The sequence below is a fragment of the Sphingobium sp. WTD-1 genome, from assembly GCF_030128825.1.
Lineage (GTDB): Bacteria > Pseudomonadota > Alphaproteobacteria > Sphingomonadales > Sphingomonadaceae > Sphingobium.
On sequence record NZ_CP119128.1, the window covers coordinates 1 to 227886 of the forward strand.

The following is a 227886-nucleotide window of genomic DNA, read 5'->3' on the forward strand; positions in this document are numbered from 1 at the left end:
GAGAGGCCCCCTTGCGAAACTGTAGGGGGCATAGCTCAATTTGCACTTTTATGTCAATGAAAGGCTTATTTTCGCAAGTGAGTAGGCCCGGTCGGCCCAATTGCCTCGAATTGCGCCGCCAGCCTTTCGTGCACGCCTACAACCTGACCTCTTGGGGGCTAGCCACCCTGAAATTGCACCGGTGCAATTTCGGCTCAAGGGCGCCCGCGCCGCGCCAGGAAGCTCTCGCAAAAGCCGGTCCAAGACGCGATCAGTTTGGCGCCCTTCAGCTTCGCTAGCCTCTCACCCATCTGCGCGCGATAGGCGTCGGCAATCAGATCGATGTCCCAACCACCGCCGGCCGAACGGCCAATGGCCGCGAGCGTGTCCGACCCAAATCGGATCGTGCCGTTCGGGAAGGTGACCTCCCCTGCCCCAGTCTTATCCTTTGATACCAAGGCCGCCACCGCCGCCTGCGTGACGGCCTCGACGGCCACAGTCTCGACCTCGTCTTCGCGCCTCGCCTTCCTCCCCGCAGAGTGCCGAGCAATTTCATCCACGGTTGCTATCTGCTCAGGCGCATCCTTTGGCTCAAAACGAAATTCGATCTCGGCGACGGTTCGACCCTGACGGATTTCCCGCCACTCCACACGGAAATGAGCGAGCTGGTCGATTTCGGCCTTCGCCTTTTCGAGAACCTTGCGGCGCAGCTGCGCAAAGTCCTTGTAAACGTCTGGCGCGATGCCGAGCAGCGCACGCAGTGCCGTCATGTCGCCCTTCCATAGCGACTGGCGTCGATGCAACCGCAATGCCCCGATCTCGTACAGCTTTAGCGCATAGGTCGACCGAAAGCCGAGCACCGCCTGCCGGTTCAGGACCGCATAGGTCTCCGATTCCTGAATCAGTTTCCGAGCCTCGGGCGTGAACTCCCACTCGATCCACCCTGCCTCAGCGCCCTCCTCGTCCTCCACTTCTTCGCGCGATGATGAGATCAGAGAAAAGCGCAGCGTCGCCTTCTTGCCGCGCCAGGACTTATCATCGACCGCAAAAAGCGTGCGATGCAGTTCCTCGAGCATATCCGAGATGCGCTCATTGCCCTTGTGGCCGCGGCGAATATCCGCCTTTCGCATCTTGTGCGGGCGGTCCTCCCAGGCATCACCGCCCGCAGTCAAAATCATCAGCGCAAGCAAACGCGAAGCGGTCAGGCTCAGCGACTGGCCTTTGACGAACTTGACCTCAACGATGCTGCCGGGCTTGGCGAACTCGTCGCCGCCCTTGGCCTGCAGGGCGGCAGCCACCCGCATCGCCCGCCCCGGAGAAGCATCATCACCGGCGGGGGAGGGCGTTACAGCGTGGTCTAGGGCTTGTTCGTCATCCATGCCATGAAGTCTGCACCGATTCGTCCGGCGTGGAAGAAAATCTGCCTGACCTGTCCTCTTGCGTCAAGTCAGGGCAGGATAGACGGCGGTTTCGGCCCCCAAGAGGTCAGGATGGAACTTCACCCCGAAACGACAAAACACAAGGAAGTACGCCGAGTCGCGTTTCAAAGCGATCTGACCCTCGCAAACGGCCGCGCGGAGGGCGAAGAACGTCCCTGACGAGCGATATGACGAGCGAATCGCGCCCAACAGAGCCTGGCCCCCATGCGGTCAGGAAAGCCCCAACCGGTCAGGTTGCATCCCCCGATCGGTCAGGAATGAGCCCCCACAAGGGCAGGCAAAATCCCCCGTCCGGTCAGGATAGGCTTGCTCAAGCCCGCAGAAACGCTGGGCTTTCGGCTTCCCGAATCTGAATCCTTTTGAATCGGAAAAGCTTCCGCTGCGAGCAGCGGCGTTTTGATATTTTTATTTTGAGAAAGAGATTGGCGCTGCGCTTGAAGCACACCTTCAATCCCCCTGCCTGGAGGGATACGCGAAGTTGGCCGTCCACGATAGGCTTCCTCGCCAAAGGACGTCACGAATGGAGGGTGCATGATCAACTTCGCCAAGTTCGAGATCATCGGCCGGATCGGCGAAATCGATGCGCGACCGAAAGTCACCCTGCTGTCGGTCTGCGCGAATTACCGCCGTAAGGGTGACGATGACGAATGGCAGGAAGACAGTCACTGGAACCGCGTGAGTGTCTTCAGCGAGGTCCAGCGCAAGCATATCGCCGACCGAGCCCAAGTCGGGGATCTGGTGCGGATTGCCGGGCGGCTCAAGGACAGCTCCTATGAACGCGACGGCGTGACCCATTACACAACCGATCGCATCGTCGAGGAATTCGGTATCCTCGCAGCCAAGGGCATGCCTGGCTGAATTGGCGGAGAGGGGAGGGCGCAACCGGCAGCGGCGCTCCACCACTTTGCAAGGATTAGTTGATGCCCCTAGCTGCTTCCCATCGCGCCAAAGCCATTGTCGAAGCCCTCGGCGGAACGTGGCGCGGGACGCGCGGCGAATGCCGTTGCCCGGCTCATGACGATCATGGCCCCAGCCTGTCAGTGCGCCTGGGCGAACGGGCGATCTTGTTCCACTGCTTTGCTGGCTGCGATACGCGCGACGTTCTGACTGCCCTGCGCCGGCGCAAACTTCACGATGCGGTGCCGCTCACCATGCCGCGCCCGAAGGCGATGGCCGACCATCGCGCTCTCGCGCTTCGGCTATGGAAGGCAAGCCAGCCCATAGCCGGCTCGCCAGCGGCCGATTACCTTGCCGCACGCGGTCTTGCTCCTCCCTATCCGCGTTGTCTGCGCTACAATCCCCGCACCATTGTCGGGGCAGGTGACCAGCGCCGGTTCTTTCCGGCGATGATCGCTGCGGTCGAGAACGATCTGGGCGTCGTGGCCGTCCAGCGGACCTGCCTCGATCTCGCTGACATCTTGCACAAGCCCCTGTCAAAGCCGAAGATTGCCCTTGGCCTGCTTGGCAACGCGGCCATCCGTCTGGCGCCGGCCGGAGAGGAGCTTGGCCTTGCTGAGGGCATCGAGGACGCCCTTTCGGCAATGGCCTGGTTCGGAACGCCAACTTGGGCGCTGGGCGGGGTCGAACGCCTTGGACTCGTCGCCATCCCCGAACGGGTCAAACGCATCATCGTCTATGGTGATCGCGGTGCCGCCGCTGCCGCCATGCTCAAAAAAGCTCGGCCGCATCTCACAGCCCATGGACGCGAACTGGTGCTCCGCCTCCCGGAACGGCACGCGGATTGGAATGATGCTTGGCGTGTCCGCCGGGCCGCCGAGGCGGCCTGAGAGGGGAGGGGGCCTTCAGGCTGATGACCTGGCGCTGATGCCAGGTGTCAGACCCGGAGATACCCCATGGCCACACAACCCCTCGCGCTCACGCTGCCGCTCGATGATCCCGCCCGGACCGCTGCTCAAGGCATAGCCGACCGGCTGTCCGAAGGCCGTTCGGTTGCACGTAACGACCTCCTTGCCGGGATGACCTCCGCCTTCGGTGGCTCGAGCGCGGATGGCTCATGGTCATTGCGCGACGCCTATGATGTGCTCGAACTCGCGCAGATACTCCATCTGAAGAACACAACACTCCCGGCAGATGCGAATGTGCGGCTCGCCCAGCTGATCGCCATGACGGCGGCGCTTCCGACGCACAGCGTGCGTAGCGAAACGCAGGTCGCGTTCCAGCAATTCTCGACACCGGCACCGATCGGCTTCCTTGCCGCCAGGGCAGCCGCGATCACGGCACGCGATATCGTGCTCGAGCCCTCGGCCGGGACCGGGCTCTTGGCCGTACACGGTCATTTTGCCGGCGCTCGCCTTCTCCTCAATGAGATCGATGCCTGGCGCGCGCGTTTGCTGCGTCACGCCTTTCCCGAAGGCAGGCTGAGCACGCATGATGGCGAACTGATCGACGATATGCTCGATCCGCAACTGGTGCCGAGCGTTGTGCTCATCAACCCGCCCTTCTCGCGGAGCCAGGGACGGGGGCGCGACCGCCACGCTGCGCTTCGCCACCTGCGCTCCGCGCTCTTGCGCCTCGCACCAGGCGGGCGCTGCGCCGTCATTCTTCCCGATCGCATCGAGACAGGGGACGCGGATTGGCTGCACGCCACCGCGGGCGTACATCTCCGGCTGCATCTCGGCCTGCCGCCCCATGCTTATGCCAAGCACGGCACCGGGCAAGCGGTTCAGCTCGTTCTCCTCGAAAAGGGCGGGGCAGGGGATTGCGTCCCACGCCAGACCTGTACGACGTTCGGCGCTGCGCTCGCGGCCATCGATGCGATGACGACCCCGTGCGCCCCCACGCCGCAACCGATCTCCCGCCCCAGCGGATTGTTCCGGGGCCTCACGCGGCGGACCCGCCCCGTAAGCTCGCGTGTGGCGGTAACCCTGCCCACGACCCGCGCGGTCGCCTATCACCGTCTCGACGCGCCGGCGCCCGCGGGCGAACCGCAAGGGATTTACCTGCCCTATCGGCCGAGCCGTCTGCTGATTGCCGATGCCCGTGAGCACCCAAGCGCGCTGGTCGAATCGCAGGCAATGGGATCGATTGCCGCACCCCCGGTCGCTTATGAACCCGTGCTGCCGGCCAGGATCTTGGACGACGGCCTGCTCTCGGACGCGCAGCTCGAAACGCTGATCTACGCTGGCGCGGCGTTCGAGCGTGACCTTCCGGGCCGGTTCGTATCTAGCGAGGAGGGGCATTCGCTGTCGCCGGCAGAGGCCGGCAATGCCTATCGGACGGGCTTTTTCCTTGGCGATGGCACGGGCGCCGGCAAGGGGCGGCAGGTGGCGGGCGTCATCCTCGACCAGTGGTTGCGCGGCAACCGCCGCCACCTCTGGATATCCAAGAGCGAGACGCTGATCGAAGACGCGCGGCGCGACTGGTCGGCGCTTGGCGGCTTGCCGCTCGACATCCAGCATCTCAACCAGTGGAAGCTCGGCACCCCGATCGCGCTGGGCGATGGGATCCTCTTCCTGACCTATGCCACCCTGCGCTCCAACCGCGGTGACAGGGGCACGCGGCTGCGCCAGCTGATCGAATGGATGGGTGAGGATTTCAGCGGCGTCATCGTCTTCGACGAGGCGCATGAGATGGCCGGGGTGGCCGGTGGCGAGGGCCGGTTCGGCGCCACGAAAGGGTCGGAACAGGGCATCGCCGGCGTCCGCCTGCAAAATCTCGCTCCGCGCGCCCGGATTCTCTACGCCTCGGCGACGGGCGCCTCGGACGTCAACAACCTCGCTTATGCGACACGCCTCGGATTGTGGGGACCGCACACGGCCTTCGCCGATCGGCGAGCCTTCGTGGAATCGCTGCGCCGCGGCGGCATCGCGGCCATGGAGCTGATCGCCCGCGACCTCAAGGCGCAGGGCCTCTACGTCGCGCGGGCGCTCAGCTTCGCTGGCGTTGAATATGACATCCTCGAGCATCGGCTCAGCGAAGAACAGATCGCCGTCTACAATGCCTATGCCGATGCCTGGGAGATCTTATGGCGAGCTGCGCATAAGATCGCTTATCGCGAGGAAGCGGTAATGCGGAGGAGCGCGGCGTAACCGGCGAATTCCCATGATAGTGTGCGCAGTTGCTGCGCATTATATTGGTTGCGAACCTCGGCGGTCCCTGGACCAGCTGAGGAGGCAATCATGTTGAAGTTGCATGACGAGTTGATCACCGAACTCTCGAATTCGCTCACCACACAGAATTACAATCCCGTGGTCGTGGCGAACCACCGTCTCTACGCCCGCGCGTTTCTCGATTATCTGGCCGAGTGCGATATACAGGTCGAGACTGTGACGCCGCAGCAGGTCGATCAGTATTTTGGCTATGCGGTTCAGGATTTTGAGATCCAGTACGGTCGGCCTCCCAGTGCGCGTTGGCACATGTTGCCCCGCACCGCGATCGCCAAGCTCCTCCGGCTTGCTCAAGGCAATTGGCCCCCGGACGCAGAAATGATCGGTCCCGATGACGAGCATCGACATGAAATTTGCCGCGAATACGAGGCATGGCTGCGCGAGGAGCGCGGTTTGGCAAGCGCGTCCATTGCGGCGCTGATGTGGGAGGCGCGAAACTTCCTGCGATGGCAGTTCGACCGGGCCGGTGCCGCCAGCCTCGAAACGTTGAGCATCGTGGACATCGATCTCTACATGGACATGCGCGCGCCTGGTTTACGGCGCAAATCATTGGCCGATGTCGCTGAGCGTCTCCGTTCGGTGGTTCGCCATCTGCATCGGACGGGTCGCATCCCGACCGATCTGACGCCACACATCATCGGCCCCATGCTCTATGCCTACGAAGATGTGCCGTCGACGCTGGAAAGGAGCCAAATCGCCGCGGTTCTGGCGACAACGCAGGAGGACAGATCGCCACGCGGACTACGCGATTATGCGATACTTCAGCTGCTTGCCACGTATGGGCTGCGCGAAGGTGAGATATGCCGCCTTCGGCTCGATGACGTGGACTGGCGCGCAGAATCCCTCCGGATCTGCCACACCAAGACCAACGCGTACTCGTACATGCCGCTAATGGTGACTGTTGGTGAAGCGCTGCTGGATTATCTGCGCCTTGGGCGGCCCCAGGTTGAAGTGCGGGAAATCTTCGTCCGATCCTGCGCACCCTATATCGCAATGACGAACCTGTACGGCATGATCCGCGGTCGGTTGGCCGCCGCAGGCGTAGTGCCAGCAGGAAAGCGGGGGCCGCATGTCTTCCGCCACGCACGTGCGGTCGAAATGCTGCGGGCATCGGTCCCGCAAAAGATCATCGGCGACGTGCTCGGGCATCGATCCACCGAATCCACCAATACTTATCTCAAACTGGCAACAGATGATCTCCGAGCCGTGGCACTCGAGGTGCCTGGAATGGAGGTGCTGTCATGAGCGCCTGGCACGATCCCGATCGCACCGTCGTCGACGCCTTCCTGGTAAAATCGCAGTTCCGGCCGGGAAGCGTACCGACATATCGCTGGTTCCTTTGCACCTTCGAAGATGTTGCCCGCCGGCATCCGGCGGTGGACCGGCAGATGCTCGACGCCTGGCTGAAGGAGATGCAAAAACGTTGGCGATTGTCGACGCTGCTCAATCAGGTCTGCATTGTCGACCGCTTCCTCGACCACCTCGTCGAAATCGGGCTGATCGCCGACAACCCTGTTGCTGCACTTCGCCGTCGGTACAACGTCAAGCAAAGCAAGCCGATCTGGCGGGCCTTGGCTTCCCCGAATCCCGACGAATCCTTGGCCGCGTTACGACGGCCTGCGCCCTTCGGCAGCGTGCTGGGTGACTTCATGCAAGACCATGTCATGCTGATGCGCAGCCGGGGATATCAATATGAAGCGCAGGCTCACTGGCTGCTGCGGTTCGATCGGTTCCTTCAGGCCCGTCCCGACCTCGCGGAGCAACCACTTGAGGCAATGATTGCGAGCTGGGCGGCTGCCAAGCCGACCCGCAACCACGCGGCTGAATGCCAGAAGCTGGCGCGCATCCTGACCAAGGCGCGGTTCCGCCTCGATCCGACTATCCCGCCAAAGCGCTTCAATCCCCGGCCAGAGCGGGAAGTAGCGCGGGAGCATCGGCAACCGCATATCTTCAGCCCGGCTGACGTTCGGCGTATGCTCGATACCGCACGGACTTATCCGTCGCCGGACGCTCCGCTGCGGCCGTTGACCCTCTACACCATGATCATGCTGGCCTATTGTGCCGGGCTACGGCGAAGCGAGCTGGCATGGCTCGATCTTGGTGACGTGGACCTGCAATCAAGCACGATCACGATCCGGGAAACGAAGTTCTACAAGACCAGGATCTTGCCTCTATCCGACAGTGTCGCGGTCGAACTGCGCGCGTACATCGATGCGAGGCGGCGCGCTGGCGGCCCACAGAACCCGAAATCAGGGCTGTTCTGGCATGCCCACTTAAATGACCGCTACAGGCCCGAGGCGGTTACGACAATGATTACCAACGTCATGCGCCGTGCTGGGCTCAAGCCCGCTTCGGGCCGGACCGGGCCGCGGGTCCATGACCTTCGTCACTCGATGGTGGTGAACCGCATCCTCCAGTGGTACCGGTCCGGCATTAACCCTCAGGAAAAACTGCACTTCCTCTCGACCTACATGGGGCACCGGGATCTCCACTCCACGCTGGTCTACATCACCGTCACGCAGGATCTGTTGCAGGAAGCCAGTGAACGGTTCCGCGCGCTCGGCGCCCCGTGCCTTGTCACGGAGGCGCGGCCATGAGGAAAGGCAATCCATTGCCCGCGTTGTTGCGGGCGTTCTTCCAGGAGTGGCTGGCCGAGCAGCGCAGCGCGTCAATCCACACGATCCGCTCTTATCGCGACACCTGGCGGCTGCTGCTTCGGTTCGTCGCGGAGCGAAAAGGCTGCGGGGTCGCGCGGCTGACGCTCACCGACGTCTCGGCCGGCGAGGTGCGCGCGTTCCTTCATCATACCGAGCATGGCCGCAAGACCACGATCGGCACGCGGAACTGCCGACTGGCCGCCATCCGCAGCTTCTTCAGCTTCGTGGCGGACAAGAATCCGGAATACATCGCGCAGTGCTCAGAGGTCCTGGCTGTTCCGTTGAAGCGGGAGCCCACCTCCGCGCCGTGCTACCTCGAGCCCGAGGAGGTCGAGGCCATCCTCGCCCAGCCCAACCGATCGACACTCGAAGGGCTGCGCGACCATGTACTGCTCTCGTTCCTCTATAACAGTGGCGCGCGAATCCAAGAGGCGCTTGACCTCTGTCCCGAAGCAATCCGGTTCGATGCACCGAACTTCGTGCGTCTTTACGGCAAGGGGCGCAAGGAACGCATCTGCCCGCTCTGGCCAGAAACCGTGGCATTGCTCAGGAAGCTACTGGAGCGACAGCCGCGTGCGCCCGATGAGCGGATCTTCGTCAATCGATACGGTGAACCGCTAGGGGCGTCAGGGGTGCGGTTCAAGCTCAACGCCTACGTGGAACAAGCCGCGAAATCGACGCTGACCCTCCAGTCAAAACACGTTACGCCTCACAGCTTCCGGCACGCGACCGCCGTCCACCTCGTTGCCGCCGGGGTCGATATCACCGTCATCCGCAGTTGGCTCGGGCACGTCAGTCTCGATACGACCAATCACTATGCTCAGGCCAATCTGGAGACCAAACGAAAGGCGCTGGAACAGGTTGGCGCCCCGGCGGCGAGCAACGTGCCACCTTCGTGGAAGCGAGATGCCAATCTGATGGGATGGCTCGACACCCTATAGAATAATGTGAAGGACGTGGCGAAATGTTCCGCAGCTTTGCAGGACTACGCCGCGTTCCTCCGCATTACCGCTTCCTCGCGATAAGCGATCATTCACAACAATCTGCAGGCCGCGCTCGCCGCCACGCGCGTCACCGACGGTTTCAGCGGTGCCACCTACAATAGCGGCGCGAAGGCCGCGGCATTGTCGATCTTCGAATCGACCAAGCAACGCTTCTTCGGCCAGATCCTGCTGTCGATGAAGCTGCCGTCGCTGATCCCGGCGATCGCCGCCGATCTCGCGCGCGGCGACTGCGCCGTGGTCCAGCTCGTGTCGACGTCAGAAGCGATGCTCGATCGTGCCCTTGCCGACCTGTCCCCTGAGGAGCGCGCTTGGCTCGACATCGAGCTGTCCCCGCGCGAATTCCTGGTCGGCTATCTGACGGCGGCCTTTCCGGTGCGCCAGATGCGCACCTATACCGACGATAGCGGCACGGTGCGCTCGGAACCGATGATCGACGAAGCTGGGCAGCCCGTGCTGTGCCGGGAAGCGATGGCCATGCGCGACCAGCTCCTCGAGCAACTCTGTGCGCTGCCGGTGGTCGGCTCGGCGCTCGATCATATCATCGGGAATTTCGGGACGAAGGCAGTGGCCGAGGTGACGGGTCGCAGCCGGCGGATCATCGTCGATGCCGAGGGCCGTCAGCGGATCGAACGGCGCAGCGCGCGCACGAACCTCGCGGAGACCGACAGCTTCATGCGCGGCGAAAAGCGCATCCTGATCTTTTCCGACGCCGGCGGGACGGGGCGGAGCTATCATGCCAGCCTCGACGCGCCCAATCAGAGGCGCCGCATTCACTATCTCCTCGAACCCGGTTGGCGTGCTGACGCGGCGATCCAGGGGCTGGGCCGCACGCACCGTACCCACCAAGCCTGCCCACCCCTGTTTCGGCCCGTTTCCACCGATTGCCGCGGCGAACGGCGGTTCATCTCGACCATTGCTAGACGCCTCGACAGCCTCGGCGCGCTGACCCGCGGCCAGCGCCAGACCGGTGGACAGGGACTTTTCGATCCCCGTGACAATCTGGAGTCCGACTTCGCGCGGGAATCGCTCGACCAGTGGTTTCGCCTGCTGTTCCAGGGAAAGCTCCAATCGGTGCGCTTCAATCAATTCCAGTCGCTCACCGGTTTGAACCTGGCCGGCGAGGGTGGGGGGCTCACTGAGACCTTGCCCACGATCCAGCGGTGGTTGAACCGCATCCTGGCGCTGCGCATCGACCTGCAGAACGCGATCTTCGACGAATATCTGGGCTTGATCGAAGCACGGGTGGAAAAGGCCCGCGAGGCTGGCACCCTCGATCTTGGCGTCGAAACGATCGCGGCCGACCGCATTTCGATCCTCGACCGCACGGTGATCCGGTGCGATCCCGTGAGCGGCGCCGAAACCGAAATCTTGCGCATCGAAACCGAGGAGCGATATCGACCGCTGACCGTGGAGCGCGCGCATTGGCTTCTGGCCGACCCGGAAGCGCGTGGGTTAATCAACCCGCGTTCCGGTAAGGTCGCCATTTGCCGGCCGACCTTCTCGCTGACGGACGAAGAGGGGCGGACCGTGCGCCGCTACGAGCTGGTGCGTCCAACGCGCACCGAACGGCACCGGCAGGACCTCTTCGCCGAAACCCATTGGACCGACGCGGACTGCGCGAACTTCGATGAAGCCTGGCAGGCCGAATGCGACGCGATGGCCGCGCAGACGCGTACGCAGATCATCTATCTGGTCACGGGCCTGCTGCTTCCGGTGTGGGGAAAGCTGCCCGACGATCATGTCCAGGTCTGGCGGTTGACGAGCGATGACGGCCAGTCGCTTCTCGGGCGTCTTATTCCGGCGCCGCTGGTGGAGCGGATCGCCAGCGCATTCGGCATCGCCGCCCATGTCGCGATCGATCTAGGCGCGCGGGTCGAGCACGTTCGCACCTCGGGCGAGATCATGCCGATCGGGTCGCTTCGGCTGAAGCGGGCCTTGGTCGCCGGCGACCAACGCCTCGAATTGCTCGACTGGAAGTCCGACGCCCTTCCTCATCTCAAGGCGGCGGGCTGCTTCACCGAGATCATCCAACACCGCACGCGGCTCTTCGTCCCACCGAGCCGCGCCGTCGAGATCCTGGACGGACTCGCAGGCTGAACAGTGGCAGCGTCAAGCGATCGAAGAGAGGGGAGGGGGCCTTCGGCCGGGTGGGCCTGAGTGGCTCAAGCCGGCCGACGACGTCGGCGCAACCCTCGAAGGAGATAACCGATGATCCAGTCCGTGAAGGTCAAGAACCTCTCGCTCTCCAAGGATAATGTCCGCAAATCCAATCGCGATGCCGACCTAGACAGTCTGGCCGAGAATATCGCCGCGCATGGCCTGTTGCAGAATCTCGTGGTCACGCCGCTAAAAAAGGCGGGGCACTTCACCGTCAAGGCGGGCGGCCGCCGCTTGCGGGCGCTCCAACGCCTGATTGAGACGAACCGGCTTGCCGCGGACCATGAGGTTCAGGTGCTGGTGCTCGAGGATGATGCCGGATCGGCCGAAGCGAGCCTTGTCGAGAATTTCCATCGCGTCGCGATGAACCCGGCGGATGAATGCTCGGCCTTCAAGCACTTCCTCGACCGGGGTGCGAGCGGCGAGGATGTGGCGAAACGCTTCGGGGTCACGACCCGCTTCGTCGAGCAGCGGGTCCGGCTTGCCGAACTGGCTCCCGTCGTCTTCGCGGCGCTTGCCGCAGGCGAGATCACGCTCGGGGTCGCACAGGCTTATGCCGTCACGCCCGATGTCGACCGCCAGGCGCGTGTGTTCGAGAGCATGAGCCGGTCCTATTATGGTGACAATCCCGACAATGTCCGCCGTGCGCTCCTCAACGGGACGGTGAAGGCGACCGATGCGAAGGCGCGGTTCGTTGGCCGCGATGCCTATGTCGGTGCGGGCGGCCGGATCGAGCGCGACCTGTTCGGCGATGATGCGGACGAGAGCTGGATCGACGTGGAGATCATCGAGCAGCTTGCCGCCCAGAAGCTCGAAGCAGCGGCACAAACACTCGCAGCCGAGCAGAAGCTGGCATTCGTGACACCGGTCCTCGCGACCCATGTGCCCTATGACATAGAGTGCCAGCTCTACGAATATCATCCGGCGCTGCGCGAATTGAGCGAGGACGAGCAGGATCGCGTCGACAGTCTTTCCGATGAGGGCGATGCGCTCATCCGTGAACTGGAAACCGAACTTGAGGACGGCACACCAGAGGCCGAGGCGGCTTCGGTGCGGCTCGCCGACATCGAGCGGGAACTCGATGCGATCGAGGCGGCGCGCACGATGGTCGACGATGCGGTCAAGGACCAGCTGGGCACCTTCATCTATCTTGCCCCTGACGGCACCCCGCGGGTGCACAGCCGCATGTTCAGCGAGCGCGCCATTCGTCAGGCGGGAGAGGACGGCGAACCCGAGGCGCCGTCCGGCAAGGTCGCGACCTCCCGGCTCAGCGCGACGCTGGTCGACGAACTCGCGACGCAGCGGCGGCAGATCCTGGCGTCCCATGTCGCCTCGGACGCGGGGTTCGCGCTCGACCTCGCGATATTCCTGATCGCGCACCGGACCGTGTTCGCCAGCGGCTATGTCCGGGACCACTCGACGCTGCAAGCGGCCGCCGCGAGCTTCTCTATCGTCGGCTTCCGCGACGAAGGCAGCGCGGCCAGCAACGTCCTGGCCGAACAGCGCCAGGGGCTCGATGTGAGCTGGGCAGGCGGGAACACGCTGTCGTCGCGTTTCGATGCCTTCCGGCAACTGGATGAACAGGCGCGCGCCGATTGGCTTGCCAATGTCGTGGCGCAGACGCTCGAACCGACGCTCAACGTCGACGATGGCGGGCGCCGCAACGGCTTCCACGATCATCTCGGACGTCTGCTCGACATTGATGTCGCGCAATGGTGGCGGCCCGATGCCCAGAACTTTTTCGGGCGCGTGAAGAAGGACGTCATGCTCGAAGCCCTTGAAGAGATCGGCGGGCCAGTGCTGCGCGGCCGCTACAAGGACGCCAAGAAGGGTGACTTGGCCAATGCCTGCGCGGCGCTCTGTTCCGGGCAGGGCATCGTCGAGGCCGAAGTCCGGGAAAAGGCGCTCTGCTGGCTGCCTGACGAGATGCGGTTTGGCGCGGTGGAGAAGCCCGAAAGCTTCCACAGCTATTCCGCCTTCCTCAGCGACAAAGACGACAGCGACCGCGGGGCAGGGGAGATCGCCCCCGATGGCGATGCTGATGACCTCGACCAGGCGGCCTGAGACCAACGCGTAATGGCGGGCGGCGCTTTTGCGTCGCCCGCAGTCCTTCATCGGCGGCACTGGCCGCCGCTCTTTCGCGGAGTATCCACCATGACTCGATCATCGGGCCGGCCCTCGCCGGCCGAGACCATCACGTGCGCCATCATCGACCGACTCGAGGCCGGTGTGCGACCCTGGGTGCGGCCCTGGCGTTCGTGTGCGGCGCAGGGGCGTCCGCTGCGGGCCAATGGCGAGCCGTATCGCGGCATGAACACCTTTTGGCTGTGGCTGGCTGCTGAGCAATGCGGTTATCGGTCACGCCATTGGATGACCTACCGCCAGGCGCAGACCCTTGGCGGGCAGGTCCGTGCCGGTGAGCAGGCGCAATTTGCAATCTTCTACAAGGCCTATTCGAAGAAGGTCGATTCCAGTGAGCGTCCCGGTGAGCTGGTCGATGAGCATCGCCGGGTGATGCGGTCCTATGCGGTCTTCAATGCAGACCAGATCGACGCGCTGCCGTCCGATTTCTATCCAGAACCGTTATCGCTCGTCCCACCGGGCGACCGGCTCGATCCGCGGGCACAACGCTTCGTCGATCGCCTGCCGGCGCGGCTGCGGACCGGAGGCGATCGCGCCTATTATAACCTGCGCGCAGACCTCATCACGATGCCGCCCGTCGAACAGTTCGACACGCGTGCTGCATGGGCGGCCACGTTCGCGCACGAGGCTGGTCACTGGACGGGTCATCCAGACCGGCTTGCCCGATCCTTCGGCAAGCGCTTCGGCGATCAGGCCTATGCGTTCGAGGAGTTGGTGGCTGAACTGACGGCAGCGCTGGTTGGCGCCGATGTGGGTCTCCCAACCACCCATCTCGACGATCATGCGGCCTATATCGGTTCCTGGCTTTCGATCCTGCGCAGGGATAATCGTGCCTTGCTCACGGCGGCGGCGCGGGCAGAGGAGGCCGCGGGTTACTTGCTGCGCGCAACGGGTCTTGCCCGCGAGGATGGGACAGAGGAACAGGCCGCTGCTTGAGATGGTGGATAGTGTTACCTGCTTATGTGATCGTTGCGATCGCGGATCCTGACCACAGTCTGCGCCTTTCGGGGAGTGGTCGGCAATCGCCAGATGTCTGCTCCCGACCGAGGCTGTGTAAAAACGCATTACCACGCCAGTACGTTGTCGAGATGCCTGTGATGTTGTTTTGGCGAGTTCGTGTGATCAGGCTCTGATCGCCTGGATCAGAGCCTGCACGCCGAAGATCTGGATCATGCGCTTGATGTTGTAGGCGAGGACCGAGAGGCTGATTTCGGTTCTGACCTTTTCGAGACCTTTGGTGAGGAGATGGGCGCTACCGATCCATGACTTGAGCGTTCCGAACACATGCTCGACCGTTCGTCGCCGCAGGATCATCGCATCGGGCATGCGATCGAGCCGGGCCTGCATGGCATCGAGGACGCCTTCATTATCCCAGCGCTTGAGGCGCTTGGTCTTCTCTGGCGTGCAGCGCGGCCGCAGGGCGCAAGCATGGCAGGCAACCAGATTGCGATAATGGCTTATATCGTCGCGCCTGTCGGATCGCGTGGCGCTCTTGGTCAGCATCGCACCGGCAGGGCAGCTATAATGGTCCTGCTCGGGATCGTAGATAAAGTCGTGCCGGCTGAACATTCCGGTCTTGATGCCGATCGCGGTGTGGGTCTTGGGGATGCAGGGCAGCACGCCGGTTCCTTCACAGGCCAGCACCTGATCGCCGTTATAATAGCCGCGATCGGCGATGACGGTGATCTCATTGGCACCCATCGCTTCCTTGGCGCTCAGCCCCATCGGCACGAGTTGGACACGATCATTGCCTTCGGTGACGACCTCATGAGCGATGATCAGGTGATGCGTCGTATCGACGGCAGCTTGTACATTATAGCCCACGATGCCGGTGCCGCGACCGCTGCTGTTCATCGAGCGCGAATCCGGATCGGTGAGCGATACCTGATGATCGGGCGCTGCCGCCACCTGGCTTTCCATATCTTTGAGGAACTGCATGTGGCGGCGCAGTCCCGCCAGCTTCTCCTCGATCCGGTCGGTTCTGGCCTCGGCGACATCGCCGGGTTCACGATCCGCCCGGTCGAGAGCAGCAAGGTAACGCTCGATGCTGGCGTCCACCTGCTCGATACGCCTGGCAACCTTGTTCGCCGTGAAGTTGCGATCCCGGTTGTTGACCGCCTTGAACTTGCTGCCATCGACCGCGACCACCGCCTGACTGAACAGGCCCAGTGACCGGCACAGCATGACGAACTGGCGGCATACCCCGCGAAGGGCCGCCCCATTGTCGCGACGGAAGTTGGCGATGGTCTTGAAGTCGGGCGCGAGCCGTCCGGTCAGCCACATCAACTCGATATTGCGCTGCGCCTCACGCTCGAGCCGTCGGCTCGATTGAACCCGGTTCAGATAGCCGTAAAGGTAGATCTTGAGCATCGTTACAGGATGGTAGGCCGGGCGCCCAGTATCGGCCGGCGTCGCTCCGGAAAAGCCCAGCGCCTGCAAATCCAGTTCATCAATAAAGGCTTCGACCAACCGGACCGGATTATCCTGCGACACATAATCTTCAAGCGATGCTGGCAGAAGAAAATCCTGCCGCCGGTCTGCCCCCTCAACGAAACGGCCCATCTCAAAGCCTCCCGAATGTCCGGGGGAAACCTATCATATCATCGCGTTTTTACACAGCCTCGACCAGAACGCGTCTTTCGGTACGACAAGGAATATGTCCGTTTATACCAAAACCTGCCGCTCCAACTGGCGTAAATCCACCCCGGCGCAATCGCTGCGTTAATCGGCACGACGTGCGCCGCGCTCTCTTTGCGCCGCAAGGTGCGGGGCGAACCGATTATCATTTGGTTCCCGAACCGATTCCGGTGTGGCCCTTTCAAATTTGGAACCAGGGAGTTTTCGGCAGAAAATTTCAATCGATAATTTGAGCGAAGCCGGCAACACCCTCAGGAGATGGCGGACGCTTTGTCGGATGTGAAGGCGTGCGCAGATCGTCGACTTGACCCAGCCCCCCAAAAATCGCTTCCATCGTTCGGACACATAATGCGACGCCCTCGTCGGCAAGCGTATACCAGACCAACTTGGCCTCCTTGCGCGTTTGAACGAGATTGGCGCGGCGCAATTCGCCGAGCTGCTGGCTTAGTGCTGGTTGAGCGATCTGAGTTGCTTCACCGATTTCCGACACGTTGCGCTCACCGCGCAACAGACAGGAGAGGATCATGAGGCGCTGAGGTTGCGCAAAGACCTTGAGCTTGTCGCATGCGACGGTCGCAGCATCGCGGTCCTCGTAAAATGCGGCCGTCATGGCGCGTCCACGAAGCGGCAGAACCAGTCCTCGCGATCTTCATCAATGTCGGATGGGGGACTGAGTAACGGTTTCCCTTCGCGCCATCCTTCAGGAGCCAGGGTTTGGGCGTTGCTCACAGCCTTCAACGCTTTAAGCATCCGCAGCATCTCATCAACCGAACGCCCCACATTATGGGGATAGCAGGTAATCGCTCTAATGACGCCTTCAGGGTCGATGAAGAAAGTCGAGCGCATCGCCATGCTGTCGGCCGATTGCTCATCGATCATGCCATAGGCACGCCCGATCGCCATGCTCGGATCTTCAATTATGGGAAAGCGGACATCGGCGTCCAGCGTCACACGGATCGCCCGGACCCACGCCAAATGCGAGTAAAGGCTATCGACGGATAGCCCCAACAGTGACGTTTCGAGGGCTTCAAATTCCGACTGACGCCGGGCGAGTTCAGCGAATTCCGTGCTGCAGACGGGCGTGAAGTCTGCCGGATGGGAAAAAAAGAGGACCCAGCGTCCGCGCAGCTTGGAAAGCTGGATCTCGCCTCCCGTCGAGCGGGCGCGGAAATCCGGCGCGATCTCTCCAATGCGCGGTGACCGGCTCTCCGTTCTTTGTGCGATTTCCATAGCGCTTCCTTCGACACTCCCGCCCCTTGACGCAAGAGGGTTAGTCAATTACACGATATGTGTAAATATGAATTCATGAGGTTTTCCGTGACCGACTCCGCGCTTGCAGCAGCCTCGTCGCAAATCTCTGCCGCTCAGGTTGGCATTCCCCAGATCAAGGCGTTCTTCGACGAGCCGACCTTCACGGTGACCTACGTCGTGCACGATCCAGAGAGCCTTCGCGCCGCGATCGTCGACAGCGTTCTGGATTATGATCCGGCTTCGGGGCGCACATCTTTCTCCGCAGCCGAGGCGGTGCTCGCCTACGTCAAGGAAAAGGGGTTATCCGTCGACTGGCATCTGGAGACCCACGCCCACGCCGATCACCTCTCGGCCGCGCCCTATCTGCAGCAGAAGATCGGCGGAAAGATCGCCATCGGCGAGCACATCGTCATCGTGCAGGAGACATTCGGCAAGCTGTTCAATGCCGGTACCGACTTCGAGCGCGACGGCTCGGACTTCGATCGCCTTTGGAAAGATGGCGACCGTTTCCGCATCGGCAATCTCGATGTCACGGTGTTGCATGTCCCGGGGCACACGCCAGCTTGCATTGCTTACGTGATCGGTGACGCCGTCTTTGTCGGCGATACCATGTTCATGCCCGACTACGGCACGGCGCGCGCCGATTTTCCCGGTGGCGATGCCCGCACCCTCTATCAATCTGCGATGCGGCTTTTGTCACTGCCGCCGGAGACGCGGCTCTTCATGTGCCACGATTATCTGCCGGAGGGGCGCAAGGACTATGTCTGGGAAACGACCGTAGAGGCCGAGCGCAAGGCCAACGTCCATATCCATGAAGGGGTAAGTGAAGACGAATTCGTCGCGATGCGCGAAGCACGCGACAAGACGCTCGCGATGCCGCGCCTGATCCTGCCTTCTGTCCAAGTGAACATGCGCGCGGGGCACTTGCCGCCGGCCGAGGACAATGGCGTCATTTATCTCAAGATCCCGGTCAACGCGGTATGATGCTGCCCGGCTTCCCTAATGTCATGCCCGTTGCGGGGCTGGCAGGCGGCCTGCTGATCGGTCTTGCCGCCGCGATCATGCTCCTCGGTCTTGGTCGCATTGCTGGCGTCAGCGGCATGCTCGCCCGAGCGTCGGGCATTGCCGATAGGGGCGCGCCGCGCGCCGTCGCGCTCGCCTTTGTTATCGGGCTGCCCGTGGGAGCGCTGCTCGTCACGCTGACTTCCAGCGGCGCCAGGCCTCTTTTCACAGGATCGATCCTGCAACTGGCCATTGCCGGACTGCTCGTGGGTTTCGGCACGCGCCTTGGTTCAGGCTGCACGAGCGGTCACGGAGTCTGCGGTCTCTCCCGACTTTCGCGCCGATCGATGGTCGCAACGCTGACTTTCATGGTCAGCGGCTTCGCCACGGTCGGGCTGATGCGCGCTTTCGGTTTCATCAATGGATAGTCGGAGGACACCGGGCATGAAAAAGAATATGGGAGCGGTCGACCGGGTGCTGCGCACCATCATAGCCTTGGTGATCGCTTATCTCTGGTGGACCGGAACGATCAGCGGCGGCCTCGGTGTCGCCCTGGCGATCCTCGCAGCTATATTTCTTCTGACAAGCGCGATCAGCTTCTGTCCTCTGTACCGCCCGCTCGGCCTTTCAACCTGCGGCAGGGCCAAGTGAAGATCCCCGCCATATCGTTGCTTGCCGGCCTCCTGTTCGGAGCGGGGCTCACCGTGTCGGGCATGGCTGACCCCGCGCGCGTGCGCGCTTTCCTCGATCTGTTCGGGGCGTGGGACCCCACGCTTGCCTTCGTAATGGCTGGTGCGATGATGCCTATGGCGATCGCCTGGCTGATCCAGAAGCGGATGCCCAAGCCGATCGCCTGCGACGCCTTCGACTTGCCTGGCACAAGCCTAATAGATGCCAAGTTGCTTGGTGGAGCGTCGCTGTTCGGAATCGGTTGGGGGATCGTGGGCCTATGTCCCGGCCCCGCACTCGCCGACCTTGCCATCGCGCCATTCGAGGCGGGGATTTTCGTGGTCGCCATGCTCGCCGGCATGATTTTGCACCGCATCACCACAAAATGAAAAGAGGCCCGCTTCGGAGCGGGAGCGAGGAGAAGCCATGAACATCAAGCCGCTCAACCAGGATTTCGCTGTCTCCCCGCAGATCGCACTCGCCGACATCCCTGCGATCATTGCGCAAGGCTATAAGGCGATCATGTGCAATCGACCCGACGGTGAGGAACCGGGCCAGATCGCCGCCGCGCAAATAGGTGAAGCTGCCGAACGACAGGGCCTGCGCTTTGCCTATGTCCCCGCAATCTCCGGAGCGATCACTGATGCGAATGTCGCGGCCATGGCGGATGCGCTTGCGCGCCTACCTAAGCCGATTCTGGCCTTTTGTCGCTCCGGCGCACGATCGACGAAATTGTATGAATTGGTCTCATCGCAAAATCCTTCGGCACCTGGCGCCCGAGTTCACGATGTTGTGATTGTCGGCGGTGGCGCGGCCGGGATTGCAACGGCGTCCAGCCTCCTGAAGCGCAATCCCAAGCTGGATATAGCGGTGATCGAGCCTTCCGAGGAGCATTACTATCAGCCTGGCTGGACGATGGTTGGCGCGGGTGTCTTCCACAAGGATTTCACGCGCCGCACCGAAGCGCAGGTCATGCCCAACCGAGTGGCCTGGATCCGGGCCGCCGCCTCAGGCTTTGCTCCGGATGAAAACAAGGTGATCCTCAGTGACGGCAGCGAAGTCCGCTACCGCATTCTCGTTGCCTGTCCCGGCATTAAACTGGACTGGGATGCGATACCCGGCCTCGCCGATGCAATCGGCAAGAACGGCGTGACCTCCAACTATGGCTATGATCTGGCGCCCTACACCAACCGACTGGTGAAGGAATTCAAGAGCGGTCGGGCGCTGTTTACCCAACCGGCGATGCCGATCAAATGTGCGGGCGCGCCGCAGAAAGCGATGTATCTCTCCTGTCATCGCTGGGAAAAGGCGGGCGTCCTGCAAGACATCGACGTCCAGTTCCACACCGCTGGCGCGGTGCTGTTCGGCGTCGCCGCCTATGTTCCGGCGCTGATGGAATATGTCGAGCGCTACGGGGCCCACCTCAATTTTGAATCGAAGCTCGTCGCGATCGACGGCGGCGCAAAGGTGGCGACGTTCGAACGCAAGGATGGCGAAGACACCCGGCGCGTCGAGGAGCGCTTTGACATAATCCACGTCGTGCCGCCGCAGGTCGCGCCCGATTTCGTACGCACCAGTCCGCTCGCCGCAGCCTCCGGCTTCATCGAGGTCAACGAGGCGACGCTGCAACATGTGCGCTATCCTAATGTCTTTGCATTGGGCGACGCCTGCTCTGCCTCGAATGCTAAGACTGCCGCTGCTGCACGGAAGCAGGCGCCGGTCGTCGCGGTCAATGTTCTTGCCGCGCTCGAGGGCAAGCCGCCGGTCGCAGACTATGACGGCTACGGGTCCTGCCCGCTGACGGTCGAGGCGGGCAAGATCGTCCTCGCCGAGTTCGGCTACGGCGGGAAATTGCTGCCCAGCTTTCCCAATTGGCTGATCGACGGAACGCGGCCCTCGCGCCTGTCCTGGCTCCTCAAGGACACCATCCTGCCGCCGGTTTACTGGCATGGCATGCTCAAGGGCCGGGAATGGATGGTCGCGCCGCACGCAATCGAAGCGGCGCACTGAGCCATGCTTGAGCCGCTTCAATATGCCCTCGGCGGACTGTCAGGTGCGCTGGTGGGCTTTGTCCTCGGGCTTGTCGGGGGCGGCGGGTCGATCCTCGCCGTGCCGCTGCTGCTCTATCTCGTAGGTGTCCGCAATCCGCATGAGGCGATCGGCACCAGTGCATTGGCCGTCGCGGCCAATGCGCTTGCTGGCCTCTGGAACCATGCCCATGCCCGCACCGTGAACTGGCGGTGCGGGGGGATCTATGCTGCTGCCGGCGTCGTCGGTGCGCTCGGCGGCTCAACGCTCGGCAAGAGCATCGATGGGCACAAGCTGCTGTTCCTGTTCGCGATCCTGATGATCGTTGTGGCAGTCCTGATGTTTCGCGGTCGCGGCGACCAGGGCGTCGAGGGCGCGCAATGCAATCGGGAGAATGTCGGCAAGGTTGTCAGCTATGGTCTCGGGACCGGCGCCTTTTCCGGCTTCTTCGGGATCGGCGGCGGTTTCCTCATTGTGCCGGGGCTGATCGCCTCGACCCACATGCCCATCCTGCGCGCGATCGGCACCTCGCTCGTCGCGGTCGCGGCCTTCGGCCTGACGACAGCGCTCAACTATGCGCTTTCGGGCTACGTCCTTTGGGGTCTGGCCGGCGTGTTCATCGTGGGCGGCATTGTCGGGAGCGTCATCGGCACGCGTGCATCGCAGGTACTGGCCGCCGAAAAGGGCCGGTTGAACAGCCTCTTCGCAGTCTTCGTGCTCGTCGTTGCCATCTACATGCTATTCAAGAGCTGGTCCGAACTCGCCAGCTGAACGGGGATATTCATGGACGCCATCATTCTCGCAAGGGCGCAATTCGCCTTCACGGTGAGCTTTCACTTCCTCTTCCCGGCCTTTTCCATCGGGCTGGCAAGCTATCTGGCCGTGCTCGAAGCTCTGTGGCTGAAGACCGGCAAGGGCGTCTATGCGAACCTGTTTCGCTACTGGCTGAAGATCTTCGCCGTCGTGTTCGCGATGGGCGTCGTCTCGGGCATTGTCATGTCCTACCAGTTCGGCACCAACTGGTCAGTGTTCTCGGACAAGGCGGGACCTGTCATCGGACCGCTGATGGCCTATGAGGTGCTGACCGCCTTCTTCTTAGAAGCCGGATTCCTCGGGGTCATGTTGTTCGGGATCAATAAGGTCGGGCGCAAGCTGCACTTCGTTGCGACGCTTGCAGTCGCGCTGGGGACTTTTATTTCCGCATTCTGGATCCTGTCGGTCAACAGCTGGATGCAAACGCCCGTTGGCTATGAGGTCGGCGCCAACGGCCAGTTCCTGCCGGGGCCAAGCTGGCTGACAATCATCTTCAATCCCAGCTTCCCCTATCGGCTCTTTCACACAGTCCTTGCCGCCTATCTGACGACCGCGTTTATCGTCGGCGCGGTGGGTGCCTGGCATCTTCTCAAGGACCGCAGCAATCCCGGCGCGCGCAAGATGTTCTCCATGGCCATGTGGATGGCCGCGATCGTCGCGCCCGTCCAGATTTTCGCGGGCGACATGCATGGCCTCAACACGCTCGAACATCAGCCGGTGAAGGTCATGGCGATGGAAGGGCATTTCCAGAGCCATCCGCATGGCGCGCCCTTGATCCTGTTCGGCATTCCCAACAGCGCGAACCAGCGGGTGGATTATGCCATCGAAATACCCAAGGCATCCTCGCTCATCCTGAAGCACGACCCCGATGCGCCCCTGAAGGGTCTCGATATGGTGCCGCAGGCTGATCGTCCGCCCGTCGGCATCGTCTTCTGGGCGTTCCGGGCGATGGTCGGCATCGGGTTCGCGATGCTCGGGATCGGCGCCCTGAGCCTCATCGCACGCTGGCGCAAGGCGCTTTATGACTGGCCGCTGCTGCATCGCTTCGCCGTGCTGATGGGGCCGTCGGGACTGATTGCGGTGCTGTCCGGCTGGATCGTGACGGAAGTCGGGCGGCAACCCTTCACGGTCTATGGGTTGCTCAGGACCACGCAGAGCGCTTCGCCGCTCGATGCCCCGGCGGTGGCCTCGTCGCTGCTGGCATTCGTTATCGTCTATTTCACCGTGTTCGGCATGGGTATCTGGTACCTGCTTCACCTGATGAAGAAGCCGCCCGAGGCGCATGAAACCCCGCTGGGCGATGCGCCCATCCGCAGCGCGGGGATCACCCCGGCGCCGGCCATCATCGAGGGAGCTTCGGCATGATCGACCTCACTGTCATCTGGGCCTGCATCATCGGCTTTGCGATCATAGCTTATGTCGTGATGGACGGCTTCGATCTTGGCATCGGCATCCTGTTTCCGTTCTTCAAGGTTGGGCAGGACCGCGACACCGCGATGAACAGCATCGCGCCGGTCTGGGACGGCAACGAAACCTGGCTGGTAATGGGCGTCGGCGGCCTGTTCGCGGCATTTCCACTGGCCTATGCCATCATCCTTCCCGCGTTGTACGCGCCGATGATCGCGATGCTGCTTGGGCTTGTATTCCGCGGCGTGGCATTCGAGTTCCGCTGGCGCGATCCGGCACATCGGGCGTTCTGGGACAAGGCGTTCACGACGGGGTCGGTCATCGCCACCTTCGCGCAAGGCATTGCGCTGGGCGCGCTGCTGCAGGGCATCACGGTCCGGGGGCGCAGCTATGCCGGGGGCTGGTGGGAATGGCTGTCGCCGTTCAGCCTGCTGACGGGCGTCGGCCTGCTCGTCGGCTATGCCCTGCTCGGGACTTGCTGGCTCAACTGGAAGACCGGAGGCGGCCTGCAGCGGCAGGCGGTGACCTATGCCGGGCGGCTGGGGATCGGCCTGCTCATCATGATCGGCGCCATCAGTCTCGCGACGCTGAGGCTCGAGACGCAATACTATCATCGTTGGCTGAGCTTCCCCGGCGTGCTCGCAACTGCGCAAGTGCCGCTCGCCACGCTCATCGTGACATTCCTCTTCTATCGCAGCCTCAGGCTGAAGCGCGATGTGCAGCCGTTTCTCTGGGCGCTCGCCCTGTTCGGGCTTTGCCTGACCGGTCTGGGCGTTTCGATCTGGCCGGACGTCGTCCCGGCGCGCGTGACGATCTGGGAAGCGGCGGCGCCGGTGCGCAGTCAGGTGTTCATGCTGGTGGGGGCCGCCGTCATGTTACCTGTCATTCTGGCGTATACGGCATGGTCCTACTGGGTGTTCCGTGGCAAGGTCGGTACGGAGGGCTACCACTGATGCCGTTGTGGCTAAGCCGGCTTGGTTGGTTCGCTGGCATTTGGGCTGTGAGCGTTCTTGGTTTGGCGCTGGTGGGAGCCTTGATCCGCTGGTGGCTACGCTAAATGGCCCCTCGCCATAGACGAGGAGCCGACACTCAAATTTCGGTATTTTCCGCGAGAGCGAGCGCGTCTTCCACGTCGATCCCGAGATAGCGTACCGTATTCTCGATCTTGCTATGGCCGAGCAGGATCTGAACGGCGCGAAGGTTACCAGTGGCCCTGTAGATAATCGATGCCTTCGTTCGGCGAAGTGAGTGCGTGCCATACTCGCTTCGCATTAAACCGACACCTGTCACCCATTCATCGACAAGTCGGGCATACTGGCGGGTGCTGAGGTGTCCATGATGGTCGACCCTGCTGGGAAAGACATAATCGTCAACGGTGCCGCCGCGCCGCTCGAGCCATGCAAGCAAGCTGGCTCGAGCATCTGGCAGAAGTTCGAATTGAACGGGTCGACCTGTTTTTTGCTGCATGACGATTGCCCGCGTTCGGATCTGCCCGCCGCTGACCAGGTCGCCGATCTTCATCTGCACCAGGTCGCAGCCCCGAAGCTTGCTGTCGATCGCCAGATCGAACAGTGCCCGGTCTCGCAGGCGGCGGCGCTGATTGAGATAGAATCGGATTTCCCAAATTTGCTTCGGCTTGAGAGCCCGCTTTGCACCCACGGTCCTTCCGGCATTCCAAACCGGGCGCTTGGCGGCGGTGACTTTTGTTTCAGACATTTCCATGATCGCTCTCCTATGACCACATTGGCCATCTGCAGAACGCTCGCCGATAAAGATGCGCAGGAGTGGCTATGCGGCTCATGCGACCAGCGTAGGCCGTTCGTCGGGAGGTGTGGGAACGTCGGCTTGTAATCAGGGCTGCCGTTTAACATGTCACAGGCGAACGACGGCTTTGTCGAAGGGTTTCGGGCGCCGGCAGGCGTACGAAAGTCTTACAAGTACGACCCGCGGTGAGGCTCGCCCTGGTCTATGGGTAAAAGGGCTTTGGTGTTGCTTGGTTTGGCTGAAGCAAGCCTGCCGCCCAGCCTTTGTTGGGCGGAATAGCGTGGAAGTCAGATGGCCATTGTCCTCGATGCGCCGCTGATCCTGCTGGCAATGAGCCTAATTTTGACTTTGCTGGCGGTGTTGGCACACCTACTCCCATGGGCCGGGTCGCAGTGCCCGCGGCCATCATGCAGGGTAAGCCATGCCGGGTCATGGCGTGTTCTCCCGGGTCTGCGGTGCTGGCTGCGGCGGTGCACGCGGTTGGCACCAGCGGGTGAAGGCTTCAATGATGGTCATGTGCCCGCCGCAGCATGGGCATGGCAGACGATGATCGGGCGGTTCATCGGGTTCGGACTCCTTGATCGGCGCGGCAACGCCCAGCAGCCTGCGGGCGAGCGCCATGGCCTCCTTGTGCGTTGAACTGGCGAGCAGGCCGTAATGCCGGATGCGGTGGAAGCCGCGTGGCAGGACGTGGATCAGAAAGCGGCGGATGAACTCGTCGGTCGCCAGCGTCATGACCTGCTGGCGTTCGGCGCCATCGCGGCGATAATCTTTGTACCGGAACGTCACGCCGGTCTCGTCGAAGGCGATGAGGCGCCGGTTCGAGATGGCAACACGGTGCGTGTAGCGCGAGAGATAGGCCAGCACCGCCTGCGGCCCGGCGAAGGGCGGCTTGGCATAGACCACCCAGCGCGTTTTCCGGATTGGCGACAGATACCGCAGGAAGGCCTTGCGTGTCGCGACGTCAGCCAGGGTGCCGAAGAAGGTCAGCTTGCCCGCATCGAACAATGCCAGCAGGCGAGTGAGGAAGAGCCGGCGGAACAACGCGCCCAGCACACGCACCGGCAGCAGGAATGCCGGGCGCGACGATATCCAGCGCGTGCCGTCGCGCGCGATGCCACCGCCAGGCACAATCATGTGCACATGCGGGTGGTGGGTCAGTGCCGATCCCCACGTATGCAGCACGGCGGTGATCCCGACCCGCGCGCCGAGGTGCTTGGGATCGGTCGCGATGGTCAGCATCGTGTCCGCGGCGGCGCGTGTCATCGGTCCTGCAATTCTCCGCAAAAGTGGGCTTTGAAAATTCCCTAGTTGGTGGCCCCTTCATCTCATTCTGCCGGGGCTAGCCCCGGCAGAATGAGATGAGCCGACATCGTCCTCATCTCCTTTGCAGACGCGGAGACGGGGCCGATGATCCGACTTGGAGAATTGATGATGATCCTCGAGCTACATCGGCAGGGCGTATCGATATCCGCCATCGCCCGACGCACTGGTCGCGATCCCAAGACCATCCGCAAATATATCGAACGGGGCGTCGAGGCCCCGGTCTATGGCCCACGCGCATTGGGACGGCCGAACAAGCTGGCGCCCTATCTGGAATTTCTGCGTGAGCGCGTGACGGCCTTTCCCGATCTGACGGCGGCGCGCCTGACGCGTGAAATCCGTGAGCTGGGCTATATGGGCGCCTATACTGGGGTGAAGCGGTTCCTGGCAGCGATCCGACCGGAAAATGGTCCCAAGCCCTTCGAGGTTCGGTTCGAGACGCCGCCTGGCGTGCAGGCGCAGGTCGACTTCGCCCGGTTCGTCGTTGATTTTACCGATGAGCCCGGCGTCAGCCGGATCGTCTGGCTATTCAGCCTGGTGCTGGGGCATTCGCGCTTCCTGTTCGCGCGCTATGTCATGCACCAGGATCTCCAAACCCTGTTGCGCTGTCATATACAGGCCTTTGAAGCGATCGGAGGCGTCCCGATCGAGATCCTCTACGATCGCATGAAAACCGCCGTGACCGGGGAAGACGATCAGGGTCACATCATCTACAATCGATCATTGCTGGCTCTGGCGGGGCATTATCGCTTCGTTCCGCGCGCCTGTCGTCCCTATCGGGCCAAGACCAAGGGAAAGGTCGAGCGGCCGTTCAGCTACATCCGCAAAGACTTCTTCCTCGGGCGGAGCTTCCGCAATCTGGAAGATCTCAATGTCCAGCTTATCGACTGGCTCGATACCGTCGCCAACGTCCGTGTCCACGGCACGACGCAGCGGATCATCGCCGACGCCTTTGCCGCCGAGCAGCCAGAGTTGCAGTTGCTCCCAGCGGGGCGCTTCGATGCGGTTCTGAAGCTGGAGCGTCGGGTCAGCCACGACGGCATGGTCTCCGTCGGCGGCAATTACTACAGCGTTCCCGATCGCACCCGCCGCGTCGTCGAAATCCAGCAGTTGCCCGACAAGATCCGGATCATTGACCTAGGCAAGGTCATTGCCGAGCATCCTGTCCTGGAGGGGCGCCGACAGTACAGGATCGATCCTGCGCATCGAACCGGAGGCAGCGGCGCCAAACGGCGTCACCATGGGAAAGAGGATATCGCCATTGGTCGTATCGGCGAGCATGTCGCGGTGCGCTCCCTGGCGATCTATCAGGCGATCGGCAGCCAACTGGCCCGAGGAGAACGGCCATGAGCCATGGGGGTGCCGCGTCTCGCGTTGATAATATCCGCCGCAGTCTGGTCCATCTCAAAATGCCGCGCGCCCTGGAAATGCTCGACGCCACCCTGCGCGGGATCGAGCAGGGCAAGATCGATGGCGTTGAGGCGATCGACATATTGCTGAACGAAGAACTGTCGCTGCGGGAGAACCGCAGGATCAAGGCGGCCCTGCGCATGGCCAGGCTGCCGATCATCAAGACGCTGGACGGATATGACTTCTCCTTCCAGCCATCGCTCGACCGCAACCGGATCCTGGCGCTGGCCGGCCTCGACTTCATCAACCGGGCCGAGGTCGTGCATCTGCTGGGGCCGCCGGGCACCGGAAAAAGCCACATCGCGACCGCCCTCGCAGTCGAAGCCGTGAAGGCAGGCAAGAGCGTCTACTTCATCCCGCTTGCCGATCTGATCGCTGCGCTGGCCAAGGCTGAACGCGAGGGCACGTTACGCGAAAGGATCCGCTTCCTGTGCCGCTCCTCCCTGCTCGTCGTCGACGAGATCGGATATCTCCCTGTCACGCCGGGCGGCGGCAACCTGTTCTTCCAGCTCGTCAACGCCCGATACGAAAAGGGCGCCATGATCCTCACATCCAACCGCGGCTTTGCCGAATGGGGCGAGGTCTTTGGCGATCCTGTGGTGGCGACGGCCTTGTTGGACCGCCTCCTTCACCACGCTGTGGTCATCCAGATCGAGGGATCCAGCTATCGCATGCGACAGCACGCCGACTTGCTGCCTGAGCATGCGCGCGCCACTCCCTCCATCAACCCACCGCCCTTGCCGAAACGGCGCGGTCGCCCAGCAAAGGAAAAGCTCGATCTTCATCACGGCTGATCACCGAAAAAAAACCTCCCGCCAAACTAGGGAATTTTAGATGCCCACTTTTGCGGAATCTTCGGTGCCCGTTGACAGCGCGGAACAGCAGGTCATAGACCACGGCCTTGTTTTGCCAAGCAACGTCGGCGATCTGGGCAGGCAGCGTGAACACGACGTGGAAGTAGCCGACCGGCAACAGATCGGCCTCACGCGCGGCCAGCCAGGTGCGCGCCGCGGCGCCCTGGCACTTGGGACAATGCCGGTTGCGGCACGAGTTGTAGGCGATCCGCCAGTGCCCACAGTCGTCGCAGGCCTCGATGTGACCGCCCAGCGCGGCGGTGCGGCAGTTTTCAATCGCCGTCATGACCTTGAGCTGGCCGAGGCTCAGATGCCCGGCGTGGGCTGAGCGATACGCGGGCCCGGCGCTACGGAAGATATCGGCGACCTCGAGCGAGGCGCGCACCGGCTCAGCCGGGAGGAGCCACCTGCGCCTCAAGCAGCGTCGTCAATTTGTCCAGAGGACTGATGACCGCGCGCACCGTTCGAGTTGCGACCGTGGTGTAGAAAGCAGTGGTCTCGAGGTTCGCATGCCCGAGCAGCGCCTGGATGATCCGAATATCGACGCCGTCTTCCAACAGATGCGTGGCGAAGCTGTGTCGCAGAGTGTGAGGGCCGACCCGCTTTTTGATACCCGCAGCCTCGGCAGCATCGACAACGATCCGATGGAGCTGCCTGGTACTGAGCGGCTTGAGATAGTGCATGCCCGGGAACAGCCAGCCATCGGCGTGCATGACGCCTTGCTTGCGGCCAACCGTCCACCACTCACGCAAAAGGGCAAGAAGGTCAGCAGGCAGGAGCGCATTGCGATAACGCCCGCCTTTACCGCGCTCCACTCTCAGGAGCATGCGCTTGCTGTCGACATCGCGGACCTTCAGCATCGTGACCTCGGCGGCGCGCAAGCCAGCGCCATACGCAACGGACAGTGCAGCCTTGTGCTTCAGGCAGTTGGTCGCGCCGAGTAAGAGCACAACCTCGTCGCGGCTGAGGACAACGGGCAATGCGCGAGGGTTCTTGACCGTGTAGAGCTTGCGGGACAGATCCGGGCGGTCAATGGTGTGCGTGAAAAAGAAGCGCAGCGCAGAAACCACGCTGTTCATGGTCGGGATCCCTATGCCCGCCTCGCGCTGTTCGACCTGGAATTGCCGGAGTTCTTCTACCGTCGCAGTATCGGGGGGACGCCCAAGATATGTGGCGAACCTCGCGACATGCCGCACGTAATCGAACTGGGTCTTCCGCGTGAACCGGCGCATGTTCATGTCTTCGATCATGCGCTGACGCAGCGAAGTGACGGGGGCATCAGACAGAATATTGGTCATCATACGACTCCTTGGTTGAAAGGAGCCGGAATCGTCTGCCTACTTAGCCCAGACCTCAACTTAGGCTCAGGCCGCCGGTCACTGGCCAGGCCTCAAAATAAGCGCCACTCCCGCGCCAGCGGGTTCGTACAAGTCCCAAGCTCTGCCTGTTCGGGAGGCGTCGATCATGATGCGACGAGATCCAGCATCCGAGATTTGACACGATCGCTGGAAAATCGCTGCTCCTTGATTCCATGAAGCCTCAGCCCCTCGCCAGAGGATGCGCATGCTTGGGCCATCGCGCTGGCTGCCGCAATCCGGGGCCAATCCGGCCGTGTTGGCGCTTGCGCGCCTGCCCGCTCCACCCGGCATTGTCCCGGGTTTCCCTTGGGCTTTGCCCGGCGGTGCTGCCGCCGCTTCCTTCGATGGCCCGGAGGCTGCGCATCCGGCGGATGGGCCGCCGGCCCCAAGTGGAACGAAAGGCAAAGCTCATGACCAGCACTCTCTCGGCGATACTCTCCGCCCTCGAACTTGGTCATCTTGATCACACTGGCGACCTGCGCACCCTGGAGGCGCCGCCCCCCGCCGAAGCCATGGAACAAACCGTCAGCGCTGTCTGGAGCGATCTTTTCGCACTTTTTCCCTTTAGTGCGCTTGAGCGCGACATCGAGGATCTGGGCTGGGGCCTGGTCAATCTCTTCCACCGCGCAGCCGCCAAGAAGCACCAGATGATCGACCGGCTGACCGACGAGATTCGGCTTCTGCTCGCCGAGCAGGATGGCTCGGAAGTTGCGACCGCCGACCTTGAGGACAAGATCGATCTCGCCCGCAAGATCGAACAGTCCGCCGAGGCCTATGAAACCATGCGCGACACGGCGGCCCGCCATTATCTCCACGAGACGGGCCGTTCCTGGGTGCCGGCGTCGGGCAACCGCATTTCTCTCGGCACGACCGCGGCGATAGTCGATGGCCGGTCCTATCTCCAGGCGCGGCGAGAAAGGGTGCGCGATGCCAATATGGTCCATGGCACGCCCGTGATCTTCGCCGGCGGGCGGCTGCGTTTCGCCAGCGACGACGAGGCCAAGCAGTTTGCGGATAACCTGCTGCGAACGCTCAATGCCGTCCGCGAGCGGGTGGGCGACATGTATCTCGTCCATGGCGGTGACATGAAAGGCATTGAGCGCCTGGCCGCGTCTTGGGCCGAGCAGAACGGTATCCAGCAGCTGCGGTTCGGGCTCGATCGCAAGCTCGGCGATCGCGCCGGGTTCCGCCGCAATGAGCAGATGCTTTCGGTCAAGCCGCGCTACGTCATCGCCTTCCAAGGCAATGGTGTCACCGAAAGGCTGGTGATCGAGGCCAAGGCGCGCGGTATCCACGTCGTTGATCGCCGCGGACCGCTTGGCACGCCGCCAGCGTCGCGACCCTGCGGCTGATCCGCCGCGCCGGCCGCTTTGGCGGCCGGCTTACCCCGTTTTGAAATGCTGCGATGCCGGAGGGGAGGAGGGCAGGGCGGGTGCGTCCCGTTTCCCGGAGGTTTGCATCATGTTCATGCCCGATCACCCCACAGCGCGCGCGCTCCTTGCCTTTCGCGCGGCGCATGGCCGCCGCTGGAAAGCGAAGCTGCTGCTCTTGTGGTCGACCGGCCGCGACGTCGAAGAGGCCAATGGCGCCTGCCTGCGCCAGTTGCGCAACCAGGCCGGCCCAGCATGGCTTCGCCGGCTATCGCCACGCCGCTGGCGCGCGATCGAGAGATTGGCGGAGCCCGGCGATCGGCAGACCGCCTCGATCTTCCTTGATCGCGCGCGCGAGTTTCACGAAGGGGCATGCTTTGGAGCCACCGTTGCTCTTGCTCCCGCGCTGCACCTGCTGGCGATATCCTGCGAGCTGGGGCTCAAAGCCTATCTTATGAGCCGGGGCTGGTCGCACGAGGAGGTCGCGCGCGATATTCGTCACGACCTCATCGCCGCCTTCGACGAAGCGCGGCGGCTTGGCCTCCCGTCCCCGGGCCGTATTCTCGTCGATTTGCTTACAAGCCTCGGTCCCGCCTATGCCGGGCATCGTATCGACGCGCTGGTGGCGGATGGTTATGTTTGCGATTTCGCGGCCGTGCTGCGCGCGATGGGCTCGCTCCTCGATGCCGTGGCGGCCGGACTGAGCCTGCCGATGCCGACGCCGTAACTGCGCCTTCTTGCCCGTCCACTAGCATGAGCATGCGATGGTTTGGGTTCCGCCGGACGGCGGTGCGGGATATGGTCCGTTTCGCCGCGCGGCTTGGCGGCGGGCGGGGCAAAGTCGAGCTTGAGGTTCGCCAAGGCATTGGACCGGCGTGGCCCTATAGGTCGGGGATGCCTGTGATCACCATGGAGGGGTTCCTGGCACGGCCAAGCGACGAGCCGTCCTTCTCCTCATCTGACCCCTAAGTCGGCCGTCCGGCCCATCCAACCCGCGATCCTTCGGGCCGAGTTGCCGTGTACCACGGCTGCCCGCACCACCCCTTGTCTCGGGGTTTCCCGGCGCTGCGCCTGCCGGTGGATGATCCGTCCTGTCCGCCTTGGCCGGGGATCAGTCGAAGGGACGGTCCCTTGGACCCAGTTCGAAGGAACTCCAGCCATGCACAATCTCGTCATCCTCGCCGGCAATGTCGGCGCCACGCCCGAAGCCCGCACCACCCAAGGCGGCACCCGCATCACGCATTTCAGCCTCGCCACCTCGCGTCCGAAGCGCGACAGCAACGGCAAGATCCTCCGCGACGACAACAACCGCCGGCTCGAGGATACCGAATGGCACCGGATCACCTGCTTCAACGGGGTCGGCAAGACGGTCGAGCAGTATGTCGACAAAGGCATGAAGGTCATGGTCCGTGGCCGCATTCACTACACCCGCTGGACCGACAACGAGAATATCGAGCGCTACGGCGTCGAGATCATCGCCGATGAGGTGACCTTCCTCACCCGCGCCAAGGCGAACGACAATGCGGGCGGCGGCCACGAGCCCGAGGATGATGAAATCCCATTCTGAAATCGGTCCCTTCAGGCCCGGCGGCCTCGCCGCCGGGCCTATTTCCCTGCTCGGGCGGGAAAGGAGGCAAGCGGATCAGCGGGATCGGCATCGCCCTTGGGCATAGCGATCCCAGCGCAGCACGGTGCCGGTGCGGATCATGGCGCAGCTCAGGTCGCCGATAGAGGGCGCGGCGCACCAGGCGCCGGTCCTGTTGCCGCGCGCGTTGCCGGTTGAAAGGCAGCGCATGGTGGGACCATCGACCAGAATATGGCCCGAGCTGGTGCGCCCCTGAGCGCCGCCCAGCAGATTAACAAGAGCGTCACGGGCGGCCAGAGCGCTCGCCTCGGGGCAGGGCTGACCTGGCCGGCAACTCCCGTCCGTCTCGCGGGCCGCAATTCCGGCGAGACGGACATGCATGCCTTCACGGCACCAGATCGGCCCATCTCCATCCCAGACGCGCGTCGGTGTGCAGGTGAAGACCTGGCCATCGGGAATGACGGTGGCAGCAAGCAGGAGTGCGAACAGCATCGCGGCGATGCTAGCCCAGCGGCGCGTGCTTGTCATGGGTGTGCCATCCGTCAGATCGGGGGGCGGGGTGACCGCCTGGGCAAAAGTCGGCGGGATCATGGGGTCATGGCCGGCGGGTCCACCCGCTCTCAATCAGGCGCGATCCTTGGTCCGACCGGCGGCCTATTGCGATCAACCCGCAAGGGGTCCGGTCGCTGCGCTACGGCTTTTTGGGCTGCGCCAAAAAGTGATCGCGGCCGCCGGCCGGACACATCGGGCGCCAGTCGAGCGGGACGGACCCGCCGGCGCGCAAAGGAACCCCGACATGTTCACCGACATTGCAACCGCTCGTCGTCACGCCTTCAGTCTCTCGCGCAGCCTCATGGTGGTCACCTTCGTCATCGCGATCGGGCAGCAATATGGGGTCATCACCGCAGAGGATGCGGACGGCAGCGTTGCCCTGGTGGCCGAATATGATCCATTCGCCTGATGGCTCCTCCGGGAGCCTACGGCTCCCGGAGGAGCCATGGAGGGCGTGTCATTGATTCAACGAAAATAAAGACAGCAGCGCTAGGCGTTTGGCATGGATGAAGGTGCGCCAATCGAAATTGCCAACGATGATCCCTTGTGGAACCAGGCGATCCAAGATGTGAACGCGTGGCGAGGCGCGTGTTTGCAGCATTTCTCGGCGGCTGAAGCGGCCGTCACCGAAACGCTGCTCCTTCTCAAGGCCATTCCGGGTAGAGGGGAGGCAGTACGGCTGCGGCATTTGATCGGTCAGCGGTTCGATGACCTCAGCAAACTTATCGAGGCAGAAGGCGCTTTCGCTCAAGAAGGCAAGGCGGCCGCCAAGGCCCTTTCGGATCTCCGCACACTCGAGGGCCTACGGTCGTTTCTTGCCCATGGTCAGGCCAAGATCGCGCTCGAGCGAACCGGGAAATGGATCGTGATCTTGCGCCATGTCTCGATCCGCGGGCAGCAGGCTGAACGCCTAATGCTGCTTTGCGAGCAAGCCGAAGCTGAAGAAAGGCTCGCCGATCTGAAGCGCAAAAGCCAGAAGCTGTGCTCTGTTCTCGGCAATTTCCGGAGAACCGTGAAGAGCTGAACGGGCGGCTCCGGCGAACCCGGATCGGGCTCTAGGCTTCGCCCTGAGACTTGGATTTCCAAGTCTCAGCCCATTAGGGTGACGATCCCTGCCGTGAGCGGTGGTGGCATCATTTGCCTGCTGCTTCGGCATTCCCACCGATCTCGAACTTCGGCTTGAGATGGGCGTAATCGAGAGGGTGAGTCTCCTGCAGTCCGAGAGCGCCAATCACACGGGTGCGACACCGGACAGGTGTCCACGCCATTGGGTCCTTTTCCGTTGTCGGCTTCCTGGTCGGCGCGCGGGGCCGAGCAAGCCCGCATAGGCGGGCTTCTCCACTGCGTTGCGACCCTCCGGGTGCACGACCCCGCTATGACGCCGCCCTTTGGGGCGCCTGTCGGAAGGCCCCGATGGGCGGGGCTGATCCAGACCGGAGTCACAGCCATGTCGCAGCCTTCTCAACAATCGGCAGACCGAGCCGAGCGGATCGACCGCATCGCCGCACTGAATGACAGCCTGCGGAGATCTATTTGCAGCCCTGGCCGAAACCAGATCGTCATGACCGCGGGCGTTGCCGCGCTGGTCGGGGATGTGTCCCTCTTCCGCGGATTTCGCAGACGCGCTGAGATCCTGCGCACGGTACGAAACTATGACAGCTTCAATTCCGACAACGATCCATTGGGCGAGCATGATTTTGGTCGCTTCGAATATGACAGCGCCATTCTCTACTGGAAGATCGATTATTATGATCTCGAGCTTGCCTGGGGCTCACCCGATCCAGCCAATCCCGACGTCACCACTCGGGTTCTGACGATCCTACTCGCCGAAGAATACTGATCGGCACGGCCATCCCCCTGACCGGGGGGATGGCCGTGAAAAGTCTGCTTGAGCAGACTGCGCGCAAAGGATGTCCACGCACCAAGTGCGCTCGGGGAGGGGAGGGTGCACCGGAGCATCGCCCCCGGGCCGGTGCAAAGCCGTGAACCGCCGCGGGATCAGACCATTTGAGGAGTTAACGCCATGTCCGCTTATTTCGCCGCCCATCCCGATCACGCGATCCTCTTTGCGTTCGGCTGTTTTGCGCTCACCGTCTACCTGTTCCGCTATGTCGGTCCGGGCATTGGCGGTGGCGGCGACTGGTCATCGCGTGACCATTATGAGCGCAATCTGCGCGACGGTCCGGAAGACTATTGTTGAGCTGGCCGCCCCGATGAGGACGATCGCTGTGAGCCTTCTCAAGGGCGGGGTAGGCAAGACCTTCCTCGCCACGCATCTCGCCTGGTATCTGGCCGAAGCGGCGGGACGCAGGGTCGTGTTTGTCGACCTGGACCCGCAAGCTAGTTCGTCACGCCGTCTGGCCCGCGAGCGGCCGGGGGGCTTCGCGGCGGATCTCTTCGATCCATCGGCGGCTCTTGCCGCCGATGGCCAGGTCGGGCTCACTTTGCTCGCTGCCGACCAGCGTTTGCAGATGATCAAGGCGGCACAGGATGTGCGCGACTTTCTCGGCCGCTTTCCTGCGCTCGCGCCTCATTTCGACCTGTGCGTGATCGATACCGGTCCCAAATGGGACGAGCTTACCCTGAGCGCTCTCGCGGTCGCCGACGCAGTGATCGCGCCCGTTCAGGTCGCCGAAGATTCGGTCGAGTGCGCCAAGATGCTGCTGACCGCGCTGCGCAAGGCCGAGGCGGCGAGGGCGGGGCGCAAGATCGATTTCCTCGGATTGCTGCCATCGATGGTCAACCCGTTCGACCGGCGCGAAATAGACAATGCCGTCAAGCTCGCCCACGCGGTGGGCGAGCGGCTGATGTTCCCGGCCTTTATCAAGGCGCGACCGACCTACAAGCATGCCGCGGAAAATCATCGGCCGGTCTGGATGGAGGGTGGTGGCGGCGCCAAGGCGGCGGCCGAGGAAATTCGGCCGATCCTCGCCGAGATCGAACGGCGGCTCGGTTCAGCGCCAGCGGCCGCCACCTGATGGGTAAGTTCGACGAACGCATCGAGGAGTTCGGCCTGCTCGTCGGCGCGCATGAAACAGCGCGCCGGGTCGAGGAAATCCCTCTGGATCGAGTCATCCCCGACCCCGGCAATCCCCGGCGCAGTTTCGACGATGACGCCCTGGCCGAGCTTGCGGCCTCCATAGCGGCCCGCGGGGTCTTGCAGCCGATCACGGTTGCGCCCGCCGACGCCGCCGGCTTGCATCGCATCCGTTTGGGCGAGCGGCGCTTTCGTGCCTCCGAGCTCGCGGGCCGGGTGACGATCCCGGCGATCGTCGTGGCCGAGGGGGAGGGAACCCATCTGCTCGCCGATCAGATCGTTGAGAACGATCAGCGTGCGAACCTTTCTTCGGTCGAGCTCGCTCATGCGATTGCCCGTATGCTCAAGGGCGGCATGAGCCAGGTCGAAATCGCCGCTGCGCTGGGCCGCTCCAAGCAGTTCGTCTCGCTCTATGCAGCCTATGGTGACATGCCTGCCTATCTCAGGGAGGTGCTCCCGCGCGCGCCGATCCGGCTGCTCTATGACCTGCATCGCACAGCCAGGGATTATCCTGCGGAAGTCGAGGCCTATGTGGGCGCCTGGGATGAGAGCGGCGCGACATTGGCGGAAGGCGCGCGGTTCATTGCCGGGCTGAAGAGTAAGACGGACGTTCCCAGCATTGAGGCAGCGCCGATGGAGGCCGCGGCGGTGACCGTCGCCCGTCCCCAACTGCGGGCAGGGACTGAGCCAGTCGCGCGACCAGGGGAGCAAACGCCAGAGGCCAGCCTTGCCGTTGAAGTCGATGGCCGTCCCGCGCGTCTTGTCCTTGGCCCGCGTGTTGTCGTGATCTTCGGCGATGGTTCCCGGCAAGAGATCGCGGCCGAACGACTTTGCACAGCGTCTGAGGGACGTCCCGACGCCGCGATGCTCTGATCCTCTTCCTCCGCGTTCGCATATCCTGTTCGTGTGTATGTCGGCCGCGCCCCTTTCGGGGTGCGGCCTTTTGCGTCGGTTCGAGCTGGGGCGGCGCCGGTGGCGCCGCCCTTCGTGGATCAGGCGTGAATGATAGGCGCATTTTGCCAAATAGGGTCGAAGTCTGCTCAAGCAGACTATCAGATGAGTTGAGTGAAGGTGAGGGCCGGATAGGCGTGACGCCGGGGATGTATGACAATAACCTTTGATGCATGCCCGTCTTCACCTTCCGTCTCGACGATGAAGTCGCCCAGCGCTTCGATGCTGCGGCGGACAGCGCCGGTGGCCGCTCGGCTTTGCTGCGGCGCCTCGTCATGACTGCAGTGGACGCGGAGGAGGGCGGGACGCCGGGACCAGTCCGCCGGCGGGAGCGAACAACGCGGCGGTTTGAGATCCGGCTGACCGATGCGGAAACTGCCGCGCTGGATGCCGAGGCCGATGCTTTGGGTATGAAGCGCACAGACTGGGTGACAAGGCTGGTGCGCCGCCGGCTGCATTCGGCGGCACCGCTACCGCTCGAAGAGCGGGCGGCAGTGGCTCAGGCGTGGCGCGAGCTCAACCGGATCGGCATCAATCTCAATCAGGCGACGCGGGCGCTCAACGCATCGGTGATGGTCGAATCCGGGCTCGATGTCGCGCGCGAGGCGGCGCGGGTGGCAAGCTTTCGGACGGAAATCCGGATGGCGCTTGCCGGTCTCGGCACCGCGCTCAAGGGCGATCTTGCCTATTGGGATAGCCTCGATGCTTGAGGAGGAGGGCATCCTGCCGCTGCCCAGCCTCATGGAGGCATGGCGGCCGCCCACCGGCGGTAAACGGACACTGCGGGGGGCCTATGTCCGCATCGGACGAGGCGCACCGGGCCGGGGAGGGCAGGGGCGGCCCGTGTCGCTGAGCCAGGCCGAGGCTCGGGCCAAGCTCGAGCGGATCGTGCGCAAGGCCCCGGAGGTCATGGTCAAGGTCTCGGGCAAGCAATATGGCGCGCATCATCTATCCGAGCATTTCGGCTATGTTGCGCGGCACGGGAAGCTTGCGGTGCGCTCGAGCGAGGGCGAGATCATCGATGATCCCAAACGGCTGAAGGAGATCGCGCAGGACTGGGCCATGCTCGATGAGGCGATGAACGAGCATGGCCGCGACCGGCCGACCTCGCTGTCGCTGGTCCTTTCCATGCCCAGCGGTTCGACCGATCCCGAGACGCTGCAGGATGCCGCCCAGGCGTTCGCCCGCATCCTGTTCGAGGACAATCACGCCTATATGCTGGCGCTCCACACCGATACCGATCATCCGCACATCCATCTGACGGTGGCCACCGAAGGTGCGGACGGTAGGCGGTTCAACCCGCGCAAGGCCGACCTCCATCATATGCGAGAGACATTCGCGCATGAGCTACGGGCGCGCGGCATCGCGGCTGAGGCGACGCCCAGACGCGCACGCGGTCACGTTCAAAAGCGTGTGCGCTCTGCAGCGCTGCATCTCGATGCTCGGATCGGTCAGGAGGGGCGCCGGCTCAATATGGATGAACTCAACGTGCTGCGCGCCCGGGCCTTTGCGCACGCGCGCGATGAGGAACGGCGGCCGCAAGACGTGATGGCGCTGGTTCGCCAGAAGCAGATACGCGGTGCTTATGCGGAGGCGGCGGTGGCGCTTGCACGTACCGGCGAGGCCGACGACCAGGCACTTTCCGACGAAATTGCGGGTTTCCTGGCGGCTATGCCGCCGGCGGTCTCCCGACGTCTGGCCCTGGCCCGCGAGATGATGCAGGGGCGGCAAGCGACACAGCCGGCGCGCGAGCTGGAGGGTGGAGCTGGTCCCGAGCGGCCAGTGCCGGAGCGTGGGCGGGAGCGTTGATTCGCATGGGCGGTTGATCTTGCGAAGGGATGCTCCCCCTACCATGTGCTGAAATGTCTTGGAAAGTCGAGGGAACTGGCGCTTTCTGTGGTCACGGCTTGTTAGAAAAAACCATGCTATTATCTAACACACAGGAGCATGGACATGTCTGCGGTGGCTGATCGGATTATGAAGCGTGTGCGCGGCAAGGGCCGTGGCTGGGTGTTTACGCCCAAGCAGTTCGTCGACTTCGGCACGCGCGGCTCGGTCGACATGGCGCTGTCGCGTCTCGCGCATGCCGGTGACATCCGTCGGATCGGCTGTGGTCTCTACGACTATCCCCGCCAGCATGACAAGCTTGGTGCCCTGAGCCCGGATCCCGGGCAGGTGGCCCAGGCGCTCTCCGCGCAGAGCGGCGATGCGCTCGCGCCGTCGGGAGCGGCGGCGGCCAATAGCCTTGGTCTCTCGACACAGGTGCCCGCCCGGGCGAGCTACGCCACCAGCGGTCGCACCCGCACCGCCAAGGCTGGCGGCCGCAGCGTTACCTTGAAGCACAGCCGCGCGCCGGTGCTCGACGCGCCGGAGTCTGTGAATGCGATCGTTCAGGCGCTCGCGCATCTGGGGAAGGGCAATATCGACGCGGATGCGATCGGGCGCTTCGCCGCGCGGCTCGACGATGCCGGTACGCGTGCGCTCGTCGCGGGCCGCCCGGCCATGCCGGGCTGGATGGGCGACATTGTCCTGAAGATTCAGGCGTCGCGGAGAGATAGGTCATGCAGGGAGAAAGGGTAGCGCCGCTGGCGCCACCAGCAAATCTCCAGATGCAGGGTCGGGCACAAGGATGGGTACGGCCGGATAAAGTGTCGGCCATGTCGAATACTTGGCGATCCATGTCGCGGCGCTTGGAGACAGCCAGCCCGTCAAGGTCGTGATACTCGCATAGCGCTGCGCGAGCGGAAGCGCGATGATGGGTTCATAGTGGGCGACGCGGTTGCGCAATATACGCAGGTCGCGCAAGTCCCGCGCGATCACACCGCGCTGTACGCCTTTGGCCTGAAAGATGGGTCGCAGGCTTTGCCAGAGGTGGTGTGACTTGGGGCCGAAGAGTGACGCCCAGAAGCCGAAGTTCAACTCCGCTACGATCTGCGGACGGGTCGCTGCCTTCCCGTCTTTCTGTAGCGTTTGCCGTGCTTTTGCGATTGCGCCCGTCTGATAGTTCGTCACAAGGATCGCAGGATCGTCGATCCAGGCGGCGCCATGTTGGGCCGCAAGCCGCGCGTCCGCCATGTTACGCAGCACGACCTCGAGCATGTGTAGAGGGCCATAGAGGGCTGCGGAAAGCTGCACATTATAGGTGTACAGGCGCTCTGCGAGCGTCTGATCGGCTCCGGCCCACTTCAGATAAGTGTCGAAGCGGTCAGCGGACAAGGCATGAACGAACGTTGGCACGGGAACCTTTTCACTTGATTTTTAGGCACCCTTGCGCCATATGAACTGGGTATCCCCCGGCGGTCCCTGCTTTGCAAACCGTCGGGGCACTTTATTTCTAGACATCGTCGATTCGATCTTCAATGCCGTTGCTGGAGCAGCGCAGCGTGAATGAACTCGCGCGCCGCCGGCATGCGACGAGATTTTGCGTGATCACAGCGAAATACATCCCGTGGGACCCGATTGGCGCGATGCCCGACGACCGAAAGGACGGTCGCCTCATGCTGCTCTGGGAAGGAGATCGCCCCGTAATCGGCCGATGGGATGACGGGCGTAAGGGATGGGAAGCTCCGGAAGGCATGCACCTTTTCGAGGAGATCACCTATTGGGCGGATATCAATTCACCGGAATGACCCTTGCTCTTTCAGATGATAAATGATTGATATAAAACGATAAAAGTTTGATAATATATCTTATGTTAATAGCGATACCGCAACTGTCCATGTAAACTGTGTCCAGTGTGATGGGGAAAGGCTTGCAGTCACGGCGGTCTTTCAACAGTATCAGCGACCGTGTCCACTTCGTTCGCCACGACGCCCTGGCAGGCAGCGCGTATCGAAATGCCCGGCGGCCGCCGGTCGTGGACGGTATTGGATGATCACGGCGACGTCGTCGAGTGCCTACGTCATTGGATCGTCCATCTCGAGCAGACGCACGCGTCTCCGAACACGATCCGCGCGTATGTTCGCCATGTCGTCGACTTCGCGAACTTCCTCGGCGCCAACGGCGCCGGCATCCATGAAGCCACGGTTGCGCTCTACGACGGCTTCCTTGCCTGGCGGCTTGCCCGGCGAAAGGATGCCTTGCCGAGCCCGCGGCTGATCCTGCTGCGAAAGCAGGAAACGCGGGTTCTGGCGCCATCGACGCGCAACCAGATCCAGCTGGCGATCAAATCGTTCTACCGCTTCTATAACGGCACCGACGACTTCGCGGTCGATACGGCTGAGGTCAGCAAGGTCTATGACGGGCACCGGATCTACAAGCCGTTCCTCGAGCATATCAGCCAGCGTCGCACGACGCGGCGCAAGGACCGCTATCTGTCGGGCGATCCCGGCCGTGTACAGCAGCAGGTGCTCAAGAAGCGCCTGACGCCAAGCGAGGTCCTGCGGCTGATCGAGGCGTGCGGTCTCGCGCGCGACGCGTTCCTGATCGTGCTGCTCTACAATACCGGTCTCAGGATCGGCGAAGCGCTGGGTCTGCGCCATGTCGACATCGACCTCGCTGAAAAGGTCGTCTGGGTCGTTCCGCGCGAAGACAATGCCAATGGCGCCCGCGCCAAATCCGGCCGGACGCGCGGTGTGCCGGTCCACGACTACGTGCTCAACATGTACGTCGACTACCTCACCAGCGACGAATATCTCCCGGCCTTCGAGTCCGGAGCGGAGTACGTCTTCGCCAATGTGAAAGTCGGCATGATCGGGCACGCCATGAGCCTGTCCTATGCCCAAAAGCTCGCGGGCCTGCTCGAGCAGCGCACGCATATCGACTTCAGCTGGCACATGTTCCGCCACAGCCATGCATCCGAAGCGATCGCGGCGGGATACAGCCTGCTCGAAGTGGCCGATCGCCTCGGACATGCCAGCCCGCAGACAACGGCCGCGTTCTACCAGCACCTGTTCGCCTCGGAAATCCGCAGGCTTTACCTCACAGGTCCCGACGAGGTGCATGAAAGGCTTGAGAAACTTCGCGAGGCAGAGCTTCTTAGAAGGGATATGCGATGGGCATGACGCCGCTGGCGCTCGTCGGCGGCACACCGCATGATACCGATCGCTACAGCAACTGGCTCGAAGCTCGGCTCGGGGGACTATCCCCCCTTCTCGTTGAGAATCCTGTCTGGTCAGACGCCATAATGAACGAGGTGTTCGGCCATTCCTGGCTGAGCCAGACATACGCAAGTCTGCCGCTCAGCGCTGCGGTTCCGGTGCTGACCAACGAGATCAAGGCCTACCTCGCGGCATCGGTGCTCGATGATCGCAAGGCCGACACCCAATGGTTCCAGCGCCGGATCCCGGTGATCCGATATCTCGTCGAGGAAGGCGCAAGCCTGCTTCAGCATTTTGGAGCGGGCTGTCTGGCGGACATCCCCCACCCGGGCTTCGGCGCGTCAGATGGCGATACTGCGAAGACGAAATGCCACAACGATGCCGTCCTCGAACTCTACGCCACATGGTACGGCGAACAGTACGGGCGGCGGAGGCAAAGCCAGACCCGCCAATGGATCCGGGACGGCGAGATCGTCACCACCCAGTATCGATCACCGGAAGTGCAGCTGTTCGGTGATATCCATCGCTTCTCGATCATCAATCGGGCGCAGATGGCGCCGATGCATGACCGCGACATCATCTGGATCAACGATCTTTACAGCGAGGAGGACACGCGCTTCCGCGACCGGCAACGCCGAAGCGACACTTATCTGAACTTCCTGTGCTTCGAGCCTTGGCTGCGCCCGTTGATGCGCGGCTTCCTGCTCGACAAGGTCGCACATGGCGAACTTGCGCCGGCGACCCTTGTGGGAATGCAATCGCGCTTGCGAACCTTCGGGCAGTTCCTGCACGGCGAGGGCATCGCCGAGCCCGGGCGAGTCACTGAACTGACGATGGAGCGTTACCTCGCATGGGGAAACGCGCGAAATGCCGCAGGCAAGAACTGGTACACCGACATCGTGCAACTCCTGCGCGCGGCTCCGGTCCTGCTGCCAGGCCAATGGCCGCGGATCGCACTCGACAAGCGCGCCGCACGGCGCATCCGTTACAAGCAGGCACCGGACGACCCGCGGAACCGGCTTTACGCATCACGCGAGGGTGCCAACCGGGCCGCCCCGCCGGAAGCCCTGGCGGCCATGGTGGCCAGGCTCGACGAACTGCCCGCCCCTATCCCGGTAATCTTCATGATCGGCGTCACGACCGGGGCGCGGGCCGAAGACCTGCATGCCCTGCTCTTCGACTGCCTGCGGCCCGATCCGCACGACACGCGCTTCATGCTGTTCACGTTCTGGCAGAACAAGGTCAGCCGCTGGAATACCAAGCCCTTGCTGGTCACCGATCCTGCGCACCAGGCGATGATCAAGCTGATCGAGGCGCAGCGGGATCATGTCCGGCAGCGTTACGGGCGCGTCACCAAATACCTGTTCCCGGTCTTCTCCGGCAAACGGGAGTCGTTCCTCGGCTACAACTGGACCTTGCAGGAACTCAAGATGCTGTGCCTCAGGCATGGAATCGTCGATGGCGAGGGCAAGCCGTTCGACTTCTCGTGGCATCCACTGCGCCACCATCGCGGGACGCAGATGGCGGCCGAAGGCCATGACATCCTCAGCATCATGTTCGAACTGGGCCATGCCTCGCCCGATATGGCGTCGATGTACGTCAACAAGCGTCTCGACCTCAAGAAGAACGCCTTGCTGCGGAAAGGTGGCGGCCAGTTCTTCACGATCGCGGGCAAGGTCGACGAGGCCGTCGGCGATCTCCTGCTGCGCAAGGAAACCATGCTGGCGACGCGGGTCAGTGGCGGCGCCTGTACGCTGCCCGGCCAGCTTGGCGAATGGTGCGAGCACGCCCATGCCTGCCTGACCTGCCGGTTCTTCCGCGCCGATGGCGACGACCTCGAGCACTTCCGCTGCGAGCGCGCCGGACTTTACGTCGCGATCGAAGGCCTCGAACAGGAAGCGCGGGATTACGAGGAAGGCGGTCAGGCCCGCATGGCCGACATCACGCGCAAGCGGCTGCAACGCAACAAGGATGCCGTCCACAACACTGACACCATCATCCGTTCCATCGAGGAGCACGGTCTCTACAAAGGTCAAAAGCAGCGCTACAGGCCGAGCGCTGCTCGGGAGGAAGCGACGCAATGACTGATCTACGGATCGCCACTCTCAACGATGCCCGCAGCCGTCGTAGCGCTGAAAAGCGCGCCGCGGTCGAGGACGCAATCATGCAACTGCGCGAGACCAGGCAGGCTGTGACGTTCGTCTCGGTGGCTCGTGAGGCCAAGGTCAGCCGTCAGTACCTCTACAATAACTTCGCCGATGAAATCGGCGAGGAACGCGTCGAGACCCGTGCAGAAACCGAGGTCATCGACGGCAAGAAGGTCCCGCTGCGAACGCCCGAGGAATACCGGCACATCGAAGCGGCGCTCCGCAACAAGATCGAGCGGCTTGAGACCGAACTGCGGGATGCCCGTGCCGAAAAGGCCAAGGCGGACCGAACGGCGGAACGTGAGCGCGGCAAAGCCGAACACTGGCGTCAGCTCTACACAGCTGTCCTGACGCGCGTGTCCCCTGGACAGTCCCCCGAACCGCTGCCGTCCGCCGAAGACTGAACCGTTCCGCTCCCATCGGGTTACGATCAATCGAGTAGGAAGTGAGCCGCCTACGGCGTCTTGCACTTCCAACTCCCTTGATCGTCCAAATAATTAGCGAAACACAATGGACAGGCATAATGCCATCAAGCCATTGAAACTACACCACAAGACATGACGTGGTGTTGATATATGTTAAATCAATGACTTAGGTGCGGATATTGGCTCTGCCGGGTTGGGCCAGCTTGCGCAGACCAAACGCGACAAAGGCGAGAAATACGCCGCGGAAAATGAAGCTGATCCCGACGATCGTCGCGAGCATGACGAGGCTGGTCGCGGGACCTGCGAACAGCAGATATCCGCCCAGAACGATATCGAGGACGCCCAGCGCAAGACGCCATCCGCGATCGTAAGCGCCCCGGATGGCGCTCGCGACCTGAAATATGCCCGAAACAAGCAGCCAGAAACCTAACGCCCAGACCAGGGAGATCGCGCCGGCAAAGGGATTGAACAGGATAAACCCGCCCGTCACGACACCCAGGACGCCCAGCAGCACTTCGGTCCAGCGTCCGCGATCGGACAACGACGAAACACCGGAGACAATCGCGAGGACACCGTAACCGATCAGAAACACGCCCAGGAGAACGCCCGTCGTCAACCCGGTGGCGATCGGATTGGCAAGCGCGACAAATCCGATCAGAATCACGAGAATGGCATAAGCCAGAATCCAGCCCCAGGCCGACCCTGAACGCGCTTCCAACCTTTGATCCCATGCAGTGTTGCTTGCCATGATGCGTCTCCCTTTTTCCGCACAATTCCCAAATCGGCGAAGAGTTTCTCCCCATAACCGGCCTGGAGGCGTGAGGTCGAAGCGTCCTGCGAACAGCCGCGCTCAGTAATCGAGGTTACGCTGTTCCATCTGTGCTGCCGCGAGATCTGCAACAAACCCCGCGCCGCCAGTCAGCTCGTAGATGCGCGCGACGTCTTCGTCGGAAAGGTTGGCGACCATTGTGCGCACGGCATCCGCATTTGCCGCATCGAGCGTTGCGGCAGGGCCAGCGTCGTCCGCATACCCGGCAATGCTTTCGTCACCTCCATGCCGGGTCTGTGTCATCGCTCAGGCGCCGTTCAAACGATCGCGGACCTGCTTGGCAGGCGCGAAGCTGATCTTGCGCGATGCAGCGATCGTGATCGCCTCGCCGGTCGCGGGATTGCGGCCCTGACGCTCGGGCGTATCCTTGACCTTGAACTTGCCGAACCCGTTGATGCTGACTTCTTCGCCCTTGGCGACGGCCGCAGTAATGTCGGCGAATACGGCTTCGACGAACTTCTTCGCGTCCGGCTTTGACAGCCCGTGTGCGGTGGAGAGTTTTTCGGAAAGATCCAAGGTCGTTGTGGGCATGATCAAATCCTGTGCTGGCGGTTTCAAATATTGGTTGGGTGGAGGTTATGCCTCACCACTATCAGGCGTCGCAACCTGTTCCACCATGTCGCCGTCATATGGTTTGACCAGCGCGAGCGCCTCCTCGGCTGTCCCGTCGAGCCATTTCGTCAAATCTGCGCGATGCAGGATCGCCGGCATCGCCTTTGGATGCCAGGGGGCGACAATCGCGTTCGGGGATGTCGTACAAAAGGCATAGGCCTCGCCCCGCTCGGTCGGCCGCCAGATCCCGGCGAAGAATGCGATCGGCTGATCGGGCAACGAAAACCACATCTGCCGGGGCTTGCCATCGTCCCCCTTCCCACCTTCAGGATGCGGTTCGGCAAAATGCGTAAAGGGGACCAGGCACCGGCGCTCGGGATTGGAGCCCACATTCTCCAAGTAAGTCGCTGATTTCGCTGTCGTAATCGTGATATTTCGCATATAAATCATGGCGTTGACGGCTGCGAGGGGCGCGTTTCATGGATCACCTGGAGGGTGCGGGCTTGGCGCGGGGAGATCGGGTTGATTTCGACCGCCGTGTGCGTCTGGAGTTCCGTGGTGCGCAGATCAGTTCAGACGGTGGCCTGCTGGTGATGCGCGAGCTTGATGACGTGCTCGGCCTGTCCAATCTGGCGTCGGAGGCGCTGCGAGACAGCCGCACCGGGAAGAACACGCTCCATCGGCTTGACGGATTGTTCCGGCAATCGGTGTTCGGACGACTGGCCGGATACGAGGATGTGAACGATGCCGACCGCTTGGCCCTCGATCCCGTGATGCGTCAGGTCGTTGGCGGCAGGGCCGTCGAGGCGCAAGCTGCTTCGGCATCGCAGATGGGACGGTTCGAGACCGAGACGCTGGCTCTGGCCGCGAACCGGGCGGCGCTGGCCGATCTGAACGGCCAATGGATCGACCGGTTTCATGACCGCAACGGGTTGAAATACATCGTGCTGGACATGGACAGCTCGGTCAGCCCCACCCACGGCGATCAGGAAGGTGCTGCCTGGAACGGGCATTTCGACTGCACCTGCTATCACCCCATCTTCTTGTTCAACCAGTTTGGCATGCTGGAGCGCTGCGCCCTGCGTAACGGCAATGTCCACAGCGCCGATGGCTGGCGGGATGTCCTTGATCCCGTCATTGCCCGATATGCTGGCCGCGACCTTGGTGGACGCTTCTTCCGGGCCGACGCTGCCTACGCGATCCCCGCGATCTATATGCGGCTGGAAGAAGCCAGGTTCTTCTACGCCATCCGTCTGCCCGCCAACGCCGTCTTGCGCGAGAAGATCGCGCATCGGCTGACACGGCCCGTGGGACGGCCTTCGCTGACCAAGGTCAAACGGTTCTTCGAGGACTTCGAGTATCAGGCGGCGTCCTGGGACAAGCCGCGCCGCGTCATCGCCAAGATCGAATGGCATCCGGGCGAGCTGTTCCCCAAAGTCGGCTTCATCGTCACCAACCTGCCGATGGAGCCAGACTGGGTGGTGAGGTTCTACAACCAGCGCGGCACCGCAGAGCAGCACATCAAGGAAGGCAAATATGCCTTTCGCTGGACGCGGCTGTCATGCCGGAAGTTCCGGCACAACGAGGTGCGGCTGCAACTGCACGCGCTGGCCTACAACCTGGCAACCTTCCTGCGCTGCATCGAACTGCCCGAGGCCATGGCGGACTGGTCGTTGACCAGCCTGCAACTCAAGCTGATCAAGATCGGCGCCCGCGTCGTCCGCCACGCCCGCGCCATTACCTTCCAGTTGGCCGAGGTCGCCGTCACCGGCCCGATGGTGCGGGCCGTCCTTGCCGCCATCCGCCGTCTTCGAACGCCTCCGTCATGCGCATGACCACGATCCATGCCCAAGCTGAACGAAAGCGGCAGGACAGGTCCGTCTGCCGCGCGGAAAAGCGGCTCTGCCGGGCCAGAATGCTGCGGGTTCGAGGCTTGATCCACCCGACTTCGGCCGTTTGCGCGACGACAGACATCGCTCGGGGCGAAAAACGCTTGCCCAGCGAGCAAAATCAGGCGATCTTGAAGTCAAGCGGAAGGCCACTTGGGGAATGTCGGTCGACGTGCTGCGCTTCGATCCCAGCAAGATCATCCTCTCGCAGGGACTGGCACCCGGCGAGATGATCGTTTCGGCCGGCACGCAGGCCCTGCATCCCGGCCAGCGCGTCAGGCCGGGGCCGCAATCCGCCGCGGCTTCGCCGCAACGGCCATGAGGAGGGCGCGTGCCTGCCTCCCCCGCACCGGAAGCTTTCCGGCCTGACCGGCTGGCTTCCGGTTCTTTCTCACCCACGATTACGGAGTCATCGACATGAGCAATCTCGTCTTCATCGCCTTCCCGACGGAACAGAAGGCCGAGGAGGTCCGCCAGAAGGTCCTATCCCTGCAGCGCGAATATCTGATCGAGCTGGGTGACGCAGTCGTCGTGGTCAAGGACGACAAGGGCCATGTGAAGCTCAATCAGATGATCAACCTCACCGCCACGGGCGCCGCTTCCGGTGCGCTCTGGGGCACCCTGATCGGCTTCATCTTCCTCAATCCGCTGATCGGCACGGCGCTCGGTGCCGCGTCCGGCGCTCTCGGCGGCAAGTTCAGCGATATCGGTATCAACGACCAGTTCATGAAGGATGCCGCCGAGGCCCTGCAGCCGAACACGGCGGGCCTGTTCCTGCTCATCCGCAAGATGACGACCGACAAAGTGCTGGCGGATCTCAAGGGCGTCGGCGGCACGCTGATGCAGACCTCCTTCGACGAGACCAAGGAGGCACAACTGCGCGCGGCGCTCTCGGCCGCGGCGGAGACCGAGGCCCCGCAGGCTTGAAGCATCGACCGAAGCCCGCCGCCATGAGGCGGCGGGCCGCGCCGACGAAAGAGGGACTTCGGTGAGCAAGACGCCTTCCGCCCCCAGCCGCGGCAACGACGCGCGCGCTCCACTGAACATCGACCTCGCTCTTCAGGGCGGCGGAGCCCATGGCGCGTATACCTGGGGCGTGCTGAGCCGGATTCTCGAAGAGGACTGGCTGACGATCGAGGCGATCTCCGGCACCTCGGCTGGTGCCATGAATGCCGCCGTGCTGGCCTCCGGCTATGCGCTGGGCGGGCGTGCAGGCGCTCGCGACGCATTGGACCGCTACTGGCGGAAGGTGTCCGAGGCGGCACGCTTCAGCCCATTCCAGCGCTCGCCGCTCGATGTGCTGCTCGGCCGCTGGACGCTCGACACCTCGCCGCTCTTCGTGGCGATGGACATGATGTCCCGCGTCGTCTCGCCCTACACCCTCAACCCGTCGGGTACGAACCCGCTGACGGACATCCTCGCCGAGGCGATCGATTACGACGCTATCGCAAGGGGCCCGATCAAGCTCTTCATCTCCGCGACGAATGTCAGGACGGGGCGCAACCGCATCTTTCGGAACGGCGAGATCACGCCGGACGTGCTGCTCGCCTCGGCCTGCCTGCCGACGCTGTTTCAGGCGGTCGAGATCGACGGCGAGAGCTATTGGGACGGTGGCTATTCCGGCAACCCGACGATGACCCCGCTGATCGAAGAGAGCACGGCCAGCGACACCATTCTCATCCAGATCAACCCGGTCGAGCGGCCGGGCACGCCGCGCAATGCTCGGGACATCCTGAACCGCCTCAACGAGGTCTCCTTCAACGCGGTGCTACTGAAGGAGCTGCGGATGATGGCGCTGCTGCAGCGCGAGGCGCTCTCCGGCACGGGCGAGGGCGCGCGCTGGGCGCGCATGCGCCTCCACCGCATCACCAGCGACGCCATGATCGAACTTGGCTATTCCTCGAAGCTCAATGCCGAGTGGGAGTTCTTCACGATGCTCCATGACGAGGGCAGGCGCTCCGCCGAAGCGTTCTACCGGGCGCATCGCGACGAGATCGGCAAGCATTCGACGCTCGATCTCGACGAGTTCACCAAGGGGGTCTGACGGGTGCCTGCGCTGAAGAGAACTGCCGCTGCGACGCGGTTTTACGCCCGGAGCCGAGCTGGCCTATGACCAGCGCCAAGACCTCCCAGGCCGCGCAGGTCATCATCGCCGTAATCCTGTTCGTGGTCGCGCTGTCGATCGCGAGTTCCGTCTTCGCGCCGGTCGCCTTCGCGCTGTTCATCATCGCGCTGGTCTGGCCCTTGCAGAAGGCCTTGCAGGGCGCGCTGCCGCGGCTGCTGGCGCCGGCGCTGAGCCTGTTCGTCATGGTCGTCGCCTTCTTCGCCTTCGGCTCGCTGATCGTCTGGGCCTTCGGCCGGGTCGGCCGCTGGATCGTCAGCGATGCCGCGCGCTTCCAGGCCTTCTACGAGCAGATCACGCTCTGGCTCGAAGGGCATGGCATCGCGGTTGCGGCGCTGTGGTCGGAGAATTTCAGCTCGGCCTGGGTGCTGCGCGCCGTCCAGACCGTGAGCGGCCGGCTGAACAGCACGATGAGCTTCTGGCTGGTGGTGCTGGTCTACGTGCTGCTCGGCCTGCTCGAGGTCGAGGATTTCGGCCGCAGGCTCAAGGTGATGCGCAACCGCGACATGGCCGAATTGATCCTGCGCGGCAGCATCGCGACGGCCGCCAAGATCCGCCGCTACATGCTGGTCCGGACGGCGATGAGCGTCATCACCGGCCTGCTGGTCTGGGTCTTCGCCCGGACCGTCGGCCTGCCGCTGGCCGAGGAATGGGGCTTCATCGCCTTCCTGTTGAACTATGTCCCCTTCATGGGCCCGCTCGTCGCCACGGTCTTCCCGACCCTGTTCGCGATGACGCAGTTCGGCTCCTGGCAGGCGGTCATCGCGGTCTTCGCCTGCCTGAACCTGATCCAGTTCATCGTCGGCAGCTATATCGAGCCGCGGGTCGCCGGCAGTGCGCTCTCGATCTCGCCGCCGATCGTCCTGTTCTCGGTCTTCTTCTGGAGCTATCTCTGGGGCGTCTTCGGCGCCTTCATTGGCGTCCCTATCACGATCGCCCTCATCACCTTCTGCGCCCTGCATCCGTCGAGCCGCTGGCTGGCGGAGATGATCGGCGCGGTGCCGAAGGAGGCAGGCGCCGCGGGTGGATCCGGCCCGGCGGCCTGACCCGCGGCTCCGGGGAGAATGGGACGTGGCGCACAGTGGTGAGACGCCCGGCTGATGCTGCCCGTCCGGGCGATGGCTACCCTGCATCGCAGCGTTGGCAGGCATCGACCGGAGGCGGGCGGAAGCGATGGAGGGGGCGGCCGTGGCCGATGACAGGCGGTTTTCGGCGCTCCTCGTCCGGGGGCTGTGCCTGCTGGCGCTATGGGTGATCCTGATGGGGTCTGCGCTCAAGGATTTGCCGGTCGGCATCGCCGCAAGCGCCGCCGGAGCTTGGGCCAGTACCGTGCTGTGGCCGGTCGGCGCTGGGCTTTCTCTTCGCGGCCTGATCCGTTTCCTGATCCGTTTCCTGCCGCAATCCGTTGTCGCGGGCGTCGATGTGGCGCGGCGCGCCTTTGCGCGTGATCCCGATCTGCGGCCGGGTTTCGCGACCTGCCGCTCGATCGTTCCCGATGGCATGGCACGTGATTCTGCGTGCGCCGTGATGAGCCTGCAGCCCGGCAAGCTACCCGTTTCCGTTGCGGCCGACGGGATGCTGCTGATCCATTGCCTCGACCTGCGCGAGCCCATCGCGGAGCAGGTCGCTGCCGACGAGGCGCCCTTTTGCCGGATATTCCGGGCGGAGCGCCGCGATGGCTGACATTCTGGCCGCCGCGGCGTTCCTCGTCCTCGCGATGACCGTCCTCGCGTTGTTGCGTGTGCTCCGTTCCCGCGTCCTGGCCGAGCGCGTGATGGCGTTGCAACTGCTCGGGACCGGCGGCACGGCGGTGCTTCTGCTGCTGGGAGCCGCTTCCGGCTCTGCCGCCGTGATCGATGTCGCGTTGCTGCTCGCCCTGTTCGCGGCGTTTGCCTGCGTGGCCTTCGCGCTCGGCATGGCCGAGCCGGCCGCCGAACTTGATCCGGCGAAGGAGCAGCCATGAGCGGCCTCGGCGATATCGCCACCATCGTTCTGGTGAGCGCGGGCGCGCTGCTCTTCCTCGCCGGCGCGCTCGGCCTGCTGCGCTTTCCCGATACGCTGAGCCGGCTGCATGCGATCAGCAAGGCGGACAATCTCGGGCTCGGGCTGATCGTACTCGGCCTCCTGCCGCAGATGGCGAGCATCGCGGACGGCCTGAAGCTGCTCTGCATCTGGCTGCTGGCGCAGCTTTCATGATGGTGATAGGTCCGGGCGGATACAGCTTCAACAGCTACTGGAAGCTCGGGCTGCCGCTGATGCTCTGGTTCTTCGTCATATCCGTTTTCTACGTTCCGATGGTCTGGAGCTTCTGAATGTCGCCTCGTGCTTGCCGGGCACTCGCCCGAACCCGCTTCACCGGCCGAAGCTATCGGACGCAGCCCCGGCGCTGCGTGATCGATGGATATAATAGCTCGATCGGCGGGCATGACGGACAGCAGGTGCGATGATGAGCTTCGGCACGAGAGCTCTCCTGCTTCCGCTGCGCTGGAGCCGTGGCCTGTCCGGCATCGGCCTGGCGCTCGGCACCTTCCTGTTCGCAGCCTCGCTCACCCCCACGCTCGTGCCGCGCACGGCCGTGATCCAGGGCGTTCTGGGTGGTGTCTGTTTCGCGGCAGGCTATGGCTTCGGCACGGCCTGGCGCTGGCTCTGGACCTATCTGGAGATGCCGGCGCCCAATGAGCGGCTGCGCCGCATCGTCAACATCGTCGTCGCCGGCATATGCCTGCTGGTCGCCGGCATCTTCCTCGCGAATGCGGCGGAATGGCAGAATTCCATCCGCCGCGTGATGTCGATGGAGCCGATCGAGAGCGCCCATCCGTTCAAGGTCAGCCTGATCGCGCTCGTCACCTTCGCAGTGCTGCTGACCCTGGCGCGTCTGTTCAGGCTGATGGCCCTCTTCCTGGCGCGCCGGCCGCTGGGCTTCATGCCGCGGCGGGTCGCGCTCGTGGCCGGCCTCGCGATCACGACGGTTCTGGTCTGGTCGCTCGCCAACGGCTTCCTGGTGCGCGTCGGCTTCCGCGTGCTGGATTCCTCCTTCCGCGAACGCGACGCCCTGATCGAGCCGGCCAGTCCGCAGCCGACGGACCCGCTTCAATCCGGCAGTCAGGCCTCGCTGGTGAAATGGCGGGAGCTGGGGCGGGCGGGCCGCGAGTTTGTGGCCTCGCGCCCGAGCGCGGCCGATATCACCGCCCTGTCGGGCCGGCCGGCGATGCAGCCGATCCGCACCTATGTCGGGTTGCGCGCGGCCGGGACGGCGGAGGCGCGCGCGCGGCTGGCGCTGGAGGAATTGAAGCGCTCGGGCGCCTTCGACCGGAAGATTCTGGTGGTGATCACGCCGACCGGCACCGGCTGGGTCGATCCCTCGGCGATCAGCCCGATCGAGCATCTCGGCGACGGCGATGTCGCCAGTGTCGCGCTGCAATATTCCTATCTGTCGAGCCCACTCTCGCTGCTGGCTCAGCCGGAATACGGTTCCGAGGCGGCGCGAGCGCTGTTCAGCGAGGTCTATGGCCACTGGACGCGCCTGCCCAAGGAACGCCGGCCGCGGCTCTACCTGCACGGCTTGAGCCTGGGTTCGATGAATTCGGAGCGATCGATCGAGTTGCTCGAATTGATCGGCGATCCGATCGATGGCGCCGTCTGGAGCGGCCCGCCCTTCGGTAACCGTTTCTGGCGCGACATCACAGACCGGCGCAATGAGGGTTCGCCGGCCTGGCTGCCGGAATACCGGGAGGGCCGCGCCGTCCGTTTCATGAACCAGAATGGACCGACCGTTCCGCCTGCGACGCCCTGGGGCGTGATGCGGATCGTCTATCTCCAATATGCCAGCGACGCGGTGACCTTCTTCGATCGCCGTAGCTTCTTCCGAAAGCCTGCCTGGCTCGAGCCGACGCGCGGCCCCGACGTCTCGCCCCAGTTCCGCTGGTATCCCGTCGTGACCGGCCTGCAGCTTCTCGTCGACATGGCCTTCGCGACGAGGACGCCGATGGGCTACGGGCATGTCTACGCTCCGCAGCACTATGTCGAAGCCTGGGTCGCGGTGGCCGGGGCGGGGAGCTGGTCGCCGGAGGCCCAGGCCGCGTTGAAGCGTCATCTCTGGGATCACGCCCAGCGCGGCAGCGATGATCGCGATGGCGAAGAGGGCGCTTACGACAATCGCGGGGGCTGAGGATGAGGCGTCTTCAGGAGCGAGCGACCCGCTCCTGAAGATAGGTCGCCACATCCCGGGTAAGCTCGGATAGCGTCAGGCCGTGGTTGAAGCGCCCGGTCCGGATGAAGGTCACGACCTGCGCGACGACGAGCGGGTTGTTCATCATGAAGGTGTGCGTCACGGGCAGGGTGATATGGTCGGCCATGCCCTCCAGCTTCGTGCTCTCGACCGAGACCTTGCCGTCATTCGGCCCGGTGAAGAACGGCGACAGGATCGGGTTGAGCGAGAGGCTTCCCGCGATGATGCCGAGTTCGTAATCGGCGTCCGGCAGGGAATTGGGCACTGGGCTTCCTCGACAACGGAGATGACACCAACGTCGTGATCGAAGATCGCGCAGATTGATGCGAGCGACCAGGGGCACACGCGGGCTTCGAACGAGCACAACACCAAGGGGTCATCGTCCTCGTCTTCGAGAAGCTGGCCACGCTCCCGGGCGAAGGCGCGGAACGCGGCGAGCTGGCGGGCGGTGATGACGGCGGGCGCGGCATCGGCTTTCCGATCGACGCTGAGGAAGAAGGTGATCGACATGGTCTGTCTCCCATTGGAACCATCATCCCCGGTTCCCCTCCCCTTCCGATCCGTCAGGATCGGCATGGCCGATCACGGGGTCATGGGTCGGTCCGCAGGACCGGGTGCCCGAGCGATGCGTAGCTGGTGCTCGCAATGCGCAGGCATTGCGGCACCGCGAGCGAGCCGGGCATTGGTCGGACTGCGCCGGTCGATGCGTAGCGAGCGCGACACGCGCAGGCGGGGCCGCGATGCGAGCGAGACGGGCGCGGTCGATAAGCGGGTGCGATCGGCACGAGCGAGGCGTAGCGAACCGGCGATCCGAAGGGATCGTCGTGAAGCGAGCGACCCGTGCCGGTCAGCCCATACTCGATCGCATCGGCACGGCGCGATGCGCAGCGGCAGCGCAGGCGATGCGACGGCATCGCCGCGCCCGCCAGCGAGCCGTGCCGATGCCGCAGTCGAGACGCCGGCTGAGCCGCGACGGTCGATGCGTAGCGAGCGTGACACGCGCAGGCGTGGCCGCGATGCGAGCGAGGCGATGCGACGGAGTGACAGATCGATCCCGGCACCGGCGAGGCGTAGCAGGCAGTGGCAATGCGACGGCATTGCCCTGGCGCGAGCGAGCCGTACCGATCCTCCGTCAGGGATCGACCGCGTCAATTTCGATCAGGCGTGCGGTGTCGGTCCACGAGATGATCTCATAGTCGTCCGACATGTGGGTGTAGTGGCCACTGCGAACCTCGCCGATCGTCGCGCATGTTCCGTCCGCCCAGAGTGCGTAGTCGTCGTTCGAGATGGGGTCGGTCATGTCACTCTCCTTTTGCTGACGCGAACCGTCCGGCATGCGGTGTTCAGGGCGGTTGATGCCGTTGACCGGGAAGCCGTGGCGAGCGCAGCGAAGGCAGGGATCCCGGTCAACGCTCGAGAGCGGGGGAGCCGATTTTGTGCTGGCGGTCCGCTGAGCGGAGCGATTGCGGACGGGCAGCGCAAAATTTGGGGGACCGCGAAGTCTCGACGGCCCGTCATACCCGCATGCCATTCTGTAGTGAGGCGAGCAAAGGATAGCCCTTTCGGGGTCGCACCGGGGTTTTCCAAGTGGAGATCGATGGCTTCCACATCGAGGAACCGAGGTTGCGCGCGTTGGTCACATATTTATCGAGTTTGACCGCCGGATCGCGCTTGCTCGCAACCTTGGTCGGGAAGCCCCATTCCATCGCAACCGGCTCGAGCGGCCGATTGCCTGATGGCGATCGCCGGATGACGAGCCCGTGCCGCGCCGTCTTCTTGCCGGTCGGGAAAATTTCGAGCGGAATCGAGATGATCGGCCCTTCCTCCTCGAACGCCTCATATCCGCATGCCTGCATCACGGCCGTCTGCCGGGCGCTCAGTCGATAGCGGTTGCAGATCGTCCCTCTCCTTCAGCCCACAAACATCACCAAAACTCGCGACCGCCCCGATATTCCCGCCACGCATTATCCCATTTTGTGCCGACCTCGCCGGCAACGGGCCTCGCCCCCACATCGTAACCCGCCATCACGTCATCGATATGCGGCGCTGGCGTGGGGCGATTGAACGGCGCGATTTTTCGCGCCTTGAGATACCAGACATAGGCGCGCTCGTGGTCCGATACCGGCTCGACCTTGCCCCACGCTACGTCCTGAAACTGACGTTGGGCCGCGCTCCTGGGCCGGCGCTCCCGCCGCCGCCGCGCATCGTAGAACTTCAGATGCCGGGCAAGCAGCCGCTCGTACATCGCAATCGTGCGGGCATCCTCGGGACCAGCTTCAGCCTGCATACGCCCTCTCCTGCCACGGAGAACAAATGCGGAAAGTCGCTCGCCAATCCCACTGCGAAGTGATACGCTTTGCAAGCGTTATTCGACCATCGAGGTCGGACCGGCGGGAAAGGAGCGGCCATGTTAAACCATGATACGGGCCAGATGGACTGGGACCGAGATCAGATCGGCCCGCCCGCCAACGGATATATTAATCCGCAAAATCTATATGACCCCATGACGCATGTCGGTCGGGAATTGCTCGGGGTTCCAAGTCAAGACCGAGAATTTTCGGCATCCGAACCTTTAGGTGAGCGGGGCTCAAAAATTCTATTTCTGGCGATCCTAGCAATTATGTTCATCGGCTTTTTCATCATCCCCGGGCATTCCTGAGCTGGAAGCGCCGAGGATCGACCGGCGCTCCGTCCTTCCACAATTCATAGTGGAGATGGGGGCCGGTCGATTTCCCCGAACTTCCCACACGCCCCAGTATTTCGCCTTCCTGGATCGTGCTTCCGACCGGGAAGCGCGAACGATCCTGCATGTGAAAATATTTGCTCAGTGAGCCATCGCCATGCTCGAGCACGATGTAATTTCCAGCGCCGTTCGCCTGGAAGTCGTTCTTGACCACGCGGCCTGAGGCCGGAGCCGGGATCGGGGTTCCGGCGCGCTGAGCGATATCGACCCCCCGGTGATGATGTCCGGGCTGTCCGGTTACCGGATCCACCCTGCCCCCCATGTTCGAGGTCAATCGCCCGGAGATCGGCAGCGTAGCCCGCTCGCCGCGCGGCAATTCATAGACGTGGCTGGTGCCTTGACCGATGCCAAGCCTATCGCGGGCCGTATCGCGAATACTCTCGACGCCGGGCAACGTCGTTGTGATCCAGGCATCGTTGCGTTCCTGGGCATGCTTGCCGATCTGCGCGGCCGTTCCCTTGGCTTCATCGACGCCATTGCCGATCTCGAAGGCGCCATGGGTGATCCGGACCGAGGCATTGGGGATGGCATCGGCCACCTCCCCTGCAAGACCGGTATCGCGCGAGCTCTCCCTGATCGACACATCGGGGCCTTGCGATCGAACGCCAGCAGCGCGGCGTTCGCCCCACTGTTGAACCGCTCCCGATGTGGTGGAGGCAGGACCGCGCAGCGAGTTGTCGAGCTGCCCGGGAATATTCACTCCCAGTTCCTCACGGACCGCAGCCACGCGGCGTTCCATGAACTCGCCAAGAAGGATATCGCGGACCTGTTCCTGCTCTCGCGTGCGCGGCATGACCATGCCCGGCGTCCAACCGAATTGCGACAAGGTCGGATCGTCCAACAGACGCTCCTGCGCGTACACGACGAATTCCTGGCTCTCGTTGCGGTTGAGCGACCACCCTCGTTGAGAGGATTCGCGAACGTCGTTGCTAACGCGCTGGAAGGTCTCCTCGGCTCGTGTCGCCTCGAGCGATGCCGACCGCGACTCCCCGACACTGACCCCCAGCTTCTCGGAAAGAGAACGCACCTCGCTATCGCCACTCGTGCTGGTTTCGCGCATGAACTCGTCGCGCGCAGCGCGAGACTGGCTCGAGTTCGTTTCTTTGGTCAAATAGTCCTTTAATTCCGAGTATGCGCTATCCGCCGTCAAGATATTATTCGTTGTTTCAGACGCTATCGATTGTAGGCGCAATCCCAGTCCAGCTCGGCCTTGCACCCCCCATAGTTTACCCAAAACCTCAAGTCCGGCATTGGCATCGCCAGTAGTCTGGCTAGCCCGCGATACCTGCTGCGCATCAGATTCGCTCAAGCCGAACTTACTAGTCAGGCCGCTCGACAGGCTACGCGAAACATCCGTCATCTTTGCGACGCTGTTGTTGAACCCCGACCCCGTCTCGGTCGAACTGCTCCGGCGGTGTTCCGCGGCCGAAAGCAGGTCGGTCGCGGTGGTGGCGGTCGCATTCCAGGATTGCGACGCGGAGTTGCGCAGCGACTGGGTATGCGATTGCCCTTCCGACAGCGCGCGGCTCATCTGGCTGTCGAACCCGGAGGTCCGCGTCGGCGTGAAGGAGAGGTTCGAGATGCCCTGCCGGGTGTCGAACGCGTTGCTGCCGTCGGCAAACCCGTAGGTGACCCCGCCATCGGCATTGGTGAACGACCCGACCGCGAACCCGTCATTATATTTGGGCTGCGTGTCCCACTTGTTCGACTGCGTCATGCCCGAGGTCAGGTTCTGGAACGAGGTATTCCCGTAGGAATAATTGCCTGTCGTGCGCTCTGTCGCCGCCTGCTCGGCCGCGCTTTGCGCCGGCTGCAACATCGAGGTCGCATGTCCCGCGATCGCCATCGCGCCGCGCGCCATGCCCCCCGCGATGAACGGCACGCTCATCATGAGGAAACCGGCGAGCGTCGATATGCTCTCGTTGACGTTCGCCATCCCGTCGCTGACCAGCAGCGTCGGCCCTGTGGGCGACACGCCATGATAGAGCGCCGCTGCGCGGCTCATCACGAACATGTGGAGGATGACGTAGAGCGGGCCCCAGGAGGCAAGATAGAAGAACCCCGTCCCATAGCCCTTGAGGGTCTGGATGCCCGTTCGCGGGAACAGGAACAGCGGGAACAGCACCGGGAACATCGCGTAGAAGACGACGGTCAACACGATCCCGAGCAACGGCACCCATGTCATCGCCTGCGTCGCGATCGAGGTATAGGTGTTCTTCGCCTGCGCATCGGCGCGCTGGGCGGCATAGGCGTCCCATCCCGCGTCCGAGAAGCTTTCGCGCGCGGCGAGGAACGCATCGATCATCGATACCTGCCGCAGGTAGGAATAGGCGTCGCTCGGCGTGCCGTGCATCTGCGCGGCAACAATGGGGAGGTCGTCGCGGATCTTCTGCGACGCCACCGCGTCGGAAAGCCCAGGATAGGCGCTTTTGGCAAAGGGGATCAGATCCTTGTCGAACGCTGCCTGCCACTGTCCGTCCAGTCGCGAATAGGCCTCGTTGCAGGGAATGATCGTATTTTCCGTGGTGCCCGGTCCGGTCGAAGCGATCCAGCGCTGGCTGCGCGCCGGGCTGCCCGGCCCGATCGCCTCCCAGACATTGGTCGAGCGCGTGAGATCGTCCATCGACTTGAAGCCCAGCAGCACGTCATAGAAGGTGCATTGCTTCAGATGCTCGTCGAGGTTCGCCCGGAACACGCTGTCGGTGATCTGGAAGGTCCGCGCCTTGTCCATCAGCCGCGCACCGTAGATCATGCCGTTGGTCGAGAGCGAAAGCGCGTTCGGCATGACGAACACCGTCTCGGCCGTGCGCGTCATCCAGTCACCGACCTGGCTCGTGAACGATGCCATCACGCCAAGGCCCAGCGGGACATTGTCGACCACCGCCGGCGCCAGTGTTGGATTGATGCGGTCGGTGACCTTCACGGTCACGGTCGGCACCATCAGCATCATGTAGATGAGCGTCGACTGGAGGAACCAGTTGAACCAGGCCCGCCAGTCGAGCGAGAAGGCCACGATGAACAGCGAGTAGATGAACCCCATCACCATCACGACCTGGAGAAGCGAGCGATAGCCCCCTCCCCCCGTCCACGCCGCGACCGCGTTGAAGACGTTGACGATATATTCGCCGCCGCCGATCGTGAAGACTTCGAGCGCGCCCATCGTGCCGTTCCCTCCCTTTAGCGGACGCCCTGCGCCGACAGACCACGCCCGAAGCGGAGCGAGGCGGACAGCTGCGGGCTCATTGCGTTCTTGAGGGTCGATTCCATAAATTGGGTATATTGAATTACCCGGTAAGTGTTGGAGATCTGGCCCGCCATCTTCTCGTTGCGACGCGACAGCTCGGTCTTGACCGTATCGACCTGCGCCCGCCACGCCTTGAACTCATCGGTGGAGACGAACTTCGCTCCCGCCTGCGCCTGCGAGATCGTGTCGAGCATGCGATCGAGCATCGACATCAGCATGTCGATCGAGACCATCTCGGCGAGCGTCGCACGGTCCCCGCCCGACAGGCCCATATGCGCCGCCTCGTTGACGACGAGGATCTTGTAGAGCGGGATCGAGGTGATCCCGAGCAGCGCGATCTCGTCGCCCGACAGAGGCGCGTTCGAGCGGATCTTCGAGGACATGCTGTCCATCGCCTTGAGGACGCGGGTGCGCAGCGCCTCGTTGGTCGAGATCGTCAACTTGGTCGGCGTGGGCTTCAGGCAGCCCTTGTCGTCGGTGGTATCGCACCGCCATACATCGGTCGGCGCAGTCGCGGTGCCGTCGAGCAGCGCCTGATAGGTGTCCCAGCTCGCCGGCGCGATGAACCGGAACGTCCCCATGCTATCCTTGGAACTGGCCGCATCGTAGATGATGGTCCCGACCATCGTCATGAGGAATTCGGCATATTCGCGCGATGGCTTGGTCGAGCTTTTCGCGTTCAGGGCATACCAGGTGTAATTCTTCGACTGCACGAGTTCGCCGTCGTCGCCTGCCTTGGCGAGAGTCGATTCACGCTCGCCCTTGTTGGTGCAGCCATGACGCGCCGCGGCCGCATCGGAGAAGAACCCCTTCGCGCCGCCAACCTGCTGGCAGATGGTCGAGGAAGCCCCGTCCATCGCCGGCCAGATCGATCCGATCGCCTGCTGCGCGGCTTCGCAACTCGACATGTTGAACGCGTTGAGCTGCTGCACGCGCTGGCTCATGTCCTTCATGACGCCTCCGATCTGCGCGGAGATGGAATCGATCGCCAGCTGGAAGGCGAAGCCGATCGCGTTGTTCGCGGTCGCCTTGAGCATCGCGACGATCTCGTCGGCGTTGATGAACGAGAAGGAGCCGGCGAACAGGTCGATGCCGCCGCACCCGCCGCGTGCGCTCGGCAGCGCGACGTTGACCGGATTGATCGACTTTTGCGGAAAGCGGCTCCAGAGCGATCCGCCCGAATAATAGCCCGCCGACTGCCCCTGGAACGCGGTCGGGCCGGTGACGTTCGCCGCCGCGCCCGACTGGTTGAAGTAGCTGTTCATCTCGCCCTGGACGTCGGCCATCGCGGGCGTCGCCACGAGCCCCCCGACCGCAAGAATCATGCTGGCCTGCGCGAGGATCGCCGCGCAGAGACGAAGGATCTGCCTGACCATCAGAAGTCACTCCCGGGTTTGACGCTGGTGAGCGTGAAGATGCGGTTCATCACCTCGTCGGCCGCCATCACGCCGTAGCCGATCGGCATCGGCCGCTTGGTGACCGTGTCGAAGAGGACGAGCGCAGGGACCTGCTGCCCGCGCATCCCCATCGCCTTGTACTGACCGGTATCGACCGTGTAGTTCGGGAAGGCGCGGGTCGGACCGCCATCGAGAGAGATCGCCATGACGGTGAGGCCGAAGCGATCCGAAATGCTGCGCATGATCGGGCCGAAAGTCTCGCACGCCGCGCAAGCCGAGGAATAGAAATAGAAGACGCCGTAACGCTGCGAGATCTGCGACAGCACGCGTTCGCGGTCGGCGTTGCGCGTATCGAGCCAGGTCCGCTTGCCCAACTGGTTGACCGGACGCTGGAGCGTGTAGTCAAGGTCGGGATTCTGCCAGATCGTGCGCTGCCACATGTCGGCGAAGGACGACGCCCGGTCGAGCTGCTCGCGCTGGAACGCGATATAATGGGCGATATTCTCGGGCGTCGGTTCGAGGATCGCGCGCGCCTTGAGTTCCTCCAGCTCCCTGGCGATCGCCGCAAGTCGCTCGGTCGACGAGCGGGCGGGTTGCGCCGACTGCTGCTCGCTCGCCTTGGGCTTGGGCTTCTCGCAATAGAACCAGGTGCCAAGCCGCCGCTCGCGGCAGTAGAAATCGTCGCCTGTCTGGGCGGCTACCCGGTCGGCCCCGCCAAGATCCTCGTCGCCCTGCCGGTCGGCAGACGACGGCGCCTCGCTTTCGCGGGACGAGGATACAGAATCGAGGAGCGGCGTCAGTTCCTGCGCGCTTGCGCCCGCCACAGGGGCGATGCCGCCTGTGGCGAGCGACAGGATGAGGGCAAGGGTCAGGGCGTTGCGCATATCAATCCTCATCTTTCTTCTGGTGGTGCTTCTCGCGATCGTCCCTTGCCCGCCTGTCGAGATAGGCGCGCAGCATGCCGAGCAGGGACGGCTCGCGGGCGGAGATCAGCTTGGCCATGTCCTCGCCCAGGATGCGGAACAGGTTGCCGTAGACGGCGATGACGAGCGTGCGGGCGTGGCGCCTGGGATACAGCGTCGTGCCGCGCCGCAGGACAAGGTTGGCGCGAATGAGGCGGGCGATCGTGGGTTCCAGATCGGCCGCCCGCAATCGGGTATCGAACCACGCGTCGAGCGTGGGAATGAGGAATGCCGCCGGATGCGGCCCTACCCGCAGCAGCGCGACAAGCAGCGCGAACTCGGCGATCGAGAGATCGGGAAACGGCCTATGGTCCGCGAGATTGGCGATCACGCTCATTTGCCCGCCTTGCTGTCGTAATAGGCCTTGATCCGTTCCTGGATCTGCCTGGAGGTTTCGATCTCGTCGGGGAGCTTCGCTGCGTCCACGAACTCGGCATAGACTTCGGTGAAATCCATCTTCGAAAGGTCGAGCCGCGAGAATTCGTCGAGGGTGAAGCCCTTGCAGGTTTCCTTCTTGGCGCTGCCCCATGGCTTGTTGATCTGCGGGCGACCCTGTTCCTGAAGAATGCGCGAGAGCTTGCTCTCGAAGCAGCAATAGGCCGTCGATTTGGACGTGCAGATGCCCAGCACCTTGTCGGTGCAATATTGGCCGAGCTTGTGGCACATCCCCATGCGATCCTGGACGTCGAGCAGCTTCTCCTGGTTCGAGCACATGAACATGGTGAGGAACGGGGTCGCGAGCGCGGCGATCGCCGCAGGCCCACCGGCGATCGCCGCGGCGCCCGCAGCGGTCGTGATGAGCCCGGAGGCCTTCCCCGCGCAGCAGTTGACGAGACCGAACACCGGCTTGTGGCAGGTCTGCCGCTTGCCCGAGAACAGCGTCATCGTGTCGGGATTGAACTCTTCCTTCGCCTGACCGAGCGCATGAAGGCCAACCACCGCATCCTTGAACTCGGTCGACGCCTCGCGCTCGACCGGCTCGCACTGGCCGTCGAGGCAATAGACGTCATCGCCGCAGATATATTGCTTGGGCTGGGTCGTGGGCGCCGTCGGAATCGGGCACTTGTAGACCTTCGTGGTGACCTGGCACGGGCCGACCTGGGGATCGTCGAGACATTCGTCGCGCACATAGACGCACTGCGGATTGCCGGCGAGCTCGCCGCAATCGCTGGCCTGGGTCGTGCCGACGCAGCTGTAGGTGCGCTCCCAGTTCCAGCACGCCCGCGTAATCTGGACCCCGTTGACGGTGCGCGTGGTCGGATCGGGATCGACGCAGGTTTCCGACTTCAGCTCACAGGTCTTGCCTGCGGTCGACGCTTTGCACATCGCCTCGTCCCGGCGCTCATTGACCACCTGTCCTGTCGTCTCCACGGAATAGGAGCGGGCAACTGCCGGGCTGTCGCACTCGTAGGTGATTTCCTCGCCATCGGCGAAGTCGGGCTCGAAGCATTTGCCGAGCGTCCCCTGGAGGCAGACGGGATATTGCACCGTTTCGCGCGAGCGCACCCGGCACACGCCGTTCGCGACCGGCTGCGTGAACGCAGGAAAGCAGCGCCGGCCCGTATTGTTGCCCGCGCGCGGCGGATTGCCAACCCAGTTTTCGCAGACATAGATATATTTGGTCGAACCCGGCGTCACATCCATGACGAGCGGGGTCCGGCAGACCGCCGCGCTTTCCTCGACCTTGGTTCCCGTGTTGCAGGTCGCCTCATAATAGCCTGCCGACCCGCCTGGAGGGAGCGGCTTGCAGCTGCCGTCGGTTGCCCCCACCGACTGACCGCTCAGATAACTGTTGGGATCCTTCTCGACATCCTGCGCGCGACCGACCTCGCCCGCCCCAAGCGTCACCTTGAGGCGACCCGGATCGGTGACCATGCGCCACGCATCGTTATGCCCTGCCGCCGATCCGCCCGCCGCGATCAGGGCATCGGGATCGTCGGCATAGGCTTGCGCCGGATTGGCGGTGGCCGAGTAGCCTGGAACCTGGCTGAGCGGTGTCGAGGTCGGCAGGCTTGCCGCGCTTGCCCGCGACGATTTGCCGAGCGCCTTGGCCTGCTCACGCGCCGCAGCGAGATCGCCCTTGGGATAGACATAGGGCTGGCCCGGTGTCTGGGTCGGCACTTGCTGCGCGGCCTGCGCCTGCACGCGTGCGGCTGCGGTTGTTGCGCTGGGCGCCTGTGTCACCGTCAGGGACGGCGCTGCCATGGCAGACTGTGCCTGCGCGGGCTGGGGCGCAGAGGTCGCGGACGGGCCAGGCGATGCCTGGGCAGACGGTGTCGGCTGCGCCGCCTCATTGAAATAGGGATAGTCCTGAAGATCGTAATAGCCACCGCTCGGGCTCGCCTGCGCGCTCGTTTGCGCAAGCGCTGCCCCCGGCAGCGAAAGGAGAGCCATGACGGCGCTCGCAAGGATGCCCCTCCCCGCCATCGTCAGGGCGTCCGACCGAGATTGGCAAGCGCGGTCCTGGCGACCAGCGCGCCCGGACCGTTTGCCTCCGCGAAGGTCTCCAGCGCGTAACGGACGGTCACATTGCCCGCCATCCGGTCGAAGGGTGGCGGCGTCGTCTTGCAGGTCAGCCCGTCGCAGGGCGTGAAGTCGCTCGATGCAACGACATAGGTCGGGACGGCGCTCACATCGAACGCGCGGAACAGACGTGGGTCGATGCCGATCGAGGCGAACTGCTGCTCCTTGTCCACGACCTTTGCGAGCGCTGCGATGAAGGCCTTGCCTGAGTTGCCGGGAAAGCCCCGGAACACGACCACGCCGCCCACCGCCGAGGTCTCGGCGATGATGCGCTTCAGGGCCTGGGGGGGCATTGAGGTCGAGACGAACACCATGAACTGGGGCGCGGTGCCGCGATTGTCCTTGAGGTTGGCCGACGCGGTCTGGATCATCTCGTCGAAATCGACGACGCCTGCCGGTCCCTTGGGCAACCGGGCCTTGTCGATCGTGCGCATCTTCTCCATCGCGACCGCCTGCACGGTCTGCGCATCCTGGCGGAACGCCTCGCCACGCCGCTGAACCTCGCCGACGAGCGCGGCTGCATCGGCGTCCGCCTTGGCCGAGCGCGCACGGACCGCATCGAGATCGAGCCCCTCCACGCTCTGGCCGAGCACGGCCGCACCGGTGCCGATGGAAGCGATCGCGGCAATCGATAGAAGGAGCTTCTTCATCGCCAACCTCAAAACATGCAGCAGTTGCGCTTGCGCCAGAGCAGATACCCAAAGTCCTCGCCCCCCACCGGGAAGGCGCGACCGGCGTCTGGCGGCAGCGTGGACGCGCCGATCGTCGAACAGGCGAACTTGCCGCTCACGGTCGGCGTCGGATTCGTCATCTGGATGCGGTATTGGGACTTCTTGAGGATCGGCATGACGTACTTGTTGCAGAGCGCCTTGGACCCTGCCGTCCCCCATGCGAGGCCCTGCCGGTGCATCTTGAAGAGCAGCCGCTCGGCCGCGAGGCGCGAGGACTGCACCGGCGAATTATGCGCCGCGATGTTGCCGTTCATCGGGAACATCGACCCGTTGCACCCGGAACACCAGAACATCTGATCGATCGGCAGCGCCGCGGTCGCCGCCGCGCAATCGGCTGCGCATGCCGCGACCGCGATCGGATTGTTGAACAGCGCGACCTCGGGATTGATGAGAGTCGTCAGCACATCGTCGTTCCAGAGCGGATCGATCTCGGTCATGTAGGCGACGTCGAACGAGGCCTGCTCGAAGCACAGGAAGTCGGTGAGGATCTCCATCCAGTAGAGCAGCGGATAGACGTAATAATGGGCCTGCCAGTTGGCCGAGTTCTGCGTCGTGCCGCCACCGATCCGGGGGCCGGTATATTGGCCTTGCCCAATGTCGAGACCCGGATTGAGCCGCAGCCCGCCAAGGTTGGGAAAGCACCAGGGCTTGGTCGTGACGTCGACGAGCCGGGCTGGTTCCCAAAAGCCGATCGATATGCCGATCCGGGGAACAGGCGATCCGCACGCGCAAACGGGCAACGACGGATTCTTCGTGTCGGGCCGGCTTCCCGGCCAGATATGCGCGCCGCCGATCGACAGCGGAAACAGACAGGACCAGCACACATCGGTCACAGGGTTCACGAACTTGCCGGTGCAGTTGGCAGGCAGCGCACTGGCGGGCGCGGACCATGCAGCGAGCGCGGCCAGGAATGCCAGAAGGCCCACAAGACGCCGCATCATGGCAATGGCTCCTCACCTTCGCTCTTGCGAACCCTCGCGTCGAAATAGGTATTGTCGGCGCGGTTCTTGCGCACGACGTAGAGCGGCACGAGGATGACGAGAGCGAGGACAAGTCCCGCGATCATGCCCCCTGCCCCCGATCCGAACAGAGCGTGCAGCGGTCGGATCGCGGGCACGGCGAGCGCCAGCGCAAGCGCGGACCACAGGATCGACAGGCGCATCGCCTTGAGGCCCGGCGTTTCGGGCGCGGCCATCGGCGTCCTGAGCATGTCGAGCCACATCATGCGCCCGCTCCCGGCATCTCGATCTCGCTGATCCTGAGCACTTCGCCTTGGGGCGCTACGACAGCGGGAACATGCGCGATCCCGAAATGGCTGGTGAGCTTGCCCTGCTGGTCGAAGAAGAAGCGGCGCTTCTTCTCGCCCATGCGATCGAAGGGCGACCCGGCGACGAAGATGATCTTGGCGTTCTGCGCGCTCCAGCGCTTCATCGCCCAGTCCACCTGTGCGTCATCGCGCCCGTCGATGAACACAAGGTCAGTCTTCATCGCCACGAAGGAGAGCGGATTGACCCGCTGCCCCGCCTGCGCGACGAGCCGACCCTTCTGGTCGCGCACGTCCTGGTCGAGCACGATCGAGGGATCGAAGGTCCAGCTGCGTGCCTCGCGCACCGCAGCGATCCCTGCAACCGGCAACGGATTGCGCACCCGCTCCTGCGCCTTGACGCGCAGCGCTGCCTGCATGCGCTCGATGCTGCCATCGGCCTGCATGGTCTTGAGACGCCGGTCGATCGTGTCGAGAAGATCGGGTTCGACGATCCCCCAGGTCTGTCCCATCACCCCATGGTCATGGGCCAATGCACCCTCGACGACAGGCCAGGCAGAGCTGGCGACCAGTGCGATGGCGAGGAAGCCACCGGCAAGGGCGACCCGGCGGATCACAGGATCGGCGTCCCGGTTCCGACCAGCTGCTTTGCGCAGGCAAAGCCGATCTCGGCATAGCGGCTGTCGAACCCGTCGGGATGGGGCGTGCCGACATAATAGCAGCCCCTGGGGACACGCCCGACCGGGCCCGGGGTCAGCGGTTCGCCGGTGCGCGTCAGCGGCTTCATGTGCGCGACGCGGACGCCGTCGACATAGACATACGCGCCGCGATGCTCGACCAGCGCACCCGCCATCCCGATGACCCGCTTGCCGAACGGCCCTGTTTCCGGTCCGAAATGACGTCGCACCAGGGCATTGTCGGGCGGCACGAAAAACACATAGTCGCCCTTGGCCGGAGCCTTGTCGCGCGCGACGAAGAACGCCCAGTTGGGCAGGCTCTCCGAGGCATTGATCATGAAGGCGTGACTTTGCTGCCAGGCGCTGAGCGCATTATACCCCGCCCATCCGGTTGCTAGCAGCGCGACCGCCCCCCATTGCCGGACCCGGCGCGCGATGAGGGCCTTACGGGCGACATGCTCGCCCTCCCCTGCTCGCCCGGTCGCCGCGATCGCAGGCGCGTGCCTGTCAGTAGCCGCTGCCATTGAGGCCTCCCTGCGCGGGCGGTGCGACCGTCGCCTCGACAGGCGAGACGGGCGCTGGACCGAAGGGCGAGCCCTGCGGGGCAGGCGCCTGAACCTGCGCGGCCGGCGCGACACTCCCGGAGGCTGGTGGAAGCATCGCGCCGACCGCGGGACCGGAGGCGGGCACCGGCGCGGCCGCGGGAAGCGGGACGCGCGCGAAGACCGCCTTGCGGATCTGGTCTGTGATATCGGGGACATTCTTGGAGAGGACCGCTTCGCCCACCAGCACGGTGGTGCCGCCCGCGCCGACCTTGCGCAGCTCCTCGTCGAGCGTGCCCATGAATGCCCGCGTCTGCGCCGCAACCTGCTCGGGCGGGCTGTTGCTGTGGCTCTGGGCCTGCACATATTCCGACACGATCCCCTCGAGCCGGACGCTTGCCATCGGCACGGTGGCAGGCGGCGTGAGCAGATGCTTGGTCACCCATGCGCCCCAGAGCAGCACCGCCACGATAAGCGCGGCTGCGACATAGGCGATCCTGGGCAGACCCTCGGGCTTGCGGCGCACGGCCTTCGCACCCGTGCCGCGCGCCGGCGAAGCGGGCGTGGCCTCGGGATGGAGCGTCGAAGCGACAGGAGCGGATTCGCCGGATGCGGGGGCCGCTGTGGACCGATCGAGAACGTCAACCATGCCGGGTGCCTTTCGTGGAAGTGACGATCGCGAGCAGCAGCTTGCCGCGCAGCAGCGCGACCACGCCGAAGGCGACGATGAAGGTGAAGAAAAGCTCGTCGCCGAACACCGCACGCCGCGCGCTGTCGGCCGCGACGAAGCGCGTGCCCAGATTGGCGACCTGCGAGAAGAAGCCGATCGCGGTGAAGTCGCCGAGCATCAGGAAGAAGAGGATCGCGACCCCGAAAGTCGCGAGCAGCGTCATCGCCATCCAGCCCGATGCGCGCAGCAGCACATAGCACATGTCGGCGAACGCGCGGCCGAACGCGCGCCTCCACGAAAAGGGCACCGGCGCTTTCCAGTCGGTGTCGAAGGGCGTGAGCGCGTTCATTCGGCCGCCTCCGTGAGAGGCACGCCGACGGGTTTTCCGACATATTCCTCGGGATAGGCGACCCGCTCGATCGCCTCGTCCATCGAGCATCCCTGCTCGATCAGGTGCTCGATGTCGGCAAAAGTTTGCGGGCTCGAGGAGTAGAGCGTCGCGGAATATTTATCGAGCACGAGGCGGCCGACCGCCATCGAGTCCGGCCCCTTGATCATGATGTCGGAATATTCCGCGCCGTTGCGCTTGAGCGAGCGCAGCAGGCTTTCGGTATAGGGGTCCATGTCGAACCGGCCATGCTTCTGGAAGTCCGAGATCGTGTCGGGCTTCTGCATGAGAATGACCGACCAGTCCGAATTCTCGAGCGCGGCAAGGCTCCCTTCCGACTTGTAATAATCGTTCAGGCTCTGCGTCGCGGTGATGAGGGACGCGCCATATTTCCGGCAGGTCCGGCTGTAGGTTTCGACGAAATCGGCCATCGATCCGCCGCGCAGCATCTGCCACGCCTCGTCGATCAGCAGCGCCTTGGGGATCTGGCGATCCATCCGGCGCATCGTCTGCGAGGACATGAACATGATCGCGGTCAGCACGACCGAGCGCAGTTCCTCGCGGCTCGAGAGGTCCGACAGTTCGAAGACGGTGAGCGCGTTCGACATGTCCACCGACGCCTCGCCGGTAAAGAAGCTGCCATAGGTGCCCGCACTCGAGAACGGGAACATCGCGATCGCCAGATCCTGGCCCTGCGGCGATCCGTCGGTGCGCAGCGCCTCGACCACATCGTCGACGCTGCCCCCCCGCCCCTTCGCTTCCCAGACCTGATTGACCGCGCGATCGATAAGGCCGCGCTCGGTATCGTTGAGCTTGTCGATGTGGCGACCCATCTGACCGACGATCGACTTGAGCATCGCGAGCGCGTCGATGAGATAATCCTCATCCTGCGCGACCAGCGCCTCGTCGATCATCGAGAAGGGATTGAGGCTGAAGCCGTCGCGCAGGCGAAACTCGACAAAATTGCCGCCCAGGCTCTTGGACATATGTTCGAACGAGCGGCCATCGTCGATCACGATGATCTTGGCACCGACCCCGGCGAACGCCGCGCACAGTTCCTGAAGCGCGACCGACTTACCCGACCCGGACTTGCCGAACACCGCGACATTGTGGTTACCCGCCTTGTTCTCGAAGGGCGACCAGAAGAAGGGCTGGCCGCGCCGTCCGATGAACATGAGGTGCGGCAAGCCCCCGCCCAGAAACTCGCCCTGGATCGGCAGCATGTTCGCCGCGGTACTGGTGAGCATCGTGCGCAACCGCTTCATGCGCTTGAGATCGCTGTCGAGGCCGTTGCCCAGCGTCATCGGCAGGCACGACATGAACGCCATGATCTGGAGAAAGCGTTCGTCGAGCAGGTCCCAGCCAGCGGCCTTGTACATCGACTTGACGGTGCGCTCGTTGGCATCGCCCATCCCCTTGGGGCTGATGATGCCGACCGCATAATAGGCCTGCACCAGCTTCTTGCCGAGGCGCAGTTCCTGGGTGACATGCTCCCATTCGCGGCTCTGGTCCTTGAGCTGCGGCAGCAGGCGCGCCGACTTCGAATCCGCAAGGCTCGACGTGCGCATGAACTTGTAACCCGCCTTGGACGAGGCGGCCTGCTCGTCCTGATAGCACAGGCACAACGAAGTCAGCGTCGGACAGCCAGGGCGCAGCTTGTCGGAGAACATGTCACCGATCAGCTTCTGCACGTCCCACGGTGCCCAGCGGTTGGGAAGATTGCGAACCGAGAAGAAGCGATAGTCGAACGTGTCGGGTCGGATCTCCTCATACTGGGTCTCACCCGAAAGACTGGTCACGGCGCGCAGCGGCTCGACCGAAACGAGCAGACGATCGGCGTGGACGACGGTCTGGACGTCGCGGCGCACGCACTGGTCGGCAATCGGATCGAGGTCGGAATATTCCGATACCTGGTCCGACACGTCGAACGCGGGCGCGGTAATGTCATCGATCAGCGCAATGAGATCGACCGGCTTCATTCGCGTGGCCGGCATGTCGATCGACGCCAGGGTCGAGACGATACTGTCGCGCACGCCAATCAGTTCTTCGGGTGTCGCTTTCGACGCAGCGATCGACACCGACAGAAAGATGCGATGATTGCGGACATGGAAAGGCCCGTCCTTCGACATCGAGACCCATGCCCCGTGCCGCAGGAACGCCGATCGCCGCTCCGCGATCTTGCGATGCACGCCGCCGGCCTTGAACCGTGGCAGCGCATATTGCGCGATCAGCGCGCCCACGCGCGGGCTCTGGAACGAGAGAAGCTGGACGCGCGCGCTGGGCGGCACGCTCTCGGAAAGCATCTGCGCGAGGATCTCGCCGGTGCGCTCATCGGCCCCCATGAGCGGCGCCAGCTCGAGCGCGAACGCAAGGCTGTCGGTCTGGTAGAACAGATCGTTGCGCGCGTCGAAGCTCCGATAGGGCAGCCATTGCGAGAGCATGGGCGCGCCGTGCGAGGGCGTACCCTGATCGGGGCCGCGTGTGTCACCCAGCAGCCGCGCGATGAAGCCTGTCTTAGCGGCCATGGCTCAGTCCTCCACGCGCGGAGAGAACGAGGCAGGCCGGTTCGCCGGGTTCCCCGAAGCGAATTCCGGCGCATTGCTTTTGGGCTTGGCACCGACCGGTGCCGGCGCGGGGGTTGCAGCCCGTGCAGCGACCGGGACCCCCTTCCCTGCCGCCGCCTCTCGCGCCTTGGCGCGCGCGGCTGCGACCGCCGCGGCGGTCGGGGCACCCACAGCGCTCGCCGGCGGTACTGCCACGACCGGCGCGGTCGCCGGGACTTCGACAGGTGCCGACGCGGACGGCGGGATCGGCGTACCGAGCTGCGAGAGGATCTCGGGGCTGACGTTGAGGACCTGCGTCGCGGCAAGGGCAGGACCGTGCCCGTCGGTCGCGGCGAGCCATTGGCCGTTATCGACCACGGCCTGCACGACGCTCGTTTCATGATAGCGCCCTGCCCCGTCGACATGCGCGGGAAAGACGATGCGCAACACCTTCTGCGGACCCACACCCGACGCCTGCGGGGTCGCTGCATAGGCGATGCGCTGCGGCCCCGCCTGCCGCAAGGGCGCCTGGAAGGGACCTGCGGGACGATAGCTCGTCTCGCCGCTGATTTCCGCGAGCGCCTTGTCGTCGATCACGGTTGCGGGCGCACAGCTGCCCCCTTGCGGGGCACCGCACGCAAAGCTGCCCTTGATGTTGGTCCCGAAGGTCGTGCACCCTGCCAGCAGCACAAGGCTCGTTGCCATCGCGATCGCGACCCGCCGGGTGCGGCCTCGCGGGCGATACTGGGACACCGGACAGTCCGGCAGACGGATCGCCGAACGGCTCATGACCTTGCTCCCTTCAACCATGCAAGAAGTTGCGCCTTGGGCTGGAACCCCTCCATCACCGCGCCATCGGAGCGCACGAGAACGGGCGTGCCGTTGAGACCGTGCGCCTTGGCGAACGCCTCATTCTCGTCGAGACCGCTGGTGTCGCACTTGCCCGTCCCTGGCACCGGGTCCTGCGCATAGGCGGCGCGTACCGCTGCATGCCGGTCCTTCGCGCACAGCACGCGATCGGCGACGTCCCGGCTTCCGAGCACCGAGATCGGCCGCTCGATCACGCGCACGTTCATCGTCTCGAGCGTCTGGCTGAGCGCCCGGCAATAGCCGCAATGGAAATCGGAAAAGACAGTGACGCTCTGGGACCCCGAACCCCATATGATCGCTCCCTTGTTCGAGAGCTTCGAAAGGTCGAGCGTGCGGACGGCCCCCCGTTGTTCCGTCACCCGCGCCCCGTTGCCGGGCGCAGAAGGCTCGGGCGCATCGGCTGCCGCATTGGCGCGCGCCGCGCCGCCCACCAGCATGTCGGGGTTGAGCGCCAACAGGCGCGCTGCCGTCAGGTCCTGCCGGGTTTCCATGTCATAGACCCGGCCGATCACGAGATAGCGGGCCGACTTGTCGACATAGAAGAGATTGGCGCCGGCGGTAACTTCGCACAGCCCCTCGATCTTCGTGCAATCGATCCCGGTGATCGGCGTCTTGGGGAGCCGCTGCTGGAGCGCGGCCTGCACCTGCGGCCCGATCGCCGGCTCCGCGCTGCCGGTCAGCATCATCGCCGCGCTGGCCGCGACGCCAAGCAGAATATTCTGTGTCATAAGCATATCCTTTCGGCCCGAGGCTCAGTTCTGGATGAAGACGCCTTCGAGGAAGACGATCTCGACATCGATGCCGGTCGGCATCTCGATGATCGGCTGATATTGCTCGGCCCGCTCGATCAGATATTTGCTGACCATGTCGGCGGACTGGGCGATGCCGTTGCCCAGCCCGGCCTGTGCGATGTCGCCCATGCCGATCTGTTCGCGCTTCCCGTTGACCGTCACGTTGTTGCCGGTGAGGAGCGAGTTGGTGTTGGCCGAGAAGCCGCGACCGAAACCACCTGCGATACCGGCGATGAAGGCCTGGCCGACAAGCCCGCCCTCGCGGCTGACCACCCGCCCGCGCACGCCGGTCTTGCCGGCAAAGCTGATGAAGCCCTTGACGTCCGAGACCGCGAAGCGCCCATTGGCCTGCGGACAGGTCATCCGCTGGAGCTTCACATAGACCTTCTCCGAAGAGAGGTCGCCGCGTGCCGCGCCGTTGATGACGCAGCCCTCGATCCGGGTCGTGAGCAGCTTGCCGTTGCTGTAAACCGAGCGCGCCGGCCCTGTGATCCGCAGCACGACGGGAAGCGGATCGCTCTGCGACTGCACCCCTGCCGACGCATCGACGCCGACGATCACCTTGGCCTTCGCGATCGAATTGGGCGGCAGATAATTGGGGCTGTCGGTATAGCTGGTCGTGCCACCCGAAATGCGCGTCGCCGTTCCGCTCGGCCCGCCCTCGAACGAGACGAGCTTGATCGAGCGCGACTGCGACACCGCGGCAGCGGCCGCCTCCCCTGCGCTCATCGGTGCGCCCGGACCCCGATAGTTGGGCTGGCCCATCGGCCCGTACATCTGCGCGGGCGCCGGCGCAGGGGGCGCGCTCGACCGCTGCGCAAGCTGCTGACGAAGCTGGTCGTTCTCCTGCTGGTAAGCGCTCATCACCCGCTGGCCATCTGAGGCCATCGACTGTTTCTCGCCCTGGAGCGCGGCGATCTGCGCCTGAAGCTGCTCCATCTGCGCGCGCTGGCCGTCGACACCCTTCAACTGGTTGTTGATCGACTGCATCTGCGCTTCGGATGCCGCCTGCCACTCCCGGTCCGACATGTTCCGGTTGACCATGTCGTCGGTGGTGATCTTGACGACCTTGTCGTCTGCGCCCGACGTCTTGAGCTTGGTATCGTCGCCCATGACGTACCAGGACCCCAGCACCAGTGCGAGCGCGCCGCCGCAGCCAAGGTAGAGCAGCTGCTTCTTTCGGACGGCGTCGTTGCCGGCCATCAGTTCGCCCTCGCCTTCTTCAGGCTCGGCATCGAGTTGCTTGGGTTTCCTGCCGGGGAAAAGGTCCTTGAGGCTCATGGCCGCACTCCGTTGGCGAGGCCCGACGGCGTGACGATATACGCTGTGGTGACTTCACCGGGTTTGAGGTTGGGATTGGCGACCGATACGGCGATCGCGTTCGACGGCGCGATCGTTCCTTCGCCCAGCGCGACAGGCGATCCGCCCTTGTTCTCGATCCGCAACACGCGCCCTGCGAGCGCCGTGCCCCGATATTCGGTGAGCATCTGCACCTTGAGCGACCCCACCATGACCGGATCGGTAACCGCGGGGCGGACGTCGAAGCCCTCGAGCGGGGCTTGCTGGAACATCGCTTGGACGAGCGTGGCGGACGCTTCCTGCGGCGTGGTGTCGGCCTGTGCGACCGCTGTCTGCGCCTCGCCTGCGATATCCTTGTTCTCGACGAACACCTGTTGCGCGTCGTCGCCTGCAAGGCGGCAGCTGAACTTGTAGACATACCCCTTGGAGGTCGTGCCGAAGAAGGAGACGTTGGCCCGCGAATAGGCTTCGGGAACAGAGACGTAGATGTCGCCGCGCGTCGGCTCGTTGACGACCGTGAAATCGTCGCTCTCGACGCCGGTGGTCAGCTTGGAGACACTGGCAAAGCGGTCGTCCTTGAGGCTGATCCGTGTGAGGCCGGACTTGGAAAGCGTGCAGGAAACCTCGCTATTGTCCTTTGCAAGCAGATGCTCGTCGGCAAAGGCAGGCGCAGCGAGCGCCATTCCCCCGACCAGGATCATGCCTGCGCCGACGAAGCGCGAGAGCGAGCAGACGCGGGAGGCGATCGCCGTCCCGCCTCCGATGAGGCCAAATGCGATCAGGGGCGTCATGCCTCGTCTCCGGTTGCAGCGTCGTCCTTGTCGACCTTGGTGACCATGCCGAAGCCCTTCAGCTGAAGGGACAGGCCGCGATAGGACCAGTAGAAGCGGAAGGTTTTCGCCTCGGCAGTCACCGCCTTGGAGCCGACGACGGTATGCAGCGTGCCGGTCACTTCCGAGGTCAGGTTCTCAGGATCAACCTTCATGCTGGCGAGCGTGAAATACTGGCTGATGCTCGACCCGCGCTGTTCGCTCAGGATCTTCATGAGATCGCGCTTGAGCGAGCCGTGACTTTCGGGCGTCGCGATCTTGAGGATCGACTCCATCCAGTAGTCGAGATTTTCAGGCGAGCGGTTGAGCGTCATCAGCGCGGTGTCGCGCGTGACCATCTCGAGATACTCCCGGCTGACCCCGCTCGAGGACAGCGTCAGGGGCGTGCGGACGATAGGTTGAAGGACGATCTCGCGGTCGCGCGTCGCGCCGACCAGGAAGAGGATGACCACGAGGCCCGCGAGAACCAGCGCCACGATGCCGAGCATGTTGCGCTGCTTGAGAACCCGCTGCGACTGCGCGAGACCGACACTATAATCCATTTCAGCCCACCATCACGCGAAGGTGGGAGGGTGGCGTCGCCTTGAGACCGGTAAAACTCGACGGCAGGTGCCAGTAGGCCATGTGGAGAATCCACGATGTGGCCTTGCCGGCTTTGAGCTTTCGGAAGCCCCACCATCCGAGCAACGAGACCATCAATCCGATCACGACGTGCTGCGAAAGGATGCCCCAGATGAAGGGGATCGCCATCGCGAGGAACTCGTCCAGCGTCCAGAAGCCGATCAGCTCCGGATCGTCGAGATGCGAAGGGATGGTATACCTGTCCATAAGCGCTCACCGCCCTCCCAGCGGTTGATCCCAGTCGGTCCTCAGATCGTCGCGGTGACGGTCGAGGTGACGATCGGAATGCCGGTGCCCGCACCGACGCCGACGGCGACGGGAACGGCCACCTGGCCGAGGCTGAAGCGACCCGACGCAAGCGCGACGATGCCGCCGGCAAGGCTCATCACGGTGATGATCTTGCCGCCCGAGCCCTCGAGGAAGTCCGTGAACTTCGTGAGCGCGGTATTGAACGTGGTGTCGGTGCCCGCAAAGGCCGCCGAAGCGCCCAGGATCATCACGCAGGCGATGATCGCAAGGCCAAGAAGGATACCGTTGATCTGGTTACCCTTCGGCATCGAAAGTGCAGTCATGCTCTTTCCCCTTGGAAGACGACGCACAAGCACGTCGTCTCCGTTAAGAGGATATAAACTCATGGTGATCGCAAGTATTAAATCATGGTGTGTAATAGAATTACACTAAAGGGTGTAATAGGATTACACACCTGTGTAACCAGGTTACACACTCCACATCATTGACGAGCAAACAGTGTAAAATTTTTACACTCTTCGTTGCGATGTGGAAACGTATTACCAGTTCAGGTGCATTCCCGAAATTTTCGTTCGCTGAAATATTTTTATTACTGCGGCAAACTTTCTTCTGTTTGCGCTGGCGGGCGTCCGCTTACAGCGGTATCAATCGCCTCAATGTCCCAAGCCCTATATACCTTTCGCGTTAGCGACCGCGTTTTCCGCCTCACCGCCGATGCGATCAGGGTCTATTCCCTTAAGACCGGCCAATTCGAGACGGTTTCCTCGACTGCCATACATGGTCTCGGAATTATTGGAGAAATGCTCGATTTCCGACAAATCTGGCGGTCGGCGAGCGAGCGTGACGAGACAGGTGATTATCGCATAACGCTGCGTATCAATCTTCGAGACAAACCCGCCTTCCAGGCCGCGAGGGAGGCCATCGCGAAGGCGACCGGCACAGTTCCTCCAGTTCGGTTCGTCTTTGTCAGCGCTCTTCTCGCCGTGTTTGAAGGAACCGATTCCTAAATCTGCGATGAACGGTGATTCACATGGGATTGACAGAACCGACTCATACGGCTGTATGATACCCCCCTAACCGGGGGTGCCATGCCATGAGCGACCGGAGTATCGGGTCACAAGAAAGCGTCAAACGCCAGGAGTGCTTCAGGCGCCTCTTTCTTCACGAGTGGAGACGACGCCGGATCACGAACAAGGAAATGGCCCGCAGGCTCGGCCGCAGTCTCAGCCTGATCAACAAGATCAAGGCATGCAATGCCGCTGTTACCCCGGTCATTCACAATCAACTCGTCGCTGTCCTCGAGATCGATATCGACGTTGCATCTTTCGCCATCGACATACTGGGGAAGCCCGAACTCTATTTTGACCCGGGTTTCCGGCAGTTCGTTCGCTGGATCGTCGACGTCGCGTCCAATTATGACAATGCGGGTGAGGAATGCGCCACGTTCATGGCACTTGCCAGCGAGGTTGGATCCGCTCCGGGCGCGCCGTCTATCTTTCAAAAGCTGTTAGGCGACATCCAAAGCCCGGTTGCTACAGCATCATGAGTCGAGCGCGGTGTTGAAAGCAGATGTCTTATGACTATCCTGCCCCATGCCCGAAAAGGACTCGACGACAAGGAGCGCACGGTCGATGCGTCGCAAAAAGCTGCGTGAGGACGCAGCTGGCTATCGACGTTCAACATACGCCCTCTCCCCTACATCCATCGACATCGTGGAGAAGATCCGGCAGCGCCTCACACTGCCGTCCCGCGAGGCAACGATCAACGCCATACTCGAACGGATCGATAGCGACATTCTCTTGCGCTACGAATTCCTTGGCCCGCGAACGCCAGATCGCGCCAACAAAGAGCCATGAATCCTACTGCCGGCAATCGGCTCAAACCGGCCGTCAGTTTAAGTCTCACTCCACCATTGCGTGCTTCTGCGCAACACGTCGGCCAAGACTGGCGCGGATGCCGTTATCTAACTGGGAAATGCCTGTAGAACGTGGAAATCGACACACCAATTGCAGAGGCAATCTCGGTGGCCGACATCTCGGTTGTCAAACGGCGTTCAAAAGGGACCCCCGATCGGCGTCGAAGAGGGACCCCTTTTCGGATATGATGTTGGTTTGTTGAAGATGGCCTTGCGCTGCGTGCGGCGGAGGGCGGGCGTAGCCCGACCGGAGGCGCGCGCAGCGCAAGATAGATTTTTGAAGGCGCCGAAGGTGGCTGTCAGCTGCGGTTTTTGAAGCGCCAGCTGTCGTTGCCCGTCTCGACGATATCGCAGTGGTGGGTGACGCGGTCGAGCAGCGCCGTGGTCATCTTGGGATCGCCGAACACGGTCGGCCATTCACCGAAGGCGAGGTTCGTGGTGATGATGACGCTGGTGCGCTCATAAAGCTTGCTGATGAGGTGGAACAGCAACTGCCCTCCCGAGCGGGCGAACGGCAGATAACCGAGCTCGTCAAGCACGATCAGGTCGAGCCGCGACAGCTGCGCCGCCAGGGTCCCGCCTTTGCCGATCCGGGTCTCCTCTTCGAGGCGTGTCACCAGGCCAGTCCATTCTCTGGCCCGATCGCGACGGTCGCGAGCGCGAATTAGCGATCATCCGCGTACGCCAGGCTGCGCCGACCGCCTGAACCGTTGGTCTCCGCCAGGCTTGTCAGGACAGCCAATGGTGTGCCCTTTGCAGGGGCACACCAAGCATTTCCCATCAGCAGGTCTATGTCAGCGGAACATCGCGCTGGCCGCTCTTCCCGCCCGACCGGGACGGCTTTCGCCCATATCCCTCGCCCTGATCGAGCGTCCCGAACAGCCAGTCGTAGAGCAGCGTGATCGTCGCAAAATTGCCGCCGGTGAAGCGGGCATGATGATTGTGGTGCATCCGCGACATCGTCGCCAGATAGCGGAAGGGAAAACGATCGGATTCCCACAGGTCATGATTGTGAAGGTTGATCTGCGAGAAGGCGACCCAGGTGATGACGATCGTCACGACATGGAAAGGCCCCATCAGCTGAGACAGCACGAAAATCGATCCGGCGTAGAGCCCAAGCCCCATGGCGACTTCCAGCGGGTGGATGTAGCTGGAATCCTGCCGGCAAGGGTTGTGCTGACGGTGGTGAACCGCGTGGACCCACATGAGGGGGCCTCCCAGGAAACCGCCGTCATGAAACAGGAACCGGTGCACCAGGTAGTAGAAGAAATCGTAGAACAGCAGAATCACGACGATATCGAGCGCGACGTTCCACCACGCCTGGGGCTCCGCTGTCAGGCAGAAGGGCAGGATGAAGACGAAGATCAGCCCCATGAAGACTGGACCCCATCTACGATTCCACGCCTGATTGGCGGCGTAGTTCGGCTTCGCCATCTTCGTGTCCCGCGCAGCCTGGTTGCGAGCGTACTCCGCGCGGAAGGTTGGAACGAGCAAGGCCAGATGCTTGCCGGCGAAGGTGAGCGCCGCAATGCCGATCGCCGCGTAGAGCGACAGCTGCCACTGGTAATGGCCCAGCAACTCTGAGAAAAATGAGGTGTCCATGAGCGGTCTGTCCTTGAGCCTGCACGACCATGCCGATCTTGTGAGCGGCCTGATCGAACACCGTGGTAACGCTGTTCTCAGGTCGATCTTTGACTGCGCGCAATTCAGGTGCAGCCCTGACGCCGCTGCAACGACCGCCAGTCCTGCCTTGGCGGAGGCATTGCCACATAATGGTCGATCGCTTGTTCGAAGTGCCGGATCCGCACCTCCTGATAGTTGCCGAGGGTGAGCGATTTCTTCGCTGCTGCCTCAAGCCCCTCCTGTTGCAGGAACAGGTTGTCCGTGTCCTGGTCGAGAATACGGCCAAAGCCGTCATCCATCCCCTCGGCCTCGGTGAACGACTGCTTATCCGACAGGATGACGGGCTCTGCCGGCACCGGGCGACGCCCGTCGGCAGGCATCGGCTTACCTGTGCAAGCGACCGGCCTCGAACGATGATTACTATCCCGCGTTTAACCAGGCCAACGTCAAGCTGATCGACGTCGCTGAGACGCAGGGCGTCGAGCGTCTGACCGAAAAGGGCTTCGTCCATCACGGCGTTGAGTACGAGATCGACTGCCTGATCCTGGCATCGGGCTACGAAGTCACCAACGATCTCGACCGGCGCTGGGGCATCTCGCGCATCGAGGGGCGCGACGGCCTGTCGATCTACGACTACTGGCGCGAGGGCTTCAAGACCTTCCAGGGCATGATGGCGCACGGCTTTCCCAACATGTTCTTCACCGGCTTCACCCAGGCCGGCGCCAATGCCAGCAATTCGAAGACCTTCATCGATCAGGGCTTCCACATCGGCTATGTCGCCAGCCAGGCGCTGCTGCGCGGCGCGGCGGTGGTGGAGCCGACCAAGCAAGCACAGGACGCCTACATCGCCCACCTGCGCTCGGTGGCGGTCGACAACTCGACCTACATCAACGAGTGCACGCCGAGCTATTTCAACAACGAAGGCGACACGACCAAGAAGCGCCACATCTTCGGCGAGCCTTGGGGTGAGGGCTACTACGCGTTCGAAGCGATGCTCGAAAAGTGGCGCGCCGCCGGCGACCTTGCCGGCCTCGAGCTCACCCGCGAGCCCGCCTCGGTGCCGGCGGAATAAAACGCCCCACCGAGCGGCCCTGCGTCACATTCGCGCGAACAATGGGAGGTTCCCATGAACAAGCCAGAAAAGATCGTTACCAAAGACCTGTCGGAGGCGCTGACCTATCCTGTCGAGGCCTTCATCAGCCGCGAATATGCCGAGGCCGAGCCTGAACGATTGTGGTCAAAGGTCTGGCAACAGGCCGGACGCGTCGAGGAGCTACAGCAGGTCGGCGACTATATCACGTACAACATCTGTCACGATTCGATCCTGATCGTGCGCGACACGCCCGAAACGCTGAAGGCGTTCCATAATGTCTGCCCGCATCGCGGACGGCGGCTGGTCGGCAACAACACCGGCGGCGGTCCCAAGACGATCGCACAGGACGACGGCACGCACAGCGCCCGAGGGAACCGGTTGAAATTCGGCTGCAACTATCACGCCTGGACGTTCAACCTCGATGGCGACGCGACCTATATCCCCGACCGTGAGGACTGGAACGGCGCGCTCGACAGCGTCTGTACGAGCCTCGCGCCAGTGCAGGTCGATACCTGGGGCGGCTGGATCTGGGTCAACATGGACCTCGATGCCGGTCCCTTGCGCGAATGGCTGGAGCCCGTCGCGTCACTGATCGACCCCTTTGAATTCGACAAAATGCGCTATCGCTTCCGCTACTGGGGCATCTTCGACTGCAACTGGAAGGTGGCGCTCGAGGCCTTCCTCGAGCCCTACCACGTCCAGGGCACGCACCCGCAGCTGATGAAGTACGGCGATTTCTACTCGTTCAGCAAGGCCTTCGGCCTGCACGGCCAGACAGGCTTCGACTCCAAGGCGCATCGCGAAACCCGGTCGGCCGTCGAGACCTCGGTCCACCGCGCCGCCGGCGACGGCGATCTGCGCACGACGATCGCCCGGATGCAGGCCGAATACTGGGAAACGATCGGCGCCAGCACGAGCGAGACGCTGGTCCGCACGGCCCAGCGCCTGCCGGCGGAGCTGCCCGAGGGCACTGCTGCGGCGGAAGTTCACAGGCGCTGGATGGAGATGGCCGTCGCCGAAGACGCCGCGCGCGGCGTCCACTGGCCGGAGCTCAGCGACGCCCAGGTCGCCGCGGCCGGTCTGGCGCTGTCGATCTTCCCCAACGTCAATTTCATTCCCGGTCCAACCTTCGCGCTTTGCTACCGCGTCCGCCCCTATGGCACCGATCCCGACAAGTGCATCTTCGAGGCCGTCGCGCTCGATCGCTTTCCGCCCGGCGAGGAGCCCGACACCGAATGGACCTATGTCGAGCAGGATCTGGAGAAGTGGCCTTACGTCATCGCCCAGGACATCTCGAACATGGTCGAGGTGCACCGGGGCTACAAGTCGCGCGGCTTTCGCGGGAACCTCCCCAATCCGTGGCAGGAGCGCAAGGTGACGAACCTTCATCGCGGGCTGGCCACATACATGGGGACCGGCGCGCCGCAGCCGCTGGGCTGATCGCCACCTACGACAAAACTTGCGCTCGATCAAAGCAGCGGTCCGCGAGTGCCGACACACTCAGTCCAGTTACAGGAGATCGCCACATGGCCACCACCACGTTAAGCCGCCTCCGGGCGGAAGAGATCAAGCCGAAGATCGGCAGCCGTGTCCTCAACACCAAAGAGGAGCTGCTCAGCGGCAGGCTGACCGACGAGATCAACGAGCTACTCGAGCAGAGGGGCGTGCTCGTATTCAAGCAGCTCCACTTCACGGACGACGAGCAGATCGCCTTCACCAACGCGCTCGGCGGCAACGCGACGGAGATCGGCTTTCGCAACAAGGCCGTATTCCCGATTTCTCTCGACAAGAGCATCAACCAGGAAGTCGTCGAATATCTCAAGGGATCGTTGTTCTGGCACATCGACGGGACGATGAACGATGTCCCCGTGCGCGGCTCGATCCTGACCAGCAAGGTCCTGCCGACCTGGGGCGGCAACACCGAATTTGCCAATTGCTATGCCGCCTATGACGATCTTCCCGACGAGACCAAGGCGCGGATCGACGGCTTGCGGGTCGTCCACACCATGTGGGCTTCGCAGCTCTATCACACGCCCGAGCCGACGCTGAAGCAGCTCACCGACTGGCAGAGCCGCGGGCAAGGCAAGCGCGAGCTGCCGCTGGTCTGGAAGCACAAGTCCGGCCGAAAGTCGCTCGTGCTCGGCAACACGGCGCAATATGTCGTGGGCGTCGATGCCGAAGAGAGCGCGCGGATTCTCCACGGGTTGCGGGAATTCGCGACCAGCGAGCCTTACCACTACTCGCACGAGTGGGAAGTCGGGGATTCGGTGATGTGGGACAACACCGGGACCCTCCACCGGGCCATGCCCTACGATCCGGATTGCGGCCGGCTTCTACACCGCACGATCCTGCAGGGCGACGAGCCCTTCGCCTGACCCCGCCGCTCTCTGACCAACAGGTGCCACTATGGCCGAAATGGACCCCGCAAATTTCGACGCGGCCGAGCAGCTTCCGCCGGTTAACCCGCTGCGTATCGAGAACCCTGCGCTGATACCCGCCGCCCGCTATTACGACGAGGCGTTCTATCGCCTCGAATGCGAGCGGCTTTGGCCGAACGTGTGGCAGATGGCCTGCCGGCTCGAGCAGATTCCGAATGTGGGCGACTGGATCGAGTATTCGAACGTCGGCAAGTCTGTGATCATCGTCCGGACGAAGGACGGGATCAAGGCGCACCAGAACCACTGCCGTCACCGCGGCGTGCCGCTCGCCGGCGGGCAGGGCAACGCCGAAGGCAAAAGCGCGCACGGAAATTGCGCCAAGAGCGGCTTCATCTGTCCGTTCCATGGCTGGCGCTGGAATATGGAGGGTGAGTGCACCTTCGTCTATGGCCGCCACCTGTTCGATGAGGAGCTGCTGGACAAGGACGAGCTCGCCTTGCGGCCGGTGCGGGTAGAGACCTGGGGCGGCTGCGCTTTCATCAATCACAACCCCGATGCGCCTTCGCTGCGTGAGAGCCTGGGACCCGTGCTCGACCGGCTGGAAGCGCGCGGTATGAGCAAGCTCAGGTCGGAATGGTGGTTCGCCACTGTGCTTCCGGCGAACTGGAAGGTGGCGATGGAAGCCTTCATGGAAGGCTACCACGTGATGAAGACGCACCCGCAGCTTCAGCATGCGCAGCCTAGCCTCTACAACAGCCGGTACGGAAACGAGACCGGCGGGCTCGGACCCACGGTCAACCCCAACGCGTCCGCACGGCAAAACGTCTGCGAAGCGCTGGATTCCATGGAACTGCTCAGTGCCGGAATGGCCGGGCTCGTTCACGGCAAGGAAGTCGAGATCGCCCGGCAGTTCGAACATGCCGAGCTACCCGAAGATCCGCAGGTCGCCATGATGACCTGGTATGGGATGGTCTGCGAGGCGATCACGAAGCAGCTGCGCGAGCGGGGTGAGGACGTGCCTGATCTCGTGCAGGTTATGCAGGAGCATCCGGTCGAAGCGGTCGAATACCTCTTCCCGCACTACTTCCTGCTAACCTACTTCACCTCGATGTCGTCATACCGGATCCGTCCGCTTGGGCCGGAAAGCTGTCTTTTCGAGATCTGGTCGCTGACCCACTTTCCCGAAGGCCAGGAACCTGAGCCGGTGCGCGAGTCCACCGTGCTGCCGTTCGACAGCCAGGACTTTCCGATGATCCCCCGCCAGGACTATTCCAACATCCCGATCCAGCAGAAAGGGCTGCATTCCGAAGGGCTCGACGTGTTGCGGCTGTCAAAGGAGCGAGAAGGGCTGATCAGCAATTACCAGCGGCTCATTGACGGCTATATCGCGGGCGCGGAAGGTGAACGGCTGGCCGCCGCGAACCGGAAGCTCGGCGGCAACTTCGACGGTCCGATCCTCGATCTGGAGCTCGAATGACAGCGCTCGGCGTGCAAGCGCATCCTGTGGCCGCGTCTCGCCGGTCAGCGAAGCGGGCGTTTCTTGCCCCTGGGCGCTAGCGCCGCGATCAGGTCTGCGGCCGCCTCTACTCCGAGCAATGTTCTGCCTCCTCAGGCAAGCGAGCTGCGCTGCGGGTCAACGCTCAATTTGATCCGCATCAACAAGGGGAACGCAGCCCCGGGCGTACTTCCTGGCCATCAGGAGGACCAAGCTCATGAACTATGCCGACGCGAAATTGCAGAAGGGCAGCGCCCGCTGCCCGGCGATCAGCACCCAGGAGATCATCGCTCGCGATGCAGTGCCTGCTCCCGATTGGGTTCGCTCGGAGGCCTACAGCTTCCTCGGCGACGAGGATATTTCGGCCGACCGCTACATCGAGGCTGATTTCGCGCGGCTCGAATATGAGCGGATGGGTAGCGTCCGAGGAGCTGGTGTAATTTCAGTGCCGTCCACGGTGTGATCCTGGGTGGCCATCGAGGTGTATGGTCGAGGTGGAGTTTGCCGACTTCAACCCCGGACCACATGGAGACCCCGATGACCAAGACGAACATGGACCTGTCCGACCTTCTGGCCAAGCACGATCAGGGAGACTTTCTGCGCAGCATTGCCGAGGCCGTCCTGCAGCTGATCATGGAGGCGGATGTCGAAGGCCTGATCGGCGCTGGCAAGCACGAGCGCAGCGGCGAACGCACGACGTGGCGTAACGGGTATCGAGAGCGCGCTCTCGATACCCGTCTGGGCACGCTGAACCTGCGGGTTCCCAAGCTGCGTCAAGGCAGTTACTTCCCGGGCTTTCTCGAAGCGCGCAAGACCTCGGAGCAGGCGCTGGTGGCCGTCATCCAGGAGGCGTGGATCAGTGGCGTATCGACCCGCCGCGTCGATGAGCTGGTGCAGGCCATGGGGCTGAGCGGCATTTCGAAGAGCACGGTGTCGAAGCTGTGCAAGGACATCGACGAACGTGTCGGCGAGTTCCTGAACCGCCCGCTCACCGGCGAATGGCCCTATCTCTGGCTTGACGCCACCTATCTGAAGGTGCGCCAGGGCGGAAGGATCGTACCAGTCGCGGCAATAATCGCCGTGGCCGCCAACACCGAGGGACGCCGTGAGATCATCGGCCTCGGTATCGGCCCGTCCGAGGCCGAGACATTCTGGACCGAGTTCCTTCGATCCCTGCGTGTTCGCGGCTTGGGAGGCGTCAGACTGGTCATCAGCGACGCGCATACAGGGCTCAAAGCCGCCATCGCCCGGGTCTTCGAAGCAACCTGGCAACGCTGTCGCGTCCACTGGATGCGCAACGCCCTGGCCCATGTCTCGCGTGGCCAGCATACCGTCGTCGCCGCTGCCATCCGGCAGGCCTTCGATCAACCCGACCGCACCCATGCCGGCGAAACCTGGCGAAAGGTCGCAGAGCAACTGCGCCCGCGCTGGCCAAAACTGGCTGATCTCATGGATGCCAGCGAGCACGACGTGCTGGCCTACATGTCATTCCCGCGCCAGCATCGCACCAAGCTGCACAGCACGAACCCAATTGAACGCCTGAACAAGGAGGTCAAGCGACGCGCCGATGTCGTCGGGATCTTCCCCAATGAGGCATCCATCACGCGTTTGATCGGCGCCGTACTGTTCGAGCAAAATGACGAATGGCAGACATCAAGCCGCTACATGATGGTCGAGGCATTCGCACAGATCGACAAGGAGGAGATCGATCCCATCCTCAGCATAACCACAAAAGCCGCCTGATCATGCCCTCAGGCCATCCAGAAAATTACACCAGCTTGACGGACGTGACCAGGGCTAGCTACCCCGTCGGCAACTGACCCACCTCAAAGGGGATTCGCATGGAATACAACAGCGGCAATTTCTACGCCTTCGCCCGCCCCCGCAAACCCGCAGGGGTGGATGGCAAGACCGCCTGGTTCGTCGGCTCGGGCCTTGCGGCGCTTTCGGGCGCGGCCTTCCTGATCCGCGACGGCCACATGGCCGGCGAGAGGATCACCATCCTCGAGCGGCTGGCGCTGCCGGGCGGCGCGCTGGACGGCATCGAGGAGCCGGAAAAGGGCTTCGTGATCCGCGGCGGGCGCGAGATGGAGGACCATTTCGAATGCCTCTGGGACCTTTACCGCTCCATCCCCTCGCTGGAGATCGAAGGGGCCAGCGTGCTCGACGAGTTTTTCTGGCTCAACAAGGACGACCCCAACTATTCGCTGCAACGCGCCACCGTGAACCGGGGGCAGGACGCGCAGACCAACGGCCTTTTCACCCTGACCGAGAAGGCCCAGAAAGAGGTCATCAAGGTCTTCTTCGCCACCCGGGAGGAGATGGAGAACAAGCGCATCGACGAGGTCTTCGGCAAGGAATTCCTCGACAGCAACTTCTGGCTCTACTGGCGGACGATGTTCGCCTTCGAGGAGTGGCATTCAGCGCTGGAGATGAAGCTCTACCTGCACCGCTTCATCCACCATATCGGCGGGCTGCCGGATTTCTCGGCGCTGAAATTCACCAAGTACAACCAGTATGAATCGCTGGTCCTGCCGCTGGTGAAATGGCTGCAGGACCACGGCGTCAACTTCCGCTACGGGATCGAGGTGACGGATGTCGATTTCGACATCCAGCCGGGCCGCAAACAGGCGACCCGCATCCACTGGCTGGAGAACGGCAGCGCGGGCGGCGTGGATCTCGGCCCCGACGATCTGGTGTTCATGACCATCGGCTCGCTGACCGAGAACTCGGACAGCGGCGACCATCACACGCCTGCGCGGCTGGACGAAGGCCCCGCCCCGGCCTGGGATCTGTGGCGCCGCATCGCGGCGAAGGATCCGGCTTTCGGGCGGCCCGACGTCTTCGGCGCGCACATCCCCGAAACGAAGTGGGAGTCGGCGACGGTCACCACGCTCGACGCGCGCATCCCTGAATACATCCGCAAGATCGCCAGGCGCGATCCGTTCAGCGGCAGGGTGGTCACCGGCGGCATCGTCACCGCGAAAGATTCGAGCTGGCTGCTGAGCTGGACCGTCAACCGCCAGCCGCATTTCAAGAAACAGCCGAAAGACCAGATCGTTGCCTGGGTCTATTCGCTGTTCGCCGACGTGCCGGGCGACTATGTGAAAAAGCCGATGCAGGACTGCACCGGCGAGGAAATCACGCAGGAATGGCTCTACCACATGGGCGTTCCGGTAGAGGACATTCCCGAACTCGCCGCGACCGGGGCGAAGACCGTGCCGGTGATGATGCCCTACGTGACCTCCTTCTTCATGCCGCGCCAGGCGGGCGACCGGCCCGACGTGGTGCCGGAGGGCGCCGTCAACTTCGCCTTCATCGGCCAGTTCGCCGAATCCAGGCAGCGCGACTGCATCTTCACCACCGAATACTCGGTGCGCACGCCGATGGAGGCGGTCTATACCCTGCTGGACATCGAGCGCGCCGTGCCGGAGGTGTACAACTCGACCTACGACATCCGCAAGCTGCTGGCCGCCACCGGCCGCCTGCGCGACGGCAAGGAACTGGACCTGCCCGGCCCGGCCTTCATCCAGAAGCTGCTGCTGCGCCGGATCGAGGGCACGCAGATCGGCGAATTGCTGAAGGAATTCCATCTGGTTTCCGGCGAGTGAGCAAAGCCGAGGGGGTGCGGTCGACGCTCGCCCCCTCGCGCCATGCTGCCGGCACCCTCTCGGCCCCTTGATCGTGGGCACCTCCCGCCGTTTGGAGGCCGGGCGTAGCGCGCCCGCCCTGTGGGCACAAACCCACACAACGGCCCGATTGGGGCCCACGTCGTACACTGGAGGGTGCCCACGCCCCGCCAAAGCCGCCAGAGCCCCATGAATGCCCCCGTCGATGTCTCCTTCTTCCCGCGCGCTGCCAAGCCGCTGACCAGCTACCGGCCGTACTGGGCCAGGCGCTTCGGCACGGCGCCGTTCTTGCCGATGAGCCGCGCGGAAATGGACCAGCTCGGCTGGGACAGTTGCGACGTGATCCTGGTCACCGGCGATGCCTACGTCGACCACCCCAGCTTCGGCATGGCCGTGATCGGCCGCGTGCTGGAAGCGCAGGGCTTTCGCGTCGGCATCATCGCCCAGCCCGACTGGCAGAGCAGCGAGCCTTTCAAGGCGCTGGGCCGCCCCAACCTGTTCTGGGGCGTGACGGCGGGCAACATGGATTCGATGATCAACCGCTACACGGCCGATCGCAAGATCCGCTCCGACGACGCCTACACCCCCGGCGACGTGGGCGGCAAACGTCCCGACCGCGCCGCCATCGTCTACAGCCAGCGCTGCCGCGAAGCCTACAAGGGCGTGCCCATCGTGCTCGGCGGCATCGAGGGCAGCCTGCGCCGCATCGCCCACTACGACTACTGGAGCGACAAGGTGCGCCGCTCCATCGTGGTGGACAGCAAGTGCGACATCCTGCTCTACGGCAACGCCGAGCGCGCGCTGGTCGAGGTGGCCCACCGCATCGCCCGGCGCGAGCCGGTGGACAGCATCACCGACGTGCGCGGCACCGCTTTCGTGCGCCGCGCGCCGGCGCCGGACTGGTTCGAGGTCGACTCCACCACGGTCGATGAGCCCGGCCGCGTCGAGCCGCCGATCAACCCCTACCTGAGCACCAGCGAGCAGGCCGCCGCCCAGGGCCAGAGCTGCGCACTACCCGGACTTCATTGTACGGATCGAAGCGGAGGGCCGCTCGCTGCCCGGATATGTCCGCGAGGCGTTCGATGCCTACCTGCGTTGCGGCGTGCTCGAGCACGGCTTCCTGCGGGTGGTGTGCGAGCACTGCCGTGCAGAGAGGCTGGTGGCCTTCTCCTGCAAGAAGCGCGGGTTCTGCCCGAGTTGCGGCGCGCGACGCATGGCCGAGAGTGCGCGGCACCTGGTCGAGGAGGTGTTCGGCCCGCGGCCTGTGCGGCAATGGGTGCTGAGCTTTCCGTACCCCTTGCGTTTCCTGTTCGCCAGCAAGCCAGAAGCCATTGGCCCGGTGCTGGGCATCGTGCAGCGCGTGATCGCCGGCTGGTTGGCCGATCAAGCCGGCATCGACCGCGCCAGCGCCCAGTGCGGCGCGGTGACGCTGATCCAGCGCTTCGGCAGCGCGCTGAACCTGAATGTTCACTTCCACATGCTGTGGCTCGACGGCGTGTACGACGCGAACGTCGAGCCCCCGCGGCGCAAGCCGCGCCTGCGCCGCGCCCGTGCCCCCACCTCTGCGCAACTGACGCAGCTCGCCAACACCATCGCGCATCGCGTCTGCCGGCACCTGACGCGCAAAGGCTGGCTGGAAGGCGAAGACGAATCCGTGTTCCTGTCCGACAGCGCGGGTAGCGACGACGGCATGGATGGGCTGCGGATGAGTTCGATGACCTACCGCATCGCCACCGGTCGCGACGCTGGCCGCAAGGTCGTCACGCTGCAAACATTGCCCGGTGACGCAGGCTCGCTGGAGGGCGACGCCGGCAAGGTCGGCGGCTTCTCGCTGCATGCCGGCGTGGCCGAGGAAGCACACGAAAGCCACAAGCTCGAAAAGCTGTGCCGCTACATCACGCGCCCGGCGATCAGCGAGCAGCGGCTGTCGATCTCACCGCAGGGTAGGGTGCGGTATCAGCTCAAGACGCCGTGGCGAAATGGGACCACGCATGTCGAATGGGATGCGGTGGACTTCATCGCCAAGCTGGCGGCACTGGTCCCGCCACCTCGCGCGCATCTCACCCGCTTCCACGGCGTATTCGCCCCGAATGCAAACCTGCGTGCGCAGCTGACGCCCTCGGGGCGCGGCAAGCGGCCTGCGGGCGATGCGGCGCCAGTGGACGTCAGCGCCCACGACGAGCCGCGCAGCCCCGAGCAGAAGCGCCGTGCGATGAGCTGGGCGCAACGGCTCAAGCGGGTCTTTTCCATCGACATCACCACCTGCGCCCACTGCGGCGGCGCGGTACGGATCGTCGCCAGCATCGAGGAACCCACCGCCATCCGCGCCATCCTCGCCCACTTCGAGAAGCACGGCGCGCTGGAGCAAGCGCACTACCGGCCCGCAGCGCGCGCGCCGCCGCCGGCCGCGTGACGAGGTGCCGGCCACACAGCCGGCAGCCAAGCCAGAGTCCGATCCGATGCGGCCACGACCCCGCAGGGCTGCGCTCGGCCCTGTGCCGGGATTCGGTGAGAAATGGCTACGCACTGAGCCGCTGCGTGGCCCCGCGATGTCGAAAACCCACGCATGAACCCCCGATCTGTGCCCAAAGCGGCGCTTGCGCGGCCGCTTCCTACCCGCCAGACTCGCAAAAAAGGGCGGTTGAACTTCCTATACCCACAAGGGCAAGCTGGGCCGCGCCTCGGGCGAGGGCTTCGGTAGCGTCCGAGGAGCTGGTGTAATTTCAGTGCCGTCCACGGTGTGATCCTGGGTGGCCATCGAGGTGTATGGTCGAGGTGGAGTTTGCCGACTTCAACCCCGGACCACATGGAGACCCCGATGACCAAGACGAGCATGGACCTGTCCGACCTTCTGGCCAAGCACGATCAGGGAGACTTTCTGCGCAGCATTGCCGAGGCCGTCCTGCAGCTGATCATGGAGGCGGATGTCGAAGGCCTGATCGGCGCTGGCAAGCACGAGCGCAGCGGCGAACGCACGACGTGGCGTAACGGGTATCGAGAGCGCGCTCTCGATACCCGTCTGGGCACGCTGAACCTGCGGGTTCCCAAGCTGCGTCAAGGCAGTTACTTCCCGGGCTTTCTCGAAGCGCGCAAGACCTCGGAGCAGGCGCTGGTGGCCGTCATCCAGGAGGCGTGGATCAGTGGCGTATCGACCCGCCGCGTCGATGAGCTGGTGCAGGCCATGGGGCTGAGCGGCATTTCGAAGAGCACGGTGTCGAAGCTGTGCAAGGACATCGACGAACGTGTCGGCGAGTTCCTGAACCGCCCGCTCACCGGCGAATGGCCCTATCTCTGGCTTGACGCCACCTATCTGAAGGTGCGCCAGGGCGGAAGGATCGTACCAGTCGCGGCAATAATCGCCGTGGCCGCCAACACCGAGGGACGCCGTGAGATCATCGGCCTCGGTATCGGCCCGTCCGAGGCCGAGACATTCTGGACCGAGTTCCTTCGATCCCTGCGTGTTCGCGGCTTGGGAGGCGTCAGACTGGTCATCAGCGACGCGCATACAGGGCTCAAAGCCGCCATCGCCCGGGTCTTCGAAGCAACCTGGCAACGCTGTCGCGTCCACTGGATGCGCAACGCCCTGGCCCATGTCTCGCGTGGCCAGCATACCGTCGTCGCCGCTGCCATCCGGCAGGCCTTCGATCAACCCGACCGCACCCATGCCGGCGAAACCTGGCGAAAGGTCGCAGAGCAACTGCGCCCGCGCTGGCCAAAACTGGCTGATCTCATGGATGCCAGCGAGCACGACGTGCTGGCCTACATGTCATTCCCGCGCCAGCATCGCACCAAGCTGCACAGCACGAACCCAATTGAACGCCTGAACAAGGAGGTCAAGCGACGCGCCGATGTCGTCGGGATCTTCCCCAATGAGGCATCCATCACGCGTTTGATCGGCGCCGTACTGTTCGAGCAAAATGACGAATGGCAGACATCAAGCCGCTACATGATGGTCGAGGCATTCGCACAGATCGACAAGGAGGAGATCGATCCCATCCTCAGCATAACCACAAAAGCCGCCTGATCATGCCCTCAGGCCATCCAGAAAATTACACCAGCTTGACGGACGTGACCAGCGGATGTGGACGCGCACCTGGCAGTTCGCGTGCCGTGAAGAGCATATTCCTGATATCGGCGACTATTGTGTTTACGACATAGGTGCTCATTCGTTCATCGTCACGCGCGTGGCCGAGCATGACATTCGCGCCTATTACAACGCCTGCCTCCACCGCGGCACAAAGCTGCGGCACAGCGGCACCGAAGGAAGCGCCAGCGAGTTTCGCTGCCCGTTCCACGGGTGGAGCTGGAACATCGACGGCTCGTGTCGGAAGGTGCTTTGTGACTGGGATTTCCCGCATGCGCGACCGGAGGAGCTCGCGCTGCCCGAAGCCCGCGTCGCCACGCTCGGCGGCTTTGTCTTCATCAACATGGATCCTGAGGCGCCGAGCCTCGAGGACTATATCGGCGAAGAGGCACTCGCCCATTTCCGCGCGTGGAAGCTGGAGGACCGCTACGTCTACTGTCACGTGATCAAGCGGCTTCAATGCAACTGGAAGCTCAACCAGGAAGCGTTCCACGAAGCCTATCATGTGCTCGAGACGCATCCGCAGGTCTCGCCGTCCAACGGCGACGCCAACTCACAATATGACTTCTACGGCGCTCATGTGAACCGCTTCATCTCGACGCTCGGTGTCGTCAGTCCTCATCTTTATGGCAAGATCACCGAGCAGGATGTCCTCAACCAGTTCGTCCTGGGTGATGCGAGCGCGCTGGATGGCGCACAGCGGCGCCTGGCAGACGGCGAGACCGCGCGCAGCGCCATGGCCAAGCTGTTCCGCGCGGCTTTCGAGGCGGCGAACAATGCCGATCTTGGCGCAGTGTCGGACTCCGAACTGCTCGACTGCTTCTCCTACAACCTCTTCCCGAACATGTTCGTGTTCCCGGGGATCTCACTGCCGATGGTCTATCGGTTTCGTCCGGACCCGCGCGATCATCGGAAAAGCTTCTTCGAGGTGTTGTTCCTCAACGGTAATAGGGCTTGAGCGCTTCTGCGGTCTCCGGATCTTCGACGATATCGCAGCGCCGGCGCAGACGCTCCATTACGCGGTAGTCCATGATCTCGCGCCGGCGGGCGTACTCCTCCGGCGTGATGTCCGGCCAGCCCTCCGCCTCGAGTTCGGCGGCGAGATTGCGACTGATCTCGGTCCAGATATCCTGGACGAGATCGGGCTCCCCGGGGGACAGCCGCTCCATGGCGGCGTGATGGAAGTTCCTGATCCGCTCTTCCTGCCAGCCGGGCTTCTGCGACCAAAACCACTCGGGGTCGATCGGCCGGTTGTTGCGGTGGTCGATCGTCGAGGGCGTGCGCTGAATCACGTAGGTCTGGCCGGCGTACTTGGCGAGATAGGGCACGACCTGGATGGCGGTCGCGCCGGTGCCGATGATCGCCACCTTCTTGTCGCCGAGGTTGTCGAGCACGGGGTTGCGCCACTCGCCGCCGGTATAGTCGTAATCCCAACGGGCCGTGTGGAAGATCTTGCCCTGAAAGTCGTCGAGCCCCGGAATGCCCGGCAGCTTCGGCTTGTTCAGCGGTCCCATGGCCAAGACCACGAAGCGCGCCTTGATGTCGTCGCCGCGGTTCGTGCCCACGCGCCAGCGGCTCAACCCCTCGTCCCAAACCAGGGTGTCGATCAGCGTGTGGAACAGAGCATTCTCGCGCAACTCAAACGTGTCGGCGATGATCTGGCAATGATCGTGGATTTCGTAGCCGTCGGCGAACTTCTTCGACGGCATGTAGTTCGTCTCTTCGAGCAGCGGCATGTAGACCAGGCTGTCGTTGTCGCACTGGATGCCGGGATAGCGGTTCCAGTACCAGGTGCCGCCGAAATTGCCGCCGTGATCGATATTGTAGAAGTCGCTGATGCCCGCCTTCTTGAGCTGGGCCGCAACCATCATGCCGCAGTAGCCGGCGCCGAGAATGACCACCTCGGTTTCACCAGTGATGGGCGCGCGCGGCTTGACCGGCGTGTACGGATCGACCTCATAGATGTCTGCCCACTTGCCGCTCGCGGACACATACTGGTCATTGTGGTTCTTCTTGATCCGACGATCGCGCTCCCGCAGGTATTTGGCGCGCATCGCCGGGATATCGATCTCGCTGGCAGGCGGGCAATCGCTAGGCTTCAGGGGCATGACGACCTCGTGTGTCTGGCTTCGGCCCTGTCGATGGTCCGTCCCGATCACTGGAACCTTGATTGCAATCAAATCCGCTATCTTGCCGAAAACAGGGACGATTTGCCGTGAGTTGATCCGGATCAAGGAACAGGGCTCGGCTGCCGCCATCATGAAACGCATCGGTTCGCCTCCGATCCCCGATCGGACCCGATACTCTCCCCACCTCCGGCTGGCCTCGTGCCAGCCCTTTTTTTCTGGACTGACAGCTGCGTCGCGCAGCGTCGCTTGCGCAGTTCTTTCATGATCGTCCGCTGAGGCGAGCCGTCGTAATCTCACGCGGCCGCGATGGCGTTGGCAGCGGAACACTGGCGTCAAGAATGTCACCGCGAGCAGCCGAAGCTTTGAGCAGGCGCTACCGCGGGGACCGTTCGTGAGACCGCAGGTTCCGACCGCGAACGGCAGCTTCAGCTCGGTCCACTCTGCGAGAGAGCGGCACGCAGGCATAATGGCCAATCAGGGCAGCTGGAACGCCACTGGACGCCGGTCGGCCACCGATCGTGGCAAGCATCGCCTTGACCGCTCCGCCTCTGCGCAGACCGACAGCCGACCGCTGACGTGCTATGGAGCGCAAGCAGTCTGCAAGTTCATGGCACCTTCCGAGCAATCGGCTCGGGATGACCCGTGCCCATGTAGCGGGCAAGATTGCGGTGCAGGCTGATGACGGCGCCCTCCGCCTTCGGATTGGGGATGTTTCCCCGATAGCCGAGATTCTTCATGCCCTGCTGCACCGCAGCCATGTTGGAAAAATCCTGCTGGAGCACGTGCGGGAAGTTCTCCGGCTCGGCGAATGTCCATTCGGTCTCGGGCGCCTGCCCATCCGGGTAGAGTTCGTAGACTGCGACCTCGAAGTAGCACTTGCCGGGATCGAAACCGTAAGGCCGCGCCTGATAGCAGAGCATGTTGTTCACCGCATGGCCGATCTGCTGGTTCGGAAAGATCTGCCAGCTCGTGCCGCTCGCGGCGACGTGGGCGGGGTCGACCTCCGGCCAGAAGACACCGCGCTTCGCATCGATGGCCCGCGCGGTATCCAGCCAATATTTGAGCACCTCGCCCGCCGGCGTGCCCTCGGGCAGCACGTCGGGCAATGTCTGCGCGACATCGACCAACGTCTGCGTCGTGTTGGTGTTCACCCCTTCCCATGTGTATTTCTGCATCTCGGCGGTCGTTGTTCGCGGGTCGCCCGCCCCGAGCCGAAGCTTGGAGGCATTCTCCTTCGGCCCCTCGCCGGTGTCGTACCCGATGTGGCTGTGCTTGCCTTGCGGCCGGCCCCAACCGGTGAAGTCGCCGAACGCCATAAACTCCGGATGGGTGCCGGGCACATGGTAGGTCTCGTTGAAGGCCTCGAGCGCCACCTTCCAGTTGCAGTCGAACACCGTCCAGAAGCGCCAACGCGGCCGCATGTTCTGCAGCTCGAAGGGATCGAGCATCGTCGCAGCGGGTTCGAGATAATCGCGCAGCGGCTCGCAATCAGGATCGAGATTGACCCAGATGAAGCCGCCCCAGGTGTCGCATCTCACCGGGCCGAGGCGGGTATCCTCCTCTCGGAGCGCGCCGCCCCATTCATGCTGCGCCTGAATAAAAGTGCACTGCCCTTCAAGATCGAATGTCCAGGCATGGAAGCCGCAGACGAAGGTCATCTTCTTTCCGCGCGCATTGCGCTGCCCGGCAGGCGTGTCGACGAGGCGGCGGCCGCGATGGGAGCAGACGTTCCAGTAAGCCTTGATCGTATTGGCCTCAGTGCGGACGACGAGAACTGAATCCTCGAGGATGTCGTAGGTGAGGAAGTTGCCGATCTCGGGAATGTCTTCGACGCGGCCCGCCTGCAGCCAGACCTTTCGCCAGAGCCGGTCGCGCTCGGCGCGCGCATAGTCTTCAGAGACATAGGCTTCGACGGGAATCCGCACCGCCTTCGATGCGCGCTCTTCGGCCGCGGCGATCCTGCCCACCTCACCCATATCCAGCTCCCTCAAAGTCGTCGCGACATGCGGCGTTGCTGCAGTCACATGTCTTGCGATCGCCGGGCTTTGATCGAGCGCAATTTCTGCTGCGGTTCGCCAGAGCGATGGCGGGCATGGCGGCGGCGACAAGTTGACCTCGATCAATGTCGCTGGCCTGCAAAGACGGACTAACCGGGGCAGCGCACTTGTCGCTGGCAGAGCGGATTGACGGCGGAGAACTCTCCCCGCCCGGGTGCCCTGCATCGATGCAACGGAGAATTGCCATGCACATGAACGATATGGTGGTCATCAGCACTGACGATCACATCTGCGAGCCCCCGACGCTGTTCGACAATCAGCTTTCGGGCGAGCTTCTCGCCTCGGCGCCAAAGCTCAAGACAGACGCCCAGGGAAAGAACTTCTGGCAGTATCAGGGCTATATCCGCCCCTCGGTCGGGCTTAACGCCGTCGTCGGCCGCCCGTTCGAGGAATACGGGATGGAGCCGACCTCTCTCGATCAGCTCCGCGATGGCTGCTGGGACGTGCACAAGCGCATCGACGACATGGACGTGAACGGCGTCGCCGCCTCGATGTGCTTCGGCAACTCGATCGGCTTTGACGGCCAGACTTTTCACAAGGCGCCGGACAAAACGCTCTCGCTGCGCCACATGCAGGCCTACAACGACTGGCATCACGACGAATGGTGCATGGCCTATCCCGGCCGCTTCATTCCGCTTGCCATCATGCCCACCTGGGACATGGATGCGACGGTCGCCGAAATCCATCGGTGCGCCAAGAAGGGCTTCCGCGTCGTCTCGATGAACGAGAACCCCACGGTTCAAGGTCTGCCCAGCATTCACAACGACTACTGGAATCCGATGTTCAAGGCGCTGATGGACAACGACATGACCATCGCGCTCCATATCGGTAGCGGCAACCCGGCGCCTCACGCCTCGATGGAAACGCCTATCGAGGCCTGGATCAGCACGATGCCGCTTTCCGTCGCGCAGGGCGTCGCGGACTGGCTCCAGCTCGAGGAACTGCATCAATATCCGGACATGCGCATCATCGTCTCCGAAGGATCGATAGGCTGGGTGCCTTACCTGATGGAGCGCGCCGATTTCTCAAACTGGCGCCACAAGGCCTGGACGCGCTCGCGCTTCCAGGACATCAAGCCCAGCGAGCTGATGAAGCGTCACTTCGCGCACTGCTTCCTGTGGGATCCCTATGGCCTGAAGAACCTGGCGGAAGTCGGCGAGGACAATGTCACCTACGAGGTCGACTATCCGCATTCGGATGCGCTCTGGCCAGATGCGGCCGAACTCCTCTGGGAGCAGGTGAAGAACCTCAGCGACGAGCAGATCGACAAGGTCACGCACCTGAACGCCATCCGCTGGCTACGCCACGACGCCCTGTTCGAACATAACCGCCGTGAGGACATGACCGTCGGCGCCTGCCATGCACGCGCGGCGGCCAAGCAGGTCGACACCGCGCCGAAGAGCTCGGGAGGCTCGGTTCCTACCACCGAAACCCGGCCGGTGACGTCGGGTGACGTCATGGAAATGTTCAAGGCTCACGCGGAAAAGCGCGCGAAGGAAGTGGAGGTCGCCTGACCGCTCCGAACTGGTGCTGAGAGGCGCGGCGGAAGACAGTTCCGCCGCGCTTTATCTGTTCACGCCGATTCAGTAGTTCTCGCGCCGTCCGCGGCTTGCATCAGCCAGGTCCTTGGAAAATGCCTCGGACCTTGTTTGGGGCTCGATGTCGGTTCCGCCGTCGCTTTGGAGAAGCGGGGTAGAGCGCTCCGCCCCATTGGCGGGTAAGGCCGAGTCCACCCCCCGTTCGGGATGTTGCTCCAGCCGCATACGAAAGGAAGCCCCGCCGGGGCGGGGCTTCCTTCGTCAGCCTCTTAGAACCGGTAGGCCACCCCGGCGCTCAGAACCCAGGGGTCGAGCTTGTGGCGCGTCGCCAACACCTCGGCGCCCGAGGCGTTGGACCAGTGGGCGGTCGGCCGAACCCAGTACCGCTTGGCGTCGAGGCTCAAGCCGAACCCGGAATTGCCGAGCGCTACGTCGACGCCCGCCTGGACGGCCACGCCGAGCTTGTCGTTGAAGGCGAGCTTCGTGGCGCCAAGCAGCGAGCGGGCTGCCGCGCCTGGCTTTTCGTCGAAGAAGATGAAATAGGCCGGGCCCGCCCCGACGTAGGGCTTGATCCCGCTCGCCAGGGGCATGTGCAGTTTCACCGTGAGCGTGGCCGGTACGATCTTGCGATCCGCGACGAGCTGGCCGCCGGTGAGTGGCCCGGCAGCGACGTCGACGTCGTGCTGGGTGAGGCAGCAGATCGTTTCGACGGAGACATTCGGTGAGAAAAAATACTCGATCGCAGCGGTCGGCACGTAATTGTCGTCGGCCTTGGTGTCGGTTCCCGCCGGCAGGCCCGGATCGACCAGAACCTTGTCGATCTTGCCGTCCGGCAACACGGCGGTGCCCATGACCTTGACCTGCCAGCGTCCCGCGGCGTCACCCGCGAGAGCCGGCGTGGACATGGCGATCGCGGCAATGGTGGCGGCCGTTAGCGTTAGGTTTTTCATCTTCCCTCATCCGCCGCCGCAGCGTTCGCCCCGCGCGAACAAGGATTATTGCGGCGACGACAATGCCCTATCGAGGCAGAAAACCGTGCGCCTTGACCCGGCTCAATATTCCGCGCAGGCGGCGTGATCTGCCGGAAGATTGCTCGTCATCAAATCCCCCGCTCGGCCGCCGTCGTATATACTCCGCACAACCTTTCGTTATACGTGGAAAGTCACAATGACAGTGCTGTATGCCCGGCGACGGAAGAGTTTCAAATGAAGCTGATGGCGCTCGTCGGGATTGCGGCGATCCTTCCCGGATCACTCAGCGGCATGCCGTCGTCGCAAACCCTGCTCTGGGTCCAGCTCTGTGCCAGCGACGGCTCTGCGCGAACCGTTCCGATCCCGGTCGAGCGGCAGCCGGATCCAAGCGACAGGCAATCCTGCTGCCTGACAGCGTGTCACGCCGATCGGTGCCGCAAGCGTCTTATGCGCGAAAGCTGAGCTGACCGAAGGCGGCTGACTTGTGCCGCTTGCGCCGCTGGGCGGCTCAGCGGTCGTGTTCGCGGCGGCCGGTTGGCGCCGGATCTTGCGATAGTTCGTCGCCTTCATCGAGCAGGATGCGCTCGGCAGCGCCGTCGAGATCGTCATATTGGCCGTTCCGCATCGACCAGTAGAAGGCGGCAAGGCCGAGCAGACCGAGAAACAGCGCTGCCGGTATGAGGATCGTAAGCCCGGTCACCGCGCGGCGTCCCGAAGACGCAGCGAATTGCCGACGACGATGATGGACGAGAGTGACATGGCAAGAGCGGCGACCAGCGGCGTCACCATGCCGGCAACGGCCAGCGGCACGGCCAGCACATTATAGCCGATCGCCATGGCGAAGTTCTGCTTCACGACGCGCATCGTGCGCCTTGCGGCAGCGACGGATGCCGGCACCGCCGAGAGAGAGTCGCCCAGAAACACGAGGTCGGCGGCGCTTTGCCCGACATCGCTTGCCGAAGACGGCGCCATGGAAACGTGCGCGGCATTGAGCGCCGGGCCGTCGTTGAGGCCGTCGCCGACCATCAGGACCCGGTGACCTTGCGCGCTGAGGCGTGCGATCACCTCAAGCTTTCCTTGCGGATCGAGATCGCCCTGCCCGCGCATGCCAAGCTTGACAGCGAGCCGCGCGACACGGCGCTCGCGGTCGCCGGAAACGATGGTAGGCTGCATATGCAGCGCATCGAGGCGGGCGATCGCGGCGTCGGCATCGGGGCGCAGGGCATCTTCGAAGCGCAGCAGGCGGGCCGGCCCACCTCCCAGCCTGAACCCGGTGGTGAGCGCGTGGTGTCCGGGAGCCTCGCCGCCTTCAGGTCCGGCATCGTCGATGCGGCCGAGGAAGGCACGCTGCCCCTTCCAAATCGCGGCGACGCCAAGACCCGGGGCTTCCTCGACATCGCTGATGTCGGCAGCCTCGATACCCTCCAGTGCTGTCGCCAATGCCCTGGCGAGCGGATGGCGGCTTCTCTGCGCAAGCGCCAAGGCAACCGGCCTTTCGTCCGGTGACAAATTCCCGTCATCGATCAGTCTCGGCCGGCCGAGCGTCAATGTTCCGGTCTTATCGAAAAGCGCGACATTCGCTTCAGCAAGACGCTCCAGGCCAGCGCCGTCGCGGATCAGCACGCCGCGGCGCATGAGCGAACCGGCCGCGACGACCTGGGCGACCGGGACGGCGAGGCCAAGCGCGCACGGACAGGTTATGATGAGCACGGCCACCGCAATCAGCACCGCCTGGTGCAATCCGGCGCCGGCGATCAGCCATCCGACCAGCGAGAGCGCGGCAAGGACGTGCACGGCGGGAGCATAATAGCGCGCAGCCCGGTCGGCGAGCCGCACGTACCGCGACTTCGCTCCACTCGCGGCTTCCATGAGGCGGGCGATGCCGGCGATCGCCGTCCCCTCGCCCGCGGCGCTGACTTTTACCGTCAGCGGCGCGGCGAGATTGATCGTGCCGGCAAGGACGGCGTCGCCGATGCCGACATTCTCCGGCGCGCTTTCGCCCGTGACCAGTTGCCGGTCGATGCTCGACGCCCCGCTGACGATCACGCCGTCCGCTGCGAAGGTTTCACCCGCCGCCACGAGCAGAGTCATGCCCGGGGCGATCTCTTCGGCGTTGCGCCATTCGGCAACGCCGTCCTTGCCGACGACCAGGCCCCGCGGCGCGCGCTGGCGCTGCAGCGCGGCGACGCCGTCTTCGGCGCGTACCCGCATCACGCTGTCGAGGAAGCGACCGGCAAGCAGGAAGAACAGCAGCATCACCGCGCCGTCGAAATAGGCGTGCGGACCGCTATTGATCGTCTCGTACAAGCTGGCGGCGCAGGCCATGGTCACGCCGATGCTGATCGGCACGTCCATGTTGGTGCGGCCGTGACGAAGAGCGCCCCAGGCGCTGCGGAAGAAGGGTCGGCCTGCATAGGCCACGGTAGGAAGCGCGATCAGCGCCGAGAGCCAGTGAAACAGGTCGCGCGTCGCGCCCTGCGCCCCGGACCAGACGCTGACGGACAGCAACATGATATTCATTGCCGCAAAGCCGGCGACGCCGAGCGCGATGCCGAGTTCACGGCTTTCCGGCGCGCTGCGCGTCTCCTCCTCGCCGAGGAGGCGCTCCGCCGGAAAACCGATCCTGCCGATGATTTCCCTCAGGTGATCATCGCCAAGCTTGTCCGTATGGGCGATAGCGACCCGGCGCTTGGTGAAGTTGACCCTGGCGCTGATCACGCCGTCCGTCCGCGCCAGTCCGCCTTCGAGCTTGGCGATGCAGCCGGCGCAGTGCAGCCCCGGGACGCTGAACGTGCTGGTGACGGCGCTCACGCCGGCACGTCCTTGACGAAACGCGCCGACTGTCCACCGTTCCGCAGTTCGAGGCGTACGCGCCAGCGTCCCGGCGGCAGCGGGGTTGTCGATCGCCACAAGCCCTGCGGGGATCTCCTGAACGTCAGCGGTTGGTCGGGAGCCCGGCCGAGCGGATGCTCGGCTACGCCGGCTAGCGTGCCTTCCCGCGGCGTTGTCTTGGCCTCGACAATCCGTCCTGGGATCAGAACCAGATCGAGCGTCCAGCCGAGGTCGTCCTGTGCCCGCGCCTCGGCCAGCCAGCGATTGTACGCCTGGCTGGCGACGTAGGAATTCTCGACGACCGTGCCGCCGAACGTCGTGACGGCGAACCGCGCCATCACCAGATTGACGGCGATGATCGTCCCGAACATGCCCAGCATGATGAAGAGCATGTGGCGTCCGGTGAACTCGCGCCTCATCGTTCGCTCTCCGGCCCCTCGAACACGGTGCTCTCGCGATCCGTTGCTCCTTGACCGTCGTTGGCTCGAATGACGAACGCGAAATCACGCTGCTGGCGTTCGGGCGCCGCGACATAGACCCGCGTCTTGCGGGCCTGGTCGGGGCCGATCGCGATCTCCACGGCCTGACCGGCGCCACCGCGCGCCTGCGCATCGGTCCAGATCTGCGCATCGGGCAGGCCCTCGATCGACAAAGTGACCGAGCGCGGCCGCGCTTCCATGTTGCGCACGTTGATGGTGTAGGCATTGCGCACCATGCCATCCGACAGCTGCACCCAGATGGGGTTACGCTCCATACGGACGCTGAGGTCAAGCCGCGTGCGCGATCCGAGCGCGAATAGCATCGCCAGGCCGATCGAGCCCCAGATCAGGAAGTAGATGAGCGTGCGCGGACGGAACAGCCGCTTGAGCGGCGGCTCCGGCGTCTTGCCATTGCCTGCGAGCAGCTCGTCGGCGACCGTCGAATAGCCGATCAGCTTCTTGGGCCTACCGATCCGCTCCATGATGTCGTCACAGGCGTCGATGCACAAACCGCAGGTGATACAGCCGATCTGCGGACCGTTGCGTATGTCGATGCCGGTGGGACACACCGCTACGCAGTTGTTGCAATCGATGCAGTCGCCGATGACACGCGGATTGTTTTCGGGAGCAGACGCCAGCGCCACAAGCGAGGGTAAGCCGTACTGCGCCTGGGCGCCGAGCTCGCCATCGGGCTGGTGCACTGCGGGGCCCGCCCGTTTGATGCCGTGAGTCCGAGGCTCGCCCCGCCAGGCCTTGTAAGTGACCATCAGCGATTTCTCGTCGAGCATCGCACCCTGGATACGCGGCCAGGGGCAACCATAGATGCAGAACTGCTCGCGCATCAGCCCGCCAAGTATGTAGGTCGTGGCGGTGAGCAGCCCGATCGTGAACCAGGCCTGATAAGGCGCGTCGAGCGCCCAAAGCTGGCGAGCGAGCGTCGGCGCATCGGCGAAGTAGAAGATCCAGGCGCCACCAGTCGCCACGGCGATGAGCAGCCAGATCGCGTGTTTGGTCACGCGCTTGGCGATCTTCGAAGGCCCCCACGGGGCCTTCTCCAGGCGCAGCTGGGCATTGCGATCGCCCTCGATCGCGCGCTCGACATGCTGGAAGAGGTCGGTCCAGACCGTCTGCGGACAGGCATAACCGCACCATGCCCGGCCGACCGCCGAGGTCACGAGAAACAGGCCGATGCCGGCCATGATGAGCAGGCCGGCGACATAATAGAACTCGTGCGGCCAGATCTCGATCGAGAACATGTAGAAGCGACGGTTGGCGATATCGACAAGCACCGCCTGGTCAGGTGCATAGGGCCCGCGATCCCAGCGCAGCCACGGCGTGACGTAGTAGATCGTCAACGTCACTGCCATGACCAGCCACTTGAAGCGGCGGAACGGCCCGTCGATCGCCTTGGGAAAGACCTTCTGCCGCTTCTCGAACAGCTGCTGCTTGGAGCCGGTCAGATCATCTGGGCTGGACATTGCTCTTGGCCGCCTGGGAGGGAGCCGCTTGCGGCGCCGCGGATGCAGCGGCGCTTGGCGCGGGCTCGGGGATGAAATCCTCGCCGCCCCCCAGCGAGTGTACGTAAGCCGCCAGCATCTTCACCGTGACCGGATCGAGGCGCGCGCCCCAAGCCGGCATCACGCCATAGCGGGAGTTGTTGACCGTTTGCGCGAGCGCCTCCCGATCGCCGCCGAACAGCCAGATGGAATCGGCGAGATTGGGTGCGCCCAACTTGCGATCGCCCTGGCCCTGCGCGCCGTGGCACACCGCACAATTGTCGGCGAACAGCTTCGCGCCGCGCTGCGAGGCTGCGCTCGGCTTCTCCTGACGGGAGATGACGCGAACGTGGCTGACCACGTCCTCCACCTGCTCGGAGGTAAGGATACCATCGCGCCCGAACGCGGGCATCTGCGACATGCGCGTCTCGGCGTGACCGGGCTGGCGAATACCATGGACCAGGGTCGTGTGAATCTGCTTGATGTCCCCGCCCCAGAGCCAGTCGTCGTCGTTGAGGTTCGGATAACCCTTGCTACCGGCGGCGCCAGAGCCGTGGCACTGGACGCAGTGCACCTTGAACGCCGCGCGGCCGCCTTCGACCGCCGCCTGCATCAGCCGCGAATCCTCGTTGAGCCGCTCGATCGGGATGCGGGCGAGCGCAAGTTGCAGGGGCTCCTTGCGCAGGCGCTCCGCCTCCTCTTCGCCGGCCAATTGCTCGCGGCTCGACCAGCCGAGCACGCCCTTCGTCGCCGAATTGACCAGCGGCCAGGCGGGATAGAGCACCGTATAGGCTATGCCCCAGATGATTGTCGCATAGAGGGTCCACAGCCACCAGCGCGGCATGGGTGTGTCGAGTTCCTCGATCCCATCCCATTCGTGCCCGACCGTGGGCGTCCCCGTCGCCTCGTCGATCCGCTTGTCAGCCATCATCTTCCTCCAGGATCGAACGGGCGGCGCGGTCCTGCCGGGAGCGCGCGCCCTTTCGAAAAGTCCAGCCGACAAAAACCGCGAACATGATCGCCATGAGCACCAGGCCCCAGCTGTCGGCAAAGTGACGCAGCGCGTCGTAGGTCATCGGCGCCGCTCCTGCGCCGCGGCGGCATTGGTGTCGACCAGCGTGCCGAGCATCTGCAGGTAGGCGACGACCGCATCCATTTCGGTGAGCCTCGACGGATCGCCATCGAAGTCGCGCACCTGCGACTTGGGATAGCGCTTGGCGAGATCGGCCGCGTCGCCGTCCGACGAAGCTTGCAGCTTGGCGTCTGCTTCGGCGCTGTCGATCATTGCCTTTGTATAGGGAACGCCGACCTTGCGCAGCGCGCCTATCTTTCCGTCGATCCCCTTGAGGTCGAGTTCGGTGTCCGCCAGGAAGGCATAGGAGGGCATGATCGATTCCGGCACCACCGACCGCGGGTCCTTCAGGTGCTGCACGTGCCATTCGTCCGAATAGCGCCCGCCCACCCGCGCCAGGTCGGGTCCGGTACGCTTCGAGCCCCACTGGAAGGGGTGATCGTACATGGACTCGGCGGCGAGGCTGTAGTGGCCGTAACGCTCCACTTCGTCGCGGAAGGGTCGGATCATCTGGCTGTGGCAAGTGTAGCACCCTTCGCGCACATAGATGTCGCGCCCCGCCTGCTCGAGCGGGGTGTAGGGCCGCATGCCCTCCACTTTCTCGACGGTGGAGTCGATCCAGAACAGCGGCGCGATCTCGACGATGCCGCCGATGGCCACGGCTATGAAGGCGAAGACGCTGAGAAGAGTGACGTTGCGCTCCAGCTTCTTGTGCTGGGTGGCGAGCTGCGATGACATCAGACGTTTCCCTTCATTCAGCCGGGGTCGCGGCCGGCACGATCGGCCGGTCGGCTTCGGGATTGTAGGCGGCGCTCGACATGGGCGCTTCCTTGCGAAGCCGGCCCAGGATCGTCATCCACACGTTGTAGACCATGATCAGCGCACCCAGGAGATAGAGCAGGCCGCCAAGCACGCGGATCGCATAGTAGGGCTTCATGGCCGCCACGATCTCGGCGAAAGCGTAGACGAGGTAGCCGTCCGAGCCATATTCCCGCGCCATCAGGCCCTGCGTGATGCCGGCGACCCAGAGCGCGGCCGCATAGAGCACCAGCCCCAGCGTCGCGAGCCAGAAGTGCCAGTTCACCATGCGCAGCGAATAGAGTCGCTCGCGTCCCCAGAGCCGCGGAACGAGATAGTAAAGCGCGGCGAAGGTAATCATCCCGTTCCAGCCAAGTGCGCCCGAATGCACATGGCCGATGGTCCACTCGGTATAGTGCGACAGCGAGTTGACCGCCTTGATCGACAGCATCGGACCTTCGAAGGTCGCCATGCCGTAGAAGGCGAGCGCGAAGACCATCATGCGGATGATCGGATCGGTGCGGATCTTGTCCCAGGCTCCGTTCAGAGTCATCAGGCCGTTGATCATGCCGCCCCAGCTTGGCATCCACAGCACAACCGAGAAGACCATGCCCAGCGTCTGCGCCCAGTCGGGCAGCGCCGTGTAGTGAAGGTGATGCGGTCCCGCCCAGATATAGAGGAAGATCAGCGACCAGAAGTGAATGATCGACAGACGGTAGCTGTAGATCGGCCGCTCCGCCTGCTTGGGCACGAAGTAGTACATCATCGCCAGGAAGCCGGCGGTAAGGAAGAAGCCCACCGCGTTGTGGCCGTACCACCACTGCGTAAGCGCATCCTGCACGCCGGCGAAGGCCGAGTAGCTCTTAGAGCCGAAGAGGCTTGCCGGCACCGCGAGGTTGTTCACGATGTGCAGCATCGCGATCGTGATGATGAAGCTCAGATAGAACCAGTTGGCGACGTAGATGTGCGGCTCGGTCCGGCGCAGCAGCGTGCCGACGAAAACGACGAAATAGGCGACCCAGACGATCGTGAGCCACAGATCCACATACCATTCGGGCTCGGCATATTCGCGGCTGGCAGTGACGCCCATCAGGTAGCCGGTCGCGGCCAGGACGATGAAGAACTGGTAGCCCCAGAACACGAAGCGCGCGAGCGCCGGGAATGCGAGGCGCGCGCGGCAGGTGCGCTGGACGACGTAGAAGCTCGTCGCGATGAGCGCATTGCCGCCGAAGGCGAAGATGACGGCAGACGTATGAAGCGGCCGCATGCGCCCGAAGCTGAACCAGGGCTCGAGGTTCAGGGTCGGGACGACCATCTGCGTCGCGATCACCACGCCGACCAGGAAGCCGACGACGCCCCAGAACAGCGTCGCAATGACGCCGAGCCGGATGAGATCGTCGTCGTACCGGGTCACATCCGGCATTGTCGCCGGCTTGAAGCCTGACAAGACCTGGAAGTCGGCCTTGTACATCGTGATCCAGGCGATCAGCAGGGCCGTGGCGGAGGCGATCGCCATGTGGACCGAGAAGCCCGAATCAAGGGCGAGCGCGCAGGCGAAGAGCGCCAATATGGCCAGCAACAACCAGCCCCCGACCTTGAAGAGTAGTTCGTCCATTCTCGCCGTCCTTTGCTTCTACGTCAGGGCCGTGCCGCGTAGGGATCGTTTTGCGTTTCGTTGGAGCCGATGGTGCGCGAAGCGACCAGCGCGAAGATCGTGAGCGCCCCGATCGTGGAGAGCACGTTGATGGCGAGCACGATCCGCACCTTGGTGCGGCTGGCCGATGGCCTCCGCTTGCGTCCCGGCGCGACCTCGTTGTTCGGCGTGTCCGTCAGTCGGGCCACGTCGCGCGCGCGGAAGAGCAACCAGGCTCCGCTTGCGATGGCGATGATCCCGAGCACGCCGATGATCATCCCCCACATTCCGATGGGCAGGCTCATGATCACTAACCCCTTGCTGTTGGCTGCCGGCTACGCTCCGCGTCGACAGCAAAGAAGCTGATACGGCTCGGCCGGCAGTCCTGTTCCCACGCTCTGAGGATAGGCAGAAAGCGCGACACTGATGTTGCGGATGGCTTCAGAGAGGCAAACTGGCACATGATCGACCCTTGGACATACGGCGCGCGTGATCGTTCGCGCCGCAGCTGACTGCCAAGGCCCCTCTCCCGCTTGCTTCAAGGCATGCTCGACAAGCATGCCGGAACCGGGCGACCATGTCGTCTCGCTGGTCGTCTCCACAAGGTTCGAGCGATCCGATAGCGGCGCCTTCGACGCCGAACTTTGCTTCAAATCAATATTCTGTCAAATCCAAAAAGATTGTCTTTGCGACACTTCCCGGCGCCTTTGCGACCGAACGACTAAGATCGCGATAAGCAGCGGCGTCCTTGGCACCACCGCTCGAGAGCTGCCCTGCCACGTAAAACTGAAAGCCACGGGCAATTGGCCAGATTTTTGATGCTCCTCAATGAAACAGGCTGCTTGGCGCAGCAAGATCGCACCATGTGGCCTTACCATCCAGACCTGCTGGCGACCCCGGTCCCGCGCTATACAAGCTATCCCACAGCAGCCGAGTTCGGCAACGATGTGGGGGAGCAGGATTTCGCCTCTGCCCTTTCGAGAACAGACGGCGATGTCTCGCTTTACGTCCATATCCCCTTTTGCGAAACGATATGCTGGTACTGCGGGTGCAACACGGGCCGTGCAAATCGCCGGCAGCGGCTGGCCAGCTATCTGGAGGCTTTGCATAGCGAAATCGCGCTGGTCGGCCGGATGCTGCCGAAGACCGCAACGGTCCGCCGCCTGTCCTTCGGCGGCGGCAGCCCCAATGCGATCACGGCTACCGATTTCGTTCGCCTGTTCCTCTCGCTCACGGACAGTTTTCGGCTCGAGAAGCCCGTCGTCTCGATCGAACTGGACCCACGCACTTTGACCTCTGCGTGGGCGCAGGCGATCGCGGGCACGCGGATCAGCAATGCGAGCCTGGGCGTGCAGACTTTCGATCCGCGCCTCCAGGAGGCAATCGGGCGGATTCAGCCGCTACAGGACATCGAGCGGTGCACATCGATGCTGCGCGAGGCGGGCGTTACTTCCCTCAACTATGACCTCATGTACGGCTTGCCCGGACAATCCGAGAAGGACCTCGCGGACTCTCTCGCCAAAGCGGTCGAGCTAGGCGCCGATCGGATAGCGCTGTTCGGTTATGCGCACGTCCCGCATTTGATCGCCCGTCAACGGCGGATCGATGCGGACGCGCTGCCCGATCAGGCGATGCGGTTTCGAATGGCCTCGCAGGGACATGAGCTGCTCACGAGGAGCGGCTATGAGGCTGTGGGCTTCGATCATTTCGCGCTGCCGCACGACGGCCTGGCGCAGGCGACCCGCGAAAGCCGGCTGTCGCGCAATTTTCAGGGGTTCACCGACGATGACGCTCCTGTGGTGATTGGTCTTGGCGCGTCTGCCATAAGCAGCTTCCCCGACCTCCTCATCCAAAACGAAAAGAACGCAGGCCGCTATCGCATGATGCTTTCGCAGCAGCGCCTGACCGGCAATCGAGGCATCCGCCGGAATGCTGACGATCGTCTTCGCGGCGAGGTCATCGAGCAGCTGCTCTGCCAGGGGAAAGCGAGTGTGCCGGCTGATCTCCTCTTGCCCGCTCACGATCGCCTCGCGCCGTTCCTCGACCGCGGCCTGGTGTGCTGGGAGGGCGACACGCTCTCCATCGCCCCTTCCGCGCTCCCTTATGCACGCACTATCGCGGCAACTTTCGACGCCTACCGCCAACCTGACAGCAGGAGGTTCAGCTCGGCCGTGTGACCCGATCCTCCCTTAGGTAAACTACTAATGTCTCCGCCCCGGGGCCGCGGATAGGAACCGTGCACCCACCGGCCAACGCGCGGAGAGACCATGAACGCCTGTACGCAATGCGCTGTTCGCGACAAGGCGATCTGCCATTCCTTGCCCGAGGAAAGCCTGGAAGAGCTCAATCGGCTGGGGCGGCATCAAATCGTCAAGAAGGGGCAGGCGCTTGTATGGCAGGGCGACGAGTCGCTCCTTGTCGGCAACGTGCTCGAAGGCGCGCTCAAATTGTCGGTCTCGAGCGCCGATGGCCGCGACCAGACGCTCGGTATCGTGCTGCCCAGCGATTTTATCGGACGTCCGTTCGGCGCGACGAGCATGCATTCCGTCATCGCCCTCACCGACTCGCGTGTCTGCACCTTCTCGCGCTCGGCGTTCGACACTTTCGCGCAAGATCACCAGCCCCTGGAGCACGGCCTACTGGAAAGGACCCTGACCGATCTCGACAGGGCCAGACAATGGATGATGATGCTGGCGCGCAAGAGCGCCGGCGAGCGCGTCGCGATTTTCCTTCTGCACATCGCCAAGCGCCACTCCAGCGACAAGAGCGATGGACCGCTTCGCTTCGAACTGCCTCTCAGCCGCCAGGACATGGCCGATCTGCTCGGCCTCACGATCGAGACGGTCAGCCGGCAGATCACGCGTCTGCGGGACGACGGCATCATCACGACACCCTCGCGCCGGGCAATCGTCATTCTCGACCAGGACGCGCTTGAGGCTTGCACGGGCGAGTGCTGAAAGCGATGCATCGGCCCTTCCACGTCGCCCCATGGCAGCTGACCCTGGGATGCGGCCTGTTCAAGCTCCTGCTCGCCGCCGGAGCTTTCGCTCTGCCGCTCCTGCACGTCGATGCACTCCCAAAGCTTGTCGGCTGGCTGTTGCTCGCCGGTGGCCTATCCGAGCTTCTGCTCTCATGGACCGGACGCCACAGCTGGGTGGGACGGATCACCTTCGGGTCGGGCGCTCTCACGCTCGTGCTCGGCGCCCTCTTCGTGGGCGGACCGTGGCATGGCCTCTACCCGCTGGCGCCGTTCGTCATGATCTGGTTCCTCCTCCGCGCCTTGCTGTCGATCGACGTCGCGTTTCAGTCGCGCCTTACGCCCATGGCGAACTGGATATGGCTTCTCCTGCGCGGTTTCGTCGATCTCGCCTTGGGGTTGTTGCTCCTGGCTGGCGCGCCGTTTGCCATGCTGGTGATCGCCGTCTTTGGCGAAGCACCGGAATTTGTGAGGCTATTCTCGGCGACGCTCGGCTTGAGCTTCGCGGTTGCCGGCGGAGGCCTTTGTGCGATCGCGCTGACGCAAAGGCGCTATCGCCGCCCTGATCCCTTCATGACCAACACTTGAACTCGGCTGCAGACGGGTGCGCTATCCGGTAGGTAACGCGAGAGCGCTGCTCCTCTGCGTACGTCAGGCGACCAGCTGCGCGGAGAGACCGATGTCGCGAAGGTCGTCTCCGGTGACCGCATTTGTGACCAGGGCGGCTTCGTCGATTTCGAGCTTCATCATCCTGCCGATCGCCCCTGAATAGTCGAAGGCCGCTTGGCTGAGGAAATCCGTCCAGGCTGACGTGAGGATCAGCGTGCAATAGGCACCCCCTTCGTGGGGTGATCGGCGTGCAAAAAGGACCCCTTCATCCCGGGGATTTAGTTGGCCGACTGGTTTTGATCAGTTGGCGAGAACGGGATGTTGATCGTGGAGACAGTGGTTCGGATTCGGCGTGAGCATGCAGCGGGTAAGGCGATCAAGGCGATCGCTCGTGACCTTCGTTTGTCGCGGAAGGTCGTCCGCAAAGCGATCCGGTCGCCGGAGGCGGCGTTCAACTATCAGCGCAAAGTCCAGCCGCTGCCGCGGATCGGTCCTTATCAGGATCGTCTCGATGCGCTGCTTGAGGAGAACGAAGGTCGCGGCCGTCGCGATCGGCTACGGATGACGCGTATCCATGACCTGCTGGTGCGCGAGGGGTTCGATGGATCCTATGATGCGGTGCGCCGCTATGCGGCGCGCTGGCGTGCTGCGCGGCGGAAGGATGCTGGCGAAGGCGCACCGGCGTTCATCCCGATGACCTTCCAGCCGGGTGAGGCCTACCAGTTCGACTGGAGCCACGAGGATGTGGAGATCGCCGGCAAGCCGATGCGGGTGAAGGTGGCGCATATGCGTCTCTGCGCCTCGCGCGCACCCTATGTCCGGGCCTATCCGCGCGAGGGCCAGGAGATGCTGTTCGATGCCCATGCCCGGGCGTTCGCGTTCTTCGGCGGTGTGCCGCGACGCGGTATCTACGATAATATGAAGACGGCGGTGACGGCCGTGTTCACCGGCAAGGAACGTGTGTTCAACCGCCGCTTCCTCATCATGACCGATCATTACATGGTCGAGCCGACCGCCTGCTCGCCGGCGGCGGGATGGGAGAAGGGCCAGGTCGAGCAGCAGGTCCAGACGATCCGAGGCCGCTTCTTCCAGCCGCGGCTCCGGTTCGCCAGCCTGGCCGAGCTCAACGGGTGGCTGGAGGCCGAGTGCCGACGCTGGGCCGAGCATCATGCCCATCCCGAACGCGGGGATATTACCGTCGCCGAGGCGTTGGATATGGAGCGACCGGCCCTGCAGCCGATCCTGACGCCGTTCGACGGCTTCCATGAGAGCGAGCATGCCGTCACCGGCACTTGCCTCATCAGCTTCGATCGCAACCGCTACTCGGTCATGTCGACGGCCGCACGCCGGACCGTTCAGGTGCGCTCCTACGCCGATCGCATCGTCATACGCTGCGGGGATGCGATCGTCGGGGAGCATGAGCGCCACTTCGGTCGGAACCGCACGATATACGATCCTTGGCATTATCTGCCGGTCCTCGCGCACAAGCCCGGTGCGCTGCGTAACGGCGCACCGTTCCAGGACTGGGATCTGCCGCCCGCCCTGCACCGATTACGGCGAAGGCTCGGCACCGGGGACGAGGCCGATCGCAGGTTCGTGCGGGTCCTCTCGGCGGTCCTCACCGATGGCCTGGAGCCGGTAGAGGCTGCCGTGCGCGAAGCGTTGGCGAACGGAACGGCTGTCAACGGGCACCGAAGATTCCGCAAAAGTGGGCATCTAAAATTCCCTAGTTTGGCGGGAGGGTTTGTGTCGGTGATCAGCCGTGATGGAGATCGGGCTTTTCCTTTGCTGGCGGGCGGCCGCGCCGCTTTGGCAAGGGCGGCGGGTTGTTGGACGGTGCCATGCGCGCATGCTCGGGCAGCAGGTCGGCGTGCTGTCGCATGCGATAGCTGGAGCCCTCGATCTGGATGACCACAGCGTGGTGAAGAAGGCGGTCGAGCAGCGCGGTGGCCACCACCGGATCGCCAAAGACATCACCCCATTCGGCGAAGCCGCGGTTTGACGTCAGGATCATGGCACCCTTTTCATATCGGGCGTTGACGAGCTGGAAGAAGAGATTGCCGCCGCCGGGCGTGACGGGAAGATACCCGATCTCGTCGACGACGAGCAGGGAGGATCGGCATAGGAAGCGGATCTTCTCGCGCAACGTGCCCTCGCGTTCAGCCTTGGTCAGTGAAGCGATCAGATCGGCGAGCGGGATGAAGTAGACGCTCTTGCCCGCCTTCACGGCCTCGACGGCAAGGGCCGTGGCGATATGGCTTTTCCCGGTACCGGGCGGGCCCAGCAGATGCACCACCTCGGCCCGGTTGATGAAGTCCAGGCCAGCGAGCGCCAGGATGCGGTTCCGGTCGAGCGATGGCTGGAAGGAGAAGTCATATCCGTCCAGCGTCTTGATGATCGGCAGCCTTGCCATGCGCAGGGCTGCCTTGATCCTGCGGTTCTCCCGGAGCGACAGTTCTTCGTTCAGCAATATGTCGATGGCCTCGATGCCATCGATTTTGCCCTGCTCTATGCCGCGCAGGGTGGCGTCGAGCATCTCCAGGGCGCGTGGCATTTTGAGATGGACCAGGCTGCGGCGGATATTATCGACGCGGGATGCGGCACCCCCATGGTTCATGGCCGTTCTCCCCGCGCCAGTTGGCTGCCGATCGCTTGATAGATGGCCAGGGAGCGCACGGTGACATGCTCGCCTACACGACCGATGGCGATTACCTCTTTACCATGGATACGGCGCTTGGCGCCGCTGCTGCCTGTCCGGTGCGCAGGATCGATCCTGCACTGCCGGCGCCCCTCAAGAACCGGGTGCTCGGCAATGACCTGGCCCCGGTCTACGATCCGGATCTTGTCGGGCAACTGCTGGATTTCGACGACGCGCCGGGTGCGATCGGGAACGCTGTAGTAATTGCCGCCGACCGAGACCATCCCATCGTGGCTGACGCGGCGCTCCAGCTTCAGAACAGCGTCAAAGCGGCCCGCCGGAAGCAGCTGCAACTCAGGCTGCTCGGCGGCGAAGGCTTCAGCAATAATCCGCTGCGTCGTGCCGTGGACACGGACGTTGGCGACGGTATCGAGCCAGTCGATCAGCTGGACATTGAGATCGTCCAGATTGCGGAAGCTCCGGCCCAGGAAGAAGTCCTTGCGGATATAGCTGAACGGCCGCTCGACCTTTCCCTTGGTCTTGGCCCGATAGGGACGGCAGGCGCGTGGCACGAAGCGATAATGCCCGGCCAGAGCCAGCAATGATCGATTGTAGATGATATGGCCCTGATCATCTTCCCCGGTCACGGCGGTTTTCATGCGATCGTAGAGGATTTCGATCGGGACGCCGCCGAGCGCTTCAAAGGCCTGCATATGACAGCGCAACAGGCTTTGGAGATCCTGATGCATGACGTAGCGCGCAAACAGGAAGCGCGAATGGCCCAGCACCAGGCTGAACAGCCAGACGATCCGGCTGACGCCGGGCTCATCGGTAAATTCGACGACGAACCGGGCAAAGTCGACCTGTGCCTGCACGCCAGGCGGCGTCTCGAAGCGAACCTCGAAGGGCTTGGGGCCGTTTTCCGGTCGGATCGCTGCCAGGAACCGCTTTACCGCGGTATAGGCGCCCATATACCCCAGCTCACGGATTTCCCGCGTCAGACGCGCCGCCGTCAGATCGGGAAAGGCCGTCACTCGTTCACGCAAAAATTCTAGATAGGGTGCCAGTTTGTTCGGTCGGCCAAGCATGCGCGGGCCGTAAACCGGGGCCTCGATGCCCCGTTCGATATATTTTCGGATGGTCTTGGGGTCGCGACCAGTGCGTCGGGCAATGGCGGATATCGATACGCCCTGTCGATGTAGTTCGAGGATCATCATCAATTCTCCAAGTCGGATCATCGGCCCCGTCTCCGCGTCTGCAAAGGAGATGAGGACAATGTCGGCTCATCTCATTCTGCCGGGGCTAGCCCCGGCAGAATGAGATGAAGGGGCCACCAACTAGGGAATTTTCAAAGCCCACTTTTGCGGAGAATTGCACGACCGATGACAACGGCCAGCGACGAGCTGATCCTCAACATCCTCTCCCGGCGCCGCGAGCCGGCGACACCCCACAGCATCGTCACTTCGGAAGACCGGATGCTGCAGCATCCTCCGCTCGCCGACTGTGCCCGCTATGATCTGCTGCGAGGCTATGATGCAGCGGCATGATATGATCGACACGATGCGCGGCCTCGGACTCAAGGGCATGGCGGCGGCGTTCGACGAGGCGGTCACTACCGGCCTCCAGCGCAAGCGCACCACCATGGAGATACTGACCGACCTGCTCCGTGCCGAGGCGACCCACCGGGATGCAGCCTCCATCCGCTATCGGATGACGGCTGCGAGGCTGCCCGTGGTGAAGGACCTGGAGCGGTTCAGCTTCGAGGGCACACCGATCAATGAGGAGATGATCCGCTCCCTTCACGACGGCTCCTTCCTCCCGCCTCGCCGCAATATCGTGCTGGTCGGCGGCACGGGGACAGGCAAGACCCACCTCGCCATCGCGATCACCGCCAATGTCGTGCGAAGGGGCGCTCGCGCCCGCTACTTCAACACCGTCGATCTGGTGACACGCCTCGAAGAGGAGACCCGGATCGGCAAAGGCGGGACCCTGGCGGCGCAGCTGTCGCGGCTCGACCTGATCGTGCTTGACGAGCTCGGTTATCTGCCGTTCGCCCGCTCGGGAGGGCAGTTGCTGTTCCACCTCATCAGCAAGCTTTATGAGCGCACCAGCGTCATCATCACCACGAACCTCGCCTTCGGTGAATGGCCGACCGTGTTCGGCGATCCCAAGATGACCACGGCGCTGCTCGACCGCGTCACCCACCACTGCGATATCGTCGAGACGGGCAACGACAGCTGGCGCTTCAAAAACCGCAGCTGACAGCCACCTTCGGCGCCTTCAAAAATCTATCTTGCGCTGCGCGCGCCTCCGGTCGGGCTACGCCCGCCCTCCGCCGCACGCAGCGCAAGGCCATCTTCAACAAACCAACATCATATCCGAAAAGGGGTCCCTCTTCGACGCCGATCGGGGGTCCCTTTTGAACGCCGTTTGACAAGGCTGACGTGACCCCCTGATTTTCCTCCAAGTGTGATTAGAGTCCGGCCCTGAAGGACGGACGGACGATGAAGCGATCGAGGTTCACGGAAGAGCAGATCATTGCGGTGCTGAAGGAAGCCGAGGCCGGTGCGAAGACCGGCGAGCTGGCCCGGCGCCACGGCGTGTCGGAAGCGACGATCTACAACTGGAAGGCCAAGTATGGCGGCCTGGAGGTGTCCGAGGCGCGGCGGCTGCGCGCGCTGGAGGACGAGAACGCCAAGCTGAAGCGGTTGTTGGCCGATGCGATGCTGGACAACGCAGGCCTGAAGGGCCTCCTCGCAAAAAATTGGTGACGCCCGCTGCCAAGCGAGAGGCGGTCGCTCGTCTCCAGGCAGCCCTGGGGATGAGTGAGCGGCGGGCGTGTCGTGTCATCGGCGCTGATCGGAAGAGCATGCGCTACCGGTCGCAGCGGGATGATGATGCCGATCTTCGGTCGAAGCTGCGCGAGCTGGCGCAGCAGCGCCGCCGGTTCGGCTATCGCCGGCTGCACATCCTGCTGCGGCGGGAGGGCGTGGTGATCAACCGCAAGAAGACCCAGCGGCTCTACCGCGAGGAGAAGCTGGCGGTCCGACGACGAAGGAACCGTCGCCGCGCCATTGGTGCGCGGGCGCCGGCGCCTGTGCTGGCGTTGCCCAACCAGCGATGGAGCCTGGACTTCGTGCACGATCAGATGGCGTCGGGACGCCGGTTCCGGGTGCTCAACATCGTCGACGATGTGACCCGCGAGTGCCTGCGTGCGGTGCCGGATACGTCGATATCGGGGCGCAGGGTCGTGCGCGAGCTAACCGACCTCATCGCCGAGCGCGGCAAGCCCGGCATTATCGTCAGCGACAACGTCCTGGGTCACGAAGGAAAGCGAGATTTGGTCAACAGATCTCTATGCGCCGACATTGAGCGGCGAGGCATGCATTCTGAGCCAGATGGCTTCCACCGTCAACGGGATCGCTCCCTGCCATAGCAAACACAGGATCCAGCGGCGCCGAAGCGGCCGTGGTCCTCACCGTCCTTAGAACGAGATACGCACCCAGGTGGAAGGCCCGAACATTATCTACAGGGTCGCTTTCGCGCCCTCACGGCACTTGCAGAGAGGGGTCCTTCCACCTGGCATCCGACCGTTCAAGGAACGGTCGGTACTCTGTCCCCGTCTTGATGACGGCATGGGCAACGCGCGCCATCTTGGCGGTGAGCGCCGTCATCGCCTTGCGGCGACGATCGGCATCGTCCGCGTGCCCGGCAGTGTATCGTCCGAGCTTGTCGCGGAAACTGTTGTTGCGCTGACGTGCGGCGACCTGGGCAGCCATCCAAAAGGTCCGCCGCAATCGCGCATTACCGTATTTGGACAGCATCGTGCGGCCTCGGAATGTGCCGGACTGCCGGGTCGCAAGATCAAGACCGCAGAACTTCAGGAACTGGCGGTGATGGCTGAAGCGGCGTAGATCGCCTGCCTCGGCGAGAATGGTCAACGCATTGATGGGCCCAATGCCGGGGATCATGCGCAAGAGCTGATAATCGCGGTTTTCGGCCAGCATGGCATGCGCCGTTCGCTCGATCTCGTCGCGCTGTCGGATCAGGTTGCGTGCTTGGGCGATCACCATGCGGAACATAGCGATCGAGACGGAATCCTCGTCGACAGGTAGCGCCACGGAGGCGCAGGCGGTCTCGTAGATATCGTTGATCAGCCGGGCTTTGGACACCTTGCGGCCGACCAAGTCCCATGCTTCGCGGGAGAAAGTCTCCTGGCCGAGCACAGTCATGCTGGCTGGGGTCGGGAATCGTTCGAGCAGAGCAAGGAACCAGTCGGATCGGCTGTTGCCAGCGAAGCGTTCAATCTCCGGGAAATAGAGCGGCAGGTAGTGGGTCAGGATGCGATGCCATGTCTGCGTCTTAGCCTTGGAGATCGCCTCGTGCGTTTTCGACATCTCCTGCAGGTCGTTGATCCCGGCGGCGAGCGGATCGACGTATCGCTGGGTGGCGCCAATCCGCAGCATGTGCAGGATCACTTGCGCATCCTTGGAATCGTTCTTGTCCCAGCCATTGTGCAGAGCCTCGCGCGTTCGAGCCAAGGCAACGGACGAGATCAAGCGCAACTCGAAGCCGGCGGACAGCAGGCGATGCGCCAGCGTGCGATGGTAGTTACCAGTAGCCTCGAAGCCGACGATGATCGGACGCCCGATGTCGCTAAGATCCGTGGCCAGGCGATCATAATCTGCCTTTGTCGCCATCACCGTCATGCGACGTCGGGGTCCGCCTTCTGGACGTTCGATCAGGACCTCCTGGCGGTGTTTGGACATATCGATGGCTACCAGCACGGCGTCGGTGGGATTAGAGCTACGCTTGGTCATGGTCGGTCTGTCTCCAAAGGGTTGAGTCGACAACTTCACTTTAGAGACCTGCGGGCCGATCATGACCGCCTTGATGAAGCCTGCGGGCGCTACGCGCCCTTGCCTTCATCAAGGCGGTGCGCCCCTTCGAGGGGCCGCTTCCCAATGTGCTACGGCACCGAGCTGACCTCGAACGCGGTCCTCGCCTGGTGCGGGGAGATCGGCGTCGAGTGGCACTACATCGCTCCGGGCAAGCCGATGCAGAACGGCTACGTCGAGAGCTTCAACGGTCGCATGCGCGACGAACTGCTCAACGAGACCCTGTTCCTCAGCCTGGACCATGCTCGCGTGGCGATCGCCGCCTGGGCCGACGACTACAACCGGGAGCGACCGCACTCAGCCCTTGGATACGAAACCCCAGCGGCGTTCGCCGCTGAACTAGATAAGCAATGGCCTGCTTCGCTACGCCCTACGGGCTCCGCTGCGCAGGCCATTGCTCAACCCGCGCTCATGCGCAACAAAGCTGCCGGGCTCTAATCCCCGCTGGTGGAAACCAGGGGGTCACGTCAAGGCGGCAACAATATCTCCGGGTGACTGCGCGGTGCCCAGTTCGCCCACCAGCGTCATGTCTGCTTCGAGACGCCGCGACGCCAACCTCAACGCGTCGCGCTGACATTGCTGTACGAACTGCCCTGCCGCTCCCTGGGCACTGGAAACGAGTTCCGATACGATCGATATGCTTGGTGCAGCAGCCGCAAGCTGGGTTTCCACGAAGGTGTTCCAGAAGTCCGTAGCCATCAAACCGTCGTCAGCCATCGCCTTCTCGCAATCTCGAGTTGTTGTTGCGTTGCAGCAGGGTACAACTTGCAGCGTAGAGATGCGAGACCCGGGGAAGCGGAATTGCCGATCGCGCGTTACGGCCTGCAGCACTCCAGACCTGCCGTCCTCCGCCTGCATCCGCAGCAGGCCCGGCTTGGTCTTCATCGAAGCGGGGATTCGAGTTGATCAACCACAGCCTTGTCCGCGAACTCGGGCCCACCTTGCGCGCAGATCCCTCGCGGGTCGTCATTCGGCCGTTCGTCCCGGGCGACGATCCGACCGTGCCCGATCCTGCGCTGCGATCCAGGATCGGCCGCATCATCGAGCGGATCGTCGCACTTGACGCACAGACATGCCGCTCCGAGCTTGAGCGCATCCTCGCCAGTCTTGCCGGGCGTCACGGCGACGTCGAGCAGGTGCTGCTGCGGCGGTGCAACGACCTTGTCTGCCCCCCTGCAATCCCCTCCCCCGGACTGACGAAGGATCAGATGCTCCTCATCGGCGCCTATATGAGCGCTGAATATTCGTACGAATCCGCCGCCCTTTTCAATCCGAGCATCGTGCCGCACCCCGAGGCGGCGAAGGTCGCCGGAGCGTCCCGCTTCCTGCTCTCGCTCCGCGCTGTCGGAGAAGGTCATCTCTCGTCCATCACTTTCCGGACCGGACATTTCGACGGCTCGCATGTGGAGCTCGATCCGGTCAGCGCCATTTCGACTCCGCCGCGGGTCGAGCCGCTGCCGGGCGGAGAGGCTGACGATCCCGGGGTCCGCCTGACCTGCGGAAGCTTCCCGGACATCTCATCGCTGGTTATTTTCCCCGTGACCTTCCGTCAGAGGCATGGCCTTGAAGATCTGCGGCTTACTCGCTTCGAGGAGGAGAATGGCTACAGCTTCTACCTGGGGACCTATACCGCAGCCGGGGGCGAGACCGTCCGCCAGGAACTGCTGCGGACCACCGATTTTCAAAGCTTTGAATTGAGCGCGCTGCGCACCGATGTATCCGACACCAAAGGAATTGCGATTTTCCCGAGGCGCATTGCCGGGCACTATGCCGCTCTCGCGCGCCTCGATCACGAAAGCATCTGGCTGCTTCGGTCCAATGACCTCTACAATTGGACGGATGGAGCGACCATCCTGCGGCCCTGCTTCCCGTGGGAATTTGTGCAGCTCGGCAATTGCGGGTCGCCGATCGAACTCGACGAAGGTTGGCTCGTGATCACCCATGGCGTCGGGCCTGTTCGTAACTACAGCCTTGGCGCCTGTCTTCTCGACAAGCAAAATCCTGCCCTCGTGCTGGGACGCTCCACGTCCCCATTGATCACCACTGACCCAAAGGATCGGGACGGCTACGTCCCGAACGTGGTCTACAGCTGCGGGGCTCTCCTACATGAGCGGACCTTGCTGCTGCCCTATGGCCTCGCCGACTCTTTCGTCAGCTTCGCCACTGTCGACGTCGATCGGCTGCTGGCCACACTCCGCTAAAGCCTAAACCGGCCAACCGCGCCGATGCGGCGTGAACGATCAGTGAGCCAGCAGGACCGGGCAACTGGGATGGTCGAGAACGGACCGTGTCGCGCCGCCAAGCACGAATTCCCGCGCGCGCGAGTGGCCAAAGGCGCCCATGACCAACAGGTCGCCCTTCGTCTCTTCGCGGTAGGCCTGCAAGGCAATGCCCGCATCCCGCCCGCCAGCGGGCACCTCTACCATTTCGGCCGTGATTCCGTGACGCTCGAGAAAGCGGCAGGCGTCGGCAACCGGCGTGTCGCGGCCCACGTCCTTGTCCTGAGTCACGGTGACAAGGGCGACGGAGCTGGCCTGATGGCAAAGCGGCAGCGCATCGGCGAGGGCGCGAGCAGCCACACGGCTTCCATCCCACCCCACGATGATGCGCTCGAACTTCAGAGCTGCCCCCTCCCCTGGAAGGAGCAGCACCGGCCTTGCCGACTCGAATGCCAGGCCCTCAGCCATCGCCGGCGTCGCGGGATGGCCATGGACCGGAACGATGGTCAGGTCATAAGCGCGCGCTTTTTTTGCAAGCGCCCAGTGGGTCACCTGCCCGGGGCAGTCGATGACGAAGGCCTCGCCGCGTCGCGACTCGTCGACAACTGCGGAAAACTGCTGGACCAGCGCGTCCGCCTGCTCCTCGCTGCGGCGGTTCTCCGCCGCAATGATCTGATCGGCCTGAAGCAATTTGTTCGCCAGCCAGTTCGATACGGGAGGAACGTGCACGCGGCAGACGCCGAGCGACAGCCTCGCTCCGATCAGCGCCGCGGCTGCTTGTGCACGCTCGATCGCTTCCACCGGGGTGGCTTCGGCGTAACTGTTCGCCTGAAGAAGTATGTCGCGAATAGCCATCTCAAACCTCCGTTTCGCCTGGTATCGCAGACCCGGCGCCGTGCGCCGATCCGTAATCATCCGGAAAGACCGAAAGGCGCAGCCCGCTAGACTGGCACCGCGACAGCTGCCGCTTGCTCGCAGCGCAGCCCATGCTCGAAACGATTGGGTGAGGACCACGTCTCCGCGGCATCGAAGCAGGCGCGGAAAAAAGGATGAAGATACTCTGGATGGGGCGGAGCGGCGCGGCGTGATGGTGCGAAAATGTGCCGGCCTTGGCGGACGGAGCCTCTGGTCTCTTGGCCGATTTGCTTCTTGAACACGCGTACCGTCCTGTCCAGCCTAGATCTCCTGAATAGCGGAGTAATCCATGCCCAGTATTTCGACGCTCACCCTCAACCCCACAATCGATGTCGCTTACGAAGTGGGGCAGGTCTATCATACGCGCAAGATGCGGACCGAGGCGGAGTTTTATTCGCCCGGTGGCGGCGGCATCAACGTTGCCCGGGTCTTCGTTCGGCTCGGAGGCAACGCACGGAGCTACTATGCCTCAGGCGGCGCCACAGGGCCTGCTCTCGACGGCCTGCTCGACCTGCATCAACTCGTACGCAATCGCATTCCCATCCAGGGTCACACGCGGGTAAGCTCGGCCGTTCTCGAGCGGGAAACCGGCAAGGAGTATCGGTTCGTTCCTCAGGGTCCGAGCTTTACCTCCGCCGAATGGCAGGCCTGCCTCGAACAGCTCGCTCAGGCCAAGGGCGATTTCCTGGTCGCGAGCGGCTCTTTGCCGCCTGGCGTCCCGGAGGATTTCTACGGCCGCGTCGCCACGATCATGGCGACGCGCGGAATACCGATGGTACTCGACAGCTCGGGTCCAGGCCTGAAAGGCGGCCTGGCGGAGGGCGGCTTGTTCCTGATCAAGCCGAGCATCGGCGAACTTCGGCAATTCGTGGGCGAAGATCTCGCCGCGATCGAGGACGTGAGCGAAGCTGCCATGGCGATCGTCCGCGCAGGCCAGTCCAGATATGTCGCAGTGACCATGGGACATGAGGGCGCGCTCCTGGCGACTCCTGACGGCGCGCAGATTCTGCCTGCCCTGGAAGTCGACGCGAAGAGCGCCGTGGGCGCGGGCGACAGCTTCCTCGCAGCAATGGTTTTCGCGCTGAGCTGCAGCTGGTCGATCACGGACGCATTCCGCTTCGGTGTCGCAGCCGGCGCTGCCGCGGTCCTTAACCCGGGTCACGATCTCGCTCAGGCCGAGGAGATCCGCCGCCTCTACCCACAGGTGCCGCAACCGGCCTGATGCTCGGCCGAGCTCGCCGCCCTCCCCCGCACAACTAGACGGCAACGCCCGGCATCCGCTCTTGCCACCTGCAAGGCGACCGAGCCGAAGAGGGCGCAAACATCTTAGCACCGGCGCGAAGCGGATCGACATTGGCCAGGCGCTCGTCCCGCTTGATTGCGCCATGGGAACCCGCCGCGCCGCGGCCACTGTGATCAGCCGGCATGACCGGTTCGACCGGCGGCCCTACCCGTTCCCGCTACCGCCGACGGCAGAAGATCGGGCGCTCGCTACCACGGGGTGGCGCGGCCGCTGGTCCTTTTCGAAACAGGTAAGATTATCGATCGTGGTCGCCGCGATCGCGGTCATCGCCTCGACGGTGAAGAAGGCCTGGTGGCCGGTGATCAGCACGTTCGGAAAGGTGAGCAACCGCGCAAAGAGGTCGTCCTGCAGGATCTCGTCCGACAGGTTTTCGAAGAAGAGGTCGCCCTCTTCCTCGTAGACATCGAGACCGAGATAGCCGATCACCCCGTTCTTGAGCCCCTCGATTAAGGCCCGGGTGTCGACAAGCGCGCCGCGTCCGGTGTTGATGAGCATCACGCCTCGCTTCACCCGCGACAGCGCATTGCCGTCGATCAGATGCCGCGTCTCCGGCGTCAGCGGGCAATGAAGAGTAATGATGTCGGAGGAGGCTAACAGGGTCTGCAGATCGACGATCTCGGCGCCGGCCGCGCAAATCTCGGGTGTCGGCGCCGGATCGTGAACAAGGATGCGGCAGCCAAAGCCGGCAAGGATCCGCGCCACCGCGGTGCCGATCTTCCCCGCTCCGACGACGCCTGCGGTGCGGCCCTTGAGATCGAAGCCAAGCAAGCCGTCGAGCGCGAAATTCCCTTCGCGAACCCGCGCATAGGCCCTGTGGATCTTGCGATTGAGCGTCAGGATAAGTCCGACGGTGTGTTCTGCAACCGCATCCGGCGAATATGCCGGGACCCTGCCGACGGCGATGCCGAGCTCGTTCGCGGCGGCAAGGTCGACATGATTGAAGCCAGCGCTGCGCAAGGCGAGCATTTTTGTGCCGCCGGCAGCAAGCCGCGTGAGGACCGGGCGATCGAGCACATCGTTCACAAACGCGCATATGGCAGAGGTCCCTGCTGCGAGCAGCGCGCTTTCCTCGGTCAGGCGAACTTCGAGATAGCGCATCCGGTGCGGCGCGCCTTTCGCCGCATTGGCCTCATCCAGAAAGCGCCGATCATATGCCTTGGTGCTGAAAACCGTCACGTCCATGGCTGCGCTTCCCTTTGTCCTCCACCGTAGCGGCCCGTATGTCCCTCAACGCGCAAGCACGTCGCCGAGGTTCCCGGGCGCCTGTGCATTGCCTTGTGGACATGCTCTCGACAACCTGTGTGTACCGCGGGGATTAGCTGTTGCTCGAAGACTGCGAGCAGCTGCTCGTCCCTGCACCTCGTCCCGCCGGACGGCGATTGGCGGCGGACCTCCGGAGCGTTACCTAGAGACAATGGCGGAAAGGAGCATCAAGCTGCCTTCCGCAAAGTACTCCACCCATCAAGCTAGCCAGGAAGAGGGTCGCCTATGCCAAGCTCTTTCGTCATCTGGTTCGAAGATGTCGGGATCGCCGACATCCCGCGTGTTGGCGGCAAGAACGCCTCCTTGGGCGAGATGACCGTGGCGCTCGCCGCGGACGGGATGAGGGTACCCGCCGGCTTCGCGACCAGCGCCGAGGCTTACCGTCTGTTCGTCGAGGAGAACGGTCTTACGCCCGAGATCGAAGAGCTTTTCTCATCCTATCACGCAGGCACTGCGACGCTTCAGGAAACCGGCGAAGCCATTCGCTCGCGCTTCCTCGAGGCGGAATTTCCCGCATCCCTCGCGAACGAAATCCAGGCAGCCTATCTGGAGCTCGGTGAGCGCATCGGGTCAGATCGCCCTGCGGTGGCGGTGCGTAGCAGCGCAACGGCGGAGGATCTTCCAGACGCGAGCTTCGCCGGTCAGCAGGAAACCTTCCTCAACGTGCGCGGAAGCCGCGCCCTCCTGGAGGCCTGCCGGCGCTGCTACGCATCGCTCTTCACCGACCGCGCGATCAGCTACCGTGAAGCCAAGGGGTTCGACCATCTCGAGGTCGCCCTGTCCATTGGCGTCCAGCAGATGGTCCGGTCGGATCTCAGTGGATCAGGCGTCATGTTCTCGATCGACACCGAGACCGGTTTCCCCGGTGCGATCGTCATCAGCGCGGCCTGGGGACTGGGCGAGACCGTGGTCCAAGGTTCGGTCGATCCCGCCAAATATGTCGTCTTCAAGCCTCTGCTCGACACGCCGGGCGCCGTGCCGATCATCGAGAAGAGCCTGGGCGCGAAGGCGACGCGCATGACTTACGCTGAAGGCGGCAGCAGGCGCACCCGCATCGAAGACACGACCCTCAAGGAGCGGGAGGCTTTCGTCCTGGGTGACGAGGACATCATCCAGCTGGCGCGTTGGGCCGCGGCCATCGAGCGCCACTACGCACGCCCCATGGACATGGAGTGGGCGAAGGACGGCGAGAGCGGCAAGCTGTACATCGTCCAGGCGAGACCGGAGACCGTCCAGGCGCAGACCAGTCGCACATCGTTCAGCCATTACAGCCTGAAGCAGAAGGACACACCGATCGCGACGGGAGCAGCGATCGGCAGCGCGATCGCGGTCGGCAGAGCCTGTGTCATCCGAACGGCCAAGGATATCGAGAGCTTCAAGGAAGGTGCGATCCTGGTCACCGAGACCACCGACCCTGACTGGGTCCCCATTATGAAGCGCGCCGCAGGCATCGTCACCGATCACGGCGGAACGACCAGCCATGCCGCGATCGTGGGAAGGGAACTCGGCGTGCCAGCAATCGTCGGCACGGGTGACGCGAGCCGCCTCATCCAGGAGGGGCAGAGCATCACTTTAAGCTGCGCAGAAGGAGACGCCGGCGCGGTCTACGAGGGCGAGCTCGAATTTGAGATCGAAGACGTCGACGTGGGCGCTCTCCCCGAGCTTGCGACCGCGATGATGGTCAACATCGCCAATCCGGCAGCCGCGTTCCAGTGGTGGCGTCTGCCGGCGCGCGGCGTCGGCCTCGCGCGCATGGAATTCATTATCAACTCGCTGATCAAAGTGCATCCGATGGCGCTCGTTCATCCGGAACGGACCGATCCGGAGACGCAGCGCCGGATCGAGGCGCTCACGCGTGGCTATGACGATCCGGCCGACTACTTCGTCGACGTGCTGGCGCGCGGGATCGCGAAGCTTGCCAGTCCTTACCACCCCCACCCCGCCATCGTTCGCTTGAGCGACTTCAAAACCAACGAATATGCGCACCTTCTAGGCGGAGAAGCCTTCGAGCCGCAGGAGGAAAACCCGATGCTGGGTTTTCGCGGCGCTTCGCGCTACTACGACGATCGCTACCGCGAGGGGTTCGCCCTCGAATGCCGGGCGCTCAAACGGGTTCGCGAGACGCTCGGATTCTCCAATGTCATCATCATGGTGCCGTTCTGCCGGACGCCGGCCGAAGCGGATCGTGTGCTCGAAACGATGGCGCAAAACGGTTTGCGGCGCGGCGAACACGGTTTGCAAATTTACATGATGTGCGAGATACCCTCGAACGTCATCCTCGCAGAACAATTCGCCCGACGTTTCGACGGGTTCTCGATTGGCTCGAACGACCTGACCCAGCTTGTGCTCGGCGTCGATCGTGACTCTGGTTTCCTGACGAACCTGTTCGACGAGCGCGACGAGGCCGTGACCCGCATGATCGCGGACGTCATCGCCAAGGCCCATGCAGCGGGTATCAAGATCGGCATCTGTGGGCAGGCGCCCAGCAATCACGCCGACTTCGCCGCCTTCCTCGTCGCGCAAGGCATCGATTCGATATCCCTGAACCCGGACAGCTTCGTCCGCACGATTGCTGTCATCGCCGCCGCGGAGCGGGAGCGAGGCAGCTGACGCGAGTGGCACCAAACAGATCGTGCGGGCGGCCATCGGGTCCGCCGTCGCGGGCAGCTGCGGTCTTGCAGGAAGAATAAGCGACCCCGCCGCCGGGGGGTCTCGAGAGGCGGCGGGGTCAGGCTCCGGAGCGTGTGGCGAAAACGCCGACAAGCTCCGGGGCGGGGGGTCTTGTCAATGGGCGAAGAGCAGCGGAATCTCAGCGCCGTCGATGAGGTCCCGGGTGACACCGCCCAGGATCATTTCCCGCAGGCGCGAGTGCCCATAGGCTCCAAGCGCCAGCATCGCCGCGCCATGCTCCCGCGCGCCGCGGATGAGTGCCTCGGCGTCCGAGCCGTCGCCGCGGGACAATGCGACCACATCGGCATCGAAGCCGTGGCGAGCGAGATGCCGTGCGATGTCGGCGCCAGGCTCGGACCCATGGCCTTTTTCACTAGGCTTGCCGTTCAGCACGAGGACGTCGATCTTCGCGCCGGGATCGGCCAGCGCCTTGGCTTCCCGCAAGGCGAGCGTCGCCTCACGCGTGGCGTTCCAGCCAATCGCCAGATGGTCGACCGCGCCGGGGCGGTGACCTTGCGGGAGCACGAGGACCGGCCGTCCGGAAGCGAACAGAATACTCTCGATCGTCTCGCGGCGGATCGGCGGATGCTCATAGGCGCTTCTGGGACCAAACAGGACGAGATCGGCATAGCGCGCATAGACGGCCGCCTTCGAGAAGATCACGGCCGGCTGATCGGAGATCGTGCGCACTTCGATGTTGGCGGCGCCGGCTGCCTTGGTGATCCGCGCCTCCTTGGCGCTGACAGCTTCAGCGTAATCGTCGAGGAAGACGTAAGGCGGCCCCATTGTCAGCGCATAGGTTTCCGCGGGCATCGCCGAGAGCACGACGAAGGACAGCCTGGCATCATGAAAAGCTGCAAAGGCGATCGCGTCTTCCAGAAACTGCCCGTCCTGTTCGCCGGTATCGACAACCGCGAGAAGATCCCTGATCGGCATTCCCGTCCTCCATTTGGCTCACGCGACGAGTTGTAGCCGCCCCGCGAGCCAGCTTCATTTGTGGGATATACGTAGGCGCGCCGGCAGGTTGCATGGGCAGCAAAGCCAGGCGCGGGAGACGTCCGGAGTTACTGGATTGGCGGCCGGTAATCCGCGCTTTGCAGCGTCAAGATATAGGCGGCGAGGTCATCGACATGGCCAGGCGCGATCTCGAACTTCATCACTTCGGGGAAATTGTGCGAATCGCGCAGCCAGGGCTTCAGCGTGTCGAGCGTGAGACCCCGTGCGTTCGCAACCGCTTCGAAGCTCGGCGCTTCCGGTCTTGGCGAGCTGCCCTCCCCGACGCCATGGCAGGCGGCGCAGTGGGCGCGCGCGAAAGCGGCTCCGCGCGACGCGGGCGTGTCCCGTCCGGCCGCAGCGGCGATCGATGACCGGCCGCCCGCCGCCGCGCTGCACGCCGCGGTGAGGATGACGACTGCAGAGAGGAGGCCGGCCTTGCGCATGCGCGCAATCTATCGGGAGCCGCAATTGTGCGTCAACCGGCCGCCGGCCGTAACAGATGCGAGGGGCAAGTCGTGCAATCGCTCGCGCCGAAGCCGTTGGCCGTGCAAACGAACAAGCCCGAGCCGATGAGAGTGCCGACGATCGCGCACTCGTTGCCGCCCTCTACCGCAATGGCTTGCGCGGTGGCGGCTACTGAGGTCAGGTGATCGATATGCCAGCGAAGCGTCTTGCTGCGCTTCAGATGCCTTGCGATTCTGGCGCGCAGGCCTCCGGGGCCGTAGGCTCTCCCCGCGTAGACGTACCAGCCGGGCCCGAAGCTATCGGAGCCGGATCGGCTGGAAAAGACCACCTTCTCGTCCAGGCGGAGCAAGATAGCGTAAGCGCCCGTGCTCAATGGCAGGGTCGCGATGCTGTCCGCTGCAACCGGCACTCCGCCGATAAGCTGGCCCATGGCCGCCATGAAGCGGCTCTCGTCGGAAGTGATGGCGCATGGCGAACCGAAGTGAACGTCGCTGCGGCTCATGACGAATGGTGAAACTCTCGCGGAGAAAGGGTGTGATTTTTGTCGATGATAGGATGGCGGGAATCGGCAGGAAAGGTCAGGCCGTTTCACTCACGTTTATCTTGGATCGCTTGACCATTGGGGGGGACGACCGTGCGACCCCGAGCTTTTCGGCGCCTGATTATGGCCGAGCCCAGGGAGCGGCGCTGCAGGACCCATACATGACAAGCAAGCCCATGGTCTAGCGCTCGAACAGACGGGGATGCTTTTCTATGAAACGCCGGCCCCAGCTATCGAGATAGGCTTTGCGCGGTTGCCGCATATAGCGGTAGCCAGCCAGGGACACGGCAGCCGCTCCAACCGCATCGACGATGAGATCGGTCATTGTGTCCGACAATCCCGTGGGATCGCCGGGTGTCGGCTTCTGCATGGTCAAGCCGGCGAAGCTGTCCATGGCATATTCGAAGATCTCCCAAAGCGCGCCCACGCCGATCGAAAAGAAGAAGGCAAACATGGCGATGAAGGCAGGCGGCATCTGCATGTCGACATGCTCGTTCTTGTTGAGCGCATAGACCAGCATGAAGCCGACCAGGCCAAGTAGCAGCCCGGCGGTTGCGTGGAGGGCGTCGTCCCACCACCAGATGCGTTCGTAATAGTCGAGCACCTCGCCCAGAAAAATGGAAGCAAAGGCGAAAAGAACGCCGACTAGGTGTATCTCGGATGGTATCAGGGCGGCTCCGCTGTGAAGACGCCTCGCAAGCGGTGCGGCGGTGAATACGAGCAGGCAGACCACAAGGAAGCTGTGAAGCCAGCGCCCCCGATAGGTCAGGACGATGAGCTCCGCGACGAGGAGGCCGGCAAGGACGAGCGTGATCAGCAGATGGGCGCGGCGAGCAGTTGTCATGCTCCCTGAAAACATTCCTGGCAGACCATGTTCCGTGCCCACCCTCGGTCTAAACCGATCCATGATCAGGGTGGGATCGTGTCCCCAGTCACTGCTGGCTGCAAGTGCTCTTCGGATTCAGGACTTGCTTTCGGGCATGAGGCTTATCGAGCAGCGACGATGCATTCTACGCAAATCAGGCCGAAGAGCGGCGAGCCTGCTGTTCAGCCAGCTCCAGACGTGCTGTTCTTCGATCAACATGGGAGCGGTCGATCCTGCTTGTCGCAGTGACCTGGTCGTCGGGCGCTCGATCAGCGAGAAGGCCGCGCCGTCTGCTGTCATGCGGCATAGACCGCCGAGGTAGAGCGGCTCGTCATCGGCGGCTTGGACGCGCGCGCGCAGGCTGGCCGCATCGACACCGGGTGCGAGCAGGATGCTGTCCGCGACAACGACACAGCGCTGTTCGTGAACGCCATGGCCAAACGCAGGCCACAGGCCGCCGCGCGCGAGAAGCAGCGGAACACCTTCGCCAGGCAGTCCCCAGCTCATCTCGACACACACGAAATCTTCGCCGGTTCCGTATAGGACCAGAGCGCGACCGAACGGCCGCACCGCTCGCGGCGCGAGATCGAGGCCGTGCAGATAACGGCGGGGCAATACCGCACGCATGGAGTTCTGCTCGAAACCGATCAAACCCTGCGCAGCCGCACACTGCTTGGGCAGGGTTTCTTCGATCGGCGCCAGGAAGTCATAGTCCTTTGCATCGAACAACGAGAGCTGCGAAGTCATTGCAACGGTCCGGCGGCAATTGCGATGAGCCGCCATGCCCGAACGGACGCCGCTTGGCTACCGCGGGCCGTAATCCCGAACTCCTATTTACAACGATTTACAGGACAAGCTGGCTATCTGGCCCCAAGAGCGCCGCACACCATTTCGGGTGCACTTCACTTGGAGCTGGCCATGCTCGGCGCATCGATTTGCTTCTTCCTGGTCATGGCGTTCTGCTTCGCAGTGATCGTGGCAAAGGCAGACTGGACTCACCGATTGGCTGCCTCGCACGAAGAGAATGCGCGGCCGGCATCAGGTGAGCGCCGATGACAACGACCGGGTCAGAGCCCGACATTGTTGCTGCGCATTCCGGCAGCGGCACACTGGCGGCACCGGCCAGCTATGTGGATTCGCAGACGACGTGATCGAGGCCCTTGGGCGCGGCGGGATCGGCGTGGAACGCCTTGTTGTCGGGCCCGAGATCGCCCGACAAGAGGATATGTGCCCCGCCGGCATAGAGCTCCACCGAGGCTGAGCCGAGAATATGGCCCGCGTTCCAGAGCCTGGCCTTGAACCCGGGGGCGGGTTCGAACCAGTTCCCGAGCGCGACCGGACGAGAAAGCCGCCACGCGCTGATCGCATCTTCTTCGGTGTAGAGAGGTTCGAACAGCGCGTCGCCGGCGCGGTCGCGCCGTCGGTTCCGGCGCTCCGCCTCATATTCCTGGATCCTGCCGGCATCGGCCAGCATGAATTCGAGAAGGTCGCTCGTGGCCTGCGTGCACCAGATCGCACCCTCATAGCCCTGGGCCGCAAGCTTGGGGAGAAGGCCGCAATGATCGATATGCGCATGGGTCAGAATCACCGCGTCGATCCTCCGCGGATCGAACCCGAAGCTGCCGAGGTTGAGCGCCTCGAGACTGCGCGAGCCTTGGAACAGACCGCAATCGACCAGGATCGAGCGGGCGCCTAGCGCGAGCTCCATGCATGAGCCGGTGACAGTGCCTGCCGCACCGTGGAACTTCATCGTGAGCTGATGGGTCACCTGTTTCCCTCTTGATTGATCTTGAGCCAATGCATTCCCGCCCCGAGCGGCGGGCCGAGCTGCAAGGGTCTGATTGTGAAACCCGCGCCTTCCTTCATGAGCAAAGGCGCAGGGCGGTTGCAAGCCAGCGCGTTTTTACCTTCATGGCAGCGCCTGAACCTCGTTCTCAAGCCCGCGGATCCGGCCGACGATGGCGACAAAGAACGCGGTCGACCATCCCAGAAGGATGAGGCCGTTCGCTCCCTCGATCGCGCCGAGCAGACGCCAGCGCTCGTCGAGGACGACATCCCCATATCCCACCGTCGTGTAGGAAGAGGTTGAAAAGTAGAGCGCCGCCTCGAAGCTCCTGAGCGCCTCGACGGCGATGTAGAAGCCTGCATAGAGCCAGATTTCAAGGGCATGGAGAACGAACAGGCCGCCGGCCGCGCCCAGGATCCCCAATCCTTCATGCCAGAGCGTGCGAACGGTTCGCCTTCCGCGATGACGGCGGAGCAGCGCGAGGAGAAGCGCGATCCCGCCAAGATGGATGAAGATGGTCAGCACCACCAAGGCAGTGGCGACCGCAAGTTCCAAAGACAGGTTCATGAGGACCGTTTCCACGCGCGGGCACTCTCGGGCCATCCGTGATAGTCCGTAGGGTCAGTGAAACAGCGCCTCTCTTCAGCACAACATGCTGGCGCCGTGCCCGTCAGGCATTCACCAGACACCGCCGGTCCGCCGGCGTCTCTTCCACCGTTGCAACCAGATTCCTGATCTCTTGCACGACGCGCGAATTGGGAAACGGCCCCTGTGCATTATCAGGACACGGATTCACGGTAGCGGTTTGATGAGCAGCGGCATGAGGCCGTTGGCGTCGAGATCGAGGTGATCGGACCAGACATAATCGCCGGTGAGATTGATGCGATCCCAACCCAACGGCGAGAGCCGGGACAGCATAGCTGGATCGATGGGGCTTCCTCGACGACGCATTTCGTCGACGGCGCGCCCCAGATAGCGACAGTTGAACAGGATAATCGCTGCGGTGACGAGGTTGAGCGCGGCCGCTCGGGTCTGCTGGTTCTCCAGGCCACGGTCGCGAAAACGGCCGAGCCGATGGAAGGCGACCGCCCGGACAAGGCTGTTGCGGGCCTCGCCCTTGTTCAACTCGGCAGTGACGGTACGGCGCAGAGCCGGATCCTCGAACCAGCGGAGCGTGAACAGCGTGCGCTCGATCCGCCCGATCTCCCGCAGCGCCGCAGCGAGGCTGTTCTGCTGGCGGTAGGCGGACAGCTTCTTCAGGATCAACGATGGCGTGACGGTGCGGTGACGGATCGCGCCAATGACACGTTCAATATCGGGCCAGTGGCTGACGATCAGGTCCCGGTTGAGCCTGTGACCGAACAGTGGCGCAAGCCTGCCATAGCGCTTCGAGGGTTCGAAAGCGTAGAGGCGCCGGTCGGACAGGCGAGGAATGCGCGGCTCGAAATCGAGCCCGAGGAGATGCATCGTCGCGAATACGATGTCGGAAACGCCGCCTCCATCGACGTGCAGCGCGGTCAGATCGGCGTTGCTGTCATGGCCGAGGAGCCCATCGAGCGCATGGATGGCTTCTCCTGCCGTGCCGGCGATCACCGTCTGGTGCAGCGGCGCGTAGCGGTCGGTGATGGTGGTGTAGATCTTGACCACTGGGTCGCGACCATAATGGGCGTTGACCGCTCCGCCGGCTTCGCCCGGCCCGCCCAGGTAGAAGGCCTGGCCATCCGCGGAAGCCCGGTGTCCTTGCCCAAACCAGGCGGCGATCGGCTCGGCGTGGATGGCGTCGGTCAGACAGGCGAGCGCCGCCCGAAAGGTTTCCTCGCGCATGTGCCATGTCTGCATGCGCAGCAGCGCGCGGCGTGACCCTGCGCCGCATACCTCGGCCATGCGCGACAGCCCAAGATTGGTCGCTTCGGCAATCAGAGTGGCGAGGAAGGCCTGCTCATCGCCAGGCGGCAACCCGGTCGAGACGTGCCCGAAGTGCCGGGTGAAGCCGGTCCAGCGTTCGACTTGCGACAACACGTCGGTGATACGCGTGGCAGGCAGCATGTCGTAGCAGGCAAGCGTCAGGCGCCGTCCTTCGTCGTGCCTGGCATCATCGTCCTTCAGTTCCTTGGGAAATCGCAATCGCTCGCCAGCGAACAGGGCAGCATCGCGTCCGGCCAGATTGTGGGCGACGTCGCGCAAGGCGCTGTCGAGCTGCGCGGCGCGCTGATCGAGCCATGCGTGTGGATTACCGAGCGAGAACGGCGGTTGCAGCGCTGCGCCGGATAACGGCGCGAGCAGCACGTCCAGCGACCTGTGCAGCCTTGACCTCGGCACCCAGATATCACCCGAGGCCAGTGCATTGGTGAGCGCGCCGTAAGTCGCCATCTCCCAGTGCGTCCGGTCGATCTTGCCGGCGACCACGACATGGCGGTGCCAGCGCCGCTCGACATGACCGAGCGGAACGTCGGCAGGGAGGGGCTTGCGCCAGTCGCCATCAAGATTCGACAGGATCGCCATCGCGTCGCGCAATGCCGCGGTGCCGGCCCGACCGTGGAAATCGAGCGTTTGCAGGAATAGAGGTCCTGTTCGCTTGAAGGTCCGGTACTCGGCTGCGATCTCGCTTAGCACATCGTCCCTGTGAGGTGCCGCGGTACGACGGATGATCGCGGCATCGGCATCGAGCATGTCGAGAGGCACGATATCCCTGAGGGCCGCGCCGATATCTTCACCGGCACGTGCTGCCCGGCTAACTGTTTCCAGCACAGTGGCGATGCGCATCAGCCGGTCGCGGCCTTCGCGTCCCGAGATCGCGATCCCCTGTTCCAGGCGTTTGCGGGCACGAAGATGAGCGCGTCCCATCAAGGTGCCGAACATGGCGATCGCCGCGTCGGTAAGCGTGGCCTCCAGCTCGCGCAGCGTAGCAAGCAGGATGACCCGCCTGCGGGAAGCGCGCATCTGTTGGAAAGCCTGGGCGGTATAGCGCACGCCTTCGCGGGCGAACTGCGTCAGGCGTGGCTCGTGCAGGGGATCGACCGGAACACAGGCAATACCGGTCCTGTGAATCAGCGCGACCTTTTCGAGGATTTCAGCGAGCGAGGCTGACGCTACGCGGGGCTCCGGTTCGCGCAACCACGACAAGCGGCTCTGTCGGTGATGCACCTTCTCGTCGACCAGCGTATCGAGACGCTGACGCATATCCGCATCGAGTTTATCGTCGACTGCGGCGACCAGATCGGTTTCCGCCCGCAGCATCGCCTCGGCCGCCATCCGCTCAACGACGCTGATGCCAGGGATGACGATGCGCCGCGTGCGCAGCTCGTCGAGCAGTCGATCGAGCAGAATACGCCCGTCCACGATGGCCATGGCTTCGGTTTCTAGCCAGGTCATCATGATGCCGCGCGCTGGCCGGCTGAGATCGGTGAAGCCGAAGCGCGCCTTGATGGCGGCAAGCTGATCGTAGCGGGTCGGCGCTCGCCGCGCGAAGTCGGCGACGACGCCTGCATCCACTCCGACCTGTTCGGCGATGTGGTCGAGCATGATTGCAGGCAACAGCTCGCCTGTGCGCAGATGTCGCCCCGGATAGCGCAGGCAGCAGAGTTGCAGGGCATAGCTCAAGCGGGTCGCCGGAGTGCGTGCGAAGCCGATCGCAGCAAGGTCCTCGGCATCGAGGCCATGATGTCGCACCACCGCCGCCTCGCTGTCGGGCAAAGCAAGCAACGCGGCGCGCTGCCGCTGGGTCATCGGAATACGTGCGGGCATGTTTCATCCTCCAAAAACCTCTTGCCTTTTGTTGGCTTAGTGAAAGAGGATTGTGAAAGACCCAAGGCTGCGGAAATTGGTGCATGCTGTTTCCGCCTCCAGATACGGCCGTTTGTGAAAGAGACGCAGATGACGCGCGAACCCTATCTGATCGGTTATGCCCGCGTGTCGAAGGGCGACGACCAGTCGAACGCCGCGCAGCGGCGCGCGCTCGATGCGGCCGGCTGCAAGCGGGTGTTCGAGGAGACCGCCAGCGGTGGGCGGTGGGACCGACCCAAGCTTCTGGAGATGATCGGCCAGTTGCGCGACGGAGACGTCGTCGTCGTCTGGAAGCTTGACCGGCTGTCGCGCAGCCTAAAGGATATGCTGCACATCATGGAGCGGATCGAGCTGGCAGGCGCGGGCTTCCGCTCACTGACCGAGGCGATCGACACCACCACCGCGGCAGGGCGGATGATGATGCAGATGGTGGGAAGCTTCGCCGAGTTCGAGCGGGCCATGATTCGCGAGCGTACCAGCGCCGGCCTTGCCCAGGCTCGCGCAGAAGGACGGATCGGCGGGCGTCGGCCCAAGCTCGGCGACAAGCAGCGCCGCGAAATCGCCGAGTCCGTCACGTCCGGCCGCAAGTCCGGTGCCGAGATGGCGCGGCTCTACGGCGTCAGTGAACCCACCGTCTCGCGCATCGTCGCCGCGCACCGCCAGCAATTCAGTCAGCAGCAGAGGGAACAGGCATGAAGCGTGGTCACGATCTGTCCGGCGTCATGAAGTTCGCCACCTCGCCGGCCTGGGGCGAGCATCTGGGCGAGGCGCTCGGCGATCATCTCGGGCTGGCGATGGAGGAGTTCGACTTCGAAGCGGACGAGCTGGCGGACATCGTCGGCGATCATTGGGCCGGCGTGTTGTGGGGATGCGCGTTCGAGGATCTGCTGACGCGCACCATCCAACCCGACCGGAACATCGTCGATGACTATATTCGGCGCCGGGGCTGGAATGAGAGCGGCCCGACCAAAATCTACCTGCGTGCCCTTCGATCGTCAGTGATGAGCCTCCACGAGGTCAGCGAGGTCGAGCCCGGCAGCGGCTTCCTCGTGCGCGACCTGATCCGGGGCGGCGAGCCGCTTCGAGTATCCGAGCGCAGCGCCTCGCAGACGCTGAAGCAATGGGACAGGATCGGTGCCCGCGTCGTGCAGGTCGGAGGCAAGCACCTCCTGTCGGGCGGCGTGCTGTCGTTCACGATGGAGGCGGCCGAGGCGCTCGTCGCCGATCTACGGCGCTCGAAGGGCAAGCGCAGCCCGCGCACCGCGTTGAACCTAGACGCCGACGATCTGGCTGCACTTCCGGCCCTCATCAGCACGGCATGGCTGTTCGATGTCGTTCCCAAGACCATGGGACCGGCGCCCATCCCCACGCTGCACAACATTGATGGCGAGGAGGTGATGTTCCACCGCGTGCGCTTTCCCTTCGCACGCGGCGTGACCCAGGCGCTGGTCGGCGAGCGGCTTGATACTGTCCCTGCGCTTCAGCGGGAAACCACGCACTTTTGGAACTGGCTGGGCGAGAAACCGAACGGAAAAGCGAAAAGCACCGGGCGCATGGCGTGGGGTGTGACGATGGCGGACGGCACCCCGGTGCTCGGCAATGTCGAATTGAAAGGCCGCGCCCTGATGCTCGCCGTCACCTCGGCCGAGCGAGCGAAACGCGGCACCGCGCTTATCAACGATGCGCTCGCCGGGTTGGTCGGCTCGCCGCTGACCACGATTGAGACGGTCGAACAGGCCATGGCGGCGCGGGCCGAGGGGCTGACATCATCCGAACCGGCACCCGCCATTGCGCCAGAGGTTGCAACCCCGCTCATCCATGCCATGCTCGACCGTCAGTACCGCGCGACGCTCGATGAACCCGTCGGCATGCTCGGCGACATCACCCCGCGCGCAGCCGTTCAAACTGCCGCAGGCCGGCACCGAGTAGCCGGGTGGCTCAAGCATCTCGAAAACCGCAGCAGCAGCCAACTCGACGCGAACGACCCGATGGCCACCTACGACTTCACTTGGATATGGCGCGAACTTGGCATCGAGAACCTGCGCAAATAGTTCGCTACCCCTGACGTCGATGCCTACCGTGAATCCGTGTCCCTACAATGCACAGAGGCCCAGATCGGCGCCTCCCTCGCTTTCTTTAACCAGCAGTGTCAGCTGCTCGAACGCCAGTTCAGCGGAATCCGCATGGATCGTGGTGATCGAGCCAGGATGCCCGCTGTTGACGTTGCGCAGGTAGAAGAAGGCGGTTCCGTCACGCAGCTCCTGAAGCAGAATGCGATCGGGCCTCATGCGTAAGGCGCTTTCAAGAAGCTCCTTGGCCGTCACCTTCGCCGTTCCAGTGCCGTCCTTGCTGTAGATCATATGGACGACGTTCTTGTGCGGCACGACCAGCTCGCGGGTATCCTCGATTGTCAGAAGCCGTTCATTTTCCGGGATCAGCTTGATGAGACCCTTGGAAAAAGTGGTCTTGCCTGAGCCGGTAGCGCCAGAGATCAGGATGTTGAGACGGCTGCGCACGGCCAGCTCGAAGAACTCGACATGCCTACCAGCGTGGAGAAGGCCCTGAAGCCGCTCTTCCACGCTGCTGACGCGCGCTTGCTCGCCACCTTTGTATCAGCGAACAGGCCGCTCGCCTCGAAATCGGCCATCGACATCGTTTTGGTAGATGGCTTGCGCACCGTGATCGACACCGTCCCGTCGGGAACGACAGGTGGAAGCACGAGCTGGACACGTTCCCCGGTCGGAAAAATGGTCGAGCAGATTGGGGTTTCGCGCGATACATCCTGTGATGTGAACGCCGCTGCTGCCCGAGCCAGTTGGTTGAGCGATTCAAGGGTCAACGCGCCTTCGCGCTCCCAGGTCCATCCACCCCGGCGCTCGATGCCGATGATTTCTGGCTCATTGATGACGACTTCGGTTACATCGTCAGCGTCGAGAAAGCGGCGCAGCGGGCGAACGGCATGATCGAGGATCGCTGTGTTGCGGAACGCCGCCGAGGTCATTTGAGGCTCAGCCCATAGACCTGCGAGAAATCGAAGTCCTTGGCCACGGTGATGGCCAGTTCTGTCCCTTGGTTCACGCGCACGATCGGTCGTATCTGTTGGGTGTCCTGCAATACCTGCGATGTCGTGTCGCCGGGAGTGCGGAAGACAGTGGAGCCAGCGGGGCTGACGGCCTGGCCCGCAATCTGACCGCCAGCGTCAAGCACGCTGAAGAGCATCGCGGCACCGAACCGTTGCCAGAAGAAGCGATCGATCTTGCCGGTTATGCCGGAACGACCGACCGGATCGGAAGCAGGCGAGCCAATGTCGATGGCAACGCCGCGCGGTGTCACTGCACGGGTCCACATGGCGAAGAGGCGATTTTGGCCGCGCTGTAATCCGCCTTGGTACTCGCCGAATACGCGCGTCCCCTTTTCAAGCAGCACGACACGGCCGTTGTCCGAGTAGATGTCGCGCGGGATGATGCAGGTCGTATAGCCTGGCACGCTGCTATCCATCGCGGTCTGAAGCGTACACGGCAGGATGGCACCAGCGGTAACGAGATAGTTGCGGTCCCCGATCATCCGCGCAGAGGCCGTGCCGATCGAGGAAGTTTGCTTCAGGCCGTCCAGCTTCGTAGCGGACGGTTGGCTATTATCCGGCCCGCCTTGGGACGGCGGCAGATCGGTGCGACCATCGTCTTGAGGGCGTGCCAAACCTTGATTGGCGTTGTAGGCAATTAGCGTCGACCGGCGCGCATTGTCGCTGAGCTGGCGTGCTTCATTGGCGCGGCGCTCTGCTTCGCTTGCCTGTCGACTTTGCTGTCCACCTGACGCGCCATAGGGCGTGATAGGTTGGCCGTCAGGTCCGATTGCCGGAACCTGATCGCCGGCGAGCTGGACCGGAGCATTGGGATCGCGTGGCGCGGTCGCCAGCGTCGGCGCAATGACCGTGTTAGGATCATAGGGGGCTTCTGCCGCAGCAGGAGGCGCCTTTCGTTTGGCTTGGATCGCCTGGTTGTTGCCGCCCGAACCTGTGATGAGGGTCAGGATGGTGAAGATGGCCGCGCCTCCCAGCGCCGCACCGACGATCATCTTCTTATTGTCCCACTGGACGGCGTTGAGGGAAGGAATGCGGTTCGGCCGATCGGCTGCCGGTGTGCGGTCGATTTCGTTCACGTCGGGCGTCGCATCGACGTCAAATCTCTTGTCCGTCACGTCAGTTCTCCGTCGTGCGCTCGACCACTTCCGATGCCGTGTCCGTTTTCGGATCACGGCCATAGAAGGTGGGATTTTCGTTGTAGATGCACAGGACGACCTTGCCCCGGCGCAGCCGCATTTCCTTGTAAACGCCGTGGATGACGACGAACTCGTCTCTCACGTCAAAGGGTGCCGTTGCCTCGCTTCCGTCAGGGTTGACGGTGAAGATGGCAGGAATCTCCCGCTGGTTCGGGAAGCGCAAAACCGTGAACTGCCCGTTATCGCTGATCTCCGAAGGTTGTAGATCGGAAGCGCCCTGCACCTGATAGGCGAGATTGCGCTTGCCTTCGAGCACGCCAATGTCGAGGGCGGTCTTGATCGCCCCGTTCTGCATCTCCAGCGCCTTGGTGAGCTGAACGCGCTGGGCCGCAATACGAGCCTCCTGCGCTTCAAATTCGGGATAGCGCAGGCGGACCTTGAAGAAGGTGCCTGCGGAACGCGCGCTCGCTACAGCCGCCAGCTCGAACGTGTAGTTGCGCTTGGTTCCCTGAAAGTCAGTGACGACGATCAGGTTGGTAGCCCCAGCACGCTCACGCGGTTTCACGAACAAAGAATTTTCAGCCGGGGCCACTTCCCAGGAGACGGTATCCCCCATGGCCACGAACTTGATGACCTCGCCCGCGGCAAATTCGATTTGCGTCGCCGTGCGGAAGGCGCTGCGGATCGCGATCACATTGCCGTCGGTATAGTTGACCTCGCGGATACGCATATCCGGGCCAAGCTGGCGCGGTGTCTGCTCGGCCATCACCGGCGCGGATATGAAGGCGCAGATCGTGGTCGCCATGAGAAGCGTAGTTTTCATCGCGTCGGAACCTCCGCGTCGGCCCGGTAGGATCGAACCTGAAATCCGAGCGGGTTGGCATATCGACCGGATTCCGTTTCCGGCTTCGACAGCACATCGAAAGTGATTGTCGCGATGGCGGGCGTCTCGATCACCTGCTGGTCGCGCTCTAGCCGTTTGACGAACCGTATCTGGGCGACATTCGGCGAGATGAACGCTACCGAGCGTATCGCCACGAACACGGAGTCATTGGCCGTGAACTGGTTTTGCGGAGAGTCCGGGTTGTCCTTCCGATAGAAGGTCGTCCAGCGGGTCTGCTCCTCCCGGTTAGATAGAGCCAGTACCTTGCGGAAGAACTCTTCCCGAGCTTGAGGAATCCACCCTTCGCGATTGCGCACGTAGTCAGCGAGAAAGTATTTGCGAACCGCCTCGTCATAGGTGATCGCCTTGTCGCCGCGCAGCTCTTGCGTGACGTCGGTAGCCCCCGTCGATCGGTCCACTGTCACGACGTAAGGAACGACGGTTTTGAGTGGTGACAGGGCCATGACCGACCCGACGCTGACGACAGCCAATGTCGTCGAGACCCCGGCAACGATCCATGCCACCCGGCGCGACCGCGCAGCGGCAACGAACCTGTCTCGATCCCAGCTTTCCGCCTCCGCGAAATACGCCTTCAGGTCTTCGTCCTGATCTCTTACGCCGATCGCCATATCAGCAGCTCGCAAATTTGGGAGGGAGCGCCGCTCTGGCGCTTGAGGAAGTCGTTACAGCACCGATCGCCGGCACTTTGTCAGCCCGAGACGTATCGGCTCCCAATGGGGGATTGGGCGGCGCATCAGACGGAAAGAGATTGGTCGCAGGCGGTGCCGACGAGCCTGGAGCGCCCGGCGTCGGGGGTGTGCCATGTGGCACAGTTGGGCTTGCCGGACCGGTTGAGCGATCCGGAACCGTCGGCAGGACGCTTCCATAGGGGTTCGCTGGACGCTTATGCCTGCCGTTGCAGCGGGCCAGCTTTTCATCTTTCGCCGCGCTTGCCGGCATCGGAAATGCCAGGGATGCAAGCGCGAGAACAGCAAAGGCAGATGCGATTTTCATTCCATCTCTCCGAGCTAGTTGGTGCGGCTGAGCGTACCGCCAGTGGCACGGCTTCCTGAGCCGCTACGGCGGGCGGAGCGCCATGCGCGTGCGACAGCGTTCGATGGCGCGTTGGACATTGCGCGCCCAATCATGGGTGCGACATTGCCAGTGGCCGCGTTCGCGAACTGCGTGGCGAGTGATGCGCCACCGCCTCCGAGACCGGCAGCGAGGCCCGGAATTTGGAGGAAAAAGAAAAAACCCAGCACATAAAATGCGATAGCTCTGATCGCGATGACCGGAATGTTTGTGTCTCCGGTGAAGGCTTGGCTCATGAAATCTTCCCCAGTGTTACGGATGAAGATTGTTAAGAGGAGTGCGAACGCAACCAGCATCACGTAGTTGATGACTGATCCAAGCCACGAAAAGAAAAAGGATCGGGTCGATTCGAATAGCAGTGCCGCAACGAATATCGGCCCAACAACTGCTAAGAGCGCCAATGAAAATAGCGCGAAGGCGCAAATGGTGAAGCCGAGTGCCGCTGATAGAATGGCGAGTACCATTAGAATGAGGCAGTAAATTCCGGTGAAAAATATCTCGACTATATTGTTCGGTAGCCCAACGAGATTTTTCCCCGCAGCGGCTGTGCGGGCGTCCTGAATTTCCGTAATTTTGACTACGGTGTTGGATGCACCCCTGACCATCTGGTCGAAGAAGTCGCCAAGGCCATTAACGCTTGGCCCTCCGACCGCAGTCGCTACGTCACGCGGTAGCCCATCCATGGTGAAGAGGCTTACGGATGCGCCATATAAGGTCGTGACAGCGAAAACGAGCGCCGCCAGTTTCATCCCACGATAGACAAATTCGCGGAACGGATATTCGACTGCCCCCCGAAGGATCGCGAGGCCCAGCAAGATAATATAGATTGTCACGCCTACCCGAAGGGGGCCTGAAATCCAGCCCACCACACCCGCATAGGCAGCGATAACCCCAGCCAGTGCATCGTTTAGGTAAGTGAACATGGTCTGGAAGAGGTTTCCCACTATCCTACCCCTTACTCGGTGGTGAGCATGAAAACTGGGTTAGAGACCCATTCCTTTTTTGAAGTCGTCTCTGTCTTTGCGGGATTTCAGTAGCTCGTTGGCGCTATCGACGTTGTTGCAGGTCGACACGACGATAGATGGCCAACTTGCAGGCGGCCGCTGTGACGATTTCCACTGAGCACAGACCGTCTCCATCTCTCCGCGCTCGGGCTGATGTTCGGCATAAAATGCGACATCGCGCAGGGGCATGTCCGACCGTAGGTCATCGCCAGCCTGCTTTTCCTCCGACTTCGTACAGCCAGCGATCGCCATGACGGCCAAAGCAACGCCCAAACACCGAATATTCACATGGGGCATCAATCGATTCCCATCCCAGCTTTGAAATCAGCACGGTCGGATTGCTGCAAAGCGACATATCGCTGGTAATCAGCTTCAGCCTTCGCACGGCGCTGAAGCTCCACCGCTTGCAACGCCATCTGGTCGTTCATCATCTGCGCCTGTTCCAGTTGCAGCCGAGCCGACATATCGGCCCGCTCCGCAGCCGATGTCGCACTGCCAAGGCGGCCGCGTAGCTCTTCCAGCCCTTCGCGGCGGCTTGTGACCGCATCGCCGACGTTGCTGGCAAGGCCGGTAGATACCGCCGCTTCGCGTGCGCCCTGCTCATAGGCGGCGCGCTCGCTTTCCGTAGAGGCTTGTGACGAACGGCCGATGAGATCTTGATAGACATCGTTCGCCTTGCCGCGCAGGCCGCCTACGACATCGACATTGCCGTTCGTGTAGCCGTCGAGGCTGGACGACGAGACATCGCTTGTGCGCAGCATGTCGCTCTTGAGCTGGTTGGCAACATTGCTGATGTCGGTCGCCTTATTGAGATCGCGATACAGCGATTGCGCTTGCTCGATCTGCTGCTTGCCTTGAAGGATGGCTTGGCGGGCCTGCTCCAATTGCTTGATCTGCTGCGCAAAGGCTCGTGGATCGAACACGATCCCGGTGCCAAGCTGGGCCTGCGCCGTCCCGGCGCACATGAGCGCGGACCCAGCCAGCGCGATGGTGACACCCTTCAAACGACGCATGTCATTTCTCCTTCAGCTTGGGCGGCGACGTTGGTGGAAGATCGGGAGCCAGGTCGCCGGGTCCGGCCCAAATTCGGCAGCGGTTTCGATCGCTATGGAGGTGGTTTCCGCGCGGCCCGACAGCACGGCCAGTTCATCGTCGAGGCCGGTCAGGTCCAGTTCGACAACCACGCTGTCATGGCCCTGCTTCACCAGAAATTTGCGGGATTCCGGGGAAAGCTCTTCGCGGATGAGCTGATATTCGGCGTCCGTCAGCGAGAAGCCGTCAACATAATCGCGGCGTGCGCCCTTGGGATTTGGCAGCATCACCTGGGTCGCAACCTGTTCAAGAATGGAATGGGCAATGTCGCTCTTGAGGGCGTCAGCCGGCGACTGCGTGGCAAACACCATAAGCGCGTTGCGCTTCCGGTAAGTTTTCAAGCCGTCCTGGGCGAAGGAACGGAACGCCTCGTCGCCCAACGCCTTCCAGAACTCGTCGACGGCGATGATCGTGCGCTCGCCCGTCAGCAGCTTGTCGATCCGATGGAAGAGGTAAAGCATCACCGGCGCGCGGATTTCGCCATTGTCGAGGAAGTCCGTCATGTCGAAGCCGATGAAGCGGGTATCGAGTGTCATTTCGTCGGCCGCATTGTCGAAGACCCACCCCATCGATCCACGCGCCGTCCACTTTTCCAGGCGCGCGCCGATCCCGCTTGCGTCCGCCATGCCGAGCATGGTGCGCAGAGCATCGAGCGATCGATCTTCACGGGGCAGTCGCATCACTGCGGCGATCCCCTCGTCGATCATCCGCTCCTCCTGAACCGAAATCGGGCGGCTTTCCGTGCGGACGAGCTGGCGCACGAAAAGGGACAGCCAGGCCCGGTCTTCGGCGGTATTTTCCAATGCTTTGAGGGGCGCAAAGCCAGTGGGCGTCCCATTCGCCAAAGCGAGATATGTCCCCCCGGATGCCAGCACGAAAATCTGCGCACCGCGATCCTTGTCGATGAATATCTGCCTCGCGCCGGTCTTTTCTGCCTGCGCCATGAGGAAATTGACGATGACGGTCTTGCCCCCGCCAGAGGGGCCAATGACGAGCGTGTGGCCGAGATCGCGCTTGTGGAAGCTGAAGAAATAGGGACTGCGCGCGCTTGTCTTCATGAGGGCGATGGCATCACCCCAATGATTGCCGATGGCGAGGCCCGCTGGATAGGTGTGGAAGGGAGAGAAGGCGGCGAAATTGAGCGACGTGATCGGAGCCGGTCTGGCACGCCATGCGAAATTGCCGACAAGCTGGCTCCAATACGCAGCCTCCAGCGCAGCTCCCTCGCGCGCGGCCACCATACCGGTATCGGCAAGAGCAGCGCGTGCGATCGACATATTATCGCGTAGGCCCTTGAGGCTGTCGGAATAGACTGCCAGCGTAAAATGATGGTCGCCCAGCACGAAGCGGTTCGACATCAGATCGTCGGCAGCGTCTTCGAGATCGAGCATCTGACTGACGGCACGATCGTCGGCGTTTTCCATCTGCTTCTGGCGCAGCCGGAACCGCTCTGATGCGGCAGCACGGCCCAAGAACGTGAAAGATTGGGTGAGGACGAACCCGAAATCGACGGCGAGCAGCGATTCAAACTGGCGCGGCGTCGTAAAGGCCGGATATTCCCGAATGCCGAAGATGCCGCCAAACGCGCTGCGATCCGCATCGCGGACCTCGACCGTCTCGCCACCGAAGATGACGCGCTGACGGTATAGCGCACTGCCAAGGTGGCCACGAATGATCGGAACCCGGCGATGCCGTCCCGTCATCACCATTTCCGCGACTTCCATAGTCTCGGAGAATTTGAGGCCGTTATGCCCATAGATCGCCAGTCTGCGCGGCGAGCAACGGTCCATCAGCTTTTCGAAATCACGCGCCTTGTCTTCCAGCGCTTCGAGAAGATCGGCGTCGATCGCGTCGGCTTCGGCGTTCGCGCGGGCTTTGCTTTTGAAGAGCTGGACCAGCTTGTCGGCGCCATGGATGGCAGGACGCAGCACGAGCGTCACAAAGAAGCGGTTGATGAACATCCGCTCCTTGTTCATCCGCGCAAAATAAGCAGCATCGAGGTCGCGCGCGAAGCGAGAGCGAAAGTTGCCGCCGGGATATTGTTCAACCCGCGCCCGAACCAGATGCGTCCAGATCGACAGCCGATCATCATGGAGGTTGCGCAGCATGCCGTTGAGCTTGGCGTGCCAGTCGTTGAGATCGCGAACGTCGGCGGTTTCGAAGGCACGTCCTTGTAATTCGAACGTCAGCATGATGGCGCCGGAATCGAGTGCAACCACCTCGTCGGTGACATGGCGCGCATAGGGCAGGAATTTGGTCGGCAGCACTTCCTTGAGCGCCACCTTCAAGGGCACCTGGTCGGACAGGCGGCTCGCTTTAGGCATGGCGACCGAACCCCTTGCGCTTGATGCCTTTGAGCGGGAGGGGTGTGTAGCTGGACCCGCCCCAGAAGGCGCGATTGCGGTTCGCTGCCTTGGTGCGTCCCCACAGGAAGATCAGCCGAAACGCATTGACGTCGTGGCGCACGATCAGCCGTGAAATGCCGAACAGCACCGCCGCAATGACCGCTGCATAAACCGGATTGTTGAACCCGATTAGCACGATCACTGAGGATAGAAGGATGACGACGGCTGCCTCAATTGGGATTCCGGCGAAAAGCGCAGGGCGCGTCACCGCCAGAAACAGCGGGTTGCGCGCCATGATTTCCCGTTCCTCGTTCATATAATGCAACCTCCGTCCTTGACGGTGATGGCGGGGCGCTGCGCACCCGCCCAAGCCTCAGCCGGCGTTGAGCTGATCGACGATCCAGGGCGCTGAGAAGATCAGCGCGATGCCGATGATGACCGTCACCAGCGCGCCCGTGTTCACTCGCCCTGTCAGCCAGCCAAATCCAGCGGCGATGATCGCCAGAATGGCGACCGTGCGCAGGAGACCATTGCTGAGAAGGTTCAGCACGGACTGGCCGAAACTTTCGAGGTTCGTTTGCGCCAGCGCCGGTTCTGCCGACAGAAGCGATGCCAATGCCACCAGGCCGATCATCGATAGGAAGCGCGCCAGTCTGCGGTGGCGTGCCGACATAGCATCGATGCGAGCAGCGACGCGCGATCGGAATGGAAGCGTCGGCACGCCGAGCGACACAAGGTTCATCGGTTGTCTCCTTCTCCGGCGAGCCTCGCTCGCTCAAATTCCGCCTTCGCGAACACGTCCCACGATGGCGGCGGGGGGGTGGGGATGGCTTGCGCCTGTCCCGTGTCGGACGCGTTTTCCTCGACCAGTGCGGCCAGCATCGTCGCCGGGGCCAAAGTAGCAGTGTCAGGGGCACTGGAAACGGTAATAGGGTGGGCTGCGACGGGCATGGCCGTGTCGGCGATGCCGGCGTTGCCGACCACGCGGCCGACATAGCCATTGGCAAAGCCACGCGATTTCGAGCCTGTGTTGTACATGGAAAGCGCTATGCGCAGCGCCCGTTGCGGGTGATGAGCAGCCCTGACTTGTCGGTAATTGCCAGCGAGCACTGCGCCGGCAGCTGCGAGATTAGTGCAGGGTTCGAAGACAGTATCCCATGTGAGGCCAAGGGCCTTCATGTTTCGGGAATTAATCTGCCCAAGCCCCAAGTCGACCGAATAGCCTTTGGCGACATAGGCACGCGATACTGCGATTGCCTGCGGCAACGTGGTTGGCTGGGAAACCTTGCGCGCCAATCCGTTGACGTTGATCGCCAGTTCATAGCCCTGGCTTTCGGTCTGGACGATCGCCGCAATCGTCTCCGGAGCTACATCAGGCGCGCATTGCGCGGCGAGACCCAGAATTGCTGCGGCGGAGAGCGTCACATCACCTCTCCTGCCGTGTCGAAACGTCAGGAGAGATGCATAGCCGCCTTGCTCCAATGACGCCGGAAGCGAGGAGAAATTCGGCTGAATTTGCCGGATGAGCTGCACTCGACGCGAGATATGGCGCGATGCACAACACGGATGAACACAAGCGATTTGCCATGTTTTCACTCCATTTGTGAAAACAGGCTATGTTAAGAAATCAGCCTTGGCCACCCCGAAAGCGACAAAGGTTCATTCTGGAGGCATCAATCCATCCCGCTAAAATGTCGCCTCGTCCTTCATTCCGGGATAGGGGTGCAAACTTATTACGCCTTCGTACCCGTAGCCCATAATGATATGTCGGATCGCGGAAGAAGCGCGTTTATACAATCGGATGCGCTTTTTATCGTATAATCCGACATGGAACAGCGCGGTGCCGCGCCAGCTCACGCGGATATTTATGTGCCACTTGCCGGAGTCATGCTGGCAGACGTGAACATCTGTGATCGTCCCGCCTGGAGGGCGCTGCGTCGTGAGTTCCCGTTCAAGAAGTAGCTCTAATTCCATTGCTATCCTACAAGCGATTTAACGTGTTTTCGCTGGTGTCACATATCGCCCTGCGATACCGTGATCCCGCACTTCAACGGAGGTCTCTTAAATGGCCCGACGGCATACCGCCACGATTGAGGATCAGGCAGATCGAATTGTCCGGCAGCTTGGTGGTCGGTGGACCGGCGATTTTGCGATGTGCAAATGTCCAGCCCATGCCGATGGGAAGGCAAGCCTTTCTATCCGCGTTGGTGATCGCGCCGTGCTGTTCCATTGCTTCGCCGGATGCACGGCAGAGGCGATCATGGCGGCTCTGCGGTCGGGCAAGATCCTTGCCCCGCCCAATCATGATCCGGGCCAGCGCCAAGAGGGCAAGGCCGATCTCAACAAGGTCGCTCTGTCCGTCTGGCGCCATGCCGATCCCTTTCCCGGCAGCTTGGCCGATCGGTATCTGCGGACACGGGCAATCGTGCCGCACGGGATCAACGCGCGTTTCGATCCGCGTTGTCAGTGCGGCGCAGGGGCCGCCAAGGCGTTCGCCCCGGCGCTGATCGTGCCGATCGAAGAAGACGCCGGCGTCGTCGCGATCCACCGCACCTTCCTGACCCCAGATGGGCGCTGGAAAGCCGAAATGGAGGAACCCAAGCGGATGCTGGGCAATCCTGGCGTCGGTGCGGTGCGCTGGGGTGGCATCCCTGCCGACGGCGTGCTGCGCCTTGCTGAAGGGGTGGAGGATGCGGCCAGCGTCATGAACCTGCTCGAACCCGGTCACTTCGTATGGCCGGTGCTCGGGATCGAGCGGTATCAGGGCATCGCCATTCCCGAGAGCGTTCATACGGTCATTCTCTACAGCCAGCATGGCATTGAGGCTGCGCGCGCGGTGGAACGGGCTACGCCTCACCTCACCGGGAATGGCCGCCGGCTGCACACCAAATTGCCGCCGCATAGCGGTGACTGGAATGACCTTCTGCGCGAGATTCGTGCGACATGAAGCTGTTTCCCGGTGTTCCGCCCTTCCAGCGGTGGATGATGGCTACGACCTTTGTGGTGGTGGCAGTCTATTCCATCTCGCAGAACAAAAGCTCACTCGTCGAAGCGGCACAGACCAAACTCTCATCGCCCTCCCCACGGATTATCGATGGCGACACCGTGGATTTTCCCAACGGTCGGGTGCGCGTCGTCGGCATCGATGCTCCAGACGATGATCGTCCTCAACTCAAGGTATTGGCGAGCGAGGCGTTGCGCGGGTTGGCCGCCCGCGACGGCGGATTGACCTGCTCAGTTTCGTTGTTCGATTATGCCCTGCGTCGCGAAGAGCAATGCCGCTCGTCCCCGAAGAGCTATGGGCGCCTGAACCTGTCATGCCGTTTCATCCGCAACAATGCCAGTGTGGGTGCGACAATGGTCGCACAGGGTTATGCGGTCGATTATCGCGCTTATTCCGGCGGAGCATATATGGATTTGATGCGCGACGCAGCGGAGCGCCGCGCTGGTTTGTGGGGCATCGACTATAACAGGATGAGAGAGCTGGCTATCCAGCGCGCGCGGCTTCCTGCCGGTTGTTCGAAATAAGTGCCACCCCATTCGGAGGTGGCACTTGAGTTCAGAATTCCAGACCAGCAGTAATGCCATACGTCCTTGGCGGAGCGTAGGTTGCTAGGATCAGTCGGCTTGTGGCGATGACGTAATTGGTGGAGTAGAAAGTCTTATCGAATATGTTCTTTGCCCATAGCGAGACGCTGATGTTACTCGGCATCCGATAGGTGACGGATCCATTCACCACCGTCCGTCCGCTTTGGGATGCACGTTCGTCATTGAACGGCGTGAAGTAGATCTTCGACTTGTAATCAACGTCGGCCGAAAGGGTGATATCTCCCCCTGACGGAAGATCAGTCACATAGTTCCCGCGAAGGTTCATGGTCCATTCGGGGGCCTGCACGAGCCTATTGCCTTTCAGCGATCGCACCGGCGACGGCGGCGTTTGATCGAGTTCGAGTGGATTGGACGATGAGTAATCATCGAATTTCGCATCCAGGTAGCCGCCTGCGGCGGTCAGCGACAGGCCCTTGGCAGGCCGTAGCGTTGTCTCCAGCTCGATACCCCACGTTTTTGCTGAGGCTGCATTTTCGAAGATCGTGTTGATCGACGTGCCTGAGGCTGATGGGACCGACTTACCAACTTGAAGGTCGGTGAACGTCGATCGGAACCCCGTCAGGTTGAAGGTCAGCATGTTCCCAAGAAGCGTGGTTTTCAAACCACCTTCCCAGTTCTCGACCGTTTCGGGACGAAGGATGGGATTGAGCTGCCCCGCAAGGATAATGCCGCTCTTGAAGCCTTTCGAATAGGTGCCGAAGGCAAGCACCCCTCGAACGGGGCGCCATTCAATGGAAAGGCGGGGAGAGAAATTGTCAAAGCTGCCGCCCGGGCTGCTGAGGAATGTCCCGCCTGGGTTGATTGTCGTCGAGTTCCCGGTCCTCTTTTCATGGGTATAGCGGGCGCCCGCCGTGAGGCTGAGCTGATCCGTCAATTCATAGGTGGCTTGCCCGAAGACGGCCGCACTGCGGATATTTACGTCTCCCATGAAACGGACGCGCACGCTCTGCTGTGCCGGTGCAACATCGATGCCGGGATTCAGGCCGATCTGGTTGTCGCCGAAAAGATATTCGTCGAAATAAAAGGCCGAGACGAGTGCATTCAGTCGCTCAGTCGAAAGCGATAGCTGCAATTCCTGAGAAAATTGATGTCCGCGCGAGTAATTGTTCTGGCGCGTTGGGTTTTGCACCGCTGAGGCATCGAGATCCTGGAGCGGGTTGTTGTAGAATTTCCGGTAGTTGGTGATGGACTTGAGCGAAAGCAATTCGTTCAGCTCTGCGTCGAAAGTGCCCGTAACAGACCAGGTCTGTCGTTTGTTTCGGATCGGGCCTTCCGAAGCTATGTCCCGGATGTCAGTCGCATAGCCGCCTTGTCCAAGGCCATAAAGCGGACTGCCGACTGGCTGACTAGGGAATGACACTTCCTTGAAATGCAGGCCGTAGGCAGCGTCATCCTCATGGTGAAGCTCGCCGCTGAGCAGGAAGGATACGTCCGGTCCGAGGTCAAAATTCACTAGCGCGCGAATTGAGCGCTTGTTGGCGTCGTCGATGTCAGTGCCGATACGCGGATTTCGACCAAAGCCCGAGCGGTCCTCCGTGCGAATGGCCAATCGCGCCTGAACGCCGTTAGTAATCGGGCCGCCGACCGCTGCCTCGCCAACAATCTGGTCATAATTGCCATACGTCATGCGTATGTAGCCATTAAGGTCGTTGGTAGGCTTGCGCGTGATGAGGTTGATGACGCCGCCGGTTGAATTTCGACCGTAGAGCGTACCTTGCGGGCCACGCAGAACCTCGACGCGCTCCAGGTCGAAAAATGATCCGAGCTGGTTGATCGACTGCGAGATGACCGCGCCGTCGACATGCATTGCAACCGACGGGTCTGCTCCAACGAAAACGTTATCGAGACCAACGCCCCGGATGAAAATCTGGGCAATGCCGAACTGCGTCCCGACTGACACATTGGGTACGATCGAGCCAAGTCCGGACACATCGTTGGTGCCGCTCGGGCCGATAAGATCGCCTCCAATGGCTGACACCGCTATCGGCACATCCTGAAGGCCCTGGGCACGCTTTTGCGCGGTGACGATGATGTCGCCAGCCTCCGCCTCCGGCATGGTGTTTTGTTGTGTGACCGCTTTGTCCTGTGCGTAAACAGGTGCTGCGATTGAAATACCCGCAGCGCACAGCATGGCGCTTGCCAGCCTCTTGCCCATAGATCCTCCCCGTTGTCGGTTTGTGGCGGGCGATACCTGCCACTCCGGCGTCGGAATTATTTCCTTTGCGCCGGTTTGCTTACGGTGGAGGCAATTACGCCAATCAACTAGAACGATAATATGGATAACATGAATCTATGAAACTTATGAGTTAGAGCGGCAGACGGTCGGCGTTTATAAACTGTTCTTCCGATACCATTGTTCTACCCAATTTCGGATTCAGAAGAGGGATCACGTCCGAGAAAGAGTTCCGAAATCAACGCGCGCAGCCACAATATTGCCGGGTCGTGGTGGACCCGCCGATGCCAAAATTGCTGTAGCTCGATCGGAGGAATGGCCAGTGGCGGCGGTATTTGCCGGAGACCCGCAAGTTCGGCGTAGGTTGTGCCTACCGCTTTGGGTACGGTTGTAATCAAGTCCGATTTTGCGATCAGGAGCGGCGTGCTCACGAAATGGGGGGACTGGAGCTGAATGTGGCGGGACAGTCCCTGTTGCGATAAGGTGCGCTCGAACAATTCCTGACTTCTGCCTTCCTGAGAGACGACCACGTGACCCAGGTTCAAAAACTGGTCGAGTGTAATCGTTGACCCGACTGTGGGATGGCCTGCCCTCACGAGGCAGACGAATGGATGTTCGAACAGCTTCTGCTTGTAGAATGCGGCGCCATCCAGGTCCGGAAAATATCCCAATGCCAAATCCACGATGCCTTCGGCCATGGCCCGCTCAAGATCTTCGGGCCTCATCGAATAGCAGCGGATGGTAGCCCCCGGTGCCCTTTGGGCCAGTGCTTGCATCAACTTAGGTATGAAGACCAACTCGCCGATGTCCGAAGTGGTAATTGCGAACCGTCGCTCGCTTCGGGCCGGATCGAACGATGGTGTTCGCAACAATTCCGTATCGACGGTGGCCAGGATCCGGCGAACAGGGTCACGCAAGCGTTCCCCGGTGGGCGTTGGCTGCATCCGGTTGCCCTGGCGGACCAGAAGTTCGTCATTAAAGAATGTGCGCAGCTTCGACAATGCAAAGCTCACATTTGGTTGGCTAACCTTCAGGCGCCGGGCTGTCGCATTGACCCCCCGCTCTTCCAACAGAGCATCGAGAACGACAAGCAGGTTCAGATCGAGAGCACGGTAATCCATTTCACTAATATAGCCTATCAGAATAAACAGAGATACGGATAATTGCGAATTGCGCTATCCTGACGTTGGTCAGCCCAGACTGACGCGAGAGGAGCGATGATGGCGACGGTTACAGAAATCAAAAGCGACGCACAGGAAACTGGTGCGTGGCTCGGTTCGAACATCTGGGATGGTCGAGCATTCGATGGTGACTGGACGCCACTGCAAACCTCCGCAAACGTTCTTGAGCCTGCTACCGGTGCCGTCCTCGGATCGGTCGGTCTTGCAAGTCCTGAAGACATTCGGGCCGCTGCAGTAGCCGCCAAAAGTGCACAGAAGAGCTGGGCGGCCACTGGCTATGATGAGCGTGCTGCCATCCTTCGTGCTGCTGCTGCCGTGGCAGAGAAATATCGCGCCGAGATCGTCGACTGGATCGTGCGCGAGAGCGGCTCGATCATTGCAAAAGCCGAATATGAAGTCGCAGTGTCGATCAAGCTGCTGCACGAAGCCAGCGCGATGCCGAGCCAGGCATGTGGTCAGGTTCTGCCCTCCTCTCCGGGCAGGCTGAGCATGGCGCGCCGGCGTCCTCTCGGCGTTGTCGGTGTCATCAGCCCATTCAACTTCCCGCTTTATCTCGCTATCCGCGCCGTTGCGCCAGCGATTGCCGTGGGCAACGCTGTGGTCCTCAAGCCTGACCCACGCACTGCGGTTTGCGGTGGCTTCTCCATTGCTCGTATTTTCGAAGAAGCCGGACTCCCCAAGGGTGTGTTGCATGTTCTGGCCGGTGACGGTGCTGCAGGCGCCGCGCTTTGCAGCGATCCGGATGTCGCCATGATCCAGTTTACCGGATCGACCGCCGCAGGCCGCAAGGTTGGCGAAGCGGCAGGACGACATCTCAAGAAAGTTTCACTGGAGCTGGGCGGCAAGAACGCGCTGATCATCCTTGACGATGCGGACATCGATCTGGCCGTAAAGGCCACAAAATGGGGTGCCTATCTGCATCAGGGACAGATCTGCATGGCGACCGGCCGCGTGCTGGTACATGAGCGGATTGCCGAGCAGTTCACGAAGGCTCTAGCGCAGTCGGCCACGCAGCTTCCCGTCGGGGATCCAGCAAGCGGTCAGGTGGCTTTGGGGCCCCTGATCAACGAGGCCCAGGTCGCCCATGCGACAAGGGTTGTTGAAAACAGCGTTGCGGCGGGTGCCACCATCGAAGCAGGTGGCACGGCCGACGGCTTGTTCTTCCAACCGACTGTCCTTTCAAACGTGCTCCCGGGCAATCCAGCGTTTGAGGAAGAAATTTTCGCGCCGGTTGCTGTCGTTACGCCCTTTGCCTCCGACGAGGAGGCTATCGCTATCGCCAACAACGGCGATTACGGCCTTTCCGCAGGCGTCATTACCGCGTCGCTGGAGCGGGCGCTTGCGTTCGCTGACCAATTGCATGTCGGCCTCCTGCACATCAACGATCAGACCGTGAATGAAGAAGTGGTGAACCCGTTTGGCGGGACGGGAGCATCAGGAAACGGCACCAGCATCGGCGGCCCGGCCAATTGGGAAGAGTTCACACATTGGCAGTGGCTGACGATGCGCGGCGTAGTGCCTGCGTATCCGCTTTAATCAATAAGAAGAAGGGACGAGAGGAACATGAAGGGTATTTGGGCTTCGCTCGCGGTCGCGAGCTGTTTCATGGCAGTGCCGGCCATGGCTCAGGATAACTCAGGGGACGATTTCAAACGGGTGATGATCCGTGGCGGCTTTGCTTACCTGAAGTGGGATGAAGGAGCGTCCGTCAATGTGGGCGGACAGGTGGTGCCGGGTGGCACGACCCGCCTGTCCAATAACAAGGGGGTCGAAATCGATGTCTCCTATTTCCTGCATCCCAACGTTTCGGTGGCAGTCGCCGTAGGCGTGCCACCCACAACGACGCTCTATGGTGCTGGAACGCTGGAATCCGCCGGTGAGCTGGGCAAGGTCACATACGGTCCCGGATCGGCGACAGTCCTGTATCACATCACGGGTCTCGGCCCGGTGAAACCGTATCTTGGCGCCGGCGTCAACTACACGATCATCTTCAAGACGAAGGATCGGCTCCTGCAGGATTTCAAGGCCAAGGACACGGTTGGCCCGGTCCTTCAGGGGGGCGTGGACATCGCCCTAAACAAGAGCTTCGGCATCTATTTCGATGCCAAGAAAATTTTCGCCACGTCGGATACCACGTGGAAGCTGCCCACGCCTGCGGGTCTCGCGCCTGGCACCGCGAAGGTCAAGCTCGACCCCCTCGTGCTCAATGCCGGCGTGTCATTCCGGTTCTAAGGATCAAATCATGAACAAGCCCGAGACATTCTTCAACGTCGCGCATCCCTTCAAGGCTCAGTACGATAATTTTATCGGAGGGCGATGGGTGGCGCCGGTGGAAGGCCGGTATTTCGACAACAGCACGCCGATCACCGGGGAAGTCGTTACGAGCGTCGCTCGTTCTTCCGCTGCAGATGTCGAGCTAGCGTTGGACGCCGCCCACCGCGCGAAGGATGCCTGGGGCCAGTTCAGTCCTGCCGAACGCGCTCTGGTCCTCAATCGTATCGCTGATCGGATGGAGGAAAATCTTGAGCTGCTCGCTACGGCTGAAACATGGGATAACGGCAAGCCGATCCGGGAAACGCTCGCGGCGGACATCCCACTCGCGATTGACCATTTCCGCTATTTTGCGGGCTGCATCAGGGCGCAGGAAGGCGGTATTTCGGAGATCGACCACGATACCGTCGCTTATCACTTCCATGAGCCGTTGGGTGTCGTAGGCCAGATCATCCCTTGGAACTTCCCGCTTCTGATGGCCTGCTGGAAACTGGCCCCTGCAATGGCTGCCGGCAATTGCATCGTCCTCAAGCCTGCGGAGCAGACCCCGGCCTCCATTCTCGTCCTGATCGAGCTGATTGCCGACATCGTGCCACCAGGCGTGATAAACGTCGTCAATGGCTTTGGCGTCGAAGCAGGCAAGCCACTCGCTCAGTCGCCTCGCATCGCGAAGATCGCCTTCACAGGTGAAACCACGACGGGCCGGCTCATCATGCAATATGCCACGGAGAACCTGATCCCGGTTACGTTGGAGCTGGGCGGCAAAAGTCCGAACATCTTCTTCTCCGATGTGATGGCCGAAGACGACGATTATCTCGACAAGGCCATCGAAGGCTTCGCCATGTTCGCGCTCAATCAGGGCGAGGTATGCACCTGTCCGAGCCGCGCGCTTGTCCATGAGAGCATCTATGACAGGTTCATGGAAAAGGCGATCCGTCGCGTTGAGGCAATCGTGCAGGGCAATCCGCTCGACCGCTCGACCATGATCGGCGCGCAGGCATCGTCGGAGCAGCTGGAAAAGATCCTCAGCTACTTCGACGTTGGTCGCAATGAAGGCGCAAAAGTGCTGACCGGCGGCGAGCGTGCGACTTTCGATGGTCCTCTTGCTGGAGGCTTTTATGTCAAGCCGACCGTTCTCGCCGGGCATAACCGGATGCGGGTGTTCCAAGAAGAAATCTTCGGCCCTGTCGTGTCGGTAACGACCTTCAAGAACGACGAAGACGCCTTGGCGATTGCGAATGACACCCTCTACGGGCTTGGCGCCGGTGTGTGGACCCGCGACGGTAGCCGGGCTTATCGTATGGGCCGGGGCATTCAGGCCGGTCGGGTGTGGACCAATTGCTATCACGCTTATCCGGCGCACGCTGCTTTCGGTGGCTACAAGCAGTCGGGCATCGGTCGCGAAAATCACAAGATGATGCTGGACCACTATCAGCAAACGAAAAATCTGCTGGTAAGCTACAGCCCGAAGAAGCTCGGCTTCTTCTGATCGGCCTCTGAGCGATGACACATCAGTCCGCAACCCATTCGATCCAGGCTACCCCGGCCGCGCTCGCTCTGATCGCGCAGATCGAAGAGGAGCATGGCGAGCTGATGTTTCATCAATCCGGGGGATGCTGCGATGGCTCCTCACCCATGTGCTACCGCAACGGGGAGTTGCGGGTAGGCGACGGAGACGTGCTGCTTGGCACGGTCGGCACTGCCCCTTTCTACATCGGCAAGGCGCAGTTCGAGCAGTGGGGCCGACCGCAACTGTTGCTCGACGTTGTGCCGGGCCGAGGAGGCATGTTCTCTTTGGACAATGGCCGACAAGTCCGCTTCCACATTCGCCCCAAAACAAAAACGCAGGAGAGCTGAGATGGCAACCCAACACTTCGATCCAGATACGAGTGCAGCCGCTGCACCCATTCCTCCCGCAGCAAATAAAGCACCGGGAACGGAGAGCTATAAGCAGCGCCGAAAGTGGATCGCCGACCGAATTGAGTCCCTCGATCCGGAGGTGGACTATAGCGAGATCTGGCGTCTGACGACCTGTTACTACGTCGATGATATGTTCATGAACATCATCTACACGACGGGAATCCAGAATTTTACATTGCCGCCTGCCGGCACGATCCTGCTGACCAACAAGGGCCGTGGACCCATCGTTTCACGTCCGGAAGACCGCGCATATGAAACACTGCGCCACTTCTGGGCTTGGTTCGAATACGGACCTGACAGCCCTTATGTTCAGGGTTCCGTCGAGCGGGTCAACAAGGTGCACAAGTCGATGTCGCGCGTGTTGCCCGGTGCGTTCCCGGCCCGCGATTTCATCTATACCGCAGGCTGGACCTGCTGCGACGTCCATCGTCTGTTCGTCGGGCTGGGCCTCAAGGGCTTCAGCGAGAAGCAGAAAGCCGGCGCACATCGTTACTGGCAGAAGCTCATGTCCTATTTCAAGGACGAGGACGGCAATCCGATCGCCTTTCCCGAATCCTTCGATGCCACGGTGCAGTATCTGGAGGAATATGAGGCCCACGAATGGCCACGCGTTCCTACCGGCAAGGTTTGTGCTGACGCGCTGACTGACCAATATGCCCATGACTGGTTCCCGCGCGGTTTTCGCTGGCTCGGACGTCAGGTGATCCTCTCGCTTCAGAAGCCGCGCACGCGCGCGATCATGAACATGGATGAGCCGAACCCCATTCTGAAGCCCATCATTCGCGGCGGCATCGCCGCCTTCATCTGGATGAAGATGAATGTACTGGCTGATCCCAAGCTGTCGACGCCGGAAAAGGCCCGGCTGAAGGGACAGATCAAGGGCCAGCATCAGCCTGCGCCGACCGAAAAGGTGTCGGCATGCCCTTACCACAATCGGGTGCCGCTTGATGTGGCTACCCAGATCCCCGGCCCTGCCGGATATGTAGGATATAAGAATTGATGCAGTTGATGATCCGCACCAGAGAAGGAGAAGAGCGCAGCGTCCCGGCGTCCGAAGGGGTTTCCGTGATGGAGATCGTTCGTGATGCCGGTGTGGACGAGCTTCTCGCCCTTTGTGGTGGCTGCTGCTCGTGCGCGACCTGCCACATCTATGTCGATGATGCGTTTGTGGCCGCCCTGCCCGCCATGACGGCCGACGAAGACGACCTCCTCGACAGTTCGGACCATCGCCGCCCCAATTCGCGGCTTGCCTGCCAGATTCTCTTCAACGCGCAGCTCAACGGGCTGCCTATCGAAATCGCTCCGGAGGACTGATCCCATGACCCGCGCCGCCAACGCCGATCACGAACCGTTTCTGTACGACGCCTGGTATGTCGCAGGCTGGGCAACAGACCTGAAGCCCGGTGAGCGCATCGGTCGAACCTTTCTTAATCAGCCCATTGTCCTTTTCAGGACGGCATCGGGGGATGTCGGGGCGCTGGAGGATCGCTGCTGTCACCGTGCCATGCAGCTGAGCCACGGCCATGTCGAGGGTGAGATTTTGCGTTGCACCTATCATGGTCTTGAGTTCGGCACGGATGGCATTTGCTCGCGCATTCCTGCGCAAGAGAAGATCCCCAAGACCGCCTGCGTCCGCAGCTACCCTCTGGTCGAGCAGGATGCCATGCTCTGGATCTGGATGGGCGATCCCTCAAAGGCCGATGCCGAACGTATCCCGTCCCATCACTATCATAACGATCCGAAATGGGCTTGGCGCGGCGCGCATTTCCCGGTGAATGGCAATTGGGAATTGCTGGTCGACAATCTGATGGATCTATCGCACCTGCCTTATATCCATCCCAACACCATCGGCGGCAATCCCGAGCTTCATTTCAAGACGAAGACGGAGACGACAAAGCTGCCCAATGGGGTCAAGGTCGAGCGCCGTATGCCTGCCTCTGTCCCGCCTCCGACCTATATCGATGCCAAGGGGTTCAAGGGGCTGGTCGATCGCTGGCAGGAAATCGAGTTCATGCCGGTCATGATCCGCATTCATACTGGCGCCTGTGATGTCGATACAGGGGCCTATGAAGGCAAGCGCGACCATGGTTTCTCCATGCTCGGCTTCCACGGCATCACGCCTGAGACGGAGCGGACAACGCATTATTTCTGGTCAATGGCGACCAACATCCTCGACGGCGATATTCCCGATGTCGTGTTCGAGCAGACCGCCCGAACCTTCAAGGAGGACCAGGAGGTTCTAGAACTGCAGCAGGTTCGCATGGAAGCCGACCCCAACCGGCCCTTGATCGACATTGCAAGCGATGTCGGCGGGCGGCAGGCTCGCCAGCTCATTCGCAAGCTGATCCGCGCGCAGCATGAGGAAGAGGCGCGCGAAGTAGCATGAGCGACACGCCCCACTATGATGTCCTGATTGTCGGTGCAGGCCACGCAGGCGGTCAGGCTGCCATAAGTCTTCTGCAGGCGGGCTTCACCGGCTCAATCGGTATAGTGGGGATGGAAAACCATCAGCCCTATGATCGCCCGGCATTGAGCAAGGACTATTTCTCCGGGGCGAAGACCTTCGAGCGGCTGATGTTACGTCCACCGGCCTTCTGGTCAGAACGCGGTATCACATTCCATCATGACCATCAGATAGTAGCAATTGAACCGCAGACGCGGCGGATTGTGGCGCTGGATGGGGCAATGTTCCGCTACGAAACCTTGATTTGGGCGGCGGGCGCAGATCCCCGCAACCTCTCCTGCCCGGGAGCAGGGTATGCTGGCGTTCACACGATCCGCAAACGAGCGGACGTCGACCGAATGCTGGCGAACCTCGATACGGTTCAGCATGTTGTTGTCATTGGCGGCGGCTATATCGGCCTCGAAGCCGCCGCTGTGCTGCGAAAGTTCAATAAGGACGTGACCCTTTTGGAAGCCCAGGATCGGCTTCTGGGGCGCGTGGCAGGGCCGACCCTGTCGGCTTTCTTCGCAAGCGAGCATGTCGCGCATGGTGTCGACGTCCAGCTTGGCGCACAGGTCGCCGCGCTGGAAGGAAATGAAGGGCAGATCGAAACTGTCGCGCTATCCGATGGACGCAGACTGAAGGCGGATATGGTGATCGCTGGGATTGGCGTGATCCCGGCAGTGGGGCCGCTTGAACAGGCTGGCGCATATTGCGCCAACGGCGTTGTGGTTGACGATTGCTGCCGGACGAGTCTCGAAAACATCTATGCGATCGGTGACTGCGCCCAGCATCAAAATCCTTTCGCGGATGGTGCTGCAATCCGCCTCGAATCCGTCCAGAATGCCAATGATATGGCCAAGATCGCTGCCCTGTCGATTGTAGGAAAACCCTCTACGGGGCGGGACGTGCCATGGTTCTGGTCGAACCAGTATGACATCCGTCTTCAGACGATCGGCCTGCTTACGGGATATGACGAGGAAGTCATCCGCGGCGATCCCGCATCCCGCAGCTTTTCAATCGTCTATCTCAAGGACGGGAGGGTCAAGGCTCTCGACTGCATCAATGCCACAAAGGACTATGTGCAGGGTAAGGAGCTTGTCCTGAAGGCAGCACTGCTGCCCGCTTCGCTGCTGGCCGATGGGACGGTGCCTCTCAAGACGATGCTTGCTGAGACTGCGGAGCACGCCTGACCAACAGAATATGATTTGGGTCTTGATCGATCAAAACAAGGAGAGAGTGTATGAGCGGCAATCGCGGAGTGGTGTATGTCGGGCCCGGCAAGGTTGAGGTCCGTGACATCGACGACCCGAAGTTCGAGGATCCGCGCGGGCGGAAGATCGAACATGCCGTCATTCTCAAGATCCTGGCCACGAATATCTGCGGATCTGATCAACATATGGTCCGGGGCCGCACCACTGCCCCCGAAGGTCTGGTTTTGGGCCATGAAATCACCGGTGAGGTGATTGAAAAGGGGGCCGATGTCGAAATGCTCGATGTCGGCGACATCGTTTCCGTCCCCTTCAATGTGGCCTGCGGCCGCTGTCGCACATGCCGCAACGGCGACACGGGTGTTTGCCTGACCGTGAACGATGGCCGGGCGGGCGGCGCTTATGGTTATGTCGACATGGGGGGATGGATTGGCGGGCAGGCCCGTTATGTCATGATCCCCTATGCCGACTTCAACCTCCTGAAGTTTCCTGACCGCGATCGTGCGCGCGCTAAGATTCGTGACCTCACAATGCTGACGGACATCCTGCCCACCGGCTTCCATGGTGCGGTGAAGGCAGGTGTCGGTGTCGGCTCGACGGTTTATGTTGCTGGCGCCGGCCCCGTTGGTCTTGCCGCAGCGGCGTCAGCGAGGATCCTTGGTGCCGCTGTTGTCATGATCGGTGACTATAACAAGGACCGGCTTGAGCACGCCCGCAAGGTCGGCTTCGAACCGATTGATCTGGGTTCGCACGACCGTCTTGGTGAATTGGTCGCCAATGTCACCGGGGCACCCGAGGTTGATTCAGCGATCGACGCTGTAGGCTTCGAGGCCGTGGGGCATAGCGGAAAGGAACAGCCCGCTGCGGTCCTCAATCAGATGATGGAAATTACCCGCGCCGCCGGCTCCATTGGTATTCCCGGTCTTTACGTAACCGAGGATCCTGGCGCGGTCGAAGAGAGCGCGAAGACGGGGAATCTCAGCCTGCGGCTTGGGTTGGGCTGGGCGAAGTCCCAGAGCCTGCATACCGGCCAAACCCCGGTGATCCGTTATAATCGGCAGCTCATGAATGCGATCCTGTACGATCGGCTACCAATCGCTGACATCGTGAACGCGCAGGTTATCGGTCTCGAAGAGGCCCCGACGGGATATGAAACTTTTGATCGCGGTGCTGCGGTAAAGTTCGTCATTGACCCGCATGATGCGATTGCCCGTTAAATCTCCCGAGACGTCGGGGCTGTGGCAGCTTTTGGAATAGACGCTGCCATTCCATTCCGCACGATTGGCGAACCGTCGATCAGATAGTACCAACTGCAGGCCTGATCGACGGCATCGTTATTCAAGGGGCCTCAGACAGGAAGCCCGACATAGTTCTCGGCAATCGAGCGCTGCGCGGATTCGCTCGATGCGATATAGTCCAGCTCGGCAACCTGAATGCGACGTTCGAAGTCGCCATCGTCGGGGAAACGATGCATCAGCTTGGTCAGTGACCAGCTGAAACGCTCGGCCTTCCACACACGAGCAAGCGCCTTTTCCGAATATGCCGCAATCGCGTCCCCGTCGTTGTTCTTGAAAAACGCCGTCAGGGCTTCAGCGGCGTAATGGACGTCGCTGGCGGCCAGGTTGAGGCCCTTGGCACCGGTTGGCGGCACGATATGCGCGGAATCGCCACAAAGTAGCAGGCTGCCATAGCGCATCGGTTCGAACACGAAGGAGCGTAGCGGGGCGATCGACTTCTCGATCGATGGGCCGCGCGTGATATGCGCTGCGGCTTCCGGGCCAAGGCGCACACTTAGTTCGTCCCAAATCCGATCATCGCTCCAGTCCTCGACCTTCTCGGTCACCGGAACGTCGATATAGTAGCGGCTGCGCACGTTGCTGCGCTGGGACGCAAGGGCGAACCCGCGATCGTGGTTGGCATAGATCAGTTCGTGATTGCACGGCGGCACATCGGCCAGGATGCCGAGCCATCCAAAGGGATAAACCCGCTCGAATGACCGTGCGATTGAGGCAGGAATTGCCTGTCTGGACGGGCCATGGAATCCGTCGCAGCCAATGATAAAGCGCGCATCTACCTGATGATCGGCGCCATCCTTGGTATAGGTAACGAAGGGCGCATCGCCTTCGATATCGTGCAGGGCGACGTCGGCAGCCTCATAGATCACTTCCAGCCCGCGCGGTCCGGCGGCTTCCATGAGGTCGCGCGTCAGTTCGGTCTGCCCATAGACCATGACCTGCTTGCCCGTCAGGGCCTTGATGTCGATGCGGATTAGGCGCTCGCCATCGGCAAGATTGAACCCGTCATGTGGAAGGCCCTCCGCTTTCATGCGCGCGTCCAGGCCCAGGCGCTCCATAAGCCCAACAGTGACCTGTTCCAGAACGCCAGCACGGATGCGCGATAACACGTAAGGTCCGGACTGGCGTTCGATAACCACGCAGTCGATACCTTCGGCTTTGAGAAGATGGGCGAGGAGCAGGCCCGCAGGGCCAGCGCCGATGATCGCAATCTGAGTTTTCATGAGAATGTCTCCACCGCGGCACGCTCTCCTCCGGCGTGTTCGCTTTCCCCTTAGAATTGACAATTCTCCACCTGTTCGAGAAGAGACGGCGAGGTCATATCGCTGGTACTTTTAGGACAGGATGATGCAGAACTCCGCGATACCCAGCTTTGTGCTCTACGGCGAAATGCTGAGCGACAATGTGCCGGAATTCGCCCATATTGAGACGATCGCTACTCGTAGCGCGCTCTATGATTGGGAAATTTCTCCCCATCGGCATCTGCGCAGTGTCCAAGCTTTGCTGTTGTCTAGCGGACAGGTTCAATTTCGCTGTGACGATCATATCAACGACTTGGCTGCCCCCTGCTACATGATTGTGCCGATCGGCAGCGTCCATGGGTTCCGATTTACGCCAGAGACCGCCGGGCATGTGCTGACACTCTCGGCAGGCTTTACATCTCGGGCGGTGGGTAGCAACGATCCCCTGCTGCGTTTGCTTACGCAAGGGGCCTGCGGAGCAATTCCCGATGGGAATATCGCGAGAGTCTCCTGGTTGTGCAACGAAATGCTTGCCTGCCAGTCTGACTGGCGGGCACCGGATCCGTTGTTCATGGCGCTCGCAGAAGCGCTGGTTCGATCGCTACCGGCACCATTGAAGGATGACAGCGCTGATGAAGAGCGCTTAGTCGCGTTCCGACGCCTGATAGAAATCCATCTGCGCGAGCATCACGCAGTCGCTTGGTATGCGCAGCAACTCAATATCACCACCAAGACACTCACAAGAATTTGCCGCCGCAAACTCGATTGCACACCAACCGAATTGATACATCAAAGGCTATTGCTGGAGGCGCGCCGTTTGCTGGGCTTTACGAATGCAAGTATCGTTCAGGTGGCGGATCAGCTGGGCTTCTCGGACAGCTCCTATTTTTCGCGCTTCTATCGCCGGATGACGGGGCACCGCCCATCGATTGATAAGAACCCATGATGGTTGGCGTTGGATGCCTGCTCCTCTTCATTACTGCACTTTCGCATAGTCTATTCTTTGCGCCACAGTCCTCCCCCGGAGGCCCGCCAGCGCCGGGGGAACACCAAGGGCTACTGCCCTTTCGTTCCCGAACGACAATCGTGCCCCCCGTGTAATCCGCCAAGCACAGTGCCCGATGCCTGTGACGGCATCGACCGCGCTAAGGCGGCTCGCCCGCGCCAGGCGCAAGATTCTCGCCCTCCCTCCCCATCCCGTTCCTCGCCGGAAGGGCAGAGCCGCATGCCGCAGAGCAAGCGGCTTTCAGCCTCAAGAGGAAAGGACGAAACAATGGGACGCATCACTGACAACCGGGCCGACGTCTATCAGGACATCACCGACCAGATGATCGCCATGATCGAGGCAGGCACCCGGCCTTGGTCTAAATCATGGAACGGGACCACCGCGCCCAACATCCCGCTGCGTTCGACTGGCGTTCCGTATCGCGGCATCAATATCCTGACCCTTTGGGTGGCTTCCATGACAAAGGGCTATGCCTCGCCGCATTGGCTGACCTTCAAGCAGGCGCTGGCGCTGGGCGGCTGTGTTCGCAAAGGCGAGAAGGGATCGACCGTTGTCTATGCCAACAAGATCGTCGTGGGCGATGGCAAAGGTGGAGAACAGGGCGGCGAAGCGGGTGGTGAGGGCAAGCGGCAGGTTGCGTTCCTGAAGCGCTACACGGTGTTTAACGCCGAGCAGATCGACGGCATCGAGGCGCAATATCCTGCCCCCGCGCCGATCATCACCGCCACCAATCCCGATGACCGGGACGCCGAGCTTGACGCGCTCTTTGGCCGGGTGCCCGTCACGGTGCGCCATCATGGTGCGCAGCCCTATTACCAGCCAAGCGGCGATCATGTCGTCATGCCGCATTTTGCCGACTTCCATACCAGCGACGATTATTATTCGACCCTTGCCCACGAACTATGCCACGCCAGCGGCCATCAGGACCGGCTTGCCCGTCAAACCCTCCTTTCCACGAAGCGCGAAGATTATGCGCGGGAGGAACTTGTCGCTGAATTGGGGGCCGCTTTCGTCAGCGGGGCGATCGGCATCAAATTGCATGACCGCGAAGATCATGCCGCTTACCTGTCGAGCTGGCTTGCAGCGCTGCGCAATGACAAGCGGTGCATCTTCACTGCCGCGCGCCATGCACAGGACGCAGCAGACTGGCTGTTGAGCCATATGGGCGCAGAGCAGGCAGCCACGCTGGAGGAGGCAGCCTGACCGTCTTGGGCAGCCCGGTCCCATCAGGGGCCGGGATCGCCCGGACGGTACGCATAGGGGATCAGGGCGAGGAAATTGCTCGCCGCCCTCCCGCAAGCGGGCGAGCGGCGCTATATAGCGTTTGCAGGGCTTTTTAGGGCTTGAAGCCATTTCAACTTGTTCTTGAAATGTTAGCTTTCGCGGCGTATATCGATCTCAACATGGCCGTCCCCGCTGTTGCCTCTGGCATCAAGGGGCGGCCTTCTTCATATCTGGGCCATGTTGCCGCCCTACACCAAGCCTCACCTCAGTTTTGCCGACCAGCTCGCGCTTCTCATGCAACGCGGCCTGGTCGTCACCGATGCCCCCAAGGCAACCGAACATCTCCAGCGTATCGGCTATGGCCGCCTCACCCTCTATTGGCAGCCGTTCCAGCAGCGCGTACCCGATCCGAACAAGCCCCATAAGACTTTGCGCATCGAGCAGTTTGAAGCCGGCGCGGAGTTCCGCCATGCGGTCGACCTCTATCTGTTCGACAAGCAGTTGCGGCTCCTTTTCCTCGACGCGCTGGAAAGGATCGAAGTCGCGCTGCGCGTGGATCTCGCGCATGCGCTGGGCAAGCGTAACCCATGGGCGCACCGTGATCCGGCCCATCTTGATGCGCAGCGTGCCAATCAGCCCATGCAGGGCAGCACGCGGCATACGAGCTGGCTGGCGAAGGCGGATCAATCGATCACCCGTTCCAAAGAGGATTGGGTCGTAGAGTTTCTGGCCACCTACAGTTCCCCGATACCTATCTGGATGGCGGTAGAGGCATGGGACTTCGGAACGCTCTCCTGGCTGCTGGAAATGGCGCACCCCAATGATCGCGCTGCGATCGCCAAGCGATACGGCTTGCTCCCCGATACGCTGGTAAGCTGGGTCAGGTCGCTCGCGTTCGTGCGCAACATCTGCGCCCACCATGCCCGCCTCTGGAACGCTGGCATCGTCAACCAGCCCAAGGTTCCCCGGCAATGGGAGGCGGCTCAGGTCGTCCATATCGGCGCCGACTTCGTGCAGCGAAGTCGCGTCTATGGCACCGCGGCGGTGGCCAGCCATCTCATCAAGCGGATCAATCCGGGCACCACCTGGAGCAGCCGGATGAAGGACCACTGGCTTGCCTTCCCCGTCATGCCGTTTGCCAGCGCCGCGCAAGGCGGCTTCCTGCCGGGATGGGATCAGGAAGCTATCTGGAGCTGAAAATTCGCGGGCGGCCGATCGCAGCGCGATCAGCCGCCGAGCAGTATCTGTGCCAGCTTCTTGAGCATACCCGACAAATCACCGAACAAGTGCAGCACCGTCCCCCAGGTCAGCGCCGGGATGGAATGTTCAATGAGCTTGTCGACGGCGAGATCGCCTTTCTTGGCAAGCCAAGGGCCGATTTTCGCGCGCAGCGCCTCAAATCGTGTCGACAAGCGTGCCACTTCGACAGGATCGGGCGTCGGCGCTTCCAGCGCCGTGCGCGTCTCTGCAATCGTTGTGGTGATTTCACCGGCGTCCTCGTCAGTATAGGGCGGGAGGCCGATGCCGTCAGGGGGTGGTTGTGGCCCAGGTTGGCTGGGCTGGTCGGGAGCGCGGCAACCGCGCTTTCGAGTTGCTCAAGCCGCTCAAGAATGTCTTTCGTCAGCGCAACGGCCTGTGGTGATCCGGTTTCAAGCGTCTCGTCTTCGTCTTCCGGATCGGGATGTTCGTAGTATTCGCTGTTGCTCGACGGTGCCCATTCGAACGTGCCGGCGTCGGTGATGCGCTCGGCCGCTTCTGCGATCCAGGTCGCATCGAACTCAGTCTTGAACGTATCGTGGAGGATGTCTTGAGGCTCATACGGGCCGCCATAGGGATAGATATATTTCTGATCCTCATTGTCCCAAGGCATCTGGTTCTGGGGATCTTCGAAATTCTCGTGAAACCAGTTTTCCATCGTCTCGATGGCCGAGGCTTTTTCCTCTTCCCTTTGCTCTGCTTCCAGACGTTCGGCTTCCTGCATCTGCCAATGATGATGCTCTGCTTCCAGATCGTGTCGTCGTTGTTCTTCGGATCGTTCTCTGGCCATGGCGTCAGTCTATAAGGTCTGCGTGCCGGTTCCAAGCATCTGTATCCTTTACTGCTTGCCTGCGTGTCGCCTGAGCTTGGCCGCCTGATGGGGATAGAAGCGAGGCTGGGCGCGACCCTGCCGGGCACGGCTCTATCGGCGCTGCTGGCGCCGACCAAGCCACCGTGCCGGCGTCTCGGCCCATTCGGGTGACGATCCTCGCGTAAGGGGGGTGTGCCATGTGGCACACCCCCTGTTGCCGCGCTGGTGCGCGTTGTGGCGTTCGCAGGACGTCCCCGGCCCTCCCCCGGAGGCCCGTTCCCGTTCTTCATGTTCTTGGGGGGAACACCAAGGGCTGCTGCCCTTTCGTTCCCGAAGCAAAATCGACAGCCCCGTGTGGTCCGCCAAGCGCGGCACCCGCCGCCCCTTGCAGGGCGTCGGCCGCGCTAGGGCGGCCTGCCCGCGCCAGGCCATCGATTTTCCCTCTCCCTCCCCATCCCGCTCCTCGCCGGAGGGGCAGAGCCGCATGCCGCAGAGCAAGCGGCTTTCAGCCCGAGGAAAGGAGACAAGGACAATGGCTTACACACGGTACAAGGGCGATCCCTACTGGAAGCGGGCCAAGGTGGACGGGACCAGTCAGGACGGCACCCCCTATCGCAAGGGCGAACGGGTGTTCTTCTACCCCCGAACCGGCGCGACCTACGCAGGCGATGCCGCCACGCGCGCCTCTGCCGAATTTGACGAACTCGCAGCCCTCGAAGGCTGACCTCCCCCCATTCCCGACATCACGAAATCAGGAGCTTTCATCATGGCTATCATCACCCCCAAGCTGTCGCAGCTTCGTCTTTCCCCGCTCAACCAGCGCCGCATCAAGCCTTCCGCTATCGACTCCATGGCCGACGATATTCACGCGCACGGCCTGTTGCAGAACCTTGTCGCCTATGAGGAAGACGGCCTGTTCTGGGTCTTTGCAGGCGGGCGTCGCTATCGGGCCTTAAAGGAACTGGTGAAGCGCAAGAAGGTCAGGAACAGCGACCTGATCCCCGTCGAGGTCCGCACCAAGGAAGAAGCCATCGAACTGTCGCTGGCAGAGAACTTCCAGCGCGAGGACATGCACCCGGCAGACAGCATCCGTGCTTTTGCGGCCCTGCGCGAAACCGGCATGGACGCCGAGGAAATCGCTGCCCGCTTCGGTCAGGCCGTCAGCTTCGTGTATAAGATGCTACGCCTTTCCGCGCTGGCCCCGGCGCTGATCGACCTGATCGCCAAGGATCAATTGTCGCTCGAAGCAGCGCGCGCGCTCACCCTTACCGACGATCATGATTTTCAGGTGAAGGTCTGCAAGGCGGCAAACGGCCATGCCCACACCATTCGCCGGATGCTCACGACCGAGAAGGTCGAGACGACCAGCGGCCTGTTCCTGTTCGTCGGGCGGGAAGCCTATGAGGCCAAGGGCGGCACGATCACCGTGGACCTGTTCAGCCAAGGCGATGAAGGTTTTGCCGACACTCCCGAACTGGTGGAGGAACTGGCAGAGGAAAAGCTGGAAAGCATCGCTGCGGAATATCGCAGCATCGGGTGGTATGAGGTGTGCGCTGGGATCGCCTACCCTCACAACCTCTACATGAAGGGAAGCATGTATCCCGCTACCCGCGAACCGACCGAGGCTGAAAGCGAGCGCCTTGCCGCCCTCGCCGCCGAGATCGAGGCCATTGCCGACGATGAAGGCGAGGACAGCGAACGGATCGAACCGCTGGTGGACGAGCAGGACGCGATCATGGAAAGCCAGCGGGTCTTCACGCCCGAGCAGATCGCCGTTGGCGGTGTGGCGCTGTGGATTTCGCGGGATGGGACGCTGGGCAAGAGCATCTACCGGGCCAAGGCCGAACCCAAGCCCAAGAGCAGCCATGACGGTCCCGCGCCCCTCTACAGCAATGCCCTGTTCGCGGACCTGTCGCGCATCAAGACCCGGATCGTTCAGGAAGCGGTTGCCGCAGACCCGGCGCTGGCGCTCGACATCATGCTCGACAGCCTCGCAGGCCAGTTGCTGCATGGCGCACACAGCTATCAGATGGCGGCAGAAGTGCAGGCCAAGATGGTCCCCACCGATGTGGCCGACGAATTGATGGCAACCAGCGATGTGCAGGCCGTCGAGGAAGTCATGGCGACTCGCTTTGCTGCTATCCCTGAACAGGGCCGCTTCGAGGCGATCCGGGCCATGTCGGGCGACGACAAGATGGCGCTGCTGGCGGGCCTTGTTGCGATGACGGTGGACGGCACCGTGTTTTCAGGTGGCTCTCCCGGTCAGCGGCATCACCAGTTCGAGCAGATCGCCCGCGCCAGCAGCGTGGACATCGCGGCGCGGTGGAAGGCCCCCATCGCCCTGTTCGACAAGATGCGCCGTGCCGCTCTGATCGATGTGCTGCGCGAGGAAGTGGGCGCACCCAGCGCGGAGAACTGCGCCACGATCAAGAAGAAGGCGGACCTTGCCGTCAACGTCGCGGAGCGCCTGCCCGCTGGGTGGCTTCCCGCTCCCATGAAGATCGGGGCGTTCGATCAGGCCGATACCGGCATGGATCCGGACAGCGCCATGATGGACGAAGAGGATATGACCGAAAACGAAGACGCCTGACGGATTGGGGGCTGGTGGGAACCAGCCCCCTTTCTTCCCATTCCGCGATGCGGTGCGTGGTGGCCCGTCGCCCCCGGCGCGCCCGCCCTGCCACGGCAGGACGGGCGCGCTCGCCGTTCCTGGCGGAACCGCTCGGCGCCGCGCGACCAAGGCCGCGCGGCGCTGGGGCGACTGCGTCGCGTTTCAAAGTGCCTTTTCGACTTCCAAACCGCCGCATACACCCAAGGATACCCCTTGGAGCGATTGGTAAATGCCGGAAGATCCCGATGTCCCAGAGCCACTGCGCAAGCTGCTGGCCATCTTGTACCAGAATAACGATCGCCGAACCGCAGAGCTGAGGGCGAGCGGGCGAAAATTCGCGCATTACACCACAGCGGAAAACGCGCTGAATATTTTGTCCGGTCGCTCGCTGTGGCTGCGCAACGCCGCAGTCATGAACGACCATTCGGAAATCGAGCATGGGCGCGGTATCCTCGATCGGTTGCTGGCCATAGAGGCACCACTCGGCCGCGACTTTTTCGGTGCTTTGGATGCGGTGCATGACGGAATTTCCAACACGATCCGCGGCCGATACTACCAGGAAGCCCATAGCGCCCGCGATCTGACCTACATGACGTCGCTTTGCGAGCATGATGCGGATGATTGGCTTGGGCAGCTTTCGATGTGGCGGGCGTATGGCGGCGCGCGCGCCAGCGTGGCACTGGTGTTCAATCCCGAGGTTATTTTTGACCCTTCGGTTCACCTCAATGTCTCGGCCTCCCCCGTGCACTATGGGGATGATGCAAGCGTCGCTGCTGAACTTGCTGACCTAATTGCGGGCTTGAGGGCCGACCCTGAAGCGATTGCGGCGGTTGATCCATGGATGGTCGCCCATGTCGTGTCTGGCGCGCTCCATTACGCGCTGCTGTCGATCAAGCATCGCGGGTTCCGAGAGGAGCGGGAATGGCGCATATTGGCGCGCGCCGACGAACTGCCCCCCAACGGCCCGGTAAAGCGCGAGGTCAAATCGATCGGAGGTATCCCGCAGCTTGTTCACGTGCTCCCGCTGCACGGGCACGGCAGCCCTCTCCCTTGCAACGAGGTACAGTTCCACCATGGGATGGAAGCTGATGAGGTGATGTTCCTCCCGCAATTTTCATGGGACAGGCTGATCGACCGCATCATCGTTGGCCCTTCGCTTTTCCCCGAAACCGTCAAGGCTGCGATCGAGGAGCAACTGAAGCTCGACGGCGTGAACCGATGGGACCAGCTGGTGGAACTGAGCGAGATACCGCTGCGGGTGTAACGGGACCGATGATGTCGGTGCGCAATTGCCGAAGGATGTGAGATGGGATCGTTCGCGCTTGACGCCCAGGGAAGCCCGATCATTGCAATGGATGTCCCCTCTACCGTCTGGGAGAGCTGGAAAGGCAGCGGTACGGCGCTCGGGTTTACGATGGCGTGCTGTGGGTCAACAGCCGTGCCGAAAACCAGCCTTACCGGGCTACAGTTCTATGCTCACCACAGCGATGAATGTGCGACGGCACCGGAGACGATCTGGCACCGTCAAGCCAAGGCCCTGATTGTCGATGCAATGCGCCAACTCGGCATGGAGTGCGCCGAAGAGGTCATGGAGAATGGCGCTCGCCCCTGGAAAGCCGATATTCTCGTCCACCACGGAACGCGACGATTGGCCATAGAAATCCAGCATTCCTACCAGCATTTGCGCGACTATCTGCGACGGCAGGATCGGTATGCTTCCGCAGGGGTAGATTGCATCTGGGTGCTGCCAGCGGAGCGTTACCTGGCTCTAGCGAAGGTTACAAGGCGCAAGCGGATCAAAGAAGAGTTCGGAGGCAAGTTTCCTGCGTGTGGGCATATTGGCCCTTGTCTTCCTAGCTTGCCAGTCGTGATGCTGCGTGATCCTGCCGCGCGCGAGATCGGGGGCGCATCCCTGCTAGCACCGCTCGATACATGGTGTCGCGCACTCATCGAGCGGCATTTTGTTTGGACCGATGGCACTTGGATCATTGCCGAGGGCTGACGCTTCACAATCAAGGTTTCGGGCGCGACCCTGCCGGGCACGGCTCTATCGGCGCTGCTGGCGCCGACCGAGCCACCGTACCGGCGTCTCGTCCCATTTGGGTCACGATCCCCGCGTGAAGAAGTGTGCCACATGGCACACCCCATAAAACGCGTGAACGAGTAACCATAGGTTACTTTTACCTTGACTTATGTGTAACCATGGGTTACAATTATGGGCACATAAGAGAGGAAAATTATGAAACCAGATGAATTGAAGGCCCTGCGCAAAGGCACAGGATTGTCCCAACAGGGACTGGCGAACGAGTTGGGGGTGAGCCGCAAGTTCGTGAATGAAATGGAAAACGGTGCGCCTATCGACCAACGCACGCAGTTGGCCGTCCAAGCTCTCGCTCGCAAAATGAAGCTGATCTCCGATCTTTATTGGGTGGATGACAGCAATCGTGGCACGCACATTGTCATCCGTCGCACGGAGCGAGAGCACGATCGGCCCAATGCGCTGTATTGGGGGCACTCCGAAATGATGCTTTACGGCGAGTTCGCGCATCGCAAGCATGCGGAACGATGGGCGCGTTCGCTGCGCGCGTCGGAAAATCCTCGCAATACCCGCACCCTGCGGCGTGCCCGCGCTAACGAGCAGGCCGAACGGGAAATCGCCGGTCAGGAGTGATCGACCCGTAAACCCCTTGCTCAGCAGACGCACAGCGGTGCTGTGCGGCGTTTTCATCGCCGGTCTCGCCTTGGCGCGCCGCTGCGACAAGAGGGAACACCAAGGGCGCTGCCCTTCCGTTCCCGAACGACAATCGGTCGCCCGTGTAATCCGCCAAGCGCGGCACCCGACATCCTGACGGTATCGGCCGCGCTAGGGCGGCTCGCCCGCGCCAGCGACAGATTCTCGCTCTCCCTCCCCATCCCGTTCCTCGCCGGAACGGCAGGGTTGCCCGGCCCCACGGCCTTGCAGCCCATGCCAGATGAAAGGAAAGCGACATGCAGACCCCCGACCAGACCGAGACTATCCGCCGATTGAACGATGCGGCGCGTGCGATGCCTGGCGTTACCTGCCTTGCCAGTGCCACCCTCGGCTTTCAGGCCCTCCCCGCCGATGACCGTTCCGCCGCATTGGCGTTGATAGCGGGGTTCTCGAAATTCGACGACAACAATGACCCTTATGGTGAGCATGATTTCGGGGCGATTTTCCGTCTTGGATCGGGCGTCTGGACCCAAGATCGGCCCGAGGCCGATGAGGCGATTGCGATGACGGTTTTCTGGAAGATCGACTATTATGAGCCAAATCTGGCTTTTGGCAGCGATGCACCTTGGGATGAGCAACGCACCAAGCGCGTGCTGACGATTATGTTATCTAATGAATACTGAAACTTATGCCTTTTGTTGCGCTGCCGGGAGATGGTTAAAATCTTCCGGCTGCGCAACCGTTAAGCCAAGTGATTTGTTGAGGAATCACGACAAGAAGAGTAACGTTATCGGGGAAGGATGAGCGGGGATGGCGCAGATCGATCTTGAGGTATTTCGCGAGCATGTTCGGCGCATGGACTTCGAGCGTGGCACGCCTGAGCAGATTGCGTTCTGGCGGGAAGACATCGCCGACGCACGCGCCAATCTGGTTATCGAGAACATGGCCCCAACCGATGAGGATGATGCCATGTTCGCCATAATGCTCGACGAGGGCGTTCCGCCCTCGCTGATGGCCTCGATCATTCTCGGCCTCTACACGCCGGGAACGCACTCTGTTGCAGGCTGACGGTGGCCGACGACCCCTATACCTATCCTGACACCGACATCCTGCGGAACCGGCTTGGGATTACCGACGATGCCTTGCTCAACGAAGCAGAGCGCCGGTTGACGCTCGCGCGCGGCGCACACGCCGCGCGTCTTGTCTTTCCTGGTACGGCAGAAGGATACCGTGCCCTTCACCAGCACCTGTTCCAAGACCTGTATGACTGGGCAGGCGAGGACCGCACCGTCAGCATCGCCAAAGGCGGTTCCAGCTTTGCCGCGCCGCCCTACATCGCCCGCGAGCTGGATAAGCTGTTTGCAGACATGGCCGCGAGGAATGGATTCCGTGGTCTTGCCCGCGACGAGTTTTTCGACAGCCTTGGCAATCACATCAACGAACTCAATGCCATTCATCCATTCCGCGAAGGCAATGGGCGCACGATGCGCCACCATGCGGTCCAGATCGCGCGGGAGGCTGGCCACCCCATTCGTATCGCATCAATCGACAAGACGCTGTGGATGGACGCCTCGCGTCATGGCTTTCTGACCGGCGATCACCGCCCCATGACATCGGTTCTTGCGGCGGCTGCCGTTCAGCGGGAGGCCGCGCCAGAAGCGCGTATCGGTGCCCACGGTATCGCGTTGCTGCCCCAGCGAGCGCCGCCAGCGGGACAGCGGTATCGCATGACTCTGAATAAGGTCCGTGAGGAGCTTGAGCGGTATCTTCCTGCTGCCCGACAGCAAGCAGACGAACGCTTGCGCGCGCTGGCCGGACAGGACGCGGCGCCTGAAAAGATCGTCGCCGCGCGCACCGAACTTGCCTACGTCCGGCACGCCAAAGGTCCGGTCTATCAGTCGCACCTTCTGACCTATCTTGGTGTCCGCCAGGTCGATGCGGTCATTTCAGCCGAGCAGACGCCGCTGGAGCGCGTGCGAGAGATTGGGGCGGCTCTTGGGGTCCAGATCAATGGACAGCAGTCTGTGCAGCTTCAGCGGGCCGTCCGTGCGCTGGAGCGCCCGATCCTGCCCCCCGGTCATGCGCCAGGACAAGAACGCCTTGCCGCCACATTCCTGAAAAACTCGGCCGAAGGAAATCTGGCCGATACCCGACTGGCGGCAGCGCAAGGCATCGTTGACGCCGCCATGCAGACCGCTCGCGAGCGCGGGGAGAGCGCGAGGATGGTCACATCCATCGGTGAATCGACGCGCCAGCTTGTGGCGGAGCGTATCAGGAGCGGGAGCGCGCTGGACGCCGACCTTGGCAGTGGGCCTGCTCCCACCCCACCACCGAAGGATCGCAGCCGCTAGTCTGGCTATCGAACAGGCTTGTCAGAGCTGGCCGGTGGATGTCAGACTGCCCCCATGCGTTATCCGGGAACCGTTATTTTCGCTCCAGAGAAATGGTTCATCGTTGTCTCCCATGACGAGGGCTTTACCCTCATCGAGATGGATGAGGACGAAACCGGTATCGTCACAGGTGATGTGCTGTACGCAAAATCTTGGCTCGGAGACGGCTCAAAGTCTTTGTCCTGCGGGAACGTCATTCACCGGGGCCAATTTTGGGGATCGTATGATACCCGCACAGCTGCCATGCGAAAGGCCCTGCAATTCGTGACAAAGCAGGATTGAGCGGCCTACCGTTCATTCCTTCGCGTTGGGAAAACAGGACCGCGCACCGTCATCCGCTCAGCGTCATAGGGCTTCTGCAGGGCCACGATGTCGTCGTAGGTGCCATGCAGCCAGGTATCGATGTCCGCTGGTTCCAATATCGTGACCATCGCCTTGGGATGGATCGGGGCAACTAGGCTGTTCGGCTCACACGTAACCATCGTAAAGCCGTTACCTATCGCCGTCGGTTGCCAAAATCCCGCCACGGCAAAGACAGGCTGATCGGCCACGCCGAACCACATCTCGCCCTTCAGCGGCGGTTTCCCGTCGCCAAGATCATGCTTGTCAGGCGTGAACTCGCAGAACTCTGTGAGTGGTACGATACAGCGGCTTTCCGGCTTTTCGGCCAGCGTTCGCCATTGGGGATGACCAAGTTGGCGCACGTTGGTCATAGGCCAGGCCGCCTTCCCGCCCAGAACGTCCCAGGCCATGACGTCCCACCCACGCTCGCCATCCTGTTCCCGGATGACATAGCTGCGGGCTTTGGGCTGAGAACGGCGGAGCAATATTCGACCACGGTAGCGGCGGGATAGTCCTGCTGCGGGCGGCGTAAAAGTCGTCCACCTTGAAGCCTTTCTGCCGAGTCAGGGAGGTGTGGGGATCTACAGCGTGGAACTTTATCTTCAGGTCCGTCTGGCTTGCGCGGATGGCATGAGCCAACGGGCGGCGGCGAAGCGTTTCAATGTGTCGCGCGATACGGTACGCAAGATGCTGTCGTTTTCATCGCCGCCGGGTTACCGGCGCCAGTCCGTACCGCAGCGCCCGAAGCTGGACGGGTTTGTGGCGATCATTGATGGATGGCTTGAGGGTGACCGCAGTGTCCCGCGCAAGCAACGCCATACGGCGAAGCGGGTATTCGACCGTTTGCGCACCGAGCATGGTTTCACCGGCGGCTATACGATCATCAAGGATTACATCCGGGAGCGCGAACAGCGCAGCCGGGAGATGTTCGTGCCGCTGGCGCACCCTGCGGGAGATGCGCAGGCCGATTTCGGGGAAGCGCTGGTGGAGATCGGCGGGGTGGAGCAGAAGGCCTACTTCTTCGCGCTCGATCTGCCGCACAGTGATGCCTGCTATGTGCGGGCCTATCCGGCGGCGGTGGCGGAGGCCTGGGTGGACGGACACGTGCATGCCTTCGCGTTTTTCGGCGCGGTACCGCGCTCGATCGTCTATGACAACGATCGCTGCCTTGTGGCGAAGATCCTGCCCGACGGCACGCGGCAGCGTGCCACGCTGTTCAGCGCTTTCCTGTCACATTACGTGATCCGCGACCGCTATGCTCGCCCGGGCAAGGGGAACGAGAAAGGCAATGTGGAGGGGCTGGTAGGCTATTGCCGGCGCAACTTCATGGTGCCGATCCCGAAGTTCCCGACCTGGGAGGCGTTCAACCTGTGGCTGGAGGAGCAATGCCGCAAGCGCCAGCAGGACAAGGTGCGCGGGCAGAGCGAGACGATCGGTGAGCGCTTGGAACGCGATCTCGCGGCCATGCAGCCTCTGCCCGCTACACCCTTCGAGGCCTGCGATCAGAAAGGCGGGCGGGTCTCCTCGCAATCCCTGGTGCGCTACAGGACCAACGATTATTCGGTTCCGGTGGCCTGGGGCCATCAGGAGGTCTGGATCAGGGCCTATGTCGATGAGGTGGTGATCGGCTGCCGCAGCGAAGTCATCGCCCGTCATCCTCGTTGCTATGCCCGCGAGGAGGTTGTCTTCGACCCGCTCCATTATCTCCCGCTGATCGAGCAGAAGATCAACGCATTCGACCAGGCTGCGCCTTTGCAGGGCTGGGACCTGCCCGAAGCGTTCACGACACTGCAGCGGTTGATGGAAGGGCGCATGCACAAACATGGCAAGCGCGAATATGTGCAGGTACTGCGCCTGCTGGAAACGTTCACCCTCGCCGATCTCCAGGCGGCGGTCGAACAGGCCATCGATCTTGGCGCCATCGGCTTCGATGCCGTCAAGCACCTCGTCCTGTGCCGGATCGAACGCGTACCGCCCAGGCTGGACCTGGACGTCTATCCCTTCCTGCCACGCACCACGGTCGAGAAGACCTTTGCCAGAGCCTATCTGAGCCTGCTCTCCGACCGGCAGGAGGCCGCATGAGCGATCAGGCCCCGGAGATCCTTCTCGCTCACCATCTCAAGGCGCTCAAGCTGCCTACGTGCCTGCGTGAGCATCACAAGCTCGCGCGGCAATGTGCCGCTGAAGGCGTCGATCATATCCGCTTCCTCGCCCGCCTCGTCGAGATGGAAATGATCGACAGGGAGCGTCGCATGGTCGAGCGGCGCATCAAGGCCGCGCGCTTCCCCGCCGTCAAAAGCCTCGACAGCTTCGACTTCGCCGCCATCCCCAGGCTCAACAAGATGCAGGTGCTCGAGATGGCGCGCTGCGAGTGGATCGAGCGGCGTGAGAACGCCATCGCTCTGGGGCCATCAGGCACCGGAAAGACGCACGTAGCGTTGGGGCTCGGACTGGCAGCATGCCAGAAAGGACTGTCGGTGGGCTTCACCACCGCGGCAGCGCTGGTCAGCGAAATGATGGAGGCCCGCGACGAGCGCCGTCTTCTGCGCTTCCAGAAGCAGATGGCCGGATACAAGCTGCTCATCATCGACGAACTGGGCTTTGTGCCGCTCTCCAAGACCGGCGCCGAACTGTTGTTCGAGCTGATCTCCCAGGGGTTCCCGTAACATCTGTCCTAAAAGTAGCGGTAGTGGGAATGCCGGAAAACAGCCATTTCTGGCGGTTCTATTTTTCTAAGTGATTGAATTTGCATGGCGTGCAGCTTTTCCGACTTTTTGGGACTCCGGTCATGGATGTTTGTAGCCTTTCCTCTGTAAAGCGGCGGGGTTCGAGTCGATGCAGGATTGGCGCGCGCAGTATCTGGGGCTGACGACGTTTCCGGCCACGCTTACTGTCGCTGAGATCGATGAGCTTTTCAGGCTGGACGATGATATCGCCCGCATGGTTGGAGCGCGGCGGACACCGCTGACTCGCCTGGGGCTAGTGCTGCAGATCGGCTTTCTGCGCCTCACTGGGCGTTCGCTGAATTCGGTGCAAATGATCCCGCCAGCTGTGCTGACGCGCGCCGGCCAGGCGGCGGATATTTCGGCTCCGCAATTGGCGTCGATCCGTTCGATCTACCGGCGACGGATGACGCTTTATCAGCACCAGCAGGCTGCGATGGCCGCGCTGGCCTTCAGGGATTATGGCGACGCCAGCGAGCGCGCCCTGACCGGCCATTTGCGCCGCATGGCGACCCAGAGCTTCGACAGCGCGGCGCTCACGCGCCAGGCGATGATCTGGCTTTTTGAGCACCGTTGGGTGCTGCCGGGCCAAAGCCGGATTGAAGACCGGGTGGCAGCTGCTCAAGCCTATGTCACCAGGTCCATTCGCGCAGAGATGATGCAAACAGTTGGTGGGCAATGCGTGCAGCGTTGGGTCCAGGATTTGTCTGCCGTCCATGACGAGGAAACGGGCGAGACGCTGTTTGAATGGCTGCGCAAGCCCACTACCGGTACAAGCCAGATCAATATTGCCGAAGCAGCGCAGCGGCTCGACGCGCTGCGGAACCTGGGGGCTGACAGGCTATCACTGGGCGCCCTGCCGATAATCGGAATGCGCCATTATGCCAGCGGCATGGCTACCCAAAAAGTTCAAACCCTGGCTTTGCTCAGGGAGCCGCGCCGCGCCGTCGAGATTGGGTGCTGGTTGCGCTTGCACCTTCTCCAGTTGAACGATGTCGTGCTTGAGCAGGTCAGTCGGCGCATCGGCAACCTGTGGCGCGAAGCGCATGGGACAGTCGAGATCCGCGCCTTTCGCGAACTTGAAGTCTATCGCGCCGGTGTGAATGCTATCCGACGGGCACTGGGCGACTCCAGCCTCTCCGATGCTGCATTGCGTGCGACAGTGGTGACCGCGATTGCGCCGTTGCCGGTGGCGACTATCGGTACCGGGCGGGCGCAGGCGATTCGTGCCGAAATGGCTGCACGGCCTGCGCGCTTGCGGGCCCTGCTCAAAGCGGTGTCCGGCTTGAACCTCGCCTATGCAGAGGATCATCCCCTTGGGATTGCCATGACCACACTGGGAGGCGTCTATGCCAAAGACGAGACCGAATTGGCGGCTCTAAGCACGCCGTTTGCATCGGCCCCGCGCGCCTTGGTCGAAGCTGCATCCACGGCGGAGGAAAGGCTGGCGGCCTATGAGGTGGCCACCGCGCTATTGCTCAAGCGCTCGCTGCGCAATGGTGCCGCGAGCAGCGTAGACAGCATCAAGCACCGCAGTCTTTCCGATCAGCTGATGCCGTCCGCGCAGTGGCTCAAACACAAGGGCAGCTTCGCCCGGGCGCAGGTACTGCCCAAGTCCCTTGAGGGCTATCTCGGCGATTACGAAGCGACATTGACCGCCCGGGTGACCGCGCTCGATGCCGCGATCACCGCCGGTGACATCGGCCTGCGCGAAGACCGGCTGCGGATCCCAAAGCTCAAGGCGCTTGGCGAGGGCCCGGAAGTCAGGGCGACACGCAGGGCCCTGTTCGGGGCGATCGGCGCGGTCCAACTGCCAGATATTTTGATCGAGATCGATGCCCTTACCCATTTCTCATGGATCCTCTTGGGACGGCAGCCTGCCAGCACGACCGAGCTGACACAGGTCTATTGTGCCCTGCTGGGATTGGGCACGATGCAGAGCGCGGCCAGCGTCAGCCGGATGGTTGCGGGCGTCAGCGATGACCAGATCGAACATGTGATGCGCCAGATTATCGCAAGCGGGCAGCTGCGCGCCGCAAGTGACGCAGTCGTCAACCACATGCTCTCCCACCCAGTTGCACGGCGATGGGGCACAGGTAAACAGGCATCGGCGGACATGATGAGTCTGGACGCCACGCGGCACCTTTGGAACGCGCGCACCGAACCGCGCCGCGGCACCAGGGCGATTGGCACTTATTCGCATATTCTCGATCAGTGGCCGATTATCTACGATCAGGCTATCGTGCTCAACCAGCGCCAGGCCGGGGTCGCACTTGAAGGTGTGTTGCAGCAGCAGATCGCCGAGCTGCAGCGCCTGGCGGTCGACACCCACGGCTTCACCCATTTCGCAATGGGATTGGCCAAGGTTCTGGGCTTTGACCTATGCCCCCGCCTCGCCGGCTTTTCAGGGCGCAAGCTCTACCTGCCGTGCGGTGTTGCTGTGCCGGCCCGGCTTGAGCCGATTGTCGAGCGGGTACCGCTCGGCCGCACGGCACGCAGCGGATGGGATGGTTTCCAGCATATCGCGGCCTCGCTCCAGAGCGGGTATGGTTCCGCCGCGACCATCATCGAGCGGCATGGCAGCGCCGCACGGGGAAACCCGGTCTACGAATGCGGCACCCTGGTCGGCAAGGTCATGCGCAGCGTGTTCATGCTCGACTATCTCGTCAACACAGAATTCCGGCGCGAGGTTCATCGGCTGCTTGCCCAGGGTGAATCGCTCCATGCCCTGCAGCGCGCATTGTTGACCGGACGGATCGAGGCCAAGCATGGCCGAGCCAAGGATGATGCGAACGCCATCAGCGGGGCCCTCTCCTTGCTCACCAACGTCGTGCTGGCTTGGAATACCGCGGCGATGCAGACCGAAATTGAGGCCAATCCTGCCCTCTACCCAACTGAGCATCTGACGCATATCGCGCCAGTCGCGCACCGTCACATCAACATGAAGGGCGTCATGCGTTTCACCATCGAGCCACACCACCAATTGGTGGGTAACGGCGCCGGAAAAGGTCAAAAGCTGCCAGTTCTATGAATTCAAATACTTAGAAAAATAGAATCGTCAAAAATGGCTTTTTTCCGCCATTCCTCACTACCGCTACTTTTGGGGAAAATGTTACGGGAACCCCTTTATCGCAGACGAGCCTCTTCATTGAAACGTACCTGCCATCCCGGAATACCGCCGAAGCCAGTGCGCATAAGGCGCGGGTAGCACCCAGGTGGGCCGGGCTTTTTTCAGTGCCAAGGCTGCAAAGTAGGGATAATGTGGATTGGCGAGATGGGCTTTAGCAACCATAACCAGGTCAAGTTGGGCCTGCTCGACGGCCATATTGGCGACTTCTGGGTCGTCCATGCCCCAAGCGGTTGCGACGGGTAGGCCCGTAGCCTGCCGTACACTAGCGGCATACGGTGCCATGAAGCCTTTTTGCCATGGTATCTTGTTCTCGATTGTCGAGAAGCCGATGCTCACGTTGAGCATGTCGATCCCATGGGCGCGAAACTCCTTTGTCAGTGCGATCGAGTCCGCAAGCGTCTCCTCGTCGCGGCCATCGAATTCGATGACGCCCAAACGCGCGGTGAGTGGCAGATGTGTGGGCCACACCTTGCGAACTTCTTCGAGTGTCTCGATCAGGAAACGCCCACGACCGCGCCATCCGCCGCCATATCGGTCGGTCCGTTGATTGGCATGGACCGAGAAAAAACTCTGCCCGAGGTAACCATGCGCAAAATGCAGTTCGAGCCATTCAAATCCCGCCTCTAACGCGCGCTTGGCCGCCGAAACGAAATCGCCCTTTACGCGCTCGATGTCGTCCAGTGTCATGGCGCGAGGCGTTTTCGGCAGACCGCCCCCGAACGCAATGGCAGAGGGCGAGATCGTTTCCCAGCAACGCGGGTCGTCCGCCGGGATATGGTCGTCCCCTTCCCAAGGGAGATTAGCGCTCGCCTTTCGCCCGGCGTGACCGAGTTGAATTCCAGCCACCGCGCCTTCGGCTTTGATCTCGGCGGCAATGCGCGCCATGCCGTCGATCTGCGTATCGGCCCAGAGACCTGTGCATCCCGGCGTTACACGTCCGTCCGGCGACACAGCAGTCGCTTCCACAATCAAAAGGCCAGCGCCACCGCGCGCAATCGAGGGATAGTGAACCCAGTGCCACCGATTGGTCATACCGTCGATTGCGCTATACTGGCACATGGGCGGCACCGCGATGCGGTTGCGCAGGGTGATGCTTTTGAGCGTGAATGGATCGAACAGAGACGGCATCACATCAGCCTTTGGTTTCTCGCAAAGCATGACAAAAGCGCAAGCGATGTGCGGCGCACGGCCCGCGACGTCGAGCCGCAGCCCTGATCAGGCTACCAGGGCATTCAACGCACCATCGACTACGACGACGGAGCCGTTCATGAACGAACCCGCGTCACTTGCCAGCATGATGACTGGTCCCATGAGTTCCTCGATCCTGCCAAGACGCCGGGCCGGCATTTGCGCGATACGTTCGACCCCAGCCGTGCTCTCGAAGAAAGCCTCGTTCAGTTCCGTCTTGAACCAGCCCGGCGCCAAAGCATTGACGCGGATATTATATTTGGTCAGGTCCACTGCCATAGCGCGCGTGAGTTGGATCACCGCACCCTTCGACGCGCAATAGCTTGCCAGGCCAGGCTGCACGCCCAGTCCAAGGACTGACGCGACATTGATGATCGAACCACCCTTTCCGGCGCTGACCAGCCGCCGAGCGGCTGCCTGACCGACATTCCACACACCGCGAAGGTTGGTGTCGAACACGGCGTCACGAGCGGCCGGATCAATCTTCAGAAAATTGCGCGCATCGGTAACGCCCGCATTGCTGACGATGACATCCACGGTTCCGAATGCCTGCTCCGCAGCATCAAAGGCCCTTTCAATGCTCTCTACGTCGGTGACATCAGCCTGGGCCGCCACCGCGCTGCCCCCCGATTGTTCGATTTCACGGACAAGGTCGTCGAGGCGTTCGGCCCGGCGGGCAACGGCCACCACATGCGCGCCCGCTGCTGCCAATCCCTGCGCTAGGACACGGCCGATCCCGCTCGACGCGCCTGTAACCAGGGCGACTCGCCCCGAAAGCGAAAAAAGGTCAGGGTTCACTTTCAATTCCTCATTTCAGTCAGTGGGTCGGGTCTGGCCAATATGCCTATCGCGGTCCTGGCCCCGTCGTCGCGCGATAAGGTGCCGTGCGCGACGTCTTCGGCTATTTCGTCAAACTGGGGGTCGGACGTGTCCAGCACCATGGCCGCCGCCATTTCGGCCACATCGCTGGCGAGCATCGATCGCGGATTGGTCCGCCTGAATGCCACGACAGGTAGTGCCGACGGAAGTTCAGCAAACCTTGCGTCAATCGCATCAGCAAGCGCCTTCATGCCATCACCGCTCACCGTTGATGCAGAGAGAACGGATCGACGCTCATCATGACCCCGATGATGAAGCATTGCATTCAAGTGCGCGGCGGTTCGAGCGGCGTCCGGCAGATCCGATTTGTTCACCACCAGCAGATCGGCGATTTCCAGTACGCCAGCCTTGATCGCCTGCATCTCGTCGCCCAGGCCCGGTGCACAAACGACAAGCTTGATGTCGGTAAGTTCTGCAACCTCGACTTCGGACTGTCCGGTGCCCACGGTCTCGACGATCACGAGGTCCATCCCGCCGGCTGCCAAAAGGTCCATGACGGACCGCGTGGTGCGCGTCACGCCGCCCAGATGGCCGCGCGTCGCCAGAGAGCGAATGAACACGTCCGGGTTCGCGCTATGTGCGGCCATGCGCACCCGATCGCCCAGGACGGCACCGCCGCTGATCGGGCTGGATGGATCGACCGTTAATATCGCCAGGCGACCGTATCTCGGCAGCATTTCCTGCACGAGGCCGTTGATTAGTGAGGATTTTCCGGCTCCCGGTGGCCCCGTCACGCCCAGCGTTCGGCACAAACTGACCTGACCGCGCACAGCGACGGCCAGTTCAGTCCCGACTGGAGTGCGGTTCTCGATCGCCGTGATGGCACGCGCAATCGCCAGCGGGTCGCGGCCGCGGACCCCATCGAGAAGGGATGCAGCGTCCAGTCCTGAGCACAGACCAGTCAAACCAGTCCCCGATATGCCCGCGCGAGCCGCTGAAAGGTTGCCACGACGTCGGCAAGAGGTGCCCCGCCACGGAATATCTCCCTGACACCGACAGCCTCCAGCGGGGCCACGTCGAAGGGGCGGATGACGCCGCCCACGACCACCGGCAGGTCGCCAACTTCGCGGCGCTGCAACTCGGCGACGATTTTCTGGGTCGTCTCCACCTGGCCACCGGACATGAAGCTGAGTCCGATGATGTCGACGTCTTCCTGAAGGGCGACCGTGACGACGTCTTCGGGCTGTTCATAATCGATCACCACGACTTCCATCGCGGCATCGCGCAATGCCAGTGCGATCGTCGCGATCGCGCGGTCATGGCTGTCGATAAAGCTCTTCGTCAGGAGTACGCGCGGGTTTGGCGCATTATCTTGCATAGTATCAGCTTTCTATTTGTTACGACCGAAAACGTCGTGGAGGATCGCCTGCATCTCGCCGAGCGTCGCATCCGCTTCGGCCGCAGCAACGAGATTTTCCATCACCGATCCGATCGCCCGGCCTTCACTGACATCGACCGCCGCACGACGAAGTTTGTCCAGAGCCTCCGAGCAGCGCGCCGCATCGCGATCCCGGCGATGTCGCTCGATATCCTCAATGGCGAGGCGAGCGGCTTCGGGATCGGGCTGGAACACGGCATATTGCTCGGGCTCGTCGGTAGTGTACTTGTTGACGCCGACCATCGTGCGCGCGCCACTCTCGATTTCCTGGCGCCATTGGTATGCTGCGGCAGACACTTGCTGCTTGACCCATCCGGATTCGATACAGGCTATCAGGCCGCCACGATCGTCGATGTCCGCGATGATTTCGAACACCCGGCGCTCGATCTCGTCGGTGAGCGATTCGATATAGTATGAACCGCCGAACGGGTCGGACACATGGACCGCGCCGGTTTCCTCCGCAATGATCTGGCTCGTCCTGAGTGACAAGGTTACTGCCTCTTCCGTCGGCAATCCGAGCGCCTCGTCATAGGCGTTGATGGTCATGCCATTCGCGCCGGACAACACTGCCGCCAGCGCACCATAGGCGTTGCGGACCAGGTTGTTCAGCGGCTGTTGTACCGTGAGCAGCGAACCCGCAGTCTGCGCATGAATCCGCGCTTGTAGCGAACCGCTCTTCTTGCAGCCGAACCGCTCGCGATTGACCTTGGCGTAGACGCGCCGAAGCGCGCGGGTCTTGGCTACTTCTTCAAAGAAATTCTCGCCGTACCGAACGTGGAAGCCGAACCGGGGCACGACGGAATCCGGCTCGATTCCAAGCTTCACGCACTCCTCGTTGACAGCGATGATCGCGGCGATCGAATAAGCCACGGCCTGGACATTGGTAGCGCCCGCTTCGCAGATATTATGCTCACTGATCGTCAGCGGATTCCAGAGCGGCACATGCTGCGAACAATAGGCTGCAATGTCCGCGACCAGCCGGTAGCTGCCGCGCGGCGAAAAGTTCGTGCCGCCGCTATGGCCGAAGAAATCCCAGATATAGTTGGTGAGGTTGCCACCGAGCGTGTCGAACGCGAAGCCGCGCCTTTTTGCCGCTGCCAGATAGAGCCCAAGCATGGCGGGCGAGCCAGCGTTCAGAACCAGCGAAACGGTGGTCTTGGCCAGGTCTTTGCCGGCGAGAAGCACTTCGTAATCGCTCGCCTTGCAGACCGAGATGCCGCAATCGCCGATGCTGCCGCGCACCCCAGGATGGTCGGGATCATATCCCATCGACGTCGGCATATCGAAAATGAAATTATAGGCTTCGCGATCGAAATAGCCTTTTGATCCGCCTTGTTCCAGCAACAGGTCCATGCGCTCGCGCGTCTGTGCGGGCAGGCCGAAGCCGATGATCTGCAGGTCCATCCACGGCTGATACTGGTAATGGATCGGGTAGATGCCACGGGTGTAGGGATACTGCCCCGGCATTTCCGCCTCATTGCCCATCCGGTCGAGGCCGCCATAGACAGGCTCGACTTCCACGCCCGACCTGTTGCGGGCGACGAAGGAGCGATCCTTGTACCGCGCCGCCACCGTCTGCTGCCAGCGCTCATAGGCGCTGTCTTCTGTCTTTGTGCCTGTGCTGGTCATAGGATTGACGGCTCCATCCAGAGATTGATGCATTGGTTTTTCAAGTTAAGAAAATAGAATTGGTGTGCATCGTATCGAGATATTCCTTGGCCAAGGATATTTTCTCTCCGCGAACATTGAACAAGAAATGATACTCGTTGTTGTAGACACGACCATTGTTCAATTCACCATAGGACTCAACTTCGGCAGCGACAGTATCGCCTTCCGCGATCATCGATCTCAATCGCATTTCAAGGCCGTTTGGTATCTCTCCCAATACGCCTCGCAGGATTGCGCTGATTTCTTCCTTTGTTTTGGGTCCGGCCAATGCGAATTGGTCCGGCTTTCCGCCGACCCACCATGTGGAATCCTCTGTCAGCATGTCGATGACGCCCTCGACGTCGCACTGGCCGAACTTTGCGAGTAATTTGCGGACGACATCCTTGCTCTGTTCTGCTGACATCTTGTTTTCCTTCGACGGTTCAGATCTGTGACTTCATGCCGCGAACACGGACTTCAGGTGGAGGGTGTCATGATATTCCTTCACGGCAGCGATGCGCCCTTCCCGGATCGTGAACAGGAAGTGATATTCATTATTGTATATCCGCCCGTTGGTGATCTCGCCGCGTGCTTCCACTTCGGCTGCGACCTTGTCCCCTTCGCCGATCATTCCGTGGATGCGCATGTCGATCCCGCCGGGGATTTTCGCGCCGATCCCGCGCAGGACGGCGCTGATACCGTCCTTCGTTTTCGGTCCGGCCTGTGGCAGGTCGGTCGGCTTTCCTCCGATCCACCAGGTCGCGTCGTCCGTCAGGCTGTCGATCAGGCCATCGGCATCGCCGGTCCCGAACCTGGCGAGAAACTGTCGCACGACATCCTTATTCTGTTCGATCGACATGATAGGCTCCAATAAGATTGCGTGACAAAGATGATGCTCATGAAGCGAGCAAATCGGACGGCACGGCTATGTCCACGCCAAGCAGTATCTGGGCATAGCCTTTGCCCTGGGGATCATTGCGCAGCGAGGCGATGCCACCGCCGCCCAGTACATCGTAGAGCATGAAGTTCAGACCCTGGATTCCAGGCAGATCGAAGCGTTTGACCTCAGTTGGGGCATAATGGTCGAACAGCTTGGCCACGCGTTCGGGTTGTAGCGCACGCTTGATATAAGGCAGGTATTCGGCCCGCCGCGCGACGATACCGATATTGGCGTGATTGCCCTTGTCGCCGCTGCGACCCCAGGCAAGCGCGATCAGCGGAACTTGGATAAGCTCCGCTTCGTCGATCAACAGGTCCGGTTCGGGCGTGACTGTAACGGCAGCAGCCGGAGCAGCTATCGCAGCGGGCGGTATTAACACATCCTGCCCATCCACATCGGCATGAATCTGCCCGTCGACCAGCATCTTATCCACGGCGATCGAGAACAGGCGGACGAGCGGCATCACCTTTGGCCTATTGCCGCCCATGCCGGTGAAGCCGGGCGCCATAGAAGTACCGGCTGACGTAAACTCGCGAACCAGCATCTCCAGCGCCTTTGGATCGACATGCTTGGCCGCGATCTTCAGCACGACTTCGCGAGCGCCACGCGCCTGGCTGCCGGCACCATAGCTCGATTCGGCACCGAGTATCTCGATTGACGTCTCGGTAAACGGTGCGGCGCCCGCCTGCGTCAGGAGCGATGCAACGCGCGAGACGACCGCTTCTCCGACCTTCGCCGCCTTGCCGGCAGCGGCCTCGCCGATGATCGTCCAGGTCGCTCCCACGCGGTAGCCGTCCTGCCACGTCGCGCTCGCCTTGTACGTTTCGGGTGGTGCGCGTCCGATAGCGCCGGACACCCGCACCCGGTTTTTGCCCGTCTCCTCTATCTTCACCGAGCGCCAGTCGCATGTGACGTCGGGGAGCAGATAGGCCGCCGGATCGCCGATCTCGTAGACAAGCTGCTCGCTGACGGTGCCTCGCGAAATAAGCCCCCCCGTTCCAGCAGGCTTGGTGACTTCAAACGCGCCATCCTCCTCGATCACCGCGATCGGATAGCCGATGTTCGCCCAGTCACTGACATCCTGCCAATCGGTGAACAGGCCGCCGGTGGCTTGTGCGCCACATTCGACGATATGACCGGCGAGCGAGCCGCCCGACAAACGATCGAAATCCGCCAGCGACCAGCCGAATTCATGGATACAGGCTCCCAGCACGGTTGCGCTGTCCACGCATCGCCCGGTAACGACGATGTCGGCCCCGGCACCCAGTGCCGCCGCGATCGGTGCTGCCCCCAGATAAGCGTTCAGGCTCAACAGCCGTGCCGGCATCTCGGCATCGGAAAACATCTCCCGGCAGTCCTGCAATTGCGCCTGCATCGGAAGCAGATCGTCGCCGGTGACGACCCCGACCCGCAGATCGAGGCCCGCATCGGCGATCCGCGCGCGCAGGGCCTGCGCACAGGCGACCGGATTGACCCCGCCGGCATTGGCGATCAGCTTGACGCCCCGCTCTGCGATCTGCGGCAGGTGCCGCGCGGCCAAGGCGACGAAGTCGGTAGCATAGCCCAGCGACGCATCCTTTGCGCGGGCGCGGGCCAGAATCGACATCGTGACCTCGGCCAGATAATCGAAAGATATATAGTCCAGCCCGTCATGCTGGAGCAGTTGGGGCAAAGCGATCGAACTGTCGCCCCAGAAGCCGGAAGCGCCCCCGATACTGATCGTGCGGCGGCTCATGCCGGTTCCCCCTTGATGACGAAGAGTATGTCGCGCGCGCCCACTTGTTGGCCGGCGGTGACAGCGACGGTAGCGACCGTGCCAGAAATCGGCGCGACGATCTGATGCTCCATCTTCATCGCTTCGAGCACGCCAAGCACATCACCGCGGCTCACGGCCTGATCCGGACTAACGCGGATGGAGGTCACCGCGCCGCTCATCGGTGCGCGCAATACGCCGTCGCCCCCCGCGCTCGCCCGCGAGGCGGCCCTATAGGTCATGTCCTCGAACCGATAGGCCCGGCCACCGATGTCGATCGAGATCCCGTCGTCGCTGAACAGATAGACCGCGCGACGCACCAGTCCGTCGATCTCGAACCGGACATGGACATTGTCGCGCTCGACGATCGCGACCGAAGCTACCTCACCATCGACCTCAGCCGACCAGCGGTGTCCCGTCCGGGCGACACGCACATTCATCACGACGCCGTCGCTGCTCAGGCTGATCGGGTGAGCCTGCACCGCATTGGACGACCAGCCTGCCCTTGTCGTTTCCGTAGCCAGGATCGCGGCAAGCCAGATCGCCGCAGAATCGCCCTCGCGCGGCTGGAAACCGTCGCCATAATGTTTGCCGATGAAGGCAGTGGTCGCACCGCCGTCGCGGAACTCGTCGATTGAGAGCGCGTCGAGCAGGAATTCGCGATTGGTCGCGACGCCCAGCAAATGCGTTTCCCGCACAGCCCGGACCAGCCGCCGTAAGGCTTCCTCGCGGTTCGCGCCCATTGCGATGATCTTGGCGATCATCGGATCATAGAACGGACTGATGACCTGACCGGCCACCAGGCCATGATCGACCCTTATGCCCTCACCCGTCGCCGGTTCCCAAACGGTCGCGACGCCCGTCTGCGGCAGGAACTGATCGCGCGGATCCTCGGCATATAGCCGGACTTCAATCGCATGTCCGGTCAGCGTGACATCGTCCTGCGAGAACGGCAGGGGCAGCCCGGCCGCCACGTCGATCTGAAGATCGACCAGGTCGATCCCCGTCACGCATTCGGTCACGGGATGTTCGACCTGAAGTCGGGTATTCATCTCAAGGAAATAGAACTGCCCGTCCCCGCCCAGCAGAAATTCGACCGTACCTGCACCGACATAGTCGATAGCAGCGGCGGCCCGCACAGCCGCCTCGCCCATGCGCTGGCGAAGGTCTTGGTCCACTGCGGGTGAGGGTGCTTCCTCAATCACTTTCTGATGCCTGCGCTGGACCGAACAGTCGCGCTCTCCCAAGTGGACGACCGACCCGAAGGTGTCGCCGAATACCTGTATCTCCACATGGCGGGCATCGACGACGGCACGTTCCAGCAACAGCCGGTCATCGCCAAAGGCGTTCTTCGCTTCCGACCGGGCTGAGGCAAGCGCCGCCGGCAAGTCGCTGCGCTCATGGACCAGTCGCATTCCCCGGCCGCCACCGCCGGCGGATGCCTTGACCATTACCGGATAGCCGATCCGGTCGGCCTCGCGCACGAACAGGGCGTCGTCCTGTTCGTCCCCCTCATAGCCCGGTACGCATGGCACGCCGGCATCGATCATCCGTCGCTTCGATCGCGCCTTGTCGCCCATGACACGGACGGAGTCCGGCAAGGGTCCGATGAAGGTGATGCCCGCATCCGCGCATTGCTCGGCGAAGTCGGCATTCTCCGAAAAAAAGCCGTAACCAGGGTGCAGGGCGTCAGCGCCGGTGGCACGCGCCGCCGCCAGCACCCGCTCGGCGGAAAGGTAGGATTCCCGCAGCGGCCCGCCACCCAGCCGGAACGCCTCGTCGGCTTCCCGGACATGTCGGGCACCCGCGTCCGCGTCGCTGAACACCGCGACGGTCGCATAGCCCTTTGCCTTGGCGCTGCGGATTACGCGGCACGCGATTTCACCGCGATTGGCGATTAGTATCTTGGAAAACGGCTTCATGCGATGGCCCATGCCGGCGCTCTCTTCTGTTTGAACGCCGCAATACCTTCAGCGCCCTCGCCAGCTACGGCATCGGCGAAAACATCGGCTGCGGCCCGTGAAAAATCAGTGATGTCCAAACCCGGCAAGTCGTTCAGCAATGCCTTGGTGGCTGCCAGTGCGTCGGGCGCGCACGCTTGAATTTCGGCGAGGATCGCGTCCAGCCGGGCATCAAGCGCGGCCCGGTCGGTGAACAGTTCGTCGACAAGGCCCAATGCGGTCGCCTGGCCAGCGTCGATCCTGCTGCCGGTCAGCGCAAGGCGGCGTGTCGTCGCGGGGCCAAGACGCGCAACAACGAACGGCGCGATTTGCGCTGCGACCAGTCCCAGGCGCGCTTCAGACAGGGCAAAATTCGCGCCCGGCCCTGCAAGGACGATGTCGGCGCATGTGGCCAGACCCATGCCACCGCCCATTGCCGCCCCCTCTATCACCGCGATCACCGGCTTCGGAAAGGTGTTGAGCGCGCTGTAGATGCGCGCGCCGCGGATCGACAGCGCGATCGTCGCCGCGCGCGGATCGCCGCCACTCCCCGCCAGCGTTCTTCCGCCAAGATCGGCGCCTGCGCAGAAGATGCGATCGCTACCGCGCAGCACCAGCGCGCGGATCGCGGGATCGTCGCGATAGTGCGCGAAAAGCGTTTCGAAATCGGTGAGCAGTGCGTCGGTCATTGCATTGCGGGTGACAGGATCGTCAATGGTCGCGACCAGCGCGCACCCCCGTCGATCGAGGCGCAGCACCGAAGTCTGTGGAATATCGGTCATAGCCGGGCGATCCCGAAGCTGTTTCGGGCCGGTTCGCGCGCATCGCCCTCGCTACAGGTGTCGAGGCAGAAGGCGACGACGCGACGCGTGTCACGCGGATCGATAATGCCGTCATCCCAGATCCGCGCGGTGGCGAACAGCGCCTCGCCCTCGCGGTCATATTGCTTAATCAGCCGCTCCGACATGGCTGCCAGCCCGGCATGGTCTGGTTCGACGCCGCGGGCGGTGGCACTGTCCTCGGCAACGATGGTCAGAACCTTTGCCGCCTGCTCCCCGCCCATCACCGACAGGCGGTTGTTGGGCCATGAGAAGATAAAGCGCGGGCCAAAGGAGCGGCCGCACATCGCATAGGCTCCAGCGCCGAAGCTCGCACCGATCTGGATCGTGATCTTGGGAACCGAAGCGTTCGTCACTGCCTGGATCAGCTTCGAGCCGTGCTTGACGATGCCCGACGTTTCCGCATCCACGCCGACCATGAAGCCGGTGGTGTTCTGGAGAAAAAGCAGTGGCGTTCGCGACTGGCAGCACAGTTGAATGAATTGCGCCGCCTTGGTCGCGCCCTGTGCGTCGATCGGCCCATTATTGCCGATTATGCCGATCTCGCGCCCTTCGATCCGCGCATGTCCGCAAACCGTATGGAGCCCGTAACCCGCCTTGAATTCAGTGAAATCACTGTCGTCAATGACGCGGGCAACCACTTCGCGGACATCATAAGGCTTGCGGTAATCGGTCGAAACGATGCCCAACAGATCATCGCTGTCATATCGTGGGCCAATTGGAGAAGATGCCGGAGTACCGCGATCCCAGCGCAATTTCGCGACGACCTCTCGCGCCTGGCGCAGGGCGTCCGCATCGCTCTCGGCCAGATAGTCGCCGACGCCGGTGACCTGCGTGTGCAATTCTGCGCCGCCCAGGTCTTCGTCCTGAGCGATTTCGCCGGTCGCCGCCTTGAGCAAGGGCGGGCCGGCGAGAAATACCTTGGAGCGACCACGGATCATGATGACATAGTCAGACAGACCGACCTGATATGCCCCACCTGCGGTGGATGAGCCATGCACGACCGTGATCGTCGGGAGGCCCAGCGCAGACATGCGCGACAGGTTCGCGAATGTACGTCCGCCCTCGACAAACATCTCGGCCTGCAGGTTGAGGTTCGCGCCTGCGCTTTCGACAAGCTGAATATAAGGCAGCTTGTTTTCTATCGCGATATCCTGCGCGCGCAGCTGCTTCTTGATGCCCATCGGGTGGGCAGCCCCCCCCTTAATCCCAGCATCGCTCGCGAACACCATCGCGCGAATACCGGACACGAAACCGATTCCGGCAATGGCGCCGCCGCCATAGACGTTATCGACCCCATCGTCGTCGTGCATACCGAAGCCGGCCAGCGTGGAAAGTTCGAGGAACGGCGCGTCGCGGTCGAGCAACAAAGCTACCCGGTCACGCGGCAGCAATTGACCGCGCTTGGCGAATTTGGGGCCAGCCCTCGCTGACGTTGCCCGCACCTTGGCTTCTAGCGCGCGAAACGCTGCGATCAAATCCAGATGCGCAGCATGGTTCTGTCGGGACGCCTCGCTATCGGGGATCGCCATGCTCTCAATGATCGCCACGATCAGTCTCCGAACAGATTGAGGAAGCGGTCGCGCAGTTCGACCTTGCGCAGCTTGGACGTCGCGGTCAGAGGAAGGTCATCCACGAACTGGACCGCTTTGGGCACTTCGTGCGGAGCAAGCGCCGCCCTACAATGGTCGAGAATTTCTTGCGCCCCTGCAGTTGAGCCGGGCTTCAGCATGACGACTGCCACAACGGCCTCTTGCCAGCGTGGATGCGGAACACCGATAGCCGCCGCGTTGCCAATCGATGGGTGTTGCAACAGCACCTGCTCGACCTTGACCGAGGCAACATTCTCCCCGCCGCTCTTTATGATATCCTTCAGGCGATCGACGAACAGCAATTGGCCATCCTCGTCGATCACGCCCAGGTCACCCGTATGATGCCATCCGAACCGTCGCGAATGCGCGGTCGCAGCCTCGTCCTTGTAATAGCCGAGCATGACGTTCGGACCGCGATGCACGATCTCGCCCACCTGGCCTGGAGGAAGCAGGGTGCCGTCGTCATCCATGATCGCCATATCGTTGACGATCGATGGCTCGCCCCAATAATTGCCCTCCTTGAGCAATTGCTGTTCGGGCCGCAGCATCGCTGTGCTGGGGTACATCTCGGTCTGGCCTGATGAAAGCACGAAGGTCGGGCAAAATTCGCTCAACAGGCGACGCAACAACGGCCCCGGCATCGGAGCCATCGCGTAAATGCAGTAGCGCAGCGATGAGAAATCCGTCGTCATGCGGATCGGATGGTCCATCACCGCAGCATACATCATCGGCAATCCGACGAAGAAGCTGACCTTTTCGTCCTCGATCGCCGCCGCCACCTGTCCGGGATCAAACCCGTTGTGCAGCACCACAGTCGCACCGGCGGCCATGAACGTCGTGAAAAGGCAATGCGCCGACACATGAAACAGCGGCAGGACGATGAGGATGCGATCCTTGCGCGTTACCATCCATTCGCCGATGTTGCACATCACCGTCGCGTAAACGGCAAGATTGCAATGCATCACCCCCTTAGGGCGCGACGTCGTCCCACTTGTGTACATGATCATCGCAAGGTCGCGCTCATGTATCGGCAGATCAGGTTCCTTTGGAGAAGCGCTCGAAAGCCTCGTGTCGAAAGCCTCGCCCAATGCCAGCACGGGCGGCGATCCCCCGGCCCCCTCCGGTATCACATTTTGGATATGCTCATCGGCGATGACGAAAGACGCCTCGGTGTGATTGAGAATATAGGCCCTGTCGTCCGCAGCAATCAGCGGGTTTATGGGCACCCAGACCAGCCCGGCCTTGTGCAAGCCGAAGATGACGATGATGAAGTCGATACTGTTGGAACAGATTGTGGCGATCCGATCGCCCGGCTTTGCGCCTTCGTTGCGCAACATGTTCGCACAACGGTTCGCCATCTCGTCCAGCTGGCCGAACGTTATCGTTCTCGACGGGGTTATCACCGCTGCCTTATCAGGAAATCGCCGCGCTGAGCGCCGCAGCAGGTCGCCTAAAGCGATGCGTCCAAGCCCTCCGGTCACCTCGGGCGAAGGTTCCAGCCCACGATCGACCAAAAAATGGACATCGACAGGCGCGCCCACGGGCAGCATTTGCGTCGTTTCAAGGCTAACGCTCACAACCCCTCCTCTACGCTAGTCCCGTTATTGACCCTCAGCGGACATACGACCCTGCTGGCGATCCTCCACGCAGTTCCCGAGCGGCGCAATTGGACAGAGATCAAAGCAGGCATCGACATCCTCTATTCGTCCGTCTTTGCTCTTGGAGAGCGCGGATCTGATTGTCAGGCTATAAGCGTGCCTCTTCGATGGGTCAAGACTTGCTTGCGGCAAGCTAGTGAATTATCGATCGGATCGGCCTTGCCAGCGATGTCGCGGATTTTGCGCGATCGGCATATTAAATAACGTAAGAAACGGAGAGAGCAGCGATGTCTGAAGCACAACTTGAGCAGGTACTGGAGATGATTCGCACAGGGCCAGACCTTTCCGCCCTCGGTCCCGAGAAATTGCGTGAAGCCTATGACGAGCTGGGCGACATTACCCTACCTGACGAGGCGATCGCCTACGAAGCGATAGTAGCGAGCGGTGTCCCATGCGAGGTCGGCGTCTCACCGGGCGCACGCACCGATGCGACGATCGTGTATCTCCACGGTGGCGGCTATGTGTTTGGGTCACGAAAGTCGCATCGCGGGCTGGTTGCGCGTCTGGGCCAGGCTGCGGGCATCCGGACCATTGCACCCGATTATCGGCTCGCGCCTGAGCATGTCTTTCCAGCCGCTGTCGACGATGCATTCGCGGTCTATAAATGGCTGCTGGCTGACGGCACCCCGGCTCACAAGATCGTCTTTGGCGGCGACTCAGCGGGTGCGGGCCTCACGCTGGGCACAATGCTGCGGTGCAAATCCGAAGGCGTGCCGTTGCCAAAAGCCGCGGTCCTGTTTTCTCCCTTTGTGGATATGGGCGTGACCGGCGACAGCGTTCAGGAAAACAAGGATCGCGACCTGCTGGTCAGCTTCGACGGAGCATTCGGTCTCGCAGCGACCTATATGGCGGGCGCGGATTTGAAGTCCCCCGAAGCATCGCCCATATTTGCAGATCTTGCGGGCCTGCCGCCCTTGCTCATCCATGTCGGCGGCAATGAAGCGATCCTCGACGACGCCTTGAGGTTGGCACGGCGCGCCATCATGGCCGACGTTTCGGTGCGCCTGCGCGCCTATCCCAAGCTGCCGCACGTGTGGCAGCTCTATTCCGCAATGCTCGACGAGGGCGAGGAGTCCTTGCAAGAAGCAGGCGCATTTCTCGCAAGCCAAATCGGCTGACGCGACAAACAAGGAGCCGGGCAGGCAACAAGTGCCTGCCCGGCTGTCGATTTCAAATTCAAACCGATGCCATGATCACTGCGCCAGGCGCTCGGCCTCGCCGATCAGTTCACGACCGATCAGCATACGACGGATCTCGTTCGTACCGGCACCGATGTCGAGCAGCTTGGCATCGCGATAGAAGCGTTCCACCGGCCAGTCCTTGGTGTAGCCCGCACCACCGAGCGCCTGGACCGCCTCATTGGCGACCCGCACCGTATTTTCGCTGGCCAGCAGAATTGCGGCGGCAGCGTCGAACCGCGTCGTTCGGCCAGCGTCACAGCTTCGTGCCACGGCATAAATATAGGCGCGGCATGAATTAAGCGCGACATACATATCCGCCACCTTCGCCTGAATGAGCTGAAAATGGCCGATGGGCTGGCCAAATTGCTTGCGCTCCCGCACATAGGGCAGAACGACGTCGAGACAGGCCTGCATGATGCCCAGCGGTATGCCGGCCAGGACGGCACGCTCATAGTCCAGCCCGCTCATCAGCACGCCGACGCCGCCGTTCACCGGACCCAGCGCATTTTCTTGCGGGACTTCGCAATTGTCGAATACCAACTCGGCCGTGGGGGAACCGCGCATGCCCATCTTGTCGATCTTCTGGCCGATCGAAAAACCCGGCATGTTCTTTTCGATGATGAACGCCGTAATGCCCCGACTGCCTTCGCCGGTCTTTGCATACACGACCAGTGTGTCGGCATAGGTAGCATTGGTGATCCAGAATTTGGTGCCGTTGAGGACATAGCCGCTGCTTGTGGCCTCCGCCTTCAGCTTCATCGACACGACGTCGGAACCCGCGCCTGCCTCCGACATCGCGAGACTGCCGAGATGTTCGCCAGAGATAAGCTTGGGCAAATATTTCGCTTTTTGCTCAGGCGACCCCCAGCGGGCAATCTGATTGATGCACAAATTGGTATGCGCACCGTAGCTGAGCCCGATCGCGCCGGACGCACGAGCGATTTCCTCGCACGCTATGACATGTTCCAGATAACCGAGGCCGAGACCGCCATCTTGCTCATCGACGGTGATGCCGTGCAGGCCGAGCTCACCCATGCTCGTCCAAAGCTCGTCGCGCGGAAACCAATCCTCCGCATCGATCCTCTTGGCCAGTGGCGCAATCTTGTCGGTCGCGAAACGGCAAGTCGTTTCGCGGATCATGTCGGCGGATTCGCCGAGATCGAAGTCAAACATCTGCATAAATCGCTCCGAAAGCTGTGAAAGTGTTGGTCTTTGATCCGTTCAGGTTCGACGGCCCCGGTTAATGCGCGCCAGCGTGCGGAGCGGGCCACAGGCTCGCCGCGGCCACCGCATCGGCTTCTTCAAGGGTCAATCCCTTGCCGCCGGAGCCATCTGACTGGCCATCGCCCGCGGCATGGCGACGCAGTTCGAGTCTGGCGATTTGGTTGCGATGGACCTCGTCCGGACCGTCAGCCAAACGCAATATCCGCGCGTTGGCGAACGCTGCGGCAATGAAGTGGTCATTATTGGTGCCACCGCCGCCGAACAGTTGCATAGCCCAGTCGATGACCTGCTGCGCCATTGTAGGCGCTATGACCTTGATCATCGCGATTTCCTGGCGTGCAGCCTTGTTGCCGACAGTGTCCATCATCCACGCGGCGCGCATCGTCAGCAGCCGCGCCTGCTCGATCATGATCCGCGACTGCGCTATACGTTCCAGCGTTACGCTCTGCTCGGACAGCGGACTGCCGAACGCTACCCGTTCAGTCGCTCGTCGACACATCCGCTCCAGGACGCGCTCACTCAGGCCGATGAGCCGCATGCAATGGTGGATGCGTCCCGGGCCTAGCCGTCCTTGTGCGATCTCAAACCCCCGCCCTTCGCCCAGCAGCATGTTGGATGCGGGCACGCGCACATCTTCGAACACGACTTCCGCAGGCCGATCGGGGGTTCCGTAAAATCCGAGCATAGGTAGGGCACGGACGACACGGACGCCCGCAGCATTGCGCGGCACGAGTATCATCGACTGAGCCTTGTGACGATCCGCGAGAGCGTCACCGGTTCGGCCCATGAAGATGAAGACGGCGCAGCGGGGATCTGTGGCGCCGGACGTATACCATTTCCTGCCATTAATGACGTAATCGTCACCGTCGCGGACGATTTGAGCAGCGATGTTCGTCGCATCGGAGGACGCCACCGCCGGCTCGGTCATCGCAAAGGACGATCGGGTTTCACCTGCCAGCAACGGCTCGAGATAGCGCGCCTTCTGTTCTGCCGTGCCGTAGCGCAGCAATGTTTCCATGTTGCCGGTATCGGGTGCGGAGCAGTTGAATATCTCGGGCGCAAACAAGGACCGGCCCATCACTGCACATAGCGGGGCATATTCGACATTGGTCAGCCCGTCCTCGCCGTGACCAGCGGGAAGAAAGAGATTCCATAATCCTTCCGCCCGGGCGCGCGCCTTGAGCTCCTCGATGCCGGGATAGATCGCCCATGGACCCAGCCGTTCGGCATCCAGATACAGATCGCGTTCTATCGGATAGAGATGGTCCGCCATGAACGTCTGCAGGCGCTGCTGCAATTCCAGGCTTCTGGCGCTTTGAGTGATATCCACGCTAATTCCTTACAATGCTGGAGCGCCGGCCCGGCGCGCTTGCTCCCAAGCCAGTTCGGCTAGTTCCGGAAGGGCCTTCACACGTTCGGCAGCGTCGGGCGAAGCTGCCGTTCCCCTGACCAGACGGCCCTTGATCCCGTGGAAAATTGCTGCGATCCGAAAGAAGGAAAACGCCACGAAAAAGTCATAGTCCGCAGTGTCCGCGAGCCCGACGCGCTCGGCGTAAAGCGCCAGATATTCCTTCTCGGAAGGGACGTTCAGCTTAGCAATATCCTCGCCTGCCAATCCGGCAACGATGTGACTGGGCATGCGATACATGGTTGCATGATAAGCGAAGTCCGCCAGAGGGTGACCCAGCGTTGCCAGTTCCCAGTCCAGAACCGCGACGATACGCGGTTCCGTCGGGTGAAAGATCATATTGTCGCAGCGAAAATCGCCATGGACAATTGCCGCCCTGGCCTCGTTTCGCGGTCGGGCATGTTCGAGCCAGTTGATCAGCCTGTCCATGTTCGGATCGCGGCCAGCGGCGGTATCGGCGATATATTGTTCGGAAAGCCGCTTTATCTGCCGCTCGACATAGCCGGTCGGCCGACCGAAGCCATCAAGGCCGATTGAGGCGGGTTCGATCGCATGGAGGTCTGCAATCGTGGTGTTCATCGCCATGAAGTAATCGGATCGATCGCTGACCCCGACGTCGGGAAAGGTAGCGTCCCAGAAGATGCGCCCGTCGACCAGTTCCATCAGGTAGAACATCGTGCCGATCACGTCGGTATCGAGACACACCCCGAATATACGGGCCACCGGAACGCGGGTATCGGCCAGCTTGCCTTGCACAAGAGCCTCCCGATCGACGGCATGCGCCCCTTTCAGGAGCACACCGGAGGGTTGCCGCCGCAGCACATATGACCGCTCGGGCGTGGTGACGAGATAGGTGGGGTTTGATTGTCCGCCGCGAAATTGCCTGACGCTGATGGGGCCATCATGCCCATCCACATTCTCGCTCATCCAACGCGCGAGGCCTGATTCGTCAAACTGTTGGGCTTCCCGGACAGGAATGATGCCTGCATGCACAGCCGTATTTGCAAGTTCAGCCACCTGGAAATCCTCTCTCATCCCGACACTTTCAGTCGTTGCCTCGCTATGTATCTTGCTTGCTTGCGTCTAGCAAGATACATAGCGAGGCAACAGCATTTTTCGGCACCATGGTAGGAAGTAGTGCGTCGGGCAGGAGTTTATAGGTCCAAGCCTGTCGAGCGAACTATCTCATTGCGCGAGATAGATGCTGGTTATTGCTTGATACAATCAAATGGAGCGCGCCTTGGAGGCCGTCGTTGTGGGTCAAAGTCGTACGCCATTGGCCCTGACCTTTTGCCCGCACTATCGCAGCGCAACCCGCGAATCTAGGATGAGGAAACCAGCATGAAAATTTCAGGATGCGCGGCCGTCGTCACGGGCGGAGCAGGTGGCCTGGGTGAAGCAACCGCGCGTGCACTGGCGGACGCCGGTGCCAAGGTCGCGATCTTCGATGTCAATGCGGTATTGGGCGCGCAGGTTGCTGCGGCCATCGGAGGCATCTTCTGTCAAGTCGATGTCACCGATGAGACGTCCGTTGCCGAAGGATTTGTTAAGGCTCGTCAGGCTCACGGGCAGGAGCGCATTCTGGTAAATTGTGCCGGAACCGGCAGCGCCTTCAAAACCGCGTGGCGCGCCCGTGAAACGGGGGAGATCAGTCATTTCCCTCTCGATGCGTTCCAGAGGATGATACAGATCAATCTGGTCGGCACGTTCATCTGCATTGCCAAATCGACAGCAGGGATGCTGGCGCTGGAGCCATTCGAGGAGGACGCCGCCCGTGGCGTTGTGGTGAATACGGCGTCCGTCGCCGCCGAGGATGGGCAGGCCGGCCAGGCAGCTTATTCTGCCGCCAAGGCCGGGATCGTCGGAATGACGTTGGCAATCGCCCGCGATTTCATGATGGACGGCATTCGCGTTAACACCATTTTGCCCGGCACTTTTGACACACCGCTGCTTCATTCCGCCCCTGAGGCAGTCAGGCAGCGATTGATTGACAATGTGCCTTACCCCCGGCGGATGGGCCACCCGGCCGAGTATGCCAGCCTGGTGCTCGAAATCTGCCGCAATGCCTATTTGAATGGCGAAGATATCCGGCTGGATGGCGCATTAAGAATGCCGCCGCGGTAAAGTCACACGGGACGCGCGGCTTTGAAGCATCTTCAGCGCGCAGATTCACATTCCTTGCGTCAAACAAGTGAACGAACTAAGGTCGCCTTCACCGTTTAACGAGGATTGAAGAGTGGCGACATCGCGGCGATTGCAACCGGAGACGACTATAGCAGTAAAGCGGCGACGCCTCACACAGGCGGAGCGTACATCCATATCTGACGGCAGGATGCTGGATGCCGCAATGACGCTTGTCGCCGAGCGGGGGACACAGAGCACGACGTTGCGGGAGGTCGGCGAGCTTGCCGGATACAGCCGTGGCTTGGCCAGCAATCGCTTTGGTTCCAAGGATGTCTTGTTTGCGGAGCTGATCGACATCTTTAACAAGCGCTGGAAAAGCGAGTTGCGCGCGTTTGTGGGCAGCAAGACCGGCCTGGACGCCTTTTCGGCGTCGGTCGAAAGCGGCATTCATTACCTCACCGAGAACAGCGACTATGTCCGGGCGATGTTCATTCTCTATTATGAAACAGTAGCAAGCAGTACTGTCATGCGCGAACGACTGGCCGAGCAGCACGGCGCCTACCGGCGCGCGGTCGAACGCTATATTCGCGAAGGAATAGAGGATGGCACGATCAGGAAGTCAGCTGTGCCGAGCCGGGTCGCACTTCAGTACACGTCGTTTTTCTTCGGCCTTGTATACCAGTGGCTGACCAACCCCGACAAAGTCGATTTCAAAAGTGCCCTGCATGATTTTCGTGATGCGATCATCGCGCTCATCGGTGAGCCGCGTTGATCGCATCGACAAGAACAGGCACAACCGCCCTATTCACCTTGCCAGCTTGAACTCCTCATAACGTGGCTCGCGCAGTATCTCACGATATGCGTCAGGCGTGCCGGTCCAGGTCTCTGGCATGCCGTTTTCGTCCATATACCAGTTCGTGCAACCCGAAATCCATATTGTCGACGGTACGGCGGACTTCACCTTCTGCAAAAACTCGTCCAGAGCCTCCGGCTTTGCTTCGATCGAGTGGTATCCGTTCTCCGCGCAGAATTTGATAACCTTGACGATATGGTCGACGATCGCTTCCGAATAGGCGATCGCGCTGAAATTGCCTCGCGGCGAATGCGGGCCGCCGACAAGCATGAAATTCGGAAAGCCCGGAACATGCACAGAAAGGTGAGCGCCGGTCTGCCCTTCCCACACCTTGGTCAGCGATTCGCCGCGGGCGTTGGTCAGTTCAATCGGGCGATGATAGGCTCGTGCGTCGAACCCGGTGGCGAAGATGATGACGTCCAGTTCGTGCAGGCGGCCGGATTGATCGACTATGCCCTGCTCAGTCGCGCGAACGATGCCGTCGCGGACGATCTCGACATTGGGCCGTGATACCGCCGGGTAAAATGCAGTCGACATCACCATGCGCTTGCACAGGGGTTCATCGGGCGGTGTCAGCTTCCTGCGCAGTTCCGGGTCTTTGATCCGACCTAGATGCCATTTGCACATGCTCGACAAGAATTTACGCTGCCACCCATTTTTGATGACCGCCTCGGCGAACACATGCTCGAAAAACCAGCCATAAAATCTTCCAGCAGCGCGTCCGATCCAGGGCATCGCACGGACTATTTTCCGCTCCATATCGCCAAAGCGGCGGTTGGGCAGCGGAAATATCCATTGTGGCGTCCTGATGAACGCCGTCAGATCGACACCCTGGTTGGCGAGCGCTGCAATCAACTGAGTACCGGTTGACCCACTACCGATCACGCCCACGCGCTTGTCGCTGAGATCGATGCCGTCCATCCATTGGGCCGAATGAAACTTGGCGCCCTCAAAGTCGTCCAGCCCCTCGATCCTGGGAAATGCGGGGACATGAAGTGGTCCGGTCGCCGCGACGAGGAAATCGACTGTGTCGAGATGCCCTTCGACCGTTTCCAGATGCCACTTCCGGCCATCGAACCTGCACCCGGTCACCTTCGTGCCGAAAACAATATCTCGCCGCAGATCATATTTGTCGGCGACCTTGAGCATATATGACTGGATTTCTCCACCCAGTGCGAGCCGGTGGCTCCAGCCCGGATTATGTTCGAACGAGTAATTATAATGGTGCGCCGGCACATCGCAGGCGACGCCCGGATACCGATTCTCGCGCCATGTGCCGCCGACCTCGTTCGCTTTTTCATAGATGACGATGTCGTCAAGCCCGGCTTCCCGCAGCTTGATCGCCTGCATCATGCCTGCAGCACCGGCGCCGATAATCGCAGTGCGCGGGCGATATGCGGCTTTTCCATTCCGCGCTTCACCCATTGCCGGGCCTCCAGCTATGTCGCTTTGCATTGACCTCTCCACTTGTTTGTCACACGCTAGTATCTTCACAGCGATCTGACAAGATGATTGGACACCTGCAATGAGTTCGTTAGCCCGCGTCGGCGGAAAGAAAGCACTGGTAACCGGTGCCGCGCAAGGATTGGGCGCTGCCTCCGCACAGATGCTCGCACGACACGGCGCGCAGGTCCTTTTGACCGACGTCAACGAGGCAGGGGCGCAGCGGGTAGCCGAGTCCATCAATATCGAAATGGGCAAAGAAGTCGCCTGGGCGGCCCGCCATGACGTGACCAGCGCCGATGACTGGACGGAAGCGCTCGACCAAGCCGTTCTGCTCATGGGTGGCGTGTCTGTACTGGTGAACAATGCTGGTCTGGTAATGACAGGCTCTGTCGAAGATCTTGAACTCGATCAATGGCACCGCGTCATGCAGGTCAACACGGACAGCGTCTTTTTGGGGTGCAAGATTGCGCTGCCATATCTGCGTGACAGCCAGCCCGGCTCGATCATCAACCTGTCGTCGATGGCGGGGTTGATGGCTTCGCCCAACCTCGCTGCCTACAACGCTTCCAAGGCCGCTGTCTGGCTGCTCACAAAATCGGTTGCACTGCTCACAGCAAAACGCGGCTGGGATATCCGTTGCAACTCGATCCACCCTACATTCATCCGTACGCCGATGCTCGATATCTTCCGGGGAGACCGGGAAGAAGCGGCCATGCTGGAACGACTTGCGCGCCAAGTGCCGGTGGGAAGACTCGGCGAGCCCGACGATGTGGCATACGCCGTCCTGTACCTCGCGTCGGATGAAAGTCGTTTCATCACTGCATCCGAACTCAAGGTGGATGGTGGCATTTCAGCAACATAATTCGCTTCGTAAAATACTTGCTTGCGGCTAGCTAGCTATATAGCTACACGTGAGAGACCTTCAGCGCAGATTGAAGTGGAGAGGATGATTGGACAGCGATGCGCCTATTGCCGCAAAGGCAACGATCATGCGGGACTGGCGGCCTCATGCACATTCTCCCGGCGAGCCACGCCCCCCGAAAATATCCGGAGGGCATGATTTGTATCTGGAAATTAAAGTGTGGGCGTGCCGAACAGCCGTATTATCTGGTCCACCCAAGGTTTCTTGCAGGTCGCACTCGCCCCTTTACGGCAATCCTAGAAAACAAACTGATAAGCAGAGCCGTAATTCTATCGGGTTAAACTCATTTCGGCGCAGCATGATTCCGGGTCCGGTGCATCGGTATTCTCACCAGGCACATGGCATATTTTCTCTTCATGAGATCCAAGCAACAATATCAAATATAAACTAGGGAGAGGTTGAATGAGCCTTGTTAAGCACGCGCTATTGGGCGCCAGCCTCACTACTATGGTCATTGCCAATCAGGCATATGCTCAGACCGCTGCTCCTCCTGCAGGTGCCGCGGTGGCCGATATCGTCGTCACAGCCAACAAGCGCGAGCAGCGTCTTAATGATGTCGGCATCACCGTTGCGGTTCTTTCAGGCAATGCGCTCCAGCGCCAGCAGATCAACTCGCTGGCCGATCTCGCCAATGCCACTCCAAGCCTGTCTTTCACCAACAGCGCAAACGGCACACCCGTCTACACTCTGCGCGGCGTCGGCTTCTACGAGACATCGCTAGGCGCCTACCCCACGGTCAGCACCTATGTCGATGAAGCGCCTCTGCCCTTTCCTGTTCTCTCCTCACACTCGGCATATGATCTTGAACGGGTCGAGGTGCTAAAGGGACCGCAGGGTACGCTTTTTGGACAGAATGCGACGGGCGGCGCGATCAACTATATCGCAGCGAAGCCCACCAGCGAACTCCATGCGGGCGCCAATGTTTCATATGGTCGTTTCAACGAAGTTGTCGCCGACACCTTTATCAGCGGCCCGATCTCTTCGACATTGAAAGCCCGCCTCGCGGGTCGCGTCGAACGCGCCGACGGCTGGCAGGTGAGCAATTCACGCCCCGGCGACCGCAATGGCAAGGTCCGCAATTATATGGGTCGGTTGCTGATCGACTTTCAACCGACCGACCGCCTTCGCTTCGGCCTCAACGTCAACGGGTGGAAGGACAAGGGCGAAACCCAGGCGCCGCAATATATCGCCTATCAGTATCAGGCGCCTGCCTTCGTCACGCCCGCACTCGTAAACTCGCAATTTTCACCAGAGAAGCCGCGTGCGGCGGACTGGACCCCAGGCGTGCCCCGGCGCGACAACCGGATGGGTCAGATATCGCTTCGGTCCGAACTTGATCTGACGGACGACATTACCGTTACGTCGTTGACCTCCTACGTCGATTACAAGCAGCGTCAGGGCAACGAGGGCGATGGTTTGCCCATCCGCACGCTCGATCTGCCCCGTGATGACGGTCGCATCAAGAGTTTCAACCAGGAACTTCGCATTTCCAACGCCAGCAATTCGAGCTTTCGTTGGGTCGTCGGCGGCAATTATGAGCGCAGCAAGGTGTTTCAGGTCCAGGACCTGACCTTTCCGGATGTATCCGTGCGTGGCCTTTACGGCACTTTCGGATATCCCTTTTCTTCGTTGTCCTATTACAACGATCAGAAAATGCGGAATTATGCCGGTTTCGCCAACGCCGAATATGACATCGGCAAGCTGACGATCAAACTCGGCGGTCGATACACAAAATCACGGACTGATGCCAACGCCTGCAACTACGACCCGTCGGGCGATCCGCGCAACACGGGTCCGTTGTTCTTCGACGTTCTGCTTGGTGGCGCGTTCGGTCCCTATAACGGCCAATGCTATCAGATCAACAATCTGCCAATGGCGGTCGGGGGCGTAAATCCCGGATCCCCCGGCGCTTATGTGAGTTCGCTCAAGCAGGACAATTTCTCCTGGCGCGTTGGCATCGACTGGAAGGCCAGTCCCGACGTGCTGATCTATGCAAACGTGGCGAAGGGCTACAAGACAGGTGGTTTCCCGGTGCTTTCGGCCTCCTTGTTCAGCCAGTATCTGCCCGTAACCCAGGAATCCGTTCAGTCATATGAGGGGGGCATCAAAGCGACGCTGCTGGATCGCACGCTTCAGTTGAACGCTTCTGTTTTCTATTATGATTATACCGACAAACAGCTGCGTTCAAAGTTTGTTGACCCTAACTTCGGCATTCTCGACGTACTTCAGAATATTCCCAAGTCGGAAGTTAAGGGTTTCGAGCTTGAAATGAGTATTAGACCGACGCCTGGTCTGGTCGTCAACAACACATTTACCTATCTGGATGCGAGTATCAAACGCTTCAGTGGCATTAATGCTGCGGGCGTAGCCGCGAATTTTGCCGGCGCGAGCGTCCCCTACACGCCTAAGTTCCAGATCGGCAGCAATATCGATTATGATTTCCCGCTTACGAGCAGTCTGAATGGATTTATCGGCACAAGCGTGAACTTCCGCTCGAACACGGTCGCGACCATCGGTGGGGAGATCAACCCTCCTGCGGCTGCGCCACAGTCGAAGAGGATCTTCGGGGTCGCCGATTACACGCTGGTCGATCTGCGTGCAGGCATTGCGGCACCCGACGACCGCTGGCGCGTTACGATCTGGGGCAAGAATGTGTTCAACGAATATTACTGGAACAACGTCGTCGCCGCGTTCGATACGATCGGTCGCTACGCCGGCAAGCCTGCCACTTACGGCGTGAGCGTCGCCTTCCGCTACTAGGTTTTTCTCGTCCACAGGCCGCGTCTCTGCTGCCTGGCGAGATGCGGCCGCCATGAAGCATGATCCGATCCGGCAGATTGGATCATGCTTCCGGCCAGTTCAACAACATGACCATGAGATCATAGGAGTATCGAGTATGACCGACAGGCTGAAAGGCAAGGTTGCCGTTATTTCCGGCGGCGCATCGGGGATCGGCGCGGCGACGGCTCGACTGTTCGTGGCAGAGGGCGCGCGCGTGATCGTCGCTGATCTGCAGGAACCGCTCGATACTGCGCTGGCGGATCTGCTCGTTTCGAATCCCGAGGCGGCAAAGTTCAGGCGTTGCGACGTTTCCGTCGAAGCGGACGTCGTTGCTGCCATCGACGACGCCGTCGCGACATGGGGTCGGCTGGACACAACTGTTGCGTGCGCCGGCGTACCGGGACAGGGCGCGGCGGCGGATATTACCGCTGACCATTGGGACAGGACCTTCGCCATCAATGCGCGCGGCGTATTCCTGTTCACGAAGTACGCGATCCCCCACATGATCAAAGCTGGCGGCGGATCGATCATCATTATCTCGTCAGCTTTCGGAATTGTCGGCGGACCTCATTTCGCCGCCTATGCCGCCTCGAAGGGCGCAGTTCGCAATTTTTCTAAAGCAACCGCGATCGACTATGTCGGACACGGTATTCGGTCGAACTCTGTTCATCCAGGCTATATCGACACCCCCATGGTTCAGAACATCGTCAACAACGCCCCTGACACCGGCGCCGCGCAGTCGATGTTCAATGCCCTTCAACCGGGGGGACGTGGCGGCGTGCCAGAAGACATTGCCTGGGGCTGCGTCTATTTGGCCTCGGATGAAGCCCGTTTCGTGACGGGAACGGAACTTGTTATCGATGGCGGCCTGCTGGCGCGATAGCGGTCGGCGCTGCATCCGACAATTCGCGACCATTTCCTGAAAGAAAGACCTCCCCATGCGTGATGCCGTCATCGTTTCCACGGCCCGGACACCGATCGGTCGTGCCTATCGTGGCGCATTCAACGCCACCCCCTCCCCAACACTGGCAGCGCACGCGATCCGCGCCGCAGTCGCACGGTCGGGCCTCAGTCCCGACGAAGTAGACGATGTCATCCTGGGTTGCTCGCTGCCGCAAGGCGTGCAGCAGACGATCGGTAGGACGGCAGCACTGCGCGCGGGCCTGCCCGTATCGGTATCGGGTATGACAATGGATCGGCAATGTTCATCGGGCCTGATGACGATCGCGACGGCGGCCAAGCAGGTCATCGTGGATCGGATGGACGCTGTTGTGGCAGGAGGGGTCGAATCGATCTCGATGGTGCAGACCCCGGCGCTGCGTTCCGACACCGACCCCGAACTGCTCGCCATGATGCCCGACATCTATATGCCGATGCTCCAGACTGCGGAGATTGTGGCAAGCCGCTACGGCATTTCCCGAGACCGGCAGGATGCCTACGCGCTCCAGTCACAACAACGCACCGCCGCAGCGCAGGCGGCGGGCGCGTTCGATGACGAGATCATATCCGTGACAGCGACGATGGCGGTCGCCGACAAGGCCACCGGCGTGACCTCGCACAGGGAGGTGACGCTCACGCGCGACGAGGGCAATCGGCCGGAAACGACGGCGGAAGGCCTGGCCAGTCTGAAGCCAGTCGTCGAGGGCGGCGTGATTACCGCAGGGAACGCATCGCAATTTTCCGATGGCGCGTCGGCTTGTGTCATCATGACCAGCGACCTTGCCGCAGCCCGCGGGCTGATGCCGCTTGGCCGCTATGTCGGCATGGCGGTCGCGGGCACTGAACCCGACGAAATGGGGATCGGTCCTGTCTTCGCCATACCTAAACTGTTGTCTCGTTTCGGCCTGAGCATGGCCGACATTGGCCTGTGGGAGTTGAACGAGGCGTTTGCGGTCCAGGTGCTCTATTGCCAGGATGTGCTCGGCATTCCTGACGAGATACTCAACGTCAATGGTGGAGCAATTTCGATCGGCCATCCTTACGGCATGTCCGGAGCGCGCATGACTGGCCATGCCCTGATCGAAGGACGCAGGCGCGGTGCAAAATATGTCGTCGTCACGATGTGCGTTGGTGGCGGAATGGGCGCGGCCGGGCTTTTCGAGGTACTCTGAGAACATTATCTCAGCACGCTCTCCGCCTTGGCAGCGATCGCTATTTAGCGACCGAAACCCCTTGGGGGATAAGGCTATCTTCACTGTCGCCGATAGCCCGACGGGCAGACTGAAATAAGCTCGTCGCTGAGTAAACAAGGCGTTGGGACATCGTTGATCGGAGCCGTGAATGACCGATATATATCCAGTGCCACCGGACTGGGCCATGCACACGCGCACGAATGCCGAACAATATGCGGCATCCTACGATCGCTCTTTGAACGACGCGGACAAGTTTTGGTTGGAAGAGGCGGCGCGGCTCGACTGGATAGTACCCCCGACCAGAGCGAGTGAAAGCTCGTTTCACGCCGCTGACTTCGGCGTAAAGTGGTTCGCCGATGGCCTTCTTAACGTTTCGGTCAACTGCATCGATCGCCATCTCAGGCTACACGCCGATCGCGTCGCAATCATCTGGGAACCCGATATCCCGAGCGAAGAGCCGCGCCATTATACTTATCAGCAACTACATGACGAGGTGTGCCGCCTCGCCAATGTTCTGAAGAAGCAGGGCGTGCAGAAGGGCGATCGCGTCACCATCTACCTGCCCATGATACCCGAGGCGGCGTTTGCGCTGCTCGCCTGCGCGCGCATCGGCGCGATCCATTCGGTGGTGTTCGGGGGCTTCTCCCCCGATGCGCTTGCCGGTCGGATCACTGATTGCGATTCCAGGCTTGTAATTACCGCCGATTACGGCCGCCGCGGCGGCAAGCTGGTGCCGCTCAAAGCCAATGTCGATGAGGCGGCTAAGCAGTGTCTTAGTCTCACGTCGGTGATCGTGATCCAGGCGACTGGCGACGACGTGACGATGCAGCCAGGCCGCGACATTTGGTATCATGAAGCAGCAGTTGAGGTTCCCGCAACCTGCGATCCCGAGCCGATGAATGCCGAGGACCCGCTGTTCATCCTCTACACATCGGGGTCGACCGGCAAGCCCAAGGGGGTGCTACACACGTCGGGTGGCTATTTGCTCTGGGCGAGTCTGACCCATGATGTTTGTTTTAATTACCAGCCCAAAGAGGTGTTCTGGTGCGCCGCCGATGTCGGCTGGGTCACCGGCCACACCTATATCGTCTATGGCCCGCTCGCCAATGCGGCGACCACGCTGATGTTCGAAGGTGTGCCGACCTGGCCCGACGCGAGCCGCATCTGGCAGGTGGTCGATCGCCATCAGGTCACCACTCTCTTTACCGCGCCCACCGCGTTGCGCGCGCTGATGAAGGAAGGCGACGATTATGTCGCAACAACCTCGCGCAGGTCGCTCAAGCTGCTCGGCTCGGTTGGCGAGCCTATCAATCCGGAGGCATGGCGCTGGTATCATGAGGTCGTCGGCGAAAGCCGCTGCCCGATCATAGACATGTGGTGGCAGACCGAGACCGGCGGCGGCATGATCTCTCCCTTGCCGGGCGCCACCGCGCTCAAGCCGGGATCGGCGACGAAGCCATTTTTCGGCGTCGCGCCGCAGTTGGTCGATGCTGATGGCAAGGTGCTGGAGGGTGCGACCGAGGGCAACCTCGTTATCACGCGGAGCTGGCCGGGGCAGATGCGCACTGTTTGGGGCGATCATGACCGCTTCTTTCAGACCTATTTCGCGACCTATCCCGGTACATATTTCACCGGCGACGGCTGCCGCCGTGATGAGGACGGCTATTACTGGATCACTGGCCGGGTCGATGACGTCATCAACGTCTCTGGCCACCGCATGGGCACTGCCGAGGTCGAATCCGCGCTCGTCCTCCATGCAAAAGTCGCGGAAGCTGCGGTGGTCGGCTTTCCGCATGCCATCAAAGGGCAGGGCATCTACGCCTATGTCACGCTGAACGCTGGCGAAGATTCGAGCGAACCGTTGCGTAGGGAATTGCGCGACTGGGTCCGCACAGAGATTGGCCCGATCGCGACGCCCGATGCGATCCAGTTCACACCCGGCCTGCCTAAAACGCGATCGGGCAAGATCATGCGCCGCATCCTGCGTAAGATCGCAGAAGGGGACGTCTCGTCGCTCGGTGACACCTCGACGTTGGCGGATCCGGCGGTGGTCGAAAGTCTTATCGCCGATCGAATGAGCTGATACCAATGCTTCCTTTGATCCTTTGTGATATGCTTCCTATGTTTGAAACCATCATGATCTTGACCGCAATTAACCCGGCAAGCGTCACAATCGCATATAATGCATGTCGCAAACATCTGCTCATCCCGCCTGCGCGCAAGATAATCGTTTCGCCCGCGTTGAGTCGGCTAAAGCCGCGGACAGGGTTTTTGCGATAGTGATCGAGCGATCGTGACCATCTCCGAAATTGCCCGCTTCTCGCGCATTCTTCCTGTCGAAGGCGGACTGAACCTCCGCGACATGGGGGGATATGTTGCAGCTGAGGGTCGCCGCGTTAAGACCGGCGTTATTTACCGCTCCGGGCAAATGGCGAACCTGAGTCCAGCAGGGGCAGCGCACATGGCTGCGCTTGGGATTCGAAGCATCGTTGACTTTCGCCGCCAGTCTGAATGCGCGGCTCAACCCACCGCATGGCACCTCGGCACCGGCACCGACTATTGGTCATCGGCCCAGGACGTGCTTAGCGGTGAGTTAGATGGCGTGGTGAGAAGCAATGCGGCAACGGCGGACGCGATGCGTACAGCCATGTTACGGCTATACCGCGACCTGCCACATAAGCACGTCGGCAGTTACAGGCATATGTTTAGCCGACTTGCCGGGGGGCATGTGCCGCTCCTTTTTAATTGCGCCGCAGGCAAGGATCGCACCGGGGTTGCAGCGGCCTTGATCCTTCATGCCCTTGGCGCTTCCCGCGACATGATCTTCGCCGACTATCTCTTGACCAACGATGCCGACTTATCTTCCCTTATTGGGTCCAAGGGCCGGTTCAGTCGCTTACCAGATGCTGTCCGAGAAGCGCTTTTGATTGCCGATGCCGGGTATCTCGAGGCGCTTTTCAGCGAACTTGAGACCGCGTTCGGAGGTGTCGATGCATATCTCACGCACGCATTAGGCGTTGATGCTACGATGCGTACCGAGTTACGGGACGTCCTGCTCGAATAAGCACATCACCGTCCTTTTCGGCTTGAGTATGCAGGAACTTTGACGTCAGCGATCATTCTGTATTCGTTGCCCTCCATCTACGTCACACCATCGCTACCCCGACTCTGCGTTGGAAGGTTTTTATTCTACGGAATATGCGACGCGAAAGGCTCCGCTAGCATCCGCGCTCGCGGATATTACTTATGATGAGCATCCTGTAATATCATCGCGTCGGTACCGGCTCGCCAGACGTGTAATCATAGAAGCCGCGCCCGCTTTTCCGGCCATACCAACCTGCTTCTACATATTTCACCAGCAATGGCGCAGGGCGGTATTTGGGGTCGCCAAAGCCCTCCTGCATAACGCGCATGATGGCGAGGAGCGTATCCAGGCCGACAAAATCCGCTAGCGTGAGCGGCCCCATCGGGTGATTTGCACCGAGTTTCATGCCCTGGTCGATGTCGCGTACAGACCCGATGCCTTCGCCTAGAGCGAAAATCGCTTCGTTCAAAAGCGGACACAATATCCGGTTTACGAGGAACGAGGGTGAGTCCTGAGCCTCGATCATCGTCTTGCCAATCGCAGCGACGAATTCACTTGCGATCTGCATAGTCGCATCTCCGGTCGCCAGCCCACGGATCACCTCAACCAGCCCCATCATCGGCACCGGATTGAAGAAGTGCAAGCCGATGAAGCGATCCGGCCGATCTGTCATAGCTGCCAATCTGGTGATCGAGATAGACGACGTGTTGGTAGCAAGGACGCTGTCCTGAGCCAATTTCGGACAGAGATCGGCAAAGATTTTCGTCTTCAGCGCCTCATTCTCGGTCGCCGCTTCGATCACGAGCGCTGCATCCGCGAACCGGTCGGTATCAACGGTCAAGACGATGCGATCGAGCGAAGAAACCATCTCCGCGTCTGTGAGTATGCCCTTGGCAACCTGCCGCGCCAAATTATTTGCGATCGATGCCTTGCCTCTCTCCGCGCGGTCCATCGCCACTTCTGAGAGGATCACGTCGTAGCCTGCTACCGCCGCGACGTGCGCGATGCCGCTGCCCATCAATCCGCCGCCAATTACGCCAATGGTTTGCATGGTCACCTCTTGCTCCCTGAAATCATGTGATGGCCGATCAGGCCCGTTCCAGCACCAGCGCTATGCCCTGCCCCCCGCCGATGCACATGGTGACGAGCGCGTAGCGCCCTCCGGTACGCTGTAACTCGTACATCGCCTTTACCGTGATGATCGCACCCGTCGCACCGACCGGATGGCCCAGTGCAATGCCGGAACCGTTGGGATTAACCTTAGCCGGATCATAGCCAAGTTCATTGGCTACGGCACAAGCCTGCGCAGCGAATGCCTCGTTGGATTCGATCACGTCGATTTGGTCGAGTGTCAGGCCCGCGCGCTCAAGAGCGATCGGCACTGCCTGGACCGGCCCGATCCCCATGATGTCTGGATCCACACCTGCATGACCCCAGCCAAGGATCTTGGCAATCGGGGTCAAATTTCGCGCGCTGATCATCGTCTCCGAGGCGAGCAGGACGGCAGCGGCACCGTCGTTGATACCCGAGGAATTTCCGGCGGTAACCGAGCCGTCCTTTCGGAACGCTGGCTTAAGTCCAGCAAGCGAGTCCGCAGTAGTCTCGATCCTGACATGCTCATCCGTTGCGAACGTGACGGTGCCCTTCCCACTCTTGACTTCGACCGGCAGGATTTGCTCAGAGAAACGTCCTTCGGCGATAGCAACACTGGCGCGCCGATGACTTTGCGCGGCCATCGCGTCTTGCTGCTCGCGGGAGACCCCGTAGCGTTCCGCAACATTTTCAGCGGTTACGCCCATATGGAACCCCCCGAAGGGATCAGTCAGCGACTCTACCATGGCGTCGATCAGGCGGCCGTCGCCCATGCGCTGGCCCCAGCGGCCACTGGTTAAAATATGTGGGGACCGACTCATGCTTTCCGCGCCGCCGGCGATGGCGACGTCATATTCGCCCAGTGCGATCCCCCGTGCCGCTGTGATGATCGCCTCTACCGAGGATCCGCATAGGCGATTGAGAGTGAGTGCGGGTGTCGAGGTCGGAATCCCGGCGTTCACAGCGATCACGCGGGCCAGATAAGCATCCTTCGGCTCGGATGGTATCACCTGACCTATCACGACATGCTGGACGTCGGCAGGAACAAGACCTGAGCGCCGGACGGCTTCGGCGACAACTTGGCGACCAAGTTCCGCAGGCGAGACGCCCTTCAATGCGCCGCCAAAGTCGCCGATGGCGGTACGGACGCCGGAAACGAGGAAGATCGGCTGTGTCATGGTGTTGCACTCACTTGCTGGAAAGGACGGATTCAGGCCGCGAACTGGTCTTCGCTAATGGCGTACAGCGGAGCGGCGCCCGCCGTTGCCGCGCTGAGCAGCGCGCCCGCCTGCGGCAGGATCTGCGTGATGAAGAAGCTGGCCGTCGCTATCTTGGTGCGTAGAAACGGAAGATTGTCGGCGGTGCCGCCGGCAATCCGCTCGCAGGCGATACGAGCCTGCCGGGCCAGGAGATACCCGCCCATCAGGATGCCAAACATCCGCAGATAGGGCGATGCTCCCGCCGTCACATCCTGCGCGTCGCTCTGATCAAGCATCCATTTGGTTGCATGCGTAAGCGCGGACAGCGCCGCCTCCAGCGGCGCTTGCAGTGCGGCCGTTTCGGGTGTCGCCCCGGCAAGGTCTATCTCGGTTGCTATCTCGGCGAATAGCGCCTCCCAGCGGCCCTGGCGCAGTTTGCGCCCAACCAGATCCATCGCCTGGATGCCATTGGTCCCTTCGTATATCGGTGCTATCCGGGCATCTCGGAAATGCTGCGCAGCGCCAGTCTCCTCGATAAAGCCCATACCTCCAAAGACCTGTATGCCCAGGCTCGCTACCTCGACGCCCATGTCGGTCGCATAGGCCTTGGTGACAGGCGTCAGAAGATCGGCCAGCATCTGTGCTTGGGCGTCGCCGGAATGCCCGCGATCGACGGCTGCGGCATTGAAATAGGCCAGCGCCCGAATGGCCTCGGTCGTAGCGCGCATCGTCAGGATCATCCGGCGGACATCGGGATAGTCGATGATGCGCAAACCCTGAACACGCTCGCGGGCGTAGCCGAGAGCCGCCTGATAGGCGCGCTCGGCGATACCGACCCCTTGCAATCCCACATTGATCCGCGCGTGATTCATCATCGTGAACATCGCACGCATACCGCCATTCTCGGCGCCAACCATATAGCCGACGCAGCCGTCCGCATCCCCGAAACTCATCGTGCAGGTCGGAGACGCATGGATGCCAAGCTTGTGTTCGATGGAAACACACCGCAAGTCGTTGCGCACGCCGTCCTCCAGAAATTTGGGAACAAGGAACAGCGAGATCCCCTTGGTTCCGGCCGGAGAACCGGGGGTGCGAGCCAGCACGAGATGGACAATGTTTTCAGCCAGATCATGTTCGCCCCAGGTGATGAAGATCTTGCTGCCCTTGATTCGCCAAGTGCCGTCGGCAGCAGGTTCAGCGCGGGTCCTAAGAGCGCCGACGTCAGATCCAGCTTGCGGCTCAGTCAGGTTCATCGTGCCCGTCCACTCGCCCGACACCAGCTTCGTCAGATAAAGGGCGTTCAGATCGTCAGAGGCATGCGACTGAAGCGCCTCAATCGCGCCAAGGGTCAGCATCATGTTTAGCGCGAAGGCCATGTTCGCCGCAGTCAGTTGTTCCTGCACGGCCAAAGCCAGGACGAAAGGCAAGCCCTGACCGCCCCATCGCGGATCTGAGCCTAGCGAACCCCAGCCTCCGGCAACATATTGGCGAAAGGCCGAAGCATAGCCGTCGGGCAGCGACACTTCCCCATTGCGCCACACAGAACCCTCAATGTCCCCTATTTTGTTGAGGGGTGCAAACACCTGTTCAGCCAGCTTCGCGGACTCATCGAGTACGGCTTCAATCAGTTCCGGAGTGGCAGCGGTGAAGGCTGGCAGACTCGCGATGCCCTCAATATTGGCAATCGTTTCGAGAACAAATAGCTGCTCGACGAGGGGTACGCGGAAGGACATTCTAAAGCTCCAGAACGATTCGGCAACAATGGGTCACTAGGTAACGATGTTTCTAAAGATTGGAATTATCAAGTCTGGTGTGATTGTGCAATGACGCGACCATGACAAAATTCGCACAGCCGGGCCGGCGCATCGACATTGGGAGAGACCGCGACGCCTTCCGCCTGCACGTCCGCGAGACGGTTTTGGTAGCTGCGGCGTCGATTCTGCGTAATGACGGTCCCGCCGCCCTGACGTTGCGCCGTGTCGCGCAAGACGTCGGCGCATCCACAAAGGTTATCTACACCACGTTCGGCGGCAAAGATGGTTTGTTCGATGCCCTATATCTGCGCAGCTATGCGGGATTGCAGGCGGCAATGGAAATGGCTTCATCTGCTCAAGATACCGAGACAAGGCTGCGGTCCATATGCGATGCTTATCGGGACTATGCCTTGGCCGAACCTGGATTTTACAACGTAATGTACGGGGATCTAGGGCGATCCTGGCAGGCCCCCCCGGAAAGTCGGGCACAAGCTGGGCAGACTTTTCGAATCCTTCGAGAGGCGGTCGCCGCGATGCGACCATCCTGCCCTTCAGACAACGTGATTCAAATAACAAGACAGCTTTGGGCAGCCATGCACGGCCTTGTAAGCTTACAAATGCGTGGCCTGCTATCTGACGAAGAGGATTTTGACACCCTTTTCCACGATACGGTTGCAGTGATTTACAATGGTTCGCTTTCGGGTGGTAAGACGGAGATCTAATGGGTCGATGAATTGCTGAATGATCCATCAACCGAGTGCATTCAGCACTAAATTGGACCCTAGGCATTCGACAAACGACCAAGGCTACTGGAAATGCCAGCCCATTCGAAAACGTCCTACCTGCCCCAGCCTATCACAGGTTTCGACGAGTGCCTTCTGCGCCATGAGCCCCCCATCCCGCTGGTCAGCTCAACCGCAGGGATCATCTCTCCACGTCTTCCGTAGTAGCAACCAAGGAATTTCACGAATACGCCGGTTTCGCCGCGCTTGAGCTGCTTGACGCCAAGCCGATGGCAAATGCAGTGCCGCTATACAAAAGCCGCTGCGACAACATGGGTCAGCCTCCCAATGCTATTCGCTCGACACCGCACTTTCGGAATCGACGCCTGCATAAGCGTTGATGATCGCGCCGATCAGGCCGGGGAAACGCGCATTCACCTCGGCGAAGCGCGAATGATTGCGCATCTCGATACCATGGCGCTCGCTACGGATCAGCCCGGCCTCCCGCAACACCTTGAAATGATTCGATAGCGACGATTTCGGAATGACCCGGTCGCCCAGCGCCGCTACATTTGAACAAGCTTCGACGACGCCGGTCGTCAGAATCTTCGCAAGAATGGCGGCACGGTTAGGGTCGGACAAGGCGTGCAGTATCGCCTGGGGTTCTACGTCTTCGATCGCGGGGTGGAAAAATGGTCTCATCCTCTCTCCCCTAGCAGACATTGACGCGCAGTTCCATAGTTCCTATATTCGGAACTATGGAACTGCGGCTATCGAGCAGTGGCCATCCTCGCTTAGACTCAAGGATAACAGAAATGACGAAATTAGCAGGTAAAGTGGCCATCGTAACCGGCGCATCAAAAGGCATTGGCGCCGGGATCGCCAAGGCGCTGGCGGCGGACGGCGCCTCTGTCGTCGTCAACTATGCGTCGAGCAAGGAGGGCGCGGATACGGTCGTTGCAGCGATTGTCGCGGCAGGTGGAAAAGCTATCGCAATCCAGGGCGACGTCTCGATCGCAGCCGAGGCGCAGGGCCTGATAGAAGCAGCCGTAACCGAATTCGGGCGGCTCGACATTCTGGTCAACAATTCGGGCGTCTGGGATGTCGCGCCGGTCGAGTTGTTTACCGAGGCACAATATCGGCGGCTGTTCGACGTCAACGTGTTCGGCACCTTCCTGACGACGCAGGCGGCCATCAAGCATCTTCAGGATGGCGGCAGCATCGTCAACATCTCGTCTTCGATCACGACATTGCGAACGCCGGGCACGGCGCTCTACACCGCCACAAAGGCTGCGGTGAACGCCATATCGGGCGTGTTGATGAAGGAACTCGCACCGCGCGGCATTCGCGTCAACGTCGTCAGTCCGGGCTTTGTCGTAACCGAGGGAACAAAAGCTGCCGGAATCGCGGGTTCTCAGATGGAAGCGGGCATTGTGTCGCAAACGCCGCTGGGCCGCGCTGGCACGCCTGATGACATTGGCCGCGTGGTCGCGTTCCTTGCTTCTGACGATGCGCGCTTCGTGACGGGAGAGGAACTCTTTGCAAGCGGCGGCCTGCGCTGACACCAATGTCCGGGCGCGGGGGCAACATACCCCCGCGCCCGCACGGCTCTTTCATCGTGCGCCGTCGATGACCATACCGCCATCGGGTGTGAGCGTGTAGCCAGTCAGGTATCGCGCATCCTCACTGGCCAAGAACAGGACGACCGGGGCAATATCCGCTTCAGGCGATCCATAACGACCGAGCGCATTAGTGGGCGGTGGCACATCGACATCGCCCCATGTCTCGGCCACGGGCTGGACATTGTTGACGGTGATGCCGTCCGCGCCCCATTCGCGCGCTGCGGTACGGGTCAGTGCCCGCGTCGCTTCCTTTGCCATGTTGTAAGGCGCATAGGCGTCACCTCAAGGTTTGTTCGCCAGACAACGATTTCTCGGACATAAGCGGAACATGGGCTACGCTACACGCTTCAACCGCGCCATTGGCTCGTTGAGTGGGTGGAATTCACCTGCTGGAAGTCGCCTGGCCTGCTCCCAGAGGTAATCGCCGGTCAGACTGATGTGCGCCCAGCCCATCGGAGAAAGGTGCGCAAGCAGTGCCGCATCGAACGTCGTGCCGACAGCGTTGAGGTGCTGGGCGGCCCGGTCGAGATAGACCGTGTTCCAGTAGGAAATCGCCGCAATCAGCAGGTTCAGCCCAGATGCGCGAAATTCCTGATTTTCCAGCGAGCGATCGGTGAACCGACCCTGCCGGTTGGTATAGATGGCGGCGGCAAGCGTGTGCCTCGCCTCGCCTTTGTTGAGACCGGCCTGACAGGCACGTCGCAGTTCCGGTTGTTCAAGCCAATCGAGCGTGAACAAAGTGCGCTCGATACGGCCCAGTTCAGCCAATGCAAAATCCAGCCTGTTCTGGCGTTTGTAGGCGGCAAGTTTTCGCAAGATTACTGACGGCGCCACCGTGCCATCCTTGATTGAGGCGACAATCCTGACGATGTCATCCCAATCGGCCTCGATCGCTGCCGTTTTGATGGTGCGGCCCATCAGATTTTCGATGCCCTTGTATGTCGATGGCGCAGCGATCGAACCCAGCTTGCGGTCGCCAATATCGCGCAGCCGGGGCGCGAAGCGGAACCCGAGTAGGTGGCAGAGTGCGAAAACATGATCGGTGGCGCCGCCGGTATCGGTATAGTGCTCATGCAACGGAAGGTTGCCGGCGCCCAGGACAAGCCCGTCGAGCACGTAAGGCGCTTCACCTGCCGTCGCGGACATGATCCGTGATCCGAATGATGCGAAGTGATCGGAAAGGTGAGAATAGATTTTCACGCCAGGTTCGGCGCCATATTTGGCATTGACGTCCGCCGCCCCTGAACGGCTCCGCCCCGACCGGAAGAACTGGCCATCGGACGACGAACTGGTGCCAGCGCCCCAATGCCGCGCGAAGGGTAATTCGTGATGGGCTGAGATGATCATGGCCAGCGCGGCCTGATAGTTCTCGGGTGAAAGATACCAGTTGTGGGTCCATGCGAGTTGGGCATAGCTGACGCCTTCGCTGGCATTGGCCATCCGCTCCAGCCCGAGGTTGGTGCCATCAGCCAGAATTGCGGCGAGTACCGTGCTGGGGTTGTCGTGCTCCTTGCCTGAGCGCAGGTCACGGAATGCGTTCAAAAAACCAGTGCGTTCGGCGACTTCAAGCAGCAGCTCGGTGATGCGCACGCGGGGAAGCAGGGTATCGAGCTTGCGATCGAGGGCTTCAGCTTCCGGTGGGGTGACAGGCGGCATTTGCTGAAGCTTGAGCCGGTCTCGTTCGAGCGACACTCCCTCAAGCTTGTTTGTTTTCAACTGCTTGGCAAATCGGCGCAGCCGCCAGTCAAGATTTCGTGCCCGGTCAGCGAGGTAGGATGCAGCATTTGAATCGAACGGAAGCACATCCGCCACTTTGGCGGCGTCGCGCCGACCCAGCAAATAGGCATCGAAGCGCTGATAGTTGCGGGTTCCCTCGATCCATACATCACCGGCGCGCAAACGATCACGCAAGGTTGCCATGATCGCAATTTCATAACGTCGGCGGTCGATACGGCCGCTTTCGGTGATGAGACGCTTCCACTGCCGATTGGGGAATGGCAGTGGAACGCCATCGGGAAGGTCGCGCGACTTTCGTGTGTTCGCATCGCGAATGACATCGATGGCTTTGATCAGTGCCGTCCCTGTTCCAGACGCCTTGAAGGTGAAGGCGTCCAGAAATGCCGGGCTGAAACGCCGTAGCGTGGCGTAACGCTCGGTTGCCGTTACCAGTGCGTCCTCGCCGGCAAGATCAGCAAGGGCATCTACTTGGGCCTTTGCCGCAACAAGCCGGTGCCAGCCCACCGCTTCGTCAATCAATTCGAGCGGATCGCCGCCATTCTGGACAGCCTCATCAAGTGCTGTAATCGTGGCGCCAAACAGCCGCATGAGTTGCCCCACCGACTGAATACTATCTTGGTAGCGACGCTCGCGCCCACGCCGCGCGCGCGTGAACATGCCGCCGATAAGTCGGTCAAACATTTGGATCGCGGCATCGGCAAGTCTGGCCTCAAGGTCGATCACTGCGGCCGTCAACGTCGCCCGCCTGCGATTGACGCTGTAATCCGAAAGCAGGAATGCCGGTGCCACGCCGCCCTCGCGGACAAATTGGGCAAAGCGGAATTCCGGAATGGCGCCCCCAACTACCGGGTGGATACCTATGCCGCGAACATAGCGCAGGCGCTCAAGCAAGCCATTGATATTGGCCGCAGTCGGGGCTTCTTCGAAATTACGCAACCACGCCAGCGGTGTCATGCCGAAATCCGGGTTGTTGATTACGAGTTCGTCTAGCCGTGTCAGTTCAGCAGAGCTGAGGCCTTCGACGATTGCGGCTGCGGCAGCTTTGCGTGCGCGTGCCCGGCCAGCAAGACCGGCGCGTTCCAGTGTGTCGCCTGACGGAAGAATGAACCGCTCACCCTTCAGGCCAACCATGAGGGCGCGAACAATCGGTTCACCTCTGTCTGTATACTCGGCGGCTTGCGCGGCAAGATTCAGGGCAAGTGCCAGGTCGCCGCGTCGAAACGGGCGTATGCCAAGATAACGCGCCACGAGATCGGCATGATCGGTACGGGTTTGCGCGCGCTGACCATATGCAGAGAAGGAGGAAGGATCGACGAATAACTGTGCCGCGAGGTACTGAAGAATGACGTCGGGAAGCCCGATCTCGGGTTGCAGACCAAAGCCGGGATGTCGCATCAAAGCGATTTGTGCAGCCAGACCGAGGCGATTTGCTGGACCATAGCGGCGCCCAACCAATTCAACATCTTCCGCAGAAAGGGTATAATGCCCAATGATCGCGGTTTCTTGGACAGGAGGATCGAACAGGCGCCGGCGCTCGTCTCCGGTCAGAAGTCGGCGTCGTGCCATTTTGCTCTCCCGCTGAGGCGAATAACAAAATTGACACCAAAGCGGCTTGCACTGGAGGGAGGCCATTCGTTGCCGGTTGATCCCCGAGCAATCACCCGGCGCAGCAAGACAGTTTGGCGACATCCTTATCAAACGTTTGGGCCGCCAGTTTGAGGCCTTCCACAGTGGTCAGGTAAGGAAATATCGTTGCACCCAATTCCAGGGTGGTCATGCCGTGTTTGATCGCCAGCACCAGTGTCTGGATCGAATCCGCGCCTTCGGGTGCCATGATCTGGCCGCCCAGCAAACGGTCGTTCGCCTTGTCGGCAATCAGTTTGATGAGACCCCGCGTATCGCGTGCTGCCAGTGCCCTTGGCACAGCATCGAGCGGGAGCAGCGAAACCTTGATGTCCAGGCCTTGCGCCCGTGCTGTCGTTTCAGTGAGGCCGGCGCTGGCGACTTGCGGGTCGGTGAAGACGACGGATGGCATGGAGGAATTGTCGTAGCGGTATTGGTTGCCCGTCACCGCGTTGCGCGCGGCCAGTTTTGCGCCATAGGCGGCCATGTAGACGAACTGGTCCCGTCCCGTTACATCGCCCGCCGCGTAAATGCCTGGAACCGACGTTTCGAGGTGGTCATCGACGACGATTCCACCATTACGGGCAAGCACTATGCCGCGCTCCTCCAGCCCAAGCCCGTCGCTATTGGGTCGGCGTCCGGTGGCGATGAGCACCTGTTCCGCCGCGACGGTGTCACAATGCCCCCTCGCAGGTCAATTCGACCCCGCTCTGTGTTTGGGCGATACGCTGATAGCCGACACCTGCGCAAACCCGCACGCCCTCGGCTTCCAAATAGTTTTTCAGCGCGGCACTCACTTCCGGGTCCATTTCGGGGAGCAGGCGGCTTCGGCAGCAGATGGTGACATCAACGCCCAGACGCGAAAACATCTGTCCCAGTTCTACCCCGATCACCCCGCCACCGATCACCAGCAGCGATTTGGGCAAGCGATCCAGCGCCAGCGCCGATGTGCTGGTTAGGTAGGGCACGCTGTCCATCCCCGGAATCGGCGGCACGGCGGCGTGCGCACCCATCGCCAATATGACCTTGCCGACCTTCATGGGCGCATCGCCGACAATCAGCGCACCATCGGCAAAGCGTGCCTTGCCCTCGATATAGCTCACACCGTCATAGGCGGGCAGCAGATCGACATATTTTTTTTGGCGCAGCGTCGTGACAAGATCGTCCTTCGACGCCGCCAATACGGACCAGTCATCCATCTGGACAGCGCCCCCAAGGCCGGGAAAGCGCGCGGCGGCAAGCCCACCATGCACCGCTTCGGCGGCGCGGATCAGCGTCTTGGAAGGAACGCAGCCAACATTGACACAGGTGCCGCCAATCGTGCCGTGACCGACGAGCGCCACTTTCGCGCCCAGATCGGCAGCGGCGATCGCGGCGGAGAACCCGGCAGAACCCGCGCCGATGACGGCCACGTCAAATCCTTCCTGCCCGGGGCGGTTGCAACAGTCGTTCATTGCTTATCGCTTTCTTGAGGCGCTGGCGGCGCCCCGCTCAGTTTTGAATAGCGCGCGCCGGATAACCCGCGTTGGTTGATGCAGCGGCAATCGCAGCAGCATTGGTGCGGCGCGGGTTATAGGTTGCGCGCGCGGTCTTGGCTGCGAAATCGACCGTGACCGCCGTTACCCCGGCGACGCCTTCCATCGCCTTCTTCACGGTGATCGGGCAGGTGGCGCAGGTCATGTTCTCTATGGCAAAGGTGGTTTGCTTCTGAGCGGTTGCGGTAGCCGCGGGGCGATCTTGCGCCGTGCCACTAACTGCATAGGCGACCCCGCCGCCAGCCATAGCCAGCACGGCCATAGCGATACATACTGTCTTTTTCATGGGTATTTCCTTTCAATAGAACCAGGGTGCCCACCAGTCGATGGTGAGCGCCAGGATGGCGACGGCAAGGCCCAGCCACAGCACCGCCTTGGTGGTCCAAGCCGATTGTGGACGAGCGCAGTAGGAACCGTCTTCACAGGGCGGTTTCGGCTTGAAATAGACATGCCAGAAGCCGTAGCCGAGCAGCGCGAGCGTTACGCCTGCGACATAGGGCTTGTAAGGTTCGAGCGCCGTCAGGTTGGCGATCCACGCGCCGGAAATTCCGAGCATAACCAACAGTAGCGGGACGACGCAGCAAGCCGAGGCGAGCCCCGCGCCGATCAATGCGCCCGCCGCAACCCAGTTTGCCTGCTTCGGCTCGTGGTTTTCGGTGAGGGCTGGCTGTCCCGCTTCCGGCGTTGAGACCATGGCTTGAATCCCTTGTTCCAACTGAGTGATTCGCAGTGTAGGCTCTGTAGCCACTACAGACTCAAGAGGTATTTTCATGGAGCAACAGGTCGGCATCTTGCGTGCCCAGCTTGCCCGGAAAACAGGCTGCAATCTCGAAACCATCCGCTATTACGAGAAGGTGGGATTGCTGCCGGGGCCGCCTCGCAGTTCCAACGGCTACCGCGTCTATTCGCCGGAACTGGTGCAAAGGTTGCAGTTCATCCTGCGCGCGCGCGACCTTGGCTATGCAATGGATGAGATACGGTCATTGTTGTCGCTCACCGATACCGGTGCACAAACCTGCGCGGAGGTTATGGCGAGAACCGAACTCCACCTTGAAGATGTCCGCCGCCGCATTGCAGATTTGCAGAAGATAGAGGTGACGCTGGCGACCACGTTAGCCAGATGCACTGGAGATGACGTTGCCGAATGTCCCATCCTGGAAGCACTCCAGTTTTTACCCCATCAAGGCAATTGACGCCATCTTTGAGGGATTTGATTTTGTGATGTCAGCTTGGAGTATAGCCTAACCGGACGTCAGGGCGCTACCGCGGTTTCTGTCAGATTAGGGTGATAAACGGAATTTGTTGACGAATGTCGTTGCGTATCATAGATTTCAACCTGACATTTTGATGGAGAGAGTGCGCAGTGAAGGGGCAACGGATCGGCTATGTCCGGGTCAGCACGTTCGATCAGAATGTGGATCGCCAATTGGAAGGTCAGTCGCTCGATCGGACCTTCACCGACAAGGCATCGGGCAAGGACGTCAACCGCCCCCAGCTTGAGGCTCTGCTCACTTTCGCCCGCGAAGGCGATACCGTCGTCGTCCACAGCATGGATCGGTTGGCCCGCAATCTGGATGACCTGCGCAAGCTGGTCCAGGGCCTCACCAAGCGAGGTATCCGGATCGAGTTTGAGAAGGAAAGCCTGTCCTTCTCGGGGGAGGACTCCCCGATGGCCAATCTGATGCTCTCGGTCATGGGTGCGTTTGCTGAGTTCGAGCGCGCCCTGATCCGCGAACGGCAACGCGAAGGCATTGCGATCGCTCGGCAGCGCGGCGCCTATCGGGGGCGGAAACGGTCGCTCTCGGATGAGATGATTGCCGATCTGCACCGCCGCGTTGCCGCCGGTGAACGCAAGGCGACCATCGCGCGCGACATGGGCATCAGCCGCGAAACCCTCTACCAGTACCTTCGCGCCGCTGCCTGACACCAATGTTCACATTATGTCCGGAAAATCGTTGTTCAGCGTACAAAGCTTGAGGTGACGCCCTGAACGATATCCGCTTCGAACTTTCGTATGGCAAGCGCGAGGCGCGCCAGCGCGGCGCGCCTCTCAGCAAGGCCAAATCGCATCCGGCGCTCGTCCGACATTGCCTTTTGCGCGGTGAAGAGCATTTCCACCGGGCGGCCATCACAGGGTTCCTGCGAAATCGACTGTCTCTCTTCAATCATCTCATTCACGTCCGAAACATGAGCTTCGCGCGAGTCTTACGAGCACAATAGCAATAGGGAACTACACGAACATGTAGTATCGACCTGTCATGGATCACGAAAGGGAATGGACTCCAACTCTGCTTTCGCGACTGGCGGAAACGGCACTTCGCCCTGTTAAATTGACCGCGCGCGTCAGCCTGCTGCGTGCGCCTTGCGGCTACGGCAAATCGGCGACACTTGCGGCCGGTTGGAAGGAGGCGGCGGACACTGGTCGCCCGGCGCTTTGGACAAAGCTTGCAAGCGACGACACGGCGAAGAGCACCCTGCATCGCCTCGCTCTTCAGGCCGGAACCGCCGCGGACATCGACTCCATTCTGCAATGGATATGGCATCAGGACAGGCCCGGGATCATTTGCCTCGATGATGTTCAGGAAGCGCCACATCTCGAAACGCTGACCAGAGACCTGGTGGATGCTCTTCCCGATGATTGGCGGGCGGTCCTTGCAACCTCCGCCCCTTGGGGATTTGGCGTCCTCAACGCCGACTGGCAGGAAGTCGGCCCCGATGGCCTGGCCTGCAGCGCCCAGGATCTGAAGCAACTGACCCGGGTCCCTTCAGCCCTCGACCGGATCATGTCGGACACACAGGGTTGGCCCGCATTGTGCCGCATCGCGTGTCGTGTATCCGACCGGAAGCAGCCACTGCATGTATGGCCCGAGATCATCTGTTATCTCGATCAGATCGTGTTGGCGCCCTTATCGCCCGCTCTGCGCACATGGTTGAAAAAGGCGGCATTGATCGCTCCCCTCGATGCCGAAAGCCACGATTTTGCCCTGCGCATCCACGACGGCGCGCAATGGATCGCACGTGCGCAACGCGAATGTCTCCTATTGAGGCCGGACAAGCACGGAATGTTTGCGCTCAATCCGGCGCTGCGACACCATCTTGCATTGAGCGGACAGTCGCAGCTTCGTTTCTCGCCAAGCCATCTTTTAAAACGGGCTGCTTTTCATCACTGGCGCGCCGGCCGGCCAGCGCAAACAATAGCACTTTCGCTGCGCGCCGGCGATCCGGCC

212 protein-coding genes and 13 pseudogenes (1 of these 225 only partly in view) are annotated in these 227886 nt (G+C 62.1%); 114 read left to right on the forward strand and 111 right to left on the reverse strand.

Translation table 11 applies throughout. From position 1 onward, the window contains the following. Positions 1 to 194: 194 nt before the first annotated feature. Together N6H05_RS25145 and N6H05_RS25150 are read right to left on the reverse strand one after the other, a co-directional pair. Entirely contained in the window at positions 195 to 1283 is a 1089-nt protein-coding gene (locus tag N6H05_RS25145; protein ID WP_279729744.1) for a replication initiation protein, read from the reverse strand. Between the two features lie 386 nt (positions 1284 to 1669). Further along, on the reverse strand, positions 1670 to 1966 hold the full coding sequence (locus tag N6H05_RS25150) for a hypothetical protein (RefSeq protein ID WP_284114389.1): 297 nt from the start codon (positions 1964 to 1966) through the stop codon (positions 1670 to 1672). Between N6H05_RS25150 and N6H05_RS25155 the strand changes: the two genes are divergently transcribed. The 9 genes from N6H05_RS25155 to N6H05_RS25195 all read left to right on the forward strand — a co-directional run bounded on the left by N6H05_RS25155 (position 1950) and on the right by N6H05_RS25195 (position 14441). Beyond that, positions 1950 to 2276, forward strand: coding sequence for a single-stranded DNA-binding protein (locus N6H05_RS25155; RefSeq protein WP_284114391.1), 327 nt, complete (start codon positions 1950 to 1952; stop codon positions 2274 to 2276). The two genes, N6H05_RS25150 and N6H05_RS25155, sit on opposite strands and share 17 nt — an antisense overlap. 62 nt (positions 2277 to 2338) lie before the next feature. Further along, positions 2339 to 3205: a DUF7146 domain-containing protein gene (locus N6H05_RS25160; RefSeq protein WP_015449216.1), complete on the forward strand. Its 867-nt coding sequence runs from the start codon at positions 2339 to 2341 to the stop codon at positions 3203 to 3205. A gap of 66 nt (positions 3206 to 3271) precedes the next feature. Further along, positions 3272 to 5467 carry a strawberry notch-like NTP hydrolase domain-containing protein gene (locus tag N6H05_RS25165; RefSeq protein WP_284114392.1) on the forward strand — a complete coding sequence of 732 codons (2196 nt, stop codon included), beginning with the start codon at positions 3272 to 3274 and terminating at the stop codon, positions 5465 to 5467. 90 nt (positions 5468 to 5557) lie between these two features. Then, positions 5558 to 6790: a site-specific integrase gene (locus N6H05_RS25170; protein ID WP_007015824.1), complete on the forward strand. Its 1233-nt coding sequence runs from the start codon at positions 5558 to 5560 to the stop codon at positions 6788 to 6790. Continuing rightward, positions 6787 to 8142 (forward strand): tyrosine-type recombinase/integrase, encoded by a 1356-nt coding sequence (locus tag N6H05_RS25175; protein WP_009823940.1) that lies wholly within the window; start codon positions 6787 to 6789, stop codon positions 8140 to 8142. The genes N6H05_RS25170 and N6H05_RS25175 overlap by 4 nt, the downstream gene beginning before the upstream one ends. Further along, entirely contained in the window at positions 8139 to 9143 is a 1005-nt protein-coding gene (locus tag N6H05_RS25180) for a site-specific integrase (RefSeq protein ID WP_009823939.1), read from the forward strand. Before N6H05_RS25175 ends, N6H05_RS25180 begins: the two co-directional genes overlap by 4 nt. Before the next feature lie 183 nt (positions 9144 to 9326). Then, positions 9327 to 11303, forward strand: a complete 1977-nt coding sequence (locus N6H05_RS25185) for a strawberry notch C-terminal domain-containing protein (protein ID WP_284114393.1) — start codon at positions 9327 to 9329, stop codon at positions 11301 to 11303. 111 nt (positions 11304 to 11414) lie between these two features. Next, positions 11415 to 13427, forward strand: a complete 2013-nt coding sequence (locus tag N6H05_RS25190) for a ParB/RepB/Spo0J family partition protein (protein WP_284114394.1) — start codon at positions 11415 to 11417, stop codon at positions 13425 to 13427. A gap of 90 nt (positions 13428 to 13517) precedes the next feature. After that, positions 13518 to 14441 (forward strand): ArdC family protein, encoded by a 924-nt coding sequence (locus tag N6H05_RS25195; RefSeq protein ID WP_284114395.1) that lies wholly within the window; start codon positions 13518 to 13520, stop codon positions 14439 to 14441. Positions 14442 to 14627: 186 nt separating this feature from the next. Here N6H05_RS25195 and N6H05_RS25200 read toward each other — a convergent pair whose 3' ends face one another. The 3 genes from N6H05_RS25200 to N6H05_RS25210 all read right to left on the reverse strand — a co-directional run bounded on the left by N6H05_RS25200 (position 14628) and on the right by N6H05_RS25210 (position 17372). Next, entirely contained in the window at positions 14628 to 16067 is a 1440-nt protein-coding gene (locus N6H05_RS25200; protein WP_284114396.1) for an IS1182 family transposase, read from the reverse strand. Positions 16068 to 16359: 292 nt separating this feature from the next. Then, positions 16360 to 16752, reverse strand: coding sequence for an ArsR/SmtB family transcription factor (locus N6H05_RS25205; protein ID WP_076715799.1), 393 nt, complete (start codon positions 16750 to 16752; stop codon positions 16360 to 16362). Further along, complete coding sequence (locus tag N6H05_RS25210) at positions 16749 to 17372, reverse strand: peroxiredoxin (RefSeq protein ID WP_004210531.1); 624 nt, start codon at positions 17370 to 17372, stop codon at positions 16749 to 16751. Before N6H05_RS25210 ends, N6H05_RS25205 begins: the two co-directional genes overlap by 4 nt. An 87-nt stretch (positions 17373 to 17459) precedes the next feature. Here N6H05_RS25210 and N6H05_RS25215 point away from each other — a divergent pair, with 87 nt between their 5' ends. Genes N6H05_RS25215 through cydB form a run of 8 tightly spaced genes read left to right on the forward strand, consistent with a single transcriptional unit; the run spans position 17460 to position 24265 of the window. Then, the gene (locus tag N6H05_RS25215; RefSeq protein WP_004210532.1) at positions 17460 to 18377 is read left to right on the forward strand and encodes an MBL fold metallo-hydrolase; all 918 of its coding nucleotides are present in this window, start codon (positions 17460 to 17462) and stop codon (positions 18375 to 18377) included. Continuing rightward, positions 18374 to 18823, forward strand: coding sequence for a YeeE/YedE family protein (locus N6H05_RS25220; RefSeq protein WP_284114398.1), 450 nt, complete (start codon positions 18374 to 18376; stop codon positions 18821 to 18823). The genes N6H05_RS25215 and N6H05_RS25220 overlap by 4 nt, the downstream gene beginning before the upstream one ends. Positions 18824 to 18839: 16 nt before the next feature. After that, a complete protein-coding gene (locus tag N6H05_RS25225; protein ID WP_004210535.1) occupies positions 18840 to 19046 on the forward strand; it encodes a YgaP family membrane protein in 207 nt (68 codons plus the stop codon). Then, a complete protein-coding gene (locus N6H05_RS25230; protein WP_004210536.1) occupies positions 19043 to 19453 on the forward strand; it encodes a DUF6691 family protein in 411 nt (136 codons plus the stop codon). Before N6H05_RS25225 ends, N6H05_RS25230 begins: the two co-directional genes overlap by 4 nt. Positions 19454 to 19490: 37 nt before the next feature. Further along, positions 19491 to 21074, forward strand: coding sequence for a bifunctional protein tyrosine phosphatase family protein/NAD(P)/FAD-dependent oxidoreductase (locus N6H05_RS25235; protein WP_076715797.1), 1584 nt, complete (start codon positions 19491 to 19493; stop codon positions 21072 to 21074). Between the two features lie 3 nt (positions 21075 to 21077). Continuing rightward, a complete protein-coding gene (locus N6H05_RS25240) occupies positions 21078 to 21863 on the forward strand; it encodes a sulfite exporter TauE/SafE family protein (RefSeq protein ID WP_076715796.1) in 786 nt (261 codons plus the stop codon). Between the two features lie 12 nt (positions 21864 to 21875). Further along, complete coding sequence (locus N6H05_RS25245; RefSeq protein ID WP_076715795.1) at positions 21876 to 23270, forward strand: cytochrome ubiquinol oxidase subunit I; 1395 nt, start codon at positions 21876 to 21878, stop codon at positions 23268 to 23270. Then, a complete protein-coding gene (gene cydB / locus N6H05_RS25250) occupies positions 23267 to 24265 on the forward strand; it encodes a cytochrome d ubiquinol oxidase subunit II (protein ID WP_076715794.1) in 999 nt (332 codons plus the stop codon). Before N6H05_RS25245 ends, cydB begins: the two co-directional genes overlap by 4 nt. Positions 24266 to 24401: 136 nt before the next feature. On the opposite strand, the gene N6H05_RS25260 is transcribed toward cydB, so the two are convergent. Together N6H05_RS25260 and N6H05_RS25265 are read right to left on the reverse strand one after the other, a co-directional pair. Then, a complete protein-coding gene (locus tag N6H05_RS25260) occupies positions 24402 to 25034 on the reverse strand; it encodes a tyrosine-type recombinase/integrase (protein ID WP_076715793.1) in 633 nt (210 codons plus the stop codon). A 471-nt stretch (positions 25035 to 25505) separates the two neighbouring features. Further along, positions 25506 to 26363, reverse strand: coding sequence for an IS91 family transposase (locus N6H05_RS25265; protein WP_502958984.1), 858 nt, complete (start codon positions 26361 to 26363; stop codon positions 25506 to 25508). 123 nt (positions 26364 to 26486) lie between these two features. On the opposite strand from N6H05_RS25265, the gene istA (N6H05_RS25270) reads away from it, so the two are divergent. Together istA (N6H05_RS25270) and istB (N6H05_RS25275) are read left to right on the forward strand one after the other, a co-directional pair. Then, positions 26487 to 27749, forward strand: coding sequence for an IS21 family transposase (istA, locus tag N6H05_RS25270; protein ID WP_284114399.1), 1263 nt, complete (start codon positions 26487 to 26489; stop codon positions 27747 to 27749). Then, positions 27746 to 28603, forward strand: a complete 858-nt coding sequence (istB, locus tag N6H05_RS25275; RefSeq protein WP_284114400.1) for an IS21-like element helper ATPase IstB — start codon at positions 27746 to 27748, stop codon at positions 28601 to 28603. Before istA (N6H05_RS25270) ends, istB (N6H05_RS25275) begins: the two co-directional genes overlap by 4 nt. A 76-nt stretch (positions 28604 to 28679) precedes the next feature. On the opposite strand, the pseudogene N6H05_RS25280 reads toward istB (N6H05_RS25275), so the two are convergent. Together N6H05_RS25280 and N6H05_RS25285 are read right to left on the reverse strand one after the other, a co-directional pair. Continuing rightward, a pseudogene (locus N6H05_RS25280) lies at positions 28680 to 29048 on the reverse strand (IS91 family transposase); the annotation flags it as partial. 4 nt (positions 29049 to 29052) lie between these two features. Beyond that, positions 29053 to 29964, reverse strand: a complete 912-nt coding sequence (locus N6H05_RS25285) for a tyrosine-type recombinase/integrase (RefSeq protein ID WP_502958985.1) — start codon at positions 29962 to 29964, stop codon at positions 29053 to 29055. Positions 29965 to 30431: 467 nt separating this feature from the next. On the opposite strand from N6H05_RS25285, the gene N6H05_RS25290 reads away from it, so the two are divergent. From N6H05_RS25290 to N6H05_RS25300, 3 genes are all read left to right on the forward strand, one after another. Beyond that, positions 30432 to 31373: a DUF2493 domain-containing protein gene (locus N6H05_RS25290; RefSeq protein ID WP_020820493.1), complete on the forward strand. Its 942-nt coding sequence runs from the start codon at positions 30432 to 30434 to the stop codon at positions 31371 to 31373. 109 nt (positions 31374 to 31482) lie between these two features. Beyond that, positions 31483 to 32118 carry a hypothetical protein gene (locus N6H05_RS25295; RefSeq protein ID WP_046765829.1) on the forward strand — a complete coding sequence of 212 codons (636 nt, stop codon included), beginning with the start codon at positions 31483 to 31485 and terminating at the stop codon, positions 32116 to 32118. Positions 32119 to 32550: 432 nt separating this feature from the next. Further along, positions 32551 to 32958, forward strand: coding sequence for a single-stranded DNA-binding protein (locus N6H05_RS25300; RefSeq protein WP_046765830.1), 408 nt, complete (start codon positions 32551 to 32553; stop codon positions 32956 to 32958). 75 nt (positions 32959 to 33033) lie between these two features. Here the strand turns inward: N6H05_RS25300 and N6H05_RS25305 are convergent, their stop codons facing one another. Further along, on the reverse strand, positions 33034 to 33468 hold the full coding sequence (locus tag N6H05_RS25305) for a thermonuclease family protein (protein ID WP_284114498.1): 435 nt from the start codon (positions 33466 to 33468) through the stop codon (positions 33034 to 33036). Positions 33469 to 33772: 304 nt separating this feature from the next. On the opposite strand from N6H05_RS25305, the gene N6H05_RS25310 reads away from it, so the two are divergent. The 9 genes from N6H05_RS25310 (at position 33773) to N6H05_RS25350 (ending at position 40096) form a co-directional block, all read left to right on the forward strand. After that, positions 33773 to 33937: a hypothetical protein gene (locus tag N6H05_RS25310; RefSeq protein WP_007682673.1), complete on the forward strand. Its 165-nt coding sequence runs from the start codon at positions 33773 to 33775 to the stop codon at positions 33935 to 33937. 93 nt (positions 33938 to 34030) lie between these two features. After that, positions 34031 to 34552, forward strand: a complete 522-nt coding sequence (locus tag N6H05_RS25315) for a hypothetical protein (protein WP_284114402.1) — start codon at positions 34031 to 34033, stop codon at positions 34550 to 34552. 423 nt (positions 34553 to 34975) lie between these two features. After that, positions 34976 to 35368, forward strand: coding sequence for a DUF3768 domain-containing protein (locus N6H05_RS25320; RefSeq protein ID WP_021245272.1), 393 nt, complete (start codon positions 34976 to 34978; stop codon positions 35366 to 35368). Positions 35369 to 35551: 183 nt separating this feature from the next. Then, entirely contained in the window at positions 35552 to 35728 is a 177-nt protein-coding gene (locus N6H05_RS25325) for a hypothetical protein (RefSeq protein WP_017182162.1), read from the forward strand. Positions 35729 to 35741: 13 nt separating this feature from the next. Continuing rightward, entirely contained in the window at positions 35742 to 36506 is a 765-nt protein-coding gene (locus N6H05_RS25330; RefSeq protein ID WP_021223782.1) for a ParA family protein, read from the forward strand. Continuing rightward, a complete protein-coding gene (locus N6H05_RS25335) occupies positions 36506 to 37438 on the forward strand; it encodes a ParB/RepB/Spo0J family partition protein (RefSeq protein WP_021223783.1) in 933 nt (310 codons plus the stop codon). The genes N6H05_RS25330 and N6H05_RS25335 overlap by 1 nt, the downstream gene beginning before the upstream one ends. Positions 37439 to 37689: 251 nt before the next feature. Further along, positions 37690 to 38226, forward strand: coding sequence for a plasmid mobilization protein (locus N6H05_RS25340; protein ID WP_021223784.1), 537 nt, complete (start codon positions 37690 to 37692; stop codon positions 38224 to 38226). Next, positions 38219 to 39325 (forward strand): relaxase/mobilization nuclease domain-containing protein, encoded by a 1107-nt coding sequence (locus N6H05_RS25345; protein WP_021223785.1) that lies wholly within the window; start codon positions 38219 to 38221, stop codon positions 39323 to 39325. The genes N6H05_RS25340 and N6H05_RS25345 overlap by 8 nt, the downstream gene beginning before the upstream one ends. Positions 39326 to 39463: 138 nt before the next feature. Further along, the gene (locus tag N6H05_RS25350) at positions 39464 to 40096 is read left to right on the forward strand and encodes a DUF6088 family protein (protein WP_284114404.1); all 633 of its coding nucleotides are present in this window, start codon (positions 39464 to 39466) and stop codon (positions 40094 to 40096) included. Here N6H05_RS25350 and N6H05_RS25355 read toward each other — a convergent pair. Further along, entirely contained in the window at positions 40076 to 40753 is a 678-nt protein-coding gene (locus N6H05_RS25355; RefSeq protein WP_007684587.1) for a hypothetical protein, read from the reverse strand. The genes N6H05_RS25350 and N6H05_RS25355 overlap by 21 nt on opposite strands. 122 nt (positions 40754 to 40875) lie before the next feature. Here N6H05_RS25355 and N6H05_RS25360 point away from each other — a divergent pair, with 122 nt between their 5' ends. The 4 genes from N6H05_RS25360 (at position 40876) to N6H05_RS25375 (ending at position 45106) form a co-directional block, all read left to right on the forward strand. Further along, positions 40876 to 41145, forward strand: a complete 270-nt coding sequence (locus N6H05_RS25360; protein WP_017182168.1) for a hypothetical protein — start codon at positions 40876 to 40878, stop codon at positions 41143 to 41145. Positions 41146 to 41304: 159 nt separating this feature from the next. Further along, entirely contained in the window at positions 41305 to 42519 is a 1215-nt protein-coding gene (locus tag N6H05_RS25365) for a tyrosine-type recombinase/integrase (protein WP_284110425.1), read from the forward strand. After that, positions 42510 to 44639 (forward strand): tyrosine-type recombinase/integrase, encoded by a 2130-nt coding sequence (locus N6H05_RS25370; RefSeq protein ID WP_022674669.1) that lies wholly within the window; start codon positions 42510 to 42512, stop codon positions 44637 to 44639. Before N6H05_RS25365 ends, N6H05_RS25370 begins: the two co-directional genes overlap by 10 nt. Then, complete coding sequence (locus tag N6H05_RS25375) at positions 44636 to 45106, forward strand: hypothetical protein (protein ID WP_022674670.1); 471 nt, start codon at positions 44636 to 44638, stop codon at positions 45104 to 45106. The genes N6H05_RS25370 and N6H05_RS25375 overlap by 4 nt, the downstream gene beginning before the upstream one ends. Positions 45107 to 45293: 187 nt before the next feature. Here the strand turns inward: N6H05_RS25375 and N6H05_RS25380 are convergent, their stop codons facing one another. The 4 genes from N6H05_RS25380 to N6H05_RS25395 all read right to left on the reverse strand — a co-directional run bounded on the left by N6H05_RS25380 (position 45294) and on the right by N6H05_RS25395 (position 46958). Further along, positions 45294 to 45875, reverse strand: coding sequence for an HdeD family acid-resistance protein (locus N6H05_RS25380; protein WP_185707944.1), 582 nt, complete (start codon positions 45873 to 45875; stop codon positions 45294 to 45296). 102 nt (positions 45876 to 45977) lie between these two features. After that, complete coding sequence (locus tag N6H05_RS25385) at positions 45978 to 46199, reverse strand: hypothetical protein (protein WP_278988706.1); 222 nt, start codon at positions 46197 to 46199, stop codon at positions 45978 to 45980. Between the two features lie 3 nt (positions 46200 to 46202). Next, on the reverse strand, positions 46203 to 46487 hold the full coding sequence (locus tag N6H05_RS25390) for an HU family DNA-binding protein (RefSeq protein WP_185707942.1): 285 nt from the start codon (positions 46485 to 46487) through the stop codon (positions 46203 to 46205). A gap of 45 nt (positions 46488 to 46532) precedes the next feature. Then, on the reverse strand, positions 46533 to 46958 hold the full coding sequence (locus N6H05_RS25395; RefSeq protein WP_284114406.1) for an SOS response-associated peptidase family protein: 426 nt from the start codon (positions 46956 to 46958) through the stop codon (positions 46533 to 46535). Between the two features lie 29 nt (positions 46959 to 46987). Between N6H05_RS25395 and N6H05_RS25400 the strand changes: the two genes are divergently transcribed. The 9 genes from N6H05_RS25400 to N6H05_RS25440 all read left to right on the forward strand — a co-directional run bounded on the left by N6H05_RS25400 (position 46988) and on the right by N6H05_RS25440 (position 54687). Next, the gene (locus N6H05_RS25400; RefSeq protein WP_012112698.1) at positions 46988 to 48343 is read left to right on the forward strand and encodes an IS1380-like element ISPme1 family transposase; all 1356 of its coding nucleotides are present in this window, start codon (positions 46988 to 46990) and stop codon (positions 48341 to 48343) included. Positions 48344 to 48557: 214 nt separating this feature from the next. After that, positions 48558 to 48719, forward strand: coding sequence for a hypothetical protein (locus N6H05_RS25405; protein WP_206434175.1), 162 nt, complete (start codon positions 48558 to 48560; stop codon positions 48717 to 48719). A 95-nt stretch (positions 48720 to 48814) separates the two neighbouring features. Continuing rightward, positions 48815 to 49324 (forward strand): DUF1269 domain-containing protein, encoded by a 510-nt coding sequence (locus N6H05_RS25410; RefSeq protein ID WP_099231069.1) that lies wholly within the window; start codon positions 48815 to 48817, stop codon positions 49322 to 49324. A 61-nt stretch (positions 49325 to 49385) separates the two neighbouring features. Further along, positions 49386 to 50441, forward strand: coding sequence for a patatin-like phospholipase family protein (locus N6H05_RS25415; protein WP_099231071.1), 1056 nt, complete (start codon positions 49386 to 49388; stop codon positions 50439 to 50441). A 65-nt stretch (positions 50442 to 50506) separates the two neighbouring features. Then, entirely contained in the window at positions 50507 to 51565 is a 1059-nt protein-coding gene (locus tag N6H05_RS25420; protein ID WP_099231073.1) for an AI-2E family transporter, read from the forward strand. A 142-nt stretch (positions 51566 to 51707) separates the two neighbouring features. After that, positions 51708 to 52202 carry a Na+/H+ antiporter subunit E gene (locus N6H05_RS25425; protein ID WP_164522480.1) on the forward strand — a complete coding sequence of 165 codons (495 nt, stop codon included), beginning with the start codon at positions 51708 to 51710 and terminating at the stop codon, positions 52200 to 52202. Then, the gene (locus N6H05_RS25430; protein ID WP_099231077.1) at positions 52195 to 52482 is read left to right on the forward strand and encodes an MrpF/PhaF family protein; all 288 of its coding nucleotides are present in this window, start codon (positions 52195 to 52197) and stop codon (positions 52480 to 52482) included. The genes N6H05_RS25425 and N6H05_RS25430 overlap by 8 nt, the downstream gene beginning before the upstream one ends. Beyond that, a complete protein-coding gene (locus N6H05_RS25435; protein WP_099231079.1) occupies positions 52479 to 52715 on the forward strand; it encodes a monovalent cation/H(+) antiporter subunit G in 237 nt (78 codons plus the stop codon). The genes N6H05_RS25430 and N6H05_RS25435 overlap by 4 nt, the downstream gene beginning before the upstream one ends. A gap of 250 nt (positions 52716 to 52965) precedes the next feature. After that, a complete protein-coding gene (locus tag N6H05_RS25440) occupies positions 52966 to 54687 on the forward strand; it encodes an alpha/beta hydrolase (RefSeq protein ID WP_125988456.1) in 1722 nt (573 codons plus the stop codon). Positions 54688 to 54700: 13 nt separating this feature from the next. Here the strand turns inward: N6H05_RS25440 and N6H05_RS25445 are convergent, their stop codons facing one another. The 4 genes from N6H05_RS25445 to N6H05_RS25460 all read right to left on the reverse strand — a co-directional run bounded on the left by N6H05_RS25445 (position 54701) and on the right by N6H05_RS25460 (position 57034). After that, positions 54701 to 55012 carry a hypothetical protein gene (locus N6H05_RS25445; RefSeq protein WP_218964237.1) on the reverse strand — a complete coding sequence of 104 codons (312 nt, stop codon included), beginning with the start codon at positions 55010 to 55012 and terminating at the stop codon, positions 54701 to 54703. An 867-nt stretch (positions 55013 to 55879) separates the two neighbouring features. Next, positions 55880 to 56047, reverse strand: a complete 168-nt coding sequence (locus N6H05_RS25450; protein ID WP_156028549.1) for a hypothetical protein — start codon at positions 56045 to 56047, stop codon at positions 55880 to 55882. 214 nt (positions 56048 to 56261) lie between these two features. Further along, the gene (locus N6H05_RS25455) at positions 56262 to 56606 is read right to left on the reverse strand and encodes a hypothetical protein (protein WP_284114413.1); all 345 of its coding nucleotides are present in this window, start codon (positions 56604 to 56606) and stop codon (positions 56262 to 56264) included. A 65-nt stretch (positions 56607 to 56671) separates the two neighbouring features. After that, complete coding sequence (locus N6H05_RS25460; protein WP_185707939.1) at positions 56672 to 57034, reverse strand: hypothetical protein; 363 nt, start codon at positions 57032 to 57034, stop codon at positions 56672 to 56674. Positions 57035 to 57154: 120 nt separating this feature from the next. Between N6H05_RS25460 and N6H05_RS25465 the strand changes: the two genes are divergently transcribed. Beyond that, positions 57155 to 57406, forward strand: a complete 252-nt coding sequence (locus tag N6H05_RS25465; RefSeq protein ID WP_185707937.1) for a hypothetical protein — start codon at positions 57155 to 57157, stop codon at positions 57404 to 57406. Here N6H05_RS25465 and N6H05_RS25470 read toward each other — a convergent pair. From N6H05_RS25470 to N6H05_RS25565, 20 genes are read right to left on the reverse strand one after another with little or no spacing between them, the layout of a single operon-like run. Next, entirely contained in the window at positions 57387 to 60650 is a 3264-nt protein-coding gene (locus N6H05_RS25470; RefSeq protein ID WP_185707935.1) for a conjugal transfer protein TraG N-terminal domain-containing protein, read from the reverse strand. The two genes, N6H05_RS25465 and N6H05_RS25470, sit on opposite strands and share 20 nt — an antisense overlap. 17 nt (positions 60651 to 60667) lie before the next feature. Then, positions 60668 to 62110: a conjugal transfer protein TraH gene (locus tag N6H05_RS25475; RefSeq protein WP_185707933.1), complete on the reverse strand. Its 1443-nt coding sequence runs from the start codon at positions 62108 to 62110 to the stop codon at positions 60668 to 60670. Next, entirely contained in the window at positions 62110 to 63015 is a 906-nt protein-coding gene (gene traF, locus N6H05_RS25480) for a conjugal transfer protein TraF (RefSeq protein WP_185707931.1), read from the reverse strand. Before traF ends, N6H05_RS25475 begins: the two co-directional genes overlap by 1 nt. 1 nt (position 63016) lies before the next feature. After that, positions 63017 to 63430 carry a hypothetical protein gene (locus tag N6H05_RS25485; protein WP_185707929.1) on the reverse strand — a complete coding sequence of 138 codons (414 nt, stop codon included), beginning with the start codon at positions 63428 to 63430 and terminating at the stop codon, positions 63017 to 63019. Continuing rightward, positions 63427 to 65487, reverse strand: coding sequence for a conjugal transfer protein TraN (locus N6H05_RS25490; RefSeq protein ID WP_279606820.1), 2061 nt, complete (start codon positions 65485 to 65487; stop codon positions 63427 to 63429). Before N6H05_RS25490 ends, N6H05_RS25485 begins: the two co-directional genes overlap by 4 nt. A 35-nt stretch (positions 65488 to 65522) precedes the next feature. Beyond that, on the reverse strand, positions 65523 to 66266 hold the full coding sequence (trbC, locus tag N6H05_RS25495; RefSeq protein WP_185707925.1) for a type-F conjugative transfer system pilin assembly protein TrbC: 744 nt from the start codon (positions 66264 to 66266) through the stop codon (positions 65523 to 65525). A gap of 8 nt (positions 66267 to 66274) precedes the next feature. Continuing rightward, positions 66275 to 67288, reverse strand: coding sequence for a conjugal transfer pilus assembly protein TraU (traU, locus tag N6H05_RS25500; protein WP_069338495.1), 1014 nt, complete (start codon positions 67286 to 67288; stop codon positions 66275 to 66277). Next, positions 67285 to 67572 carry a hypothetical protein gene (locus N6H05_RS25505; protein WP_185707923.1) on the reverse strand — a complete coding sequence of 96 codons (288 nt, stop codon included), beginning with the start codon at positions 67570 to 67572 and terminating at the stop codon, positions 67285 to 67287. Before N6H05_RS25505 ends, traU begins: the two co-directional genes overlap by 4 nt. Further along, complete coding sequence (gene traW / locus N6H05_RS25510; RefSeq protein ID WP_185707921.1) at positions 67569 to 68228, reverse strand: type-F conjugative transfer system protein TraW; 660 nt, start codon at positions 68226 to 68228, stop codon at positions 67569 to 67571. The genes N6H05_RS25505 and traW overlap by 4 nt, the downstream gene beginning before the upstream one ends. After that, complete coding sequence (locus N6H05_RS25515; protein WP_185707919.1) at positions 68225 to 68812, reverse strand: S26 family signal peptidase; 588 nt, start codon at positions 68810 to 68812, stop codon at positions 68225 to 68227. The genes traW and N6H05_RS25515 overlap by 4 nt, the downstream gene beginning before the upstream one ends. Further along, positions 68796 to 69479, reverse strand: coding sequence for a TrbI F-type domain-containing protein (locus tag N6H05_RS25520; RefSeq protein WP_185707917.1), 684 nt, complete (start codon positions 69477 to 69479; stop codon positions 68796 to 68798). The genes N6H05_RS25515 and N6H05_RS25520 overlap by 17 nt, the downstream gene beginning before the upstream one ends. Further along, a complete protein-coding gene (locus N6H05_RS25525; RefSeq protein WP_185707915.1) occupies positions 69472 to 69849 on the reverse strand; it encodes a hypothetical protein in 378 nt (125 codons plus the stop codon). Before N6H05_RS25525 ends, N6H05_RS25520 begins: the two co-directional genes overlap by 8 nt. Next, positions 69846 to 72413, reverse strand: coding sequence for a type IV secretion system protein TraC (traC, locus tag N6H05_RS25530; protein WP_185707913.1), 2568 nt, complete (start codon positions 72411 to 72413; stop codon positions 69846 to 69848). The genes N6H05_RS25525 and traC overlap by 4 nt, the downstream gene beginning before the upstream one ends. A 3-nt stretch (positions 72414 to 72416) precedes the next feature. Then, positions 72417 to 73220, reverse strand: coding sequence for a conjugal transfer protein (locus N6H05_RS25535; protein ID WP_069338502.1), 804 nt, complete (start codon positions 73218 to 73220; stop codon positions 72417 to 72419). Beyond that, positions 73217 to 74029 (reverse strand): DsbC family protein, encoded by an 813-nt coding sequence (locus N6H05_RS25540; RefSeq protein WP_069338503.1) that lies wholly within the window; start codon positions 74027 to 74029, stop codon positions 73217 to 73219. Before N6H05_RS25540 ends, N6H05_RS25535 begins: the two co-directional genes overlap by 4 nt. Positions 74030 to 74053: 24 nt before the next feature. Beyond that, a complete protein-coding gene (locus tag N6H05_RS25545) occupies positions 74054 to 75373 on the reverse strand; it encodes a TraB/VirB10 family protein (RefSeq protein ID WP_069338504.1) in 1320 nt (439 codons plus the stop codon). After that, positions 75370 to 76182 carry a type-F conjugative transfer system secretin TraK gene (locus N6H05_RS25550; RefSeq protein WP_069338505.1) on the reverse strand — a complete coding sequence of 271 codons (813 nt, stop codon included), beginning with the start codon at positions 76180 to 76182 and terminating at the stop codon, positions 75370 to 75372. The genes N6H05_RS25545 and N6H05_RS25550 overlap by 4 nt, the downstream gene beginning before the upstream one ends. After that, positions 76179 to 76763, reverse strand: coding sequence for a type IV conjugative transfer system protein TraE (locus tag N6H05_RS25555; RefSeq protein ID WP_099231087.1), 585 nt, complete (start codon positions 76761 to 76763; stop codon positions 76179 to 76181). Before N6H05_RS25555 ends, N6H05_RS25550 begins: the two co-directional genes overlap by 4 nt. Position 76764: 1 nt before the next feature. Further along, positions 76765 to 77049 carry a type IV conjugative transfer system protein TraL gene (gene traL / locus N6H05_RS25560; RefSeq protein ID WP_007406330.1) on the reverse strand — a complete coding sequence of 95 codons (285 nt, stop codon included), beginning with the start codon at positions 77047 to 77049 and terminating at the stop codon, positions 76765 to 76767. A gap of 41 nt (positions 77050 to 77090) precedes the next feature. Then, complete coding sequence (locus N6H05_RS25565; protein WP_234792482.1) at positions 77091 to 77339, reverse strand: hypothetical protein; 249 nt, start codon at positions 77337 to 77339, stop codon at positions 77091 to 77093. Between the two features lie 408 nt (positions 77340 to 77747). Between N6H05_RS25565 and N6H05_RS25570 the strand changes: the two genes are divergently transcribed. The 3 genes from N6H05_RS25570 (at position 77748) to N6H05_RS25580 (ending at position 78947) form a co-directional block, all read left to right on the forward strand. Beyond that, entirely contained in the window at positions 77748 to 78098 is a 351-nt protein-coding gene (locus N6H05_RS25570) for a hypothetical protein (protein ID WP_069338508.1), read from the forward strand. Between the two features lie 86 nt (positions 78099 to 78184). Next, positions 78185 to 78637: a hypothetical protein gene (locus N6H05_RS25575; RefSeq protein ID WP_125988425.1), complete on the forward strand. Its 453-nt coding sequence runs from the start codon at positions 78185 to 78187 to the stop codon at positions 78635 to 78637. Between the two features lie 85 nt (positions 78638 to 78722). Next, on the forward strand, positions 78723 to 78947 hold the full coding sequence (locus N6H05_RS25580) for a hypothetical protein (protein WP_081260906.1): 225 nt from the start codon (positions 78723 to 78725) through the stop codon (positions 78945 to 78947). A 358-nt stretch (positions 78948 to 79305) separates the two neighbouring features. On the opposite strand, the pseudogene N6H05_RS25585 reads toward N6H05_RS25580, so the two are convergent. From N6H05_RS25585 to N6H05_RS25595, 3 genes and pseudogenes are all read right to left on the reverse strand, one after another. Then, a pseudogene (locus tag N6H05_RS25585) lies at positions 79306 to 79626 on the reverse strand (ATP-binding protein); the annotation flags it as partial. 169 nt (positions 79627 to 79795) lie between these two features. Then, the gene (locus N6H05_RS25590; protein ID WP_185707911.1) at positions 79796 to 80608 is read right to left on the reverse strand and encodes a sterol desaturase family protein; all 813 of its coding nucleotides are present in this window, start codon (positions 80606 to 80608) and stop codon (positions 79796 to 79798) included. A gap of 104 nt (positions 80609 to 80712) precedes the next feature. Further along, positions 80713 to 81009 carry an SRPBCC family protein gene (locus tag N6H05_RS25595; RefSeq protein WP_279606819.1) on the reverse strand — a complete coding sequence of 99 codons (297 nt, stop codon included), beginning with the start codon at positions 81007 to 81009 and terminating at the stop codon, positions 80713 to 80715. A gap of 287 nt (positions 81010 to 81296) precedes the next feature. Here N6H05_RS25595 and N6H05_RS25600 point away from each other — a divergent pair, with 287 nt between their 5' ends. From N6H05_RS25600 to N6H05_RS25650, 11 genes and pseudogenes are all read left to right on the forward strand, one after another. Next, positions 81297 to 81701 (forward strand): hypothetical protein, encoded by a 405-nt coding sequence (locus N6H05_RS25600; RefSeq protein WP_185707909.1) that lies wholly within the window; start codon positions 81297 to 81299, stop codon positions 81699 to 81701. 54 nt (positions 81702 to 81755) lie between these two features. Then, positions 81756 to 83162, forward strand: coding sequence for an aromatic ring-hydroxylating oxygenase subunit alpha (locus N6H05_RS25605; protein WP_185707907.1), 1407 nt, complete (start codon positions 81756 to 81758; stop codon positions 83160 to 83162). 86 nt (positions 83163 to 83248) lie between these two features. Then, positions 83249 to 84097, forward strand: a complete 849-nt coding sequence (locus tag N6H05_RS25610; protein ID WP_185707905.1) for a TauD/TfdA dioxygenase family protein — start codon at positions 83249 to 83251, stop codon at positions 84095 to 84097. Between the two features lie 31 nt (positions 84098 to 84128). Continuing rightward, positions 84129 to 85577: an aromatic ring-hydroxylating oxygenase subunit alpha gene (locus tag N6H05_RS25615; RefSeq protein ID WP_432215138.1), complete on the forward strand. Its 1449-nt coding sequence runs from the start codon at positions 84129 to 84131 to the stop codon at positions 85575 to 85577. A gap of 235 nt (positions 85578 to 85812) precedes the next feature. Beyond that, entirely contained in the window at positions 85813 to 86058 is a 246-nt protein-coding gene (locus N6H05_RS25620) for a hypothetical protein (RefSeq protein WP_279606818.1), read from the forward strand. Positions 86059 to 86132: 74 nt separating this feature from the next. Then, complete coding sequence (locus tag N6H05_RS25625) at positions 86133 to 87338, forward strand: IS256 family transposase (RefSeq protein ID WP_168078113.1); 1206 nt, start codon at positions 86133 to 86135, stop codon at positions 87336 to 87338. 98 nt (positions 87339 to 87436) lie between these two features. Beyond that, positions 87437 to 89206, forward strand: coding sequence for an oleate hydratase (locus tag N6H05_RS25630; RefSeq protein WP_284114418.1), 1770 nt, complete (start codon positions 87437 to 87439; stop codon positions 89204 to 89206). A 207-nt stretch (positions 89207 to 89413) separates the two neighbouring features. Further along, positions 89414 to 90235 (forward strand): annotated as a pseudogene (locus tag N6H05_RS25635) (YgiQ N-terminal domain-containing protein); the annotation flags it as partial. After that, positions 90231 to 91637 (forward strand): annotated as a pseudogene (locus tag N6H05_RS25640) (ISCR element clade Ia family transposase); the annotation flags it as partial. The pseudogenes N6H05_RS25635 and N6H05_RS25640, both read left to right, overlap by 5 nt. 405 nt (positions 91638 to 92042) lie before the next feature. Continuing rightward, on the forward strand, positions 92043 to 93248 hold the full coding sequence (locus N6H05_RS25645) for an IS256 family transposase (protein ID WP_284114419.1): 1206 nt from the start codon (positions 92043 to 92045) through the stop codon (positions 93246 to 93248). Positions 93249 to 93303: 55 nt separating this feature from the next. After that, on the forward strand, positions 93304 to 94266 hold the full coding sequence (locus N6H05_RS25650) for an aromatic ring-hydroxylating oxygenase subunit alpha (protein WP_284114420.1): 963 nt from the start codon (positions 93304 to 93306) through the stop codon (positions 94264 to 94266). Here N6H05_RS25650 and N6H05_RS25655 read toward each other — a convergent pair. Together N6H05_RS25655 and N6H05_RS25660 are read right to left on the reverse strand one after the other, a co-directional pair. Further along, the gene (locus N6H05_RS25655) at positions 94247 to 95578 is read right to left on the reverse strand and encodes a flavin-containing monooxygenase (RefSeq protein WP_284114421.1); all 1332 of its coding nucleotides are present in this window, start codon (positions 95576 to 95578) and stop codon (positions 94247 to 94249) included. The two genes, N6H05_RS25650 and N6H05_RS25655, sit on opposite strands and share 20 nt — an antisense overlap. Positions 95579 to 96042: 464 nt before the next feature. Beyond that, positions 96043 to 97413, reverse strand: a complete 1371-nt coding sequence (locus N6H05_RS25660) for an aromatic ring-hydroxylating oxygenase subunit alpha (RefSeq protein WP_284114499.1) — start codon at positions 97411 to 97413, stop codon at positions 96043 to 96045. Between the two features lie 266 nt (positions 97414 to 97679). Between N6H05_RS25660 and N6H05_RS25665 the strand changes: the two genes are divergently transcribed. Beyond that, a complete protein-coding gene (locus N6H05_RS25665) occupies positions 97680 to 99008 on the forward strand; it encodes an amidohydrolase family protein (protein WP_284114422.1) in 1329 nt (442 codons plus the stop codon). 293 nt (positions 99009 to 99301) lie between these two features. Here N6H05_RS25665 and N6H05_RS25670 read toward each other — a convergent pair whose 3' ends face one another. Beyond that, complete coding sequence (locus N6H05_RS25670) at positions 99302 to 99982, reverse strand: OmpW/AlkL family protein (protein ID WP_099232185.1); 681 nt, start codon at positions 99980 to 99982, stop codon at positions 99302 to 99304. Between the two features lie 255 nt (positions 99983 to 100237). On the opposite strand from N6H05_RS25670, the gene N6H05_RS25675 reads away from it, so the two are divergent. Next, positions 100238 to 100465 (forward strand): hypothetical protein, encoded by a 228-nt coding sequence (locus N6H05_RS25675; protein ID WP_099232186.1) that lies wholly within the window; start codon positions 100238 to 100240, stop codon positions 100463 to 100465. Between the two features lie 46 nt (positions 100466 to 100511). Here N6H05_RS25675 and ccoS read toward each other — a convergent pair whose 3' ends face one another. From ccoS to N6H05_RS25720, 9 genes are read right to left on the reverse strand one after another with little or no spacing between them, the layout of a single operon-like run. Further along, a complete protein-coding gene (ccoS, locus tag N6H05_RS25680) occupies positions 100512 to 100703 on the reverse strand; it encodes a cbb3-type cytochrome oxidase assembly protein CcoS (RefSeq protein ID WP_099232187.1) in 192 nt (63 codons plus the stop codon). After that, positions 100700 to 102814, reverse strand: a complete 2115-nt coding sequence (locus N6H05_RS25685) for a heavy metal translocating P-type ATPase (protein ID WP_185707895.1) — start codon at positions 102812 to 102814, stop codon at positions 100700 to 100702. Before N6H05_RS25685 ends, ccoS begins: the two co-directional genes overlap by 4 nt. Beyond that, positions 102811 to 103254: a FixH family protein gene (locus tag N6H05_RS25690; RefSeq protein WP_021227175.1), complete on the reverse strand. Its 444-nt coding sequence runs from the start codon at positions 103252 to 103254 to the stop codon at positions 102811 to 102813. Before N6H05_RS25690 ends, N6H05_RS25685 begins: the two co-directional genes overlap by 4 nt. Continuing rightward, positions 103251 to 104792 (reverse strand): 4Fe-4S dicluster domain-containing protein, encoded by a 1542-nt coding sequence (locus N6H05_RS25695; RefSeq protein WP_021227176.1) that lies wholly within the window; start codon positions 104790 to 104792, stop codon positions 103251 to 103253. Before N6H05_RS25695 ends, N6H05_RS25690 begins: the two co-directional genes overlap by 4 nt. Beyond that, positions 104776 to 105738, reverse strand: coding sequence for a cytochrome-c oxidase, cbb3-type subunit III (gene ccoP, locus N6H05_RS25700; protein ID WP_081331756.1), 963 nt, complete (start codon positions 105736 to 105738; stop codon positions 104776 to 104778). The genes N6H05_RS25695 and ccoP overlap by 17 nt, the downstream gene beginning before the upstream one ends. After that, a complete protein-coding gene (locus tag N6H05_RS25705) occupies positions 105731 to 105886 on the reverse strand; it encodes a cbb3-type cytochrome c oxidase subunit 3 (protein ID WP_020820401.1) in 156 nt (51 codons plus the stop codon). Before N6H05_RS25705 ends, ccoP begins: the two co-directional genes overlap by 8 nt. Then, a complete protein-coding gene (ccoO, locus tag N6H05_RS25710) occupies positions 105883 to 106620 on the reverse strand; it encodes a cytochrome-c oxidase, cbb3-type subunit II (RefSeq protein ID WP_020820402.1) in 738 nt (245 codons plus the stop codon). Before ccoO ends, N6H05_RS25705 begins: the two co-directional genes overlap by 4 nt. Before the next feature lie 13 nt (positions 106621 to 106633). Continuing rightward, complete coding sequence (gene ccoN, locus N6H05_RS25715; RefSeq protein WP_069337915.1) at positions 106634 to 108295, reverse strand: cytochrome-c oxidase, cbb3-type subunit I; 1662 nt, start codon at positions 108293 to 108295, stop codon at positions 106634 to 106636. A 23-nt stretch (positions 108296 to 108318) separates the two neighbouring features. Next, positions 108319 to 108618 (reverse strand): hypothetical protein, encoded by a 300-nt coding sequence (locus N6H05_RS25720; protein WP_099232189.1) that lies wholly within the window; start codon positions 108616 to 108618, stop codon positions 108319 to 108321. A gap of 558 nt (positions 108619 to 109176) precedes the next feature. Between N6H05_RS25720 and hemN the strand changes: the two genes are divergently transcribed. The 4 genes and pseudogenes from hemN to istA (N6H05_RS25740) all read left to right on the forward strand — a co-directional run. Beyond that, positions 109177 to 110490, forward strand: a complete 1314-nt coding sequence (gene hemN, locus N6H05_RS25725) for an oxygen-independent coproporphyrinogen III oxidase (protein ID WP_099232190.1) — start codon at positions 109177 to 109179, stop codon at positions 110488 to 110490. Positions 110491 to 110580: 90 nt separating this feature from the next. Then, positions 110581 to 111270, forward strand: coding sequence for a Crp/Fnr family transcriptional regulator (locus tag N6H05_RS25730; protein WP_021227182.1), 690 nt, complete (start codon positions 110581 to 110583; stop codon positions 111268 to 111270). Continuing rightward, entirely contained in the window at positions 111264 to 111878 is a 615-nt protein-coding gene (locus tag N6H05_RS25735) for a DUF308 domain-containing protein (protein WP_021227183.1), read from the forward strand. Before N6H05_RS25730 ends, N6H05_RS25735 begins: the two co-directional genes overlap by 7 nt. A 339-nt stretch (positions 111879 to 112217) precedes the next feature. Next, a pseudogene (istA, locus tag N6H05_RS25740) lies at positions 112218 to 113576 on the forward strand (IS21 family transposase); the annotation flags it as partial. Positions 113577 to 113655: 79 nt separating this feature from the next. On the opposite strand, the gene istB (N6H05_RS25745) reads toward istA (N6H05_RS25740), so the two are convergent. Further along, a complete protein-coding gene (istB, locus tag N6H05_RS25745; protein ID WP_119750084.1) occupies positions 113656 to 114516 on the reverse strand; it encodes an IS21-like element helper ATPase IstB in 861 nt (286 codons plus the stop codon). After that, entirely contained in the window at positions 114513 to 115775 is a 1263-nt protein-coding gene (gene istA / locus N6H05_RS25750) for an IS21 family transposase (protein ID WP_119750086.1), read from the reverse strand. Before istA (N6H05_RS25750) ends, istB (N6H05_RS25745) begins: the two co-directional genes overlap by 4 nt. 144 nt (positions 115776 to 115919) lie before the next feature. Here istA (N6H05_RS25750) and N6H05_RS25755 point away from each other — a divergent pair, with 144 nt between their 5' ends. From N6H05_RS25755 to N6H05_RS25765, 3 genes and pseudogenes are all read left to right on the forward strand, one after another. After that, positions 115920 to 116084, forward strand: coding sequence for a hypothetical protein (locus N6H05_RS25755; protein ID WP_420228688.1), 165 nt, complete (start codon positions 115920 to 115922; stop codon positions 116082 to 116084). Next, entirely contained in the window at positions 116071 to 116799 is a 729-nt protein-coding gene (gene istB / locus N6H05_RS25760; protein ID WP_031304487.1) for an IS21-like element helper ATPase IstB, read from the forward strand. The genes N6H05_RS25755 and istB (N6H05_RS25760) overlap by 14 nt, the downstream gene beginning before the upstream one ends. Before the next feature lie 242 nt (positions 116800 to 117041). Further along, positions 117042 to 117850 (forward strand): annotated as a pseudogene (locus N6H05_RS25765) (IS3 family transposase); the annotation flags it as partial. Positions 117851 to 118063: 213 nt separating this feature from the next. On the opposite strand, the pseudogene N6H05_RS25770 reads toward N6H05_RS25765, so the two are convergent. After that, a pseudogene (locus N6H05_RS25770) lies at positions 118064 to 119357 on the reverse strand (IS110 family RNA-guided transposase). A gap of 153 nt (positions 119358 to 119510) precedes the next feature. On the opposite strand from N6H05_RS25770, the pseudogene N6H05_RS25775 reads away from it, so the two are divergent. Further along, positions 119511 to 119873 (forward strand): annotated as a pseudogene (locus N6H05_RS25775) (integrase core domain-containing protein); the annotation flags it as partial. Positions 119874 to 119897: 24 nt separating this feature from the next. Here N6H05_RS25775 and N6H05_RS25780 read toward each other — a convergent pair. Continuing rightward, positions 119898 to 120320 carry a hypothetical protein gene (locus tag N6H05_RS25780; RefSeq protein WP_180275703.1) on the reverse strand — a complete coding sequence of 141 codons (423 nt, stop codon included), beginning with the start codon at positions 120318 to 120320 and terminating at the stop codon, positions 119898 to 119900. Between the two features lie 17 nt (positions 120321 to 120337). Between N6H05_RS25780 and N6H05_RS25785 the strand changes: the two genes are divergently transcribed. After that, complete coding sequence (locus N6H05_RS25785; protein WP_021227185.1) at positions 120338 to 121636, forward strand: glycoside hydrolase family 130 protein; 1299 nt, start codon at positions 120338 to 120340, stop codon at positions 121634 to 121636. 39 nt (positions 121637 to 121675) lie between these two features. Here N6H05_RS25785 and N6H05_RS25790 read toward each other — a convergent pair whose 3' ends face one another. Then, a complete protein-coding gene (locus N6H05_RS25790; protein ID WP_122129203.1) occupies positions 121676 to 122509 on the reverse strand; it encodes a universal stress protein in 834 nt (277 codons plus the stop codon). Positions 122510 to 122858: 349 nt separating this feature from the next. Here N6H05_RS25790 and N6H05_RS25795 point away from each other — a divergent pair, with 349 nt between their 5' ends. Beyond that, positions 122859 to 123791: a 1-phosphofructokinase family hexose kinase gene (locus N6H05_RS25795; RefSeq protein WP_185707892.1), complete on the forward strand. Its 933-nt coding sequence runs from the start codon at positions 122859 to 122861 to the stop codon at positions 123789 to 123791. Between the two features lie 225 nt (positions 123792 to 124016). Here the strand turns inward: N6H05_RS25795 and N6H05_RS25800 are convergent, their stop codons facing one another. Beyond that, positions 124017 to 125054, reverse strand: coding sequence for a 2-hydroxyacid dehydrogenase (locus N6H05_RS25800; protein WP_122129180.1), 1038 nt, complete (start codon positions 125052 to 125054; stop codon positions 124017 to 124019). Between the two features lie 306 nt (positions 125055 to 125360). On the opposite strand from N6H05_RS25800, the gene ppsA reads away from it, so the two are divergent. Further along, positions 125361 to 127745 (forward strand): phosphoenolpyruvate synthase, encoded by a 2385-nt coding sequence (gene ppsA, locus N6H05_RS25805; RefSeq protein WP_185707890.1) that lies wholly within the window; start codon positions 125361 to 125363, stop codon positions 127743 to 127745. Positions 127746 to 127919: 174 nt separating this feature from the next. Here the strand turns inward: ppsA and N6H05_RS25810 are convergent, their stop codons facing one another. From N6H05_RS25810 to N6H05_RS25845, 8 genes and pseudogenes are all read right to left on the reverse strand, one after another. Then, positions 127920 to 128741 (reverse strand): universal stress protein, encoded by an 822-nt coding sequence (locus N6H05_RS25810; RefSeq protein ID WP_122129182.1) that lies wholly within the window; start codon positions 128739 to 128741, stop codon positions 127920 to 127922. Between the two features lie 128 nt (positions 128742 to 128869). Continuing rightward, entirely contained in the window at positions 128870 to 129244 is a 375-nt protein-coding gene (locus N6H05_RS25815) for a c-type cytochrome (RefSeq protein ID WP_020820414.1), read from the reverse strand. A 32-nt stretch (positions 129245 to 129276) separates the two neighbouring features. Further along, positions 129277 to 129768: a GIY-YIG nuclease family protein gene (locus tag N6H05_RS25820; RefSeq protein ID WP_122129183.1), complete on the reverse strand. Its 492-nt coding sequence runs from the start codon at positions 129766 to 129768 to the stop codon at positions 129277 to 129279. A gap of 220 nt (positions 129769 to 129988) precedes the next feature. Then, on the reverse strand, positions 129989 to 130693 hold the full coding sequence (locus tag N6H05_RS25825) for a DUF2238 domain-containing protein (protein WP_234831434.1): 705 nt from the start codon (positions 130691 to 130693) through the stop codon (positions 129989 to 129991). Positions 130694 to 130768: 75 nt separating this feature from the next. Then, positions 130769 to 131419, reverse strand: coding sequence for a hypothetical protein (locus N6H05_RS25830; protein ID WP_122129185.1), 651 nt, complete (start codon positions 131417 to 131419; stop codon positions 130769 to 130771). A 382-nt stretch (positions 131420 to 131801) separates the two neighbouring features. Continuing rightward, positions 131802 to 132380 (reverse strand): annotated as a pseudogene (locus tag N6H05_RS25835) (MBL fold metallo-hydrolase); the annotation flags it as partial. A 201-nt stretch (positions 132381 to 132581) separates the two neighbouring features. Next, positions 132582 to 133025 (reverse strand): ion channel, encoded by a 444-nt coding sequence (locus N6H05_RS25840; protein ID WP_021224309.1) that lies wholly within the window; start codon positions 133023 to 133025, stop codon positions 132582 to 132584. A gap of 225 nt (positions 133026 to 133250) precedes the next feature. Next, positions 133251 to 136202 carry a Tn3 family transposase gene (locus N6H05_RS25845; protein WP_284114425.1) on the reverse strand — a complete coding sequence of 984 codons (2952 nt, stop codon included), beginning with the start codon at positions 136200 to 136202 and terminating at the stop codon, positions 133251 to 133253. Between the two features lie 129 nt (positions 136203 to 136331). Between N6H05_RS25845 and N6H05_RS25850 the strand changes: the two genes are divergently transcribed. Then, complete coding sequence (locus tag N6H05_RS25850; RefSeq protein ID WP_026109404.1) at positions 136332 to 136937, forward strand: recombinase family protein; 606 nt, start codon at positions 136332 to 136334, stop codon at positions 136935 to 136937. Next, positions 136934 to 138292 (forward strand): DUF7986 domain-containing protein, encoded by a 1359-nt coding sequence (locus tag N6H05_RS25855; protein ID WP_007015766.1) that lies wholly within the window; start codon positions 136934 to 136936, stop codon positions 138290 to 138292. Before N6H05_RS25850 ends, N6H05_RS25855 begins: the two co-directional genes overlap by 4 nt. Before the next feature lie 60 nt (positions 138293 to 138352). Here N6H05_RS25855 and virB11 read toward each other — a convergent pair. From virB11 to N6H05_RS25915, 12 genes and pseudogenes are all read right to left on the reverse strand, one after another. Further along, positions 138353 to 139242 (reverse strand): annotated as a pseudogene (virB11, locus tag N6H05_RS25860) (P-type DNA transfer ATPase VirB11); the annotation flags it as partial. Beyond that, a complete protein-coding gene (gene virB10 / locus N6H05_RS25865) occupies positions 139239 to 140438 on the reverse strand; it encodes a type IV secretion system protein VirB10 (RefSeq protein WP_284114427.1) in 1200 nt (399 codons plus the stop codon). The pseudogene virB11 and the gene virB10, both read right to left, overlap by 4 nt. Position 140439: 1 nt before the next feature. After that, positions 140440 to 141282 (reverse strand): TrbG/VirB9 family P-type conjugative transfer protein, encoded by an 843-nt coding sequence (locus N6H05_RS25870; RefSeq protein ID WP_284114428.1) that lies wholly within the window; start codon positions 141280 to 141282, stop codon positions 140440 to 140442. After that, positions 141279 to 141971 carry a VirB8 family type IV secretion system protein gene (locus N6H05_RS25875; RefSeq protein WP_284114429.1) on the reverse strand — a complete coding sequence of 231 codons (693 nt, stop codon included), beginning with the start codon at positions 141969 to 141971 and terminating at the stop codon, positions 141279 to 141281. Before N6H05_RS25875 ends, N6H05_RS25870 begins: the two co-directional genes overlap by 4 nt. A 399-nt stretch (positions 141972 to 142370) precedes the next feature. After that, positions 142371 to 143378: a TrbL/VirB6 family protein gene (locus N6H05_RS25880; RefSeq protein ID WP_284114430.1), complete on the reverse strand. Its 1008-nt coding sequence runs from the start codon at positions 143376 to 143378 to the stop codon at positions 142371 to 142373. A gap of 39 nt (positions 143379 to 143417) precedes the next feature. Beyond that, the gene (locus tag N6H05_RS25885) at positions 143418 to 143735 is read right to left on the reverse strand and encodes a hypothetical protein (protein ID WP_284114432.1); all 318 of its coding nucleotides are present in this window, start codon (positions 143733 to 143735) and stop codon (positions 143418 to 143420) included. Beyond that, on the reverse strand, positions 143735 to 144451 hold the full coding sequence (locus tag N6H05_RS25890) for a type IV secretion system protein (RefSeq protein WP_284114433.1): 717 nt from the start codon (positions 144449 to 144451) through the stop codon (positions 143735 to 143737). Before N6H05_RS25890 ends, N6H05_RS25885 begins: the two co-directional genes overlap by 1 nt. A 12-nt stretch (positions 144452 to 144463) precedes the next feature. After that, positions 144464 to 146854 (reverse strand): VirB4 family type IV secretion/conjugal transfer ATPase, encoded by a 2391-nt coding sequence (locus N6H05_RS25895; protein WP_284114434.1) that lies wholly within the window; start codon positions 146852 to 146854, stop codon positions 144464 to 144466. Beyond that, entirely contained in the window at positions 146847 to 147191 is a 345-nt protein-coding gene (locus N6H05_RS25900) for a VirB3 family type IV secretion system protein (protein WP_284114435.1), read from the reverse strand. Before N6H05_RS25900 ends, N6H05_RS25895 begins: the two co-directional genes overlap by 8 nt. A 57-nt stretch (positions 147192 to 147248) precedes the next feature. Further along, entirely contained in the window at positions 147249 to 147617 is a 369-nt protein-coding gene (locus N6H05_RS25905) for a TrbC/VirB2 family protein (RefSeq protein WP_284114436.1), read from the reverse strand. After that, positions 147614 to 148300 (reverse strand): lytic transglycosylase domain-containing protein, encoded by a 687-nt coding sequence (locus N6H05_RS25910; protein WP_284114437.1) that lies wholly within the window; start codon positions 148298 to 148300, stop codon positions 147614 to 147616. Before N6H05_RS25910 ends, N6H05_RS25905 begins: the two co-directional genes overlap by 4 nt. Before the next feature lie 622 nt (positions 148301 to 148922). Next, entirely contained in the window at positions 148923 to 149105 is a 183-nt protein-coding gene (locus N6H05_RS25915) for a hypothetical protein (RefSeq protein ID WP_284114438.1), read from the reverse strand. A 30-nt stretch (positions 149106 to 149135) separates the two neighbouring features. Between N6H05_RS25915 and N6H05_RS25920 the strand changes: the two genes are divergently transcribed. Both N6H05_RS25920 and N6H05_RS25925 read left to right on the forward strand, forming a co-directional pair. Next, positions 149136 to 149822 carry a DUF7146 domain-containing protein gene (locus N6H05_RS25920; protein WP_284114439.1) on the forward strand — a complete coding sequence of 229 codons (687 nt, stop codon included), beginning with the start codon at positions 149136 to 149138 and terminating at the stop codon, positions 149820 to 149822. After that, positions 149819 to 150403: a thermonuclease family protein gene (locus N6H05_RS25925; protein ID WP_284114440.1), complete on the forward strand. Its 585-nt coding sequence runs from the start codon at positions 149819 to 149821 to the stop codon at positions 150401 to 150403. The genes N6H05_RS25920 and N6H05_RS25925 overlap by 4 nt, the downstream gene beginning before the upstream one ends. Before the next feature lie 31 nt (positions 150404 to 150434). Here N6H05_RS25925 and N6H05_RS25930 read toward each other — a convergent pair whose 3' ends face one another. Together N6H05_RS25930 and N6H05_RS25935 are read right to left on the reverse strand one after the other, a co-directional pair. Continuing rightward, the gene (locus tag N6H05_RS25930; protein ID WP_284114441.1) at positions 150435 to 152639 is read right to left on the reverse strand and encodes a TonB-dependent receptor; all 2205 of its coding nucleotides are present in this window, start codon (positions 152637 to 152639) and stop codon (positions 150435 to 150437) included. 203 nt (positions 152640 to 152842) lie between these two features. After that, complete coding sequence (locus N6H05_RS25935) at positions 152843 to 153778, reverse strand: LysR family transcriptional regulator (RefSeq protein ID WP_284114442.1); 936 nt, start codon at positions 153776 to 153778, stop codon at positions 152843 to 152845. A 96-nt stretch (positions 153779 to 153874) separates the two neighbouring features. Here N6H05_RS25935 and N6H05_RS25940 point away from each other — a divergent pair, with 96 nt between their 5' ends. From N6H05_RS25940 to fdhA, 9 genes are read left to right on the forward strand one after another with little or no spacing between them, the layout of a single operon-like run. Continuing rightward, positions 153875 to 155374 carry a benzaldehyde dehydrogenase gene (locus N6H05_RS25940; protein WP_284114443.1) on the forward strand — a complete coding sequence of 500 codons (1500 nt, stop codon included), beginning with the start codon at positions 153875 to 153877 and terminating at the stop codon, positions 155372 to 155374. Between the two features lie 27 nt (positions 155375 to 155401). Next, positions 155402 to 156070 (forward strand): OmpW/AlkL family protein, encoded by a 669-nt coding sequence (locus N6H05_RS25945; RefSeq protein ID WP_284114444.1) that lies wholly within the window; start codon positions 155402 to 155404, stop codon positions 156068 to 156070. A 10-nt stretch (positions 156071 to 156080) separates the two neighbouring features. Further along, on the forward strand, positions 156081 to 157598 hold the full coding sequence (adh, locus tag N6H05_RS25950) for an aldehyde dehydrogenase (RefSeq protein ID WP_284114445.1): 1518 nt from the start codon (positions 156081 to 156083) through the stop codon (positions 157596 to 157598). A 14-nt stretch (positions 157599 to 157612) separates the two neighbouring features. Further along, complete coding sequence (locus N6H05_RS25955) at positions 157613 to 157966, forward strand: DUF779 domain-containing protein (RefSeq protein ID WP_284114446.1); 354 nt, start codon at positions 157613 to 157615, stop codon at positions 157964 to 157966. 1 nt (position 157967) lies between these two features. Beyond that, positions 157968 to 159029: a hypothetical protein gene (locus N6H05_RS25960; protein ID WP_284114447.1), complete on the forward strand. Its 1062-nt coding sequence runs from the start codon at positions 157968 to 157970 to the stop codon at positions 159027 to 159029. Continuing rightward, the gene (locus N6H05_RS25965) at positions 159029 to 159343 is read left to right on the forward strand and encodes a 2Fe-2S iron-sulfur cluster-binding protein (RefSeq protein ID WP_502958986.1); all 315 of its coding nucleotides are present in this window, start codon (positions 159029 to 159031) and stop codon (positions 159341 to 159343) included. Before N6H05_RS25960 ends, N6H05_RS25965 begins: the two co-directional genes overlap by 1 nt. A gap of 4 nt (positions 159344 to 159347) precedes the next feature. Further along, positions 159348 to 160415 carry an aromatic ring-hydroxylating dioxygenase subunit alpha gene (locus N6H05_RS25970; protein ID WP_284114449.1) on the forward strand — a complete coding sequence of 356 codons (1068 nt, stop codon included), beginning with the start codon at positions 159348 to 159350 and terminating at the stop codon, positions 160413 to 160415. Continuing rightward, on the forward strand, positions 160412 to 161665 hold the full coding sequence (locus N6H05_RS25975; RefSeq protein ID WP_284114450.1) for an NAD(P)/FAD-dependent oxidoreductase: 1254 nt from the start codon (positions 160412 to 160414) through the stop codon (positions 161663 to 161665). The genes N6H05_RS25970 and N6H05_RS25975 overlap by 4 nt, the downstream gene beginning before the upstream one ends. 50 nt (positions 161666 to 161715) lie before the next feature. Further along, positions 161716 to 162900: a formaldehyde dehydrogenase, glutathione-independent gene (gene fdhA / locus N6H05_RS25980; protein WP_284114451.1), complete on the forward strand. Its 1185-nt coding sequence runs from the start codon at positions 161716 to 161718 to the stop codon at positions 162898 to 162900. Between the two features lie 131 nt (positions 162901 to 163031). Here the strand turns inward: fdhA and pobA are convergent, their stop codons facing one another. Beyond that, entirely contained in the window at positions 163032 to 164201 is a 1170-nt protein-coding gene (gene pobA / locus N6H05_RS25985; RefSeq protein ID WP_284114452.1) for a 4-hydroxybenzoate 3-monooxygenase, read from the reverse strand. Positions 164202 to 164322: 121 nt separating this feature from the next. On the opposite strand from pobA, the gene N6H05_RS25990 reads away from it, so the two are divergent. The 3 genes from N6H05_RS25990 to N6H05_RS26000 all read left to right on the forward strand — a co-directional run bounded on the left by N6H05_RS25990 (position 164323) and on the right by N6H05_RS26000 (position 167646). Next, a complete protein-coding gene (locus N6H05_RS25990) occupies positions 164323 to 165165 on the forward strand; it encodes a helix-turn-helix domain-containing protein (RefSeq protein ID WP_284114453.1) in 843 nt (280 codons plus the stop codon). Between the two features lie 327 nt (positions 165166 to 165492). Next, positions 165493 to 166428: an ArdC family protein gene (locus N6H05_RS25995; RefSeq protein ID WP_284114454.1), complete on the forward strand. Its 936-nt coding sequence runs from the start codon at positions 165493 to 165495 to the stop codon at positions 166426 to 166428. Positions 166429 to 166686: 258 nt separating this feature from the next. Next, positions 166687 to 167646, forward strand: coding sequence for an Abi family protein (locus N6H05_RS26000; RefSeq protein WP_284114455.1), 960 nt, complete (start codon positions 166687 to 166689; stop codon positions 167644 to 167646). Positions 167647 to 167755: 109 nt separating this feature from the next. Here the strand turns inward: N6H05_RS26000 and N6H05_RS26005 are convergent, their stop codons facing one another. Beyond that, complete coding sequence (locus tag N6H05_RS26005) at positions 167756 to 168496, reverse strand: hypothetical protein (protein WP_284114456.1); 741 nt, start codon at positions 168494 to 168496, stop codon at positions 167756 to 167758. A gap of 553 nt (positions 168497 to 169049) precedes the next feature. On the opposite strand from N6H05_RS26005, the gene N6H05_RS26010 reads away from it, so the two are divergent. The 9 genes from N6H05_RS26010 (at position 169050) to N6H05_RS26050 (ending at position 176492) form a co-directional block, all read left to right on the forward strand. Then, entirely contained in the window at positions 169050 to 169241 is a 192-nt protein-coding gene (locus N6H05_RS26010; RefSeq protein WP_224550959.1) for a hypothetical protein, read from the forward strand. Positions 169242 to 169283: 42 nt separating this feature from the next. Beyond that, on the forward strand, positions 169284 to 171107 hold the full coding sequence (locus N6H05_RS26015) for a ParB/RepB/Spo0J family partition protein (protein ID WP_284114457.1): 1824 nt from the start codon (positions 169284 to 169286) through the stop codon (positions 171105 to 171107). 250 nt (positions 171108 to 171357) lie between these two features. After that, positions 171358 to 172392: a DUF2971 domain-containing protein gene (locus N6H05_RS26020; RefSeq protein ID WP_284114458.1), complete on the forward strand. Its 1035-nt coding sequence runs from the start codon at positions 171358 to 171360 to the stop codon at positions 172390 to 172392. A 42-nt stretch (positions 172393 to 172434) separates the two neighbouring features. Further along, complete coding sequence (locus tag N6H05_RS26025; RefSeq protein ID WP_284114460.1) at positions 172435 to 173130, forward strand: competence protein CoiA; 696 nt, start codon at positions 172435 to 172437, stop codon at positions 173128 to 173130. Positions 173131 to 173367: 237 nt separating this feature from the next. Next, positions 173368 to 173799, forward strand: coding sequence for a helix-turn-helix domain-containing protein (locus N6H05_RS26030; protein ID WP_284114461.1), 432 nt, complete (start codon positions 173368 to 173370; stop codon positions 173797 to 173799). A 317-nt stretch (positions 173800 to 174116) separates the two neighbouring features. Beyond that, on the forward strand, positions 174117 to 174503 hold the full coding sequence (locus N6H05_RS26035) for a DUF3768 domain-containing protein (protein ID WP_284114462.1): 387 nt from the start codon (positions 174117 to 174119) through the stop codon (positions 174501 to 174503). 127 nt (positions 174504 to 174630) lie between these two features. Further along, positions 174631 to 174888, forward strand: a complete 258-nt coding sequence (locus tag N6H05_RS26040; protein ID WP_284114463.1) for a hypothetical protein — start codon at positions 174631 to 174633, stop codon at positions 174886 to 174888. A gap of 2 nt (positions 174889 to 174890) precedes the next feature. Continuing rightward, complete coding sequence (locus tag N6H05_RS26045; protein ID WP_284114465.1) at positions 174891 to 176171, forward strand: Fic/DOC family protein; 1281 nt, start codon at positions 174891 to 174893, stop codon at positions 176169 to 176171. A 54-nt stretch (positions 176172 to 176225) separates the two neighbouring features. Continuing rightward, positions 176226 to 176492: a hypothetical protein gene (locus tag N6H05_RS26050; RefSeq protein WP_284114466.1), complete on the forward strand. Its 267-nt coding sequence runs from the start codon at positions 176226 to 176228 to the stop codon at positions 176490 to 176492. 5 nt (positions 176493 to 176497) lie between these two features. Here the strand turns inward: N6H05_RS26050 and N6H05_RS26055 are convergent, their stop codons facing one another. Continuing rightward, complete coding sequence (locus tag N6H05_RS26055; protein WP_284114500.1) at positions 176498 to 177040, reverse strand: SOS response-associated peptidase family protein; 543 nt, start codon at positions 177038 to 177040, stop codon at positions 176498 to 176500. Between the two features lie 100 nt (positions 177041 to 177140). On the opposite strand from N6H05_RS26055, the gene istA (N6H05_RS26060) reads away from it, so the two are divergent. The 3 genes and pseudogenes from istA (N6H05_RS26060) (at position 177141) to N6H05_RS26070 (ending at position 182306) form a co-directional block, all read left to right on the forward strand. Continuing rightward, the gene (gene istA, locus N6H05_RS26060) at positions 177141 to 178634 is read left to right on the forward strand and encodes an IS21 family transposase (protein ID WP_083579292.1); all 1494 of its coding nucleotides are present in this window, start codon (positions 177141 to 177143) and stop codon (positions 178632 to 178634) included. Further along, positions 178631 to 179212 (forward strand): annotated as a pseudogene (gene istB, locus N6H05_RS26065) (IS21-like element ISSsp5 family helper ATPase IstB); the annotation flags it as partial. The gene istA (N6H05_RS26060) and the pseudogene istB (N6H05_RS26065), both read left to right, overlap by 4 nt. A 175-nt stretch (positions 179213 to 179387) precedes the next feature. After that, complete coding sequence (locus N6H05_RS26070) at positions 179388 to 182306, forward strand: Tn3 family transposase (protein WP_284114467.1); 2919 nt, start codon at positions 179388 to 179390, stop codon at positions 182304 to 182306. Positions 182307 to 182420: 114 nt separating this feature from the next. On the opposite strand, the gene N6H05_RS26075 is transcribed toward N6H05_RS26070, so the two are convergent. The 12 genes from N6H05_RS26075 to N6H05_RS26130 all read right to left on the reverse strand — a co-directional run bounded on the left by N6H05_RS26075 (position 182421) and on the right by N6H05_RS26130 (position 196111). Next, positions 182421 to 183533, reverse strand: coding sequence for an NADH:flavin oxidoreductase/NADH oxidase (locus N6H05_RS26075; RefSeq protein WP_284114468.1), 1113 nt, complete (start codon positions 183531 to 183533; stop codon positions 182421 to 182423). A gap of 87 nt (positions 183534 to 183620) precedes the next feature. Beyond that, positions 183621 to 184391: an SDR family NAD(P)-dependent oxidoreductase gene (locus N6H05_RS26080; RefSeq protein ID WP_284114469.1), complete on the reverse strand. Its 771-nt coding sequence runs from the start codon at positions 184389 to 184391 to the stop codon at positions 183621 to 183623. A gap of 2 nt (positions 184392 to 184393) precedes the next feature. Continuing rightward, positions 184394 to 185377, reverse strand: a complete 984-nt coding sequence (meaB, locus tag N6H05_RS26085) for a methylmalonyl Co-A mutase-associated GTPase MeaB (RefSeq protein WP_284114470.1) — start codon at positions 185375 to 185377, stop codon at positions 184394 to 184396. After that, entirely contained in the window at positions 185374 to 185790 is a 417-nt protein-coding gene (locus N6H05_RS26090; protein WP_278393253.1) for a cobalamin-dependent protein, read from the reverse strand. Before N6H05_RS26090 ends, meaB begins: the two co-directional genes overlap by 4 nt. A 12-nt stretch (positions 185791 to 185802) precedes the next feature. After that, positions 185803 to 187479, reverse strand: coding sequence for a methylmalonyl-CoA mutase family protein (locus N6H05_RS26095; protein ID WP_284114471.1), 1677 nt, complete (start codon positions 187477 to 187479; stop codon positions 185803 to 185805). A 40-nt stretch (positions 187480 to 187519) separates the two neighbouring features. Further along, positions 187520 to 187921 carry a nuclear transport factor 2 family protein gene (locus tag N6H05_RS26100; protein ID WP_284114472.1) on the reverse strand — a complete coding sequence of 134 codons (402 nt, stop codon included), beginning with the start codon at positions 187919 to 187921 and terminating at the stop codon, positions 187520 to 187522. 33 nt (positions 187922 to 187954) lie between these two features. After that, positions 187955 to 188356 carry a nuclear transport factor 2 family protein gene (locus N6H05_RS26105; protein ID WP_284114473.1) on the reverse strand — a complete coding sequence of 134 codons (402 nt, stop codon included), beginning with the start codon at positions 188354 to 188356 and terminating at the stop codon, positions 187955 to 187957. A gap of 37 nt (positions 188357 to 188393) precedes the next feature. Continuing rightward, positions 188394 to 190172 (reverse strand): acyclic terpene utilization AtuA family protein, encoded by a 1779-nt coding sequence (locus N6H05_RS26110; RefSeq protein ID WP_284114474.1) that lies wholly within the window; start codon positions 190170 to 190172, stop codon positions 188394 to 188396. Beyond that, positions 190169 to 192112 (reverse strand): acetyl-CoA carboxylase biotin carboxylase subunit, encoded by a 1944-nt coding sequence (locus N6H05_RS26115; RefSeq protein WP_333885257.1) that lies wholly within the window; start codon positions 192110 to 192112, stop codon positions 190169 to 190171. The genes N6H05_RS26110 and N6H05_RS26115 overlap by 4 nt, the downstream gene beginning before the upstream one ends. Next, positions 192109 to 192888, reverse strand: a complete 780-nt coding sequence (locus N6H05_RS26120; protein ID WP_284114476.1) for an enoyl-CoA hydratase/isomerase family protein — start codon at positions 192886 to 192888, stop codon at positions 192109 to 192111. The genes N6H05_RS26115 and N6H05_RS26120 overlap by 4 nt, the downstream gene beginning before the upstream one ends. A gap of 20 nt (positions 192889 to 192908) precedes the next feature. Then, a complete protein-coding gene (locus N6H05_RS26125; RefSeq protein WP_333885255.1) occupies positions 192909 to 194519 on the reverse strand; it encodes an acyl-CoA carboxylase subunit beta in 1611 nt (536 codons plus the stop codon). 2 nt (positions 194520 to 194521) lie between these two features. Next, a complete protein-coding gene (locus tag N6H05_RS26130; protein ID WP_502958987.1) occupies positions 194522 to 196111 on the reverse strand; it encodes a class I adenylate-forming enzyme family protein in 1590 nt (529 codons plus the stop codon). A gap of 335 nt (positions 196112 to 196446) precedes the next feature. On the opposite strand from N6H05_RS26130, the gene N6H05_RS26135 reads away from it, so the two are divergent. After that, positions 196447 to 197337: an alpha/beta hydrolase gene (locus tag N6H05_RS26135; RefSeq protein WP_284114479.1), complete on the forward strand. Its 891-nt coding sequence runs from the start codon at positions 196447 to 196449 to the stop codon at positions 197335 to 197337. A gap of 75 nt (positions 197338 to 197412) precedes the next feature. Here N6H05_RS26135 and N6H05_RS26140 read toward each other — a convergent pair whose 3' ends face one another. The 3 genes from N6H05_RS26140 to N6H05_RS26150 all read right to left on the reverse strand — a co-directional run bounded on the left by N6H05_RS26140 (position 197413) and on the right by N6H05_RS26150 (position 201049). Further along, positions 197413 to 198579, reverse strand: a complete 1167-nt coding sequence (locus tag N6H05_RS26140; RefSeq protein ID WP_284114480.1) for an isovaleryl-CoA dehydrogenase — start codon at positions 198577 to 198579, stop codon at positions 197413 to 197415. A 61-nt stretch (positions 198580 to 198640) separates the two neighbouring features. After that, positions 198641 to 199954: an acyl-CoA dehydrogenase family protein gene (locus N6H05_RS26145; RefSeq protein ID WP_284114481.1), complete on the reverse strand. Its 1314-nt coding sequence runs from the start codon at positions 199952 to 199954 to the stop codon at positions 198641 to 198643. A gap of 9 nt (positions 199955 to 199963) precedes the next feature. Continuing rightward, positions 199964 to 201049, reverse strand: coding sequence for a phosphotransferase (locus N6H05_RS26150; RefSeq protein WP_284114482.1), 1086 nt, complete (start codon positions 201047 to 201049; stop codon positions 199964 to 199966). Between the two features lie 324 nt (positions 201050 to 201373). Between N6H05_RS26150 and N6H05_RS26155 the strand changes: the two genes are divergently transcribed. Both N6H05_RS26155 and N6H05_RS26160 read left to right on the forward strand, forming a co-directional pair. Then, positions 201374 to 202156 carry an SDR family NAD(P)-dependent oxidoreductase gene (locus N6H05_RS26155; protein WP_284114483.1) on the forward strand — a complete coding sequence of 261 codons (783 nt, stop codon included), beginning with the start codon at positions 201374 to 201376 and terminating at the stop codon, positions 202154 to 202156. Positions 202157 to 202379: 223 nt separating this feature from the next. Further along, positions 202380 to 202928 carry a TetR/AcrR family transcriptional regulator gene (locus N6H05_RS26160; RefSeq protein WP_284114484.1) on the forward strand — a complete coding sequence of 183 codons (549 nt, stop codon included), beginning with the start codon at positions 202380 to 202382 and terminating at the stop codon, positions 202926 to 202928. Positions 202929 to 202961: 33 nt separating this feature from the next. On the opposite strand, the gene N6H05_RS26165 is transcribed toward N6H05_RS26160, so the two are convergent. Further along, positions 202962 to 204434, reverse strand: coding sequence for a flavin-containing monooxygenase (locus N6H05_RS26165; protein WP_284114485.1), 1473 nt, complete (start codon positions 204432 to 204434; stop codon positions 202962 to 202964). 100 nt (positions 204435 to 204534) lie between these two features. Here N6H05_RS26165 and N6H05_RS26170 point away from each other — a divergent pair, with 100 nt between their 5' ends. The 6 genes from N6H05_RS26170 to N6H05_RS26195 all read left to right on the forward strand — a co-directional run bounded on the left by N6H05_RS26170 (position 204535) and on the right by N6H05_RS26195 (position 213354). Beyond that, a complete protein-coding gene (locus tag N6H05_RS26170) occupies positions 204535 to 205317 on the forward strand; it encodes an SDR family oxidoreductase (protein WP_284114486.1) in 783 nt (260 codons plus the stop codon). 462 nt (positions 205318 to 205779) lie between these two features. Next, positions 205780 to 208137, forward strand: coding sequence for a TonB-dependent receptor (locus tag N6H05_RS26175; RefSeq protein WP_284114487.1), 2358 nt, complete (start codon positions 205780 to 205782; stop codon positions 208135 to 208137). Positions 208138 to 208273: 136 nt separating this feature from the next. Next, positions 208274 to 209041 (forward strand): SDR family NAD(P)-dependent oxidoreductase, encoded by a 768-nt coding sequence (locus tag N6H05_RS26180; RefSeq protein ID WP_284114488.1) that lies wholly within the window; start codon positions 208274 to 208276, stop codon positions 209039 to 209041. A 55-nt stretch (positions 209042 to 209096) separates the two neighbouring features. Next, a complete protein-coding gene (locus N6H05_RS26185) occupies positions 209097 to 210269 on the forward strand; it encodes an acetyl-CoA C-acyltransferase (protein ID WP_284114489.1) in 1173 nt (390 codons plus the stop codon). Positions 210270 to 210438: 169 nt separating this feature from the next. Beyond that, the gene (gene acs, locus N6H05_RS26190; RefSeq protein WP_284114490.1) at positions 210439 to 212373 is read left to right on the forward strand and encodes an acetate--CoA ligase; all 1935 of its coding nucleotides are present in this window, start codon (positions 210439 to 210441) and stop codon (positions 212371 to 212373) included. Positions 212374 to 212583: 210 nt separating this feature from the next. Further along, the gene (locus N6H05_RS26195; RefSeq protein ID WP_284114491.1) at positions 212584 to 213354 is read left to right on the forward strand and encodes a tyrosine-protein phosphatase; all 771 of its coding nucleotides are present in this window, start codon (positions 212584 to 212586) and stop codon (positions 213352 to 213354) included. A gap of 202 nt (positions 213355 to 213556) precedes the next feature. On the opposite strand, the gene N6H05_RS26200 is transcribed toward N6H05_RS26195, so the two are convergent. From N6H05_RS26200 to N6H05_RS26210, 3 genes are read right to left on the reverse strand one after another with little or no spacing between them, the layout of a single operon-like run. Further along, the gene (locus N6H05_RS26200; RefSeq protein ID WP_333885294.1) at positions 213557 to 214426 is read right to left on the reverse strand and encodes a 3-hydroxybutyryl-CoA dehydrogenase; all 870 of its coding nucleotides are present in this window, start codon (positions 214424 to 214426) and stop codon (positions 213557 to 213559) included. A gap of 37 nt (positions 214427 to 214463) precedes the next feature. Continuing rightward, a complete protein-coding gene (gene bktB, locus N6H05_RS26205) occupies positions 214464 to 215645 on the reverse strand; it encodes a beta-ketothiolase BktB (RefSeq protein ID WP_284114493.1) in 1182 nt (393 codons plus the stop codon). Positions 215646 to 215677: 32 nt separating this feature from the next. Continuing rightward, the gene (locus N6H05_RS26210) at positions 215678 to 217399 is read right to left on the reverse strand and encodes an acyl-CoA dehydrogenase family protein (protein ID WP_284114494.1); all 1722 of its coding nucleotides are present in this window, start codon (positions 217397 to 217399) and stop codon (positions 215678 to 215680) included. Between the two features lie 101 nt (positions 217400 to 217500). On the opposite strand from N6H05_RS26210, the gene N6H05_RS26215 reads away from it, so the two are divergent. Next, complete coding sequence (locus tag N6H05_RS26215) at positions 217501 to 218142, forward strand: TetR-like C-terminal domain-containing protein (protein WP_284114495.1); 642 nt, start codon at positions 217501 to 217503, stop codon at positions 218140 to 218142. A 351-nt stretch (positions 218143 to 218493) separates the two neighbouring features. On the opposite strand, the gene N6H05_RS26220 is transcribed toward N6H05_RS26215, so the two are convergent. After that, the gene (locus N6H05_RS26220; RefSeq protein ID WP_284114496.1) at positions 218494 to 218844 is read right to left on the reverse strand and encodes an ArsR/SmtB family transcription factor; all 351 of its coding nucleotides are present in this window, start codon (positions 218842 to 218844) and stop codon (positions 218494 to 218496) included. A 113-nt stretch (positions 218845 to 218957) separates the two neighbouring features. Here N6H05_RS26220 and N6H05_RS26225 point away from each other — a divergent pair, with 113 nt between their 5' ends. After that, positions 218958 to 219704, forward strand: coding sequence for a glucose 1-dehydrogenase (locus N6H05_RS26225; protein WP_284114501.1), 747 nt, complete (start codon positions 218958 to 218960; stop codon positions 219702 to 219704). 51 nt (positions 219705 to 219755) lie between these two features. Here the strand turns inward: N6H05_RS26225 and N6H05_RS26230 are convergent. The 5 genes and pseudogenes from N6H05_RS26230 to N6H05_RS26250 form a co-directional block, all read right to left on the reverse strand. After that, a pseudogene (locus tag N6H05_RS26230) lies at positions 219756 to 220037 on the reverse strand (SDR family NAD(P)-dependent oxidoreductase); the annotation flags it as partial. Positions 220038 to 220097: 60 nt separating this feature from the next. After that, positions 220098 to 223067: a Tn3 family transposase gene (locus N6H05_RS26235; RefSeq protein WP_014072601.1), complete on the reverse strand. Its 2970-nt coding sequence runs from the start codon at positions 223065 to 223067 to the stop codon at positions 220098 to 220100. A gap of 91 nt (positions 223068 to 223158) precedes the next feature. Beyond that, positions 223159 to 224578, reverse strand: a pseudogene (gene merA, locus N6H05_RS26240) (mercury(II) reductase). Between the two features lie 37 nt (positions 224579 to 224615). Next, positions 224616 to 224945: a heavy-metal-associated domain-containing protein gene (locus tag N6H05_RS26245; RefSeq protein ID WP_004213249.1), complete on the reverse strand. Its 330-nt coding sequence runs from the start codon at positions 224943 to 224945 to the stop codon at positions 224616 to 224618. 12 nt (positions 224946 to 224957) lie between these two features. Continuing rightward, positions 224958 to 225353 (reverse strand): mercuric transporter MerT family protein, encoded by a 396-nt coding sequence (locus N6H05_RS26250; protein WP_014072602.1) that lies wholly within the window; start codon positions 225351 to 225353, stop codon positions 224958 to 224960. 76 nt (positions 225354 to 225429) lie between these two features. On the opposite strand from N6H05_RS26250, the gene N6H05_RS26255 reads away from it, so the two are divergent. After that, a complete protein-coding gene (locus N6H05_RS26255) occupies positions 225430 to 225852 on the forward strand; it encodes a MerR family transcriptional regulator (protein WP_014072603.1) in 423 nt (140 codons plus the stop codon). A gap of 170 nt (positions 225853 to 226022) precedes the next feature. Continuing rightward, complete coding sequence (locus N6H05_RS26260) at positions 226023 to 226583, forward strand: recombinase family protein (protein ID WP_004213255.1); 561 nt, start codon at positions 226023 to 226025, stop codon at positions 226581 to 226583. A gap of 35 nt (positions 226584 to 226618) precedes the next feature. Here N6H05_RS26260 and N6H05_RS26265 read toward each other — a convergent pair whose 3' ends face one another. Next, on the reverse strand, positions 226619 to 226837 hold the full coding sequence (locus N6H05_RS26265; RefSeq protein ID WP_284114331.1) for a hypothetical protein: 219 nt from the start codon (positions 226835 to 226837) through the stop codon (positions 226619 to 226621). 80 nt (positions 226838 to 226917) lie between these two features. Between N6H05_RS26265 and N6H05_RS26270 the strand changes: the two genes are divergently transcribed. Further along, positions 226918 to 227886 carry the 5' portion of a LuxR C-terminal-related transcriptional regulator gene (locus N6H05_RS26270; protein ID WP_004206992.1) on the forward strand. The gene runs 1449 nt beyond the window's last position, so the window shows 969 of its 2418 coding nt (coding positions 1-969); the start codon lies at positions 226918 to 226920; its stop codon lies beyond the right edge, outside the window.

What these genes read in the sequence shown, in the direction of transcription:
- N6H05_RS25145 (WP_279729744.1), bottom strand. Translation starts at nt 1,283, where the DNA reads ATGCGGGTGGCTGCCGCCCTGCAGGCCAAGGGCGGCGACGAGTTCGCC.
- N6H05_RS25155 (WP_284114391.1), top strand. Translation starts at nt 1,950, where the DNA reads ATGATCAACTTCGCCAAGTTCGAGATCATCGGCCGGATCGGCGAAATC.
- N6H05_RS25160 (WP_015449216.1), top strand. Translation starts at nt 2,339, where the DNA reads ATGCCCCTAGCTGCTTCCCATCGCGCCAAAGCCATTGTCGAAGCCCTC.
- N6H05_RS25165 (WP_284114392.1), top strand. Translation starts at nt 3,272, where the DNA reads ATGGCCACACAACCCCTCGCGCTCACGCTGCCGCTCGATGATCCCGCC.
- N6H05_RS25170 (WP_007015824.1), top strand. Translation starts at nt 5,558, where the DNA reads ATGTTGAAGTTGCATGACGAGTTGATCACCGAACTCTCGAATTCGCTC.
- N6H05_RS25175 (WP_009823940.1), top strand. Translation starts at nt 6,787, where the DNA reads ATGAGCGCCTGGCACGATCCCGATCGCACCGTCGTCGACGCCTTCCTG.
- N6H05_RS25180 (WP_009823939.1), top strand. Translation starts at nt 8,139, where the DNA reads ATGAGGAAAGGCAATCCATTGCCCGCGTTGTTGCGGGCGTTCTTCCAG.
- N6H05_RS25190 (WP_284114394.1), top strand. Translation starts at nt 11,415, where the DNA reads ATGATCCAGTCCGTGAAGGTCAAGAACCTCTCGCTCTCCAAGGATAAT.
- N6H05_RS25195 (WP_284114395.1), top strand. Translation starts at nt 13,518, where the DNA reads ATGACTCGATCATCGGGCCGGCCCTCGCCGGCCGAGACCATCACGTGC.
- N6H05_RS25200 (WP_284114396.1), bottom strand. Translation starts at nt 16,067, where the DNA reads ATGGGCCGTTTCGTTGAGGGGGCAGACCGGCGGCAGGATTTTCTTCTG.
- N6H05_RS25205 (WP_076715799.1), bottom strand. Translation starts at nt 16,752, where the DNA reads ATGACGGCCGCATTTTACGAGGACCGCGATGCTGCGACCGTCGCATGC.
- N6H05_RS25210 (WP_004210531.1), bottom strand. Translation starts at nt 17,372, where the DNA reads ATGGAAATCGCACAAAGAACGGAGAGCCGGTCACCGCGCATTGGAGAG.
- N6H05_RS25220 (WP_284114398.1), top strand. Translation starts at nt 18,374, where the DNA reads ATGATGCTGCCCGGCTTCCCTAATGTCATGCCCGTTGCGGGGCTGGCA.
- N6H05_RS25225 (WP_004210535.1), top strand. Translation starts at nt 18,840, where the DNA reads ATGAAAAAGAATATGGGAGCGGTCGACCGGGTGCTGCGCACCATCATA.
- N6H05_RS25235 (WP_076715797.1), top strand. Translation starts at nt 19,491, where the DNA reads ATGAACATCAAGCCGCTCAACCAGGATTTCGCTGTCTCCCCGCAGATC.
- N6H05_RS25240 (WP_076715796.1), top strand. Translation starts at nt 21,078, where the DNA reads ATGCTTGAGCCGCTTCAATATGCCCTCGGCGGACTGTCAGGTGCGCTG.
- N6H05_RS25245 (WP_076715795.1), top strand. Translation starts at nt 21,876, where the DNA reads ATGGACGCCATCATTCTCGCAAGGGCGCAATTCGCCTTCACGGTGAGC.
- cydB (WP_076715794.1), top strand. Translation starts at nt 23,267, where the DNA reads ATGATCGACCTCACTGTCATCTGGGCCTGCATCATCGGCTTTGCGATC.
- N6H05_RS25260 (WP_076715793.1), bottom strand. Translation starts at nt 25,034, where the DNA reads ATGGAAATGTCTGAAACAAAAGTCACCGCCGCCAAGCGCCCGGTTTGG.
- istA (WP_284114399.1), top strand. Translation starts at nt 26,487, where the DNA reads ATGATCCGACTTGGAGAATTGATGATGATCCTCGAGCTACATCGGCAG.
- istB (WP_284114400.1), top strand. Translation starts at nt 27,746, where the DNA reads ATGAGCCATGGGGGTGCCGCGTCTCGCGTTGATAATATCCGCCGCAGT.
- N6H05_RS25285 (WP_502958985.1), bottom strand. Translation starts at nt 29,964, where the DNA reads ATGATGACCAATATTCTGTCTGATGCCCCCGTCACTTCGCTGCGTCAG.
- N6H05_RS25290 (WP_020820493.1), top strand. Translation starts at nt 30,432, where the DNA reads ATGACCAGCACTCTCTCGGCGATACTCTCCGCCCTCGAACTTGGTCAT.
- N6H05_RS25295 (WP_046765829.1), top strand. Translation starts at nt 31,483, where the DNA reads ATGTTCATGCCCGATCACCCCACAGCGCGCGCGCTCCTTGCCTTTCGC.
- N6H05_RS25300 (WP_046765830.1), top strand. Translation starts at nt 32,551, where the DNA reads ATGCACAATCTCGTCATCCTCGCCGGCAATGTCGGCGCCACGCCCGAA.
- N6H05_RS25305 (WP_284114498.1), bottom strand. Translation starts at nt 33,468, where the DNA reads ATGCTGTTCGCACTCCTGCTTGCTGCCACCGTCATTCCCGATGGCCAG.
- N6H05_RS25310 (WP_007682673.1), top strand. Translation starts at nt 33,773, where the DNA reads ATGTTCACCGACATTGCAACCGCTCGTCGTCACGCCTTCAGTCTCTCG.
- N6H05_RS25315 (WP_284114402.1), top strand. Translation starts at nt 34,031, where the DNA reads ATGGATGAAGGTGCGCCAATCGAAATTGCCAACGATGATCCCTTGTGG.
- N6H05_RS25320 (WP_021245272.1), top strand. Translation starts at nt 34,976, where the DNA reads ATGTCGCAGCCTTCTCAACAATCGGCAGACCGAGCCGAGCGGATCGAC.
- N6H05_RS25325 (WP_017182162.1), top strand. Translation starts at nt 35,552, where the DNA reads ATGTCCGCTTATTTCGCCGCCCATCCCGATCACGCGATCCTCTTTGCG.
- N6H05_RS25330 (WP_021223782.1), top strand. Translation starts at nt 35,742, where the DNA reads ATGAGGACGATCGCTGTGAGCCTTCTCAAGGGCGGGGTAGGCAAGACC.
- N6H05_RS25335 (WP_021223783.1), top strand. Translation starts at nt 36,506, where the DNA reads ATGGGTAAGTTCGACGAACGCATCGAGGAGTTCGGCCTGCTCGTCGGC.
- N6H05_RS25340 (WP_021223784.1), top strand. Translation starts at nt 37,690, where the DNA reads ATGCCCGTCTTCACCTTCCGTCTCGACGATGAAGTCGCCCAGCGCTTC.
- N6H05_RS25345 (WP_021223785.1), top strand. Translation starts at nt 38,219, where the DNA reads ATGCTTGAGGAGGAGGGCATCCTGCCGCTGCCCAGCCTCATGGAGGCA.
- N6H05_RS25350 (WP_284114404.1), top strand. Translation starts at nt 39,464, where the DNA reads ATGGACATGTCTGCGGTGGCTGATCGGATTATGAAGCGTGTGCGCGGC.
- N6H05_RS25360 (WP_017182168.1), top strand. Translation starts at nt 40,876, where the DNA reads ATGCCGTTGCTGGAGCAGCGCAGCGTGAATGAACTCGCGCGCCGCCGG.
- N6H05_RS25370 (WP_022674669.1), top strand. Translation starts at nt 42,510, where the DNA reads ATGGGCATGACGCCGCTGGCGCTCGTCGGCGGCACACCGCATGATACC.
- N6H05_RS25375 (WP_022674670.1), top strand. Translation starts at nt 44,636, where the DNA reads ATGACTGATCTACGGATCGCCACTCTCAACGATGCCCGCAGCCGTCGT.
- N6H05_RS25380 (WP_185707944.1), bottom strand. Translation starts at nt 45,875, where the DNA reads ATGGCAAGCAACACTGCATGGGATCAAAGGTTGGAAGCGCGTTCAGGG.
- N6H05_RS25385 (WP_278988706.1), bottom strand. Translation starts at nt 46,199, where the DNA reads ATGACACAGACCCGGCATGGAGGTGACGAAAGCATTGCCGGGTATGCG.
- N6H05_RS25390 (WP_185707942.1), bottom strand. Translation starts at nt 46,487, where the DNA reads ATGCCCACAACGACCTTGGATCTTTCCGAAAAACTCTCCACCGCACAC.
- N6H05_RS25395 (WP_284114406.1), bottom strand. Translation starts at nt 46,958, where the DNA reads ATGATTTATATGCGAAATATCACGATTACGACAGCGAAATCAGCGACT.
- N6H05_RS25400 (WP_012112698.1), top strand. Translation starts at nt 46,988, where the DNA reads ATGGATCACCTGGAGGGTGCGGGCTTGGCGCGGGGAGATCGGGTTGAT.
- N6H05_RS25405 (WP_206434175.1), top strand. Translation starts at nt 48,558, where the DNA reads ATGTCGGTCGACGTGCTGCGCTTCGATCCCAGCAAGATCATCCTCTCG.
- N6H05_RS25410 (WP_099231069.1), top strand. Translation starts at nt 48,815, where the DNA reads ATGAGCAATCTCGTCTTCATCGCCTTCCCGACGGAACAGAAGGCCGAG.
- N6H05_RS25420 (WP_099231073.1), top strand. Translation starts at nt 50,507, where the DNA reads ATGACCAGCGCCAAGACCTCCCAGGCCGCGCAGGTCATCATCGCCGTA.
- N6H05_RS25430 (WP_099231077.1), top strand. Translation starts at nt 52,195, where the DNA reads ATGGCTGACATTCTGGCCGCCGCGGCGTTCCTCGTCCTCGCGATGACC.
- N6H05_RS25435 (WP_099231079.1), top strand. Translation starts at nt 52,479, where the DNA reads ATGAGCGGCCTCGGCGATATCGCCACCATCGTTCTGGTGAGCGCGGGC.
- N6H05_RS25440 (WP_125988456.1), top strand. Translation starts at nt 52,966, where the DNA reads ATGAGCTTCGGCACGAGAGCTCTCCTGCTTCCGCTGCGCTGGAGCCGT.
- N6H05_RS25450 (WP_156028549.1), bottom strand. Translation starts at nt 56,047, where the DNA reads ATGACCGACCCCATCTCGAACGACGACTACGCACTCTGGGCGGACGGA.
- N6H05_RS25460 (WP_185707939.1), bottom strand. Translation starts at nt 57,034, where the DNA reads ATGCAGGCTGAAGCTGGTCCCGAGGATGCCCGCACGATTGCGATGTAC.
- N6H05_RS25465 (WP_185707937.1), top strand. Translation starts at nt 57,155, where the DNA reads ATGTTAAACCATGATACGGGCCAGATGGACTGGGACCGAGATCAGATC.
- N6H05_RS25470 (WP_185707935.1), bottom strand. Translation starts at nt 60,650, where the DNA reads ATGGGCGCGCTCGAAGTCTTCACGATCGGCGGCGGCGAATATATCGTC.
- N6H05_RS25475 (WP_185707933.1), bottom strand. Translation starts at nt 62,110, where the DNA reads ATGGTCAGGCAGATCCTTCGTCTCTGCGCGGCGATCCTCGCGCAGGCC.
- traF (WP_185707931.1), bottom strand. Translation starts at nt 63,015, where the DNA reads ATGCGCAACGCCCTGACCCTTGCCCTCATCCTGTCGCTCGCCACAGGC.
- N6H05_RS25485 (WP_185707929.1), bottom strand. Translation starts at nt 63,430, where the DNA reads ATGAGCGTGATCGCCAATCTCGCGGACCATAGGCCGTTTCCCGATCTC.
- N6H05_RS25490 (WP_279606820.1), bottom strand. Translation starts at nt 65,487, where the DNA reads ATGGCTCTCCTTTCGCTGCCGGGGGCAGCGCTTGCGCAAACGAGCGCG.
- trbC (WP_185707925.1), bottom strand. Translation starts at nt 66,266, where the DNA reads ATGAAGAAGCTCCTTCTATCGATTGCCGCGATCGCTTCCATCGGCACC.
- traU (WP_069338495.1), bottom strand. Translation starts at nt 67,288, where the DNA reads ATGATGCGGCGTCTTGTGGGCCTTCTGGCATTCCTGGCCGCGCTCGCT.
- N6H05_RS25505 (WP_185707923.1), bottom strand. Translation starts at nt 67,572, where the DNA reads ATGATGTGGCTCGACATGCTCAGGACGCCGATGGCCGCGCCCGAAACG.
- N6H05_RS25515 (WP_185707919.1), bottom strand. Translation starts at nt 68,812, where the DNA reads ATGGCAGCGGCTACTGACAGGCACGCGCCTGCGATCGCGGCGACCGGG.
- N6H05_RS25520 (WP_185707917.1), bottom strand. Translation starts at nt 69,479, where the DNA reads ATGGTTGACGTTCTCGATCGGTCCACAGCGGCCCCCGCATCCGGCGAA.
- N6H05_RS25525 (WP_185707915.1), bottom strand. Translation starts at nt 69,849, where the DNA reads ATGAACGCGCTCACGCCCTTCGACACCGACTGGAAAGCGCCGGTGCCC.
- traC (WP_185707913.1), bottom strand. Translation starts at nt 72,413, where the DNA reads ATGGCCGCTAAGACAGGCTTCATCGCGCGGCTGCTGGGTGACACACGC.
- N6H05_RS25535 (WP_069338502.1), bottom strand. Translation starts at nt 73,220, where the DNA reads ATGAGCCGTTCGGCGATCCGTCTGCCGGACTGTCCGGTGTCCCAGTAT.
- N6H05_RS25540 (WP_069338503.1), bottom strand. Translation starts at nt 74,029, where the DNA reads ATGACACAGAATATTCTGCTTGGCGTCGCGGCCAGCGCGGCGATGATG.
- N6H05_RS25545 (WP_069338504.1), bottom strand. Translation starts at nt 75,373, where the DNA reads ATGAGCCTCAAGGACCTTTTCCCCGGCAGGAAACCCAAGCAACTCGAT.
- N6H05_RS25550 (WP_069338505.1), bottom strand. Translation starts at nt 76,182, where the DNA reads ATGACGCCCCTGATCGCATTTGGCCTCATCGGAGGCGGGACGGCGATC.
- N6H05_RS25555 (WP_099231087.1), bottom strand. Translation starts at nt 76,763, where the DNA reads ATGGATTATAGTGTCGGTCTCGCGCAGTCGCAGCGGGTTCTCAAGCAG.
- traL (WP_007406330.1), bottom strand. Translation starts at nt 77,049, where the DNA reads ATGGACAGGTATACCATCCCTTCGCATCTCGACGATCCGGAGCTGATC.
- N6H05_RS25565 (WP_234792482.1), bottom strand. Translation starts at nt 77,339, where the DNA reads ATGATCCTGGGCGCTTCGGCGGCCTTTGCGGGCACCGACACCACGTTC.
- N6H05_RS25570 (WP_069338508.1), top strand. Translation starts at nt 77,748, where the DNA reads ATGTCCCAAGCCCTATATACCTTTCGCGTTAGCGACCGCGTTTTCCGC.
- N6H05_RS25575 (WP_125988425.1), top strand. Translation starts at nt 78,185, where the DNA reads ATGAGCGACCGGAGTATCGGGTCACAAGAAAGCGTCAAACGCCAGGAG.
- N6H05_RS25580 (WP_081260906.1), top strand. Translation starts at nt 78,723, where the DNA reads ATGCGTCGCAAAAAGCTGCGTGAGGACGCAGCTGGCTATCGACGTTCA.
- N6H05_RS25590 (WP_185707911.1), bottom strand. Translation starts at nt 80,608, where the DNA reads ATGGACACCTCATTTTTCTCAGAGTTGCTGGGCCATTACCAGTGGCAG.
- N6H05_RS25595 (WP_279606819.1), bottom strand. Translation starts at nt 81,009, where the DNA reads ATGCCTGCCGACGGGCGTCGCCCGGTGCCGGCAGAGCCCGTCATCCTG.
- N6H05_RS25600 (WP_185707909.1), top strand. Translation starts at nt 81,297, where the DNA reads ATGATGGCGCACGGCTTTCCCAACATGTTCTTCACCGGCTTCACCCAG.
- N6H05_RS25605 (WP_185707907.1), top strand. Translation starts at nt 81,756, where the DNA reads ATGAACAAGCCAGAAAAGATCGTTACCAAAGACCTGTCGGAGGCGCTG.
- N6H05_RS25610 (WP_185707905.1), top strand. Translation starts at nt 83,249, where the DNA reads ATGGCCACCACCACGTTAAGCCGCCTCCGGGCGGAAGAGATCAAGCCG.
- N6H05_RS25615 (WP_432215138.1), top strand. Translation starts at nt 84,129, where the DNA reads ATGGCCGAAATGGACCCCGCAAATTTCGACGCGGCCGAGCAGCTTCCG.
- N6H05_RS25620 (WP_279606818.1), top strand. Translation starts at nt 85,813, where the DNA reads ATGAACTATGCCGACGCGAAATTGCAGAAGGGCAGCGCCCGCTGCCCG.
- N6H05_RS25625 (WP_168078113.1), top strand. Translation starts at nt 86,133, where the DNA reads ATGACCAAGACGAACATGGACCTGTCCGACCTTCTGGCCAAGCACGAT.
- N6H05_RS25630 (WP_284114418.1), top strand. Translation starts at nt 87,437, where the DNA reads ATGGAATACAACAGCGGCAATTTCTACGCCTTCGCCCGCCCCCGCAAA.
- N6H05_RS25645 (WP_284114419.1), top strand. Translation starts at nt 92,043, where the DNA reads ATGACCAAGACGAGCATGGACCTGTCCGACCTTCTGGCCAAGCACGAT.
- N6H05_RS25650 (WP_284114420.1), top strand. Translation starts at nt 93,304, where the DNA reads ATGTGGACGCGCACCTGGCAGTTCGCGTGCCGTGAAGAGCATATTCCT.
- N6H05_RS25655 (WP_284114421.1), bottom strand. Translation starts at nt 95,578, where the DNA reads ATGCGTTTCATGATGGCGGCAGCCGAGCCCTGTTCCTTGATCCGGATC.
- N6H05_RS25660 (WP_284114499.1), bottom strand. Translation starts at nt 97,413, where the DNA reads ATGGGTGAGGTGGGCAGGATCGCCGCGGCCGAAGAGCGCGCATCGAAG.
- N6H05_RS25665 (WP_284114422.1), top strand. Translation starts at nt 97,680, where the DNA reads ATGCACATGAACGATATGGTGGTCATCAGCACTGACGATCACATCTGC.
- N6H05_RS25670 (WP_099232185.1), bottom strand. Translation starts at nt 99,982, where the DNA reads ATGAAAAACCTAACGCTAACGGCCGCCACCATTGCCGCGATCGCCATG.
- N6H05_RS25675 (WP_099232186.1), top strand. Translation starts at nt 100,238, where the DNA reads ATGAAGCTGATGGCGCTCGTCGGGATTGCGGCGATCCTTCCCGGATCA.
- N6H05_RS25690 (WP_021227175.1), bottom strand. Translation starts at nt 103,254, where the DNA reads ATGAGGCGCGAGTTCACCGGACGCCACATGCTCTTCATCATGCTGGGC.
- N6H05_RS25695 (WP_021227176.1), bottom strand. Translation starts at nt 104,792, where the DNA reads ATGTCCAGCCCAGATGATCTGACCGGCTCCAAGCAGCAGCTGTTCGAG.
- ccoP (WP_081331756.1), bottom strand. Translation starts at nt 105,738, where the DNA reads ATGGCTGACAAGCGGATCGACGAGGCGACGGGGACGCCCACGGTCGGG.
- N6H05_RS25705 (WP_020820401.1), bottom strand. Translation starts at nt 105,886, where the DNA reads ATGACCTACGACGCGCTGCGTCACTTTGCCGACAGCTGGGGCCTGGTG.
- ccoO (WP_020820402.1), bottom strand. Translation starts at nt 106,620, where the DNA reads ATGTCATCGCAGCTCGCCACCCAGCACAAGAAGCTGGAGCGCAACGTC.
- ccoN (WP_069337915.1), bottom strand. Translation starts at nt 108,295, where the DNA reads ATGGACGAACTACTCTTCAAGGTCGGGGGCTGGTTGTTGCTGGCCATA.
- N6H05_RS25720 (WP_099232189.1), bottom strand. Translation starts at nt 108,618, where the DNA reads ATGAGCCTGCCCATCGGAATGTGGGGGATGATCATCGGCGTGCTCGGG.
- hemN (WP_099232190.1), top strand. Translation starts at nt 109,177, where the DNA reads ATGTGGCCTTACCATCCAGACCTGCTGGCGACCCCGGTCCCGCGCTAT.
- N6H05_RS25730 (WP_021227182.1), top strand. Translation starts at nt 110,581, where the DNA reads ATGAACGCCTGTACGCAATGCGCTGTTCGCGACAAGGCGATCTGCCAT.
- istB (WP_119750084.1), bottom strand. Translation starts at nt 114,516, where the DNA reads ATGAACCATGGGGGTGCCGCATCCCGCGTCGATAATATCCGCCGCAGC.
- istA (WP_119750086.1), bottom strand. Translation starts at nt 115,775, where the DNA reads ATGATCCGACTTGGAGAATTGATGATGATCCTCGAACTACATCGACAG.
- N6H05_RS25755 (WP_420228688.1), top strand. Translation starts at nt 115,920, where the DNA reads ATGACAACGGCCAGCGACGAGCTGATCCTCAACATCCTCTCCCGGCGC.
- istB (WP_031304487.1), top strand. Translation starts at nt 116,071, where the DNA reads ATGCAGCGGCATGATATGATCGACACGATGCGCGGCCTCGGACTCAAG.
- N6H05_RS25780 (WP_180275703.1), bottom strand. Translation starts at nt 120,320, where the DNA reads ATGAAGACCAAGCCGGGCCTGCTGCGGATGCAGGCGGAGGACGGCAGG.
- N6H05_RS25790 (WP_122129203.1), bottom strand. Translation starts at nt 122,509, where the DNA reads ATGGCTATTCGCGACATACTTCTTCAGGCGAACAGTTACGCCGAAGCC.
- N6H05_RS25795 (WP_185707892.1), top strand. Translation starts at nt 122,859, where the DNA reads ATGCCCAGTATTTCGACGCTCACCCTCAACCCCACAATCGATGTCGCT.
- N6H05_RS25800 (WP_122129180.1), bottom strand. Translation starts at nt 125,054, where the DNA reads ATGGACGTGACGGTTTTCAGCACCAAGGCATATGATCGGCGCTTTCTG.
- ppsA (WP_185707890.1), top strand. Translation starts at nt 125,361, where the DNA reads ATGCCAAGCTCTTTCGTCATCTGGTTCGAAGATGTCGGGATCGCCGAC.
- N6H05_RS25810 (WP_122129182.1), bottom strand. Translation starts at nt 128,741, where the DNA reads ATGCCGATCAGGGATCTTCTCGCGGTTGTCGATACCGGCGAACAGGAC.
- N6H05_RS25815 (WP_020820414.1), bottom strand. Translation starts at nt 129,244, where the DNA reads ATGCGCAAGGCCGGCCTCCTCTCTGCAGTCGTCATCCTCACCGCGGCG.
- N6H05_RS25820 (WP_122129183.1), bottom strand. Translation starts at nt 129,768, where the DNA reads ATGAGCCGCAGCGACGTTCACTTCGGTTCGCCATGCGCCATCACTTCC.
- N6H05_RS25830 (WP_122129185.1), bottom strand. Translation starts at nt 131,419, where the DNA reads ATGACTTCGCAGCTCTCGTTGTTCGATGCAAAGGACTATGACTTCCTG.
- N6H05_RS25840 (WP_021224309.1), bottom strand. Translation starts at nt 133,025, where the DNA reads ATGAACCTGTCTTTGGAACTTGCGGTCGCCACTGCCTTGGTGGTGCTG.
- N6H05_RS25845 (WP_284114425.1), bottom strand. Translation starts at nt 136,202, where the DNA reads ATGCCCGCACGTATTCCGATGACCCAGCGGCAGCGCGCCGCGTTGCTT.
- N6H05_RS25850 (WP_026109404.1), top strand. Translation starts at nt 136,332, where the DNA reads ATGACGCGCGAACCCTATCTGATCGGTTATGCCCGCGTGTCGAAGGGC.
- N6H05_RS25855 (WP_007015766.1), top strand. Translation starts at nt 136,934, where the DNA reads ATGAAGCGTGGTCACGATCTGTCCGGCGTCATGAAGTTCGCCACCTCG.
- N6H05_RS25870 (WP_284114428.1), bottom strand. Translation starts at nt 141,282, where the DNA reads ATGAAAACTACGCTTCTCATGGCGACCACGATCTGCGCCTTCATATCC.
- N6H05_RS25875 (WP_284114429.1), bottom strand. Translation starts at nt 141,971, where the DNA reads ATGGCGATCGGCGTAAGAGATCAGGACGAAGACCTGAAGGCGTATTTC.
- N6H05_RS25885 (WP_284114432.1), bottom strand. Translation starts at nt 143,735, where the DNA reads ATGCCCCATGTGAATATTCGGTGTTTGGGCGTTGCTTTGGCCGTCATG.
- N6H05_RS25890 (WP_284114433.1), bottom strand. Translation starts at nt 144,451, where the DNA reads ATGCGTCGTTTGAAGGGTGTCACCATCGCGCTGGCTGGGTCCGCGCTC.
- N6H05_RS25895 (WP_284114434.1), bottom strand. Translation starts at nt 146,854, where the DNA reads ATGCCTAAAGCGAGCCGCCTGTCCGACCAGGTGCCCTTGAAGGTGGCG.
- N6H05_RS25900 (WP_284114435.1), bottom strand. Translation starts at nt 147,191, where the DNA reads ATGAACGAGGAACGGGAAATCATGGCGCGCAACCCGCTGTTTCTGGCG.
- N6H05_RS25905 (WP_284114436.1), bottom strand. Translation starts at nt 147,617, where the DNA reads ATGAACCTTGTGTCGCTCGGCGTGCCGACGCTTCCATTCCGATCGCGC.
- N6H05_RS25915 (WP_284114438.1), bottom strand. Translation starts at nt 149,105, where the DNA reads ATGGAACAGCACGGCGCGATCACCAACGCGGATAGAAAGGCTTGCCTT.
- N6H05_RS25920 (WP_284114439.1), top strand. Translation starts at nt 149,136, where the DNA reads ATGGCGGCTCTGCGGTCGGGCAAGATCCTTGCCCCGCCCAATCATGAT.
- N6H05_RS25925 (WP_284114440.1), top strand. Translation starts at nt 149,819, where the DNA reads ATGAAGCTGTTTCCCGGTGTTCCGCCCTTCCAGCGGTGGATGATGGCT.
- N6H05_RS25930 (WP_284114441.1), bottom strand. Translation starts at nt 152,639, where the DNA reads ATGGGCAAGAGGCTGGCAAGCGCCATGCTGTGCGCTGCGGGTATTTCA.
- N6H05_RS25935 (WP_284114442.1), bottom strand. Translation starts at nt 153,778, where the DNA reads ATGGATTACCGTGCTCTCGATCTGAACCTGCTTGTCGTTCTCGATGCT.
- N6H05_RS25940 (WP_284114443.1), top strand. Translation starts at nt 153,875, where the DNA reads ATGATGGCGACGGTTACAGAAATCAAAAGCGACGCACAGGAAACTGGT.
- N6H05_RS25945 (WP_284114444.1), top strand. Translation starts at nt 155,402, where the DNA reads ATGAAGGGTATTTGGGCTTCGCTCGCGGTCGCGAGCTGTTTCATGGCA.
- adh (WP_284114445.1), top strand. Translation starts at nt 156,081, where the DNA reads ATGAACAAGCCCGAGACATTCTTCAACGTCGCGCATCCCTTCAAGGCT.
- N6H05_RS25955 (WP_284114446.1), top strand. Translation starts at nt 157,613, where the DNA reads ATGACACATCAGTCCGCAACCCATTCGATCCAGGCTACCCCGGCCGCG.
- N6H05_RS25960 (WP_284114447.1), top strand. Translation starts at nt 157,968, where the DNA reads ATGGCAACCCAACACTTCGATCCAGATACGAGTGCAGCCGCTGCACCC.
- N6H05_RS25965 (WP_502958986.1), top strand. Translation starts at nt 159,029, where the DNA reads ATGCAGTTGATGATCCGCACCAGAGAAGGAGAAGAGCGCAGCGTCCCG.
- N6H05_RS25970 (WP_284114449.1), top strand. Translation starts at nt 159,348, where the DNA reads ATGACCCGCGCCGCCAACGCCGATCACGAACCGTTTCTGTACGACGCC.
- N6H05_RS25975 (WP_284114450.1), top strand. Translation starts at nt 160,412, where the DNA reads ATGAGCGACACGCCCCACTATGATGTCCTGATTGTCGGTGCAGGCCAC.
- fdhA (WP_284114451.1), top strand. Translation starts at nt 161,716, where the DNA reads ATGAGCGGCAATCGCGGAGTGGTGTATGTCGGGCCCGGCAAGGTTGAG.
- pobA (WP_284114452.1), bottom strand. Translation starts at nt 164,201, where the DNA reads ATGAAAACTCAGATTGCGATCATCGGCGCTGGCCCTGCGGGCCTGCTC.
- N6H05_RS25990 (WP_284114453.1), top strand. Translation starts at nt 164,323, where the DNA reads ATGATGCAGAACTCCGCGATACCCAGCTTTGTGCTCTACGGCGAAATG.
- N6H05_RS25995 (WP_284114454.1), top strand. Translation starts at nt 165,493, where the DNA reads ATGGGACGCATCACTGACAACCGGGCCGACGTCTATCAGGACATCACC.
- N6H05_RS26000 (WP_284114455.1), top strand. Translation starts at nt 166,687, where the DNA reads ATGTTGCCGCCCTACACCAAGCCTCACCTCAGTTTTGCCGACCAGCTC.
- N6H05_RS26005 (WP_284114456.1), bottom strand. Translation starts at nt 168,496, where the DNA reads ATGGCCAGAGAACGATCCGAAGAACAACGACGACACGATCTGGAAGCA.
- N6H05_RS26010 (WP_224550959.1), top strand. Translation starts at nt 169,050, where the DNA reads ATGGCTTACACACGGTACAAGGGCGATCCCTACTGGAAGCGGGCCAAG.
- N6H05_RS26015 (WP_284114457.1), top strand. Translation starts at nt 169,284, where the DNA reads ATGGCTATCATCACCCCCAAGCTGTCGCAGCTTCGTCTTTCCCCGCTC.
- N6H05_RS26020 (WP_284114458.1), top strand. Translation starts at nt 171,358, where the DNA reads ATGCCGGAAGATCCCGATGTCCCAGAGCCACTGCGCAAGCTGCTGGCC.
- N6H05_RS26025 (WP_284114460.1), top strand. Translation starts at nt 172,435, where the DNA reads ATGGGATCGTTCGCGCTTGACGCCCAGGGAAGCCCGATCATTGCAATG.
- N6H05_RS26030 (WP_284114461.1), top strand. Translation starts at nt 173,368, where the DNA reads ATGAAACCAGATGAATTGAAGGCCCTGCGCAAAGGCACAGGATTGTCC.
- N6H05_RS26035 (WP_284114462.1), top strand. Translation starts at nt 174,117, where the DNA reads ATGCAGACCCCCGACCAGACCGAGACTATCCGCCGATTGAACGATGCG.
- N6H05_RS26040 (WP_284114463.1), top strand. Translation starts at nt 174,631, where the DNA reads ATGGCGCAGATCGATCTTGAGGTATTTCGCGAGCATGTTCGGCGCATG.
- N6H05_RS26050 (WP_284114466.1), top strand. Translation starts at nt 176,226, where the DNA reads ATGCGTTATCCGGGAACCGTTATTTTCGCTCCAGAGAAATGGTTCATC.
- N6H05_RS26070 (WP_284114467.1), top strand. Translation starts at nt 179,388, where the DNA reads ATGCAGGATTGGCGCGCGCAGTATCTGGGGCTGACGACGTTTCCGGCC.
- N6H05_RS26075 (WP_284114468.1), bottom strand. Translation starts at nt 183,533, where the DNA reads ATGCCGTCTCTGTTCGATCCATTCACGCTCAAAAGCATCACCCTGCGC.
- N6H05_RS26090 (WP_278393253.1), bottom strand. Translation starts at nt 185,790, where the DNA reads ATGCAAGATAATGCGCCAAACCCGCGCGTACTCCTGACGAAGAGCTTT.
- N6H05_RS26095 (WP_284114471.1), bottom strand. Translation starts at nt 187,479, where the DNA reads ATGACCAGCACAGGCACAAAGACAGAAGACAGCGCCTATGAGCGCTGG.
- N6H05_RS26100 (WP_284114472.1), bottom strand. Translation starts at nt 187,921, where the DNA reads ATGTCAGCAGAACAGAGCAAGGATGTCGTCCGCAAATTACTCGCAAAG.
- N6H05_RS26105 (WP_284114473.1), bottom strand. Translation starts at nt 188,356, where the DNA reads ATGTCGATCGAACAGAATAAGGATGTCGTGCGACAGTTTCTCGCCAGG.
- N6H05_RS26110 (WP_284114474.1), bottom strand. Translation starts at nt 190,172, where the DNA reads ATGAGCCGCCGCACGATCAGTATCGGGGGCGCTTCCGGCTTCTGGGGC.
- N6H05_RS26115 (WP_333885257.1), bottom strand. Translation starts at nt 192,112, where the DNA reads ATGAAGCCGTTTTCCAAGATACTAATCGCCAATCGCGGTGAAATCGCG.
- N6H05_RS26130 (WP_502958987.1), bottom strand. Translation starts at nt 196,111, where the DNA reads ATGCTGCCCGTGGGCGCGCCTGTCGATGTCCATTTTTTGGTCGATCGT.
- N6H05_RS26135 (WP_284114479.1), top strand. Translation starts at nt 196,447, where the DNA reads ATGTCTGAAGCACAACTTGAGCAGGTACTGGAGATGATTCGCACAGGG.
- N6H05_RS26140 (WP_284114480.1), bottom strand. Translation starts at nt 198,579, where the DNA reads ATGCAGATGTTTGACTTCGATCTCGGCGAATCCGCCGACATGATCCGC.
- N6H05_RS26155 (WP_284114483.1), top strand. Translation starts at nt 201,374, where the DNA reads ATGAAAATTTCAGGATGCGCGGCCGTCGTCACGGGCGGAGCAGGTGGC.
- N6H05_RS26160 (WP_284114484.1), top strand. Translation starts at nt 202,380, where the DNA reads ATGACGCTTGTCGCCGAGCGGGGGACACAGAGCACGACGTTGCGGGAG.
- N6H05_RS26165 (WP_284114485.1), bottom strand. Translation starts at nt 204,434, where the DNA reads ATGGGTGAAGCGCGGAATGGAAAAGCCGCATATCGCCCGCGCACTGCG.
- N6H05_RS26170 (WP_284114486.1), top strand. Translation starts at nt 204,535, where the DNA reads ATGAGTTCGTTAGCCCGCGTCGGCGGAAAGAAAGCACTGGTAACCGGT.
- N6H05_RS26175 (WP_284114487.1), top strand. Translation starts at nt 205,780, where the DNA reads ATGAGCCTTGTTAAGCACGCGCTATTGGGCGCCAGCCTCACTACTATG.
- N6H05_RS26180 (WP_284114488.1), top strand. Translation starts at nt 208,274, where the DNA reads ATGACCGACAGGCTGAAAGGCAAGGTTGCCGTTATTTCCGGCGGCGCA.
- N6H05_RS26185 (WP_284114489.1), top strand. Translation starts at nt 209,097, where the DNA reads ATGCGTGATGCCGTCATCGTTTCCACGGCCCGGACACCGATCGGTCGT.
- acs (WP_284114490.1), top strand. Translation starts at nt 210,439, where the DNA reads ATGACCGATATATATCCAGTGCCACCGGACTGGGCCATGCACACGCGC.
- N6H05_RS26200 (WP_333885294.1), bottom strand. Translation starts at nt 214,426, where the DNA reads ATGCAAACCATTGGCGTAATTGGCGGCGGATTGATGGGCAGCGGCATC.
- bktB (WP_284114493.1), bottom strand. Translation starts at nt 215,645, where the DNA reads ATGACACAGCCGATCTTCCTCGTTTCCGGCGTCCGTACCGCCATCGGC.
- N6H05_RS26210 (WP_284114494.1), bottom strand. Translation starts at nt 217,399, where the DNA reads ATGTCCTTCCGCGTACCCCTCGTCGAGCAGCTATTTGTTCTCGAAACG.
- N6H05_RS26215 (WP_284114495.1), top strand. Translation starts at nt 217,501, where the DNA reads ATGACAAAATTCGCACAGCCGGGCCGGCGCATCGACATTGGGAGAGAC.
- N6H05_RS26220 (WP_284114496.1), bottom strand. Translation starts at nt 218,844, where the DNA reads ATGAGACCATTTTTCCACCCCGCGATCGAAGACGTAGAACCCCAGGCG.
- N6H05_RS26225 (WP_284114501.1), top strand. Translation starts at nt 218,958, where the DNA reads ATGACGAAATTAGCAGGTAAAGTGGCCATCGTAACCGGCGCATCAAAA.
- N6H05_RS26235 (WP_014072601.1), bottom strand. Translation starts at nt 223,067, where the DNA reads ATGGCACGACGCCGACTTCTGACCGGAGACGAGCGCCGGCGCCTGTTC.
- N6H05_RS26245 (WP_004213249.1), bottom strand. Translation starts at nt 224,945, where the DNA reads ATGAAAAAGACAGTATGTATCGCTATGGCCGTGCTGGCTATGGCTGGC.
- N6H05_RS26250 (WP_014072602.1), bottom strand. Translation starts at nt 225,353, where the DNA reads ATGGTCTCAACGCCGGAAGCGGGACAGCCAGCCCTCACCGAAAACCAC.
- N6H05_RS26255 (WP_014072603.1), top strand. Translation starts at nt 225,430, where the DNA reads ATGGAGCAACAGGTCGGCATCTTGCGTGCCCAGCTTGCCCGGAAAACA.